Annotated in this window: 225 protein-coding genes, 18 tRNA genes, 9 rRNA genes, 1 riboswitch and 2 other annotated features (1 of these 255 running past the window's edge); of the genes, 214 read left to right on the forward strand and 38 right to left on the reverse strand. The window is 42.3% G+C overall.

What is annotated here, in order from left to right; all coding sequences use genetic code 11:
- Positions 1–8: 8 nt before the first annotated feature.
- The 124 genes from ridA (at position 9) to ABG082_RS00925 (ending at position 103,525) form a co-directional block, all read left to right on the forward strand.
- A complete protein-coding gene (ridA, locus tag ABG082_RS00310; protein WP_008341860.1) occupies positions 9–386 on the forward strand; it encodes a 2-iminobutanoate/2-iminopropanoate deaminase in 378 nt (125 codons plus the stop codon).
- Positions 387–610: 224 nt separating this feature from the next.
- Positions 611–910 carry a septation regulator SpoVG gene (spoVG, locus tag ABG082_RS00315; RefSeq protein WP_039955944.1) on the forward strand — a complete coding sequence of 100 codons (300 nt, stop codon included), beginning with the start codon at positions 611–613 and terminating at the stop codon, positions 908–910.
- A 199-nt stretch (positions 911–1,109) separates the two neighbouring features.
- Positions 1,110–2,480 carry a bifunctional UDP-N-acetylglucosamine diphosphorylase/glucosamine-1-phosphate N-acetyltransferase GlmU gene (glmU, locus tag ABG082_RS00320; RefSeq protein WP_282834154.1) on the forward strand — a complete coding sequence of 457 codons (1,371 nt, stop codon included), beginning with the start codon at positions 1,110–1,112 and terminating at the stop codon, positions 2,478–2,480.
- Positions 2,481–2,502: 22 nt separating this feature from the next.
- The gene (locus tag ABG082_RS00325) at positions 2,503–3,456 is read left to right on the forward strand and encodes a ribose-phosphate diphosphokinase (RefSeq protein WP_003217907.1); all 954 of its coding nucleotides are present in this window, start codon (positions 2,503–2,505) and stop codon (positions 3,454–3,456) included.
- A 138-nt stretch (positions 3,457–3,594) separates the two neighbouring features.
- Entirely contained in the window at positions 3,595–4,221 is a 627-nt protein-coding gene (locus ABG082_RS00330; protein ID WP_008341853.1) for a 50S ribosomal protein L25/general stress protein Ctc, read from the forward strand.
- A gap of 140 nt (positions 4,222–4,361) precedes the next feature.
- Complete coding sequence (gene pth / locus ABG082_RS00335) at positions 4,362–4,928, forward strand: aminoacyl-tRNA hydrolase (protein WP_008341851.1); 567 nt, start codon at positions 4,362–4,364, stop codon at positions 4,926–4,928.
- A gap of 55 nt (positions 4,929–4,983) precedes the next feature.
- Complete coding sequence (locus tag ABG082_RS00340; RefSeq protein WP_003217967.1) at positions 4,984–5,214, forward strand: anti-sigma-F factor Fin family protein; 231 nt, start codon at positions 4,984–4,986, stop codon at positions 5,212–5,214.
- 68 nt (positions 5,215–5,282) lie between these two features.
- Complete coding sequence (gene mfd, locus ABG082_RS00345) at positions 5,283–8,816, forward strand: transcription-repair coupling factor (RefSeq protein WP_019743557.1); 3,534 nt, start codon at positions 5,283–5,285, stop codon at positions 8,814–8,816.
- A gap of 139 nt (positions 8,817–8,955) precedes the next feature.
- Positions 8,956–9,492 carry a stage V sporulation protein T gene (spoVT, locus tag ABG082_RS00350; protein WP_007496196.1) on the forward strand — a complete coding sequence of 179 codons (537 nt, stop codon included), beginning with the start codon at positions 8,956–8,958 and terminating at the stop codon, positions 9,490–9,492.
- Between the two features lie 204 nt (positions 9,493–9,696).
- On the forward strand, positions 9,697–11,301 hold the full coding sequence (locus ABG082_RS00355; protein ID WP_243824777.1) for a polysaccharide biosynthesis protein: 1,605 nt from the start codon (positions 9,697–9,699) through the stop codon (positions 11,299–11,301).
- Positions 11,291–12,775 carry a nucleoside triphosphate pyrophosphohydrolase gene (gene mazG, locus ABG082_RS00360; protein WP_342494438.1) on the forward strand — a complete coding sequence of 495 codons (1,485 nt, stop codon included), beginning with the start codon at positions 11,291–11,293 and terminating at the stop codon, positions 12,773–12,775. Before ABG082_RS00355 ends, mazG begins: the two co-directional genes overlap by 11 nt.
- Positions 12,772–13,032, forward strand: a complete 261-nt coding sequence (locus ABG082_RS00365) for an RNA-binding S4 domain-containing protein (RefSeq protein WP_008341839.1) — start codon at positions 12,772–12,774, stop codon at positions 13,030–13,032. Before mazG ends, ABG082_RS00365 begins: the two co-directional genes overlap by 4 nt.
- A gap of 74 nt (positions 13,033–13,106) precedes the next feature.
- A complete protein-coding gene (gene yabP / locus ABG082_RS00370; RefSeq protein WP_007496190.1) occupies positions 13,107–13,415 on the forward strand; it encodes a sporulation protein YabP in 309 nt (102 codons plus the stop codon).
- Positions 13,412–14,050 carry a spore cortex biosynthesis protein YabQ gene (gene yabQ / locus ABG082_RS00375; RefSeq protein WP_007496188.1) on the forward strand — a complete coding sequence of 213 codons (639 nt, stop codon included), beginning with the start codon at positions 13,412–13,414 and terminating at the stop codon, positions 14,048–14,050. Before yabP ends, yabQ begins: the two co-directional genes overlap by 4 nt.
- Before the next feature lie 18 nt (positions 14,051–14,068).
- Positions 14,069–14,443, forward strand: coding sequence for a septum formation initiator family protein (locus ABG082_RS00380; RefSeq protein WP_007496186.1), 375 nt, complete (start codon positions 14,069–14,071; stop codon positions 14,441–14,443).
- Positions 14,444–14,525: 82 nt separating this feature from the next.
- Entirely contained in the window at positions 14,526–14,924 is a 399-nt protein-coding gene (locus tag ABG082_RS00385) for a S1 domain-containing RNA-binding protein (RefSeq protein ID WP_003217901.1), read from the forward strand.
- A 178-nt stretch (positions 14,925–15,102) separates the two neighbouring features.
- Positions 15,103–15,176: transfer RNA gene (locus ABG082_RS00390), tRNA-Met, on the forward strand.
- A gap of 25 nt (positions 15,177–15,201) precedes the next feature.
- Positions 15,202–15,273 (forward strand) — tRNA-Glu (locus tag ABG082_RS00395).
- Positions 15,274–15,476: 203 nt separating this feature from the next.
- Entirely contained in the window at positions 15,477–17,960 is a 2,484-nt protein-coding gene (spoIIE, locus tag ABG082_RS00400; RefSeq protein WP_024719363.1) for a stage II sporulation protein E, read from the forward strand.
- Positions 17,961–18,036: 76 nt separating this feature from the next.
- Positions 18,037–18,771: a VWA domain-containing protein gene (locus ABG082_RS00405; protein ID WP_008341829.1), complete on the forward strand. Its 735-nt coding sequence runs from the start codon at positions 18,037–18,039 to the stop codon at positions 18,769–18,771.
- The gene (locus ABG082_RS00410; protein WP_342494439.1) at positions 18,755–19,765 is read left to right on the forward strand and encodes a protein kinase family protein; all 1,011 of its coding nucleotides are present in this window, start codon (positions 18,755–18,757) and stop codon (positions 19,763–19,765) included. The genes ABG082_RS00405 and ABG082_RS00410 overlap by 17 nt, the downstream gene beginning before the upstream one ends.
- Before the next feature lie 96 nt (positions 19,766–19,861).
- On the forward strand, positions 19,862–21,265 hold the full coding sequence (gene tilS / locus ABG082_RS00415) for a tRNA lysidine(34) synthetase TilS (protein WP_348936423.1): 1,404 nt from the start codon (positions 19,862–19,864) through the stop codon (positions 21,263–21,265).
- Positions 21,266–21,280: 15 nt separating this feature from the next.
- A complete protein-coding gene (gene hpt, locus ABG082_RS00420) occupies positions 21,281–21,820 on the forward strand; it encodes a hypoxanthine phosphoribosyltransferase (RefSeq protein WP_007496175.1) in 540 nt (179 codons plus the stop codon).
- A 95-nt stretch (positions 21,821–21,915) separates the two neighbouring features.
- Positions 21,916–23,820, forward strand: a complete 1,905-nt coding sequence (gene ftsH / locus ABG082_RS00425; RefSeq protein ID WP_008341822.1) for an ATP-dependent zinc metalloprotease FtsH — start codon at positions 21,916–21,918, stop codon at positions 23,818–23,820.
- Positions 23,821–23,983: 163 nt separating this feature from the next.
- Positions 23,984–24,760, forward strand: coding sequence for a type III pantothenate kinase (locus ABG082_RS00430; RefSeq protein WP_008341820.1), 777 nt, complete (start codon positions 23,984–23,986; stop codon positions 24,758–24,760).
- Between the two features lie 15 nt (positions 24,761–24,775).
- The gene (gene hslO, locus ABG082_RS00435) at positions 24,776–25,651 is read left to right on the forward strand and encodes an Hsp33 family molecular chaperone HslO (RefSeq protein ID WP_007496169.1); all 876 of its coding nucleotides are present in this window, start codon (positions 24,776–24,778) and stop codon (positions 25,649–25,651) included.
- A 52-nt stretch (positions 25,652–25,703) separates the two neighbouring features.
- Positions 25,704–26,606 (forward strand): peptidyl-prolyl cis-trans isomerase, encoded by a 903-nt coding sequence (locus ABG082_RS00440; protein WP_234922861.1) that lies wholly within the window; start codon positions 25,704–25,706, stop codon positions 26,604–26,606.
- A 77-nt stretch (positions 26,607–26,683) separates the two neighbouring features.
- Positions 26,684–27,607 (forward strand): cysteine synthase A, encoded by a 924-nt coding sequence (cysK, locus tag ABG082_RS00445; protein WP_008341814.1) that lies wholly within the window; start codon positions 26,684–26,686, stop codon positions 27,605–27,607.
- Positions 27,608–27,731: 124 nt separating this feature from the next.
- On the forward strand, positions 27,732–29,150 hold the full coding sequence (locus tag ABG082_RS00450) for an anthranilate synthase component I family protein (protein ID WP_317328442.1): 1,419 nt from the start codon (positions 27,732–27,734) through the stop codon (positions 29,148–29,150).
- 13 nt (positions 29,151–29,163) lie between these two features.
- Positions 29,164–29,757, forward strand: coding sequence for an aminodeoxychorismate/anthranilate synthase component II (pabA, locus tag ABG082_RS00455; protein ID WP_007496162.1), 594 nt, complete (start codon positions 29,164–29,166; stop codon positions 29,755–29,757).
- On the forward strand, positions 29,754–30,602 hold the full coding sequence (gene pabC / locus ABG082_RS00460; RefSeq protein WP_317328444.1) for an aminodeoxychorismate lyase: 849 nt from the start codon (positions 29,754–29,756) through the stop codon (positions 30,600–30,602). Before pabA ends, pabC begins: the two co-directional genes overlap by 4 nt.
- A gap of 9 nt (positions 30,603–30,611) precedes the next feature.
- On the forward strand, positions 30,612–31,469 hold the full coding sequence (folP, locus tag ABG082_RS00465) for a dihydropteroate synthase (protein WP_008341807.1): 858 nt from the start codon (positions 30,612–30,614) through the stop codon (positions 31,467–31,469).
- Positions 31,462–31,824, forward strand: coding sequence for a dihydroneopterin aldolase (gene folB / locus ABG082_RS00470; RefSeq protein WP_024719372.1), 363 nt, complete (start codon positions 31,462–31,464; stop codon positions 31,822–31,824). The genes folP and folB overlap by 8 nt, the downstream gene beginning before the upstream one ends.
- Complete coding sequence (gene folK / locus ABG082_RS00475) at positions 31,821–32,324, forward strand: 2-amino-4-hydroxy-6-hydroxymethyldihydropteridine diphosphokinase (protein ID WP_007496156.1); 504 nt, start codon at positions 31,821–31,823, stop codon at positions 32,322–32,324. Before folB ends, folK begins: the two co-directional genes overlap by 4 nt.
- Entirely contained in the window at positions 32,276–32,509 is a 234-nt protein-coding gene (locus ABG082_RS00480) for a helix-turn-helix transcriptional regulator (RefSeq protein ID WP_272512056.1), read from the forward strand. The genes folK and ABG082_RS00480 overlap by 49 nt, the downstream gene beginning before the upstream one ends.
- Positions 32,502–33,503, forward strand: a complete 1,002-nt coding sequence (dusB, locus tag ABG082_RS00485) for a tRNA dihydrouridine synthase DusB (protein WP_348936424.1) — start codon at positions 32,502–32,504, stop codon at positions 33,501–33,503. Before ABG082_RS00480 ends, dusB begins: the two co-directional genes overlap by 8 nt.
- Positions 33,504–33,593: 90 nt before the next feature.
- Positions 33,594–35,093, forward strand: a complete 1,500-nt coding sequence (gene lysS / locus ABG082_RS00490; protein WP_348936425.1) for a lysine--tRNA ligase — start codon at positions 33,594–33,596, stop codon at positions 35,091–35,093.
- A 342-nt stretch (positions 35,094–35,435) separates the two neighbouring features.
- Positions 35,436–36,984: ribosomal RNA gene (locus ABG082_RS00495) — 16S ribosomal RNA — on the forward strand.
- 182 nt (positions 36,985–37,166) lie between these two features.
- Positions 37,167–40,097, forward strand: a 23S ribosomal RNA gene (locus tag ABG082_RS00500).
- Positions 40,098–40,158: 61 nt separating this feature from the next.
- Positions 40,159–40,274 (forward strand): 5S ribosomal RNA (gene rrf / locus ABG082_RS00505).
- Positions 40,275–41,040: 766 nt separating this feature from the next.
- A tRNA-Val gene (locus ABG082_RS00510) sits at positions 41,041–41,116 on the forward strand.
- A gap of 33 nt (positions 41,117–41,149) precedes the next feature.
- Positions 41,150–41,225 (forward strand) — tRNA-Thr (locus ABG082_RS00515).
- Between the two features lie 37 nt (positions 41,226–41,262).
- A tRNA-Lys gene (locus ABG082_RS00520) sits at positions 41,263–41,338 on the forward strand.
- A gap of 7 nt (positions 41,339–41,345) precedes the next feature.
- Positions 41,346–41,428: transfer RNA gene (locus ABG082_RS00525), tRNA-Leu, on the forward strand.
- 30 nt (positions 41,429–41,458) lie between these two features.
- Positions 41,459–41,530 (forward strand) — tRNA-Gly (locus ABG082_RS00530).
- Positions 41,531–41,542: 12 nt separating this feature from the next.
- Positions 41,543–41,628 (forward strand) — tRNA-Leu (locus ABG082_RS00535).
- A gap of 11 nt (positions 41,629–41,639) precedes the next feature.
- Positions 41,640–41,716: transfer RNA gene (locus ABG082_RS00540), tRNA-Arg, on the forward strand.
- A 7-nt stretch (positions 41,717–41,723) separates the two neighbouring features.
- Positions 41,724–41,800: transfer RNA gene (locus ABG082_RS00545), tRNA-Pro, on the forward strand.
- Positions 41,801–41,808: 8 nt separating this feature from the next.
- Positions 41,809–41,884, forward strand: a tRNA-Ala gene (locus ABG082_RS00550).
- 127 nt (positions 41,885–42,011) lie between these two features.
- Positions 42,012–43,560: ribosomal RNA gene (locus ABG082_RS00555) — 16S ribosomal RNA — on the forward strand.
- Positions 43,561–43,742: 182 nt separating this feature from the next.
- Positions 43,743–46,673: ribosomal RNA gene (locus ABG082_RS00560) — 23S ribosomal RNA — on the forward strand.
- Positions 46,674–46,734: 61 nt separating this feature from the next.
- Positions 46,735–46,850: ribosomal RNA gene (gene rrf, locus ABG082_RS00565) — 5S ribosomal RNA — on the forward strand.
- Together the 16S, 23S and 5S rRNA genes with 9 tRNA genes alongside form the textbook arrangement of a ribosomal RNA operon.
- Positions 46,851–47,027: 177 nt before the next feature.
- The gene (locus tag ABG082_RS00570) at positions 47,028–47,492 is read left to right on the forward strand and encodes a CtsR family transcriptional regulator (protein ID WP_003217184.1); all 465 of its coding nucleotides are present in this window, start codon (positions 47,028–47,030) and stop codon (positions 47,490–47,492) included.
- A gap of 14 nt (positions 47,493–47,506) precedes the next feature.
- The gene (locus tag ABG082_RS00575; RefSeq protein ID WP_007496258.1) at positions 47,507–48,064 is read left to right on the forward strand and encodes a UvrB/UvrC motif-containing protein; all 558 of its coding nucleotides are present in this window, start codon (positions 47,507–47,509) and stop codon (positions 48,062–48,064) included.
- A gap of 4 nt (positions 48,065–48,068) precedes the next feature.
- Positions 48,069–49,160 carry a protein arginine kinase gene (locus tag ABG082_RS00580; protein ID WP_017366451.1) on the forward strand — a complete coding sequence of 364 codons (1,092 nt, stop codon included), beginning with the start codon at positions 48,069–48,071 and terminating at the stop codon, positions 49,158–49,160.
- Positions 49,157–51,592, forward strand: a complete 2,436-nt coding sequence (gene clpC / locus ABG082_RS00585) for an ATP-dependent protease ATP-binding subunit ClpC (protein ID WP_007496263.1) — start codon at positions 49,157–49,159, stop codon at positions 51,590–51,592. Before ABG082_RS00580 ends, clpC begins: the two co-directional genes overlap by 4 nt.
- A gap of 93 nt (positions 51,593–51,685) precedes the next feature.
- Positions 51,686–53,065 carry a DNA repair protein RadA gene (gene radA / locus ABG082_RS00590; RefSeq protein WP_017359160.1) on the forward strand — a complete coding sequence of 460 codons (1,380 nt, stop codon included), beginning with the start codon at positions 51,686–51,688 and terminating at the stop codon, positions 53,063–53,065.
- A gap of 2 nt (positions 53,066–53,067) precedes the next feature.
- Entirely contained in the window at positions 53,068–54,147 is a 1,080-nt protein-coding gene (disA, locus tag ABG082_RS00595; protein WP_007496267.1) for a DNA integrity scanning diadenylate cyclase DisA, read from the forward strand.
- A gap of 153 nt (positions 54,148–54,300) precedes the next feature.
- Entirely contained in the window at positions 54,301–55,401 is a 1,101-nt protein-coding gene (locus ABG082_RS00600) for a PIN/TRAM domain-containing protein (RefSeq protein ID WP_003217214.1), read from the forward strand.
- Positions 55,402–55,414: 13 nt separating this feature from the next.
- Positions 55,415–56,104, forward strand: a complete 690-nt coding sequence (gene ispD, locus ABG082_RS00605) for a 2-C-methyl-D-erythritol 4-phosphate cytidylyltransferase (RefSeq protein ID WP_008345432.1) — start codon at positions 55,415–55,417, stop codon at positions 56,102–56,104.
- A 3-nt stretch (positions 56,105–56,107) separates the two neighbouring features.
- The gene (ispF, locus tag ABG082_RS00610) at positions 56,108–56,584 is read left to right on the forward strand and encodes a 2-C-methyl-D-erythritol 2,4-cyclodiphosphate synthase (RefSeq protein WP_007496273.1); all 477 of its coding nucleotides are present in this window, start codon (positions 56,108–56,110) and stop codon (positions 56,582–56,584) included.
- Between the two features lie 94 nt (positions 56,585–56,678).
- Positions 56,679–58,130 carry a glutamate--tRNA ligase gene (gene gltX / locus ABG082_RS00615; protein ID WP_268361499.1) on the forward strand — a complete coding sequence of 484 codons (1,452 nt, stop codon included), beginning with the start codon at positions 56,679–56,681 and terminating at the stop codon, positions 58,128–58,130.
- Positions 58,131–58,360: a binding site (T-box leader), on the forward strand.
- Positions 58,361–58,441: 81 nt separating this feature from the next.
- On the forward strand, positions 58,442–59,095 hold the full coding sequence (gene cysE, locus ABG082_RS00620) for a serine O-acetyltransferase (protein WP_017366453.1): 654 nt from the start codon (positions 58,442–58,444) through the stop codon (positions 59,093–59,095).
- Positions 59,092–60,492 (forward strand): cysteine--tRNA ligase, encoded by a 1,401-nt coding sequence (gene cysS, locus ABG082_RS00625; RefSeq protein ID WP_007496278.1) that lies wholly within the window; start codon positions 59,092–59,094, stop codon positions 60,490–60,492. Before cysE ends, cysS begins: the two co-directional genes overlap by 4 nt.
- Positions 60,493–60,495: 3 nt before the next feature.
- Positions 60,496–60,927, forward strand: a complete 432-nt coding sequence (locus ABG082_RS00630; protein ID WP_046342446.1) for a Mini-ribonuclease 3 — start codon at positions 60,496–60,498, stop codon at positions 60,925–60,927.
- Positions 60,911–61,660 (forward strand): 23S rRNA (guanosine(2251)-2'-O)-methyltransferase RlmB, encoded by a 750-nt coding sequence (gene rlmB / locus ABG082_RS00635; protein ID WP_017359163.1) that lies wholly within the window; start codon positions 60,911–60,913, stop codon positions 61,658–61,660. Before ABG082_RS00630 ends, rlmB begins: the two co-directional genes overlap by 17 nt.
- Before the next feature lie 2 nt (positions 61,661–61,662).
- Positions 61,663–62,175, forward strand: a complete 513-nt coding sequence (gene rae1, locus ABG082_RS00640) for a ribosome-dependent mRNA decay endonuclease Rae1/YacP (protein WP_017366454.1) — start codon at positions 61,663–61,665, stop codon at positions 62,173–62,175.
- 63 nt (positions 62,176–62,238) lie between these two features.
- On the forward strand, positions 62,239–62,895 hold the full coding sequence (sigH, locus tag ABG082_RS00645) for an RNA polymerase sporulation sigma factor SigH (protein ID WP_008345424.1): 657 nt from the start codon (positions 62,239–62,241) through the stop codon (positions 62,893–62,895).
- A 76-nt stretch (positions 62,896–62,971) separates the two neighbouring features.
- Complete coding sequence (gene rpmG, locus ABG082_RS00650; protein ID WP_008356502.1) at positions 62,972–63,121, forward strand: 50S ribosomal protein L33; 150 nt, start codon at positions 62,972–62,974, stop codon at positions 63,119–63,121.
- Positions 63,122–63,155: 34 nt separating this feature from the next.
- Positions 63,156–63,332, forward strand: coding sequence for a preprotein translocase subunit SecE (gene secE, locus ABG082_RS00655; RefSeq protein ID WP_008345422.1), 177 nt, complete (start codon positions 63,156–63,158; stop codon positions 63,330–63,332).
- A 171-nt stretch (positions 63,333–63,503) separates the two neighbouring features.
- A complete protein-coding gene (gene nusG / locus ABG082_RS00660) occupies positions 63,504–64,037 on the forward strand; it encodes a transcription termination/antitermination protein NusG (protein ID WP_003217197.1) in 534 nt (177 codons plus the stop codon).
- A 171-nt stretch (positions 64,038–64,208) separates the two neighbouring features.
- Entirely contained in the window at positions 64,209–64,634 is a 426-nt protein-coding gene (gene rplK, locus ABG082_RS00665; RefSeq protein ID WP_003216956.1) for a 50S ribosomal protein L11, read from the forward strand.
- A gap of 99 nt (positions 64,635–64,733) precedes the next feature.
- Positions 64,734–65,432, forward strand: a complete 699-nt coding sequence (gene rplA, locus ABG082_RS00670; RefSeq protein WP_007496292.1) for a 50S ribosomal protein L1 — start codon at positions 64,734–64,736, stop codon at positions 65,430–65,432.
- 46 nt (positions 65,433–65,478) lie between these two features.
- Positions 65,479–65,619: a sequence feature (ribosomal protein L10 leader region), on the forward strand.
- A 69-nt stretch (positions 65,620–65,688) separates the two neighbouring features.
- Entirely contained in the window at positions 65,689–66,189 is a 501-nt protein-coding gene (rplJ, locus tag ABG082_RS00675) for a 50S ribosomal protein L10 (RefSeq protein ID WP_003217048.1), read from the forward strand.
- Between the two features lie 42 nt (positions 66,190–66,231).
- A complete protein-coding gene (rplL, locus tag ABG082_RS00680) occupies positions 66,232–66,597 on the forward strand; it encodes a 50S ribosomal protein L7/L12 (protein ID WP_008345418.1) in 366 nt (121 codons plus the stop codon).
- A gap of 96 nt (positions 66,598–66,693) precedes the next feature.
- The gene (locus tag ABG082_RS00685) at positions 66,694–67,299 is read left to right on the forward strand and encodes a class I SAM-dependent methyltransferase (protein ID WP_007496296.1); all 606 of its coding nucleotides are present in this window, start codon (positions 66,694–66,696) and stop codon (positions 67,297–67,299) included.
- A 255-nt stretch (positions 67,300–67,554) separates the two neighbouring features.
- Positions 67,555–71,136, forward strand: coding sequence for a DNA-directed RNA polymerase subunit beta (rpoB, locus tag ABG082_RS00690; protein WP_007496297.1), 3,582 nt, complete (start codon positions 67,555–67,557; stop codon positions 71,134–71,136).
- A gap of 61 nt (positions 71,137–71,197) precedes the next feature.
- Positions 71,198–74,797 (forward strand): DNA-directed RNA polymerase subunit beta', encoded by a 3,600-nt coding sequence (gene rpoC, locus ABG082_RS00695; protein ID WP_017366455.1) that lies wholly within the window; start codon positions 71,198–71,200, stop codon positions 74,795–74,797.
- A 146-nt stretch (positions 74,798–74,943) separates the two neighbouring features.
- Positions 74,944–75,192: a 50S ribosomal protein L7ae-like protein gene (locus ABG082_RS00700; protein ID WP_008345416.1), complete on the forward strand. Its 249-nt coding sequence runs from the start codon at positions 74,944–74,946 to the stop codon at positions 75,190–75,192.
- 113 nt (positions 75,193–75,305) lie between these two features.
- Positions 75,306–75,725 (forward strand): 30S ribosomal protein S12, encoded by a 420-nt coding sequence (gene rpsL / locus ABG082_RS00705; protein ID WP_003216962.1) that lies wholly within the window; start codon positions 75,306–75,308, stop codon positions 75,723–75,725.
- Between the two features lie 121 nt (positions 75,726–75,846).
- Positions 75,847–76,317 carry a 30S ribosomal protein S7 gene (gene rpsG / locus ABG082_RS00710; RefSeq protein ID WP_003216884.1) on the forward strand — a complete coding sequence of 157 codons (471 nt, stop codon included), beginning with the start codon at positions 75,847–75,849 and terminating at the stop codon, positions 76,315–76,317.
- 54 nt (positions 76,318–76,371) lie between these two features.
- A complete protein-coding gene (fusA, locus tag ABG082_RS00715) occupies positions 76,372–78,450 on the forward strand; it encodes an elongation factor G (RefSeq protein WP_007496301.1) in 2,079 nt (692 codons plus the stop codon).
- 117 nt (positions 78,451–78,567) lie between these two features.
- Positions 78,568–79,758 (forward strand): elongation factor Tu, encoded by a 1,191-nt coding sequence (gene tuf, locus ABG082_RS00720; protein WP_007496302.1) that lies wholly within the window; start codon positions 78,568–78,570, stop codon positions 79,756–79,758.
- Between the two features lie 108 nt (positions 79,759–79,866).
- Positions 79,867–80,826 carry an alpha/beta hydrolase gene (locus tag ABG082_RS00725; protein ID WP_281215966.1) on the forward strand — a complete coding sequence of 320 codons (960 nt, stop codon included), beginning with the start codon at positions 79,867–79,869 and terminating at the stop codon, positions 80,824–80,826.
- A gap of 218 nt (positions 80,827–81,044) precedes the next feature.
- Positions 81,045–81,353 (forward strand): 30S ribosomal protein S10, encoded by a 309-nt coding sequence (gene rpsJ / locus ABG082_RS00730; protein WP_003156464.1) that lies wholly within the window; start codon positions 81,045–81,047, stop codon positions 81,351–81,353.
- Between the two features lie 37 nt (positions 81,354–81,390).
- Positions 81,391–82,020 carry a 50S ribosomal protein L3 gene (rplC, locus tag ABG082_RS00735; RefSeq protein ID WP_007496311.1) on the forward strand — a complete coding sequence of 210 codons (630 nt, stop codon included), beginning with the start codon at positions 81,391–81,393 and terminating at the stop codon, positions 82,018–82,020.
- A 27-nt stretch (positions 82,021–82,047) separates the two neighbouring features.
- Positions 82,048–82,671 (forward strand): 50S ribosomal protein L4, encoded by a 624-nt coding sequence (rplD, locus tag ABG082_RS00740; RefSeq protein WP_007496312.1) that lies wholly within the window; start codon positions 82,048–82,050, stop codon positions 82,669–82,671.
- The gene (gene rplW / locus ABG082_RS00745) at positions 82,671–82,958 is read left to right on the forward strand and encodes a 50S ribosomal protein L23 (protein ID WP_003217016.1); all 288 of its coding nucleotides are present in this window, start codon (positions 82,671–82,673) and stop codon (positions 82,956–82,958) included. The genes rplD and rplW overlap by 1 nt, the downstream gene beginning before the upstream one ends.
- A 28-nt stretch (positions 82,959–82,986) precedes the next feature.
- The gene (rplB, locus tag ABG082_RS00750; RefSeq protein WP_007496314.1) at positions 82,987–83,820 is read left to right on the forward strand and encodes a 50S ribosomal protein L2; all 834 of its coding nucleotides are present in this window, start codon (positions 82,987–82,989) and stop codon (positions 83,818–83,820) included.
- Between the two features lie 57 nt (positions 83,821–83,877).
- Positions 83,878–84,156, forward strand: coding sequence for a 30S ribosomal protein S19 (gene rpsS, locus ABG082_RS00755; RefSeq protein WP_003216920.1), 279 nt, complete (start codon positions 83,878–83,880; stop codon positions 84,154–84,156).
- Positions 84,157–84,173: 17 nt separating this feature from the next.
- Positions 84,174–84,515: a 50S ribosomal protein L22 gene (gene rplV, locus ABG082_RS00760; protein ID WP_007496316.1), complete on the forward strand. Its 342-nt coding sequence runs from the start codon at positions 84,174–84,176 to the stop codon at positions 84,513–84,515.
- 3 nt (positions 84,516–84,518) lie between these two features.
- Positions 84,519–85,175 (forward strand): 30S ribosomal protein S3, encoded by a 657-nt coding sequence (rpsC, locus tag ABG082_RS00765; RefSeq protein ID WP_003217241.1) that lies wholly within the window; start codon positions 84,519–84,521, stop codon positions 85,173–85,175.
- A gap of 1 nt (position 85,176) precedes the next feature.
- Positions 85,177–85,611: a 50S ribosomal protein L16 gene (gene rplP, locus ABG082_RS00770; protein ID WP_003225801.1), complete on the forward strand. Its 435-nt coding sequence runs from the start codon at positions 85,177–85,179 to the stop codon at positions 85,609–85,611.
- Positions 85,601–85,801: a 50S ribosomal protein L29 gene (rpmC, locus tag ABG082_RS00775; protein ID WP_003217155.1), complete on the forward strand. Its 201-nt coding sequence runs from the start codon at positions 85,601–85,603 to the stop codon at positions 85,799–85,801. Before rplP ends, rpmC begins: the two co-directional genes overlap by 11 nt.
- A 25-nt stretch (positions 85,802–85,826) precedes the next feature.
- Positions 85,827–86,090, forward strand: coding sequence for a 30S ribosomal protein S17 (rpsQ, locus tag ABG082_RS00780; RefSeq protein WP_003216906.1), 264 nt, complete (start codon positions 85,827–85,829; stop codon positions 86,088–86,090).
- A gap of 39 nt (positions 86,091–86,129) precedes the next feature.
- A complete protein-coding gene (gene rplN / locus ABG082_RS00785; RefSeq protein ID WP_003216882.1) occupies positions 86,130–86,498 on the forward strand; it encodes a 50S ribosomal protein L14 in 369 nt (122 codons plus the stop codon).
- Positions 86,499–86,533: 35 nt separating this feature from the next.
- Positions 86,534–86,845, forward strand: a complete 312-nt coding sequence (gene rplX, locus ABG082_RS00790) for a 50S ribosomal protein L24 (RefSeq protein WP_007496325.1) — start codon at positions 86,534–86,536, stop codon at positions 86,843–86,845.
- A 25-nt stretch (positions 86,846–86,870) separates the two neighbouring features.
- The gene (gene rplE / locus ABG082_RS00795; RefSeq protein WP_003217159.1) at positions 86,871–87,410 is read left to right on the forward strand and encodes a 50S ribosomal protein L5; all 540 of its coding nucleotides are present in this window, start codon (positions 86,871–86,873) and stop codon (positions 87,408–87,410) included.
- Between the two features lie 22 nt (positions 87,411–87,432).
- The gene (gene rpsN / locus ABG082_RS00800; protein WP_008356542.1) at positions 87,433–87,618 is read left to right on the forward strand and encodes a 30S ribosomal protein S14; all 186 of its coding nucleotides are present in this window, start codon (positions 87,433–87,435) and stop codon (positions 87,616–87,618) included.
- Positions 87,619–87,649: 31 nt separating this feature from the next.
- Positions 87,650–88,048 (forward strand): 30S ribosomal protein S8, encoded by a 399-nt coding sequence (gene rpsH / locus ABG082_RS00805; RefSeq protein WP_007496327.1) that lies wholly within the window; start codon positions 87,650–87,652, stop codon positions 88,046–88,048.
- A gap of 31 nt (positions 88,049–88,079) precedes the next feature.
- Positions 88,080–88,616, forward strand: coding sequence for a 50S ribosomal protein L6 (rplF, locus tag ABG082_RS00810; RefSeq protein WP_008345395.1), 537 nt, complete (start codon positions 88,080–88,082; stop codon positions 88,614–88,616).
- Positions 88,617–88,648: 32 nt separating this feature from the next.
- Complete coding sequence (gene rplR / locus ABG082_RS00815; protein WP_003216951.1) at positions 88,649–89,011, forward strand: 50S ribosomal protein L18; 363 nt, start codon at positions 88,649–88,651, stop codon at positions 89,009–89,011.
- 24 nt (positions 89,012–89,035) lie between these two features.
- Positions 89,036–89,536, forward strand: a complete 501-nt coding sequence (gene rpsE / locus ABG082_RS00820) for a 30S ribosomal protein S5 (protein WP_007496332.1) — start codon at positions 89,036–89,038, stop codon at positions 89,534–89,536.
- Positions 89,537–89,549: 13 nt separating this feature from the next.
- Positions 89,550–89,732, forward strand: a complete 183-nt coding sequence (gene rpmD, locus ABG082_RS00825; protein ID WP_003217067.1) for a 50S ribosomal protein L30 — start codon at positions 89,550–89,552, stop codon at positions 89,730–89,732.
- Positions 89,733–89,762: 30 nt separating this feature from the next.
- The gene (rplO, locus tag ABG082_RS00830) at positions 89,763–90,203 is read left to right on the forward strand and encodes a 50S ribosomal protein L15 (protein ID WP_003216888.1); all 441 of its coding nucleotides are present in this window, start codon (positions 89,763–89,765) and stop codon (positions 90,201–90,203) included.
- 1 nt (position 90,204) lies between these two features.
- Complete coding sequence (gene secY / locus ABG082_RS00835) at positions 90,205–91,497, forward strand: preprotein translocase subunit SecY (protein ID WP_007496334.1); 1,293 nt, start codon at positions 90,205–90,207, stop codon at positions 91,495–91,497.
- Positions 91,498–91,552: 55 nt separating this feature from the next.
- Positions 91,553–92,206, forward strand: coding sequence for an adenylate kinase (locus tag ABG082_RS00840; protein ID WP_007496336.1), 654 nt, complete (start codon positions 91,553–91,555; stop codon positions 92,204–92,206).
- Complete coding sequence (gene map, locus ABG082_RS00845; RefSeq protein ID WP_007496338.1) at positions 92,203–92,949, forward strand: type I methionyl aminopeptidase; 747 nt, start codon at positions 92,203–92,205, stop codon at positions 92,947–92,949. Before ABG082_RS00840 ends, map begins: the two co-directional genes overlap by 4 nt.
- Before the next feature lie 310 nt (positions 92,950–93,259).
- Positions 93,260–93,478 (forward strand): translation initiation factor IF-1, encoded by a 219-nt coding sequence (infA, locus tag ABG082_RS00850; protein ID WP_003217190.1) that lies wholly within the window; start codon positions 93,260–93,262, stop codon positions 93,476–93,478.
- 31 nt (positions 93,479–93,509) lie between these two features.
- Positions 93,510–93,623: a 50S ribosomal protein L36 gene (gene rpmJ, locus ABG082_RS00855; protein WP_003156543.1), complete on the forward strand. Its 114-nt coding sequence runs from the start codon at positions 93,510–93,512 to the stop codon at positions 93,621–93,623.
- Between the two features lie 21 nt (positions 93,624–93,644).
- Positions 93,645–94,010: a 30S ribosomal protein S13 gene (gene rpsM / locus ABG082_RS00860; protein WP_003217023.1), complete on the forward strand. Its 366-nt coding sequence runs from the start codon at positions 93,645–93,647 to the stop codon at positions 94,008–94,010.
- A gap of 20 nt (positions 94,011–94,030) precedes the next feature.
- Positions 94,031–94,426, forward strand: coding sequence for a 30S ribosomal protein S11 (gene rpsK, locus ABG082_RS00865; protein ID WP_003217231.1), 396 nt, complete (start codon positions 94,031–94,033; stop codon positions 94,424–94,426).
- Positions 94,427–94,601: 175 nt separating this feature from the next.
- The gene (locus ABG082_RS00870) at positions 94,602–95,546 is read left to right on the forward strand and encodes a DNA-directed RNA polymerase subunit alpha (protein WP_003217009.1); all 945 of its coding nucleotides are present in this window, start codon (positions 94,602–94,604) and stop codon (positions 95,544–95,546) included.
- Positions 95,547–95,621: 75 nt separating this feature from the next.
- A complete protein-coding gene (gene rplQ, locus ABG082_RS00875; RefSeq protein ID WP_003216944.1) occupies positions 95,622–95,984 on the forward strand; it encodes a 50S ribosomal protein L17 in 363 nt (120 codons plus the stop codon).
- Positions 95,985–96,108: 124 nt separating this feature from the next.
- Positions 96,109–96,951 carry an energy-coupling factor ABC transporter ATP-binding protein gene (locus ABG082_RS00880; RefSeq protein ID WP_008345218.1) on the forward strand — a complete coding sequence of 281 codons (843 nt, stop codon included), beginning with the start codon at positions 96,109–96,111 and terminating at the stop codon, positions 96,949–96,951.
- Positions 96,927–97,796 carry an energy-coupling factor ABC transporter ATP-binding protein gene (locus ABG082_RS00885; RefSeq protein WP_007496346.1) on the forward strand — a complete coding sequence of 290 codons (870 nt, stop codon included), beginning with the start codon at positions 96,927–96,929 and terminating at the stop codon, positions 97,794–97,796. Before ABG082_RS00880 ends, ABG082_RS00885 begins: the two co-directional genes overlap by 25 nt.
- Entirely contained in the window at positions 97,793–98,590 is a 798-nt protein-coding gene (locus ABG082_RS00890; protein WP_008345215.1) for an energy-coupling factor transporter transmembrane protein EcfT, read from the forward strand. The genes ABG082_RS00885 and ABG082_RS00890 overlap by 4 nt, the downstream gene beginning before the upstream one ends.
- An 11-nt stretch (positions 98,591–98,601) precedes the next feature.
- Positions 98,602–99,345 (forward strand): tRNA pseudouridine(38-40) synthase TruA, encoded by a 744-nt coding sequence (gene truA, locus ABG082_RS00895; protein WP_348936426.1) that lies wholly within the window; start codon positions 98,602–98,604, stop codon positions 99,343–99,345.
- A gap of 164 nt (positions 99,346–99,509) precedes the next feature.
- The gene (gene rplM, locus ABG082_RS00900) at positions 99,510–99,947 is read left to right on the forward strand and encodes a 50S ribosomal protein L13 (RefSeq protein ID WP_003217042.1); all 438 of its coding nucleotides are present in this window, start codon (positions 99,510–99,512) and stop codon (positions 99,945–99,947) included.
- A gap of 20 nt (positions 99,948–99,967) precedes the next feature.
- A complete protein-coding gene (gene rpsI, locus ABG082_RS00905; protein ID WP_007496354.1) occupies positions 99,968–100,360 on the forward strand; it encodes a 30S ribosomal protein S9 in 393 nt (130 codons plus the stop codon).
- A 177-nt stretch (positions 100,361–100,537) separates the two neighbouring features.
- Complete coding sequence (locus tag ABG082_RS00910; RefSeq protein ID WP_216896181.1) at positions 100,538–101,062, forward strand: GNAT family protein; 525 nt, start codon at positions 100,538–100,540, stop codon at positions 101,060–101,062.
- Between the two features lie 97 nt (positions 101,063–101,159).
- Positions 101,160–101,906, forward strand: coding sequence for an amidohydrolase family protein (locus ABG082_RS00915; protein WP_348936427.1), 747 nt, complete (start codon positions 101,160–101,162; stop codon positions 101,904–101,906).
- Positions 101,907–101,942: 36 nt separating this feature from the next.
- Entirely contained in the window at positions 101,943–102,416 is a 474-nt protein-coding gene (locus ABG082_RS00920; protein WP_255836207.1) for a GNAT family N-acetyltransferase, read from the forward strand.
- Between the two features lie 110 nt (positions 102,417–102,526).
- Positions 102,527–103,525 (forward strand): serine hydrolase, encoded by a 999-nt coding sequence (locus ABG082_RS00925; protein ID WP_272512049.1) that lies wholly within the window; start codon positions 102,527–102,529, stop codon positions 103,523–103,525.
- A 36-nt stretch (positions 103,526–103,561) separates the two neighbouring features.
- Here ABG082_RS00925 and ABG082_RS00930 read toward each other — a convergent pair whose 3' ends face one another.
- Complete coding sequence (locus ABG082_RS00930) at positions 103,562–104,131, reverse strand: DUF4825 domain-containing protein (RefSeq protein WP_348936428.1); 570 nt, start codon at positions 104,129–104,131, stop codon at positions 103,562–103,564.
- Positions 104,132–104,276: 145 nt separating this feature from the next.
- On the opposite strand from ABG082_RS00930, the gene ABG082_RS00935 reads away from it, so the two are divergent.
- From ABG082_RS00935 to ABG082_RS00945, 3 genes are all read left to right on the forward strand, one after another.
- Positions 104,277–104,720, forward strand: coding sequence for a YbaK family protein (locus ABG082_RS00935; RefSeq protein WP_058214432.1), 444 nt, complete (start codon positions 104,277–104,279; stop codon positions 104,718–104,720).
- A gap of 58 nt (positions 104,721–104,778) precedes the next feature.
- Positions 104,779–105,492, forward strand: a complete 714-nt coding sequence (gene cwlD / locus ABG082_RS00940; protein ID WP_017359175.1) for an N-acetylmuramoyl-L-alanine amidase CwlD — start codon at positions 104,779–104,781, stop codon at positions 105,490–105,492.
- A gap of 103 nt (positions 105,493–105,595) precedes the next feature.
- Entirely contained in the window at positions 105,596–106,654 is a 1,059-nt protein-coding gene (locus tag ABG082_RS00945) for an Mrp/NBP35 family ATP-binding protein (RefSeq protein WP_017366467.1), read from the forward strand.
- A gap of 38 nt (positions 106,655–106,692) precedes the next feature.
- On the opposite strand, the gene gerD is transcribed toward ABG082_RS00945, so the two are convergent.
- Positions 106,693–107,271 (reverse strand): spore germination lipoprotein GerD, encoded by a 579-nt coding sequence (gene gerD, locus ABG082_RS00950; RefSeq protein WP_007496366.1) that lies wholly within the window; start codon positions 107,269–107,271, stop codon positions 106,693–106,695.
- A 90-nt stretch (positions 107,272–107,361) separates the two neighbouring features.
- On the opposite strand from gerD, the gene ABG082_RS00955 reads away from it, so the two are divergent.
- Positions 107,362–107,964 carry a KinB-signaling pathway activation protein gene (locus ABG082_RS00955; protein WP_008345196.1) on the forward strand — a complete coding sequence of 201 codons (603 nt, stop codon included), beginning with the start codon at positions 107,362–107,364 and terminating at the stop codon, positions 107,962–107,964.
- On the opposite strand, the gene pdaB is transcribed toward ABG082_RS00955, so the two are convergent.
- On the reverse strand, positions 107,957–108,721 hold the full coding sequence (gene pdaB / locus ABG082_RS00960; protein ID WP_017366469.1) for a polysaccharide deacetylase family sporulation protein PdaB: 765 nt from the start codon (positions 108,719–108,721) through the stop codon (positions 107,957–107,959). The two genes, ABG082_RS00955 and pdaB, sit on opposite strands and share 8 nt — an antisense overlap.
- A 375-nt stretch (positions 108,722–109,096) precedes the next feature.
- Between pdaB and ABG082_RS00965 the strand changes: the two genes are divergently transcribed.
- The 7 genes from ABG082_RS00965 to ABG082_RS00995 all read left to right on the forward strand — a co-directional run bounded on the left by ABG082_RS00965 (position 109,097) and on the right by ABG082_RS00995 (position 116,957).
- Positions 109,097–110,645 (forward strand): 16S ribosomal RNA (locus ABG082_RS00965).
- Between the two features lie 181 nt (positions 110,646–110,826).
- Positions 110,827–113,757 (forward strand): 23S ribosomal RNA (locus tag ABG082_RS00970).
- 61 nt (positions 113,758–113,818) lie between these two features.
- Positions 113,819–113,934 (forward strand): 5S ribosomal RNA (gene rrf, locus ABG082_RS00975).
- 43 nt (positions 113,935–113,977) lie between these two features.
- Positions 113,978–114,052, forward strand: a tRNA-Asn gene (locus ABG082_RS00980).
- A gap of 1 nt (position 114,053) precedes the next feature.
- A tRNA-Thr gene (locus tag ABG082_RS00985) sits at positions 114,054–114,126 on the forward strand.
- Positions 114,127–114,491: 365 nt separating this feature from the next.
- On the forward strand, positions 114,492–115,931 hold the full coding sequence (locus ABG082_RS00990) for a SulP family inorganic anion transporter (protein ID WP_165378686.1): 1,440 nt from the start codon (positions 114,492–114,494) through the stop codon (positions 115,929–115,931).
- Between the two features lie 60 nt (positions 115,932–115,991).
- On the forward strand, positions 115,992–116,957 hold the full coding sequence (locus ABG082_RS00995) for a bile acid:sodium symporter family protein (protein ID WP_265582773.1): 966 nt from the start codon (positions 115,992–115,994) through the stop codon (positions 116,955–116,957).
- Between the two features lie 39 nt (positions 116,958–116,996).
- On the opposite strand, the gene ABG082_RS01000 is transcribed toward ABG082_RS00995, so the two are convergent.
- The 6 genes from ABG082_RS01000 to murQ are packed head-to-tail and all read right to left on the reverse strand — an operon-like array spanning position 116,997 to position 124,726.
- Positions 116,997–118,205: a DUF1343 domain-containing protein gene (locus ABG082_RS01000; RefSeq protein WP_348936814.1), complete on the reverse strand. Its 1,209-nt coding sequence runs from the start codon at positions 118,203–118,205 to the stop codon at positions 116,997–116,999.
- 50 nt (positions 118,206–118,255) lie between these two features.
- A complete protein-coding gene (locus ABG082_RS01005) occupies positions 118,256–120,175 on the reverse strand; it encodes a glycoside hydrolase family 3 protein (protein WP_206114152.1) in 1,920 nt (639 codons plus the stop codon).
- 13 nt (positions 120,176–120,188) lie between these two features.
- Positions 120,189–121,544: a penicillin binding protein PBP4B gene (pbp4b, locus tag ABG082_RS01010; protein ID WP_282834029.1), complete on the reverse strand. Its 1,356-nt coding sequence runs from the start codon at positions 121,542–121,544 to the stop codon at positions 120,189–120,191.
- A gap of 12 nt (positions 121,545–121,556) precedes the next feature.
- Positions 121,557–122,936: a PTS transporter subunit EIIC gene (locus ABG082_RS01015; protein WP_008344031.1), complete on the reverse strand. Its 1,380-nt coding sequence runs from the start codon at positions 122,934–122,936 to the stop codon at positions 121,557–121,559.
- Positions 122,933–123,802 carry a MurR/RpiR family transcriptional regulator gene (locus ABG082_RS01020; protein WP_007498558.1) on the reverse strand — a complete coding sequence of 290 codons (870 nt, stop codon included), beginning with the start codon at positions 123,800–123,802 and terminating at the stop codon, positions 122,933–122,935. Before ABG082_RS01020 ends, ABG082_RS01015 begins: the two co-directional genes overlap by 4 nt.
- Before the next feature lie 12 nt (positions 123,803–123,814).
- Complete coding sequence (gene murQ, locus ABG082_RS01025; RefSeq protein WP_317328473.1) at positions 123,815–124,726, reverse strand: N-acetylmuramic acid 6-phosphate etherase; 912 nt, start codon at positions 124,724–124,726, stop codon at positions 123,815–123,817.
- Positions 124,727–124,946: 220 nt separating this feature from the next.
- On the opposite strand from murQ, the gene ABG082_RS01030 reads away from it, so the two are divergent.
- The 29 genes from ABG082_RS01030 to ABG082_RS01170 all read left to right on the forward strand — a co-directional run bounded on the left by ABG082_RS01030 (position 124,947) and on the right by ABG082_RS01170 (position 151,928).
- Positions 124,947–125,021: transfer RNA gene (locus ABG082_RS01030), tRNA-Glu, on the forward strand.
- A gap of 6 nt (positions 125,022–125,027) precedes the next feature.
- Positions 125,028–125,103 (forward strand) — tRNA-Val (locus ABG082_RS01035).
- A gap of 3 nt (positions 125,104–125,106) precedes the next feature.
- A tRNA-Thr gene (locus ABG082_RS01040) sits at positions 125,107–125,179 on the forward strand.
- Between the two features lie 28 nt (positions 125,180–125,207).
- Positions 125,208–125,292, forward strand: a tRNA-Tyr gene (locus ABG082_RS01045).
- Between the two features lie 4 nt (positions 125,293–125,296).
- A tRNA-Gln gene (locus tag ABG082_RS01050) sits at positions 125,297–125,368 on the forward strand.
- A 137-nt stretch (positions 125,369–125,505) separates the two neighbouring features.
- Positions 125,506–126,417, forward strand: a complete 912-nt coding sequence (rocF, locus tag ABG082_RS01055; protein ID WP_007498554.1) for an arginase — start codon at positions 125,506–125,508, stop codon at positions 126,415–126,417.
- Between the two features lie 184 nt (positions 126,418–126,601).
- Entirely contained in the window at positions 126,602–127,165 is a 564-nt protein-coding gene (sigW, locus tag ABG082_RS01060; RefSeq protein ID WP_007498553.1) for an RNA polymerase sigma factor SigW, read from the forward strand.
- A 14-nt stretch (positions 127,166–127,179) separates the two neighbouring features.
- The gene (gene rsiW / locus ABG082_RS01065; protein ID WP_047946092.1) at positions 127,180–127,806 is read left to right on the forward strand and encodes an anti-sigma-W factor RsiW; all 627 of its coding nucleotides are present in this window, start codon (positions 127,180–127,182) and stop codon (positions 127,804–127,806) included.
- Between the two features lie 204 nt (positions 127,807–128,010).
- Complete coding sequence (cdaA, locus tag ABG082_RS01070; protein ID WP_008344027.1) at positions 128,011–128,832, forward strand: diadenylate cyclase CdaA; 822 nt, start codon at positions 128,011–128,013, stop codon at positions 128,830–128,832.
- A complete protein-coding gene (locus ABG082_RS01075) occupies positions 128,825–130,231 on the forward strand; it encodes a YbbR-like domain-containing protein (RefSeq protein WP_008344026.1) in 1,407 nt (468 codons plus the stop codon). The genes cdaA and ABG082_RS01075 overlap by 8 nt, the downstream gene beginning before the upstream one ends.
- Positions 130,232–130,256: 25 nt before the next feature.
- Entirely contained in the window at positions 130,257–131,603 is a 1,347-nt protein-coding gene (gene glmM, locus ABG082_RS01080; protein ID WP_272511933.1) for a phosphoglucosamine mutase, read from the forward strand.
- Between the two features lie 578 nt (positions 131,604–132,181).
- Positions 132,182–133,984, forward strand: a complete 1,803-nt coding sequence (glmS, locus tag ABG082_RS01085) for a glutamine--fructose-6-phosphate transaminase (isomerizing) (protein ID WP_007498541.1) — start codon at positions 132,182–132,184, stop codon at positions 133,982–133,984.
- Positions 133,985–134,457: 473 nt separating this feature from the next.
- Positions 134,458–135,237 (forward strand): hypothetical protein, encoded by a 780-nt coding sequence (locus ABG082_RS01090; RefSeq protein WP_348936429.1) that lies wholly within the window; start codon positions 134,458–134,460, stop codon positions 135,235–135,237.
- 4 nt (positions 135,238–135,241) lie between these two features.
- Positions 135,242–136,948 (forward strand): hypothetical protein, encoded by a 1,707-nt coding sequence (locus ABG082_RS01095; protein ID WP_348936430.1) that lies wholly within the window; start codon positions 135,242–135,244, stop codon positions 136,946–136,948.
- An 18-nt stretch (positions 136,949–136,966) separates the two neighbouring features.
- Complete coding sequence (locus ABG082_RS01100; RefSeq protein ID WP_348936431.1) at positions 136,967–138,511, forward strand: hypothetical protein; 1,545 nt, start codon at positions 136,967–136,969, stop codon at positions 138,509–138,511.
- The gene (locus ABG082_RS01105) at positions 138,498–140,528 is read left to right on the forward strand and encodes an N-6 DNA methylase (protein ID WP_348936432.1); all 2,031 of its coding nucleotides are present in this window, start codon (positions 138,498–138,500) and stop codon (positions 140,526–140,528) included. Before ABG082_RS01100 ends, ABG082_RS01105 begins: the two co-directional genes overlap by 14 nt.
- Positions 140,529–140,616: 88 nt before the next feature.
- On the forward strand, positions 140,617–141,609 hold the full coding sequence (locus tag ABG082_RS01110; RefSeq protein ID WP_348936433.1) for a hypothetical protein: 993 nt from the start codon (positions 140,617–140,619) through the stop codon (positions 141,607–141,609).
- 553 nt (positions 141,610–142,162) lie between these two features.
- Complete coding sequence (locus ABG082_RS01115) at positions 142,163–142,354, forward strand: PLD nuclease N-terminal domain-containing protein (RefSeq protein WP_025206634.1); 192 nt, start codon at positions 142,163–142,165, stop codon at positions 142,352–142,354.
- 15 nt (positions 142,355–142,369) lie between these two features.
- A complete protein-coding gene (locus ABG082_RS01120; protein ID WP_348936434.1) occupies positions 142,370–143,287 on the forward strand; it encodes an ABC transporter ATP-binding protein in 918 nt (305 codons plus the stop codon).
- Positions 143,284–144,048, forward strand: a complete 765-nt coding sequence (locus tag ABG082_RS01125; protein WP_317328481.1) for an ABC transporter permease subunit — start codon at positions 143,284–143,286, stop codon at positions 144,046–144,048. Before ABG082_RS01120 ends, ABG082_RS01125 begins: the two co-directional genes overlap by 4 nt.
- Positions 144,049–144,203: 155 nt before the next feature.
- Positions 144,204–144,923, forward strand: coding sequence for an ABC transporter ATP-binding protein (locus tag ABG082_RS01130; protein WP_348936435.1), 720 nt, complete (start codon positions 144,204–144,206; stop codon positions 144,921–144,923).
- Entirely contained in the window at positions 144,892–147,357 is a 2,466-nt protein-coding gene (locus ABG082_RS01135; protein WP_348936436.1) for an FtsX-like permease family protein, read from the forward strand. The genes ABG082_RS01130 and ABG082_RS01135 overlap by 32 nt, the downstream gene beginning before the upstream one ends.
- A gap of 5 nt (positions 147,358–147,362) precedes the next feature.
- Positions 147,363–147,875 carry a PadR family transcriptional regulator gene (locus ABG082_RS01140; RefSeq protein ID WP_050826856.1) on the forward strand — a complete coding sequence of 171 codons (513 nt, stop codon included), beginning with the start codon at positions 147,363–147,365 and terminating at the stop codon, positions 147,873–147,875.
- Positions 147,876–148,001: 126 nt separating this feature from the next.
- Positions 148,002–148,400: a RidA family protein gene (locus tag ABG082_RS01145; RefSeq protein ID WP_348936437.1), complete on the forward strand. Its 399-nt coding sequence runs from the start codon at positions 148,002–148,004 to the stop codon at positions 148,398–148,400.
- Positions 148,401–148,617: 217 nt separating this feature from the next.
- Positions 148,618–149,340, forward strand: a complete 723-nt coding sequence (locus ABG082_RS01150) for an ABC transporter ATP-binding protein (protein ID WP_019744076.1) — start codon at positions 148,618–148,620, stop codon at positions 149,338–149,340.
- The gene (gene skfF, locus ABG082_RS01155; RefSeq protein WP_348936438.1) at positions 149,333–150,754 is read left to right on the forward strand and encodes a sporulation killing factor system integral membrane protein; all 1,422 of its coding nucleotides are present in this window, start codon (positions 149,333–149,335) and stop codon (positions 150,752–150,754) included. Before ABG082_RS01150 ends, skfF begins: the two co-directional genes overlap by 8 nt.
- Positions 150,755–150,772: 18 nt before the next feature.
- Positions 150,773–151,288, forward strand: a complete 516-nt coding sequence (locus ABG082_RS01160; RefSeq protein ID WP_008343915.1) for a HEAT repeat domain-containing protein — start codon at positions 150,773–150,775, stop codon at positions 151,286–151,288.
- Positions 151,288–151,707 (forward strand): TlpA disulfide reductase family protein, encoded by a 420-nt coding sequence (locus tag ABG082_RS01165; RefSeq protein WP_024719128.1) that lies wholly within the window; start codon positions 151,288–151,290, stop codon positions 151,705–151,707. Before ABG082_RS01160 ends, ABG082_RS01165 begins: the two co-directional genes overlap by 1 nt.
- Before the next feature lie 23 nt (positions 151,708–151,730).
- Positions 151,731–151,928, forward strand: coding sequence for a hypothetical protein (locus tag ABG082_RS01170; RefSeq protein ID WP_019744074.1), 198 nt, complete (start codon positions 151,731–151,733; stop codon positions 151,926–151,928).
- Between the two features lie 119 nt (positions 151,929–152,047).
- Here the strand turns inward: ABG082_RS01170 and ABG082_RS01175 are convergent, their stop codons facing one another.
- On the reverse strand, positions 152,048–155,050 hold the full coding sequence (locus tag ABG082_RS01175) for an amino acid adenylation domain-containing protein (RefSeq protein WP_348936439.1): 3,003 nt from the start codon (positions 155,048–155,050) through the stop codon (positions 152,048–152,050).
- A gap of 382 nt (positions 155,051–155,432) precedes the next feature.
- Here ABG082_RS01175 and ABG082_RS01180 point away from each other — a divergent pair, with 382 nt between their 5' ends.
- From ABG082_RS01180 to ABG082_RS01235, 12 genes are all read left to right on the forward strand, one after another.
- A complete protein-coding gene (locus ABG082_RS01180; protein WP_019744072.1) occupies positions 155,433–156,560 on the forward strand; it encodes a DUF418 domain-containing protein in 1,128 nt (375 codons plus the stop codon).
- A gap of 168 nt (positions 156,561–156,728) precedes the next feature.
- On the forward strand, positions 156,729–157,100 hold the full coding sequence (locus ABG082_RS01185; RefSeq protein ID WP_017366490.1) for a GntR family transcriptional regulator: 372 nt from the start codon (positions 156,729–156,731) through the stop codon (positions 157,098–157,100).
- 5 nt (positions 157,101–157,105) lie between these two features.
- A complete protein-coding gene (locus ABG082_RS01190) occupies positions 157,106–157,981 on the forward strand; it encodes an ABC transporter ATP-binding protein (RefSeq protein ID WP_039169374.1) in 876 nt (291 codons plus the stop codon).
- A complete protein-coding gene (locus ABG082_RS01195) occupies positions 157,965–158,570 on the forward strand; it encodes an ABC-2 transporter permease (RefSeq protein ID WP_019744070.1) in 606 nt (201 codons plus the stop codon). The genes ABG082_RS01190 and ABG082_RS01195 overlap by 17 nt, the downstream gene beginning before the upstream one ends.
- Before the next feature lie 184 nt (positions 158,571–158,754).
- The gene (locus ABG082_RS01200) at positions 158,755–158,973 is read left to right on the forward strand and encodes a helix-turn-helix transcriptional regulator (RefSeq protein WP_029575486.1); all 219 of its coding nucleotides are present in this window, start codon (positions 158,755–158,757) and stop codon (positions 158,971–158,973) included.
- A complete protein-coding gene (locus ABG082_RS01205) occupies positions 158,970–159,269 on the forward strand; it encodes a hypothetical protein (RefSeq protein ID WP_017366494.1) in 300 nt (99 codons plus the stop codon). Before ABG082_RS01200 ends, ABG082_RS01205 begins: the two co-directional genes overlap by 4 nt.
- 55 nt (positions 159,270–159,324) lie before the next feature.
- A complete protein-coding gene (locus ABG082_RS01210) occupies positions 159,325–160,269 on the forward strand; it encodes an alpha/beta hydrolase (protein WP_019744068.1) in 945 nt (314 codons plus the stop codon).
- A 105-nt stretch (positions 160,270–160,374) separates the two neighbouring features.
- Positions 160,375–161,265: an AraC family transcriptional regulator gene (locus ABG082_RS01215; protein ID WP_282834038.1), complete on the forward strand. Its 891-nt coding sequence runs from the start codon at positions 160,375–160,377 to the stop codon at positions 161,263–161,265.
- A gap of 129 nt (positions 161,266–161,394) precedes the next feature.
- Entirely contained in the window at positions 161,395–162,027 is a 633-nt protein-coding gene (locus tag ABG082_RS01220) for a TetR/AcrR family transcriptional regulator (RefSeq protein WP_008343904.1), read from the forward strand.
- Between the two features lie 28 nt (positions 162,028–162,055).
- Entirely contained in the window at positions 162,056–162,727 is a 672-nt protein-coding gene (locus ABG082_RS01225; protein WP_019744065.1) for a hypothetical protein, read from the forward strand.
- 27 nt (positions 162,728–162,754) lie between these two features.
- Positions 162,755–163,513 (forward strand): DUF4097 family beta strand repeat-containing protein, encoded by a 759-nt coding sequence (locus ABG082_RS01230; protein ID WP_048002341.1) that lies wholly within the window; start codon positions 162,755–162,757, stop codon positions 163,511–163,513.
- Positions 163,514–163,732: 219 nt separating this feature from the next.
- Positions 163,733–165,121, forward strand: coding sequence for an amino acid permease (locus ABG082_RS01235; protein WP_035702983.1), 1,389 nt, complete (start codon positions 163,733–163,735; stop codon positions 165,119–165,121).
- A 40-nt stretch (positions 165,122–165,161) separates the two neighbouring features.
- Here the strand turns inward: ABG082_RS01235 and ABG082_RS01240 are convergent, their stop codons facing one another.
- The 5 genes from ABG082_RS01240 to ABG082_RS01260 form a co-directional block, all read right to left on the reverse strand.
- Positions 165,162–166,043: a glycerophosphodiester phosphodiesterase gene (locus ABG082_RS01240; protein ID WP_272511941.1), complete on the reverse strand. Its 882-nt coding sequence runs from the start codon at positions 166,041–166,043 to the stop codon at positions 165,162–165,164.
- A gap of 92 nt (positions 166,044–166,135) precedes the next feature.
- On the reverse strand, positions 166,136–167,470 hold the full coding sequence (glpT, locus tag ABG082_RS01245) for a glycerol-3-phosphate transporter (protein ID WP_008343899.1): 1,335 nt from the start codon (positions 167,468–167,470) through the stop codon (positions 166,136–166,138).
- 218 nt (positions 167,471–167,688) lie between these two features.
- Positions 167,689–168,459, reverse strand: a complete 771-nt coding sequence (locus ABG082_RS01250; RefSeq protein WP_017358711.1) for a SurA N-terminal domain-containing protein — start codon at positions 168,457–168,459, stop codon at positions 167,689–167,691.
- 152 nt (positions 168,460–168,611) lie between these two features.
- Complete coding sequence (locus tag ABG082_RS01255; protein ID WP_348936440.1) at positions 168,612–170,675, reverse strand: thioredoxin domain-containing protein; 2,064 nt, start codon at positions 170,673–170,675, stop codon at positions 168,612–168,614.
- Positions 170,676–170,798: 123 nt separating this feature from the next.
- A complete protein-coding gene (locus ABG082_RS01260) occupies positions 170,799–171,779 on the reverse strand; it encodes a DUF4917 family protein (protein WP_341041349.1) in 981 nt (326 codons plus the stop codon).
- 193 nt (positions 171,780–171,972) lie between these two features.
- On the opposite strand from ABG082_RS01260, the gene ABG082_RS01265 reads away from it, so the two are divergent.
- The 10 genes from ABG082_RS01265 (at position 171,973) to ABG082_RS01310 (ending at position 177,499) form a co-directional block, all read left to right on the forward strand.
- The gene (locus tag ABG082_RS01265; protein WP_008343888.1) at positions 171,973–172,287 is read left to right on the forward strand and encodes a metalloregulator ArsR/SmtB family transcription factor; all 315 of its coding nucleotides are present in this window, start codon (positions 171,973–171,975) and stop codon (positions 172,285–172,287) included.
- An 83-nt stretch (positions 172,288–172,370) separates the two neighbouring features.
- Positions 172,371–172,799, forward strand: a complete 429-nt coding sequence (locus ABG082_RS01270) for a DMT family transporter (RefSeq protein WP_008343887.1) — start codon at positions 172,371–172,373, stop codon at positions 172,797–172,799.
- Positions 172,800–172,812: 13 nt separating this feature from the next.
- Positions 172,813–173,277: a DMT family transporter gene (locus tag ABG082_RS01275; protein WP_035390624.1), complete on the forward strand. Its 465-nt coding sequence runs from the start codon at positions 172,813–172,815 to the stop codon at positions 173,275–173,277.
- Between the two features lie 122 nt (positions 173,278–173,399).
- The gene (locus tag ABG082_RS01280) at positions 173,400–173,660 is read left to right on the forward strand and encodes a metal-sensitive transcriptional regulator (RefSeq protein WP_003217059.1); all 261 of its coding nucleotides are present in this window, start codon (positions 173,400–173,402) and stop codon (positions 173,658–173,660) included.
- Between the two features lie 125 nt (positions 173,661–173,785).
- Positions 173,786–174,268 carry a DsrE/DsrF/DrsH-like family protein gene (locus tag ABG082_RS01285; protein ID WP_052320710.1) on the forward strand — a complete coding sequence of 161 codons (483 nt, stop codon included), beginning with the start codon at positions 173,786–173,788 and terminating at the stop codon, positions 174,266–174,268.
- Between the two features lie 14 nt (positions 174,269–174,282).
- Positions 174,283–174,639 (forward strand): rhodanese-like domain-containing protein, encoded by a 357-nt coding sequence (locus ABG082_RS01290; RefSeq protein WP_079919416.1) that lies wholly within the window; start codon positions 174,283–174,285, stop codon positions 174,637–174,639.
- A gap of 53 nt (positions 174,640–174,692) precedes the next feature.
- Positions 174,693–175,256, forward strand: a complete 564-nt coding sequence (locus ABG082_RS01295) for a sulfurtransferase TusA family protein (RefSeq protein WP_079919414.1) — start codon at positions 174,693–174,695, stop codon at positions 175,254–175,256.
- Positions 175,257–175,271: 15 nt separating this feature from the next.
- Complete coding sequence (locus tag ABG082_RS01300; protein ID WP_079919412.1) at positions 175,272–176,399, forward strand: MBL fold metallo-hydrolase; 1,128 nt, start codon at positions 175,272–175,274, stop codon at positions 176,397–176,399.
- 34 nt (positions 176,400–176,433) lie between these two features.
- Positions 176,434–176,664, forward strand: coding sequence for a sulfurtransferase TusA family protein (locus tag ABG082_RS01305; RefSeq protein ID WP_008343881.1), 231 nt, complete (start codon positions 176,434–176,436; stop codon positions 176,662–176,664).
- A gap of 58 nt (positions 176,665–176,722) precedes the next feature.
- Positions 176,723–177,499 (forward strand): sulfite exporter TauE/SafE family protein, encoded by a 777-nt coding sequence (locus tag ABG082_RS01310; protein WP_348936441.1) that lies wholly within the window; start codon positions 176,723–176,725, stop codon positions 177,497–177,499.
- A gap of 52 nt (positions 177,500–177,551) precedes the next feature.
- On the opposite strand, the gene ABG082_RS01315 is transcribed toward ABG082_RS01310, so the two are convergent.
- Together ABG082_RS01315 and proS are read right to left on the reverse strand one after the other, a co-directional pair.
- Complete coding sequence (locus tag ABG082_RS01315) at positions 177,552–177,728, reverse strand: hypothetical protein (RefSeq protein WP_017358723.1); 177 nt, start codon at positions 177,726–177,728, stop codon at positions 177,552–177,554.
- Between the two features lie 175 nt (positions 177,729–177,903).
- Positions 177,904–179,337 carry a proline--tRNA ligase gene (gene proS / locus ABG082_RS01320; protein ID WP_348936442.1) on the reverse strand — a complete coding sequence of 478 codons (1,434 nt, stop codon included), beginning with the start codon at positions 179,335–179,337 and terminating at the stop codon, positions 177,904–177,906.
- Between the two features lie 398 nt (positions 179,338–179,735).
- Positions 179,736–179,835, forward strand: a riboswitch (purine riboswitch).
- Positions 179,836–179,912: 77 nt separating this feature from the next.
- On the opposite strand from proS, the gene ABG082_RS01325 reads away from it, so the two are divergent.
- Positions 179,913–181,085 carry an MFS transporter gene (locus ABG082_RS01325; protein ID WP_017358727.1) on the forward strand — a complete coding sequence of 391 codons (1,173 nt, stop codon included), beginning with the start codon at positions 179,913–179,915 and terminating at the stop codon, positions 181,083–181,085.
- Positions 181,086–181,127: 42 nt separating this feature from the next.
- Here the strand turns inward: ABG082_RS01325 and ABG082_RS01330 are convergent, their stop codons facing one another.
- Both ABG082_RS01330 and ABG082_RS01335 read right to left on the reverse strand, forming a co-directional pair.
- The gene (locus tag ABG082_RS01330) at positions 181,128–181,505 is read right to left on the reverse strand and encodes a hotdog domain-containing protein (protein ID WP_041091700.1); all 378 of its coding nucleotides are present in this window, start codon (positions 181,503–181,505) and stop codon (positions 181,128–181,130) included.
- A gap of 137 nt (positions 181,506–181,642) precedes the next feature.
- On the reverse strand, positions 181,643–182,410 hold the full coding sequence (locus ABG082_RS01335) for a GNAT family N-acetyltransferase (RefSeq protein ID WP_272511951.1): 768 nt from the start codon (positions 182,408–182,410) through the stop codon (positions 181,643–181,645).
- A 207-nt stretch (positions 182,411–182,617) separates the two neighbouring features.
- Here ABG082_RS01335 and ABG082_RS01340 point away from each other — a divergent pair, with 207 nt between their 5' ends.
- The 3 genes from ABG082_RS01340 to ABG082_RS01350 all read left to right on the forward strand — a co-directional run bounded on the left by ABG082_RS01340 (position 182,618) and on the right by ABG082_RS01350 (position 184,894).
- Positions 182,618–183,076 (forward strand): MarR family transcriptional regulator, encoded by a 459-nt coding sequence (locus ABG082_RS01340; protein WP_017358730.1) that lies wholly within the window; start codon positions 182,618–182,620, stop codon positions 183,074–183,076.
- A gap of 347 nt (positions 183,077–183,423) precedes the next feature.
- Complete coding sequence (locus ABG082_RS01345; protein ID WP_272511952.1) at positions 183,424–183,885, forward strand: DUF523 domain-containing protein; 462 nt, start codon at positions 183,424–183,426, stop codon at positions 183,883–183,885.
- Positions 183,886–184,066: 181 nt separating this feature from the next.
- Positions 184,067–184,894 carry an aldo/keto reductase gene (locus tag ABG082_RS01350; protein ID WP_008343867.1) on the forward strand — a complete coding sequence of 276 codons (828 nt, stop codon included), beginning with the start codon at positions 184,067–184,069 and terminating at the stop codon, positions 184,892–184,894.
- A gap of 51 nt (positions 184,895–184,945) precedes the next feature.
- Here ABG082_RS01350 and ABG082_RS01355 read toward each other — a convergent pair whose 3' ends face one another.
- Positions 184,946–186,028 (reverse strand): iron-containing alcohol dehydrogenase family protein, encoded by a 1,083-nt coding sequence (locus ABG082_RS01355; protein WP_281215618.1) that lies wholly within the window; start codon positions 186,026–186,028, stop codon positions 184,946–184,948.
- Between the two features lie 199 nt (positions 186,029–186,227).
- Here ABG082_RS01355 and ABG082_RS01360 point away from each other — a divergent pair, with 199 nt between their 5' ends.
- Together ABG082_RS01360 and ABG082_RS01365 are read left to right on the forward strand one after the other, a co-directional pair.
- The gene (locus ABG082_RS01360) at positions 186,228–187,196 is read left to right on the forward strand and encodes a rhodanese-related sulfurtransferase (RefSeq protein WP_348936443.1); all 969 of its coding nucleotides are present in this window, start codon (positions 186,228–186,230) and stop codon (positions 187,194–187,196) included.
- Between the two features lie 343 nt (positions 187,197–187,539).
- A complete protein-coding gene (locus ABG082_RS01365; protein ID WP_024719047.1) occupies positions 187,540–189,159 on the forward strand; it encodes an APC family permease in 1,620 nt (539 codons plus the stop codon).
- 34 nt (positions 189,160–189,193) lie between these two features.
- Here the strand turns inward: ABG082_RS01365 and ABG082_RS01370 are convergent, their stop codons facing one another.
- Complete coding sequence (locus ABG082_RS01370) at positions 189,194–189,394, reverse strand: hypothetical protein (RefSeq protein WP_008343859.1); 201 nt, start codon at positions 189,392–189,394, stop codon at positions 189,194–189,196.
- Between the two features lie 185 nt (positions 189,395–189,579).
- On the opposite strand from ABG082_RS01370, the gene ABG082_RS01375 reads away from it, so the two are divergent.
- From ABG082_RS01375 to ABG082_RS01390, 4 genes are all read left to right on the forward strand, one after another.
- On the forward strand, positions 189,580–190,416 hold the full coding sequence (locus ABG082_RS01375) for a PRD domain-containing protein (protein WP_017358738.1): 837 nt from the start codon (positions 189,580–189,582) through the stop codon (positions 190,414–190,416).
- Positions 190,417–190,652: 236 nt separating this feature from the next.
- Positions 190,653–192,512 (forward strand): beta-glucoside-specific PTS transporter subunit IIABC, encoded by a 1,860-nt coding sequence (locus tag ABG082_RS01380; RefSeq protein WP_045034648.1) that lies wholly within the window; start codon positions 190,653–190,655, stop codon positions 192,510–192,512.
- A gap of 19 nt (positions 192,513–192,531) precedes the next feature.
- Entirely contained in the window at positions 192,532–193,953 is a 1,422-nt protein-coding gene (locus ABG082_RS01385) for a glycoside hydrolase family 1 protein (protein ID WP_249670430.1), read from the forward strand.
- Positions 193,954–194,135: 182 nt separating this feature from the next.
- Entirely contained in the window at positions 194,136–194,873 is a 738-nt protein-coding gene (locus tag ABG082_RS01390; RefSeq protein WP_035703028.1) for a hypothetical protein, read from the forward strand.
- Between the two features lie 7 nt (positions 194,874–194,880).
- On the opposite strand, the gene ABG082_RS01395 is transcribed toward ABG082_RS01390, so the two are convergent.
- Both ABG082_RS01395 and ABG082_RS01400 read right to left on the reverse strand, forming a co-directional pair.
- Positions 194,881–195,198: a hypothetical protein gene (locus tag ABG082_RS01395; RefSeq protein WP_272511955.1), complete on the reverse strand. Its 318-nt coding sequence runs from the start codon at positions 195,196–195,198 to the stop codon at positions 194,881–194,883.
- 113 nt (positions 195,199–195,311) lie between these two features.
- Positions 195,312–195,458 (reverse strand): hypothetical protein, encoded by a 147-nt coding sequence (locus tag ABG082_RS01400; protein WP_155403681.1) that lies wholly within the window; start codon positions 195,456–195,458, stop codon positions 195,312–195,314.
- Positions 195,459–195,597: 139 nt separating this feature from the next.
- Here ABG082_RS01400 and arr point away from each other — a divergent pair, with 139 nt between their 5' ends.
- Entirely contained in the window at positions 195,598–196,014 is a 417-nt protein-coding gene (gene arr, locus ABG082_RS01405) for an NAD(+)--rifampin ADP-ribosyltransferase (RefSeq protein ID WP_249476528.1), read from the forward strand.
- A gap of 61 nt (positions 196,015–196,075) precedes the next feature.
- On the opposite strand, the gene ABG082_RS01410 is transcribed toward arr, so the two are convergent.
- Genes ABG082_RS01410 through ABG082_RS01435 form a run of 6 tightly spaced genes read right to left on the reverse strand, consistent with a single transcriptional unit; the run spans position 196,076 to position 203,565 of the window.
- Positions 196,076–197,995 (reverse strand): BglG family transcription antiterminator, encoded by a 1,920-nt coding sequence (locus ABG082_RS01410; protein WP_249476529.1) that lies wholly within the window; start codon positions 197,993–197,995, stop codon positions 196,076–196,078.
- Positions 197,992–198,876 carry an ROK family protein gene (locus ABG082_RS01415; protein ID WP_249476530.1) on the reverse strand — a complete coding sequence of 295 codons (885 nt, stop codon included), beginning with the start codon at positions 198,874–198,876 and terminating at the stop codon, positions 197,992–197,994. The genes ABG082_RS01410 and ABG082_RS01415 overlap by 4 nt, the downstream gene beginning before the upstream one ends.
- A gap of 57 nt (positions 198,877–198,933) precedes the next feature.
- Positions 198,934–201,597: a mannosylglycerate hydrolase gene (gene mngB / locus ABG082_RS01420; RefSeq protein ID WP_348936444.1), complete on the reverse strand. Its 2,664-nt coding sequence runs from the start codon at positions 201,595–201,597 to the stop codon at positions 198,934–198,936.
- A gap of 28 nt (positions 201,598–201,625) precedes the next feature.
- A complete protein-coding gene (locus ABG082_RS01425) occupies positions 201,626–202,744 on the reverse strand; it encodes a PTS fructose transporter subunit IIC (RefSeq protein WP_017358746.1) in 1,119 nt (372 codons plus the stop codon).
- 36 nt (positions 202,745–202,780) lie between these two features.
- A complete protein-coding gene (locus tag ABG082_RS01430) occupies positions 202,781–203,110 on the reverse strand; it encodes a fructose PTS transporter subunit IIB (RefSeq protein ID WP_007498438.1) in 330 nt (109 codons plus the stop codon).
- Positions 203,107–203,565 (reverse strand): PTS sugar transporter subunit IIA, encoded by a 459-nt coding sequence (locus ABG082_RS01435; protein WP_024719036.1) that lies wholly within the window; start codon positions 203,563–203,565, stop codon positions 203,107–203,109. Before ABG082_RS01435 ends, ABG082_RS01430 begins: the two co-directional genes overlap by 4 nt.
- Positions 203,566–203,807: 242 nt before the next feature.
- On the opposite strand from ABG082_RS01435, the gene ABG082_RS01440 reads away from it, so the two are divergent.
- Positions 203,808–206,474 (forward strand): S8 family serine peptidase, encoded by a 2,667-nt coding sequence (locus tag ABG082_RS01440; protein WP_317328520.1) that lies wholly within the window; start codon positions 203,808–203,810, stop codon positions 206,472–206,474.
- A 107-nt stretch (positions 206,475–206,581) separates the two neighbouring features.
- Positions 206,582–207,064 carry a hypothetical protein gene (locus ABG082_RS01445; RefSeq protein WP_007498435.1) on the forward strand — a complete coding sequence of 161 codons (483 nt, stop codon included), beginning with the start codon at positions 206,582–206,584 and terminating at the stop codon, positions 207,062–207,064.
- Between the two features lie 346 nt (positions 207,065–207,410).
- Here the strand turns inward: ABG082_RS01445 and ABG082_RS01450 are convergent, their stop codons facing one another.
- The 3 genes from ABG082_RS01450 to mmuM form a co-directional block, all read right to left on the reverse strand.
- On the reverse strand, positions 207,411–208,031 hold the full coding sequence (locus ABG082_RS01450) for a hypothetical protein (RefSeq protein WP_317328521.1): 621 nt from the start codon (positions 208,029–208,031) through the stop codon (positions 207,411–207,413).
- A 112-nt stretch (positions 208,032–208,143) separates the two neighbouring features.
- On the reverse strand, positions 208,144–209,547 hold the full coding sequence (mmuP, locus tag ABG082_RS01455) for an S-methylmethionine permease (RefSeq protein ID WP_008342173.1): 1,404 nt from the start codon (positions 209,545–209,547) through the stop codon (positions 208,144–208,146).
- Positions 209,548–209,593: 46 nt separating this feature from the next.
- Positions 209,594–210,532 (reverse strand): homocysteine S-methyltransferase, encoded by a 939-nt coding sequence (gene mmuM, locus ABG082_RS01460; protein WP_202734030.1) that lies wholly within the window; start codon positions 210,530–210,532, stop codon positions 209,594–209,596.
- 336 nt (positions 210,533–210,868) lie between these two features.
- On the opposite strand from mmuM, the gene ABG082_RS01465 reads away from it, so the two are divergent.
- The 4 genes from ABG082_RS01465 to ABG082_RS01480 all read left to right on the forward strand — a co-directional run bounded on the left by ABG082_RS01465 (position 210,869) and on the right by ABG082_RS01480 (position 212,861).
- Positions 210,869–211,699 (forward strand): YitT family protein, encoded by an 831-nt coding sequence (locus ABG082_RS01465; protein ID WP_025206673.1) that lies wholly within the window; start codon positions 210,869–210,871, stop codon positions 211,697–211,699.
- 97 nt (positions 211,700–211,796) lie between these two features.
- Complete coding sequence (locus tag ABG082_RS01470) at positions 211,797–212,114, forward strand: PadR family transcriptional regulator (RefSeq protein ID WP_017366535.1); 318 nt, start codon at positions 211,797–211,799, stop codon at positions 212,112–212,114.
- Complete coding sequence (locus tag ABG082_RS01475; RefSeq protein ID WP_202734029.1) at positions 212,107–212,694, forward strand: DUF1700 domain-containing protein; 588 nt, start codon at positions 212,107–212,109, stop codon at positions 212,692–212,694. The genes ABG082_RS01470 and ABG082_RS01475 overlap by 8 nt, the downstream gene beginning before the upstream one ends.
- Entirely contained in the window at positions 212,691–212,861 is a 171-nt protein-coding gene (locus ABG082_RS01480) for a hypothetical protein (protein ID WP_165378688.1), read from the forward strand. Before ABG082_RS01475 ends, ABG082_RS01480 begins: the two co-directional genes overlap by 4 nt.
- Positions 212,862–212,874: 13 nt before the next feature.
- On the opposite strand, the gene ABG082_RS01485 is transcribed toward ABG082_RS01480, so the two are convergent.
- Positions 212,875–214,092 carry a multidrug effflux MFS transporter gene (locus ABG082_RS01485; protein WP_142153769.1) on the reverse strand — a complete coding sequence of 406 codons (1,218 nt, stop codon included), beginning with the start codon at positions 214,090–214,092 and terminating at the stop codon, positions 212,875–212,877.
- A 211-nt stretch (positions 214,093–214,303) separates the two neighbouring features.
- Here ABG082_RS01485 and ABG082_RS01490 point away from each other — a divergent pair, with 211 nt between their 5' ends.
- On the forward strand, positions 214,304–214,840 hold the full coding sequence (locus ABG082_RS01490; RefSeq protein ID WP_008342165.1) for a GNAT family N-acetyltransferase: 537 nt from the start codon (positions 214,304–214,306) through the stop codon (positions 214,838–214,840).
- Positions 214,841–214,899: 59 nt separating this feature from the next.
- Here ABG082_RS01490 and ABG082_RS01495 read toward each other — a convergent pair whose 3' ends face one another.
- Complete coding sequence (locus ABG082_RS01495) at positions 214,900–215,106, reverse strand: hypothetical protein (RefSeq protein ID WP_008342164.1); 207 nt, start codon at positions 215,104–215,106, stop codon at positions 214,900–214,902.
- A 114-nt stretch (positions 215,107–215,220) separates the two neighbouring features.
- Between ABG082_RS01495 and ABG082_RS01500 the strand changes: the two genes are divergently transcribed.
- Positions 215,221–215,757: a DUF402 domain-containing protein gene (locus ABG082_RS01500; RefSeq protein ID WP_348936445.1), complete on the forward strand. Its 537-nt coding sequence runs from the start codon at positions 215,221–215,223 to the stop codon at positions 215,755–215,757.
- Positions 215,758–215,793: 36 nt separating this feature from the next.
- Here the strand turns inward: ABG082_RS01500 and ABG082_RS01505 are convergent, their stop codons facing one another.
- Positions 215,794–217,407, reverse strand: coding sequence for a S8 family serine peptidase (locus ABG082_RS01505; RefSeq protein WP_348936446.1), 1,614 nt, complete (start codon positions 217,405–217,407; stop codon positions 215,794–215,796).
- A gap of 188 nt (positions 217,408–217,595) precedes the next feature.
- Here ABG082_RS01505 and ABG082_RS01510 point away from each other — a divergent pair, with 188 nt between their 5' ends.
- The 3 genes from ABG082_RS01510 (at position 217,596) to ABG082_RS01520 (ending at position 220,792) form a co-directional block, all read left to right on the forward strand.
- On the forward strand, positions 217,596–219,080 hold the full coding sequence (locus ABG082_RS01510) for an amidase (protein ID WP_348936447.1): 1,485 nt from the start codon (positions 217,596–217,598) through the stop codon (positions 219,078–219,080).
- Between the two features lie 45 nt (positions 219,081–219,125).
- Positions 219,126–219,689: a TetR/AcrR family transcriptional regulator gene (locus tag ABG082_RS01515; protein ID WP_348936448.1), complete on the forward strand. Its 564-nt coding sequence runs from the start codon at positions 219,126–219,128 to the stop codon at positions 219,687–219,689.
- 80 nt (positions 219,690–219,769) lie between these two features.
- Positions 219,770–220,792 carry a quercetin 2,3-dioxygenase gene (locus ABG082_RS01520; RefSeq protein WP_019743567.1) on the forward strand — a complete coding sequence of 341 codons (1,023 nt, stop codon included), beginning with the start codon at positions 219,770–219,772 and terminating at the stop codon, positions 220,790–220,792.
- Positions 220,793–221,068: 276 nt separating this feature from the next.
- On the opposite strand, the gene ABG082_RS01525 is transcribed toward ABG082_RS01520, so the two are convergent.
- Positions 221,069–221,506 (reverse strand): MarR family transcriptional regulator, encoded by a 438-nt coding sequence (locus ABG082_RS01525; protein WP_007498406.1) that lies wholly within the window; start codon positions 221,504–221,506, stop codon positions 221,069–221,071.
- A 262-nt stretch (positions 221,507–221,768) separates the two neighbouring features.
- Between ABG082_RS01525 and ABG082_RS01530 the strand changes: the two genes are divergently transcribed.
- The 4 genes from ABG082_RS01530 to ABG082_RS01545 all read left to right on the forward strand — a co-directional run bounded on the left by ABG082_RS01530 (position 221,769) and on the right by ABG082_RS01545 (position 226,365).
- Positions 221,769–223,277, forward strand: coding sequence for an AMP-binding protein (locus ABG082_RS01530; RefSeq protein WP_281215628.1), 1,509 nt, complete (start codon positions 221,769–221,771; stop codon positions 223,275–223,277).
- 66 nt (positions 223,278–223,343) lie between these two features.
- Complete coding sequence (locus tag ABG082_RS01535; protein WP_017358611.1) at positions 223,344–224,726, forward strand: amino acid permease; 1,383 nt, start codon at positions 223,344–223,346, stop codon at positions 224,724–224,726.
- Positions 224,727–224,826: 100 nt separating this feature from the next.
- Positions 224,827–225,192, forward strand: coding sequence for a VOC family protein (locus tag ABG082_RS01540; protein WP_008342155.1), 366 nt, complete (start codon positions 224,827–224,829; stop codon positions 225,190–225,192).
- A gap of 312 nt (positions 225,193–225,504) precedes the next feature.
- A complete protein-coding gene (locus tag ABG082_RS01545; RefSeq protein ID WP_272511964.1) occupies positions 225,505–226,365 on the forward strand; it encodes an alpha/beta hydrolase in 861 nt (286 codons plus the stop codon).
- Between the two features lie 39 nt (positions 226,366–226,404).
- Here ABG082_RS01545 and ABG082_RS01550 read toward each other — a convergent pair whose 3' ends face one another.
- Both ABG082_RS01550 and ABG082_RS01555 read right to left on the reverse strand, forming a co-directional pair.
- Positions 226,405–227,832, reverse strand: coding sequence for an alanine/glycine:cation symporter family protein (locus ABG082_RS01550; protein ID WP_251185523.1), 1,428 nt, complete (start codon positions 227,830–227,832; stop codon positions 226,405–226,407).
- Between the two features lie 33 nt (positions 227,833–227,865).
- Positions 227,866–228,846: a glutaminase gene (locus tag ABG082_RS01555; RefSeq protein WP_008342152.1), complete on the reverse strand. Its 981-nt coding sequence runs from the start codon at positions 228,844–228,846 to the stop codon at positions 227,866–227,868.
- 517 nt (positions 228,847–229,363) lie between these two features.
- On the opposite strand from ABG082_RS01555, the gene ABG082_RS01560 reads away from it, so the two are divergent.
- Both ABG082_RS01560 and ABG082_RS01565 read left to right on the forward strand, forming a co-directional pair.
- Positions 229,364–230,650: a sensor histidine kinase gene (locus ABG082_RS01560; protein WP_039963229.1), complete on the forward strand. Its 1,287-nt coding sequence runs from the start codon at positions 229,364–229,366 to the stop codon at positions 230,648–230,650.
- 4 nt (positions 230,651–230,654) lie between these two features.
- Positions 230,655–230,686: the 5' end (the start) of a response regulator gene (locus ABG082_RS01565; protein ID WP_008342149.1), read on the forward strand. Its footprint extends 907 nt past the window's final position; only the first 32 of its 939 coding nucleotides appear in the window; the start codon lies at positions 230,655–230,657; its stop codon lies beyond the right edge, outside the window.

The following is a 230,686-nucleotide window of genomic DNA, read 5'->3' on the forward strand; positions in this document are numbered from 1 at the left end:
AGATTGATATGACAAAAGTTGTTCAAACCAAAAACGCACCAGCAGCCATTGGACCTTACTCTCAAGGGATTATCGTCAATAACATGTTTTACAGCTCAGGGCAGATTCCATTAACACCAGCTGGAGATTTTGTGAATGGAGATATTAAAGAACAAACACATCAAGTGTTTCATAATCTTAAAGCCGTCCTTGAAGCAGCGGGTGCTTCCTTTGAAACAGTCGTGAAAGCAACGGTTTTCATTAAAGATATGGAACAATTCGCTGAAGTGAATGAAGTGTACGGTGAATACTTCCATACACATAAACCAGCTCGTTCATGTGTAGAAGTAGCCAGACTTCCAAAAGATGCACTTGTAGAAATTGAAGTTGTGGCATTAGTGAAATAAACAGGCCATCTCTTTGGAGGCCGTTTGGTTTCATTATATGTATGAAAAGGCATCGTCATGATGTCTTTTTTTACGCAACCGATGTAAGCGTCGTCATTAAAATGACAAAAAATGTATAAATATCCCGATATTTCAAAAAAAGTTTAAAAAAAGAGCAGGAGAATCACCACAATCGTTGAATACCTAATTAATGCTTTTATATTGGGAAAAGGTGGTGAACTACTGTGGAAGTTACTGACGTAAGATTACGCCGCGTGAATACCGATGGTCGCATGAGGGCGATTGCATCCATCACGCTGGACCACGAATTTGTTGTTCATGATATTCGTGTGATTGATGGAAATAATGGGTTGTTTGTTGCAATGCCTAGCAAACGCACGCCTGATGGAGAGTTTCGTGATATTGCACATCCGATTAACTCAAGCACTCGGGGTAAAATCCAAGATGCTGTTTTAAATGAATATCATCGCTTAGGCGAAGAAGAAGAAGAAACAATTGAATATGAAGAAGCTGGAGCTTCTTAATCATATGTGAATCCAAAAAGACAGCTTTAAGGGAAAATGGAATGTTTTCTTTTAAATGCTGTCTTTTTTGCGTTTTTCCTCATGATTCTTCTAGGTTTCAACCATTAGAAAATTAATGTACTTCCTCTTGTATCCTTGAAATCAGTCCTTATTTAGGATATATTTTTCTATGGATAATAGGGATATTGGAGGCCAATCAATGGATAAGCGGTTCGCAGTGATTCTAGCAGCGGGAAAAGGAACAAGAATGAAGTCAAAGTTATACAAAGTACTTCATCCAGTTTGCGGAAAGCCAATGGTCGAGCATGTGGCAGATCAAGCGTTAAAGCTATCTTTAGCCAAGCTTGTGACGATTGTCGGCCATGGAGCAGAGGACGTCAAGAAGCAGCTTGGGGACAGAAGTGAATATGCACTTCAAGAAGAACAGCTGGGAACAGCACATGCCGTCAAACAAGCTAAATCGTTCCTCGCGCAGGAAAAGGGAACAACCATTGTCATTTGTGGAGATACACCATTATTGACAGCGGAAACAATGGAAGCCATGTTAAGCGAGCATCAAAAACAACAAGCGACAGTGACGATTTTGACAGCACATGCGGATGATCCAACAGGTTATGGACGTATTCTTCGTGATGAAACAGGTGCTGTAGTAAAAATCGTCGAGCATAAAGATGCAAATGATGCGGAACGTCAAGTGAATGAAATTAATACTGGAACCTATTGCTTTTCAAATGAAGATCTCTTCCGTGTGATTGAGCAAGTGTCAAATGAAAATGCACAAGGTGAATACTATTTGCCGGATGTCATTGAAATTCTAAAGAATGAAGGACAGACAGTTGCAGCGTATCAAACACCGCATTTTGAAGAAACACTTGGAGTCAATGATCGTATCGCTCTATCACAAGCAGAGCAATTCATGAAGCGACGTATTAATCATCAGCATATGAAGAATGGTGTAACCTTGATTGATCCTGAGAACACGTATATCTCGCCAGATGCAGTCATCGGTGAAGATACAATGATTTATCCTGGGACGGTCATCAAAGGGAATGTAAAGATTGGTGCAGATGCCACAATCGGTCCGAACACTGAAATTGTTGATAGCGTAATTGGAGATCGGACAGTCATTAAGCAGTCTGTTGTCTGCGATAGTGAAGTTGGGGTAGATGTGACAATTGGACCGTTTGCTCATATTCGCCCGTTGTCGAAAATTGGCGATGAAGTGAAGATCGGGAATTTTGTCGAAATCAAGAAAACAGTTTTCGGTGACCGAAGCAAAGCGTCTCATCTAAGCTATATTGGAGATGCAGAGGTCGGAACGGATGTAAACCTTGGTTGTGGATCTATTACAGTTAATTATGATGGGAAGAACAAATTCTTAACGAAGATTGAAGATGGCGCATTTATTGGCTGCAATTCAAATCTCGTTGCACCAGTCACTGTCGGAAAAGGGGCATATGTTGCAGCCGGTTCAACGGTTACAGAAGATGTACCGCAGGATGCATTGTCTATTGCTAGAGCAAGACAAGTCAATAAAGAAGATTATGTGAAAAATATTCATAAAAAATAATCCAAATACCCGGAGGTTTACCATGTCTAATCGTTATGCTGATGCGAATTTAAAGATATTCTCTTTGAATTCAAACCCTGAACTTGCCAAAGAAATTGCCGATCGTATCGGAGTTGATGTAGGAAAGAGCTCTGTTAAACGTTTTAGTGACGGTGAAGTCCAAATCAATATTGAAGAAAGTATCCGCGGCTGTGATTGTTATGTTATTCAATCTACTAGTGCGCCAGTCAATGAGCACATTATGGAGCTACTCATTATGGTAGATGCACTAAAACGCGCTTCTGCGAAAACGGTCAATATTGTCATCCCTTATTACGGATATGCACGTCAAGATCGTAAGGCAAAACCTCGTGAGCCAATCACGGCGAAGCTTTTTGCGAACTTACTTGAAACAGCAGGTGCTACACGTGTCATTGCACTTGATCTTCATGCGCCGCAAATCCAAGGTTTCTTTGATATTCCAATCGATAACTTAATGGCTGTGCCAATCTTAACAAACTATTTCGAACAGAAAAACTTGAATGATATCGTTGTTGTGTCTCCTGACCACGGTGGTGTTACGCGTGCGCGCAAAATGGCGGACCGCCTGAAAGCACCAATCGCAATTATCGACAAACGTCGTCCGAAGCCGAACGTGGCTGAAGTGATGAACATCATTGGGAACATTGAAGGCAAAACGGCGATTCTCATCGATGATATCATTGATACAGCTGGTACGATTACACTTGCTGCAAATGCACTTGTGGAAAATGGAGCGGCTGAAGTCTATGCTTGTTGTACTCACCCAGTATTGTCTGGACCAGCAGTAGAACGTATTACAAACTCTAAAATTAAAGAATTAGTTGTGACAAACAGTATTCACTTAACAGATGACAAGAAAGTTGGAAAATTCATTCCGCTTTCAGTTGGGCCTTTGCTTGCAGAAGCCATCATCCGTGTACATGAAGAAGAATCTGTGAGCTACCTTTTCAGCTAATTTTCTGATTGAAAAAGGCCCTAGGCATCAGCTTGGGGTCTTTTTGCTGTGATAAATGAAAGCCAAACATGTTTAAAATGATTCAGTTATGGGTATTTATGAAAGTAGTGACAAAAAAGAAATAGGATGGTGCTGAATATGGCAACTTTAAAAGCAAATAAAAGAACTGATTTCAAACGTTCCACACTGCAAAAAATCCGTCATTCAGGACACGTTCCTGGTGTCATATACGGAAAAAATACAGACAACCTGGCTGTTTCATTAGACAGCATTGATTTATTAAAGACATTACGTGATGAAGGAAAAAACACAATCATCACATTAGACGTTGGCGGTGAAACAAAATCTGTGATGGTGACAGAACTGCAAACAGATCCGTTGAAAAATGAGCTTGTCCACGCTGATTTCCAAGTGGTCGACTTGCAGCGAGAAATTGACGCAGATGTACCTGTACAACTCATTGGAGAATCCAAAGGGGTAAAGGATGGCGGTGTCCTTCAGCAGCCACTATTTGAGCTATCCATTACAGCGAAACCAAAGGATATCCCGCAAAATATTGAAGCTGATATTACAAACTTAGAAGTAAATGACGTACTAACAGTTGGTGATCTGTCTGTTCAGTCTACGTATCAAATTAATAATGATCCAGAAGAAGTTGTTGCTTCGATCTTACCGCCTCAGCAATCAGAGGTTCCAGAGCCAGATAGTGAAGAGGAAACGCAAGAGCCTGAGGCCATTAAAGAAAAAGATGATAGCGAAGAATAACTGGTCAATTAGAGACGTAACCCTCCCGCGGTTACGTCTTTTGTGCTAGAATGAAAAGAATTCATACGTTTTGCATGAGGCAATCACATTGGCTCATTTTTTAGGCGTGTGCATGTGCGACAAAGGAGGTTATTGGTTTCATGATTGCGTTCGTTGGATTGGGTAATCCAGGAAAAGAATATGAAAAAACAAGACATAACGTCGGGTTTATGACAATAGATGAACTATCAAAAAAATGGGACATCCCATTAAATCAATCAAAATTCCATGGACAATATGGAACTGGGTTTGTTTCGGGGCAAAAGGTTCTACTTGTGAAGCCTCTTACATATATGAACTTATCAGGGGAATGTGTGCGTCCGCTGATGGATTACTATGAAATTCCCCTTGAACATTTGAAGGTCATCTATGATGATCTTGATTTGCCAACGGGCCGGATTCGTTTGCGTACAAAAGGAAGTGCAGGCGGACATAACGGAATCAAATCGTTGATTCAGCATTTAGGTTCACCTGAGTTTGACCGATTCCGTATCGGCATTGGCCGTCCACAAAACGGCATGAAGGTCGTCGATTATGTACTAGGACGCTTCTCAGAGGAAGAACAGCCTGATATCTCATCTGCTATTCAAGCATCTGTTGAAGCTTGTGAAGCGGCTTTAACAAAGCCATTTTTAGAAGTGATGAATGATTTTAACAAGAAGGTATAAGAATGATAAGCAAAGCACATACTGATCATAAAATCTCAGCATGGGAGGATCACGTATGGCTTTGCACTATTACTGCCGGCACTGTGGTGTAAAGGTTGGCAGTCTAGATGAATCCGCTGTCCAAAGTGAAGCACTTGGATTTCATCACTTAACAAATGAGGAAAGAAACGATATGATTTCTTATAGGGAAAATGGTGATTTACATGTACAAACCATTTGTGAGGATTGCCAAGAGGCGCTCGAAAGAAATCCTGATTACCATCAGTATCATACTTTTATTCAATAAAAAAGCTTTGGTGTAGATATTAGACCAAAGCGTTTTTCTGTTTTAAACAAGCAGGGAGGAGGAGCCAAATGAAAAACATACAATCATTTATCAAACAAAGTGATGATTTTCAGTCCATTTTTAACGGACTAAAAGAAGGGTTAAAAGAACAGCTGCTCGCCGGACTATCAGGCTCCGTCAGATCTTTATTTACAGCCGCCATATCAGACGAATTAAAGCGTCCGATGTTTATTGTGACACACAACTTATATCAAGCGCAGAAGGTCACAGATGATCTAGCAAGTGTGATGCCAGATCGCTCGGTCCTTCTTTATCCTGTCAATGAACTCATTGCATCTGAGATTGCTGTAGCAAGCCCTGAGCTTAGAGCGCAGCGTCTTGATGTATTGAATCGTCTCGCGAATGGAGAAAATCCGATTGTGGTGACTCCAGCAGCTGCAGTGCGTAGAATGCTTCCGCCTGTTGAGCTCTGGAAGGAGAGTCAGATCCATTTAAAGGTTGGTGAAGAAATTGATTTGGAGGCGTTTTCAAAACAACTCGTGCAAATCGGTTATGACCGGACGTCCATGGTCGCTGCGCCCGGAGACTTTAGTGTGCGCGGAGGAATCATCGACATTTATGCGTTAACGGAAGACCACCCGATCCGTATTGAGCTGTTTGATACAGAAGTGGACTCTATTCGGTCCTTCCACTCTGACACGCAACGTTCATTGGAAACACTTCAAGAAATCAAGATTGGCCCGGCGAAAGAGCTGATTGTAAGAGGGCCTGAACGAGTGAGAGCGATTGAACAGCTTGACGAAGGTCTTGCCAGCAGCTTAAAGAAATTCAACTCGGATAAACAAAAAGAACTGCTCCATCAGAATATTTCTGCTGATCGTGAGAAGCTGCTAGAAGGTATTGTGACACAAGAAATGACGAAGTATCTGTCCTATTTCTATGAAAAGCCTGCTAGTTTGCTAGATTATACATCGCAGGATACGATTATCATTCTAGATGAAATCAGCAGAATTCAGGAGATGGAAGAACAGCTTGAACAGGAAGAAGCAGATTGGACAATTAGTCTGCTGGAAGAAGGGAATATCCTGCATGATCTAGCCCTTTCCTTCCCATTTCAAGAGCTGTTCAATCAGCAATCGAGATCGATTCTGTACTATTCCTTATTTTTGAGACATGTTCAGCAGACCAATCCGCAAAATATCGTCAATGTATCTAGTAAGCAAATGCAGAATTTCCACGGGCAGATGAATGTGCTTGCAAGTGAAATTGAACGCTACAAAAAGCAGAATTATACGGTTGTCTTTTTAGGTGCGGATGAAGAGCGGACAGAGAAGCTGTCATCTGTCTTGCATGATTATGACATTGAAGCAGCTCTTGCTAAACCTGATGCTGAGCTTGTCAGCGGGCAAGTATATATTTTACAAGGTGAGCTTCAAACCGGTTTTGAACTACCTTTATCCAAGATTGCTGTCATTACAGAGGGTGAACTTTTCAAGAAACGTGTGAAGAAGCAGGCACGTAAGCAAAAGCTGACAAACGCAGAGCGAATCAAAAGCTATTCAGAACTGCAAGTGGGCGATTATGTGGTGCACATTAACCACGGGATCGGTAAGTATTTAGGAATTGAAACGCTTGAAATTGGCGGCATTCATAAAGATTATTTAAATATTCATTATCAAGGAAGCGACAAGCTTTATGTCCCTGTTGAACAAATTGATCAGGTGCAGAAGTATGTAGGGTCAGAAGGAAAAGAACCAAAGCTGTACAAACTAGGTGGCAGCGACTGGAAACGTGTGAAGAAAAAAGTAGAATCATCTGTGCAGGACATTGCAGATGATCTGATTAAGCTGTACGCAGAACGTGAAGCAAGCAAAGGGTATGCCTTCTCGCCTGACCATGAAATGCAGCGCCAGTTTGAATCTGCATTCCCTTACCAAGAAACAGACGATCAAATTCGCTCGATTCATGAAATCAAACAAGACATGGAGCGGGAGCGCCCGATGGATCGTCTGCTTTGTGGAGATGTGGGCTATGGAAAAACAGAGGTGGCGATTCGAGCGGCCTTCAAAGCCATTGCTGACGGGAAGCAGGTGGCACTGCTTGTACCAACAACGATCTTAGCGCAGCAGCATTTTGACACGATTATGGACAGATTCCAAGACTATCCTGTTAAAATCGCTCAGCTTAGCCGCTTCCGTACACGAAAAGAAACAACAGAAACCTTAAAAGGGCTGAAAAATGGAACGATTGATATGGTCATTGGAACGCATCGTCTTCTTTCAAAAGACATTGTGTACAAGGATTTAGGACTGTTAATTATCGATGAAGAGCAGCGCTTCGGTGTGACGCATAAAGAGAAAATTAAGCAAATGAAAGCCAATATTGATGTGCTGACGTTAACGGCAACACCAATTCCCCGCACGCTTCATATGTCGATGCTTGGCGTACGTGACTTATCTGTTATTGAAACACCACCTGAGAACCGTTTCCCAGTTCAAACCTATGTTGTCGAGTACAATGGTGCGTTAGTTAGAGAAGCCATTGAGCGAGAACTGGCAAGAGGCGGTCAAGTGTACTTCCTTTATAACCGAGTGGAGGATATTGAACGAAAAGCAGATGAAATCTCGATGCTTGTTCCAGACGCAAAAGTAAGCTACGCACACGGGAAAATGAGTGAGAACGAGCTGGAATCCGTGATGATTAATTTCCTAGAAGGTGAATCGGATGTACTCGTTAGTACAACCATTATCGAAACGGGCGTAGACATTCCAAATGTGAACACGCTCATTGTTCATGATGCTGATAAAATGGGGCTTTCGCAGCTGTACCAGTTAAGAGGACGAGTTGGGCGCTCGAATCGTGTGGCCTATGCTTATTTCACTTATCGAAAAGATAAAGTGCTTTCTGAAGTAGCTGAGAAAAGACTTCAAGCCATTAAAGAATTCACTGAGCTTGGGTCAGGCTTTAAAATTGCGATGCGTGACTTAACGATTCGAGGAGCAGGGAATTTACTTGGTGCACAGCAGCATGGATTTATTGATTCTGTTGGCTTCGACCTTTACTCTCAAATGCTGAAAGAAGCCATTGAAGAAAGAAGAGGCGATACGACTGCTCAAGAAAAATTTGAGCCGGAAATTGACCTCCAAATTGATGCCTACATTCCAGATAGCTATATTTCTGACGGCAAACAAAAGATCGAGATGTATAAACAGTTTAGAGCGATTGGATCTATAGAAGAGCGGAAAGAGCTTCAAGATGAAATGATTGACCGATTCGGAGAATATCCGCAAGAAGTGGCTGATTTGTTCACGATTGCGACGATGAAGGTGTACGCTGTGCAGGAACGTGTCGAGTTGATCAAGATGGAGAAAGGCATTGTCAGACTCACTCTTGATGAAAAAGCAAGCAGCGACATCGATGGTCAAAAATTATTTGAGCTTGGCAGTCAATATGGACGTGATATCGGTCTTGGCATGGAAGGCAGCAAGCTGATTATTTCTGTCCAAACAAAAGGTAAGAAAACGGAGGAGTGGCTTGAAGTCGTTCTTCGTATGCTTCGAGGTCTTCAAGATGTGAAAAAAGAAACCATTCCATCTTCATAAAATTTTGTTGGTCTCTCGTGTATATTACGTTTGATGTGACAGATACTAAACTCAGGGTCAAGTGGTGAATGTTGCATAAAGTGGACGCTTTTGTTCCATTCACCCAACACATCATCAAACGAAAGAGAGGCAGCAGTGAATGAAAGCAACTGGAATTGTACGCCGCATCGATGATCTAGGTAGAGTGGTTATACCGAAGGAGATTCGCAGAACATTGCGCATCCGGGAAGGAGATCCGCTTGAGATTTTCGTCGACCGCGATGGAGAAGTGATTTTGAAGAAGTATTCACCGATTAGTGAGCTAGGAGACTTTGCGAAGGAATATGCTGATGCATTATTCGACAGTTTGGGTCATTCTATCCTCATCTGTGATCGTGATACGTATATTGCTGTATCCGGTAGTTCAAAAAAAGAGTACTTAAACAAATCCATTAGTGATTTACTTGAACGAACAATGGATCAGCGTAATTCTGTATTAGAGGACAGCAAGAAAGAAATTCAGCTTGTGGATGGTATTGATGATGATGTATCAGCTTATACCATTGCACCTATTGTTGCAAACGGAGATCCAATTGGCGCCGTCGTCTTATTTTCTAAAGAGCGTTCAATGGGAGAAGTGGAGCATAAAGCGGCAGAAACGGCAGCTGGCTTCTTAGCCCGTCAAATGGAACATTAGGTCTAATAAATCTATATCATTTTGATAAAACGAAAGAATGCCGATGAAATCATCTGATTTTGTCGGCGTTTTTTATATGGGATGAAACAAAACAATGAATGTATCGTCTACTCCTTAGAAAGAAACGGCTTGCCAGTCACGTATGATATAATGAGTGCGTTTAAATGTAGGTATATTTTTTGATTGAACATAAAGGAGTCATCCATGAAAAATGCTGTGAATCAGCCGCATTGGCTTTTCCAAGGTGCGGTGATTTTAACCATCGCAGGCTTGTTATCAAAGGTACTGAGTGCCGTATATCGTGTCCCTTTTCAAAATATCGTAGGAGACACAGGTTTTTATATTTATCAGCAGGTCTATCCCTTTCTTGGCATTGCGATCATGCTCGGCACCACTGGTTTTCCTGTAATGGTGTCCAAGCTTCTGAGCGAGCATGGTGAGGAGAATCGCCGAATCATTACAAAGGTATCTTTGGTGTATATCACTTTGCTGAGCTTGGCCTTATTTCTTTGTTTATACATAGGAGCAGGCACAATTGCGAATCTCATGGCGGACAGTCAATTAATGTTGCTCATCCAGATGAGTTCGTTTGTGTTTTTATTTCTGCCGCTTACCGTGATGCTGAGGGGTGTTTTTCAGAGTGATGGGCTGATGCTCCCTACTGCGGTCTCTCAATTGGCTGAGCAACTCATCAGAGTAGGCGTCCTGCTTGTTTTATCTTTCTATTTTGTGAGACATGGCTATTCGCTTTATGAAACAGGAGCGGGTGCGGTGTTCTCTTCTATAGCTGGAAGTGCGGCTTCACTCATTTTGCTTCTTTTCCTTTGGCTGACCTATCGGAAGCGGTCGTCAGCGAGCAAGACATTAAAACAGGCTACACTGCGGAAAAAAGATGTGCTGAAGAGTTTGGTGCTGTATACATTGACGATTTGTGTGAGTGGATTGCTGATCCTATGGATGCAAATGATCGATGCTTTTCACCTGTATGCGCTGCTGCGCAGTGAGGGACTGAGTGAAGCAGCTGCAAAGGCGGCAAAAGGCGTGTATGATCGAGGTCAGCCGTTCTTGCAGCTCGGGACGGTGTTTGCAATTAGTATCGGGACGTCTCTTGTTCCGTTTTTGTCGTCGGCCTTAAGAAAAGGGCAGCATAAAGCAATTCGTGAAAAAGTACGTACATCGTTTAAGGCAACATCGGTGCTGGGGATTGGTTCAGCTGTCGGTCTTATATGTATTTTATCGTCTGTGAACATCATGCTTTTTCGTAATGACTTAGGGACAGATGCGCTGCAAATATTTTGCATATCCATTGCCTTTACATCAATGGCGATTACGCAAACCGCTTTACTTCAGGGTCTGGGACATACCGTGTACCCGGCTGTTGTGGTCCTGATCAGTGTACTGGTGAAATGGGGGCTGACGCTGGCTCTTGTCCCGTTATTCGGCATTTATGGAGCCGCATGGTCGACTGTTTGTGGGTTTCTCGCCGCCGCTGCGCTCAATGCGGTGTATTTGAAGCATAAAGGGTGGATTTCAATAAGAGAGCTATTCCCAGTGAAAATTCTTTTATCAGCAGCATTCATGGCCGTCGTTTTAATTGGATATCAGGCATTGTTTTCTTGGGTCATTCCCTTTGAGAAACGTCCGTTTTCTGTTTTAGAGAGCCTGACTTCAGTTTTTATTGGTGGTTTCGCCTTTTTATATAGTATTCTTAAGCTAGACGTATTTACGGAAGAGGAATGGAGACTCATTCCATTAGGAGAAAAGATTTTATATTTTAAACAGATGAGAGGGAATCGAAATGGCAGGTAAGATTACAGTCGTTGGTCTTGGGGCAGGCGACATAGATCAGCTGACGCTCGGTGTATATAAGCAGCTGAAGCAGGCGAAAGAAGTATACATGAGAACGCAGGATCATCCACTCACCGCAGAATTGATGCAGGAGGTCCCGTCTCTGACCTTTTTTGATGAGATTTATGAAAAGCATGATCAGTTTGATGCAGTGTATGAGGAAATCACAGACATTCTCTTCCGAGAGGCTGAGGAGAAAGATATTGTGTATGCAGTACCAGGTCACCCGTTTGTGGCGGAAAAGACAGTGCAGCTTCTTGTTTCACAACAGAAGAAGCGCGGGGTTGAGGTGTACGTGGCTGGTGGACAAAGCTTTTTGGATGCGACGTTTAATTCCTTACAGATTGACCCGATTGAAGGGCTGCAATTCGTTGACGCTGGGGATATGAGAGCGGATGATCTGAAGTTGACCCAGCATGTGCTGATCTGTCAGGTATATGATCAGATGACAGCCTCGAATGTGAAGCTGACCCTCATGGAAAAGCTACCTGACGATTATGAAGTCTTTATCGTAACGGCAGCTGGAAGCAGTCAGGAGCAGATTACAGGTGTTCCTTTATTTGAACTTGATCGAGATGTGTCGATAAATAACTTAACGAGTGTTTATGTACCTCCCATTCAAGATGAAAAGCTGCTCTATCAGCAATTTGACACTTTCCGCGAAGTCATTCGTACATTAAGAGGTCCTGGCGGCTGTCCTTGGGATCAAAAACAAACGAATGAGTCGCTCAAACCATATTTAATTGAAGAATGTTATGAGCTGCTGGAAGCCATAGACGAAGACGATCCAGATCATATGGTTGAAGAACTCGGAGATGTACTGCTGCAAGTTTTACTCCATGCCCAAATTGGTGAAGATGATGGTTATTTCTCAATGAATGACGTCATCCAGCATGTCACAGAAAAAATGATTCGACGACATCCGCATGTGTTTGGTGATACGGATGTGTCTGAAGCATCAGATGTAGTCGCCAACTGGGAAAAAATCAAGCAGCAGGAAAAACCGGAGCGTGCAGCTTCTATTTTGCAATCCATTCCAACGACTCTTCCAGCTTTAACAAAAGCCTATAAGCTCCAAAAGAAAGCAGCAAAAGTGGGCTTCGACTGGACAGAAGTAGAGGATATTTGGAACAAATACGAAGAAGAAAAGCAGGAATTCCTTGTGGAAGTGGCAGATAAGACGGATGAAGGTGCAACAAAGCAGATGAAGGATGAATTTGGGGATCTTTTGTTTGTTCTCGTCAACATCGGTAGATTTTATCAGCTGGAGCCTGAAACCGCCCTCTCTTCTGCAAACACAAAATTCATGCGGCGCTTTCAGCATATTGAACAAAAAGCAAAGGACATAGGGCGTTCACTAGAGGACTTGACCCTAGAAGAAATGGACGATCTGTGGAACGATGCCAAACGCATAGAAAGAGGTGAACTTACATGAGACTAGATAAATTCTTAAAAGTGTCTCGTTTAATCAAAAGAAGAACATTGGCAAAAGAAGTAGCCGATCAAGGGAGAATTTCCATTAATGGCACGCAGGCGAAAGCCAGCTCTGACGTGAAAGAAGGGGACGAGCTTCAAATCCGCTTTGGCCAAAAGCTTGTGACTGTTCAAGTCAACGAGTTAAAAGACACAACGAAAAAAGAAGAAGCTGCTGGCATGTATACCGTGCTAAAAGAAGAAAAAACAGCAGAATAGGGCTTGTTCTAAATGTCCCGCCTGTCACATACAATGCAGTAACAATGCAAGTATGAGATATGGGGGATGTATAAATGAATCAATATTATAATCAACCTCAAGGCACGAAGTTGTCATCAGAAGCCGAGCATCATGTCACAATGCGCAACAGAAAGCATTTAGATATTACCGGGGTCAAACAAGTCGAGAGCTTTGATAATGAAGAATTTCTGCTTGAGACTGTCATGGGAGTCCTCGCCATTCGCGGAGAAAATCTGCAAATGAAAAACTTAGATGTAGAAAAGGGCGTTGTGTCCATTAAAGGGCGTGTCTTTGACTTAATCTATGTAGATGAGCAGCACGGGGAGAAAGCTAAAGGATTTTTTAGCAAGCTGTTTAAATGACACTGACGGTCCAGTTTTATACGATGCTTTCGATGGCGGCGATGGGCATCTGGCTGGGCGCATCGCTGGATACGTACAAGCTGTTTGTGAACAGGGAAAAAACAGCAAAATGGCTGCTGGTCATTCACGACCTCCTTTTTTGGGTGGTGCAGGGTCTGTTATTCTTTTATGTCCTGCTGCTAACCAATGAGGGAGAATTCAGACTTTATATTTTTCTAGCTGTTGCTTTAGGCTTCTCGATGTACCAGGCATTGATGAAACAGCTGTATATGAACATCCTCAAGTTTGTGATGAGGTGTATTTATCAGACTGTTCTCTTCCTGAAAAGGCTGATCATGTCGATGGTTTTCCAGCCCATTCGCTGGATCGTCGGTTTGATCATAAGTGCTCTTCTGTTCTTGTTCCACTCGCTCTTACGCCTTGTTCGTTTTGCGTTTCGACTCGTGTGGAAGGTGCTGTATATTGTTTGTTATCCGCTTATTTGGTTACTCAATGTGACCATTATTCATCGAATTCCCGAAAAATGGCGAACATCAATGAGGTTGTTTTTCTCAAAAGGAGCAGGAATTTTACAAGGGATCAAGAAATTATCTCGTACCATGAAAACGAAATGGAAACAATTCTGGACAAAGTAAGAGAGGAGGCCTTCATCCTTGAACGAGAGAAAAAGAAATATCGCACAAATTCAAAATGATTATCAAAAACAAATGGAACAGCAAGCGCAGCGCCTAAAACGCAAACGCCGGGGACTCCTTAGAAGGCTTACCGTGTTTGGAGTCATTGTGCTCATGTTTGCTGTTTTGGTAACAAGTGCCCTCTGGTCGCAATCGTCTGCTTTGAAAGAAAAAGAAGAGAAGAAGGTTGCGCTTGAAAAAGAATTGAAGCAATTACAAACAAAGCAGGAAGATATTTCTGATGAAATCAAAAAGCTGAAAAGCAAAGAATACGTACTCGAACTGGCACGACGGGACTATTATATGTCTAAAAAAGGCGAAAAAATCTTTGATGTGGGCAATAAGAGCGATTAGCCTTGTTGACACTTAAAATTCAGTTTATGTATAATTGAACAAATGAGATTTTTTTATAAGTCTAAGGAGGAGCACTTTTTTTATGTCGATTGAAGTTGGCAGCAAGTTACAAGGGAAAGTTACGGGCATTACAAATTTTGGAGCTTTTGTGGAGTTGCCAGGCGGTTCAACTGGTCTCGTTCATATCAGTGAGGTAGCCGATAACTATGTAAAAGATATTAATGAGCATTTAAAAGTCGGTGAACAAGTTGAAGTGAAAGTGATTAACGTTGAAAAAGACGGTAAAATCGGCTTGTCCATTAAAAAAGCAAAAGATCGTCCTCAACAACAACAATCAAGACCGAGCAGAAATGATTTCCGTCCGAAGGAATCGTTTGAGCAAAAAATGAACAAATTCTTAAAAGATAGCGAAGATCGCTTAACATCTTTAAAACGTAACACGGAATCAAAACGTGGGGGGCGCGGAGCAAGAAGAGGTTAACTTGTTGCTGCTTTCTATATATTTTTCACAACAAAGCATCTGCTGTTTAGCGGGTGCTTTTTTTAATACAAATTCAACGTTTTTTGTGCATTTGCCATTTAATTTAAAACTTTCTATTGACGGACAAGCGAATCCTTTGTATTATAGTTCTTGTGCTTCTTAGCGCATTTTACATTATGGCGGTGTAGCTCAGCTGGCTAGAGCGTACGGTTCATACCCGTGAGGTCGGGGGTTCGATCCCCTCCGCCGCTATCCTTTTAAAAAGAACAATAAGCAAGGCCCGTTGGTCAAGCGGTTAAGACACCGCCCTTTCACGGCGGTAACACGGGTTCGAATCCCGTACGGGTCATCTTCAAAACAGCTTTCTATAAGAAAGCTGTTTTTTTGTGCTTTCGTAAAATTCTGATGAAAGACATCGACTTTCAAGAAAGTATGCCTTTTTGGCAAATAAAGCGTCGAACGTTTTATGGAAACGACAACTTCTTTTGACAAAATTTCTTTTTCACCTTCGCTATAATGACAAGCAACGAATATCAGGTGGGGGATGAAAAGATGGAAAAACTAGAAAGAAGAACTGATTTAACGGGAGCCGGGTTTGAAAGAATCAGTGCAGGGTTAAAAAAGATGAAAAACCTGTTTCTTCATCATACGCATTCTCTTTTTTTCTATAAAGGGTTTATTTATGTTGTTCTGGGCTTTTTATTGGGACGAGCCTTTATCTTATCTGAAATTATGCCGTTTGCATTGCCTTTCTTTGGGTCCATGCTGCTCATTAAAAGGGATAAAGCGATGCTTGCTTGTCTTGCTTTACTCGCTGGAGCGATGACGATATCACCTCAAAATGCATTATTCGTATTTGCGTCATTGATCGTGTTCCTCCTCATGTCAAAGGTCGTTTCATTTATCATCAAAGACCCAGTGAAAACATTACCGGTTGTGATTGTGCTCTCAATGCTGATGACCAGGGGAGCTTTTGTATACCTCGAGCAGGGTGCGGTTCAAAGCTATGACTATGTGATGGCAGGGGTTGAAGCTGGACTTGCCTTCATTTTGACACTGATTTTTCTTCAAAGTTTGCCGATTTTTACAGTCAGGAAAATCAAACACTCCTTAAAGGTTGAAGAAATTATTTGCTTTATGATATTAATCGCTTCAGTTTTAACAGGTCTGGCTGGGATCACATTTCAAGGAATGCAGGCAGAGCATATTTTGTCACGATATGTAGTGCTGAGCTTTGCCTTTATTGGAGGAGCGAGTATTGGTTGTACAGTGGGTGTTGTAACTGGATTAATTCTTGGTCTCGCCAACATCGGCAACCTTTATCAGATGAGTCTGCTTGCCTTTTCGGGCTTATTAGGCGGATTACTAAAAGAGGGGAAAAAAGCAGGAGCCGCCATAGGCTTGATTGTGGGTTCTTTACTAATCTCCCTCTACGGTGAAGGGTCAGCAGGGCTAATGACAACGCTATATGAATCACTCATCGCAGTTGCACTGTTTTTGCTCACGCCACAGTCAGTAACGTCCAAGGTGGCAAAATATATTCCTGGTACGGTAGAGCATGTACAGGAACAGCAGCAATATGCCAGAAAAGTACGAGACGTGACAGCAAAAAAGGTAGATCAATTCTCTAATGTATTTCATGCGCTGTCTGAGAGTTTTGCGACATTTTACGAATCCATTCCTGAGGAGAAGAAGCAGGAAGAGGATGTAGATCTTTTTTTAAGTACGATCACAGAACGTTCCTGTCAAACGTGCTATAAGAAAAATAAATGCTGGGTGCAGAACTTTGATACAACCTATGAACTCATGAAACAAGTTATGCATGAATCTGATGAAAAAACGTACGAGCATAACCGGAAGTTGAAAAAGAAATTCAGTCAGCACTGCTCAAAATCAAAGCATGTAGAAGAATTGATTGAAGAGGAGATAGCTTACTATAAAGCAAATCAGACCTTAAAGAAAAAGGTCCAAGACAGCAGGCGCCTTGTGGCCGAACAACTTATGGGTGTCTCACAAGTCATGGAGGATTTTTCCCGGGAAATAAAACGAGAAAGAGAGCAGCATTTTATTCAGGAAGAGCAGATGATAGAAGCACTTCAGAACTTTGGAATTGAAATTCAGCAAGTTGAAATTTATAGCTTAGAACAGGGAAATGTTGATATAGAGATGAGAATTCCCTATTGCCAAGGTCATGGGGAATGCGAAAAAATCATCGCTCCAATGCTCTCGGATATTTTAGAAGAACAAGTTTTAGTCAAAGCAGAGCAGTGTGCGGAGCATCCAACAGGTTATTGTCATGTTGTATTCGGTTCTGCAAAATCGTATCGAGTGTCTACAGGTGTAGCACATGCAGCGAAAGGTGGAGGATTAGTATCTGGAGACAGCTACAGCATGATGGAGCTGGGTGCAGGTAAATATGCCGCAGCTATTAGTGATGGGATGGGAAATGGAGCAAGAGCCCATTTTGAAAGCAATGAAACGATCAAGCTGTTAGAAAAAATCTTGGCGTCTGGTATTGATGAAAAAGTAGCGATTAAAACGATTAATAGCATTTTATCTCTACGGACAACGGATGAAGTCTACTCTACATTAGACTTATCCATTATTGATTTACAGGATGCGAGCTGTAAATTCCTCAAGATTGGCTCCACCCCAAGTTTTATTAAACGTGGTGATCAAGTGATGAAGGTACAGGCCAGCAACTTGCCTATTGGCATTATTGATGAATTTGAAGTAGAAGTGGTGAGTGAACAGATGAAGGCAGGAGATCTCCTTATCATGATGAGCGACGGGATCTTTGAAGGACCAAAGCATATCGAAAATCATGATTTGTGGGTCAAACGAAAAATGAAGAGCTTTAAAACAGAAGATCCGCAAGAGATTGCTGATTTATTAATGGAGGAGGTCATTCGCACAAGAGCAGGTCAAATCGATGACGATATGACGGTTGTCGTCATTAGGCTCGACCACAATACACCAAAATGGGCATCCATTCCGACAGGTACATTCTATCTTCAGAAACAAGAGATTTCTTGAAATATCGTATAATATGAATTTCTTCTGGCGATGATGGGGATATAAGCATTCAGTTACAATCCCAGGAGGAATGAAGATGCGAAAAGGTCACGTAAACCAAATCTTACTGATTACAGATGGCTGCTCAAATCATGGGGAAGACCCACTTGCGATTGCCGCATTGGCAAAGGAGCAAGGGATCACAGTCAATGTCATTGGCATTATGGAAGAGAACAGACACGATCATGAAGCGATGAAAGAAGTAGAGGGGATTGCTCTAGCAGGCGGAGGCATTCATCAGGTTGTCTACGTTCAGCAATTGTCTCAAACCGTACAAATGGTTACAAAAAAGGCGATGACGCAAACGTTACAAGGTGTTGTGAATAAAGAATTGCAGCAAATTCTTGGCAAAGATACTGAAATTGAAGAACTTCCCCCTGATAAGCGTGGAGAAGTGATGGAGGTTGTGGACGAGCTTGGTGAGACGGTTCATCTTCAAGTGCTTGTGCTTGTGGATACGAGTGCAAGTATGAAACCGAAGCTGCCAACGGTCAAAGAAGCACTCATCGATCTCTCTATTAGTCTAAATTCGAGAATTGGTGAAAATCAGTTTGGGATGTGTGTATTTCCCGGGAAAAACTCAGATGCAGAAATTGTGTTGAACTGGACGCCACGGTTCGATTCGTTATCATCGATTTTCCCGAAGCTGACAACAGGAGGAATTACACCGACAGGACCAGCAATTCGAGAAGCACTCCAGCATTTCAAATCAGTTCGTTCACGAAAAGGGCTGCTTGAAGCGAAGGAAGAACATGATGAATTCGGCTTCTAACATCCCATTAGGTACAATGATAAAAGGAAAATGGCATCACCAACATTACCGCATTGTAAAAGAGCTGGGAAAAGGGGCGAACGGCGTGGTCTATCTGGCCGAATCGCCAAAGGGGCAAGTGGCCCTTAAATTGAGTGATGACAGTATGCTCATTGCATCTGAAGTCAATGTATTAAAATCCTTTTCAAAGGCTCCTGTGAAAACCATGGGGCCTTCTTTTTATGATATGGATGATGCTCTTTATCCTGGTATGTCAGAGAAACGGTCGTTTTATGTCATGGAGTATGTCAGAGGACCATTGCTACTTGAATTTGTCAAACAAAAAGGCGATGAATGGATCGTCGTTCTCATGATTCAACTTTTGTCTAACCTTGCTCACTTACATAAGGAAGGCTGGATCTTCGGGGACTTGAAGCCTGATAATCTCATCGTTTCAGGCCCCCCAGCTACGATTCGATGTATTGATGTTGGAGGAACAACGAAGGCAGGAAGGGCGATTAAGGAATACACCGAGTTTTTTGACCGCGGCTACTGGGGCTTCGGTACAAGAAAAGCAGAACCTTCTTATGATCTATTTGCCTTAAGTATGGTCATGGTGAACTGTGCCTATAAAAAAGAATTTAAAAAAGGGGCAGAACCAGAAAAGCAGCTTTATCGAGCGATTGAAGGACATCCTTTATTAAAGCGATATGAGAGGGTGTTAAAAGCGGCTCTCCAAGGCAAATATCAATCAGCGGCAGACATGAAAAGCGCGATGCTGAAAGAAGGACAATTGCTTGCTTCAAGAAAATCACGACAAAAGAAGCTATCACAGCAAAATAGGCAAAAGCCAGCTGTTCCCCAACATCAACAGGTCGCACCTTCACGATCAAGAGTTGCTGCTGCGAAAAGAACATCAGTACGCAAAAAATCAGGCGGGCTTTTTGAAACCATTCTCATCTTATGCAGTGTGCTCGCTCTTTACTGTGCCTATGTGGTTTTATTCCTATTATAGAGCTGTAAAAAAGCAGGCTTCTTCTTTGCTTGGAGCTAATGAAAGTGATAGGATATGTATATCTTTAAATTACCTGCTCTTTGTGAGGAGGAAGTTGTGAATAGAATTGAATCTTTTTTGAAAAAACATGATGTTTTCCTTGAAAATACGACAGTCATTGTCGGGGTTTCTGGCGGACCAGATTCTATGCTCTTGCTGCATGAACTAAACAAACGTCGAAAAGGTTCCTTTCAGCTGATTGCAGCCCATGTAGATCACATGTTCAGAGGAGAAGAATCCTTTGCTGATTTGGCATTTGTTGAAGCGTACTGTAAAGAGCATGAGATCCTTTTTGAATCGGCTCGTATACAGGTCACCCAATATGCAAAAGAAAACCGCTTAAACAAACAGGCAGCTGCAAGAGAGTGCAGATATGCTTTCTTTCGTCAATTGATGGAACAGTACAACGCTCAATTTATAGCGCTTGCACATCATGGAGACGATCAAGTAGAAACAATGGTGATGAGGCTGACAAGGGGGACTGTTGGAATAGGACTTGCAGGTATGCAAGCAAAGCGCCCTTTTCAAGAAGGGTGGCTGATTCGTCCGCTGATTGGATATTCTAAGGATGATGTACTCACTGCTTGCGAAAAAGAACAAGTTCCTTATGTCATTGATCAAAGCAATCACACCGATGACTACTTGAGAAACCGGATCAGAAGACACGTTCTTCCCGTGTTAAAAGAAGAGGCACCTCATGTGCATGAAAGCTTTCAGTTTGTAAGTGACATGCTGACTGAGGATGAGCAGTACTTGCAGGCATTAACAAAGGATCAAATGCATCAAGTCATTACGAATCAAACGCCTAAGAAAATTGAGATCAAAACGAAGCCTTTGCTTGACCTGCCTTTGCCTTTACAAAGAAGAGGCATTCAACTAATATTAAACTATCTTTATGAAAACACTCAATCAGCGTTTTCAAACCAGCATATTCTAGGGACTTTGGACTGGTTATCTCATACTGATCAACCGTCTGGATCATTAGATTTGCCAAAAGGTTTACAAGCTGTCAAATCTTATGATCACTGTATGTTTACCTTTGAACGATCGCTTGTCATAGATCAGTCATATACTCATCATTTAAAAGGTGAGCTTGGCGAGGAACTTTTTCTCCCGAATGGACAGTCTATCTTGGTATCAAATCATGTTCCGAAGGATGCACGGAACGGAAACCATTTTTTCTTGCTTCAAAAAGATCGTGTTCGTCTTCCTTTGATCATTCGCTCACGAAAAAACGGTGATCGAATCAAACTTAAAGGGATGAATGGATCAAAAAAGGTGAAAGATATATTTATTGATAAAAAAGTGCCTCTTGCAGAAAGAGACAGCTGGCCGATCGTCACTGACTCGGATCATCAAATCATCTGGATCCCAGGTCTGAAAAAATCCGTTTTTGAAGAAATTGATATGACAAACAGCGATCTCATTGTATTACAATATAGACAGCACGAAAATTTGTAGGGGGCAAGCAAAAGCATGAAACAAGATATTGAAAAGATTTTGATCTCAGAAGAAGAGATCCAGCTAAAAGTGAAGGAACTGGGTGCAACATTAACCAGCGATTATGATGGTAAATTTCCCCTGGCTATTGGTGTTTTGAAAGGGGCTCTTCCATTCATGGCAGACCTGATCAAACACATTGATACATATTTAGAGCTTGATTTTATGGATGTATCTAGCTACGGAAAGTCTACCGTATCTTCTGGAGAAGTGAAGATCATCAAAGATCTAGATACTTCTGTTGAAGGAAGAGATATTCTAATTATGGAAGATATCATCGACAGTGGGTTAACTTTGAGTTATCTGGTAGAGCTTTTCCGATACCGTAAAGCAAACTCCATTAAAATTGTGACATTGCTTGATAAACCAAGCGGCCGCAAAGCAGACATCAAAGCAGATTATGTTGGGTTTGAAGTACCAGATGCATTTGTTGTTGGCTATGGATTGGATTTTGCCGAACGTTACCGAAACCTCCCGTATATTGGAGTGTTAAAACCATCTGTTTACGAAGGCTAATGAGCACACGTTTACATGAGGTTATTGGTTGTATTGGAATGATTTTCTATGATACTATTGAACATAGTTGTGCTTACTGTGGGAGGAGGTAAGGAATGAATCGGGTTTTTCGTAATACGATTTTTTATATACTTATTTTATTACTTGTGATAGGGGTTGTCAGTTGGTTAGGATCCCCTAATCAAAAGCCTGAGAACATGTCTTACAGCAAATTTTCGCAAAATCTAAGTGCGGGAAAAGTGGAGAGTATCTCCATCCAGCCTGTAAGAGGGGTTTATGAAATTCGTGGTCAATTAGATGGCGCGAAGAAAGATGAATACTTCATTACCCACGTTCCAGACGGTCAAGGAGTTGACCAAATTTACAGTGCACTGAAGAATACAGATGTAAAAGTAGAACCAGCACCTGAAACAAATGGATGGCTGCAAGTTCTGACAACCATCATTCCATTCATCATCATCTTTATCCTGTTCTTCTTCTTATTGAACCAAGCTCAAGGCGGTGGAAGCCGTGTCATGAACTTTGGTAAGAGTAAGGCGAAGCTTTACACAGAAGAGAAGAAACGTGTGAAATTTAAAGATGTTGCCGGTGCGGATGAAGAAAAACAAGAGCTCGTAGAAGTGGTTGAATTCTTAAAAGATCCACGTAAATTTGCGGAGCTTGGCGCAAGAATCCCTAAAGGGGTTTTACTAGTAGGACCTCCAGGTACAGGTAAAACATTGCTTGCGAGAGCATCTGCAGGAGAAGCAGGCGTTCCTTTCTTCAGCATCAGTGGTTCTGACTTCGTCGAGATGTTCGTCGGTGTCGGTGCATCACGTGTACGTGATTTGTTTGAAAATGCGAAAAAGAATGCACCTTGCTTAATCTTTATTGATGAGATTGATGCAGTGGGTCGTCAGCGTGGAGCAGGTCTTGGCGGTGGTCATGATGAGCGTGAACAAACGCTTAACCAGCTTCTTGTTGAAATGGATGGTTTTAGTGCCAACGAAGGGATTATCATCATTGCTGCAACGAACCGTGCAGATATCCTAGATCCTGCATTGCTGCGTCCGGGACGTTTTGACCGTCAAATTACGGTTGACCGCCCAGATGTCATTGGCCGTGAAGAAGTATTGAAGGTTCATGCGAAAAACAAACCGCTTGATGATACAGTCAACTTGAAAGCCATTGCAAGCAGAACACCAGGTTTCTCTGGGGCAGATCTTGAGAACTTACTAAACGAAGCAGCGCTTGTTGCTGCCCGTCAAAACAAAAAGAAAATTGATATGCGTGATATCGACGAAGCAACTGACCGTGTCATTGCTGGACCGGCTAAGAAAAGCCGTGTCATTTCGAAGAAAGAACGCAATATCGTGGCGTACCATGAAGCAGGTCATACCGTCATTGGGCTTATCCTTGACGAAGCAGACATGGTGCATAAAGTAACGATCGTTCCTCGTGGTCAGGCAGGCGGATATGCGGTCATGCTTCCAAGAGAAGACCGTTATTTCCAAACGAAGCCAGAGCTTCTTGATAAAATCGTCGGCTTGCTTGGCGGTCGTGTTGCAGAGGAAATTACGTTTGGTGAAGTAAGTACAGGCGCTCACAACGACTTCCAGCGTGCAACAGGCATTGCAAGAAGAATGGTCACAGAGTTCGGTATGTCTGATAAACTTGGTCCACTTCAATTCGGTCAATCACAAGGAGGTCAAGTATTCCTTGGCCGTGATTTCAACAATGAGCCGAATTATAGTGAAGCGATCGCTTACGAAATTGACCAAGAAGTTCAGCGCTTCATCAAAGAAAGCTACGAACGTGCGAAACAAATTCTCACTGAGAATAAAGATAAGCTAGAAATCATCGCACAAGCTCTTCTAGAAGTGGAAACATTAGATGCTGAACAAATTAAATCTCTTTACGAAACTGGAAAGCTTCCAGAGCGTGTATACGCAGATGACGAAGAGAAAAACGATGATGTGAAAGTGAACATCAAGAAAAAAGAAGAAGATGAGGAGATCTAATCTCTTTCTATAAAAAGCTGTCGGGCTCACCGGCAGCTTTTTTTATTTCGATTCATGAATGGATCGGTTTCGAATTGTTTACAAATGGAACTCAATTCGTGTATGGTATGATAGAAAGTCGAAAAATGCTCTTTTTGAGACACTATTCAAAGTGGTGATGAAGTTGTTACTCGTGATAGATGTAGGAAACACAAATACCGTTTTAGGTGTTTATCATAATGGCGATTTGAACTACCATTGGCGGATTGAAACAAGCCGTCATAAAACAGAAGATGAATTTGGTATGGCAATCCGATCCTTATTTGACTATGTAGGGCTAATGTTTGACCAGATAGAAGGGATTATCATTTCTTCTGTTGTCCCGCCAATGATGTTTGCTCTGGAAAGAATGTGCGAAAAGTATTTTCACATTACTCCTCAAATCGTTGGGCCTGGCATGAAGACTGGATTAAACATTATGTGTGACAATCCAAAGGAAGTCGGCGCTGATCGAATTGTGAACGCAGTGGCGGCCATTCACCTGTATGGGGCACCTCTCATTGTGGTAGACTTTGGAACAGCCACAACCTACTGCTATATCAATGAACAAAAACAATACATGGGTGGCGCAATTGCACCGGGTATTACCATCTCAACAGAGGCTTTATATACAAGAGCGGCTAAGTTGCCAAGGATTGAAATTGTTCGTCCGGATCATATCGTAGGGAAAAACACGATTAGTGCGATGCAATCAGGTATCCTGTATGGATATGTTGGTCAAGTCGAGGGAATAGTGAAACGGATGAAGCAGCAAGCCAAACAAACACCGAAAGTCATTGCAACAGGCGGTTTGTCTACATTGATTGGAAATGAATCAGACTGTATTGATATTGTCGATCCGTTCCTCACATTAAAAGGACTCCAATTAATTTATGAGCGCAATCGTGTCGGTGTATTATAGGAGGGTTTAATCAAAATGGATTATTTAGTTAAAGCGTTAGCATATGACGGGAAAGTCCGTGCGTATGCTGCGAACACAACAGATACAATCAACGAAGCGCAGAGAAGACACCATACGTGGCCAACTGCTTCAGCTGCAATCGGCAGAACCATGACAGCAACTGTCATGATGGGAGCCATGCTGAAAGGCGAGAATAAATTAACTGTCAAAATTGAAGGCGGTGGGCCGATCGGAGCCATCATTGCGGATGGAAATGCAAAAGGTCAGGTGCGCGGATATGTCTCAAACCCACAAGTTCACTTTGATTTAAATGAACATGGGAAGCTGGACGTTAGACGTGCTGTTGGAACATCTGGAACGTTAAGTGTTGTCAAAGATATCGGACTGAAAGACCACTTTACAGGGCAAACGGAAATTGTCTCAGGTGAAATTGGAGATGACTTTACTTATTACCTCGTCTCTTCTGAACAAGTGCCATCCTCTGTAGGTGTAGGTGTTCTTGTCAATCCAGATAACTCGATCCTTGCAGCAGGCGGTTTCATCATTCAATTGCTGCCTGGAACAGAAGATGCAGTCATCGAAAGACTCGAAAAGAGATTATCAACCATTGAACCGATCTCTAAACTGATTGAAAAAGGGATGACTCCTGAAGAAATTTTAGAAGAAGTGCTCGGTGAAAAACCTCAAATTTTAGAAACTGTACCTGTCGAATTTTCTTGTAACTGCTCAAAAGAACGGTTTGCGAATGGCATCATCAGCCTAGGGAAAGCCGAAATTGAGGATATGATTGAACAAGACGGACAAGCAGAAGCTCAATGCCATTTTTGTAACGAAACGTATGTATTTACAAAAGAAGAGCTAGAAGAGCTACGTGAAGAAATAACCCGCTAAGCTCTAAGCAGCGGGTTTTCTTTTTAGAATGGAAAGGAGACGAAAGATGAGACTGAAAGCAAGAGTGGTATGGACATTTATCCTCGTTCTGCTCATGATTAATGCCATTGTCATTGCATATGTATTAACAAAGTCACAAATGTCGCAGGCTTCTTCAAATGGGAAGAGCGGTGAAGAAATTGCTTCTATTGGGAAAGAGAAAGTCACACGTCAAGAATGGTTAAAGAAAATGGAAGACCGCTACGGAAAGGCAACACTTGAACAAATGATCAATCAGAAGGTAGTCAATCAGCTTGCGAAAGAAAACAAGCTGGAGGTATCTTCAAAAGAGATCAATCGTGAGCTGCTGATGCTGAAAGCGGTATCTAATAATTTCTACGAAGACGGTCATACAAGTGAAAAGGAATGGAAAGAGCAGATTCGTTATCAAATTTTATTGGAACAGCTTCTAACGAGAGATGCGGTCGTTTCTGAAAAAGAAGCCAAATCCTTTTATGAAAAAAACAAAGACTTGTATCAATATGATGACTCATACCGAATTCGCCACATTGTTGTGAAAACAAAAGACGAGGCACAAAGTGTATTAAAAGATTTAAAGGGCGGATCTAGTTTCGAAGCTGTAGCAGCGGAACGATCCATCGACCGATATACCTCTCCTTACGGCGGAGATCTTGGATTTGTCACAGAAGAACAAGAAAGCATCCCAGCCCTATACATACAAGAAGCCCAAAAGCTTCAGCCAGATGAATGGACGAAAGAGCCGATCGAGATCAAAAACGGTTATGCCATCATACAATTAAAAGAAAAATTAAATGGCCGCTCCTTCTCTTATGAAGAAGTCAAAGATCAGATCAAAAGGCAGATCGCCATGGAAGATCTGGGTGAAAAGGCGAATGTCAAAACCCTGTGGAAAGAAGCAAAAGTCACATGGTTTTACGATGGAGAGCAGGACTAAAAGCATTGACAAAATTTTTCGAAATTGATAATTTAATATTAATACAATAAAATTACTCGGAGATAGAGGTGTTAGTGATGGCTCGTATTGCAAATTCAGTTTTTGAACTAATAGGAAATACACCAGTCGTTAAATTAAACCGTTTAGTAGATGAAGACAGTGCGGATGTCTACTTGAAACTTGAATATATGAACCCAGGCAGCAGTGTAAAAGATCGTATTGCGTTAGCGATGATCGAAGATGCTGAAGCAAAAGGTACATTAAAAGCTGGTGACACACTCATTGAGCCAACAAGCGGAAACACAGGAATCGGTCTTGCGATGGTCGCGGCTGCAAAAGGAATCAATGCGATTTTAGTTATGCCGGATACAATGAGTCAGGAGCGCCGCAACCTTTTACGGGCTTACGGTGCAGAACTTGTATTAACACCGGGTGCAGAAGGAATGAAAGGTGCCATCAAAAAAGCAGAAGAATTAGCAGAAGAGCACGGATACTTCATGCCTCAGCAGTTCAGCAATGAAGCCAATGCTGAGATTCACCGCCGCACAACAGGGAAAGAGATTCTTGAACAATTCGACGGCGACCTTGATGCATTTATTGCAGGAGTTGGTACTGGCGGTACGATTACAGGTGCTGGTGAAGTCCTGAAAGAAGCCATCCCATCTATTCAGCTCTATGCGGTAGAACCAACAGATTCTCCTGTACTATCAGGCGGGAAACCAGGTCCGCATAAAATTCAAGGCATCGGAGCAGGGTTTGTTCCATCTATCTTGAACACAGAAGTATATGACGGCATTATCCAAGTGAAAAACGAAGATGCATTTGAACTTGCAAGAAAGGCAGCGAAAGAAGAAGGAATCCTTGGTGGTATATCTTCAGGAGCAGCAATTTATGCAGCGCTTCAAACAGCGAAGAAGCTTGGTAAAGGGAAAAAGGTTCTAGCGATTATTCCAAGTAACGGTGAACGTTACCTTAGTACGCCGCTTTATCAATTTGATTAAACAATACACCCCAGCATTTGCTGGGGTTTTTTCATGAATTCTGAAGATGGAAAGCAAATACTATTTTCTAATTAAAATGGATTGCATTACAATAAGATTAATGAAAATAAAAAAGGATGATTACATGACACAACGTAGGCCGATGGGCATCAAAATTCCTTTTACGAAAGATGCATTCTTGAAACGCTACGAACAATTAACGGCTCATGAATCACATCACGTCCTTCTTGAAAGTGCACGTGGCGGAGATTACAGTATTGCCGGCATTCATCCGATCGCTAAAGCGAAAGGGAAGGACGGGATGACCACCATCCATTATCAGAATGAGGTGTTGTTCAAAGAGGGAGATCCTTTCAGGGCATTTGCTGATTGGTTTCAAACCCTTCAAACCGAAACGAACGACGAATATCCTGACTTTCAAGGTGGAGCGATTGGATTTTTAAGCTATGATTATGCGAGATATATCGAGCATTTTAAAATGCTGTCCATCGATGATTTGAAGACGCCTGATTTGTATTTCCTCGTATTCAATGATGTCGCTGTCTTTGATCATAAAGAAGACGTCCTCTGGCTGATGACTCATACAGAAGGAGACGAACCTGTCAGTGAAGTTCATCAAAGACTCGAAGAATTAAAGCAAAGCTGGACAAGCACATCAGAAGAATCAGCACATTCAACTGTCAACGTGTCTTCTTCGGAATGTGTACCTGCTGCACCTTTTACTGAAGAAGCTTTCGGGGAAGCTGTAGAAACGATTAAACAATATATTGCGAACGGTGATGTGTTCCAAGTGAACCTATCCATTAGACAAGATGAACAGCTTCATACCCACCCATATCATTTATACAAAACATTACGTCACGTGAATCCATCTCCATATATGTCATATCTGCACACGCCAGATTTCCAAATTGTCTGTGGATCTCCAGAACTGCTTATTAAGAAAAAAGGCATTCAGCTCGAAACAAGACCGATCGCTGGCACAAGATCAAGAGGCAAGGATGATGCAGAAGATCAAGCGCTGGCAAAAGAACTCATTGAAGATGAAAAAGAACGCGCAGAACATGTGATGCTTGTTGATCTTGAGCGGAATGATCTTGGACGAGTGTCTACTTATGGCTCAGTCAAGGTGAACGAATTTATGGCCATTGAGAAATATTCACACGTGATGCACATTGTATCAAATGTCCAAGGGGAGCTGCGTGATGATTGTGATGCAGTAGATGTCATGAGAGCTGTATTCCCAGGCGGAACGATTACAGGTGCGCCAAAAGTGAGAACAATGGAAATCATAGAAGAACTTGAGCCAACAAGACGTGGGCTTTATACTGGATCTATAGGCTGGTTTGGATTCAATCAAGATATGCATTTTAATATCGTCATTCGTACGGCTTATTGTACAGGGGGCAGAGCCTTCATGCAGTCAGGTGCAGGCATTGTCATCGATTCTGTACCAAAGCACGAATACAAAGAATCGATTAAAAAAGCCTATGCAGTGAAAAAAGCATTACAGTTGAGCAAAGAAGAGACTATTTTGAGTTAGAGGTGAGCAGAGTATGATATTAATGATTGATAATTACGATTCATTTACGTACAACCTGGTCCAGTATTTAGGTGAGCTTGGGGAAGAACTGATTGTAAAACGAAACGATCAAGTCACTATTCAAGAAATCGAAGAGCTCAAGCCAGACTTTCTGATGATTTCTCCAGGACCTTGCAGTCCGGATGAAGCAGGAATTAGTATGGAAGCGATCAAACATTTTGCTGGGAAGATTCCGATCTTTGGTGTCTGTTTAGGTCATCAATCCATTGCACAAGTATTTGGTGGAGATGTCATTCGTGCGGAGCGGTTAATGCATGGGAAAACATCAGAGATTGAACATGACGGCAAAGGTGTCTTCACGGGACTACAAAATCCGCTCGTCGCCACGAGATATCATTCATTAATTGTTAAAGACGAGACGCTGCCGGAGTGCTTTGTCAGAACAGCGAGAACAAAGGAAGGCGAACTCATGGCCATTCGCCATAAAGAACTTCCGATTGAAAGTGTTCAATTCCATCCAGAATCGATTATGACGTCTTTCGGTAAAGAAATGCTCAGAAATTTCATTGAAACCTATCGTAAAAAGGGGAATGAAGTAAACGCATGATCATTTACCTGAACGGTCAGTATATAGAGGAGAAAGACGCGACTCTTTCTCCTTTTGATCATGGTTTTCTATATGGCATCGGTGTATTTGAAACATTTACCTCTCTAGCAGGACAAGTCTTCTTGTTAGACTGGCATCTTGAAAGGCTCAATCAATCATTGCGTGACCTTTGCATCGAATCCACAATAGAGAAACCATTTGTACTCGACATCATTCATACATTATTCAATCAAAACCAAATAACGGGCGGTCATGCGAGGATCCGCTTCAATGTTTCTGCGGGCAGAGGCAATGGATTTTCTGCAGACCCTTATGAGGAGCCTGTTGTTTTTGTGATGATCTCCCCATTCCGGCCAGAATCAATAGTAGATGAAAAACAGGGAATCATTCTTGATACAAGAAGAAACACACCGGAAGGTCCAAGACGGCTCAAGTCGCATCATTACATGAACAACCTGCTGGCGAAAAGAGAAGTAGGGAACGATCCGTCGATAGAAGGGATCTTTTTAACAAAAGAAGACGATGTGGCAGAAGGAATTACGTCAAATCTATTTTGGCGAAAAAAAGATGTGATCTATACACCTTCACTTGATACCGGCATTTTAAACGGGGTTACCCGTCGATATTGTATCGAAAAGCTGCGAGCTTCGGGGATCTCACTAATAGAAGGAAGATATCCACTTTCACACTTGCTCTCAGCTGATGAGGCGTGGATGACCAATTCGGTTCAGGGAATTGTGCCTTTTAAAAATATCGGAGACACCGTCCTGCAAAACCACAACCGAACGATTTCGACTAAGCTGAGAACAGAATATACAAAAGAACGTCTAGAACATAAAGAGTAGGTGGACACAATGACACAACAATTGATAAAACAGCCTAAAATCATACAAGCCAAGCACCATACCCTTAGTTATGAAGAAAAGACATTGGTCATGGGCATTTTAAATGTCACACCGGACTCTTTTTCAGATGGAGGAAAATTCAATCAAATGGATAAAGCGCTGGCTCATGCAGCGCAGCTCATAGAAGATGGGGCGCATATTATTGATATTGGCGGTGAATCGACTCGGCCGGGGGCGGCACTTGTCTCAGAGCAAGAGGAGCTTTCAAGGGTCATTCCTGTCATTGAGAAGATCACAAAAGAATTGGACATACCTATTTCTATTGATACGTATAAAGCCCCTGTCGCAGATGAGGCAGTGAAAGCAGGAGCCTCAATCATTAATGATGTATGGGGGGCGAAAGCTGATCCTCAAATGGCGCATGTGGCAGCGAAGCACAACGTGCCAATCATCTTAATGCACAATCGACCAGAGCGGAATTACACCCATCTGATTTCAGATATGATTGCAGATCTGAAAGAAAGTGTTCAAATTGTGAAACAAGCGGGTGTCCGTGATGACATGATTATATTAGACCCTGGTGTAGGATTTGCGAAAAATAAAACTGACAACCTCATGGTCATGAATGAACTTGAACATTTTTGCCACCTTGGGTATCCGCTGCTTCTAGCAACATCCCGCAAACGATTCATCGGTGCAGTTTTAGACCTGCCGCCTGAAGAACGTACTGAAGGAACGGGTGCGACGGTCTGTCTTGGGATTCAAAAGGGCAGCGCGATGGTCCGAGTGCATGATGTAAAAGAAATCGCAAGAATGGCAAAAATGATGGATGCCATGCTGAATAAAGGAGGCGCTTATCATCGATAAAGTATATGTAAACGGAATGGAATTTTACGGCTATCACGGTGTATTTGCAGAAGAGAATAAACTAGGCCAGCGCTTTCGTGTGGACCTAACAGCTTCACTTGATTTAAGTAAGGCAGGACAAACGGATGACCTAAATGAGACCATCAACTATGCTGAGCTCTACAACATCTGCAAAAATATTGTAGAAGGGGATCCGGTGAACCTCGTTGAAACGCTGACAGAAAGAATTGCAAACCAAGTGTTAAAGGACTTTCCGACAGTTCAAGAATGTACAGTAAAAGTAATCAAACCAGATCCGCCAATTCCAGGACACTATCAGTCCGTTGCTATTGAAATGACGAGATCACGCGCATGAACAATACAGCATATATCGCTTTAGGCTCAAACATAGGAAAAAAGGAAACCTACTTAAAAGAAGCTGTCAAAAAACTTCACGAACACCCAGGTGTTCAAGTTGAATCCATTTCATCTATATATGAGACAACACCTGTAGGTTACGAGAATCAGGATGACTTCTTGAACATGGCTGTGAAGATTTCCACCTCGCTTCGTCCTGAAGAACTTCTATCACTGACTCAGAACATTGAGCAGGAGTTAGGCAGAACAAGAGAAGTGAGGTGGGGTCCGAGGACAGCTGACCTTGACATTTTACTTTATAATCGTGAAAATATTGAAACAGAACAACTTGTAGTGCCGCATCCTAGAATGTACGAACGTTTATTCGTTCTTGTTCCGATGAGTGAGATTTGCCCAGAAATCGGCGAAGCCCAGATAAACGCCGTAACAGACCAAGAAGGTGTAAGCATATGGAAAAAGACATGTGGGGTAGAAGAATTCGTGCATACCGAAAGCTAAAAGGGTATACTCAGGAAGGGTTCGCCAAAAGACTGGGCATCTCTGTCTCTGTCTTAGGGGAAATTGAGCGAGGCAATCGATTACCAACAAACCAAATGGTTGGTCAAATAGCAGATGCTTTAAATATAACGGTGGAAGAACTTTCACCAATACTTGAAGAAGAAAGGAGGGGACAAGATGTTTAAAATCGGAGATATCGAAATTAAAAACAAAGTAGTGCTCGCACCAATGGCTGGTGTGTGTAACTCTGCTTTCAGACTCACTGTGAAAGAATTTGGAGCAGGCTTAGTCTGCGCTGAAATGGTCAGTGATAAAGCGATCTTGATTAATAATGCCAGAACGATGGGCATGCTGTACATTGATGAACGTGAAAAACCGTTGAGCCTTCAGATATTTGGGGGAGAAAAGGACACGCTCGTAGAAGCGGCCAAGTTTGTAGACCAGAATACAACGGCGGACATTATTGATATTAATATGGGATGTCCTGTACCAAAGATCACGAAATGTGACGCAGGAGCGAAATGGCTGCTGGATCCTAACAAGATTTACGAAATGGTATCTGCAGTCGTAGAAGCTGTAGATAAACCTGTTACTGTGAAAATGAGAATGGGCTGGGACGAAGACCATATTTTCGCTATCGAAAATGCCCGTGCTGTTGAAAGGGCAGGCGGACAAGCCGTTGCCCTTCACGGACGGACCCGTGTACAGATGTACGAAGGAACGGCGAATTGGGATATCATGAAAGAAGTGAAACAATCTGTATCAATTCCTGTTATCGGGAATGGAGATGTCAAAACCCCTCAAGATGCAAAACGTATGCTTGATGAAACAGGTGTGGATGCTGTAATGATCGGAAGAGCCGCACTAGGAAACCCGTGGATGATTTACCGGACGGTTCATTATTTAGAAACGGGTGAACTAAAAGAAGAGCCTAATGTGCGTGAGAAAATGTCTGTGTGCAAACTTCACTTAGACAGACTCATAGACCTGAAAGGCGAGCATGTGGCTGTCAGAGAGATGAGAAAACATGCAGCATGGTACTTAAAAGGTGTCCGAGGCAATGCAGAAGTAAGAAACCAAATCAATCAAAGTGAAACGAGAGCGGCGCTTGTAAAAGTTCTAGATGACTTTACGATCGAAGCCGAGGCAAAAGAGCTTCAAAGAATAAAAGTAGGATAAGACTATCTTTCTTTTTGTAGCTCACTGCTAGTGCACGTACTGGCAGTTTTTCTGCTTTTCTCTGCAAAATACATTATTGGAGTGATATAAATGAGTAATGAAGGGCTTAATAACGAAGAATTAAATGATCAATTCCAAGTAAGACGTGACAAAATGAATAAAATGAGAGAAGAGGGTATCGATCCATTCGGTGAACGATATGACCGTTCTCATCAATCTGCACAAATTATTGCTGAATATGACGAGTTTTCAAAAGAAGACTTAGAAGAAAAAGCAGATCAAGTAACAATTGCTGGCCGTATGATGACAAAACGCGGAAAAGGGAAAGCTGGCTTTGCACACATTCAAGACTTAGAAGGACAAATTCAAATCTATGTACGTAAAGATAGTGTAGGAGAAGAAGCTTACGAATTATTCAAAAGCTCAGACCTAGGCGATATTATCGGTGTGACGGGAACCGTATTTAAAACGAATGTAGGAGAACTTTCAATTAAAGCGACTAGCTTTGAGGTTCTTACAAAAGCACTTCGCCCGCTCCCTGATAAATATCACGGACTAAAAGATGTAGAACAACGCTATCGTCAGCGTTACCTTGACTTGATTGTCAATCCAGAAAGTAAGCAGACGTTCATCATGCGAAGCAAAATCATTCAATCAATGAGAAGATACTTAGATTCAAAAGGATACCTAGAAGTTGAAACACCAACAATGCATAGCATCCCTGGTGGTGCATCAGCTCGTCCTTTCATTACTCATCACAATGCACTTGATATGCCGCTTTATATGCGTATTGCGATCGAGCTGCATTTAAAACGTCTGATTGTCGGTGGTCTAGAGAAAGTATATGAGATTGGCCGCGTATTCCGTAATGAAGGAGTCTCAACTCGTCATAACCCGGAATTTACTATGATTGAGCTGTATGAAGCATATGCAGACTATAAAGATATCATGAACCTAACGGAAAACTTGATTGCTCATATTGCCCAAGAGGTACTAGGAACAACAACGATTCAATATGGAGAAGATGAAATTGATCTAAAACCTGAATGGAAGAGACTCCATATGGTTGAAGCAGTCAAAGAAGCGACAGGTGTAGACTTCTGGCAAGAGATGTCTGTAGAAGAAGCAAAACAGCATGCTGCTGATCACGGTGTTGAAATCACAAAAAACATGACAGTAGGTCATATTATCAATGAGTTCTTCGAGCAAAAAGTAGAAGAAACACTGGTTCAGCCTACTTTTATTTACGGGCACCCAGTCGAGATTTCTCCATTAGCTAAGAAAAATCCTGAAGACCCGCGCTTCACGGACCGCTTTGAGCTATTCATCGTGCGCCGCGAGCATGCAAATGCATTCACCGAGCTGAATGATCCAATCGACCAAAGAGAACGTTTTGAAGCTCAATTAAAAGAACGTGAAGAAGGAAATGACGAAGCGCATCTCATGGATGACGATTTTGTTGAAGCATTAGAATATGGCATGCCGCCAACAGGCGGACTAGGAATCGGTATCGACCGATTAATCATGCTGCTAACAAATTCTCCATCAATCAGAGATGTACTGCTTTTCCCGCAAATGAGAAACCGTTAATACATCAACAAAAGCGCCATTTGATCTGTGGCGCTTTTTATTTTTCATAAAATGAAACTTTTTTTAAAAAAACTATTGCAAGAAAAGAATCCAGATGGTATATTATTATTCGTTGCCGCAAAACAGCAACGAGGTTGAAAAAAGAAAATGAAAAAAGTTCTTGACTTCAACCGAAGCGAAATGTTAAGATATTAAAGTCGCTTACGGGCGATAACGAAGATGATCTTTGAAAACTAAACAAGACAAAACGTACCTGTTAATTCGAGTTTTTATAAAAAAATCCTATGATACATCATAGGTAGTCAGTCAAACTGGCGAAAAGCAAAACTTCGGTTTTGTACTTTTTCGGAGAGTTTGATCCTGGCTCAGGACGAACGCTGGCGGCGTGCCTAATACATGCAAGTCGAGCGGACAGAAGGGAGCTTGCTCCCGGATGTTAGCGGCGGACGGGTGAGTAACACGTGGGTAACCTGCCTGTAAGACTGGGATAACTCCGGGAAACCGGAGCTAATACCGGATAGTTCCTTGAACCGCATGGTTCAAGGATGAAAGACGGTTTCGGCTGTCACTTACAGATGGACCCGCGGCGCATTAGCTAGTTGGTGAGGTAACGGCTCACCAAGGCGACGATGCGTAGCCGACCTGAGAGGGTGATCGGCCACACTGGGACTGAGACACGGCCCAGACTCCTACGGGAGGCAGCAGTAGGGAATCTTCCGCAATGGACGAAAGTCTGACGGAGCAACGCCGCGTGAGTGATGAAGGTTTTCGGATCGTAAAGCTCTGTTGTTAGGGAAGAACAAGTGCAAGAGTAACTGCTTGCACCTTGACGGTACCTAACCAGAAAGCCACGGCTAACTACGTGCCAGCAGCCGCGGTAATACGTAGGTGGCAAGCGTTGTCCGGAATTATTGGGCGTAAAGGGCTCGCAGGCGGTTTCTTAAGTCTGATGTGAAAGCCCCCGGCTCAACCGGGGAGGGTCATTGGAAACTGGGAAACTTGAGTGCAGAAGAGGAGAGTGGAATTCCACGTGTAGCGGTGAAATGCGTAGAGATGTGGAGGAACACCAGTGGCGAAGGCGACTCTCTGGTCTGTAACTGACGCTGAGGAGCGAAAGCGTGGGGAGCGAACAGGATTAGATACCCTGGTAGTCCACGCCGTAAACGATGAGTGCTAAGTGTTAGGGGGTTTCCGCCCCTTAGTGCTGCAGCTAACGCATTAAGCACTCCGCCTGGGGAGTACGGTCGCAAGACTGAAACTCAAAGGAATTGACGGGGGCCCGCACAAGCGGTGGAGCATGTGGTTTAATTCGAAGCAACGCGAAGAACCTTACCAGGTCTTGACATCCTCTGACAACCCTAGAGATAGGGCTTTCCCTTCGGGGACAGAGTGACAGGTGGTGCATGGTTGTCGTCAGCTCGTGTCGTGAGATGTTGGGTTAAGTCCCGCAACGAGCGCAACCCTTGATCTTAGTTGCCAGCATTCAGTTGGGCACTCTAAGGTGACTGCCGGTGACAAACCGGAGGAAGGTGGGGATGACGTCAAATCATCATGCCCCTTATGACCTGGGCTACACACGTGCTACAATGGACAGAACAAAGGGCTGCGAGACCGCAAGGTTTAGCCAATCCCACAAATCTGTTCTCAGTTCGGATCGCAGTCTGCAACTCGACTGCGTGAAGCTGGAATCGCTAGTAATCGCGGATCAGCATGCCGCGGTGAATACGTTCCCGGGCCTTGTACACACCGCCCGTCACACCACGAGAGTTTGCAACACCCGAAGTCGGTGAGGTAACCTTTATGGAGCCAGCCGCCGAAGGTGGGGCAGATGATTGGGGTGAAGTCGTAACAAGGTAGCCGTATCGGAAGGTGCGGCTGGATCACCTCCTTTCTAAGGATATATGGAGCAGCGTACGTTTTTCGTCTTGTTTAGTTTTGAAGGATCATTCCTTCAAACATGTCTCTAGCGAGACAGGATTGTTCTTTGAAAACTAGATAACAATAAGTAATACATTCACATTGAATGCAATGCAAAGTTCATCACACATAGTGATTCTTTCTAAAGTAAGAAATGGTTAAGTTAGAAAGGGCGCACGGTGGATGCCTTGGCACTAGGAGCCGATGAAGGACGGGACGAACACCGATATGCTTCGGGGAGCTGTAAGCAAGCTTTGATCCGGAGATTTCCGAATGGGGAAACCCACTGCTCGTAATGGAGTAGTATCCATACTTGAATACATAGAGTATGAGAAGGCATACCCGGGGAACTGAAACATCTAAGTACCCGGAGGAAGAGAAAGCAAATGCGATTCCCTGAGTAGCGGCGAGCGAAACGGGAACAGCCCAAACCAAGAGGCTTGCCTCTTGGGGTTGTAGGACACTCTATACGGAGTTACAAAGGAACGATATAAGCGAAGAGGTCTGGAAAGGCCCGCCAAAGAAGGTAACAGCCCTGTAACTGAAATGTTGTTCTCTCCAGAGTGGATCCTGAGTACGGCGGAACACGTGAAATTCCGTCGGAATCCGGGAGGACCATCTCCCAAGGCTAAATACTCCCTAGTGACCGATAGTGAACCAGTACCGTGAGGGAAAGGTGAAAAGCACCCCGGAAGGGGAGTGAAATAGATCCTGAAACCGTGTGCCTACAAGTAGTCAGAGCCCGTTAACGGGTGATGGCGTGCCTTTTGTAGAATGAACCGGCGAGTTACGATCCCGTGCAAGGTTAAGCAGAAGATGCGGAGCCGCAGCGAAAGCGAGTCTGAATAGGGCGCATGAGTACGTGGTCGTAGACCCGAAACCAGGTGATCTACCCATGTCCAGGGTGAAGTTCAGGTAACACTGAATGGAGGCCCGAACCCACGCACGTTGAAAAGTGCGGGGATGAGGTGTGGGTAGGGGTGAAATGCCAATCGAACCTGGAGATAGCTGGTTCTCTCCGAAATAGCTTTAGGGCTAGCCTCAAGGTAAGAGTCTCGGAGGTAGAGCACTGATTGGACTAGGGGCCCCTACCGGGTTACCGAATTCAGTCAAACTCCGAATGCCGATGACTTATCCTTGGGAGTCAGACTGCGAGTGATAAGATCCGTAGTCGAAAGGGAAACAGCCCAGACCGCCAGCTAAGGTCCCAAAGTATACGTTAAGTGGAAAAGGATGTGGAGTTGCTTAGACAACCAGGATGTTGGCTTAGAAGCAGCCACCATTTAAAGAGTGCGTAATAGCTCACTGGTCGAGTGACTCTGCGCCGAAAATGTACCGGGGCTAAACGTATCACCGAAGCTGCGGACTGTTCTTACGAACAGTGGTAGGAGAGCGTTCTAAGTGCAGTGAAGTCAGACCGGAAGGACTGGTGGAGCGCTTAGAAGTGAGAATGCCGGTATGAGTAGCGAAAGACGGGTGAGAATCCCGTCCACCGAATGCCTAAGGTTTCCTGAGGAAGGCTCGTCCGCTCAGGGTTAGTCGGGACCTAAGCCGAGGCCGAAAGGCGTAGGCGATGGACAACAGGTTGATATTCCTGTACCACCTCCTCACCATTTGAGCAATGGGGGGACGCAGGAGGATAGGGTAAGCGCGGTATTGGATATCCGCGTCCAAGCAGTTAGGCTGGGAAATAGGCAAATCCGTTTCCCGTGAAGGCTGAGCTGTGATGGCGAGCGAAATTTAGTAGCGAAGTTCCTGATTCCACACTGCCAAGAAAAGCCTCTAGCGAGGTGAGAGGTGCCCGTACCGCAAACCGACACAGGTAGGCGAGGAGAGAATCCTAAGGTGATCGAGAGAACTCTCGTTAAGGAACTCGGCAAAATGACCCCGTAACTTCGGGAGAAGGGGTGCTTCTTAGGGTGTTAAAGCCCCGAGAAGCCGCAGTGAATAGGCCCAGGCGACTGTTTAGCAAAAACACAGGTCTCTGCGAAGCCGTAAGGCGAAGTATAGGGGCTGACGCCTGCCCGGTGCTGGAAGGTTAAGAGGAGCGCTTAGCGTAAGCGAAGGTGCGAATTGAAGCCCCAGTAAACGGCGGCCGTAACTATAACGGTCCTAAGGTAGCGAAATTCCTTGTCGGGTAAGTTCCGACCCGCACGAAAGGCGCAACGATCTGGGCACTGTCTCAACGAGAGACTCGGTGAAATTATAGTACCTGTGAAGATGCAGGTTACCCGCGACAGGACGGAAAGACCCCGTGGAGCTTTACTGCAGCCTGATATTGAATGTTGGTACAGCTTGTACAGGATAGGTAGGAGCCTTGGAAACCGGAGCGCTAGCTTCGGTGGAGGCATCGGTGGGATACTACCCTGGCTGTATTGACCTTCTAACCCGCTGCCCTTATCGGGCAGGGAGACAGTGTCAGGTGGGCAGTTTGACTGGGGCGGTCGCCTCCTAAAATGTAACGGAGGCGCCCAAAGGTTCCCTCAGAATGGTTGGAAATCATTCGCAGAGTGTAAAGGCACAAGGGAGCTTGACTGCGAGACCTACAAGTCGAGCAGGGACGAAAGTCGGGCTTAGTGATCCGGTGGTTCCGCATGGAAGGGCCATCGCTCAACGGATAAAAGCTACCCCGGGGATAACAGGCTTATCTCCCCCAAGAGTCCACATCGACGGGGAGGTTTGGCACCTCGATGTCGGCTCATCGCATCCTGGGGCTGTAGTCGGTCCCAAGGGTTGGGCTGTTCGCCCATTAAAGCGGTACGCGAGCTGGGTTCAGAACGTCGTGAGACAGTTCGGTCCCTATCCGTCGCGGGCGCAGGAAATTTGAGAGGAGCTGTCCTTAGTACGAGAGGACCGGGATGGACGCACCGCTGGTGTACCAGTTGTTCTGCCAAGGGCATCGCTGGGTAGCTATGTGCGGACGGGATAAGTGCTGAAAGCATCTAAGCATGAAGCCCCCCTCAAGATGAGATTTCCCATTCCGCAAGGAAGTAAGATCCCTGAAAGATGATCAGGTTGATAGGTCTGAGGTGGAAGCGTGGTGACACGTGGAGCTGACAGATACTAATAGATCGAGGACTTAACCTATATTCTAATGTGAAAAATGAACATTGTTATCTAGTTTTGAGAGAACATTCTCTCCATCAGGTTTGGTGGCGATAGCGAAGAGGTCACACCCGTTCCCATACCGAACACGGAAGTTAAGCTCTTCAGCGCCGATGGTAGTTGGGGGTTTCCCCCTGTGAGAGTAGGACGCCGCCAAGCTTTTCAAAGGATCAGTTCCAGTCGGAACTGGTCTTTTTTGTGTTTCAATAAATGATATATCTATTTATAATGAAAATAATGGTCTTTCACTACATTCTCAATAACTCATTCATTTCATCCCCTTCACTGGCATTCTAGACATTCTATAATATTCTTATCATCTAATCTCGTCGCTCGCTCATCTTGCTAAGAGTCAACATATCTAAAAAGGATCTTCTCCTCTGGCAACCATATGTAGCGAACTGCGCTTGCTGCTAGATCATTGAAACCTACATAAGAGAGCAAATGACATCTTGGATTGCTAATGAGAGAGGAAGGAGATTTGAGTTAAGTACCTCAATGTTTGATGAGGCAAGGGAACATTGAGACGATTTTTTGGAAAATGACCATGATCAATTTAATATAAAGCAATTATACAAAAATGGTTTCTCGGAAAAATAAAATAATAAAAAAATTCGTTTCTAAATGCACGTTATCTGAGGATATAAGGAATAAAACAAACATTTTTCAGCTTTAAAAGAGCTGTTTTTACATTGAAAAAGCGCTATTAATGCCCTTTTTAACAAAAAAACATAAAAAAATGAAAAAAAGACTTTTAAAATGAAGAAACAAGTGGTAAACTTCTTTAGGTGCCTTAACGAAAAGGTTTTAAAAAACAGATTTAAAATAAATTCGAAAATTATTTTAAAAAAGTCTTTACAAACAATATCTTATCGTTATATAATACTATTTGTCAGATCGAGAGACATTCGAAACGACACAATATGGAGGATTAGCTCAGCTGGGAGAGCATCTGCCTTACAAGCAGAGGGTCGGCGGTTCGAGCCCGTCATCCTCCACCATATTTATTCTTACATAATGTTAGGATAGATAAAGCCGGTGTAGCTCAACTGGTAGAGCAACTGACTTGTAATCAGTAGGTTGGGGGTTCAAGTCCTCTTGCCGGCACCACTTTCATATGGTAAGATAGACAAGTCGCTTTAAAAGCGAGCCATTAGCTCAGTTGGTAGAGCATCTGACTTTTAATCAGAGGGTCGAAGGTTCGAGTCCTTCATGGCTCACCATTTTCATGCGGGTGTGGCGGAATTGGCAGACGCGCTAGACTTAGGATCTAGTGTCTTTATGACGTGGGGGTTCAAGTCCCTTCACCCGCATTGCCAAACAACATAAAGAAATCCTGTAATGCGGAAGTAGTTCAGTGGTAGAACACCACCTTGCCAAGGTGGGGGTCGCGGGTTCGAATCCCGTCTTCCGCTTATACCATCCACGCCGGGGTGGTGGAATTGGCAGACACACAGGACTTAAAATCCTGCGGTAGGTGACTACCGTGCCGGTTCAAGTCCGGCCCTCGGCATTATAAAATAAGCGCCCGTAGCTCAATTGGATAGAGCGTTTGACTACGGATCAAAAGGTTAGGGGTTCGACTCCTCTCGGGCGCGCCATTAAGATCGGGAAGTAGCTCAGCTTGGTAGAGCACTTGGTTTGGGACCAAGGGGTCGCAGGTTCGAATCCTGTCTTCCCGACCATCTTTTATGGGGCCTTAGCTCAGCTGGGAGAGCGCCTGCCTTGCACGCAGGAGGTCAGCGGTTCGATCCCGCTAGGCTCCACCAATATGATCTTTGAAAACTAAACAAGACAAAACGTACCTGTTAATTCGAGTTTTTATAAAAAAATCCTATGATACTTCATAGGTAGTCAGTCAAACGCTGACGAAAAACAAAACTTCGGTTTTGTACTTTTTCGGAGAGTTTGATCCTGGCTCAGGACGAACGCTGGCGGCGTGCCTAATACATGCAAGTCGAGCGGACAGAAGGGAGCTTGCTCCCGGATGTTAGCGGCGGACGGGTGAGTAACACGTGGGTAACCTGCCTGTAAGACTGGGATAACTCCGGGAAACCGGAGCTAATACCGGATAGTTCCTTGAACCGCATGGTTCAAGGATGAAAGACGGTTTCGGCTGTCACTTACAGATGGACCCGCGGCGCATTAGCTAGTTGGTGAGGTAACGGCTCACCAAGGCGACGATGCGTAGCCGACCTGAGAGGGTGATCGGCCACACTGGGACTGAGACACGGCCCAGACTCCTACGGGAGGCAGCAGTAGGGAATCTTCCGCAATGGACGAAAGTCTGACGGAGCAACGCCGCGTGAGTGATGAAGGTTTTCGGATCGTAAAGCTCTGTTGTTAGGGAAGAACAAGTGCAAGAGTAACTGCTTGCACCTTGACGGTACCTAACCAGAAAGCCACGGCTAACTACGTGCCAGCAGCCGCGGTAATACGTAGGTGGCAAGCGTTGTCCGGAATTATTGGGCGTAAAGGGCTCGCAGGCGGTTTCTTAAGTCTGATGTGAAAGCCCCCGGCTCAACCGGGGAGGGTCATTGGAAACTGGGAAACTTGAGTGCAGAAGAGGAGAGTGGAATTCCACGTGTAGCGGTGAAATGCGTAGAGATGTGGAGGAACACCAGTGGCGAAGGCGACTCTCTGGTCTGTAACTGACGCTGAGGAGCGAAAGCGTGGGGAGCGAACAGGATTAGATACCCTGGTAGTCCACGCCGTAAACGATGAGTGCTAAGTGTTAGGGGGTTTCCGCCCCTTAGTGCTGCAGCTAACGCATTAAGCACTCCGCCTGGGGAGTACGGTCGCAAGACTGAAACTCAAAGGAATTGACGGGGGCCCGCACAAGCGGTGGAGCATGTGGTTTAATTCGAAGCAACGCGAAGAACCTTACCAGGTCTTGACATCCTCTGACAACCCTAGAGATAGGGCTTTCCCTTCGGGGACAGAGTGACAGGTGGTGCATGGTTGTCGTCAGCTCGTGTCGTGAGATGTTGGGTTAAGTCCCGCAACGAGCGCAACCCTTGATCTTAGTTGCCAGCATTCAGTTGGGCACTCTAAGGTGACTGCCGGTGACAAACCGGAGGAAGGTGGGGATGACGTCAAATCATCATGCCCCTTATGACCTGGGCTACACACGTGCTACAATGGACAGAACAAAGGGCTGCGAGACCGCAAGGTTTAGCCAATCCCACAAATCTGTTCTCAGTTCGGATCGCAGTCTGCAACTCGACTGCGTGAAGCTGGAATCGCTAGTAATCGCGGATCAGCATGCCGCGGTGAATACGTTCCCGGGCCTTGTACACACCGCCCGTCACACCACGAGAGTTTGCAACACCCGAAGTCGGTGAGGTAACCTTTATGGAGCCAGCCGCCGAAGGTGGGGCAGATGATTGGGGTGAAGTCGTAACAAGGTAGCCGTATCGGAAGGTGCGGCTGGATCACCTCCTTTCTAAGGATATATGGAGCAGCGTACGTTTTTCGTCTTGTTTAGTTTTGAAGGATCATTCCTTCAAACATGTCTCTAGCGAGACAGGATTGTTCTTTGAAAACTAGATAACAATAAGTAATACATTCACATTGAATGCAATGCAAAGTTCATCACACATAGTGATTCTTTCTAAAGTAAGAAATGGTTAAGTTAGAAAGGGCGCACGGTGGATGCCTTGGCACTAGGAGCCGATGAAGGACGGGACGAACACCGATATGCTTCGGGGAGCTGTAAGCAAGCTTTGATCCGGAGATTTCCGAATGGGGAAACCCACTGCTCGTAATGGAGTAGTATCCATACTTGAATACATAGAGTATGAGAAGGCATACCCGGGGAACTGAAACATCTAAGTACCCGGAGGAAGAGAAAGCAAATGCGATTCCCTGAGTAGCGGCGAGCGAAACGGGAACAGCCCAAACCAAGAGGCTTGCCTCTTGGGGTTGTAGGACACTCTATACGGAGTTACAAAGGAACGATATAAGCGAAGAGGTCTGGAAAGGCCCGCCAAAGAAGGTAACAGCCCTGTAACTGAAATGTTGTTCTCTCCAGAGTGGATCCTGAGTACGGCGGAACACGTGAAATTCCGTCGGAATCCGGGAGGACCATCTCCCAAGGCTAAATACTCCCTAGTGACCGATAGTGAACCAGTACCGTGAGGGAAAGGTGAAAAGCACCCCGGAAGGGGAGTGAAATAGATCCTGAAACCGTGTGCCTACAAGTAGTCAGAGCCCGTTAACGGGTGATGGCGTGCCTTTTGTAGAATGAACCGGCGAGTTACGATCCCGTGCAAGGTTAAGCAGAAGATGCGGAGCCGCAGCGAAAGCGAGTCTGAATAGGGCGCATGAGTACGTGGTCGTAGACCCGAAACCAGGTGATCTACCCATGTCCAGGGTGAAGTTCAGGTAACACTGAATGGAGGCCCGAACCCACGCACGTTGAAAAGTGCGGGGATGAGGTGTGGGTAGGGGTGAAATGCCAATCGAACCTGGAGATAGCTGGTTCTCTCCGAAATAGCTTTAGGGCTAGCCTCAAGGTAAGAGTCTCGGAGGTAGAGCACTGATTGGACTAGGGGCCCCTACCGGGTTACCGAATTCAGTCAAACTCCGAATGCCGATGACTTATCCTTGGGAGTCAGACTGCGAGTGATAAGATCCGTAGTCGAAAGGGAAACAGCCCAGACCGCCAGCTAAGGTCCCAAAGTATACGTTAAGTGGAAAAGGATGTGGAGTTGCTTAGACAACCAGGATGTTGGCTTAGAAGCAGCCACCATTTAAAGAGTGCGTAATAGCTCACTGGTCGAGTGACTCTGCGCCGAAAATGTACCGGGGCTAAACGTATCACCGAAGCTGCGGACTGTTCTTACGAACAGTGGTAGGAGAGCGTTCTAAGTGCAGTGAAGTCAGACCGGAAGGACTGGTGGAGCGCTTAGAAGTGAGAATGCCGGTATGAGTAGCGAAAGACGGGTGAGAATCCCGTCCACCGAATGCCTAAGGTTTCCTGAGGAAGGCTCGTCCGCTCAGGGTTAGTCGGGACCTAAGCCGAGGCCGAAAGGCGTAGGCGATGGACAACAGGTTGATATTCCTGTACCACCTCCTCACCATTTGAGCAATGGGGGGACGCAGGAGGATAGGGTAAGCGCGGTATTGGATATCCGCGTCCAAGCAGTTAGGCTGGGAAATAGGCAAATCCGTTTCCCGTGAAGGCTGAGCTGTGATGGCGAGCGAAATTTAGTAGCGAAGTTCCTGATTCCACACTGCCAAGAAAAGCCTCTAGCGAGGTGAGAGGTGCCCGTACCGCAAACCGACACAGGTAGGCGAGGAGAGAATCCTAAGGTGATCGAGAGAACTCTCGTTAAGGAACTCGGCAAAATGACCCCGTAACTTCGGGAGAAGGGGTGCTTCTTAGGGTGTTAAAGCCCCGAGAAGCCGCAGTGAATAGGCCCAGGCGACTGTTTAGCAAAAACACAGGTCTCTGCGAAGCCGTAAGGCGAAGTATAGGGGCTGACGCCTGCCCGGTGCTGGAAGGTTAAGAGGAGCGCTTAGCGTAAGCGAAGGTGCGAATTGAAGCCCCAGTAAACGGCGGCCGTAACTATAACGGTCCTAAGGTAGCGAAATTCCTTGTCGGGTAAGTTCCGACCCGCACGAAAGGCGCAACGATCTGGGCACTGTCTCAACGAGAGACTCGGTGAAATTATAGTACCTGTGAAGATGCAGGTTACCCGCGACAGGACGGAAAGACCCCGTGGAGCTTTACTGCAGCCTGATATTGAATGTTGGTACAGCTTGTACAGGATAGGTAGGAGCCTTGGAAACCGGAGCGCTAGCTTCGGTGGAGGCATCGGTGGGATACTACCCTGGCTGTATTGACCTTCTAACCCGCTGCCCTTATCGGGCAGGGAGACAGTGTCAGGTGGGCAGTTTGACTGGGGCGGTCGCCTCCTAAAATGTAACGGAGGCGCCCAAAGGTTCCCTCAGAATGGTTGGAAATCATTCGCAGAGTGTAAAGGCACAAGGGAGCTTGACTGCGAGACCTACAAGTCGAGCAGGGACGAAAGTCGGGCTTAGTGATCCGGTGGTTCCGCATGGAAGGGCCATCGCTCAACGGATAAAAGCTACCCCGGGGATAACAGGCTTATCTCCCCCAAGAGTCCACATCGACGGGGAGGTTTGGCACCTCGATGTCGGCTCATCGCATCCTGGGGCTGTAGTCGGTCCCAAGGGTTGGGCTGTTCGCCCATTAAAGCGGTACGCGAGCTGGGTTCAGAACGTCGTGAGACAGTTCGGTCCCTATCCGTCGCGGGCGCAGGAAATTTGAGAGGAGCTGTCCTTAGTACGAGAGGACCGGGATGGACGCACCGCTGGTGTACCAGTTGTTCTGCCAAGGGCATCGCTGGGTAGCTATGTGCGGACGGGATAAGTGCTGAAAGCATCTAAGCATGAAGCCCCCCTCAAGATGAGATTTCCCATTCCGCAAGGAAGTAAGATCCCTGAAAGATGATCAGGTTGATAGGTCTGAGGTGGAAGCGTGGTGACACGTGGAGCTGACAGATACTAATAGATCGAGGACTTAACCTATATTCTAATGTGAAAAATGAACATTGTTATCTAGTTTTGAGAGAACATTCTCTCCATCAGGTTTGGTGGCGATAGCGAAGAGGTCACACCCGTTCCCATACCGAACACGGAAGTTAAGCTCTTCAGCGCCGATGGTAGTTGGGGGTTTCCCCCTGTGAGAGTAGGACGCCGCCAAGCTTTTCAAAGGATCAGTTCCAGTCGGAACTGGTCTTTTTTGTGTTTTTGGGACGTTTGGCACCAGATAAATGTGGAAATAATATTGTTAGTTGAGCGATTATCTTGAAAAATCGATCGAAAAAATTTATAGTAAGATTAAAGTCAAATATAGTCAAAGTCAATGGAGGAGGAGGCGGAGTGGCACAAAATATTTCTGATATCATCGAGCAGTATTTGAAGGAAGTCTTGGATCAGAATGGTCGAGAAATATTAGAAATTAAACGCAATGAAATTGCAGATAAGTTTCAATGCGTACCTTCACAAATTAACTATGTTATCAATACACGCTTTACGAGCGAAAGAGGTTATATCGTCGAAAGTAAGCGTGGCGGCGGTGGCTATATCCGTATCATTAAAGTCAAAATGAATGATGAAGTCGATTTATTGAACAACATTATTTCCCAAATATATCATCGTTTATCACAGGCTGCATCTGATCATATCATCATGCGTCTTGTTGAGAACAACATTTTATCTGAAAGAGAAGCAAAGATGATGATTAGTGTCATGGACCGTTCTGTTTTACACATTGATTTACCTGAACGAGATGAACTGCGGGCTCGGATGATGAAAGCGATGTTAAATGCTTTGAAATTAAAGTAAAGCGGGTGAAAAGATTGATTTGTCAAGAATGCAATGAGAGACCAGCCACTTTTCACTTTACGAAAGTAATAAATGGAGAAAAACAAGAAATGCACATATGTGAACAATGTGCAAAAGAAAACAGTGATTCATATGCTATGAGTGGAAACCAAGGTTTCTCGATTCACAACTTATTATCAGGCTTATTGAATATTGATCCTAGCTTTACCACAAGTGCGAATAAAGGATCATCTATTTTTCAAGAGGCAAGAGAAGTGGATCAATGTCCTAAGTGTGGCTTAACTTTTCAGCAATTCAGGAAAACAGGCCGTTTTGGCTGTGCAGAATGTTATCGAACCTTTGATCAGTATTTAAATCCTGTTTTAAGGAAAGTCCATAGTGGAAATACAGTCCATAATGGAAAAGTCCCTAAACGGATTGCCGGCAGTCTGCATGTTCGCCGGAAACTTGAGTTAATGCAGCAAGAACTAAAGCAGCTAATTGAACAGGAAGAGTTTGAAAAAGCAGCGGAAGTTCGAGATCAAATTCGTGCATTAGAGCATGAGCAATCTCAGCAGAGGGAGGGAGATTAACGACATGTCGCTCCAGCATTTTATTCAAGACGCATTAAGTCAATGGATGAAACAGAAAGGACCAGAAAGTGACATTGTTCTAAGCAGTCGTATTCGGTTGGCACGCAACCTAGAGCATGTTCGTTTCCCAACTCAGTTTTCTCAAGAGGAGGCTGAAGCTGTTCTTCAGCAATTCGAGCAAAAGTTTGTGAGCCAGGAAGTGAAGGACATTGGAAACTTTGTTCTGATTCGAATGAATGAAACGCAGCCTTTGGCTAAAAGGGTACTTGTTGAAAAGCATTTGATTAGCCCCAATTTAGCAGAATCAAGATTTGGCGGCTGTTTGCTTTCAGAAAATGAAGAAATCAGTGTCATGCTGAATGAGGAAGACCATATTCGTATTCAATGCTTGTTCCCAGGATTTCAGCTGGCCAATGCACTAAAAGCAGCTAACCAAATAGATGACTGGATTGAAGAGCAAGTGGATTATGCGTTTTCTGAAAAGCGAGGATACTTAACGAGCTGTCCAACCAATGTAGGTACAGGTATTAGGGCTTCAGTCATGATGCACTTACCAGCATTAGCCCTGACAAGACAAATGAATCGCATTATTCCTGCAATTAATCAATTAGGTCTTGTGGTCAGAGGAATTTATGGTGAGGGTAGCGAAGCAATAGGAAACATCTTTCAAATTTCAAATCAAATGACACTGGGTCAATCAGAAGAAGATATTGTAGATGACTTGAATAGTGTGACGGCGCAGCTCATTGAACAAGAGCGATCTGCACGTAAGGCATTATATCAGACGTCTAAAATTGAACTTGAAGACAGAGTGTACCGTTCCTTGGGGATTTTGGCTAATTGCCGCATGATTGAATCTAAGGAAACGGCTAAGTGTTTGTCAGATGTGCGACTTGGAATTGATTTAGGTATCATTAAGGGGCTTTCAAGTAATATACTGAATGAACTCATGATTTTGACACAGCCTGGCTTCCTTCAGCAATATTCAGGAGGAGCCTTGGAACCAAATGAAAGAGATATAAAACGAGCAGCAATTATTAGAGAAAGGCTGCGCTTAGAAATGCATAGGAATGGACAGGAGGATGAAACGATATGATGTTTGGAAGATTCACTGAAAGAGCTCAAAAGGTATTAGCACTTGCACAAGAAGAAGCCATTCGCCTAGGCCATAAGAACATCGGAACAGAGCATATTTTACTTGGTCTTGTACGTGAAGGTGAGGGCATCGCCGCAAAAGCATTAGAAGCACTGGGCCTTGTTTCAGATAAAATCCAAAAAGAAGTCGAGAGCTTGATTGGAAGAGGGCAAGAGGTGTCTCAAGCTATTCCTCATTACACACCTAGAGCGAAGAAGGTTACGGAGCTTTCTATGGATGAAGCGAGAAAGCTTGGTCATTCCTATGTAGGGACAGAACATATTCTTTTAGGTCTTATTCGTGAGGGAGAGGGTGTAGCTGCCCGTGTCTTAAATAACCTCGGAGTGAGCTTAAATAAAGCACGCCAGCAAGTATTGCAGCTTCTAGGCAGCAATGAAACGGGTGCATCTGCAGCAGGATCTAATAGCAATGCCAATACACCAACTTTAGATAGCTTGGCAAGAGACTTAACGGCTATTGCGAAAGAGGACAGCTTGGACCCTGTGATTGGCCGCAGCAAAGAAATTCAGCGTGTCATTGAGGTACTAAGTAGAAGAACAAAGAATAACCCTGTCTTGATTGGGGAGCCTGGTGTTGGTAAAACAGCGATCGCAGAAGGCCTCGCACAGCAAATTATTCACAACGAAGTGCCTGAAATTCTGCGTGATAAACGAGTCATGACACTTGATATGGGAACCGTTGTAGCGGGAACGAAATATCGTGGTGAATTCGAGGATCGTTTGAAAAAAGTCATGGACGAAATCCGTCAGGCTGGAAATATCATTCTCTTCATTGATGAACTTCATACACTGATTGGTGCAGGTGGAGCAGAGGGTGCGATTGATGCCTCTAATATTCTAAAACCATCTTTAGCACGTGGTGAGCTTCAATGTATCGGGGCAACAACGTTAGATGAGTACCGTAAATATATTGAAAAAGATGCTGCACTTGAACGTCGATTCCAGCCAATTCAAGTGGATCAGCCGTCTGTTGATGAAAGTATTCAAATTTTAAGAGGGCTTAGAGACCGTTATGAAGCACATCACCGTGTATCTATTACAGATGAAGCCATTGAGGCGGCGGTAAAGCTTTCTGATCGTTATATCTCCGATCGTTTCCTTCCAGATAAGGCGATCGACTTAATTGATGAGGCAGGTTCAAAAGTTCGCTTACGTTCTTTCACAACACCACCTAACCTAAAGGAACTTGAGCAAAAGCTGGATGAAGTACGCAAAGAAAAGGATGCAGCTGTTCAAAGTCAAGAATTTGAAAAAGCCGCTTCTCTTCGTGATACGGAGCAACGTTTGCGCGAAAAGGTAGAAGTGACGAAGAAATCTTGGAAAGAAAAGCAGGGACAAGAGAATTCAGAGGTTTCTGTTGATGATATCGCAATGGTTGTTTCTAGCTGGACGGGTGTACCTGTTTCGAAAATTGCTCAAACAGAAACAGATAAGCTCCTGAACATGGAACAATTGCTCCACTCTCGCGTCATTGGACAGGATGAAGCAGTTGTTGCTGTTGCAAAAGCTGTAAGACGTGCCCGTGCTGGACTAAAAGATCCGAAACGTCCGATTGGCTCCTTTATTTTCTTAGGGCCAACAGGTGTTGGTAAGACTGAGCTTGCAAGAGCACTCGCTGAGTCTATCTTCGGTGATGAAGAAGCGATGATTCGTATTGATATGTCCGAGTACATGGAAAAACACTCGACTTCAAGACTTGTTGGATCACCTCCAGGCTATGTGGGCTATGATGAGGGCGGTCAGCTGACTGAAAAAGTGAGAAGAAAGCCGTATTCTGTCGTGCTTCTAGATGAGATTGAAAAGGCGCACCCTGATGTGTTTAACATCTTACTTCAAGTGTTAGAAGATGGTCGTCTCACTGATTCTAAAGGTCGTACTGTTGACTTTAGAAATACGATTTTGATTATGACTTCAAACGTTGGAGCTAGTGAGCTGAAGCGCAATAAATATGTTGGCTTTAACGTGCAGGATGAAAGTCAAAATTACAAAGATATGAAAGGCAAAGTAATGGGTGAGTTGAAACGTGCGTTTAGACCGGAGTTCATCAACCGTATTGATGAAATCATTGTCTTCCACTCACTCGAAAAGAAACATCTAAAAGAGATTGTGTCTCTCATGTCTGATCAATTGACAAAACGACTAAAAGAGCAGGACCTTTCAATTGAATTGACGGAAGCAGCAAAAGCCAAGATTGCCGACGAAGGCGTAGATCTTGAGTATGGTGCTCGTCCGCTAAGAAGAGCGATTCAAAAGCACGTCGAGGATCGACTTTCTGAGGAATTGCTGAAAGGCAATATTGAAAAGGGCCAACATATCGTATTAGATGTAGAAGATGGAGAAATTGTCGTAAAAGCAACGGCTGCTACGAACTAATATAGTAAGAAAAAAGTGTGAGGCATACCAGTAAGTTGGATGCCTCCCTTTACTTATTTTCTGACCAGTATAAGGAGTTGTATTCTTCAATCTATGGCTAAGTCAAAATCAAAATTTATATGCCAATCGTGCGGTTATGAGTCAGCCAAATGGATGGGGAAATGTCCCGGCTGCGGCACTTGGAACAGTATGACAGAAGAGGTCGTTCGTAAAGAGCCGGCAAATCGTCGAAGTGCGTTTAATCATTCTGTTCAAACCATTCAAAAACCTTCACCTATATCTGCAATTGAAACATCCGAAGAACCCCGAATTAAAACGAATTTAGAAGAATTTAACCGAGTATTAGGAAGTGGAATTGTCAAAGGTTCACTCGTTCTTATTGGCGGTGATCCTGGGATTGGGAAGTCCACACTATTATTACAAGTTTCAGCACAGCTATCAGATCAAAATCAGAATGTGTTATACATATCTGGTGAGGAATCAATCAAACAAACGAAGCTTAGGGCGGACCGTCTCGGTATTGAAAGTGCCTCTTTACATGTTTTGGCTGAAACCGATATGGAGTATATAACGTCTGCTATACAAGAGATGAAACCCGCTTTTGTTGTGGTCGATTCAATTCAAACCGTTTATCAAAGCGATATCACGTCAGCTCCCGGATCTGTTTCTCAGGTGAGGGAATGCACTGCGCAGCTGATGAAAATTGCCAAGACGAATGGTATTCCTATTTTTATCGTTGGTCATGTGACGAAGGAAGGCTCGATTGCTGGGCCGCGCCTTTTAGAGCATATGGTGGATACAGTTCTTTATTTTGAAGGGGAGCGCCATCATACGTTTCGTATTTTACGGGCAGTGAAAAACCGTTTTGGTTCAACGAATGAATTAGGGATTTTTGAAATGAGAGAGGAAGGGCTCACAGAGGTATTAAACCCATCAGAAATCTTCTTAGAAGAGCGGTCAGCAGGTGTATCTGGATCGTGTGTTGTTGCCTCAATGGAAGGAACAAGACCTGTTCTAGTGGAGATACAAGCACTTATTTCACCGACGAGTTTTGGGAATCCACGGAGAATGGCTACTGGCCTTGATCATAACCGAGTGTCATTGCTTATGGCCGTTTTAGAAAAACGGGTAGGGCTGCTGCTGCAAAACCAAGATGCCTATTTAAAGGTCGCAGGTGGTGTGAAACTTGACGAACCAGCGATTGATTTGGCTATTGCCGTCAGTATTGCATCAAGCTTTAAAGATGCAGCGCCGCATCAAGCAGATTGCTTTATAGGAGAAGTGGGTCTGACGGGAGAAGTCAGAAGAGTATCAAGAATTGAACAGCGTGTGCAGGAAGCTGCTAAACTAGGATTTAAACGAATGTTTATTCCTCAGGCGAATATAGATGGATGGAAAAAACCGAGAGGGATTGAATTAGTCGGTGTAGAAAATGTAGCAGAGGCACTTCGTATTTCACTAGGGGGATCATAGAAATGGAAAAAGAGAAAAAAGGAGCGAGAGAAGTCGATCTCTTAGATATTGTCCAGTTTGTGGCACCGGGGACACCCCTGCGGGCAGGGATTGAAAACGTCCTAAGAGCCAATACTGGAGGGCTCATTGTTGTTGGTTATAACGATAAAGTGAAAAGTGTGGTAGATGGAGGATTTCATATTAATTCTGCTTTCTCCCCAGCACATTTATATGAATTGGCGAAGATGGATGGTGCGATTATTTTAAGTGACTCTGGTCAAAAAATCTTGTATGCGAATACACAGCTCATGCCGGATGCAACCATTCATTCATCAGAAACAGGCATGAGACACCGAACGGCTGAACGTGTAGCAAAGCAGACAGGCTGCTTAATCATTGCCATTTCTGAACGTCGGAACGTCATTACCTTATACCAAGGGAATCGACGATATACGCTGAAAGATATTGGTTTTATTTTGACGAAGGCCAACCAAGCGATACAAACACTGGAGAAATATAAAACCATTTTAGATCATGCCATTTCTGCGTTAAGCGCCTTAGAATTTGAAGAACTTGTGACCTTTGGTGATGTATTATCCGTGCTGCATCGTTATGAAATGGTACTTAGAATCAAAAATGAAATCAATATGTATATCAAAGAGCTTGGGACAGAAGGACACTTGATCCGTCTGCAAGTCAATGAGCTGATTACAGATATGGAGCAGGAAGCGGCTTTATTTATTAAAGATTACGTGAAAGAAAAGATCAAAGATCCATATGTGCTGCTGAAACAGCTCCAAGATATGTCGAGCTTTGAACTTTTAGATGACTCTATTTTGTACAAGTTACTCGGCTATCCAGCATCTACAAATATTGACGAATATGTGTACACAAGAGGATACAGATTACTTCATAAAATCCCTAGATTGCCTATGCCGATCGTTGAAAACGTGGTCGAAGCATTTGGTGTGCTAGATCGAATTATGGAAGCAGATGTACAAGATTTGGATGAAGTAGAAGGAATTGGAGAAGTAAGAGCGAAAAAGATAAAAAAAGGATTAAAAAGACTGCAAGAAAAACATTATATCGACCGTCAGCTATAAAAAGAGAAATTTTTCTTAAATACGGTTAAAAATGGATGAATATGGGTATATTAATGATGGTTTTGTTTTCTGTTCATGATGATAGGAAACTTAAGCATATATCAATGTCAGATGAAGGTGGATTGACAGATGAAAAATAAAGGAGGTGAAGGTATGTTAAAAAGAATCGTTCAGGCGTTTTTTATCATTTTCGGTGCAGTTGTAGGGATTTTTATCATTCCAGAGTTATTTCTGCTGTTAAATGTGAAGGACATACCTTTCATAACAAATGCTTACTCTTCAGCACTAATAGGAGCCGCTGTGTTCTTTATCATTGGTAAATGGTGCACAGGCTATGTGGTTAATTGGGTGAAATGGATCGAGGATTCTCTATTGAAGGCGCCTCTTCCTGATCTTATATCTGGAAGTTTCGGTTTAGTATTTGGACTTATTCTAGCATATCTTATTGTAAACGTGATCCCGCTAAACAATATCCCATATCATATTTTTGGTACCATTATTCCGATTTTCCTGGCTTTCTTTTTAGGATACCTTGGATTTCAGGTAGGGTTTAAGAAGAAGGATGAAATGATGGGGCTGTTTTCCCGATCTGCAAAGGTCACAAAGAAAAAAGGAGCAGCTGATGATGAACCTGAAATAGAAGATAAAAAGCTGAAAATTTTAGACACAAGTGTTATCATTGATGGAAGAATCGCAGATATTTGTCAAACTGGATTCCTAGAAGGTGTGATGGTCATTCCTCAATTTGTACTCGAGGAATTACAGCATATTGCAGACTCTTCTGATGTATTAAAGAGAAATAGAGGCCGAAGAGGTCTTGATATTTTAAATCGTATCCAAAAAGAACTGGATATTAAAGTTGAAATTTACGAAGGTGACTTCGAAGATATTCAAGAGGTTGACAGCAAGCTTGTGAAACTCGCTAAGTTAACTTCAGGTGTTGTTGTGACAAATGATTTTAATTTAAATAAAGTATGCGAACTTCAAAAAGTAGCAGTGTTAAACATCAATGATCTAGCCAATGCAGTCAAACCGGTTGTACTGCCTGGGGAAGAAATGAAGGTACAGGTCATCAAAGATGGGAAAGAGCATAACCAAGGTGTTGCTTACTTAGATGACGGTACGATGATTGTGGTCGAAGAAGGACGCAATTATATTGGAAAAGACATTGATGTGCTCGTCACGAGTGTGCTGCAAACTGCTGCTGGAAGAATGATTTTTGCGAAGCCAAAACTTCTGGAGAAGGCGCTCTAAAGGGAGAACGAACATGTATTATGAAGTAGTTATTCCGGCTGCGGGGCAGGGGAAGCGAATGAAGGCCGGCCGCAATAAACTTTTTATTGAATTGAAAAGAATGCCGGTCATCATCCACACACTGAAGGTGTTTGACGCTCATTCACAATGCAGACGCATGATCTTAGCGATCAATGAAGAAGAGCGTCGTGACTTTGAAAGGCTACTGAAGGTACACGCTTTTCAAACGCCTGTTTCACTTGTCACTGGCGGTGAAGAACGGCAGCAAAGTGTATACGAAGGATTGAAGGCTGTGCAAGATGCGGACATCGTGCTTGTTCATGATGGCGCAAGGCCTTTTATTAAGCATACACAGATTGACTTGCTCGTTAAAGCAGCGATTGAAAAAGGCTCCGCAGTCGTAGCGGTACCAGTGAAAGACACAATCAAACGCGTTCAAGAAGGCAAAGTGGAACAAACCATTGAACGTCAGAGCTTGTGGGCAGTCCAGACCCCACAAGCTTTTCGTCATTCTATTTTAAAAGAAGCGCATGAACATGCGGAGCGGACAGGTTTTCTTGGAACAGATGACGCCAGTCTTGTGGAACAATTACACGGTGAGAGTGTGTATATTGTCCAAGGAGACTATACCAATATTAAACTGACAACACCGGATGATTTATTGGTTGCCAAGGCAATTATGGATGCGGAAAGAGGGTACTAGAACATGTTTAGAATAGGACAAGGTTTTGATGTGCATCAATTAACAGAGGGAAGACCTCTTATTATTGGCGGTGTGACGATCCCTTATGAAAAGGGTCTACTTGGGCATTCAGATGCGGATGTACTGCTTCATACTGTGGCGGATGCCTGCCTAGGTGCGATTGCAGAAGGAGATATCGGCAGACATTTCCCAGACACGGATCCGGAGTTTAAAGATGCAGATTCTTTTAAATTACTTCAGCACGTGTGGGCGCTTGTAAAAGAAAAAGGCTATACACTGGTGAATATCGATTGCACCATCATGGCGCAAAAACCAAAGATGGCACCATACATTCAGCCAATGTGTGAGAAAATCGCAGAAGCTCTTGAGGCAGATGTCACACAGGTGAATGTCAAAGCAACAACGACAGAGAAACTTGGATTTACAGGAAGAGGCGAAGGAATTGCCTCTCAGGCGACAGTGCTTCTTCAGAAAAAGTAAAATCCGTTTTGATGAGAATGGGTTTTGATGATAAAATACGTTTATAAAAAATTGGTGTCAGACAACATGATGCAGATGAAAGGAAGTTAAACTCATGGGAAATGAAGTGCGTGTTCGTTATGCACCGAGTCCAACTGGTCATTTACATATTGGGAATGCTAGAACGGCTCTTTTCAACTATTTGTTCGCACGCAGCCAAGGCGGCAAATTTATTATTCGAATCGAGGATACGGATCAAAAGCGTAATGTAGAAGGCGGAGAAGAAAGTCAGCTTCGTCATTTGCAGTGGCTCGGAATTGATTGGGATGAGAGCATTGATAAAGATGGCGGCTACGGTCCTTACAGACAATCAGAGCGTAATGATATTTACAAAAAATATTATGACGAGCTGCTAGAGAAAGACTTGGCGTATAAGTGCTATTGTACGGCTGAAGAACTAGAAGAAGAGCGTGAAGCACAAATTGCCCGCAGTGAAATGCCTCGATACTCTGGTAAATGCAGTCATTTATCAAAAGAAGAAGAGGACAAGCTGATTGCTGAAGGAAGAGAGCCAAGCATTCGCTTCCGTGTGCCAAAAGGAGAAATCATCAAATTTGATGATATGGTCAAAGGTGATATTTCATTTGAAACAGACGGCATCGGTGACTTTGTCATTGTGAAAAAAGATGGTACGCCAACGTATAACTTCGCTGTAGCGGTGGATGATCATTTGATGAAAATGACTCACATTCTTCGTGGTGAGGATCACATCTCGAATACACCTAAACAAATTATGGTCTTCAATGCATTTGGCTGGGATGTTCCGCTGTTCGGACATATGACGCTGATTGTAAACGAGAATCGCAAGAAATTAAGTAAGCGTGATGAATCAATTATCCAGTTCATCGAACAGTATAAGAACTTGGGCTATTTACCAGAAGCTTTGTTTAACTTCATTGCACTACTTGGGTGGTCTCCAGTTGGCGAAGAGGAACTATTTACAAAAGAGCAGTTCATCGATATTTTCGATGTCAATCGACTTTCTAAGTCACCAGCTCTCTTCGATATGCATAAACTAAAATGGGTGAATAACCAATACGTAAAAGCACTTGATCTTGATCAAGTTGTGGCACTTACACTTCCACATCTTCAAAAGGCAGGCAAGGTAAGCGAGCAGCTGACAGAAGAAGAAAACACGTGGGTGCGCAAACTCATTTCTCTATACCACGAGCAATTGAGCTACGGAGCAGAAATTGTTGAGTTAACAGAGTTGTTCTTTAAGGAACAAATTGAGTATAATCAAGAGGCAAAGGAAGTTCTTGCAGAAGAGCAAGTACCAGAAGTGATGGCTTCGTTTGCAGGTCAGCTTGAACGTCTTGAGTCTTTCACACCTGATGAAATCAAAGCTGCCATTAAAGCGGTACAAAAAGAAACAGGGCATAAAGGTAAGAAACTATTCATGCCAATTCGTGTGGCTGTCACTGGACAAACGCATGGCCCAGAGCTTCCGCAAAGTATTGAACTACTAGGTAAAGAGACGGTATTAAACCGCATTAAACAAATATAAGGAAAATCGTTGCGAGGGAGAAGTACAATGTTATCGTCCATCACAGAAAGAGTCTTCACCGGCTGAAAGAGACTTATGGGCAGACGTTGGAAATGCACCCTCAAGACCCTTGAGGAACACGTATGTTAGTATGCAAGGGCGGTACCCTCCGTTATGGGATGAAGTTGAGAAGGCTGCGAAATGAGGGCTTTCTAAACAGAGTGGAACCGCGTTTTCAAAACGTCTCTGTCATATGGCAGAGGCGTTTTTTATTTGTCCAAAAAAGAGAGCAAGTCCTAAGAGAGATTGATGGGGAAGAACGGGGGGAGCATGTGTTTTTCAAAATGCTGAAAGAAGATATTGATACTGTGTTTGATCAAGATCCTGCTGCTAGAAGCTATCTTGAAGTAGTGCTAACCTATTCAGGGCTTCATGCGATTTGGGCTCATCGTGTTGCGCATGCATTTTACAAGCGTAAGCTGTATTTTCTTGCGCGGATCATTTCTCAGGTCAGCCGGTTTTTCACAGGGGTTGAGATTCACCCAGCAGCAACCATCGGCCGGCGGTTCTTCATTGATCACGGCATGGGCGTCGTGATTGGGGAAACATGTGAAATTGGCGATAACGTCACTGTTTTCCAAGGCGTGACATTAGGGGGAACAGGGAAAGAAAAGGGAAAGCGGCATCCAACTATTTTGGACGACGCCCTGATTGCGACTGGTGCTAAGGTGCTCGGTTCTATTACCGTAGGAAAAGGGTCCAAGATTGGTGCGGGGTCTGTTGTGTTAAAAGACGTACCAGACCATTCTACTGTTGTAGGTATACCTGGGCGTGTTGTCGTTCAAAATGGAAAGAAAATCAATCGTGATCTCAATCATCAAGATTTGCCAGATCCAGTTTCTGATCGTTTCAAAGAATTGGAGCGAGAAATGGAAAAGCTAAAACGTGAGCTGGCTTCATTGAGCAGAAAGGAAGAACAATCATGACAATCAATATTTATAATACATTGACACGTAAGAAGGAAGAGTTTGTCCCGCTTGAACCAGGAAAGGTCAAAATGTATGTATGCGGACCAACCGTGTATAACTACATTCACATCGGGAATGCAAGACCGGCCATTGTATATGACACGGTACGTAAGTATTTAGAATATAGCGGCTATGATGTGAATTTCGTATCCAACTTTACTGATGTGGATGATAAACTCATCAAAGCAGCAAATGAATTAGGCGAGGATGTCCCAACGATTGCTGATCGATTTATCCAAGCATACTTTGAGGACGTCAGTGCATTAGGCTGCAAAAAAGCAGACCTTCACCCGCGAGTGACAGAAAATATGGATGATATCATTGCGTTTATCGCCACATTGATTGAAAAAGGCTACGCCTATGAAGCAGATGGTGACGTGTATTACAGCACACGCTCATTTGAAGGCTACGGAAAACTGTCTCACCAATCGATTGATGAATTAAAGACAGGTGCCCGTATTCGTGTAGGTGAAAAGAAAAGAGATGCACTCGACTTTGCATTATGGAAGGCCGCAAAGGATCAGGAGATTTCTTGGGATAGCCCGTGGGGTGAAGGGCGTCCAGGCTGGCACATCGAGTGCTCTGCGATGGTCAAAAAGTATTTAGGCGATACGATTGACATTCATGCTGGCGGACAGGATTTAACGTTCCCTCATCACGAGAATGAGATTGCTCAATCTGAGGCTTTGACAGGAAAACCTTTTGCGAAGTATTGGATGCATAACGGGTATATTAATATTGAGAATGAAAAAATGTCAAAATCACTTGGGAACTTTGTGCTCGTACATGACATTATTAAAGAACAAGATCCAGATGTGCTTCGTTTCTTTATGCTGTCGGTTCACTATCGTCATCCAATCAATTACTCCATTGACTTATTGGAAAGTACAAAGAGTGCATTTAACAGACTCAAAACATCTTATTCAAATCTACATCATCGCCTTGAGAGCAGTACCAATTTAACAGAGGATAACACTGAATGGCTGACAAAGATTGAAGAGCAGCGAGCGACATTTATTTCTGAAATGAATGATGACTTCAATACGGCAAATGCCATCTCTGTTTTATTTGAACTAGCGAAACAAGCGAATTACTATATGGAAAATGATCATACTTCCGAGGAAGTGATCAAGGCATTTATTGGCTTGTTTCAAGAAATCACATCCGTCCTCGGCTTCTCACTAGCAGAAAAGCACACGCTTGACGAAGAGGTAGAAGCATTAATTGAGAAGCGGAATGAAGCTAGAAGGAATCGTGACTTCGCATTGTCTGATCAAATTCGTGACCAGCTAAAGAGCATGAATATTGTATTGGAGGACACTCCTCAAGGTACGCGCTGGAAAAGAGGAGAATAGGTCATGTTGAATTTTGAAAAGCTGAAAGACGGAAAACAGTTGAACGGACTTGCGCTTGCTTATATGGGTGATGCCATTTTTGAAGTATACGTGAGGCATCACCTCCTCCAAATGGGGGCGACCAAACCAAATGAGCTTCATAAACGTGCAAGTAAGATCGTTTCAGCTAAATCTCAGGCCGCTATTTTATTTGAGCTTCAGCAGAAGGGCTTTTTCACAGAAGCGGAAGAAGCGGTGCTGAAAAGAGGAAGAAATGCAAAATCAGGCACAGTGCCTAAAAACACAGACGTTCAAACGTATCGTTATAGTACAGCGTTTGAAGCGCTCATGGGTTATTTATTTATCGAGAAGCAGGACGAACGCTTAGAAGAGTTGATTAGTCAGGCGATTGAAATCGGAACGTCAGGGAGGAAGACAAATGAGTCAGCAACATGATTATGTGATTGGGAAAAATGCAGTGATTGAAACACTGAAGTCAGATCGGGAGTTATATAAGCTCTGGATGGCAGAAAACACTGTAAAAGGACAAGCCCAGCAGGTCATTGAACTCGCGAAAAAGCAAAATATCACCATTCAGTATGTTCCGAGGAAAAAGCTTGATCAGATGGTAACAGGTCAGCACCAGGGAATCGTTGCACAAGTAGCAGCATATGAATATGCAGAATTGGACGATCTGTATCAAATTGCTGAAAAGCGGAATGAACAACCATTTTTCATCATCTTAGATGAAATTGAAGATCCGCACAATTTAGGGTCGATCATGCGTACGGCCGATGCTGTTGGTGCACATGGAATCGTCATTCCAAAACGACGAGCGGTAGGCTTGACGACAACTGTTGCGAAAGCATCTACTGGAGCCATTGAACATATCCCGGTCGCAAAAGTAACCAATCTTTCCAGAGCTCTTGATGAAATGAAAGAAAGAGGAATCTGGGTCGCAGGAACAGATGCATCTGCGAAGCAGGACTACAGACAATTTGACGGCACGATGCCTCTCGCTCTTGTCATCGGCAGTGAAGGAAAAGGAATTGGCCGATTGATTAAGGAAAAATGTGATTTCTTGATTAAATTGCCAATGGCCGGGAAGGTCACTTCATTAAATGCATCAGTTGCCGCTAGTCTATTGATGTATGAAGTGTATCGAAAACGTTATCCGTTAGGAGAATAGAGATGGACATCCTCTTAGTCGATGGATACAACATGATAGGTGCATGGCCTCGTTTGCAGCACTTAAAAGAAAACAGCTTTGAAGAAGCCAGAGACGTGCTGATTCAAAATTTAGCAGAATATCAAGCATATACAGGGTATCGAGTCATTGTCGTATTCGATGCCCATATGGTCAAAGGAATCGAAAAGAAGCGGACAAACCACCGAGTAGAGGTCATCTTTACAAGAGAAAATGAAACGGCTGATGAGCGGATTGAAAAACTGGCACAAGACTTGAATAACATTCGGACGCAAATTCATGTGGCGACCTCTGATTATACAGAACAATGGGCAATTTTTGGACAGGGTGCACTTCGTAAGTCAGCACGAGAGCTCTTAAGAGAGATAGAAGTGATTGAACGAAAGATTGAAACACGTGTCAAAAAGATTACTTCTGATAAACCAGCATCCAAAATTGAATTGTCAGAAGATGTATTGAAAACGTTTGAAAAATGGCGGCGGGGAAACTTGGAATAGCTTGACGATATTTCAACCATTATTGTATAATATTTCTATCTAGGTGCGGTCGGGGGGATCGAAGTGAATCTAAACAACAGCAAGGGTAAGTCCATCAGAGAGCAATTTTGCCAGTTGGAAGATGAACAAGTCATTGAAAGGGTTCATGTCGGAGATAGTGATGCGCTAGATTATTTAATAACGAAATACCGCAATTTTGTACGTGCGAAAGCAAGATCTTATTTCTTGATTGGAGCGGATCGAGAGGACATTGTCCAAGAGGGGATGATCGGACTTTATAAGTCTATCCGCGATTTCAGAGAGGACAAGCTTACTTCATTTAAGGCTTTTGCAGAATTATGTATTACCCGCCAAATTATCACCGCAATTAAAACAGCTACTCGCCAAAAACATATCCCGTTAAATTCCTATGTATCATTAGACAAGCCGATATACGATGAAGAATCGGACAGAACATTATTGGACGTCATTTCCGGTGCTAAAGCGCTTAACCCAGAAGATTTAATCATTAGCAAAGAAGAATTTGATGATATTGAAATGAAAATGGGTGAATTACTAAGCGAGCTGGAAAGAAAGGTACTTGTGCTTTATCTTGATGGTAGGTCCTATCAGGAGATTTCTGAAGATTTAAACCGTCATGTGAAATCAATTGATAATGCACTCCAAAGAGTAAAGAGAAAATTAGAGAAATATTTAGAGCTGCGCGAGATCAGTCTCTAATCAAACCTATATTGACAGCTTTTTCGACACTGTGATAAGGTACTAAGGAAATGATGTCGAGAAAATAGGTGTAAATATGAGGAAAAAGATTACTCTAGCCTGTAAAGACTGCGGAAGCCGCAATTATACGACAATGAAAAGTGTTGCTTCAGCAGCTGAAAGATTAGAAGTTAAGAAATATTGCAAGACTTGTAATTCACATAAAACACATTTAGAAACGAAGTAGGATTTGCGTTCTTTAATCTGTGGAGGTCTTTTACATGCGTATTATCAGTTTCTTAAAAAGTGTCGGGAAAGAAATGAAAAAGGTCAGCTGGCCAAAGAAAAACGAAATGGTCCGCTACACGATCACTGTTATTTTAACAGTCGTATTTTTTGCCATCTTTTTCTCTTTTCTTGATATAGGAATCTCACAATTAATCGAATTAATTCATTAATACTTGAATAATGGTCTGCTGAACGTGCTATAATAGATCATAATATGACTTGCCAAAAAACCCGTTTTACGGGTTTTTTCAATTGCTTGAAAATATTTACCGGTACTCGAGATTCGTCAAATAGACATTACGAAATGTGGGGAGGGAAGGACTAAATAGTCCTGAACGAAAATGGAAAAGAATTGGTATGTTGTGCATACGTACTCTGGCTATGAGAACAAAGTGAAAGCGAACTTGGAAAAGCGTGTTGAATCAATGGGCATGCAGGATAAAATTTTCCGCGTTGTTGTACCAGAAGAAGAAGAAACGGACATTAAAAACGGTAAGAAAAAAGTAGTGAAAAAGAAAGTATTCCCTGGATATGTGCTAGTAGAAATCGTCATGACTGACGATTCTTGGTATGTCGTTCGTAATACACCAGGTGTGACAGGATTCGTTGGATCAGCTGGATCAGGCTCTAAGCCGACAGCGTTATTACCTGGCGAAGCAGAAACCATTCTGAAGAGAATGGGACTTGAAGAGCGCAAGACAGAAATTGACTTTGAACTAAAAGAAACAGTCAAGGTCATCGATGGACCATTTGCTAACTTCACAGGCTCTATCGAAGAGATTGATTATGATAAAAGCAAAGTCAAAGTATTCGTTAATATGTTTGGTAGAGAAACTCCTGTGGAACTTGAGTTCACACAGATCGATAAATTGTAATTTAAAAGAGCTTGAAATGAGTGTATAGAAGTGGTAATATAGCAAAGGTACGTCTTGAGTTCGCTCAAGATCGCTAGCTAGTTATTTCGTCATTCATATAAAGAATGAAGTTGTTGAGTGGGAGGGGGATTCCCCTATTACCACATCACGGACTTTAAGGAGGTGTGTCTCGTGGCTAAAAAAGTAGTAAAAGTTGTTAAATTGCAAATTCCTGCTGGAAAAGCTAACCCAGCTCCACCAGTTGGACCTGCACTAGGTCAAGCCGGTGTTAATATCATGGGATTCTGTAAGGAGTTTAACGCTCGTACAGCTGACCAAGCTGGTCTTATCATTCCTGTTGAAATTTCGGTTTTTGAAGACCGTTCATTTACATTTATTACTAAAACTCCACCTGCTGCAGTATTACTTAAAAAAGCAGCTGGTATTGAGTCTGGTTCTGGTGAACCTAACCGTAATAAAGTGGCAACTGTTAAGCGTGATAAAGTACGCGAAATCGCGGAAACAAAAATGCCTGACTTAAACGCTGCTAGCGTTGAATCAGCTATGCGCATGGTTGAAGGTACTGCACGCAGTATGGGTATTGTCATCGAAGATTAATTTTTTGTCTTGTTGGGTTGCGAGTTTGGTTTTGACAAGTTCGCAACCCTTATTCGTGGGAGGTTATTCCGCTAAAACCACATAAGGAGGATTTTTATAATGGCTAAAAAAGGTAAAAAGTATGTAGAAGCTGCTAAGCTAATCGAACGTACTAAAGCGTATGATGTAGCTGAAGCTGTTTCTCTTACAAAAAAAGCAAATACAGCGAAATTTGATGCGACTGTAGAAGTTGCTTTTCGTTTGGGCGTAGACCCTCGTAAAAACGATCAACAAATCCGCGGTGCAGTTGTACTTCCTAACGGAACTGGTAAAACTCAACGCGTTCTTGTGTTCGCTAAAGGCGAAAAAGCAAAAGAAGCAGAAGCTGCTGGAGCAGACTACGTTGGAGATTCTGATTACATCACTAAAATCCAACAAGGCTGGTTCGAATTCGATGTAATCGTTGCGACACCTGACATGATGGGTGAAGTTGGTAAGATCGGTCGTGTACTTGGACCAAAAGGTCTTATGCCAAACCCTAAAACAGGAACTGTAACTTTCGAAGTTGAAAAAGCAATCAATGAAATCAAAGCTGGTAAAGTAGAATACCGCGTTGATAAAGCTGGTAACATCCACGCGCCAATCGGAAAGGTTTCTTTCGAGGACGAAAAGCTTGTTGAGAACTTTGCAACAATCTATGACACAATCCTTAAAGCAAAACCTGCAGCGGCTAAAGGTGTATACGTGAAAAACGTTTCTGTTACATCTACTATGGGCCCTGGCGTGAAAGTGGATCCATCTTCTTTCTCTGCAAAATAATTCTTGACTTATCACAATCGTTTTGATAATATCAAAATGTTGTAAAATAGAATAATCATTTATACCGTAGACAGCAGGGGCCTTATGGCTTAATTAACCCGCCGAGGTGTATATGTCACAGTCTTACGTTAACGTATGCTTGTATATACAGCCTCCATGTCTTAATGGAGGCTTTTTATATGGAGAACCGTTCGTTAGGAACGTGATGACCTGATCGGTATAAGTGTTACACAAAGAATGTACAGGAGGTGTAACCATGAGCAATGCAATCGATACTAAAAAAGTTGTCGTTGATGAAATTACTTCTAAATTTAAAGACAGTATGTCTACTGTAATCGTAGATTACCGCGGTCTTTCAGTTTCTGAAGTGACTGAACTTCGTAAACAGCTTCGTGATGCTGGCGTAGAATTCAAAGTTTACAAAAATACTTTGACTCGCCGTGCAGTTGAACAAGTTGAACTAACGGGTTTAAACGATTTCTTAACAGGTCCAAACGCTATCGCATTCAGTAACGAAGATGTTATCGCACCTGCGAAAATCATCAACGAATTTGCGAAAAGCCACGAAGCTTTAGAAATCAAAGCTGGTGTTATCGAAGGAAACGTAGCGACTGTAGAAGAAGTGAAGGCTCTTGCGGAACTTCCGTCTCGCGAAGGCTTACTTTCTATGTTGCTTAGCGTTCTTCAAGCTCCAGTTCGTAACCTTGCTCTTGCTACTAAAGCAGTTGCAGATCAAAAAGAAGAACAAGGCGCTTAATGCGTACTTGACGTAAAAAAACTTAAAATGGAGGAATTACAAATGGCTTTAAATATCGAAGAAATCATTGCTTCAGTTAAAGAAGCAACTGTACTTGAGTTAAACGACTTAGTAAAAGCAATCGAAGAAGAATTTGGCGTAACTGCTGCTGCTCCTGTAGCTGTAGCTGCTGGTGGCGGTGCTGCTGCTGAAGAAAAAACTGATTTTGATCTAGTACTTGCTGGTGCTGGAGACCAAAAAATCAAAGTTATCAAAGTGGTTCGTGAAATCACTGGTCTTGGCTTGAAAGAAGCTAAAGAACTTGTTGACAACACTCCAAAACCTCTTAAAGAAGGTATTGCTAAAGAAGAAGCTGAAGAACTTAAAGCTAAGCTTGAAGAAGTTGGCGCTTCTGTAGAAGTTAAGTAATCTTCGCCTAATCTTTTGGGAAAGCTCGCTTTTACTGGCGGGCTTTTTCTTTTCTTATCTCCTGAAACGATTGAATCCAGAGGAGGTCCATTCACCATGAGTGACCACTATTATACGGAAAAGCCATCAGTGAAAAGCAATAAACAGACATGGGACTTCACCTTGAGAAACCGTAGCTTTACTTTTACAAGTGACAGTGGAGTGTTTTCTAAGAAAGAAGTCGACTATGGTTCGAGGCTTTTAATTGAAGCTTTTGAAGAACCTGACTTGGATGGCGACGTCTTAGATGTCGGTTGCGGTTATGGACCGATCGGCTTATCGTTAGCAAACGAAATGACAGGCCGCACCATTCATATGATTGATGTGAACGAAAGAGCAGTCGAACTTTCAAAGGAAAACGCTAAGCATAATCGCATTGATAATGTCCGCATCTATCAAAGTGATTTGTTCTCGAATGTTCATTCATCAGCTGCTTTTGCCTCTATACTGACCAATCCCCCAATACGGGCAGGGAAGAAAGTAGTACATGCGATCTTTGAAAAAAGTGCTGATCATTTATTGCCGGAAGGTGAGTTGTGGGTGGTTATTCAGAAAAAACAAGGTGGACCATCTGCGATTGAGAAATTAGAACAGCTTTTTGGAGAAGTGACGGTCGTTATGAAAAAAAAGGGCTACTATATTATCAAAGCTAAAAAAGTTTGACGCAGTTTCCTAGCTGTGTTAACATTATAAAATGCCAATGTGTATATTTTGCTTGATAGGCTTAAAAAACAACTATTTTGTATAAATTATGCATACTTGGGAAAACTAATAAAATCGGTATTTGTTTTTGGATGTGGTTTTCTTATTTTAGAAACCCTTTTTTCTTTTGTCTTGTAAAAGTATTTCTTTACTGACATTTGAAAGACAGAAATACTTTTTACACATATAATACGCATGATTTGAGGGGTGAATCAGTTGACAGGTCAACTAGTTCAGTATGGACGACACCGCCAGCGCAGAAGCTACGCACGCATAAGCGAAGTGTTAGAATTACCAAATCTCATTGAAATTCAAACCTCTTCTTATCAGTGGTTTCTTGATGAGGGTCTTAGAGAGATGTTTCAAGATATATCCCCAATTGAGGATTTTACTGGTAACCTTTCTCTTGAATTCATTGATTACAGCCTAGGGGATCCTAAGTATCCTGTAGCAGAATCAAAAGAACGTGATGTAACTTACTCTGCTCCACTAAGAGTAAAAGTTCGTTTAATTAACAAAGAAACTGGAGAAGTAAAAGACCAAGATGTGTTTATGGGTGATTTCCCAATCATGACAGACACAGGTACTTTTATCATTAATGGTGCGGAACGTGTAATCGTTTCTCAGTTAGTACGTTCTCCAAGTGTATATTTCAGTGGTAAAGTAGACAAAAACGGTAAAAAAGGTTTTACTGCGACTGTCATTCCAAACCGTGGCGCATGGTTAGAATACGAAACTGATGCGAAGGATGTAGTCTATGTACGCATCGATCGCACACGTAAGTTGCCGGTTACGGTTCTTTTGCGTGCTCTCGGCTTCAGCTCTGATCAAGAGATTCTTGACCTCATTGGCGAGAATGAATACTTACGCAACACGTTGGAAAAAGACAATACAGAGAATGCCGATAAAGCACTTCTCGAAATCTACGAGCGTCTTCGTCCCGGAGAGCCGCCAACTGTTGAAAATGCGAAAAGCTTGCTAGACTCTCGCTTCTTTGATCCGAAGAGATATGACTTAGCAAATGTTGGACGCTACAAGATTAATAAGAAGCTTCATATTAAAAATAGACTATTCAATCAAAAATTGGCTGAAACGCTAGTTGATCCTGAAACAGGTGAAATCCTAGCAGAAAAAGGTCAAATTCTAGATAGAAGAGTGCTTGATAAAGTTCTTCCATACTTAGAAAACGGCATCGGATTTAGAAAGCTTTATCCAAACGGTGGCGTAGTAGAGGATGAAGTAGAACTTCAATCTATCAAGATTTATGCACCAACTGATCAAGAAGGCGAGCAAGTGATCAACGTGATTGGTAATGCATATGTAGAGGAAGCTGTGAAGAATATCACGCCTTCTGACATCATTGCTTCAATCAGTTACTTCTTTAACCTGCTTCATGGAGTAGGTGACACAGATGATATCGATCACCTTGGTAACCGTCGTCTGCGTTCTGTAGGTGAACTTCTGCAAAACCAATTCCGTATTGGTTTGAGCAGAATGGAGCGTGTTGTTCGTGAAAGAATGTCGATTCAAGACACGAACACGATCACACCTCAGCAGCTGATTAACATCCGTCCTGTGATCGCTTCTATCAAAGAGTTCTTTGGTAGCTCTCAGCTTTCTCAGTTCATGGATCAAACAAACCCGCTTGCTGAATTGACACACAAACGTCGTCTGTCAGCGCTTGGACCGGGTGGTTTGACACGTGAGCGTGCAGGAATGGAAGTTCGTGACGTTCACTACTCTCACTATGGGCGTATGTGTCCGATTGAAACACCAGAGGGTCCAAACATTGGTTTGATCAACTCTCTATCTTCATTTGCAAAAGTGAATCGCTTCGGCTTTATTGAAACACCTTACCGCCGGGTTGACCCTGAAACAGGTAAAGTGACGCCGAGAATCGATTACTTAACTGCTGATGAAGAGGATAACTACGTTGTAGCACAAGCGAACGCTATATTAGGTGAAGATGGTTCGTTTATCGATGATAATATCATTGCTCGTTTTAGAGGGGAAAACACCGTTGTTCCTCGAAACCGCGTTGACTACATGGACGTTTCGCCGAAGCAGGTTGTTTCTGCAGCGACAGCATGTATCCCATTCTTAGAAAACGATGACTCTAACCGTGCTCTAATGGGAGCGAACATGCAACGTCAGGCTGTGCCTTTGATGCAGCCGGAATCACCGATTGTTGGTACAGGTATGGAGTATGTATCAGGTAAAGACTCTGGTGCTGCTGTGATCTGCCGTTACCCAGGTGTTGTAGAACGTGTTGAAGCGAAGAATATTTGGGTTCGCCGTTATGAAGACGTTGACGGGCAACAAGTCAAAGGAAACCTAGACAAATACAGCTTGCTGAAATTTGTCCGCTCTAACCAAGGGACTTGCTACAACCAGCGCCCAATTGTAAGTGTTGGAGATGAAGTCGTCAAAGGAGAAATTCTTGCAGACGGTCCTTCTATGGAAAAAGGTGAATTGGCTCTAGGACGTAACGTCATGGTCGGCTTCATGACTTGGGACGGTTACAACTATGAGGATGCGATCATTATGAGTGAGCGCCTTGTAAAAGATGACGTCTACACTTCTATTCATATTGAAGAATATGAATCAGAAGCTCGTGATACAAAGCTTGGACCAGAAGAAATTACGCGTGATATTCCAAACGTTGGAGAGGATGCTTTACGCAACCTTGACGAGCGCGGAATCATCCGTATTGGTGCAGAAGTAAAAGACGGAGACCTTCTTGTCGGGAAAGTAACGCCTAAAGGTGTAACAGAACTAACAGCTGAAGAACGTCTATTACATGCAATCTTCGGTGAAAAGGCTCGTGAAGTGCGTGATACGTCTCTACGTGTACCACACGGCGGCGGCGGAATCATCCACGATGTCAAAGTCTTTAACCGTGAAGATGGAGATGAATTACCACCAGGTGTTAACCAGTTAGTCCGAGTATACATCGTTCAGAAGCGTAAAATTTCTGAAGGTGACAAAATGGCCGGACGACATGGTAACAAAGGGGTTATCTCTAAAATCCTCCCAGAAGAAGATATGCCGTATCTTCCAGACGGAACACCGATTGATATCATGTTAAACCCTCTAGGGGTACCATCTCGTATGAATATCGGTCAGGTACTTGAGCTTCATATGGGTATGGCTGCACGTTACCTAGGCATCCACATTGCGTCACCAGTATTTGATGGTGCTCGTGAGGAAGATGTTTGGGAAACGCTTGAAGAAGCAGGTATGTCCCGTGATGCGAAAACAGTCCTTTATGATGGTCGAACTGGTGAACCATTCGACAACCGTGTATCTGTTGGAATCATGTATATGATCAAACTGGCTCACATGGTTGACGATAAACTTCACGCACGTTCAACTGGACCATACTCACTTGTTACGCAGCAGCCACTGGGCGGTAAAGCACAGTTTGGTGGACAGCGTTTCGGAGAGATGGAAGTATGGGCACTTGAAGCTTACGGTGCAGCATATACACTTCAAGAAATCTTAACTGTAAAATCGGATGACGTTGTGGGTCGTGTGAAAACATACGAAGCGATCGTCAAAGGGGATAACGTACCTGAACCAGGTGTCCCTGAATCATTCAAAGTATTAATTAAAGAACTTCAAAGTTTAGGTATGGATGTGAAAATTCTATCTGGCGATGAAGAAGAGATAGAAATGAGAGATTTAGAAGACGATGAGGAAACGAAGAAAGCAGACGGATTAGCGTTATCTAATGACGAAGATGCTGCAGACCTCGCGCCTGTCGATCTTGAACGTGACGCAGTCACAAAAGAATAGCAGAAACGATTAGAGCAAGTGACTAGGGTATAACCCGAAGATTAAAAGGGAGGTAGGCCCCTTGCTAGATGTGAACAATTTTGAGTATATGAACATCGGTCTCGCATCACCTGATAAAATCCGTTCTTGGTCTTTTGGTGAAGTGAAAAAGCCTGAAACGATTAACTATCGTACACTGAAACCGGAAAAAGATGGTCTCTTTTGTGAACGTATCTTCGGACCGCAAAAAGACTGGGAATGTCATTGTGGAAAGTATAAACGCGTTCGTTATAAGGGTGTTGTATGTGACCGTTGTGGTGTAGAAGTAACACGGGCAAAAGTCCGTCGTGAGAGAATGGGGCATATCGAACTGGCTGCCCCAGTTTCCCACATTTGGTATTTCAAAGGTATCCCAAGCCGTATGGGTCTTGTTCTAGATATGTCACCACGTGCGTTAGAAGAAGTGATTTACTTCGCTTCTTACGTCGTGACTGATCCGGGCAACACACCGCTTGAGAAGAAACAACTTCTTTCTGAGAAAGAATTCCGTGCTTATTTAGATAAATACGGTAACACCTTCCAAGCAGCTATGGGTGCAGAAGCAATTAACAAACTTCTTCAAGATATCGATCTTGTGAAAGAAGTAGATACACTCAAAGAAGAGCTAAAAACAGCTCAAGGACAGCGTCGTACACGTGCGATCAAACGCCTTGAAGTGTTGGAAGCTTTCCGTAACTCAGGAAACAAACCGTCTTGGATGATCCTTGATGTACTTCCGGTTATTCCACCAGAATTACGTCCAATGGTTCAGCTTGATGGCGGACGTTTTGCTACTTCTGACTTGAACGACCTTTATCGTCGTGTCATCAACCGTAACAACCGTCTGAAACGTTTATTAGATCTTGGCGCGCCAAGCATCATCGTTCAGAACGAGAAGCGTATGCTTCAAGAAGCTGTCGATGCCTTGATTGATAATGGACGTAGAGGCCGACCAGTAACAGGACCAGGAAATAGACCATTGAAATCTCTTTCTCACATGCTGAAAGGGAAACAAGGACGTTTCCGTCAAAACTTGCTTGGTAAACGTGTTGACTATTCTGGACGTTCCGTTATCGTCGTTGGACCACATTTGAAAATGTATCAGTGTGGACTTCCGAAAGAAATGGCTCTTGAACTATTCAAACCATTCGTGATGAAGGAGCTTGTTGAAAAAGGATTAGCTCACAACATTAAGAGCGCGAAACGTAAGATTGAGCGCGTGCAGCCGGAAGTTTGGGATGTTTTAGAATCAGTAATTCGTGAGCATCCAGTTTTACTAAACCGTGCACCAACTCTTCACAGACTTGGTATTCAAGCGTTTGAACCTACACTTGTGGAAGGACGCGCAATTCGTCTGCATCCACTTGTATGTACTGCCTACAACGCTGACTTTGATGGTGACCAAATGGCGGTTCACGTACCATTATCTGCTGAAGCTCAAGCTGAAGCTCGTATCTTAATGCTTGCTGCTCAAAACATTTTGAACCCGAAAGATGGAAAACCTGTTGTTACGCCATCTCAGGATATGGTGCTTGGTAACTATTACCTTACACTTGAGCGTAAAGGTGCTATCGGAGAAGGTATGGTCTTCAAAGATACGGATGAAGCCCTTCTTGCTTATCAAAATGGGTATGTACATCTTCATACACGTGTAGCTGTTGCAGCTAGCTCGTTGAAGAACGTTACATTCACTGATGAACAGCGTTCTAAATTGTTGATTACAACAGTTGGAAAATTGATCTTTAACGAAATCTTACCGGAATCATTCCCATACATGAATGAACCGACTAAGAGCAATATTGAAGAAAAAACGCCTGATCGTTTCTTCCTTGAAAAAGGTGAGGATGTCAAAGCTGCGATCGAGAAACAAGAAATCAATGCGCCGTTCAAAAAAGGTATTTTAGGTAAAATCATTGCTGAAATCTTTAAGAGATTCCATATCACTGAAACATCTAAAATGCTTGACCGCATGAAAAATCTTGGTTTCAGATATTCTACTAAAGCCGGTATTACGGTTGGTGTATCTGATATCGTGGTACTAGACGATAAACAAAAAATCCTTGAAGAAGCACAAGCAAAAGTAGATAACGTCATGAAGCAATTCAGACGTGGTTTGATTACAGAAGAAGAGCGTTATGAGAGAGTCATTTCAATCTGGAGTTCTTCTAAAGATGTCATCCAAGGTAAACTGATGAAGTCCCTTGATGAAGTCAACCCAATCTACATGATGAGTGACTCTGGAGCGCGTGGTAACGCATCTAACTTCACTCAGCTGGCTGGTATGCGTGGTCTGATGGCCAACCCGGCTGGACGTATCATTGAACTTCCGATTAAATCTAGTTTCCGTGAAGGTTTAACAGTATTGGAATACTTTATTTCCACTCACGGAGCGCGTAAAGGTCTTGCCGATACAGCTCTTAAAACAGCTGACTCAGGTTACCTCACGCGTCGTCTCGTTGACGTTGCACAGGATGTTATCATCCGTGAAACAGATTGCGGTACAGACCGTGGAATCTTGGCGAAGTCCATTAAAGAAGGAAATGAAATTATTGAGAAACTTGAAGAACGTCTTATCGGACGTTTTGCAAGAAAACCAATTATTCATCCTGAAACGGGCGAAGTCATTGTTGGCGAAAACGAACTAATTGATGAAGATAAAGCACTTGAAGTGGTTGAAGCAGGAATCGAGGAAGTATGGATCCGTTCTGCATTTACATGTAACACGCCTCATGGTGTATGTAAACGATGCTACGGCCGTAACCTTGCAACTGGTACTGACGTTGAAGTCGGTGAAGCAGTTGGAATCATCGCTGCACAATCGATCGGTGAGCCAGGAACACAGCTTACAATGCGTACGTTCCACACCGGTGGGGTAGCAGGAGACGATATCACTCAAGGTTTACCTCGTATCCAAGAGTTATTTGAAGCGCGTAATCCGAAAGGGCAGGCAACCATTTCTGAAATTGATGGTGTCGTTGCTGAAATTAACGATGTTCGTGACAAGCAGCAGGAAATTGTGGTTCAAGGCGAAGTTGAAACTCGCTCTTACACAGCTCCTTACAATGCACGTCTGAAAGTTGTTGAAGGTGACAAAGTCACTAGAGGTCAAGTACTGACAGAAGGTTCAATCGATCCGAAAGAACTTCTTAAAGTGACTGACATGACAGCTGTTCAAGAATATCTGCTTCATGAAGTACAAAAAGTATACCGTATGCAAGGGGTAGAAATCGGAGATAAGCACGTAGAAGTAATGGTTCGCCAAATGCTTCGTAAAGTGCGTGTCGCTGATGCGGGGGATACAGATGTATTACCAGGCACACTTCTTGATGTACACCAATTCACAGAAGCGAACAAAAAAGTACTATTCGAAGGCAAACGTCCTGCAACAGGCCGTCCAGTTCTTCTTGGTATTACAAAAGCATCGCTTGAAACAGACTCATTCTTGTCTGCAGCATCCTTCCAAGAAACGACTCGTGTCCTAACAGATGCGGCGATCAAAGGAAAACGTGATGAACTGCTTGGCTTGAAAGAGAATGTCATCATCGGTAAACTTGTTCCTGCTGGAACTGGAATGCCAAACTACCGTAAAGTTAAGCCGGTTTCACAAGTGCAGCCGTCTGACGATATGGTTCCTGTAGAGTAATCTTTCTCTTAAGATTTCTATAAAAATCATCAAAAAATGGTGAAGGATGTCAAGATAATCTGTCAAACGATATTGACATCCTTCTGCCATGATGATAATATAACCAAGGTGCTCAAAATAAAACCTGTTACTTTGGAGGATATTCGATGTCTTATGATAAAGTATCACAGGCTCAATCCATTATTATTGGTACGAAGCAAACAGTAAAAGCTCTGAAACGAGATTCAGTGAAGGAAATCGTCGTAGCGAAAGATGCTGATCCTGCTTTAACCGCTAGTGTAATGAAACTAGCGCAAGAGAAGGGTGTAGACATTTTAGTGGTAGATTCCATGAAAAAGCTCGGCAAGGCCTGCGGAATTGAAGTTGGGGCAGCAGCTGTTGCCATTATGTTATAGCGTACTTGTTTTGTTTTTGCATGCTTAAAATGCAAAAGCATTGTTTTTTGCCTTTTGATGAACCACCTGGGTATGTGGGTTATAAAAAAAGTAATGAAGGGAGGAATAACAACATGCCTACAATTAATCAGCTAATACGCAAAGGACGCGTGAGTAAAGTTGAAAACTCAAAGTCTCCTGCACTTAACAAAGGATACAACAGTTTCAAAAAAGAGCACACTAACGTAACATCTCCACAGAAGCGCGGGGTTTGTACTCGTGTCGGTACAATGACACCGAAAAAACCAAACTCAGCACTACGTAAATATGCTCGTGTACGTTTGTCTAACCTGATTGAGGTAACAGCTTACATTCCTGGTATCGGACATAACCTACAAGAGCACAGTGTAGTACTTATCCGTGGCGGACGTGTAAAAGACTTACCGGGTGTACGTTACCACATCGTTCGTGGTGCGCTTGATACTGCCGGAGTTGACGGTCGTATGCAAGGACGTTCTAAATACGGAACAAAACGCCCTAAACAAAGCAAATAATATAAACAAACATAAGGGTTTTTAGAAGTTGAGTTCAGATCAGTGGAGTCAGGCAGCTGACAATGAAATTGAGATGAAAGACAGATAGAAATCCTTTTAAAAGAGAAGGGAGGCTATTCAGATGCCACGTAAAGGTCCTGTAGCAAAAAGAGACGTTTTGCCAGATCCAATTTACAATTCTAAACTTGTATCTCGTTTGATCAACAAAATGATGATCGACGGTAAAAGAGGAAAGTCACAAACTATTCTCTACAAGTCATTTGATATCATCAAAGAACGTACTGGTAATGAAGCGATGGAGGTTTTCGAACAAGCCTTGAAAAACATCATGCCAGTTCTTGAAGTTAAAGCACGTCGTGTAGGTGGAGCTAACTATCAAGTTCCTGTAGAAGTTCGCCCAGACCGTCGTACGACTTTAGGTCTTCGCTGGTTAGTAAACTACGCTCGTCTTCGTGGAGAAAAAACGATGGAAGAGCGTCTTGCTAACGAAATCCTTGACGCAGCTAACAACACTGGTGCTGCTGTTAAGAAACGTGAAGATACACACAAAATGGCAGAAGCGAACAAAGCATTCGCTCACTACCGCTGGTAGGATTTATACCAAACTAAAAAAACTATTCCCTAATAAGGAAGGAGAAATTACCCAATGGCAAGAGAGTTCTCCTTAGACAAAACTCGTAATATTGGTATCATGGCTCACATCGATGCCGGTAAAACGACAACGACTGAGCGTATCTTGTACTACACTGGTCGTATCCATAAAATTGGTGAAACTCACGAAGGAGCTTCACAAATGGACTGGATGGAGCAGGAGCAAGAACGTGGTATTACAATCACTTCTGCTGCTACTACAGCACAATGGAAAGGTTACCGTGTAAACATCATTGATACACCAGGACACGTAGACTTCACTGTTGAAGTTGAACGTTCTTTACGTGTACTTGATGGTGCGGTTGCTGTTCTTGATGCACAATCAGGTGTAGAGCCTCAAACTGAAACAGTTTGGCGCCAAGCAACAACTTACGGAGTACCTCGTATCGTATTCGTTAACAAAATGGATAAAACCGGTGCGGACTTCCTTTACTCTGTAAGCACATTAAGAGATCGTCTTCAAGCGAACGCTCATGCAATTCAATTGCCGATCGGCGCTGAAGATCAATTCGAAGGAATCATCGACCTTGTAGAAAACGTAGCATACTTCTACGAAGATGACCTTGGAACTCGCTCTGATGCACAAGAAATCCCTGCTGAGTATAAAGACAAAGCTGAAGAGCTTCGCAGCAGCTTAATTGAAGCTGTCGCTGAGCTTGATGAAGAGCTTATGGAAAAATACCTTGAGGGTGAAGAAATCACAATTCCTGAATTGAAAGCTGCAATCCGTAAAGGAACTTTGAATGTTGAATTCTACCCAGTTCTTGTTGGTTCTGCTTTCAAAAACAAAGGTGTTCAGCTTGTACTTGACGCTGTGCTTGACTACCTTCCTGCACCAACTGATGTTGCTGCAATCAAAGGTACATTGCCAGATACAAATGAAGAGGTTGTACGTGAGTCTACTGATGACGCACCATTCGCAGCTCTTGCATTTAAAGTTATGACTGACCCTTATGTTGGGAAACTAACTTTCTTCCGCGTATACTCTGGAACACTTGATTCTGGTTCTTACGTGAAGAACTCTTCTAAGAACAAGCGTGAGCGTGTTGGACGTATCCTACAAATGCACGCAAACAGCCGTGAAGAAATCTCTACTGTATATGCAGGGGATATCGCAGCAGCTGTTGGTCTTAAAGATACATCTACTGGTGATACTCTTTGTGACGAGAAAAATCTTGTTATCCTTGAGTCTATGGAATTCCCAGAGCCAGTTATCGATGTAGCTATCGAGCCTAAATCTAAGGCTGACCAAGATAAAATGGGTATCGCTTTAGCTAAACTAGCTGAAGAGGATCCAACATTCCGTACACAAACAAACACTGAAACTGGTCAAACGATCATCTCTGGTATGGGTGAGCTTCACCTTGATATTATTGTTGACCGTATGAAGCGTGAGTTCAAGGTTGAAGCTAACGTAGGAGCTCCTCAAGTTGCGTACCGTGAAACATTCCGTTCTAGTGCAAAAGTTGAAGGTAAATTCGTACGTCAGTCTGGTGGACGCGGTCAGTTCGGACACGTTTGGATCGAATTCGAACCAAACGAAGAAGGTGCAGGCTTCGAATTCACAAATGCAATCGTCGGTGGGGTTGTTCCACGTGAATACATTCCAGCAATTCAAGCAGGTCTTGAAGATTCACTAGAAAATGGTGTATTAGCTGGATTCCCATTAATCGACATCAAAGCAAAATTATTCGATGGATCTTACCACGATGTTGACTCTAACGAAATGGCGTTTAAAATTGCTGCATCTATGGCATTGAAAAATGCTGTCAGCAAATGTAACCCAGTTCTACTTGAGCCAATGATGAAAGTAGAAGTCGTTATCCCAGAAGAATACATGGGAGACATCATGGGTGATATCACATCTCGTCGTGGACGTGTAGAAGGTATGGAAGCTCGCGGTAACGCTCAAGTTGTTCGCGCTATGGTCCCACTTTCTGAAATGTTCGGATATGCAACTGCACTCCGTTCTAACACACAAGGACGCGGTACTTTCACTATGCACATGGATCACTACGAAGAAGTGCCTAAGAGCATCAGTGAAGAAATCATCAAAAAAAATAAAGGTGAATAATTGATTTTGCCTTTAAACTAAAGTATAACTACTATTGAAGATCAGAAAGTGGGAGGTAACTCTTCACTTTCTATCACTCATACCAAATACAATGAACCTTTAAGGAGGATTTTTAGAATGGCTAAAGAAAAATTCGACCGTTCCAAATCGCATGCTAACATTGGTACAATTGGACACGTTGACCATGGTAAAACAACTCTAACTGCTGCTATCTCAACAGTTCTTCATAAGAAATCTGGTAAAGGTACAGCTATGGCTTATGACCAAATCGATGGTGCTCCAGAAGAGCGCGAGCGTGGAATCACAATCTCAACTGCACACGTTGAGTATGAAACTGAAACTCGTCACTATGCACACGTAGACTGCCCAGGACACGCTGACTATGTTAAAAACATGATCACTGGTGCTGCTCAAATGGACGGCGCGATCTTAGTAGTATCTGCTGCTGATGGTCCAATGCCACAAACACGTGAGCACATCCTACTTTCTCGTAACGTAGGTGTTCCTTACATCGTAGTATTCCTTAACAAATGTGACATGGTTGACGATGAAGAGTTACTTGAACTTGTTGAAATGGAAGTTCGTGACCTTCTTTCTGACTATGACTTCCCTGGTGACGATGTACCAGTTATCAAAGGTTCTGCTCTTAAAGCTCTTGAAGGTGATGCTGATTACGAAGCAAAAATCTTCGAACTTATGGATGCGGTTGATGAGTACATCCCAACTCCAGAGCGTGACACTGAGAAGCCATTCATGATGCCAGTTGAGGACGTATTCTCAATCACTGGTCGTGGAACAGTTGCTACTGGTCGTGTTGAGCGTGGACAAGTTAAAGTCGGTGATGAAGTTGAAATCATCGGTCTTCAAGAAGAAAACGGTAAAACAACTGTTACAGGTGTTGAAATGTTCCGTAAACTTCTTGACTATGCTGAAGCTGGTGACAACATCGGTGCACTACTTCGTGGTGTATCTCGTGAAGATATCCAACGTGGTCAAGTACTTGCTAAACCAGGTACAATCACTCCACATAGCCGTTTCAAAGCTGAAGTTTATGTACTTTCTAAAGAAGAGGGTGGACGTCATACTCCATTCTTCACTAACTACCGTCCGCAGTTCTACTTCCGTACAACTGACGTAACTGGTATCGTACATCTTCCAGAAGGTACTGAAATGGTAATGCCTGGCGATAACACTGAGATGGAAGTTGAACTTATCTCTACTATCGCTATCGAAGAAGGAACTCGTTTCTCTATCCGTGAGGGTGGACGTACTGTAGGTTCTGGTGTCGTTTCTACTATCATTAAGTAATAACTGTTAAAAGAGACTCCTTGCAAAAGGGTCTCTTTTTTTGCTTTTCCAGTGCATAACGGCTACTATAAGCTATAGAATCTAAATGGAACCGAGAGGATCACTGGAATGGCGAAGACAATGTTGAAAAAGTGGCTGATTGGCGGGCTTGATCAATGGATTATGATAAAAGAAGATCAAGCGAAAAAAACAAAACCTGTTTTATTATTTTTACACGGTGGCCCAGGCTCAGCTCAAATGAGTTATATCGATTCCTTTCATAAGGAACTTGATCAAGACTTCACTGTTGTCCATTGGGACCAGCGCGGTGCAGGACTGTCTTATCAAAAAAACATTCCTGAGTCTTCTATGACCATTAGGCAATTCGTAGAGGATACGATTGAGCTTACAGAAAAACTACTTTCCTATACTGATCAAGCGAAAATATACATTGCAGGTTATTCATGGGGATCATTAATCGCCATACAAGCTGTACATAAACGCCCAGATTTGTATCATGCCTATTATGGAATTAGTCAGGTGGTTGATGTATTAAAAGAGGATATTGTATCGTACGAACTTCTTCTAAAAAAATATCAAGGCAAGCACTTCTTCACTAGATGTCTAAGATTGCTGACACCACCCCCTTGGAAACGCACCTCTGCTCATGCTTTATTCTCACTATATAAAGAGTTCGCAAAAGTAGGGCTCACGCATAGGTGGAAGCCCATTTTTCAAATGCTGTATGCATTTCTCGTTAGTAAGCATTATCAGCTAAAAGATAAGTGGAAATTCCTTATGGGACAGAAGTATAGCCAAGATATGCTGTGGGATGAGCTGATGAACGAAAGCATTCAATACCGAGTTTCTTCTATATTAATACCTTGCTACTTTATCATTGGGGAACATGACATGATTACACCAGCTGCTGTATCAAAACCATATGTTGATCAACTTACAGCACCAATAAAAGAATGGTTTACTTTTAATGAATCTGCACATTCTCCGCATATTGAAGAACCAGAAGAATTTATTCGTATCGTCAGGAAGACAGCTACACATCATCTTCAGGGAAAGCTTGATTTATAGGCTGAACCCCTGTATAATATGAAAAGTGTGCAAATCATAAATTTATCCGATTTATTATTGCAACACGCAGGCCAATTTGGTACAATAGTGCATGTTGGTCTTTGACTGCGATGAAGTGAGAGGTTGCTGACACACCCGGCCGCTTTGCCATGGCAAGGTGATCAGGTTTTTCTCACGGAGAACTGTCTAACGTAAGTAGGCGAAAAGGAGGGAAAATAATGGCAAAACAAAAAATTCGTATTCGTTTAAAAGCATATGATCATAGAATTCTTGATCAATCTGCTGAGAAGATTGTTGAAACGGCTAAGCGTTCTGGTGCTAGTGTATCTGGTCCAATTCCGCTTCCAACTGAAAAATCAGTATACACAATCCTTCGTGCGGTGCATAAGTACAAAGATTCTCGTGAGCAATTCGAGATGCGTACTCACAAACGTCTAATCGACATCGTGAATCCAACTCCGCAAACAGTTGATGCACTTATGCGTTTAGATTTACCATCCGGTGTAGATATCGAAATCAAACTTTAATTCAAATAGAAAACACATATTATAGGAGGTGTGACGAATGACCAAAGGAATCTTAGGTAGAAAAATTGGTATGACGCAAGTATTCGCAGAAAACGGTGATCTTATCCCTGTAACTGTTGTTGAGGCTGCTGCTAACGTTGTTCTTCAGAAGAAGACTACTGACACGGATGGCTATGAAGCAATCCAAATCGGTTTTGACGACAAACGTGAGAAGCTTTCTAACAAACCAGAGAAAGGCCACGTTGCTAAAGCGGAAACTGCTCCTAAGCGCTTCGTAAAAGAATTACGCGGTGTGGAGTTAGATGCGTATGAAGTTGGTCAGGAAGTCAAAGTTGATATTTTCGCAAATGGAGATATCGTAGATGTAACAGGAACATCAAAAGGTAAAGGATTCCAAGGGGCTATCAAACGCCACGGACAATCACGCGGACCAATGACTCACGGTTCACGTTACCACCGTCGTCCTGGTTCAATGGGACCTGTTGATCCAAACCGAGTATTCAAAGGTAAACTTCTTCCAGGACGTATGGGCGGAGAGCAAATCACTGTCCAAAATCTTGAGATCGTTAAAGTTGATGCAGAACGCAATCTTCTTTTGATCAAAGGTAACGTACCAGGAGCTAAAAAATCTCTAGTAACTGTAAAGAGTGCAGTTAAAACTAAATAACTCTCTTAGGAAAGGAGGAAACAAGTCATGCCAAAAGTAGCATTATTTAACCAAAACGGTTCTACTAACGGTGAAATCGAATTAAACGCTTCTGTGTTTGGAATTGAGCCAAACGAAAGCGTAGTATTCGATGCTATTCTTATGCAAAGAGCTTCCTTACGTCAAGGAACTCACAAAGTAAAAACTCGTTCTGAAGTACGTGGCGGAGGTCGTAAACCTTGGAGACAGAAGGGTACAGGTCGTGCTCGTCAAGGTTCTATCCGTTCACCACAATGGCGCGGAGGCGGTATCGTATTCGGTCCAACACCACGCAGCTATTCTTATAAATTACCTAAAAAAGTTCGCCGCTTGGCTATCAAGTCAGTATTGTCTTCTAAAGTAATCGACAACAACATCATCGTTCTTGAAGATCTTACTCTTGATGCAGTGAAAACGAAAGAATTCGCAGGCATCCTTAAAGGGTTATCTGTTGAGAAGAAAGCGTTGATCGTCACTGCGGATGCAAACGAAACAGTTGCTTTATCTGCTCGTAACATCCCTGGAGTAACAGTTGTTGAAGCTAACGGTATCAACGTTCTTGACGTTGTCAACCACGACAAACTTCTGATCACTAAAGCAGCGGTTGAAAAAGTAGAGGAGGGACTTGCATAATGAAAGATCCTCGTGATGTTCTAAAGCGCCCTATCATTACTGAACGTTCTGCTGATCTAATGACAGAGAAGAAGTATACGTTCGAAGTTGATGTCAGAGCTAACAAGACAGAAGTGAAAGACGCTGTTGAAGAAATCTTTGGAGTGAAAGTTGAGAAAGTCAACGTTCAAAACTACAAAGGTAAATCAAAACGCGTTGGACGCTACACTGGTATGACTAGCCGTCGCAGAAAAGCGATCGTGAAATTAACTGCTGACAGCAAAGAAATCGAAATTTTTGAAGCGTAAATCTTAAAAAGAAGGAGGGAAATTCAAAATGGCGATTAAAAAGTATAAACCAACCAGTAATGGTCGTCGTGGCATGACTACTTCAGATTTTGCTGAAATCACGACTGACAAACCAGAAAAATCGTTGCTTGCACCGCTTCACAGAAAAGGCGGACGTAACAACCAAGGTAGATTGACTGTTCGTCATCAAGGTGGCGGTCACAAACGTCAATACCGTATCATCGACTTTAAGCGTGATAAAGACGGTATACCTGGACGCGTTGCTACAATCGAGTATGATCCAAACCGTTCAGCGAACATCGCTCTTGTAAACTATGCAGATGGTGAGAAACGTTACATTCTTGCTCCGAAAGGAATCCAAGTTGGTACTGAAGTTACTTCTGGACCAGAAGCTGACATCAAACCAGGTAATGCTCTTCCACTTATCAACATCCCAGTTGGTACAGTTGTGCATAACATTGAATTAAAACCAGGTAAAGGTGGACAATTAGTTCGTTCTGCTGGTACTTCTGCTCAAGTTCTAGGTAAAGAAGGTAAATACGTTCTTGTACGTTTGAACTCTGGTGAAGTACGCATGATCCTTTCTGCTTGCCGTGCGACTATCGGTCAAGTTGGAAACGAACAACACGAACTAATCAACATCGGTAAAGCTGGACGTTCTCGCTGGAAAGGCGTACGCCCAACAGTTCGTGGTTCTGTAATGAACCCTAACGATCACCCACACGGCGGTGGTGAAGGACGCGCTCCAATCGGACGTAAATCACCAATGTCTCCATGGGGTAAACCGACTCTTGGATTCAAGACTCGTAAGAAAACCAACAAGTCTGATAAATTCATTGTACGTCGTCGTAAAAACAAGTAACGGGGTTGTCTACGGTTCATTTAGGACCGTAGTTCAATCACGAAGGGAGGTTCCACAATGGCTCGCAGCTTAAAAAAAGGACCATTTGTTGATGATCATTTGATGGCTAAAGTCGAGAAATTGAATGAAACTGACAAAAAGCAAGTCGTAAAAACTTGGTCTCGTCGTTCTACAATTTTCCCACAATTCATCGGTCACACAATCGCTGTCTATGACGGACGCAAACATGTACCTGTTTTCATTTCTGAAGATATGGTAGGTCACAAATTGGGCGAATTCGCACCAAGCCGTACTTACAAAGGTCATGCTAGTGACGATAAAAAAACAAGACGCTAATGAGAGGAGGCTTTTAAATGCAAGCTAAAGCTGTCGCAAGAACAGTCCGTATTGCTCCTCGTAAAGCACGTCTAGTAATGGACCTGATCCGAGGTAAGCAAGTAGGAGAAGCAGTTTCTATCTTAAACCTTACACCTAAGGCTGCTTCACCAATTATTGAAAAAGTATTAAAATCTGCTATCGCAAATGCTGAGCACAACTACGAGTTGGACGCTAACAGCCTAGTGATTACTCAAGCATTCGTTGACGAAGGTCCAACACTTAAGAGATTCCGTCCACGTGCTATGGGTCGTGCGAGCGCAATTAACAAACGTACTAGCCACATTACAATCGTTGTATCAGAAAAGAAGGAGGGATAATCCGTGGGTCAAAAGGTAAATCCAGTAGGTCTTCGTATTGGCGTCATTCGTGATTGGGAATCTAAATGGTTCGCAGGAAAAGATTACGCTGACTTCTTACATGAAGACTTGAAAATCCGTGAATTCATCAGCAAGCGTTTGTCTGACGCGTCTGTTTCTAAAGTAGAAATCGAACGTGCTGCAAACCGCGTAAATATCACAATCCACACGGCTAAACCAGGTATGGTAATTGGTAAAGGCGGATCTGAAGTTGAAGCACTTCGTAAAGCTCTTAACAGCCTAACTGGCAAACGTGTACACATCAACATTCTTGAAATCAAGAGAGCAGATCTTGATGCTCAGCTAGTTGCTGAAAACATCGCTCGTCAACTTGAAAATCGTATTTCATTCCGTCGTGCACAAAAACAAACAATCCAACGCACAATGCGTGCTGGAGCACAAGGAATCAAAACAATGGTTTCTGGTCGTCTTGGCGGTGCAGATATTGCTCGTTCTGAATATTACAGTGAAGGTACTGTTCCATTGCACACACTTCGTGCTGACATCGACTATGCTACTGCTGAAGCTGATACTACTTATGGTAAGCTTGGCGTAAAAGTATGGATCTATCGTGGAGAAGTCCTTCCAACTAAGAAGAATACTGCGGAAGGAGGAAAATAATATGTTATTGCCAAAACGCGTGAAGTATCGCAGAGAACATCGTGGAAAAATGCGTGGTCGTGCAAAAGGCGGTACTGAAGTACATTTCGGTGAGTTCGGTATCCAAGCTCTTGAAGCTTCTTGGATCACTAACCGTCAAATCGAAGCTGCTCGTATTGCTATGACTCGTTACATGAAACGTGGCGGTAAAGTTTGGATCAAAATTTTCCCTTCTAAGCCATACACAGCTAAACCTCTAGAGGTCCGCATGGGTTCCGGTAAAGGTGCTCCAGAAGGCTGGGTAGCTGTAGTAAAACCGGGCAAAGTTTTATTTGAAATTTCTGGTGTGTCTGAAGAAGTTGCTCGTGAAGCTCTTCGTCTTGCATCTCACAAATTGCCAATTAAAACGAAGTTCGTAAAACGTGAAGAAATTGGTGGTGAATCAAATGAAAGCTAATGAAATTCGTGACCTTACCACTGCTGAAATTGAACAAAAAGTAAAGTCTCTTAAAGAAGAACTTTTCAATCTTCGTTTCCAATTAGCGACTGGGCAGCTTGAAAACACTGCTCGCATTCGTGAAGTGCGTAAATCAATCGCACGCATGAAAACTGTGATTCGTCAAAGAGAAATCGCTGCTAATAAATAATAATTAGAGGGGAGGCCCCGCAAACATGAGCGAACGTAACCAACGTAAAGTGTATCAAGGTCGTGTTGTTTCTGACAAAATGGATAAAACCATCACTGTTGTAGTTGAAACATACAAAAAGCATTCACTTTATGGCAAACGTGTAAGATACTCTAAAAAGTTCAAAGCACATGATGAAAACAACCAAGCAAAAATCGGAGACATCGTAAAGGTCATGGAAACTCGTCCATTATCTGCGACTAAACGCTTTCGTCTAGTTGAAGTTGTCGAAGAAGCTGTTATTATCTAATAAAGTTCGGATTTCTTTTTCCGAAGGGAGGTAACATTAATGATTCAACAGGAGACTCGTTTAAAAGTAGCTGACAACTCTGGCGCACGCGAAGTACTAACGATTAAAGTTCTTGGTGGCTCTGGACGTAAAACGGCTAACATCGGTGATGTCATTGTTTGTACGGTTAAACAAGCAACACCAGGAGGCGTTGTCAAAAAAGGTGAAGTTGTGAAAGCAGTTATCGTTCGTACTAAGAGCGGAGCTCGCAGAAACGATGGATCTTACATCAGTTTTGATGAAAATGCATGTGTCATCATCCGTGACGACAAGAGCCCACGTGGAACTCGTATCTTCGGACCAGTAGCACGTGAACTTCGTGAAAATAACTATATGAAAATTGTTTCTTTAGCACCAGAAGTACTTTAATGAATACAATCCGCGACTCAAGGAGGTGCGATTAAATGCATGTTAAAAAGGGCGATAAAGTAGTGGTTATCTCTGGTAAAGATAAAGGTAAACAAGGTGTCATCCTTGCTGCTTTCCCTAAAAAGGACCGTGTTTTAGTAGAAGGTATTAACCTTGTGAAAAAACACTCTAAACCAACCCAAGCTAACCCTCAAGGCGGAATTTCTGAACAAGAAGCGCCGATCCACGTATCAAACGTAATGCCGCTTGATCCTAAAACGGGTGAAGTGACACGTATTGGATATAAAGTTGAGGACGGAAAGAAAGTCCGTGTAGCGAAAAAATCTGGGCAAGTTCTAGATAAATAGTAAATAAGGAAGGGAGGTCTTTCTCATGAACCGCCTTAAAGAAAAGTATGTAAAAGAAATTACACCTGCATTAGTTTCTAAGTTTGAATACAAATCAGTAATGCAAGTGCCAAAAATCGAAAAAATCGTGATCAACATGGGTGTTGGTGACGCCGTTCAAAACGCTAAAGCAATCGATACTGCTGTTGAAGAATTAACGTTTATCGCTGGTCAAAAACCTGTCGTTACTCGTGCGAAGAAGTCTATTGCTGGATTCCGTCTACGTGAAGGAATGCCAATCGGTGCGAAAGTAACACTTCGCGGAGAGCGCATGTACGATTTCCTTGATAAACTTATTTCTGTATCTTTACCACGTGTACGTGACTTCCGCGGGATTTCTAAGAAATCTTTCGACGGTCGTGGAAACTACACGCTTGGTATTAAAGAACAGTTAATCTTCCCAGAAATTGATTACGATAAAGTAACAAAAGTCCGCGGTATGGATATCGTTATCGTTACGACTGCCAACACGGACGAAGAAGCACGTGAGTTATTAACTCAAGTAGGTATGCCGTTCCAGAAATAATCAATGAAAGGGAGGCGAAATCGTGGCTAAAAAGTCTATGATTGCGAAACAACAACGCAAACAAAAGTTTAAAGTTCAAGAGTATACGCGCTGCGAACGTTGTGGACGTCCACATTCAGTAATTCGCAAGTTTAAACTTTGCCGTATTTGTTTCCGCGAACTTGCATATAAAGGACAAATTCCTGGCGTTAAAAAAGCCAGCTGGTAATCCCCATAAATGGGAAGGAGGTTATTAAATAATGGTTATGACAGATCCGATTGCAGATTTGCTGACTCGTATTCGCAATGCGAACATGGTACGTCATGAGAAGCTAGAAGTACCGGCTTCAAAAATCAAAAGAGAAATTGCTGAAATCTTAAAGCGTGAAGGTTTTATCCGTGACGTTGAGTACGTCGAAGACAGCAAACAAGGAATTATCCGTTTGTTCCTTAAATACGGCCAAAACAACGAACGTGTTATCACTGGTCTTAAAAGAATCAGTAAACCTGGTTTACGCGTATATGCGAAATCAAATGAAGTACCACGTGTACTTAACGGACTTGGAATCGCAATTATTTCTACATCACAAGGTGTTTTATCGGACAAAGAAGCCCGTGCTAAACAAGCTGGTGGAGAAGTACTTGCTTACGTATGGTAAAAAAAGTTTAAGATGAATGGAGGTGCTTGGTATGTCTCGTATAGGTAAAAAGCTAATCGAGATCCCTTCAGGAGTAACTGTGACAAACAACGATAACACAGTGACAGTAAAGGGACCAAAAGGTGAACTAACTCGTGCATTTCACCCTGATATGGAAATTAAAATTGAGGACAACGTCTTAACTGTAAGCCGTCCGTCTGAAAATAAAGAACACCGTGCATTACATGGTACAACACGTAGCTTAATTGCAAACATGGTTGAAGGTGTATCTAAAGGTTTCGAAAGAGGTTTAGAACTAATCGGTGTCGGTTACCGTGCAGCTAAATCTGGAAACAAACTTGTTCTTAACGTTGGATACTCTCACCCAGTTGAAATCGTTCCTGAGGCTGGAGTTGAAGTAGAAGTTCCATCTCAAACGAAAGTAATCGTTAAAGGTATCGATAAAGAGCGTGTAGGAGCTCTAGCTTCTAACATCCGCGCTGTCCGTGCTCCAGAGCCTTACAAAGGTAAAGGAATTCGTTACGAAGGTGAATTCGTTCGCCGTAAAGAAGGAAAAACTGGTAAGTAAGATCGCTTAATGTGAAGAAAGGAGTGACTCGGATGATTACGAAAACTAGCAAAAACGCTACTCGTCTTAAAAGACACGCTCGTGTTCGTGCGAAACTTTCAGGTACTGCTGAAAGACCTCGCCTTAACGTTTTCCGTTCTAACAAGAACATCTACGCTCAAGTAATTGATGATGTTAACGGTGTAACACTTGTAAGTGCTTCTACTCTTGATAAAGAGTTAAAGATCGAGAATAGTTCTGACGCTGCAGCTGCTACTAAAGTTGGCGAACTTGTTGCAAAACGTGCTGTTGAAAAAGGCATCTCTAACGTGGTATTTGACCGCGGAGGATACTTATATCATGGACGTGTAAAAGCTCTAGCTGAAGCTGCTCGTGAGGCTGGACTTAAATTTTAATAAAAGAAGGAGGGACACATCCGAATGAGTCGTATTGACCCAAGCAAATTAGAGTTAGAAGAACGCTTAGTTACGGTTAACCGGGTAGCGAAAGTTGTTAAAGGTGGACGTCGTTTCCGTTTTGCAGCTTTAGTTGTTGTCGGTGACAAAAACGGTCATGTAGGATTCGGTACTGGTAAAGCACAAGAAGTACCAGAAGCGATCCGCAAAGCTGTTGAAGACGCGAAAAAGAATTTAATTGAAGTACCAATGGTTGGAACTACAATTCCACATGAAATCATCGGTCGATTCGGTGCAGGAAACGTTCTATTGAAGCCTGCTTCAGAAGGTACAGGAGTTATCGCTGGAGGCCCAGTGCGTGCGGTACTTGAGCTTGCTGGTCTAGCTGATATCCTTTCTAAATCTCTAGGTTCTAATACACCGATCAACATGATCCGCGCAACACTTCAAGGTTTAAGTGAACTTAAACGTGCTGAAGATGTAGCGAAGCTTCGTGGAAAATCTGTAGAAGACCTGTTAGGATAAGGAGGGAACAATAATGGCAAATAAATTAGAAATTACCCTCAAACGCAGTGTAATCGGTCGCCCAGAAGATCAGCGTGTCACTGTTCGTACTCTTGGTCTAAAGAAAACAAACCAAACAGTCGTACATGAAGACAATGCAGCGATCCGCGGCATGATTAACAAGGTGTCTCATTTAGTTTCTGTTAAAGAACAATAAAACATTTTTAATCGATAAGGAGGTGCCCAAATGAAACTTCATGAATTGAAGCCTTCAGAAGGTTCACGTAAAGTACGCAACCGTGTTGGTCGTGGTATTGGATCAGGTAACGGTAAAACTTCTGGTAAAGGTCATAAAGGTCAAAACGCTCGTTCTGGCGGCGGTGTACGCCCTGGATTCGAAGGTGGTCAAATGCCTTTATTCCAACGCCTTCCAAAACGTGGTTTTACAAACATCAACCGTAAAGATTACGCGGTAATCAACTTAGACAGATTAAACAGTTTTGACGAAGGAACGGAAGTCACTCCTGAACTTCTTCTAGAGACTGGTGCAATAAGCAAGTTAAAAGCAGGAGTAAAAATTCTTGGCAACGGTAAATTAGAAAAAAAATTAACTGTAAAAGCCAATAAATTCTCTGCTTCTGCTAAAGAAGCGATTGAAGCTGCTGGCGGTACAGCCGAGGTGATCTAACTTGTTTAAGACAATCTCCAATTTTATGCGCGTGAAAGATATACGGAATAAGATTATATTTACACTTTTAATGTTAGTCGTCTTTCGTATAGGTGCTTTCATCCCTGTGCCTAATGTGAACGCCGAAGTTCTCCAGGCACAGGATCAAATGAGTGTTTTCGGAATCCTCAACACGTTTGGGGGCGGGGCACTTTTCCAATTCTCCATTCTTGCAATGGGGATTATGCCGTATATCACTGCTTCGATCATCATCCAGCTCTTGCAGATGGATGTTGTACCGAAGTTTACTGAGTGGTCAAAGCAAGGAGAGGTTGGCCGCCGAAAATTAGCACAATTCACAAGGTATTTTACAATTGTTCTAGGATTTATCCAGGCGTTAGGAATGTCATATGGATTTAACAATATGGCAGGAGGCATGCTGATTGAAAACCCAGGTGTTTCAACGTATCTCTTAATTGCGGTCGTACTCACTGCGGGAACAGCATTTTTAATGTGGCTGGGAGAGCAGATTACTGCTCACGGTGTTGGTAACGGTATTTCGATTATTATCTTTGCCGGTATCATCGCAGGTATCCCTCAAACATTAAAGCAAGTGTACGCTCAGCAATTTGTAGGTGGAGATGGACAGCTGTTCATGCAAATCCTGAAAATTGCCCTTATTGTGATTGCTATTCTTGTCATTGTTATCGGTGTTATTTACATTCAAATGGCAGTGAGAAAGATTGCGATTCAATATTCAAAAGGAACTGGCCGTGCACAAATGTCTGCTAGTCAAGCAACGCACCTTCCATTGAAAGTGAATCCAGCAGGGGTGATTCCAGTCATCTTTGCCGTTTCGTTCATTATTACTCCGCAGACGATCGCATCGTTCTTCGGAACAAATAATGTGACAACCTGGATAACTAACAACTTTGACTATACTAAGCCAATCGGTATGACGATTTATGTAGCACTGATTGTTGCTTTCACATATTTTTATGCCTTTGTCCAAGTAAACCCTGAACAAATGGCTGAAAATCTGCAAAAGCAGGGTGGCTATATCCCGGGAGTTCGTCCAGGGAAAATGACTCAAGATAGAATTACGAGCATTTTGTACCGACTCACGTTTGTGGGCGCCATTTTCTTAGCCGTGATTTCAATACTTCCTATCTTTTTCATTCAATTCGCTGGATTACCTTCCGCTGCACAAATTGGCGGCACAAGTCTTCTCATTGTTGTAGGTGTTGCACTTGAAACAATGAAGCAGCTTGAAAGCCAATTAGTGAAACGAAACTACCGTGGATTTATGAAATAAAACAGAGGGCTGGGCTCCTGCCCAACCTCTCTAAGTAAGGAAGGGGAAATCCGAAATGAACTTAGTCTTAATGGGGCTTCCGGGTGCTGGTAAAGGCACTCAGGCAGAACGAATTGTTGATGATTATGGGATCCCTCATATCTCAACAGGAGATATGTTCCGTGCTGCTATGAAAGAGGAGACACAACTTGGGCTCGAAGCAAAATCCTTTATCGATAAAGGAGAGCTTGTTCCTGATGAGGTCACAATCGGTATTGTTAGAGAAAGACTTGGCAAGAATGATTGTGAACAAGGTTTTCTTCTGGACGGATTTCCGCGAACAGTCGCTCAGGCTGAAGCTTTAGAAGACATTCTAAAGGACCTTGGCAGAACGATTGATTATGTCATTAATATTAAAGTCGATAAAGATGCTTTGATGGAGCGTCTGACTGGCCGAAGAATTTGCAAAGATTGCGGAGCAACATATCATTTAGTATTCAATCCACCTGCGAAAGAAAATGTTTGTGACAAGTGTGGAGGCGAGCTTTATCAACGTGCAGATGATAATGCAGAAACCGTTTCGACAAGACTTGAAGTGAACTTAAAGCAGACTGAACCTTTACTGAACTTCTATTCAGAAAAAGGATATCTTGCAAACATTGATGGTGCGAAGCACATTAACGATGTTTACGCTGATATCAAGGACCTGCTTGGGGGATTAAATAAATGATTATCTGTAAAACTCCTCGCGAGCTTGAGATTATGAGAGAAGCTGGACGCATTGTCGCACTGACTCATGAAGAGCTGAAGAAACACATAAAACCAGGTATTTCGACAAAAGAATTGGATCAAATTGCCGAACGTTTTATTACAAAGCAGGGTGCAATCCCATCTTTTAAAGGGTATAATGGTTTTCGCGGGAGCATTTGCGTTTCGGTGAATGAAGAACTCGTTCACGGTATTCCTGGTAAACGGGTTTTACGTGATGGAGACATCATTAGTATCGATATCGGCGCAAAGTTAAATGGCTATCATGGTGACTCTGCTTGGACATATCCAGTTGGGGTAATCAGTGATGAGGACCGCAAACTACTGGAAGTCACAGAGGAATCTCTATATAAGGGCTTACAGGAAGCAAAGCCAGGTGAACGTCTGTCAAACATTTCCCATGCCATACAAACGTATGTTGAAGGTGAGAATTTCTCAGTTGTTAGAGAATATGTTGGACATGGGGTCGGACAGGATCTTCATGAGGACCCTCAAATTCCTCATTATGGTCCGCCGAACAAAGGCCCACGGCTCAAACCTGGAATGGTGTTGGCCATCGAACCGATGGTGAACGCAGGCAGCCGATATGTGAAAACACTGGCTGATAACTGGACGGTTGTAACGGTTGATGGGAAAAAGTGTGCTCACTTTGAGCATACGATTGCGATTACAGATACAGGTTTTGATATACTGACTAAGATTTAGGTCTTCACTGAAGCCTTTCAGGCCCAAATCGGGCAGGTTGTCTGTATAGTCCAAGGAAAGAACAAGATCAGTATACAGTTGTCATCGGCGTGTTCGATGGCTGCCATGTACTAATCGCAGACGGAGAAAAGCGTAAATTCATTCTCCTAAGAAAAAATATCAATCATTTAACCTTTTATGATTGCGTATCTCCGGAAGTTCAGAACAGTATATTCAAAACAGGTCGGGTGATAGATGGACAATTGAGAACATCTCATTTGGATATTTATCAGAGAGCAAGTTACTGATTTGAAGAAGGGAGAACACTTGAATGGCGAAAGACGATGTAATTGAAGTGGAAGGTACTGTAGCAGAAACTTTGCCAAATGCAATGTTCAAAGTTGAACTAGAGAATGGTCATACAGTTTTGGCTCATGTATCAGGAAAAATCCGTATGCACTTCATTCGCATTTTACCTGGAGACAAAGTTACGGTAGAATTATCTCCATATGACTTAACTCGTGGTAGAATTACGTACCGTTACAAATAAAGCAACTCCGGAAGAAGGAGGTTGGAAACACATGAAAGTGAGACCATCTGTTAAACCTATCTGTGAAAAATGTAAAGTGATTCGCAGAAAAGGAAAAGTAATGGTGATCTGTGAAAACCCAAAACATAAACAAAAACAAGGCTAATAACAAGGAGGTGCCCAAATCATGGCTCGTATTGCTGGTGTAGATATTCCACGTGATAAGCGTGTTGTCATTTCTTTAACATATGTTTTTGGAATTGGTCGTACGACGGCTCAACAAGTCCTTAAAGAAGCAGGTGTTTCTGAAGACACTCGCGTTCGCGATCTAACTGAAGACGAACTAGGTAAAATCCGTGATATCATTGACAAACTTAAAGTAGAAGGTGACCTTCGTCGTGAAGTTTCACTTAACATTAAGCGTCTAATTGAAATCGGAAGCTACCGCGGAATCCGTCATCGTAGAGGACTTCCTGTTCGTGGACAAAACACAAAAAACAACGCGCGCACTCGTAAAGGTCCGCGTCGTACTGTAGCTAACAAGAAAAAATAAGTAAAGGAGGTAGTTAAAGAATGGCTGCTGCTCGTAAACAAAATACGCGTAAACGTCGCGTGAAAAAGAATATTGAAGCTGGAATCGCTCATATCCGTTCCACTTTCAACAACACGATTGTAACGATTACTGATGTTCATGGAAACGCAATTTCTTGGTCAAGTGCTGGTGCATTAGGATTCAGAGGTTCTCGTAAATCTACTCCTTTCGCTGCACAAATGGCTGCTGAAACTGCTGCTAAAGGTTCTATCGAACATGGTCTTAAAACACTTGAAGTAACTGTTAAAGGTCCTGGTTCTGGTCGTGAAGCTGCAATTCGTGCGCTTCAAGCTGCAGGTCTTGAAGTTACTGCAATCAGAGACGTAACTCCAGTTCCTCATAACGGATGCCGTCCACCAAAACGTCGCCGCGTGTAATTTGTTTGTATAGATTTTGTGTCCCTGTCAATAATGGGTTATGATACAGTTATTTATGAGACGAATACACGACTCGTTGCCTGAGCACATACGGGACTAAACAATGAGGAATTTCGGATGGAATCTCATATGATTCTATTCGAGGTTTCGACGTTTTGAAGGAGGGTTTTATTAGATGATCGAAATTGAAAAACCAAAAATCGAAACGGTTGAAATCAGCGACGATGCCAAGTATGGCAAGTTTGTCGTAGAGCCACTTGAGCGTGGATATGGTACCACTTTAGGGAACTCCCTTCGTCGTATCCTTTTATCCTCACTTCCTGGTGCAGCTGTAACATCGATCCAGATAGATGGTGTCTTACACGAATTCTCAACGATCGAAGGCGTGGTTGAAGATGTTACAACGATTATCTTAAACATTAAAAAGCTTGCACTCAAAATCTACTCTGAAGAAGAGAAGACGCTTGAAATTGATGTACAAGATGAAGGAACTGTAACAGCTGCTGATATTACACACGACAGCGATATTGAAATCTTAAATCCAGATCTTCACATCGCAACTCTTGGCAAAAATGCGAGCTTCCGTGTTCGTTTGACTGCACAAAGAGGTCGCGGGTATAATCCTGCTGATGCAAACAAAAGAGACGATCAGCCTATCGGCGTGATTCCGATCGACTCAATCTATACACCTGTATCTCGTGTAACTTATCAAGTGGAGAACACCCGTGTTGGGCAAATCACAAACTATGATAAATTAACACTAGATGTATGGACTGATGGAAGCACAGGACCGAAAGAAGCGATCGCTCTAGGTTCTAAGATTTTAACTGAACACCTAAATATTTTCGTTGGGTTAACTGACGAAGCTCAGCATGCAGAAATCATGGTTGAAAAAGAAGAAGACCAAAAAGAAAAAGTGCTTGAAATGACAATTGAAGAGCTTGATCTTTCTGTTCGTTCTTACAACTGTTTGAAGCGTGCGGGTATTAACACTGTTCAAGAGCTTGCTAACAAGACAGAAGAGGATATGATGAAAGTTCGTAACCTTGGACGTAAATCTCTTGAAGAAGTGAAAGCGAAACTAGAAGAACTTGGACTGGGTCTTCGTAAAGACGATTGACTAGTTTCATTGTGAACTAGGATTTTCGTGTGTTTTTTATTCATACAGCATCTCTAATTAAGGAGGGGACATCACATGGCATACAGAAAGCTAGGACGCACTAGTGCACAACGTAAAGCAATGCTTCGTGACCTAACGACTGATTTGATCATCAACGAACGCATCGAAACAACTGAAACACGTGCGAAAGAACTTCGCTCTGTAGTTGAAAAAATGATCACTCTTGGCAAACGCGGAGATCTTCATGCTCGCCGTCAAGCTGCAGCTTACATTCGTAACGAAGTAGCTAACGCTGAAACAAACCAAGATGCACTTCAAAAATTATTCGCTGACGTTGCAACTCGCTACGAAGATCGCCAAGGTGGATACACTCGTATCATGAAGCTTGGACCTCGTCGCGGCGATGGCGCACCAATGGCTGTCATTGAATTAGTTTAATCACATATCGTGTATCTAAGAAAGGGCGGGACAGTTCATAACTGGATCTATGCCCTTTTTTAGATACTACGGCTTTTTAGCAATAGGCAAAGTAGAGGTTGAGCTGAGAGGAGGTCCGGTAGAGATGGAGAAGACATTAATTGACGTAAAAGACATTGTATTTCGTTATCACAAAGATGCGGACAAGCCCGCTTTAGACCAAGTGTCATTGCATGTGAATCAAAATGAATGGCTTGCCATTGTTGGCCACAACGGTTCAGGTAAATCCACACTTGCCCGTGTACTGAATGGGCTCATTTTACCGGATGCAGGAACGGTCAAGGTTGGTGAGATTGAGCTGAAAGAAGAAAGTGTTTGGGATATTCGCAAAAAGGTCGGTATGGTCTTTCAAAACCCAGACAACCAATTCGTTGGCTCAACGGTTCGTGATGATGTGGCTTTTGGTTTAGAAAATAACGGGGTTGAGCGGGAATTGATGATAGAGCGTGTAGATTGGGCTGTCAAACAGGTCAATATGCAGGAGTTTCTTGATCAAGAGCCGCACCATCTATCAGGCGGGCAAAAGCAGAGAGTAGCAATCGCAGGTGTACTTGCCGCAAGCCCTGACATCATGATCTTGGATGAAGCAACATCAATGCTTGATCCGATTGGCCGTGAAGAAGTGTTAGAAACCGTCAGACTGCTGAAGGAACAAGGAACGGTCACGGTCATTTCCATCACACATGATTTAGACGAGGCTGCGAAGGCAGACCGTGTCATTGTGATGAATGGCGGGAAGAAATTTGCCGAGGGAACACCAGAGGAAGTATTTGAACTAGATGAACAGCTGGTTCAGATTGGACTTGATCTGCCATTTTCCTACCGGTTGAGTAAGCAATTGAAGCAGCAAGGTGTGCCGCTTGCAAATGCCCATTTGACACAAGAAGGATTGGTGAAAGAGCTATGGACATTACGATCAAAGAATTAGAGCATCGTTATCAAATGAAAACGCCGTTTGAGCGTCTCGCTTTGTATGATGTCAATGCTTCCATCAAAGAAGGCAGCTATGTTGCTGTCATTGGTCATACGGGTTCTGGCAAGTCGACATTGCTGCAGCATTTAAATGGACTGCTCAAACCAACAAAAGGGAGCATTGCGCTTGGAGATACGGTCTTACAAGCCAATAAGAAGCAGAAGGAACTGAAATCTCTTCGCAAAAAGGTAGGTATCGTGTTTCAGTTTCCTGAACATCAGCTCTTTGAGGAGACGATTCTGAAGGATATCTGTTTTGGTCCGATGAATTTCGGCGTTCCAAAAGAAAAGGCAGAAGCCAAGGCTAAAGAGATGCTGAAGCTTGTAGGCCTTCCTGAATCCTTGTTATCTCGATCACCCTTTGAATTAAGCGGTGGTCAAATGAGACGTGTGGCGATTGCAGGTGTTCTAGCGATGGAGCCAGAAGTGCTTGTGCTTGATGAGCCGACTGCGGGATTAGATCCACGCGGACGTAAAGAAATCATGGACATGTTCTATGAGCTTCATCAAAAAGCCAACCTGACGACGATCCTTGTGACACACAGTATGGAAGATGCCGCTCATTATGCGGATCAAATGATTGTGATGCACAAAGGAACAGTAAAGGCGACAGGTACGCCGAGGGAGCTATTTGCCAATCGTACAGACATGTCTTCTTTCGGACTGGACCTCCCGGAAACGATAAAATTCCAGCAGGCTGTCGAAGAAAAGCTTGGGATGACGTTTCCAAGACCGCTTCTGACCATGGATGAAATGGCAGAAGCCTTAACAGCTTTATATCAGGAGGACACGACATCATGATGGATAGTATGATTATCGGCAAATATGTGCCAGGTACATCCTTTGTCCATCGTCTTGATCCAAGGACAAAGCTGTTATCAATTTTCTTTTTTGTCTTTATTGTCTTTTTTGCGAATAACTACATCACTTATGGGCTTTTAGGTGTCTTCACTATTCTTGTGGTGATGGTGTCTCAGGTGCCGCTGTACTTTATTCTCAAAGGAATGAAACCCATCCTTTGGATTGTTCTGTTTACCTTTATTCTGCATATCTTCATGACAAAGGATGGCGCTTTGCTCTTTCACTTTGGTTTTCTGAATATTTATGAAGAAGGTCTAAAACAGGGGATTTTCATTTCACTCCGTTTTGTCTATCTCATCATGATGACAACACTTCTGACGTTGACGACAACACCTATTGAAGTGACAGACGGTATGGAGAAGCTGTTGCATCCTTTCCGTAAAATCAAGCTGCCTGTTCATGAGCTTGCTCTTATGATGTCTATCTCTCTTCGATTTATTCCGACTTTACTCGAAGAAACAGACAAAATCATGAAAGCACAAATGGCAAGAGGTGTTGATTTTACAAGCGGACCCGTGAAAGATCGTTTAAAAGCGATTGTTCCATTGCTTGTCCCGCTTTTCGTCAGTGCGTTTAAGCGTGCGGAGGAATTGGCGACCGCTATGGAAGCGAGAGGCTACCGCGGGGGAGAAGGGCGTACAAAATACCGTCAGCTTGTCTGGGGCATGAAAGACACGTTCACGCTGCTTCTATTCATCCTGTTAACAGCACTCCTTGTGCTGCTTAGAAATTAGGTGATGCCTAGATGAAAGTAAAATGTACCGTATCATACGATGGGACACATTTTAAAGGGTATCAAGTGCAACCAGGACAGCGAACTGTACAAACGGAGATTGAATCTGCTCTTGCTAGAATGCATAAACAAGACGAACTGATTCCGATTGTGGCTTCTGGCCGGACAGACAGTGGCGTTCACGCAAAGGGGCAGGTCATCCATTTTGACACCCCGCTTGCCATTCCGATGGAGAGATGGCCTTTTGCCCTCAATAGTCTACTGCCTGATGACATCAGGGTTCTAAAGGCTGAGAAAGTGGATGAATCGTTTCATGCACGTTTTAGTGTCGTTTCGAAGGAGTACCGCTATAGGGTCTCAACGGAAACGCACCAAAATGTGTTTACGAGACAGTATGCCTGTCACTATCCTTATCCGCTGGATGTCGACAAAATGAGAGAAGCCGCTGGGCACCTGATTGGCACACATGATTTCACAAGCTTTTGTGCGGCCAATACAGAGGTTCAGGACAAGGTGAGGGAGATTTATACCCTCGAGTGGAAAAACGTCTCAGACGGGCTTGAAATGCGTGTGAGAGGGAATGGCTTTTTATACAACATGGTGCGAATTATAGCCGGCACGTTACTTGAAATTGGTTCTGGTAAATTTCACCCTGAGGAGATAAAAGCCATGCTTGCCGCCCGAAATCGCGAAGCGGCAGGCAAGACTGCGCCCAGTCACGGACTGTATTTATGGGAAGTTTTCTATGACAACTAAACCAGGTGTAACATGTTCTTGACACAGGAAGCAGAAAGTTATAAGATATCATATGGTATGTATTTCAACCCCACAAATAAGCCCCGGAAGACTTATCTGTGTTTTGAAATAGAACGTAGCATTTGATTCAGGAAAATTCATTGATTTATTTAGGAGGGAAACTCATGCGTACAACACCAATGGCGAACGCAAGCACAATTGAGCGCAAATGGCTAGTGGTTGATGCGGCAGGTAAGACTCTAGGTCGTCTTTCTACTGAAGTAGCATCACTTTTGCGCGGTAAGCACAAACCAACTTATACACCACACGTTGATACAGGTGATCACGTGATCATCATCAATGCTGAGAAAATTGAATTAACAGGTAAGAAATTGACGGACAAAATTTACTACCGTCATACGATGCACCCAGGTGGTTTGAAACAAAGAACTGCTCTTGAGATGCGTACAAACTACCCTGAAAAAATGTTGGAGCTTGCTATCAAAGGTATGCTTCCAAAGGGTCCACTAGGTCGTCAAATGTTCAAAAAATTAAATGTGTACCGTGGTTCTGAGCATCCACATCAAGCACAACAACCTGAAGTTTACGAACTTCGCGGTTAATTATAAGGGAGGTTAACAATTTGGCACAGGTTCAATATTACGGTACAGGTCGTCGTAAAAGTTCTGTAGCGCGCGTTCGCTTAGTTCCAGGTGAAGGCCGTATCGTCGTTAATAATCGTGAAATTACTGAATACATTCCATTCGCTGCTTTAATCGAAGACGTGAAACAGCCTTTGAACATCACAGAAACAGCTAACAGCTACGATGTTCTTGTAAATGTTCACGGTGGTGGATTCTCTGGTCAAGCTGGAGCAATTCGTCACGGTATCTCTCGTGCTCTTCTAGAAGTAGATCCTGAGTACCGTACACCACTTAAACGTGCTGGACTTCTTACTCGTGACTCTCGTATGAAAGAGCGTAAGAAATACGGTCTTAAAGGCGCGCGTCGCGCACCTCAGTTCTCAAAACGTTAATCAATTTTATATTGTATGGACGTTTTACAAAGGTTTGTACAGACAAACCATATATGAAAAGCATCAGCATCTTGCTGGTGCTTTTTTTATTTGTGTTTTTTTCTGTTTGGAAACATATAAAATAGGATCATAGTCAGGTTTTTGTTTAAAAAATGATGTTAAAGGGGGATGGCATTTATGAATCTAACAACAGAAAGATGTCTCATTCGACCGTTTAATGAGGATGATTGGCAGGATGTCTATGCATATACATCTGATCTAGCGGTGATGAAGTATATGCCAGAAGGTATTTTTTCTAAAGAAGAGGCGCGGGATTTTGTCAAAAATAATCGTCTTGAGACGGCCAAGAATTTTGCTGTTCTACTAAAAGAAGATCATACATGCATCGGGCATATCGTGTTTCATCCTTACTTTGGTGAGCACACATATGAAATTGGCTGGGTCTTCAATTCTGCATATCAAAACAAAGGCTTTGCTTCTGAAGCGGCGTATGCTGTCCTACATTATGGTTTTCACACAATGAATTTACATCGAATCATTGCCACTTGTCAGCCTGAAAATGTGCCGTCATGGAGAGTGATGGAAAAAATGGGGATGAGGAGAGAGGGATATTTTAAACAGTGTATCCCACAAGAAAATGAGTGGTGGGATGAGTTTTACTATGCCATCTTACAAGAGGAATGGTTTGTAAAGAAGGATTAATAAGTTTTCATAATATGAAGTAATTCATCATCCCGAATATTCTCTGGCTTTTTTAATTGATATAATCAGGTCAAATAAGCAGAAGAGGGGCGCGGGCATGAGGATCTTTGATGCACATTTTCATATCATTGATTTTAATTTTCCCATTCAAGAAAACCAAGGGTATACACCGCCTAGTTATGTGGTGGATGATTATAAGAGAGAGACGGCTGATCTAGGGATTTTAGGTGGAGCCATCGTCTCAGGGTCATTTCAAGGCTTTGATCAAGGCTATTTGTTGAAAGCGCTAGATGAACTGGGTCCGGCTTTTTTCGGCGTGACTCAATTACCTTTTACGGCAACTGATGATGAAATTGTTCATTTGGATCAACATGGGGTGAAGGCTTTACGTTTTAATGTGAAGCGGGGCGGTTCGGAGGATATTTCGAAGCTCGATTATTTTGCGAGAAGGGTGTATGAGCTGGCTGGGTGGCATAGTGAGATTTACATAGACGCTAAGCATCTCCCTGACATCTCATCAACGCTTGAACAGCTGCCGGCCGTTTCCATTGATCATCTAGGCTTATCTGAAGAAGGTTTGCCGCATTTGCTCAAGCTGGTTGAAAAAGGGGTTCGAGTGAAAGCAACAGGTTTTGGACGCGTTGATTTAAACGTGGAACATGCGTTGACATCAATTTATCAAACGAATCCTGATGCACTGATGTTTGGTACAGACCTTCCATCTACAAGAGCGAAACGTCCATTTGAATACGGTGATATTGAATTGATTCAACATCTTTTTGATGAGGAAGCAGCGGATAAAATTTTATATGAAAACGCTGTTAATTGGTATTTTGGCGAATGAATAAAAGTTTCCATTCCATTATAGGGGGTGTGTTCATTGAATCTGAATCAATTGACATTTAGAGAAGCCGTCCAAGGAGACCTCGACAAAATCGTTTTGATGCTTTCAGATGACAAATTAGGCCAAAACAGAGAACGCTACACTCGTCCATTATTAGAAAGCTACCTCAATGCCTTTCATTCGATCGAAGCGGATCCCAATAATGAATTAATCGTCGCTTGTGATCGGGAAGAGGTAGTCGGTGTTCTCCAATTAACAATGATTCCATTTCTAACGTATCAAGGTGGATGGAGAGCTTCAATAGAAGGAGTTCGTACAGCCATGACTCATAGAGGAAGAGGAATTGGCACATTGTTGATCAAACGGGCTATTCAACGCGCAAGTGACCGCGGTTGTCATATGATTCAGCTGACAACAGACAAACAGAGGCCAGAAGCACGCCGTTTTTACGAAAAGTTGGGATTTGAAGCTACGCATGATGGGATGAAACTGCATCTTCTTCGTAAATAAACACACCAAGAAGCAAAGGTATTCACAACCCTTTGCTTTTTTGTGCCTTTGTTTCAAATTTTTGTTATATTGGAGACGAGAATCTATAGTGGTTTGGAAAGGAGAAACATTTGAAGAAAACAAAAGAGGATCTTTTGACATTTGTCAGGAAAAACAAAAAGAACGTATCAGTAACAATTATTGAAAATGAAGATGTGGTATTAGAATGGAATGGTAATCAAAAAACACCACTTGCAAGTACGATGAAATTAATGGTTTTGTTTCATTTTGTTAAAGCTGTATCCAGCGGTGACATCAAGCTAAATGAAAAAGTGGCATTGTCTGATATAGAGCGGTTTTATATTGATAGAACCGATGGCGGTGCTCACACATACTGGCTAGAGGTCAACGATTTTTCTGAGCATGCAACTTTATTAGATGTTGCCAAAGGGATGATGCAATTCAGTTCGAATGCTTGTACTGATTATTTGATTGACTTGCTCGACTTAGAAAAGATCAATGATCAGATGAAACAAGCAGGTCTTACAGAACATGATGAACTCATGCCGCTGACACCCAAGGTGTTGTGGCCAGCCTATGTATCTGATCATGAGCAGGATGCATTAAAGCAAATAAGCGATGTAACTGATGAACAATACAAATCTCTGATGATTGAGATTTTTCATATCATGAAAAATGACCCGGAGCATAAAAAGGCGTTAGAAGAAAAATTGATGAAAAAGAACTTGTTAAGCTTGCGTATTCAATCTTTACTGACGCAAAAGATGACAAGGTCTACAACGAATCAATATGCACATTTTATGAAACGTCTACAGGATGAGCTGTTAACAACAGAAGAAAAGCGTCTTTTTAGCCAAATTGTGCTGGGAGAAATATTGAAGACGGAAACAGATCAATATATTTGGTATAAAGGTGGATCGACGTTGTTTGTTGTCACTGCTGCTTTATATCGAAAAACGGATACATCAACTATATCGATTTCTCTATTCATCAATGACCTGAAAGCGGAGAATTCTCACTGGATGGGGGAAGTGTTCGATGAATTTATACTTACCGTAGTAGCAGATCAAAACTTTCGACAACGATTGATTCAAGCTTTTACTACATAATTATCAAAAAACAGAGGGTGACGCCCTCTGTTTTTATTATTTCTTGATGGGAAACGCATTGTATACATCTAGACGTTTATCTTTTGACTTCACAACTCCATCAACCAGTTCCTTTTGCCAAAGCGCTGTATCGTCTTTGTACACTTTAAAAGAGTGAGGCAGCTTTTTTTGTAGCTGTTTTCTTTTAAACGTGACGGATGGCTCGTCTTTAGCGTTCATCTTGAGTGTCACTTGCTCCACGTTATCGATAAGAATAAAAAGTGCCAATGCATTATATAAGTAGTTTTTTTCAATGGTATCCTTCTTATCAAACCAAAATGAATCAAACTGTTCTTCTGTATCATTGGTATTTTCTTTCACGCCGTATGTCACTTTTAGCGCTTTTTCATCTACGATTTCATACTCGCGAATCACGTTACCTGGAAGATCTGATAAAATAGCGCCGACTGCTCCATTGTCTCCAATATAAGAATTTTTGTGTTTGGAAAGCTGTTTTAATGATATGTCTTCTATTTCTTTTATGTCGCTCTTTTGCTCGGTTGCTTGACTGTTGCAACCAGACAAGACGACTGTTAGTAGCAATAGGATATACATCCATTTCTTCATGAATTTTGCCCCTTTTCTATTCTTTCTATATATATGTTCATTTTATCACAATTTTCCAATCCGTTAGCTCATTGATTTCCATTTACTGAACTGCATGTTTTGTTCAAACCAACGAACAATACAAAGAAAAAAAGGAGTTCAGTCCATGGCAGAAGTTCTTTCATTTTATCAATTGAAAACAAAACGAGATGTCACGCTTGAAAAGAAGCTGTTGCGTACATTGTCTCTTCAACAGGTGACGGTCGCTTCAGAGAAATTCACGAAGAAGCTGTTCCCATTTGCAGATGATCCAGCTGGGATTATGAGTGATGGCTGTATTGATTTCGCCATTGAGGCTTTTTTAGCAGGTGGGAGATATGGTGAGTCTAGTAAGTATGGTGAATCATTCGATGATATAAAAAAGCGGTCAGTTCATGAAGAAGATGAACTGGTTGAGGAGCTAGCAGGGTGTTTGCAATCGTGGGGGAATATGTTCCAAATGGAGCGTAAGATGTCGTGTCTGTATCCATTTGCGAAGGAATTTTTAAGTAAGTGGTGGCAGGAAGGCTTTCGGGAATCAGAAAAAAGGCATAAGCTTCGCCTGCACTAAGCATATTTCCAGCCCTTGTCCCATATCTATAAAATAATGGTGTATGGGAGGGACAGGGATGAAAAGAAAGCTGAAATGGACAGGGTTTTTAATCGGGTTTATTGTCCTCTTATTCTTATTCAGATTTCAGTTTCTAAATGATGATTCGTGGAAATCGTGGAACTTGCCTTTGAGCGGCAAGATCATCTATTTAGATCCGGGTCACGGCGGTCCAGATGGCGGTGCTGTTGGCGGCGAGCTGCTCGAAAAAGAGATTGCACTGGATGTGTCCATGAAGATAAGAGACTATTTGCAGGAGCAGGGAGCGCTTGTTCTCATGACCCGGGAGGATGACTCTGATTTATCATCAAAGAATACAAAGGGTTATGCCCGAAAGAAAGCGGAGGATTTGAGAAACCGTGTGAAAGTCATCAATGAGTCTGAAGCGGATCTCTATTTAAGCATACATTTAAATGCGATCCCATCGAACAAATGGAGCGGGGCCCAGACGTTTTTTTACGGAAAGTATGAAGAGAATGAAAAAGCAGCGAAGTTCATTCAAGATGAATTGCGCAACAATCTTGAAAACACAGATCGCAAGGCGAAGCGAATCAATGGGATTTATTTAATGCAAAATGTCACGAAGCCAGGAGCGCTTGTCGAAATAGGATTTTTATCGAATCCAAAAGAGGCTGGTCAGCTGGCGACTCCTAAATATCAGGATCAAATTGCTGCTTCAATTTATAAAGGCATTCTCAGATATTTAACAGAGCAAAAAGAGCCGCCTGAATAAGGGGCTTTTTCCTGTTTATCGCAGGCAAAGAGGACAGACATTGTAAGGATATGTATGATATACTTGGATTGTAAACGAATTCAATAAAGGGTGAGGTTCTGCTATGATCGGACAAGATGATGTGAGAAAACTAGTTGGGAAGATGGACGAACCTTTCCTTCATATACCGCTTGGTGAGCTGGATGCCATCAAGGAAATCAGCCTAAAGCCTGAAAAAGAACATGTGAGCTTAAAAGTGGCGATTGCCAAGACAGGCACTGCTGAGCAGATGAAGCTGCAGCAAGACATCGTACAAGCTTTAAAAGCAGCGGGCGCGAACACTGTAGGACTTCGTTTTGAAGAACTGCCTCAAGAAACGCTTGAAAAGTTTATGCCGTCCCAGGATGAGGAAGAAAATTTGCTCAACTCTAAAAATCCGCCTGTGTTCTTAGCGATTGCGAGTGGAAAAGGCGGCGTTGGGAAATCAACTGTTTCCGTTAACCTGGCTGTGGCACTGGCTCGTCTAGGGAAAAAAGTGGGACTGATCGATGCTGATATTTACGGCTTTAGCGTACCGGATATGATGGGAATCACCGTCAGACCGACAGTTAAAGGGGAAAAGATTATTCCTGTGGAACGCTTTGGCGTCAAAGTGATTTCAATGGGCTTTTTTGTTGAAGAAAACGCACCGGTCATTTGGAGAGGACCGATGCTTGGTAAAATGCTAAATAACTTCTTCCACGAAGTAGAGTGGGGAGAATTAGATTACTTACTATTAGACCTTCCGCCTGGAACAGGTGATGTGGCACTTGATATTCATACGATGCTTCCGAGCTGTAAAGAAATCATTGTGACGACACCGCATCCAACAGCGGCTTTCGTTGCTGCTAGAGCAGGCGCAATGGCACTGCAAACAGATCACGAGGTGCTAGGGGTCGTTGAGAATATGAGTTACTATGAAAGCAAAAAAACAGGTGAGAAGGAATATGTCTTTGGAAAAGGCGGCGGGGACAAGCTGGCGGAGGAGCTGCGTGTATCAGTTCTTGGTCAAATCCCTTTAAGACAGCCTGATTGGAATGAGGACGATTTTGCACCTTCCGTCTATGATGAGAGTCATCCGACAGGGGAAGTGTATCAACACATTGCTAATAAAGTCATTGAACAATTAGCAGTGAAAGCATAATGAAAGCCCGAGTGGACCTTGTGCCACTCGGGTGATGTTTAACTGCCGCTTCCTTGTGAACCGGAATCATTGCTACTTTCAGAGACTGCTTTTTTTAGCTCATCTTCGAATTTCTTCTTATAGAGAGGGCTGCTCAATGTTTCTGTGATGACTTTCTCTAAGTGCTTTCTGAACTCTTTGCTTTTGACCAGTTCACCGTATTTCTTTTCCATTTCAGGATCCTTGAGAATATCCATCATCATTTGTTGATAGTCAGGGTCCTTCATCAATTGTTTTAACATTTTTTCATGCTGTTGCTGCATGGATTTTGCGAAAGTCTCGGCAAATTTAGAATCCTCAAAGACCTTCTTCCAGAACTCTTTGCCTTTATCAGAAGTCAGTGTTTTCTCTATTGTTTTTTTCACAGTTTGTTCATCCATTACCAAAGCTTCATTCATTGCCTCGTCATTTAATAACTGTTGAATGGCCTTTTTACCGTCATCTGTTTTCAAAATATCGACGACCATTTTTTTCGTTTCGTCATAGTCCATATTAGATGAGGATTGGGTTTTGGGAGCACAAGCTGTTAGAGATAAAAGAAGAAAACAGCTCATTATACGCAAGATGCCTTTTGACATACTGTGGCTCCTTTCGTTACATGTCTTACTTTTAATATGAATGTTTCACGTGAATTTATACATAACAAAAATAGGGGTTGGGTCAATTCAATGAAAAGTCGGGATTTAGTTCGTTTTTTCTTCTCTGTGCTGGCTGTTGGAGCGGTCATTACAAGCGTGGTAGGTTTTGCGCTGGAGTGGGGGAAATATCAGAAGCTGTTTGTATCGTTTGAGATTTTAGAGATTGCGTCTGTGTTATTTTGGTTTATTGGTGTGGGGATGATCTTTAGTGTAATCAGTCAGATGGGGTTTGTTGTCTTTTTGACAGTGCACCGGTTTGCGCTGGAGATTTTCAGGTCGCATTCTTTATGGAATACCATTCAGTTATTCCTTGTGATTTTCGTGCTGTTTGATTTAGCTTATTTGCGGTTTTTGTTTTTCGGGGAGAATGAATCATTTCTTCCATACTTGTGGCTGCCTGTTTTTATCGGTGTGTTTGCATTGATCGTGTCTTATTTTAAACAGCAGCAGTCCTCTAAGAAAACATTTATTTCTGCAATGTTTCTCATGGTCGTCATTACGTCGTTAGAATGGTTTCCGGCGCTTAGAGTCAATGAAGAGGACTGGCTGTATTTAATGCTATTCCCGCTATTAGGTTGTAATGCGTTTCAGTTATTAGCTATGCCGCGGTTTTCAAAAGCAAAAGCTACTTAACCTCAGTTGACTTTGTTTTTGTATTAGAGATAAGTTCGCCAACCGTGACGTTTCTTAAATTCTTATCTTTTAAGTGTTTTAAAATAGCTGGTAAGGCTTGAGCGGTTTGGGTGGCTGAATCTGAGGCGTGAAGGAGAATGATGTCTCCGCTTTTCATTCGATCATTTACATTATGAACAATCTGGTCGACGCCCGGGTTCAGCCAATCTTGAGAATTGATGCTGTAATGTACAACGGTATAGCCATACTGTGTTGCAATTTTCAATACCGTTTCATTAAATTGCCCAGTTGGCGGTCTTAATAATTGAATGTCTTCCAGTCCAAGCTTTTGGAATGTATTTTGTGCACGGACAAGATCTCGCTTAATTTCGTTTTCTTCCAGCTGGCTATAATTTTTATATGCATAGCCAAGGCTGCCAATTTGATGGCCATCCTCTTTAATCCTTTTCACAATATCCGGGTGACGCTCAGCCCAAGAAGCAGACAGAAAGAAAGTGGCGTTCTTTATATCGTACTCTCGGAGGACATTTAAAATAGGAACAGCCTTCTCGTCTCCCCAGCCAATATTAAACGTAAGGGATGCATGTTTTGATGAGGTCTCTCCTTTATAAATCGCTCGGGGTCCTTGTTCTGTTTTAAATACCGACAGCGGCGGTGCCTTTTGTACATAAAAAAAGGTTGCAGCTGCAAGGGCTGCTACAAGAATAATGACTACTTGCTTCAGCCGTTTAATAGGCAACACATATAATCGACTCAATTCAAACACTCCTGCCTTGTCCAAGATTGTTACTTGATTGTATGCAGGACAAGGGTTTGACATGCACGATAAAACTATTTTAAAAAAAGTTCTGAAAAGGCGTTGACCAACAGAATGTTTTCGTGATATATTATTAATCGTCGCTGACACACAGTGACAAACACAAACGCTTCGGGAAATAAACTTGAAAAAAGTTGTTGACATAAGATGAAGCGAAATGTTATATTATTAAAGCCGCTAAGAACGGCGAAGATGATCTTTGAAAACTAAACAAGACAAAACGTACCTGTTAATTCGAGTTTTTATAAAAAAATCCTATGATACATCATAGGTAGTCAGTCAAACTGGCGAAAAACAAAACTTCGGTTTTGAACTTTTTCGGAGAGTTTGATCCTGGCTCAGGACGAACGCTGGCGGCGTGCCTAATACATGCAAGTCGAGCGGACAGAAGGGAGCTTGCTCCCGGATGTTAGCGGCGGACGGGTGAGTAACACGTGGGTAACCTGCCTGTAAGACTGGGATAACTCCGGGAAACCGGAGCTAATACCGGATAGTTCCTTGAACCGCATGGTTCAAGGATGAAAGACGGTTTCGGCTGTCACTTACAGATGGACCCGCGGCGCATTAGCTAGTTGGTGAGGTAACGGCTCACCAAGGCGACGATGCGTAGCCGACCTGAGAGGGTGATCGGCCACACTGGGACTGAGACACGGCCCAGACTCCTACGGGAGGCAGCAGTAGGGAATCTTCCGCAATGGACGAAAGTCTGACGGAGCAACGCCGCGTGAGTGATGAAGGTTTTCGGATCGTAAAGCTCTGTTGTTAGGGAAGAACAAGTGCAAGAGTAACTGCTTGCACCTTGACGGTACCTAACCAGAAAGCCACGGCTAACTACGTGCCAGCAGCCGCGGTAATACGTAGGTGGCAAGCGTTGTCCGGAATTATTGGGCGTAAAGGGCTCGCAGGCGGTTTCTTAAGTCTGATGTGAAAGCCCCCGGCTCAACCGGGGAGGGTCATTGGAAACTGGGAAACTTGAGTGCAGAAGAGGAGAGTGGAATTCCACGTGTAGCGGTGAAATGCGTAGAGATGTGGAGGAACACCAGTGGCGAAGGCGACTCTCTGGTCTGTAACTGACGCTGAGGAGCGAAAGCGTGGGGAGCGAACAGGATTAGATACCCTGGTAGTCCACGCCGTAAACGATGAGTGCTAAGTGTTAGGGGGTTTCCGCCCCTTAGTGCTGCAGCTAACGCATTAAGCACTCCGCCTGGGGAGTACGGTCGCAAGACTGAAACTCAAAGGAATTGACGGGGGCCCGCACAAGCGGTGGAGCATGTGGTTTAATTCGAAGCAACGCGAAGAACCTTACCAGGTCTTGACATCCTCTGACAACCCTAGAGATAGGGCTTTCCCTTCGGGGACAGAGTGACAGGTGGTGCATGGTTGTCGTCAGCTCGTGTCGTGAGATGTTGGGTTAAGTCCCGCAACGAGCGCAACCCTTGATCTTAGTTGCCAGCATTCAGTTGGGCACTCTAAGGTGACTGCCGGTGACAAACCGGAGGAAGGTGGGGATGACGTCAAATCATCATGCCCCTTATGACCTGGGCTACACACGTGCTACAATGGACAGAACAAAGGGCTGCGAGACCGCAAGGTTTAGCCAATCCCACAAATCTGTTCTCAGTTCGGATCGCAGTCTGCAACTCGACTGCGTGAAGCTGGAATCGCTAGTAATCGCGGATCAGCATGCCGCGGTGAATACGTTCCCGGGCCTTGTACACACCGCCCGTCACACCACGAGAGTTTGCAACACCCGAAGTCGGTGAGGTAACCTTTATGGAGCCAGCCGCCGAAGGTGGGGCAGATGATTGGGGTGAAGTCGTAACAAGGTAGCCGTATCGGAAGGTGCGGCTGGATCACCTCCTTTCTAAGGATATATGGAGCAGCGTGCGTTTTCGTCTTGTTTAGTTTTGAAGGATCATTCCTTCAAACATGTCTCTAGCGAGACAGGATTGTTCTTTGAAAACTAGATAACAATAAGTAATACATTCACATTGAATGCAATGCAAAGTTCATCACACATAGTGATTCTTTCTAAAGTAAGAAATGGTTAAGTTAGAAAGGGCGCACGGTGGATGCCTTGGCACTAGGAGCCGATGAAGGACGGGACGAACACCGATATGCTTCGGGGAGCTGTAAGCAAGCTTTGATCCGGAGATTTCCGAATGGGGAAACCCACTGCTCGTAATGGAGTAGTATCCATACTTGAATACATAGAGTATGAGAAGGCATACCCGGGGAACTGAAACATCTAAGTACCCGGAGGAAGAGAAAGCAAATGCGATTCCCTGAGTAGCGGCGAGCGAAACGGGAACAGCCCAAACCAAGAGGCTTGCCTCTTGGGGTTGTAGGACACTCTATACGGAGTTACAAAGGAACGATATAAGCGAAGAGGTCTGGAAAGGCCCGCCAAAGAAGGTAACAGCCCTGTAACTGAAATGTTGTTCTCTCCAGAGTGGATCCTGAGTACGGCGGAACACGTGAAATTCCGTCGGAATCCGGGAGGACCATCTCCCAAGGCTAAATACTCCCTAGTGACCGATAGTGAACCAGTACCGTGAGGGAAAGGTGAAAAGCACCCCGGAAGGGGAGTGAAATAGATCCTGAAACCGTGTGCCTACAAGTAGTCAGAGCCCGTTAACGGGTGATGGCGTGCCTTTTGTAGAATGAACCGGCGAGTTACGATCCCGTGCAAGGTTAAGCAGAAGATGCGGAGCCGCAGCGAAAGCGAGTCTGAATAGGGCGCATGAGTACGTGGTCGTAGACCCGAAACCAGGTGATCTACCCATGTCCAGGGTGAAGTTCAGGTAACACTGAATGGAGGCCCGAACCCACGCACGTTGAAAAGTGCGGGGATGAGGTGTGGGTAGGGGTGAAATGCCAATCGAACCTGGAGATAGCTGGTTCTCTCCGAAATAGCTTTAGGGCTAGCCTCAAGGTAAGAGTCTCGGAGGTAGAGCACTGATTGGACTAGGGGCCCCTACCGGGTTACCGAATTCAGTCAAACTCCGAATGCCGATGACTTATCCTTGGGAGTCAGACTGCGAGTGATAAGATCCGTAGTCGAAAGGGAAACAGCCCAGACCGCCAGCTAAGGTCCCAAAGTATACGTTAAGTGGAAAAGGATGTGGAGTTGCTTAGACAACCAGGATGTTGGCTTAGAAGCAGCCACCATTTAAAGAGTGCGTAATAGCTCACTGGTCGAGTGACTCTGCGCCGAAAATGTACCGGGGCTAAACGTATCACCGAAGCTGCGGACTGTTCTTACGAACAGTGGTAGGAGAGCGTTCTAAGTGCAGTGAAGTCAGACCGGAAGGACTGGTGGAGCGCTTAGAAGTGAGAATGCCGGTATGAGTAGCGAAAGACGGGTGAGAATCCCGTCCACCGAATGCCTAAGGTTTCCTGAGGAAGGCTCGTCCGCTCAGGGTTAGTCGGGACCTAAGCCGAGGCCGAAAGGCGTAGGCGATGGACAACAGGTTGATATTCCTGTACCACCTCCTCACCATTTGAGCAATGGGGGGACGCAGGAGGATAGGGTAAGCGCGGTATTGGATATCCGCGTCCAAGCAGTTAGGCTGGGAAATAGGCAAATCCGTTTCCCGTGAAGGCTGAGCTGTGATGGCGAGCGAAATTTAGTAGCGAAGTTCCTGATTCCACACTGCCAAGAAAAGCCTCTAGCGAGGTGAGAGGTGCCCGTACCGCAAACCGACACAGGTAGGCGAGGAGAGAATCCTAAGGTGATCGAGAGAACTCTCGTTAAGGAACTCGGCAAAATGACCCCGTAACTTCGGGAGAAGGGGTGCTTCTTAGGGTGTTAAAGCCCCGAGAAGCCGCAGTGAATAGGCCCAGGCGACTGTTTAGCAAAAACACAGGTCTCTGCGAAGCCGTAAGGCGAAGTATAGGGGCTGACGCCTGCCCGGTGCTGGAAGGTTAAGAGGAGCGCTTAGCGTAAGCGAAGGTGCGAATTGAAGCCCCAGTAAACGGCGGCCGTAACTATAACGGTCCTAAGGTAGCGAAATTCCTTGTCGGGTAAGTTCCGACCCGCACGAAAGGCGCAACGATCTGGGCACTGTCTCAACGAGAGACTCGGTGAAATTATAGTACCTGTGAAGATGCAGGTTACCCGCGACAGGACGGAAAGACCCCGTGGAGCTTTACTGCAGCCTGATATTGAATGTTGGTACAGCTTGTACAGGATAGGTAGGAGCCTTGGAAACCGGAGCGCTAGCTTCGGTGGAGGCATCGGTGGGATACTACCCTGGCTGTATTGACCTTCTAACCCGCTGCCCTTATCGGGCAGGGAGACAGTGTCAGGTGGGCAGTTTGACTGGGGCGGTCGCCTCCTAAAATGTAACGGAGGCGCCCAAAGGTTCCCTCAGAATGGTTGGAAATCATTCGCAGAGTGTAAAGGCACAAGGGAGCTTGACTGCGAGACCTACAAGTCGAGCAGGGACGAAAGTCGGGCTTAGTGATCCGGTGGTTCCGCATGGAAGGGCCATCGCTCAACGGATAAAAGCTACCCCGGGGATAACAGGCTTATCTCCCCCAAGAGTCCACATCGACGGGGAGGTTTGGCACCTCGATGTCGGCTCATCGCATCCTGGGGCTGTAGTCGGTCCCAAGGGTTGGGCTGTTCGCCCATTAAAGCGGTACGCGAGCTGGGTTCAGAACGTCGTGAGACAGTTCGGTCCCTATCCGTCGCGGGCGCAGGAAATTTGAGAGGAGCTGTCCTTAGTACGAGAGGACCGGGATGGACGCACCGCTGGTGTACCAGTTGTTCTGCCAAGGGCATCGCTGGGTAGCTATGTGCGGACGGGATAAGTGCTGAAAGCATCTAAGCATGAAGCCCCCCTCAAGATGAGATTTCCCATTCCGCAAGGAAGTAAGATCCCTGAAAGATGATCAGGTTGATAGGTCTGAGGTGGAAGCGTGGTGACACGTGGAGCTGACAGATACTAATAGATCGAGGACTTAACCTATATTCTAATGTGAAAAATGAACGTTGTTATCTAGTTTTGAGAGAACATTCTCTCCATCAGGTTTGGTGGCGATAGCGAAGAGGTCACACCCGTTCCCATACCGAACACGGAAGTTAAGCTCTTCAGCGCCGATGGTAGTTGGGGGTTTCCCCCTGTGAGAGTAGGACGCCGCCAAGCTTTTTGTTTATATCCTTCCAATGGAAGAAGTTACTTTATCCATTCCGCAGTAGCTCAGTGGTAGAGCTATCGGCTGTTAACCGATCGGTCGTAGGTTCGAGTCCTACCTGCGGAGCCATGCTTCCATAGCTCAGTAGGTAGAGCACTTCCATGGTAAGGAAGAGGTCAGCGGTTCGAGCCCGCTTGGAAGCTTTCCTCTATATGATAATGGTAAATGTTAAGGTTTCTCGTTGATGAGAAGGCTTTTTTTGTTTGTTTTAAAATATATATTTAACGTTTATTGATCTTGGTTCGGCTTATTAAACTAGAAAATGAATCGAGCGATTTTGATGGAAGCTTTGCCTTAGCTTTCTACATACTCCTTCTATTTGTTCTTGATTCTTCGGCGTATTTCTTTTATCCTTACTAAAGTGATGACTTCCTCTCTTACAAAAGACTCTGTACGTTCCTCTTTTTCCCCGAAATTGAATGGTTATTGTTTTTTCCTTTCTGTATCTCCGGGTTTTATTCGCCTTCTTTTTCCTTGTACGGTATGTATATAAAAAGGAGTAGATGGTTTGAAAGATTTATTTGTAAAGCAAGAATGGTTTGGATATGTACGTCAGGATGTGCTGGCGGGTATTTTAGTGGCTCTGGCTTTAATTCCTGAAGCGATTGCGTTTTCGATTATTGCGGGCGTTGATCCTAAGGTCGGTTTGTATGCTTCGTTTTGTATTGCGATTGTGATTTCGTTTGTTGGTGGACGGCCAGGTATGATCTCTGCCGCTACTGGTGCTATGGCGCTGGTTATGGTCAATTTGATTGCAGATCATGGATTGCAGTATTTGTTTGCGGCTACGATTTTAACAGGCCTGATTCAAATTGTGTTTGGAATGTGTCGTGTTTCTCGTCTGATGAAATTTATTCCGAGGTCTGTGATGGTTGGTTTTGTCAATGCGTTGGCAATTATGATCTTCATGGCACAGCTGCCGCATTTCGTTGGGGAATCCATGGCTATGTATATCATGACAGGTGGCGCTTTGTTCATCATTTATGTATTACCGATGGTCATCAAAGTTGTTCCCTCTCCACTCATTGCGATTATTGTGATGACGATGATTGCTGTATTTGGGCATATTGATGTCAGAACGGTTGGAGACATGGGAGAGCTGCCTAGCTCTTTGCCAGTTTTTCTTATCCCAAATGTACCGTTTAACTGGGAAACACTTGCTATCATTTTTCCTTATTCCTTAGCACTTGCGATGGTTGGTTTACTTGAATCTTTATTAACAGCACAGATTGTAGATGATATGACGGAAACGTCTAGTCGTAAAAATAAGGAAGCGAGAGGCCAAGGAATTGCCAATGTGGTGGCAGGATTTTTTGGTGGTATGGCTGGCTGTGCGATGATTGGTCAATCTGTGATTAATACAAAGGCAGGGGGACGAGGCAGGCTTTCTACCTTTGTTGCTGGTGCATTTTTAATGGTATTGATTTTTGTTTTGGGTGATGTAGTCGTTCAAATTCCAATGGCTGCTCTTGTGGCTGTCATGATCATGGTTTCTATTGGTACCTTTGATTGGGGTTCATTCCAGCAGCTAAAAAAGAACCCAAAAACAGATTCTATTGTCATGATTGTCACGGTCGTGACGGTGGTGTTCACTCATGATTTATCCAAGGGTGTATTTGCAGGTGTTCTTCTTAGTGCGGTATTCTTTGTAGCAAAAATATCGAAGCTTCATATTACGTCTACAGAAAGCCAAGCAGGGACTTGGATTTATCGAATAAAAGGCCAAATTTTCTTTGCTTCTGTGACTGATTTCATCCAAGCGTTCGATCAGAAAAAAGATCTCCAAGCTGTTGTCATTGATTTGTCTGAAGCGCGTATATGGGACGAATCAGGTGTGGCCGCGATTGAACGTGTGAAGGAAAAATATCGTATAGCTGGTGTAGAGGTGGACGTAGTTGGAATGGATACGTCTAGTCAAAAGCTTATGAAACAAGTGATTGGATCTTAAAAGACTTTTCTTTTTGTTACAATAAAACAAGGAAGAAAGTGAAGGATGGAGGTGGCCGGCATGCTTGTCCGTTTGAATCAGGTGCTCGGCCGGATGATGCCGCTCATTACGCCTGTCAGCGTGCTACTTGGTGTATTATTGGCGGCGTATTTAAAAGATTTGACCTTTTTGGTGCCATGGGTGTTTGCCGTGATGACATTTGCAGGAAGCCTGTCTGCTACCTTTTCAGCTTTAAAGCATACAGTGATGCATCCATTGCCTTTGATTTTAACGTTTTTGATTTTGCATGTGCTGATGCCTCTTTATGCTTGGACATCGGGACATTTGATCTTTGCGGGTGACTCCATGACGATCACCGGTTTGACACTTGCCATGGTGATCCCAACAGGCGTTTCTAGTTTAATATGGGCAGCGATGTATAAAGGGAATGTGGGATTAACGTTATCCATTATTTTAATTGATACACTGCTGTCGCCATTTATTGTACCTGCCAGTCTGTCACTTCTCGTCGGTTCACAGGTCCATATGGACATGGCGGCCATCATGAAGGGGCTGTTTGGTATGGTGGTGCTTCCATCTATATTAGGGATGCTCGTACATCAATATGCAAAGCCAGCGGTAACGAAAAAGATCAGTCAGACCTTGTCTCCTTTTTCAAAAATAGGCTTGTTTGTTGTGGTCTCGATCAATAGTTCTGTTGTTGCTCCCTATTTACGTGAACTGGATGGTGCGTTTTTTAGTAAAGCAGCCATTGTGTTTTTCATTGCAATGAGTGGATATGCTTTTGCATGGTTCATTGGGAAGGCGATGAAATGTACTCAAGGAGAAATTGTGGCGATTGTGTATACGGGCGGTATGCGGAACATTAGCGCGGGTGCGGTGCTTGCCATTAGCTTTTTCCCGCCTGCTGTTGCTGTCCCTGTCGTGATTGGCATGCTGTTTCAGCAAGTACTTGCAGCCTTGTTTGGCTTTTTACTTAATCGTTTTGAGCTGAAAGAACCTGCTGTGATTAAGTCTTTATCATGAAAAAGCCTCCATCCTTTAAGGTGGAGGCTTTTTTTACGATTAATAGATGAGATATTTTTTCCGTTTCTTTTCGAATGTTTTCAGGTCATGGTGGTATTGTTTCATGATGTGTTTGATGGAAGTGCCTTTATTGATTTCTTCTTTGATCCAGCTATTCCCGATGAGTTTATCAAAGCTGCCTGTTTGTAGGAATTGAAAGTCATTAGGATACAAGTCGTGTATTGCTTTGATAATGGATAGACCTGTTTTGACTGCTTCGAATGATTTTCGGTCTGTGACATAAAGCTGTACCCCGTGAGACAAAGTCCCGGCATGTTTTGAAAAGGTAGGGGTAAATGAGACAGGTCTAAATTGAACGCCTTTTAGTTTTAACCCATTTAAATGATCTGCTAGCTCATTGCTATTGATATATGGAGCGCCAATGAGTTCGAACGGTTTTGTCGTTCCTCTGCCTTCAGAAACGTTTGTGCCTTCGATTAATCCTGTTGCTGGGTAAACAAAGGTACTATCAACGGTCGGCATATTAGGTGAAGGGAGGACGAACGGTAGCTTCGTGTCATCGAACGTCATGGATCGTTTCCAATGTTTCATTTTGATCACTTTTACATCAGCGTTGATATGAAACTCTTTGTTAAACATGTATGCAAGTTCTCCAGTTGTCATCCCATGTCTTAATGGGATGGGATAGAGACCTACAAAAGAGGCGTGTTCTGGCTCTAATACGGGTCCTTCTACTTTTACCCCACCTATTGGGTTTGGACGATCTAAGACAACAAATGGAATGTTGTTTTCCTTAGCTGCTTCCATTGCATAGGCCATCGTGTAAATATAGGTGTAATAACGAGTACCAACGTCTTGAATATCAAATAGCAGGACATCTACATTTTTGAGCATTTCAGGAGTTGGCTTTCTTGTTTTTCCATAAAGAGAGTAAACAGGCAGGCCCGTTTTTTCGTCGGTATACGATTCGACGCCTTCTCCTGCTTGTGCATCACCACGGACGCCATGTTCAGGCCCATACAAGGCAGTCAGTTTAATATCGGGGTGTTCAAATAGCAGATCGACACTGCTTTTCATGTTTGCATCAATGCCTGTAGGATTCGTAATAAGCCCTACTTTTTTCCCTTTAAGCAAAGAGAGGTTACTTGAGAGTAATGTTTCGATACCTGTTTTGACTGTTGCTTTTTTTCCTTTTGTATCTGTTCGTTCTGAATCTGCGGGGGAGGCGGCGGTCAATGTGCTGATCATGAGAATGCTAGCGAGTATCAATCTTGCTGTCTTTTTCAAGAGAATCCCTCCTATTTGATCTGTTTGCCTTTTAAATTGAGTCCATAGCCAAATGGGTAAAGGGTTTGATTAGGATGAGTGACTGATGGGATAGCGACGGGCAATTTCCCTTTAGGTGAGGCAGCTCCAAAAATCACTTCTAGTCCCGCAGGAATATTTGGTTGATTGAATTGTCCGTTTGAGTACCCTTTAAAACCGTAAACAGCCAGTAAGGCGTCGGCTTCCTCGAAATTTGCAGCATCATATGGGTTTCGGAGACTCATGATGACCAATTTTTTGTTTTGTGCTGCTGCTTCTTTCATGACAGCACGAGGAAAGGCCGTTGCCCATTTTTTCGGATCCTGTACACCGTCATCAATGACGCCATCATTCACAGCTGGGTCATTTTGGACAACGTAAGAGCCGGTAATGACATAGTCAGCATCTTGAATGAGTTTGGCTGTTTCTTTTGAGAAACTCTTATCTGCAAATGCGTACGATTGGACACGCACAGGTTTGATCTTTTTTTGTTTGTTTAGTGATTCAATTGTGACGGACATTGCTTTTGTTTGATCTTCGTACGGTGCCATGAGCAAGATTTTGTCATTCTTTTTAGGCTTAAAAGGCAAGGTTTTGTCGTTGTTTTTAAGTAGAGTGATTCCTTCACGTGCCATTTTCTGTTCTGCTTTTCGGTGAGACTTTTGACCAACGAGCTGAGTGGCTTTTTTGATTTTCTTCTCAAGGCTTACTGATTTGTTGGCGGAAATGATGCCGCGTTTAATCTTTAATTGAAGGATTTTTTCGACAGATTGATTGATCTGAGATATCGGAATTTCTTTTGTGAGAACTGCTCTTTTTAAAGCATTGAACACATTCTCTAGGTTTTTTTCTGTCTTTAAGGACGTGACAGGTGCTGGCATGAGGGCAATGTCGACGCCTGCTTTAATAGCCATTACCACAGCTTCTTCCTGTCCGAAGTTATCTGCAATCGCTTTCATATTGAGGGCGTCTGTTACAACCACTCCTTGAAAGCCCATGTCTTCTTTTAATAAGTTTGTGATGACTTTTTTTGATAAGGTTGCTGGAACCATAATGTCCTCGCCATCTTTTTTACTTTTATACGTTGTGTCATCAATGGCTGGGAATTGAACATGAGCGGTCATGACCATATCTGCCCCTGCGTTGATTGCTTGTTGAAATGGATACAGCTCCACCTTTTTAAGACGATCTAGATCATGTTCTACAAGCGGAAGACCGTAGTGACTATCAACAGCTGTATCACCATGTCCCGGGAAATGCTTGAGTGTCGAAATAGTCTTCTCCTTTTGAAGTCCTTTCATGGTTTGAAGACCAAGTCGCGTGACTAGTGCAGGGTCAGAGCTAAAGGAACGGACACCAATGACGGGGTTATTCGGGTTATTATTTACATCAAGAACAGGAGAGAAATTTGTATTGATACCTAGAGCGTTTAATTCTTTGCCGATGATTTTTCCTGTGTCATATGCATTTTTTTTACTTCTAGAGGCACCAATCGACATATTTCCTGGGAAATGTGTTCCCTTTTGTAGTCTTGTGACGATTCCGCCTTCTTGATCAATGGAAATGAGTAAAGGGATGTTGGGTGATGCTTGTTGAAATTCATGTGTGAGTTTGACGGTTTGTTTCGTATCAACGACATTTTCTGCAAATAAGATGACACCGCCTAAATGATATTTCTCTACAAGGTGAGAGACTTCTTTATTCATTTTTGTGAAGCCTGTAGGAGCGGATTCACCTTCTGCTTGCCAATTGCGAAAGTCTGGCATGAGCATTTGGCCAATTTTTTCATCCAAGGACATGTCCTGAACCATTTGTTTGGCAGTTGGGAGAGGGGCGGAGCTCACCTTTTCCGTTGGAATGGAAGAGGTGAGCAGGGCCAAAACGAGTGCAGCGGGGAACAGAGCTTTTAACATCGAATTCCTCCTTTTACTTAAAAGATTCGTAGATTGCGGTCATGATGCTTCCATAAGTACCAGTTGGGAAAAGGTCACCTTCAAATTGATTTGGGTTGACTTCAGGTGAAACGACGGGTGAATGTTTTTTATTTGTTAGCAAGACGACGCCTAGATTGTGTTTTGGATCAATCAGTGTCATCGTTCCGGTCCAGCCTGTGTGTCCATACGCTTCTTTACTTGCGTACTTCCCAAACATCCATTCCATGTCAGTATTGCCGTTTTTCCGCCAGCCTAGCCCGTAAGTTGGGTTCGTGTCTGATGATTCCGTAAAGAGATCGATAGAAGCTTGGTCAAAGATGGTTGTTTTCCCATAGCCTCCTTTATTGAGCATCAGCTGAAGCAGTACGGCCATATCTGATGTATTAGAGAAAAGTCCGGCATGTCCGGAGACACCTGCCATTGAGTAATAGGCTTTCTCATCGTGGACTTCACCTAGCAAGGTATACCTGCGAATGTTTTCAAAATCAATGACACCATCTCTTGTATTGCCTAGACGCTCGGTTGCTGCAAAATGCTTTGGCTTGAATCCCTTTTTCAGCGGATTGAACATGGTATGTTTGAGACCAAGCGGTCGATAAATCGTCGACTCTACATATTGGTCAAGTGGCATACCGGTTTTTTTCTCGATGATCATGCCTAACAGCATGTAATCAATATCACTATAAATATGCTGAGTGCCTGGCTTGTATTGCAGGGGCACCTTTGGCAGCCATTTCATGGTTGTTTGTCTATCTTGGGAGAAAAAAGAGCCCGCTTGCTCTTTGCTATAAAATAAAACACTGGAAGGAAGTCCGGCAGAATGGGTGAGAAGATCCTTGACTCGAAGCTGATCTTTGCCGGTTACCTTTGCATCTGGTTCATCTTGAAAGTCAGGCAGGATGGTTTGTATTTTTTCATTTACATCTAGTTTTTGTTCATATACTAGCTTTTGCAGGGCATAGTTGGTGGCATACATTTTTGTATTGGATGCCAAATCGAACAGTGTGTTCTTTTTCATTTTCTTATAGAATTTGAGTTCGGTTGTCTCTTTATATTTTTGTCTGTAGCCATAGGCTTTTTGATGGACGATCTGACCATCCTTGATAATGATGAGTGCTGCCCCTGGAAATCCTGCTTTGATATCGTTTTGAATCATGTGATCAACCTTCCTAAGCTGCCTAGAAGAAAAACCTACTTGTTCCGGTCGTTTTGCTTTTTTTAAGACGGGATATTCTTCAGGTGCTGTTTTAGACAAAGACGATACAGGATGGGAGCTAGTTGCAAATGTTTGTACTGGTAACCCAAGGAGCATGAACAGACTTGTGATGATGAGAAAATATTTCTTCAAGAGCTAGACCTCCTATTGTTTATTTTCCTCGAATTCAACAGCCATATCATCATGAAATCCAAATAAGTATGTGAAGATAAATCCAGCGACATATGCAATAAAGAGTCCTATTAAGTAAAGTAGCATTTGATGTGTGTGAACGATAAAGGTTAATGGGAGACCTGATACCCCGATTGCTTTAGTGGCGATTTGGAAATAGGCTTGAAATGCTCCGCCGATTCCAGCGCCGAGACAAGCAGTGAGGAAGGGTCTTCCGAGCGGGAGTGTGACACCGAAAATGAGCGGTTCTCCAATTCCAAGCATTCCTGAAGGAAGTCCGCCTGCAATGGCTCTTTTCAGCTTTTTCTTTTTTGTTTTCATATAAATGGCAAAGGCAGCACCGACCTGTCCTGCGCCTCCCATAGCGAGGATTGGCAGAAGCGGGTCATCTCCAATTGAATTAATCAGTTCCATATGAATAGGTGTTAGGCCTTGGTGAAGTCCAGTGACAACAAGAGGAAGGAAGGTCGCACCAAGAACAAATCCGGCAAAAATACCGCCAATGTTTAATAGATAAGTAAGTCCAGAGGTGATGGCATCAGATATAAATCCGCCGACTGGCATGAAGATAACGTACGTGAAAATGCCTGTAATGAGTAGTGTGATGGTTGGTGTGACGATGATATCGAGTGATTGCGGGACGAAGCGTCTGATCCGGGTTTCAACAAGTGCCATAAAAATAGCTGCAAGAAGAACACCGATAAGTCCGCCTCTGCCTGGTAGAATATTAGTGCCAAATAACATAATATCAGCGGCAGCTGGGTTAATGATGAGAATACCTGCTAATGCGCCTAATGCAGGAGAGCCACCAAATTCTTTTGCGGCGTTTGTTCCTACTAATATACCGAGATAAGCAAACAAGCCTGAGCCTATAACGGTTAGGATAATCGCAGCTTGAGATTTTTCATCGAGCCAGCCTGCTTGCACGACCGCTTTTGTAATACCCGTTATAAGACCCGATGCAACGAGTGCTGGAATAATGGGAATGAAAATGCTGGCGATCCGCCGTAAGAACAGCTTGAATGGTGTGCGGTTCTTTTGTGAAATGGCTTGTTTGTTTTTCTGTGCTTCGTTGTTTAAGTCATATGAACCTGAGGCATTGAGCAGCTGTTCAAACGCACTTGATACTTGGTTGACAACACCTGTGCCTAAAATGATTTGCAGTGTTTCCGCTTCGACGACGCCAATGACACCATCGAGTTCTTTGATCGCGGTGGTTTGCACTTTTTCACGATCAATGGGTGTAATTCGGAGACGTGTCATACAATGTGTGTGGGAAGAGATGTTTTCAGAACCACCACAGAGTGAAAGGATTTCTTTCGCCAACTGCTGATATTTTTTTTGATGACTCATGTTGAATCCCCCTTTGTTTTTCGTTTCATGGAGCGGATGGCATGCCTTGTTTTGTCAATATATTGTGCTGTCTGTTCATATTGACGGGAGGCTAAACTGAGGAACAAGACATCGATTAAATAGAGCTGTGCCATTCTAGAGGAAGTGGCAGCACTGCGAAAAGGTGCTTCATTGGAACCGGACGTTGATAGATGGACATCACACAATGCAGAAACGCTTGTATGCCCTGGATGCGTTAAAGCAATGGTTTTTACTTCATTTTCTTTGGCGAGCTGAAGGGCTTGGATGATGTCTAATGTTTCTCCTGAGAAGGATATACCGAACACAATGTCATTCTTTCCAGCATTTGCGATGACCGTAGATGCGATGTGCATGTCAGTGAAGGCAGTGGCTGCATAATTGATTCTGAGAAATTTCTGCTGGGCATCAGCTGCGACGATGCCAGATGCACCCACACCGATAAAATGGATTTGGTTTGCATTCAGCAGCAGTTGCACAGCTTTTTCTAAAGCTTCTACATTTAAAATAGAGGCTGTATCTTTGATCGATTGAATGGTGTTTCCTGCTGTCTTTTGAATAATGGATTGAAGTGGTTCATCTTGTTCGATATCCCGGTAGCCTTGTTTATCAGTGTGCATTAAGTCTCCAGCGATCCGCATTTTCAAATCGTGATAGCCATCCAGCCCGAGAGACTTACAGAGGCGGATGACGGCAGAGCTGCTTGCACCGGCAGCCTGACTGATTTCATGCACTGTGCTTTTAATGACTTTGTCAGGATGGGCAAGGATATAGTCTGCAATGATTTTTTCAGATTGGGGAAGCTTTGATTTCATTGTGTGTAGTAAGGTGAGTCCGCCTGCTGACATGAGTTTCCTCCTTTAAGATTGATGACGTAAGATGGCTTTGTCGATGTGACCATCTGCTTTGTTGAGCAGGTCTTTGGCTGTCTTTTTATCTGTTTTGGTTTGGAGCATGACGATGGCTGTTTTAACTTCTAAATCGGCTGCTTCAAGTGCTTTTACGGCTTGTTCGTAGGAAGCATTGGTCACATGCTGAATGATGGTGATGGCGCGTTCTTTTAGTTTATGATTGCTTACTTTTACATCTACCATCAGGTTTTCATATACTTTGCCTTGTCTGATCATGACAGAGGTGGAAAGCATATTTAAAATCATTTTATGAGCGGATGCGGCTTTCATTCGTGTTGACCCAGTGATGGCTTCTGGTCCTACGACGACTTCAATGGCGCAGTCTGCTAGTTCGCTAATCTCTGCTTGTTCATTGCAGCTGAGGGCTACTGTTTTTGCTCCAATGGTTCTAGCATAGTTTAAAGCGCCAATGATATAGGGTGTTCTGCCGCTCGCCGCGATGCCGACAACCGTATCTTTTGATGTCAGGTGGACGTGTTCTAAATCTTTTTGACCAGCTTCTTCACTGTCTTCCACATCTTCTGCTGCATGTGAAAAGGCAGAGTCGCCACCGGCCATGATGCCTACGATGACATCAGGTGAAATGCTATAGGTAGGTGGACATTCGACCGCATCCATTACCCCAATTCTGCCGCTTGTTCCAGCGCCTAGATAAATGAGTCTGCCTCCATTCGAGATTGATTCAAAGGCAAAGTCACTTGCTGTCTTTACGTCTGGAAGGACACGGTTGACGGCTTGAGCGACCTTCATATCTTCCTCATTTATCATTTGGAGCATTTCTAGCGGGCTTGCTTGTGAAATTCCCGTGGTGTTAGGGTTTCTTGATTCTGTTGTCAAAGAACGCAGTTGAGATGGCTGCATGTGACATACCTCCTTATTTCTTCATTTTAAGTATATTGAGTATGATATGAAATTTCAATATTATATTTAAATACTGAAATTATATTTCAGTCGAAATGTTGTGCTGATGAGGGTTGAATAGTTAGAAAATAAAAAAAATAAAAATCCCCTTTACAAAAGGGGGACAACCTGTATATAATAACTTTTGTCAGCTTCACGGAAACAGTAAACTTGACAAACTGGCCCGTTGGTCAAGCGGTTAAGACACCGCCCTTTCACGGCGGTAACACGGGTTCGAATCCCGTACGGGTCACCATCATGTGGAGGATTAGCTCAGCTGGGAGAGCATCTGCCTTACAAGCAGAGGGTCGGCGGTTCGAGCCCGTCATCCTCCACCATATGCCGGTGTAGCTCAACTGGTAGAGCAACTGACTTGTAATCAGTAGGTTGGGGGTTCAAGTCCTCTTGCCGGCACTGTTTTTCTTTTATCAATTCCATATGTGGAGGGGTAGCGAAGTGGCTAAACGCGGCGGACTGTAAATCCGCTCCCTCCGGGTTCGGCGGTTCGAATCCGCCCCCCTCCACCATTTTTGGGCTATAGCCAAGCGGTAAGGCAACGGACTTTGACTCCGTCATGCGTTGGTTCGAATCCAGCTAGCCCAGTTAAGACACCTTTTTTAAAAAGGTGTCTTTTTTTTATTTTGACGATTGGAATGTATAACTATTCAAAATATTGTTGAGTTGAGTCAAAAGGTACCGAGAAAGTAAAATATAAGCATGAACGGAAAGGGGATGTACATATGGGAGATCAAAAGAAGGTCACGATTGTCGGGGTGCCGATGGATCTCGGTCAAATGAGAAGAGGCGTTGATATGGGGCCGAGTGCCATTCGCTGTGCTGGCGTAAAAGAAAAATTGGAATCGCTTTCATTTGGTGTCGAGGATTTAGGGGATATTCCTGTTGAGCAAAGGGATGATGAGAAAGGTCTCTATACAAGTGAAAAACTGAAAAACTTAACGGAGAATGCTGGCGCAAACCAGCTTCTTGCTGAAAAGGTTAGCAGTATTGTGCAGTCCGGTTCGTTTCCGCTGATTTTAGGCGGGGATCATAGCATTGCAATTGGTACACTAGCCGGTGTAGCCAAGCATTATGAAAATTTGGGTGTCATTTGGTATGATGCGCACGGTGATTTAAATACAGAGGAAACTTCTCCTTCTGGAAATATTCATGGGATGCCACTTGCTGTCAGTCTCGGTCTTGGGCATGCTGATCTAACGAATATTGGCGGTTATGCGCCTAAAGTAAAGCCTGAGAATGTGATCTTGATTGGTGCTCGTTCTTTAGATGAAGGAGAGCGGGCATTAATTAGAGAAAAAGGCATTAAAGTGTATACGATGCATGAAATAGATCGTTTAGGAATGACGAGAGTAATGGAGGAAGCCATTGCGTATTTAAAAGAAAGAACAGATGGTGTTCATTTGTCGCTTGATTTAGATGGTCTAGATCCAGCGGAGTGCCCTGGCGTGGGAACGCCGGTTGCTGGCGGCATCAGTTATAGGGAGAGTCATCTTGCAATGGAGCTTTTAGAGGAAGCAGGTATTTTGACATCTGCTGAGTTTGTTGAGGTGAATCCGGTATTAGATGAGAAAAATAAAACAGCAGAAGCGGCAGTTGCATTAATTGGTTCTTTAATGGGTGAAAAGCTATTATAGAGCGGGACTTGTTCCCGTTCTTTTTTAATTTTGGGGAAATTTAAGGATATGTTAAGGTTTTTACCGGCTGATAAGCGTAACATGCTGTCAAAAATTTGTTACACTATTTTTTAGAGGAGAATGAAACCTTTTGGAACGAGGTTCGTATACATAAAGACCGGTGAAGGCAGAGGTTGAATATACTATGGAAACAATGATTAAAAAGAGAATTAAGCAAGTGAAAAAAGGCGACCAGAACGCATTTGCAGACATCGTAGACCTGTATAAAGACAAAATTTATCAGCTGTGCTACCGTATGCTTGGGAATGCACATGAAGCAGAAGATATTGCGCAGGAGGCGTTTATTCGTGCCTATGTGAATATTGAGAGCTTTGATGTGAATCGTAAGTTTTCCACGTGGCTGTACCGCATTGCAACCAACCTGACCATCGACCGTATTCGTAAAAAAAAGCCGGATTATTATTTAGATGCAGAGGTGGCAGGGACAGAAGGACTGAATATGTATTCTCAAATTGCGGCTGACGGCATTTTGCCAGAGGACGAGGTGGTGTCGCTTGAATTATCGAGCACCATTCAGCAAAAAATTTTAAGATTACCCGATAAATATCGCTCGGTCATCGTATTAAAGTATATTGATGAACTCTCGTTAAAAGAAATTAGTGAGATTCTGAATATACCAGTTGGTACGGTGAAAACGAGAATACACAGGGGTAGAGAGGCTCTCCGGAAACAGTTGAGAGACCTTTGAGTGAGGTGATTTTGATGAGCTGTCAGGAAAGAATCGTCCTGCTTATGCATCAGTATTTAGACGGGGACATTGAGCCCGAAGATGAAAAAGAATTAAAGAGCCATCTGCAATCGTGTGAGGAATGCCGTACTCATTTTCAACAAATTGAGAAATCCATCGCGCTCGTGCAGAGTACATCTCATATAGAAGCACCATCTGATTTCACTGCAAAGGTGATGGCAGGTCTTCCAAAGGAGAAAAAGCGTGTGTCGATTCAAAGATGGATCAAAGCTCATCCGCTAATGGTCGCCGCTGCCCTCTTTGTCATATTGATGGGAGGCAGTCTGTTTACAAGCTGGAATACGGATCATAATTTCAGTGTGTCAAAGCAGCCGAATCTCGTGGTTGAAAATGATACAGTGACGGTACCTAAAGGGGAAACCGTCAAAGGTGACGTCACTGTGAAAAATGGCAAGCTGATTGTAGAAGGCAAGGTTGATGGAAACGTAACAGTCGTCAATGGAGAACAGCTGACTGCTTCTGCCGGACAAGTCACTGGTCAAATCAATGAAATTAATGAAGTGTTTGATTGGGTTTGGTACAAAATGAAATCTACAGCACAAGATGTGATGCGGGTCATTGGACCAGAGGAGCAAAAGTAAATCAAACAGCTTGAGAGCAGTCTCTAAGGGGACTGCTCTTTTTCTATTGATGGACAGACTTGAATGCCAGCCAGATATGGCAACTATTTTCCTTGCTGAAACAAAATGTGGTATAATAGCCACGCTATGTACTTACACATAGGCTCTTTTTTTATAAAAAATGAATCGAACGAAGAATAACTGAAAATTCTGGAGGACGAGGAAATGGCTTTAGGGGATATTCCTTTTTTGCAGTACCTCGGTAATGCTGTTGATATTCTCGTTGTTTGGTATGTGATATATAAATTAATGATGGTCATCCGCGGAACAAAAGCGGTTCAGCTTTTAAAGGGAATTGTCGTCATTGTTCTCGTCAGGATGGGAAGTGCGTATCTCGGTCTTAACACACTTCAATGGCTGATGGATCAAGCGATTACGTGGGGGTTCCTTGCGATCATTATTATTTTTCAGCCAGAGCTAAGGAGAGCGCTTGAGCAGCTTGGGCGCGGCCGTTTCTTCTCTAGAAGCGGAACACCTGTAGAGGAACAGCAGCAGAAAACGATCGAGGCAATTACAAAAGCAATTAACTATATGGCAAAACGAAGAATAGGCGCGCTGTTAACGATTGAGCGCGATACTGGGATGAATGATTACATAGAGACCGGAATTCCTTTAAATGCAAAGGTCAGTTCTGAGCTGCTGATTAATATCTTCATTCCGAATACACCGCTTCATGACGGCGCTGTGATTATGAAGCGTGATGAGATTGCAGCTGCAGCGTGTTATTTACCGCTGTCTGAAAGTCCTTTTATCTCTAAGGAGCTCGGTACACGTCACCGCGCGGCAGTTGGTATTAGTGAAGTAACGGACAGTTTAACCGTCATCGTCTCCGAGGAGACAGGCGGCATTAGTGTCGCAAGAAATGGTGATCTCCATCGAGAATTGACAGAAGAAGCGCTTGAAGAAATGCTGATTGCTGAGTTTAGTAAGAACAGCAAAGATGCTTCCTCGACCAAATGGTATTGGAGGGGCAAGAAAAATGGATAAGATTTTGAATAATCGCTGGGCCGTTAAGTTTCTTGCATTGGTCTTCGCTTTATTGCTGTATGGTGCAGTCAATTCAGCGCAAGCGCCCACGCCGAAAAAAATCGGTGAATCCTTTTTCCCAACATCGACAACAGACGAAGCAACCTTAACGGACATTCCTGTTAAAGCGTATTATGACGACGAAAAGTATGTTGTCACCGGTGTGCCGCAGACAGTCAATGTCACGATTAAAGGATCAACTAGTGCTGTGAAAACAGCAAGACAAACGAAAAATTTTGAAATTTACGCAGATATGCAAAACCTTACGACAGGTACACATAAAGTCGAATTGAAGGCAAGAGATGTATCAAAAGGAATCACATTAACGATTAATCCGTCTGTGACGACTGTGACGATACAAGAAAAAACGACAGCTGAATTCCCTGTTGAAACTGAATTTTATAATCAAAATAAAATCAAAGACGGCTATTCACCAGAGCAGCCTATTGTGAATCCGAAAAAGGTCACGGTCACTGGCTCAAAAGACGTGATCGACAAAATTTCTGTCATTAAAGCATTTGTGAACTTAGAGGATGTCGATCAGCAAATTGAGAAAGAAGCGAAGCTCACTGTGTATGATAGCAGTGGGAATGAGCTGCCAGTCGAAGTGAGTCCGTCTGTAGTAGATATTACGGTCCCGATTACGAGTCCAAGCAAGAAGGTCCCGTTTAAGATTGAGCGGACGGGCAGCTTACCAGATGGAATCAGTATCTCAAGCATCGAGACAAGCCCAAGTGAGGTGACAGTCTACGGTTCTCAAAAGGTGCTGGATGCACTTGATTTTATTGACGGCGTTAAGCTGGACCTAAGCAAGATTAAAGATGATACAGAGATTGATGCCGACATTCCACTGCCAGATGGCGTGAAAAAGGTATCGCCTGAAACTGTTAAAATCAAAGTGAAGGTTGCAACAGCTGAAGAAAAAAAGATCGATAATGTACCAATTTCTGTCGTGGGTCTGAGCAAGGATCTTAGCTCTGCTTTTGTGAGTCCGTCTTCTGGGCGTCTCACACTAACAGCAAAAGGTTCAAAGAGTGCAATTGATAAACTAAAGGCTTCAGATATTGAAGCCTATATCAATGTGGGGGACTTAAACGAAGGAACACATGAAGTCAAAGTACAAGTGAATGGCCCTCAAAATGTGACTTGGACATTATCTAGATCGAAGGTCAAAGTGAAACTGACTTCTACTGATACAGAAGATCAGCCGGCTTCTACGAATGATCGGAAAGATCAATCATCCGATGATGATCAGGAAGAGAAGAGTCAAAAGGAATCTACACAAGATAAAGCAAAAAAAGAATCAAGTCAAAGACAGCGGGTCAAAGAAGATAACAAAGAGGACGCAGCGTCCTCTTGAATGGTAAAAAAGGAGCGATTGAAACATGGGCAAGTACTTTGGAACTGATGGTGTAAGGGGTGTGGCTAATAGCGAATTAACGCCAGAGCTCGCATTTAAAATTGGGAGATTTGGCGGCTATGTGCTCACGAAGGATAAAGAACGTCCAAAGGTACTCGTTGGACGAGACACGCGTGTATCTGGTCATATGTTAGAAGGAGCACTCGTAGCAGGCTTACTTTCAATTGGGGCTGAAGTCATGCGTTTAGGTGTGATCTCAACACCTGGTGTGTCTTATTTAACGAAGGCAATGGATGCAGAAGCAGGTGTCATGATTTCAGCTTCGCATAACCCAGTTCAAGACAACGGAATTAAATTTTTCGGCGGTGATGGTTTTAAACTGTCAGATGAACAGGAAAATGAAATTGAGCAGCTAATGGATCAGCCAGTTGATCAACTGCCACGTCCGGTTGGCGCCGATCTTGGAACCATGAATGACTACTTTGAAGGCGGTCAGAAATACTTGCAATTCTTGAAACAGACAGCGGACGAGGATTTCACAGGCATTCACGTAGCGCTTGATTGTGCACACGGCGCAACATCTTCTCTTGCGACACATTTATTTGCGGATTTAGATGCAGATGTGTCAACAATGGGAACATCACCAAACGGATTGAATATCAACGATGGCGTAGGTTCTACTCATCCAGAGGCACTTTCTGCTTTTGTGAAAGAAAAAGGAGCGGATATTGGTCTTGCGTTTGATGGCGACGGCGACCGCTTAATTGCAGTCGATGAAAAAGGTGATATTGTAGACGGCGATCAAATTATGTACATATGTGCACGTTATCTAAAGGGTGAAGGCCGATTGAAGGACGACACGGTCGTGTCAACGGTCATGAGTAACCTTGGTTTCTATAAAGCGCTTGAGAAGCAAGGCATTAAGAGCATTCAAACCGCTGTTGGTGACCGCTATGTGGTCGAGGCGATGAAAAAGGATGGCTATAATGTCGGAGGCGAGCAGTCAGGCCACTTGATTTTCCTTGATTACAATACGACAGGTGATGGTATGCTTTCTGCGATCATGCTGGTGAATACACTAAAAGCAACAGGGAAAACATTATCAGAGCTTGCAGCTGAAATGGAGAAATTTCCGCAGCTTCTAGTGAATGTGAAGGTATCTGATAAATATAAAGTGGAAGAAAATGAAAAAGTAAAAGCTGTGATCCAAGAGGTTGAAAAAGAGATGAACGGTGACGGACGCATCCTTGTTCGTCCATCAGGAACAGAACCGCTTGTACGTGTCATGGCAGAGGCGAAAACAAAAGAGCTGTGTGATGAATACGTGGCTCGTATTACGGCTGTTGTCAAAGAAGAAATGGGTATTGAGTAATTGATTAAAGCAAATCGCTAAGCAGCGGTTTGCTTTTTTTTTCGAATAAACGTCATAAGAGGCTGGTCTAGTACGAATGATATAAGCGAGGGCAATTTGCTGCTTGCTTTCATACATAAGAGAGCACATCAAAGGTAGAACGTGACAAGCCTCATCGCATATAGTGTAGGGAGGTCTCACTTTCTCACATGAAAGGGATCACCCGCTAAATTGTGATTGACGGAGGTCAGACCTTATAGTACAATCATCCTTGTGTTACTGGATTTTTATTCTAGCAGGAAAGGCAGGGTAGATGTTCAGCCACTCTTATAATTATAGCGCCCGAACTAAGCGATCGAACGACAGATGCTTAGTTGACGAGGATGGAGGTTATCGAATTTTTCGGCGGATGCCTCCCGGCTGATCAAATATAGAGATCACAGCCGTAAGTGTTTCTTTAAAGCAAAGAGGTGACTCTTTGTACAAAGGGAATACACATGATCTCCCAAATTAAACATGTAGAGAGGGACGAAGAAATGTCCCTTCTATTTTAGTAGGCTTTCTTTGTCCCTTTCACATGATCGGGAGGAAGAATATTTATGTGTGGAATCGTAGGTTATATTGGTCAGAATGATGCGAAGGAAATCTTATTAAAAGGTTTAGAGAAGCTTGAGTACCGTGGGTATGACTCAGCAGGTATCGCTGTGGCAAACGAAGATGGCGTGCATGTGTTCAAAGAAAAAGGACGTATCGCTGAGCTTCGTGAAGTCGTTGATGCAAACGTGGCATCTTCAGCAGGAATTGGACATACACGCTGGGCAACACACGGTGTACCAAGCCATCTAAATGCGCATCCGCATCAAAGTGCTTCTGGCCGTTTTACGCTTGTTCATAACGGTGTCATCGAGAACTATGTACAATTGACACGCGAATATTTACAAGACGTCACACTAAAAAGCGACACAGATACAGAGGTTGTTGTTCAAGTCATCGAACAATTTGTGAACAGAGGTCTTGATACAGAGGAAGCTTTCCGTCAAACGCTTCTTCAACTAAAAGGCTCTTACGCAATTGCCCTTTTCGATAACGAAAACAAAGAAACAATCTATGTGGCGAAAAACAAAAGCCCATTATTGGTTGGTTTCGGCGAAGATTTCAACGTTGTGGCTTCTGACGCAATGGCGATGCTTCAAGTAACAAACGAATATGCGGAATTAATGGATAAAGAAATGGTCATTGTTACTAAAGACGAGGTTATTATTAAAAACCTTGACGGTGATATTATGACACGTCCTTCTTATATCGCTGAGCTGGATGCAAGCGACATTGAGAAAGGCACATATCCTCACTACATGTTAAAAGAAACGGATGAACAGCCGCTTGTTATGCGCAAAATCATCCAAGAATATCAAGACGAAAACGGCAAGTTGTCAGTCGCTGGCGATATCGCAAGCGCAGTAGCAGAAGCAGACCGCATCTATATTGTGGCTTGCGGAACGAGCTACCATGCTGGACTTGTTGGTAAACAATACATTGAAGACTGGGCGAAAGTACCTGTAGAAGTCCATGTAGCAAGTGAATTCTCTTACAACATGCCGCTTCTATCGAAAAAACCGTTGTTCATCTTCCTTTCTCAATCTGGGGAGACTGCGGACAGCCGTGCTGTACTTGTTCAAGTCAAAGAACTTGGTCATAAAGCATTAACGATCACAAACGTACCAGGATCTACGCTTTCTCGTGAAGCAGACTTCACATTGCTTCTTCATGCAGGACCAGAAATCGCAGTGGCTTCAACAAAAGCCTACACAGCACAAATCGCTGTTCTTGCGATCCTTGCATCTGTTGCAGCTGAATTAAATGGTCAATCTCTTGACTTTGATCTTGTGAAAGAGCTTGGGATTGTAGCAAACGCAATGGAAGCCCTTGTCGATCAAAAGGATGAAATGGAACAAATCGCTCGTGATTTCTTCACAGTGACACGTAACGCATTCTTTATCGGAAGAGGACTTGACTACTATGTGTGCCTTGAAGGTTCACTAAAATTAAAAGAGATCTCTTACATCCAAGCAGAAGGATTTGCTGGCGGAGAACTCAAACACGGCACGATTGCTTTAATTGAAGAAGGCACACCGGTCATTGCCCTTGCCACGCAAGAGCATGTGAACCTCAGCATTCGCGGTAACGTCAAAGAAGTCGTTGCACGCGGCGCAAACCCATGTGTCATCTCACTAAAAGGCCTAGAAGACGAAGGCGATCGTTTCGTCCTTCCAGCTGTACACCCAGCACTTGCACCACTTGCATCTGTTGTTCCATTACAGCTAATCGCTTACTATGCAGCCCTTCACCGCGGGTGTGATGTGGATAAACCACGTAACCTTGCGAAGAGTGTGACGGTGGAGTAGGGATTAATTAGATTATTCACTTTTATTGATGTTAATAAAGTTGTTAGAGCTGTCAGCCTGGGAACACTTACTTACTCAGAACCCGCTGACAGTTTTTTCTATTGGGATAAAGTTTAGATATGGTTGAACTGAAATAGATAACATCGGAGTTGGTGAAATTGATACTTTCAATCCTCAATCCTATATCTCGAGTGAAGCAGTTATAACTTAATAAGAATGAATTGTCTGGTTTTTCAAGGAATTATTCCGTCTAATCTTATAATAGCGATGGATATGGATTATAGAGTGTTTAATTTAGAGAAAAAAGAAAGTTTAACAACTTATTCAGTTGTTAAATTAACGTTTCGTGGGGATAATGAGAATTAGTACCTTTAATATGATTTTAGAATGTGCTTTCAAGAAATAAAATTGACAAACATATTCTACAATCGATAAACTTTACTTATCGATTAATATATGAGAGGAGGATAGAAGTGAAATTATATTCTATATATGAATTTCCTCCTTCCTTAGAAGAGTTGGAAGAATTAATAAAACTTATTGATCTAAGTTCTTCATTGCCTTTAGAAAAATTAAGGGTTATCACCAGTCAATTGTATGGTAAACGTATGTCAAGAACTAATATCCTTATAAAGGAACTTGTTAAATTAGGTTTAATAGAGGGAAGAAGTGTTGTTAATCTTACGTGGGAAGCACAGCTTTATGTTGATTTAAATAGAAAACTGGACAAACTGTTATTGCATAATGTATATAAGATTAATGATTTGTTTGAAAGTTGCAAATTAATATGCAAAATTGATCCAAAATTGAAAATGACTACTTCCTCACTATATAAGGAAATTTTAAAATATGGATATGTTGAAGAAAATATAAGGACCGTTACAGAAAAATTGTATGCGATAAAACGTCTTATTAAAGCTGTTCAAAGAGAAAGTGTATTTAATCCTTTTTTAGAGTATGAAGAATATATTGAATTCCTTTCAGTATTTAAAAATGAATATCTTATTCATGTTGGTGAGTATGGGAAAAATGCATCGATCACAATTCTTTATGAAGCGCTAAAGAATTATGGTTATGAAAAAGAAAAATTCAAAAGGAATTTGGAACTGCTATATAGTGATCCTATTTTTGCAACTTACACTTCCTTTTCGACTGTTAATGTTGACTTTGCTAAGAATGATTATTTTCAAATTAAGGATGAAAGTTTTTATTACATCAAAATAAAAAAATCTTTTTTAAAAAAAGAGGGATAGATAAATGAATATCAAAAACCTATTTATGAATGAAAAGGATTTATCAGTTTCAAGTATTAGAAAAGAGTTAACGGGGATGAAAAACTCGCAGCCACCTCAATCCCCAACATTTATTATTAATCAACAGATGGTAAAGGAAAAAATTACACAAAAGCTTTTAGATTGTGATAGTGGGTGGAATTTCTCACACATAGTTTTAACTGGAAGAGTTGGAGGAGGCAAAACTCATTTTTTAAACTGGATAGAATCTAGATTAACATATCTGGGTAACTATTATACTGTTAAATTCCAAGTTCAAGAGACTAATGTCGTAAAGTATAGCTTTGTAAGAATGGTTGTATCTAAATTATTTCAAATTTATTTCAGTGATTTTACAAGCTGTTTTAAACAACTAGCAGAAGATATAACTATAAATGAAAGTCAAGACAGAGATACCGATATTAGTATAATCAGTGAAAGGCTTGGTGTTAGTAGTAATTTAGCAACTCTTCTTTATACAATTTATAAAGGTGAAAATAAGAGTAGTGCAGCTATGAGGGTTTTAGGAGCTTCACATGGCAGAACAGAAATAAACAAATTAGGTATCAGAGAATTAAATAATACTGATTATATAAAAATAATTCATTTTTTTATAAAAAGAAAAAAGAAGGAAGGTTTTCTTCTAATTCTGTTAGATGAATTTGAACATGCTTTTTCAGCATTAACAACTGCAGCAAGAAGAAATTTTTATATTAGTTATAAAGAGTTTATTGATAAAGTAGTAAATTTTGAACCACCGTCAGTTGCGTTAATTACATCTGTTACCGAACAATATAAGGGTAATTTAAAAGAAGCTGTTTCAAAAGGTGAAATTGCTTTATGGACTCGTTTAGAACATCATGTACTTGAATTAAGTGAATTTAACCCTTCGGATGTTGATGAATTCGAAGAACTATTTCACGAGTTGGCAATTAGATATAAAAAAGGATATGAATATGACGTAGGACTTGAATATGCTAAAGAAATGAAAAAGCAATTTTTTGCTTACTTAGGTGATACAACGCAGGCAATAAGTTATAGAGATGCGATTTCGAATATGCTAAAGATAATGGATGACCTAAGGTTAAAAGGAATGAACTTATCCGATTTTCAAAAAGAGAAACAAAACAGCGCAAATCTTAGGGAGGACAGTAACTTTATAGATATTGAGACTCCACCTAATGTTAAAACTGATGAGGAAAGAATTTTAGATGAAGTTAGGGCACAATGGCAAAAAGCACACCATAATCAGAGGCCCGGTCTAATAAAGTCCTCACTTGAGAAAGTATTTTTAGATTTAAATTACCAAATTGTAAGATTTAAAACTGAGTTTGGCGTAGAAGAATTAGCGTCAGTTTTATATATTCGAAGAAAAATTGATGAAAAATTGATCTATATTGCTACAGCAACTAACCCTAAAAGTTTAGGTAATAAATTTCAAAAGTGCTTGAGTTTTAAAGATGAATTACTTGAATTTGGAAAAGAGAGTGAATTTACTACTGTATTCGTTTATCAAAAAGAAGCAGAAACTGAAACGGTTTTAAATTATTTTAGAAATCATCCAGATATAATAAATGTACCATTAGAGCAGAATGAATTATTAAATTTATTAGCTTACAGTAATGCAAACACTGATGCTCTAAAAAATAAATTGTTAACAAAATTTAATAGATTTGTATCTAACTTTAGTTAAACGGAGAGGTTGTTTCAAGTGTTTACTGATGAAGTGAAAAGTTGGTTATTCATTGAATTTTCTGTCCCAGAAGGCATTGAACTAGATGAATCAGATATTGAAGAAATATTAACTCATTTAAAACTAAAGTATAAATTTCTAATAAGCCAGATTATCGTTTTTGATACAAATAATAAACCAAGTATTGATAAAATAGAAAATTTAAAGGTAATGATAGCTAAGATAATACTGGATAAATATAGTGAAAATAATGATGAATCAGACTATGATGAGGACTCTTTAAATTTTTTAATCTATGAATCACAAGAGATTTTATTTAGTTTTAACATTATGGATAAAAATATAAATGAAGATGATTTTTTAAATTATTTAGTTCGAATTCAAGATGGAGAAGTAATAAATTATGATAAGGAATCTGAGTTTTTAGCAAATGTAGATTATAAAGATAAACATTATTCCCCGATACCTCTTTTTCATAATATTCGTTGTAGTAATATTGCTATATTTAAGTTAAAAACTTTATCATTAGGCTTTGCTATTATTGGTTATATGAAGATAGATAGTGAGTTTAGGGTCACTATAAAAGCATTCAAATATGACATGTTAAAATATATAATAGACAATATACATAATTATGAATGGATCCGAAGTGTTAAATGGGAAAATAATATAAATTGGAATTGGTTGATGAGTAGAAGTGTACCTTCAGGTTATCGAATCGCTGAAGAACATATCACATCAAATGAATTAATGAAATCTTTCTTGAAGATCACAAAAGCAAATCAATTGGAAGAAAAAATTTCTTTTGTTTTAGAGAAATTGTTAAATAAAGGTTACTTAAATGAGCAGGAATATATTAAAAGTGTTTCTTCGGATAGACAAATAAGCAAATTCTTGTCCACTTATCATAGACTTATTAGCAATAATTTTCCTAAGAATGGTATATGGGTTGATCCCTCATTGGGGCTTATCTTTGATGAGAATAATAGAGAAGATCCAAGAAGAATTATAGAGAATAATTCGTTTGAAAAAATATATGCTCCTACATATCATTTATTACACTATATAAGAGTGTTTTGGCATCAAGAGTTTGTAGAAGAAGTTGTTAAAAAAGTACAGGAAGATTTTAATACAGAGCACAGTGATTATAAAATTATTAATATTAAAACTGATGCTCAATTTGATTTGAAAAGTGACGGCGTGCCACTTAGGAGTTCTAGAGACATTGATGTTTTAATTAGGATTAAAGATATTAAGAAAAATTCTGAGTATATTGTTGCTATTGAAGCAAAAAGGAATGCTGAAGAGTTTGGTAATGTAAAAAAAGATATTGAAAAAAAGATTACACAGAGATATGCACGTATTTTCAAAGCATTTATAGTGATAGCCTATTTTAATAAAAATGTTAATGTAACTAGGCAAGATGAAGTAAAGTGGGGACATGATGAGAAGTACCTGAAAAAGCCGTTATTTTTGTGTTCTAATACAAATTTCAAAATATTAGTAAATGATTTAAAAGATGTAATTTATATGTTGAGTGAGATTCCTAATGAATATGAATAGTAAAATAACTAATTCATATATATTAGATGCCTCCCAATTTTTAAAAAAATTTGTATTAGAAGAATTAGATACTTTTTATTTATTATATGGAATTTTGTATTGTAATAGATATGTTCAATTAAATTCATTGCTAAATAAGCCTTACAATATTGAGCAAATTAAATTAGAAGCTATGAATAAATTTAATGAAGAGCTTTTTCATAAACTTAAAGAGAATTCATTATCTGCACTAAAGATATTAGATTGGCTTATGAAAAATCCTCCCCCTGAAAGTAGCGAGGATATTTTAGGTTCTATATATTTAATATTATCTGAAGGAGAAAAAAGAAAAAAATTAGGAGAACATTATACTCGAATGGATCTCGTTAACTTAATTTATGATGAGTATAAATTAGATGTTAACATAGAAAGAAAGGTAATTGATCCTGCATGTGGATCTGGGAATTTTTTGGTCGGATACCTAAATAGGTTATTTTCAGTATATAATGACAATGAAGTTTTAAAAAATATCATTATAGAAAAAATCTTTAAAGGGGAAATAATAGTTGGAATAGATGTACAAAAAAATACTTGTCTGATTGCAAAGCTTAGATTATTAATGCTAATTTTTAAATATTCAAATCAAATAAATCCAAAGAATACTCTACCTATCTATCAACTGGATAGTTTAAGTGATGAAAAAAATAATGTATTAGAAGACAGTCAGTATGATTTAGTTGTAACTAATCCACCTTATTTGAGGTATCACTCTTTAAATGAGAATCAAAGAAAGTTATATAAAAAGAAATATTATTCAGCAAAAGGAAAATATGATTTATATACGCTTTTCATAGAAAAATCAATTCGACTTGTAAATAAAAAAGAAGGAAAAATAGCAATTGTAACTTCTGACAAATTTATGAGTGCATCATACGGTAAAGCTATAAGGGAATATGTCGAGAAAAATGTTCATTTAGCTAAAGTTATGGATTTAAGCGCTATTTTTCCATTTAAAGCAGCTGTTCTTTCTGCTGTGTATTTTTTTGAGACACCTAAAAGAAGAGTAAACGAAAATCCAACATGGGAAAAGGTGGTTCAAAACGATGGAGCTTTATCTACAAATAAAATGGGAACAGTTAATCTGGGAAGCTACTGGAGATACAATTTGCCTTCAATGGAAGGAGTATTTAATAAAATAAATGAACATCCTAGAGCAAAATATTTAGACGAGTTTATTGAAAGTATACTAGTTGGTTTTCAAAGTACTGCAGATTCTGTATTTTGTAAACAAATAACTAATGAATTTATCGATAAAAATAAGTTAGAGAAAAATTTGGTATTTCCAATGTTAAGAGGAAAAAATTTAAGAAGATGGACTTATCAATGGACAGGAGATATAGAAGGTTCAGATACGTATGTTTTATATCCTTATATTGAAAAATCAGGTATCACAAGAAAAATTACTTTAGAAAATTTTCCAAATGTTAATAAATATCTATTATCACACAAAGATCAGCTAGATCAAAGAAAATATATAATAAATAAGCGGGGTAAAGAATGGTATGAACATTGGGTAGAACGTTCGCATAGAACATTTAAAAACATAAAAATATTGACTCCTGATTTATCTTCTGAGTGTCGATTTTCACTGGATACAAATGGATTTTTCTATAATGGTACTATCTATGCTATTAGGCTAAAATCTAATTTCACATTAGATGATTATAAATTCTTGTTAGGTATATTAAATAGTAATTTAATTTTCTTTATTCACAAACAATTAAATCCAACCCATTTAAACTCAAAAAGGTTTCGTTTTCAGTCACCTATTATGAAAAAATATCCCATTGTTTTGTTGGATAAGAAGGAATCCTTATACCGTGAAATGGTGTCACTCGTTGATAAAATTATAGAAGTTAAATCGCAGAAAGGAGATATAGAGAAAAAAGAGAGAAAGGTGAATGATTTAGTATATAAAATATATGGGCTTGGAAAAGAAGATATAACTATTATTGAAAATTTTTCTTCCAAAACATAAACTTATTTAATGAAGATTAAAAAAATATAAATTCTAATAAAAGCTTACAGAAATATTTTCTGACGGCAATCGAGAAAGGAGGAAGGTAATGAGACGATTAACAGATTTAACAGAAGTTATTGATAAGTTCAAAAATGACTGGAATTACTTTTTGAAACATGAGCTAAAAATGCAAAACTTGGAAATTATTGTAATGGAGGATTTGAATTTTAATGCGAGTGCAGGTTTTAGGTCGAATCATGAAGGTGAGTTTTTAATAAAGATTAATGAAGGCGTTTTTCATCAAATATGGAATTTTTATCATAGAACCTTTAATGACAAAAATCTTAGTATAGTGAAAATGGCAGGTTTTATAGATGAAAATACTTCTTGCGATAAAGATTTCCCAGTATCGTTAGCTAATTTATATGTTAATATTACTATAAATTTTATTTTTCTGCATGAGCTTGGGCATATTGTGAATAATCATATATTGTATTTGAAAAACTTAAATTATAATAACGATTTAATGATGATTTATCCAAAATCCAAAAAATTGGAGGATCTTAATATTTCAGCATATGAATATCAAATGTTAGAAGTGGAGGCCGATGAGTTTGCTACTAAAAATATATTTAGAATTGTTACCAATGAATATTTGGTAAAAGGACTTTTAAATCTGCCATCATTTTATACAGTGGCGCCTACTATAAAACACCTTTGTTTATATATTTTCTCTTCTATAATTAATGAAAGATCTTTGCAAGGGCTAGGAGCTAATAGGACTAAGTATGATTTAACGAAAGCTAGGTATATTCCTAACCGAATGAGACTGTTAGTAATTTTACAAGAGCTTACGAAAAATATGAATCTATTTTTAAAAAATGATAGTTATCCAGAAAAAATGATGTTAGAACATATTGAGAGATTTGAATCTATTATTAATTTATATCTCATTGAAGAGTGTTTTTATGATGAAAGTGTTTTATCAACACAAAATAATTTAGATGAATTAGATGAAGATGTTTTTAACCATATTAATTATTTAAAAAAATTCATATACCCCAATTTAAAAAAGAAATTGAAAGACTTGTCTATATAAAGACATCATTTTTAGAAGAGATTCCGTTAACTGCACGATTTAAATTTAGTGATCTTTACAATTAAGATGTTTTGTAAATATAATGTCACTTATTCAGCCAAAAATCAATAGTAGTCATTAGGGGTCATACTGTATTAGAAGAGAATGTTATGAACATTAATGAGGCGGGGAAGGTCGTGTTCAGTCTAGTTATATGGATTTAATTCAACGAAATGGAGGAACGGAAGAACTACTCAACTTATACACTTAGGCAATGAACTAGATGATTGATGTTGAAAGCCTTATCCTACAAAAGTTTGAAGCCAGTTTCAGAGAAATAAAAAAACGATGTATTTGATTGTTTAAAAGAGTGGACGTAAATCGACGAGCATGTGTTTAATCCATTATAAGGAACTAAAACAAGCGAGCCCAGTGAATAACCTGCACTGGGCCTTTTTACATTTATAGGCCATTCGACCAATAAAAATAAAATACATTTGAACGAACTCACTTTTCATGTCGTCAAAAGAAGTAATACCAAAACAAATTGACGTTTGAAAAGGGAGTGGCGTGGATGGATATGAAGATGATTTTACCTCTTATTTTTCTGCAAGCGATTTTAATGGTGATTGGTTTGTTTGATTTGTTGAAAAGAGATCCATCGAGGATTAGGGGAGAAGTGAAGTGGGTTTGGGCTTTGGTGATTGTGTTTGTGGCGAGTGCTGGTCCTATTGCGTATTTCATTTTTGGTCGTAAACAATCTTAGTAGGGGGGGATTCGCTTGAATATGTTGGAGTGTCAAGGCCTGACGAAATCGTATGGACGGCATGAAGTGTTAAAAGATGTCTCGTTTTCTGTTGGGGAGGTTGGATGTGTTGGCTTTTTAGGAGCCAATGGAGCGGGGAAGACAACGACGATCCGAATTTTGACGGGGCTTGCTCGTCCTACGTCTGGCGTTGTGAAGGTGGCAGGTTTTGATGTCACAAAGGACATGGATCAAATCAGTCAGGTGATTGGGTACTGTCCGCAGCATCCTGCATTTTCTCAAGATATGACGGGGCAGGAGTGGATGCATTGGGTTGGCGGGTTATTTCATTTAGAGAAAAACATCATTCGTTCCAAAACAGAGGAGCTGTTGAAGCTTTGCCGTGTGTATGAGGCGAAGGATCGCGTTATTGGCAGCTATAGTGGAGGCATGAAGCAGAGGCTTGCTATTGCACAGGCGCTGATCAATAGCCCACAGGTTCTGATCCTAGATGAGCCTGTGTCGGCACTTGATCCCATGGGGAGAAAAGACGTCCTGACTTTGATTGAGCGTCTAAAGCATGAGATGCTGATCTTTATGTCGACCCATATTTTAGATGACATTGAACGTGTGGCTGATCATATTATCATGATCAACAGCGGCAAAATTGAGATGTCCTCTTCGATGAAACAGATCAAAGAAGACTATATCCAGCCCATGATTGAATTTCAATTAGAACAACAGAATACGAAACTAATGGCTTTGTTAAAAGAACGGGATTGGGTGGAGGAATGCATGGAGACAGGAGGCACTTATCAGGTGCGAGTCAAAGATCAACATACGGCATTGAAGGAGCTGCCGGGTCTCATCACTGAAACTGGCGGTGTTCTTATCCAATATCGATTATCTAAGCTGACGCTTGAAGATATTTTCATGAAGGTTGTGACGGCATGATGATGTTGAAAAAGGAATTTAGGGAGTTATTCACTAGTTATAAAATCTTATTTGTGCCGATCATTTTTACGATTTTAATGATTACACAGCCTATTACGCTCAAAATGCTGCCGGATCTTTTATCGAATTCGGCTAATTTACCTGAAGGGTCTACATTTTATATACCAGAGCCTAGTGCTGGAGAGGCTTTAGCCAGTGCTTTGAGTAAATTTGATTCGCTCGGCGTGTTTATCCTTATTATGATCGTGATGGGGACGATTGCTGGAGAGCGTGCCTCTGGGGTGACGGCGATGATTATGGTGAAACCGATCAGTCGAATGAGTTATTATGCCTCAAAAATATGTGCCTATGCCTGTTTAACTTTGTTTAGTTTGATAGTGTCGGTGCTTGCTTCCGTTTATTATGTGGACATTCAATTTGGGCATGTAGATTGGGGCAATGTGTTAAAAGGAACGCTTTTGTATTATCCAAACCTACTGCTTATTGTGGTGTCGACCATTTGTGCATCGGCGTTCTTTAAGCGCTCAGTGACTGCGGGCGGCGTTTCCCTTTTGATCAACCTCATCCTGTTTACCGTTCCTTCGTTTTATGAGGATACATTAGGGAAGTTTGCACCTAAAGGCGTCACAAGTGCGGCTGAGGAGATGATTCATAGAGGGACTTATTCGGATCAGGCACTTACAAGCTTTCTAGGTGTATCGGTATTGATTGGTTTCTTTTTTCTCATCGGATGGTTTCTTTTTAGAAAACAAGAATTATAGCATGATGTACCCTTTGGATATGAAAATCTAGAGGGTTTTTTATGTATTTAGTAAGTAATAAATAAGATATAAATACATATTATCATGATTTAAATGTTGAAATAATATATACTTAGTATATAATTACTCCGTAAAGGGATGGGAGGAGTTTGTAGATGATTCAGATCAAGAATGTGAAGAAGGAATTCTTTCAAGGCCAGGAGCGGACTGAGGTGTTGAGGGGCGTTGATTTGACGGTAGAAGAAGGGGAGTTTGTAGCGGTGATGGGACCGAGTGGTTCTGGAAAAAGTACATTACTTCAGCTGTTAGGCGGGCTTGATCTGCCTACTGATGGAGAGATTTTGATAAATGAACATCAGTTAAGTGAGATGAATGAGAAAGAGAGAACGATTTTCCGCAGAAAACAGATTGGGTTTGTGTTTCAAAATTATCAGCTGCTGCCTACGCTAACTGTCGAAGAGAATGTGGCGTTTCCGCTGCATGCAGATGGACGTTTAACAAAGGAGAATCAACAGACGGTTGTAGAGCTGTTAGAGGCTGTTGGCTTGAATGGACTTGGGCGGAAACGGGCTAGTTTGCTGAGCGGCGGTCAGCAGCAGCGTGTAGCGATTGCAAGAGCTCTAGTCAATCAGCCGTCAGTGCTGTTAGCAGATGAGCCGACGGGGAACTTGGACCGGCATAGAGCGGAGGATATTTTGGCGTTAATGTGCAAGTTCAATCGAGAAAGCAAGCAGACGATTATCATGGTGACGCATGATATTTTCGCAGCAGGATTTGCGGATCGAATCATCCTTTTTAAAGACGGTGTTATTGATCAAGTGATCTCTAGAAAGGATGATGATTATGCTCAGTATGTGGCGAATTTCATGGCGTAACATGATTCAGCATAAAAAGCGGTTCGCCATTTCTGTCTTAGGTATAATGGTGGGAATTGCTTTTGTCACGTCGATGCTCATTGCCGATCGAACGACAAATGATGTGTTTCATTACTATGAGCAAATGTATGTCGCTGATGCAGATTATTGGGTGTTGAGTGATGATCATACGTATGATGAGGAACAGATCTCCTCCATTTTAAAGCATCCTGATGTGACAGGATCATTATTAGCGCTGGATAAACAGACATTTTTTGATGTAGAAGGTGATCACTCTCTTAACCAACGGGCGGTGCGAATTACCGGAGTACAAGATCAAACGAGCTCTTTACTGAAGCTGCCTGTGATTGAAGGGCGTTTGGATAATCAGGGGTTGGTCATACCAGATGTTGTGGCAAAGCTGTTGAATAAAAAAGTGGGAGATACCATTCGTTTTTCTGATTTGGGCGAAGCGAAGGTATCTGCCATTGTGGAATATACACAGCTGCTTTCAAGTCCGAGTGACTGGAAGAGTGCAGAATCATCGAGCTTTCGTGTGATGGCGCCGCTTGATTTATTGAGAGAATGGACGGGACTCGATCATCAGCTTTCTTATATGAGATTTCAGACGAATGATGGCGGAGAGCAGCTCTTTCAATCTTTACAGAAAGAGTTCAAGGATGCCGATGTTTTTGTCCAGCCTGTGGTGGCGGATGACCGGCAAAGTAATGACATTGGCGGATTGTACACGTTCTTTTACCTCATCGCAGGGCTGTCGATGTTTATGAGCGGTTTTATCGTGTTTAATATGATTTATACGAGTGTGATGGAACGAAAAAAAGAATTTGCGATTATGAAGAGCTTTGGTTATACGCAGGGCTCTGTTTCTAAGCTGATGTTGATTGAGGTTTTGATCTTGGCATGTATTGGAACAGCCATTGGGGTGCCGATTGGCGTTTGGCTTGGAGATGTGTTCATGCAAACACTGCTTGGTGTGTTCGCTTTTGATATGGTGTATTCGTTAGATTGGCAAGTGCCTGTTGTAATTTCAGTGATCATTGGTATTGTGTTCCCCGTGCTGTTTTCGTTATTTCCGATCTATCATGCAGGGAAAACGTCTGTGCTGCTGACTTTAAAATCCACTACCCAAACTTCTACACCGAAAAAACAATCGGTCATTAGAGCGGTGATAGGGATAGGCTTGCTTTCATTTGTATGGGTGGATCATCCGGCTGCTTATCTTGGCATTTTAGCCAGCATGGTTCTGTTATTCCCATTTTTTCTGCTCTTTTTGAACCGGTTGTTGGCGCCTCTTTTGAAGTTTGTCTTTGGTTACCCGGGCCATCTATCCTCGCAGCATGTCACGCAGCAACTGAATCGAAATGCCAATACGGCGGCGATTCTAGCTGTTGGGATTGCTGTGATCTTGCTTTTAAGTGCGGTCATTGAATCGGCTCCAGACGGCTACGAAAAAGAGATTCGTCAAACGTATGGAGGCGATCTCAGGGTTACTTCTGAAGTTCCATGGACGAAAGCGGATCAAGAAAAGCTGTCATCCTATGAGTCTGTTGAGCGGGTGGAACCGATGATGGAAGCGGCTCCTTTGACATGGGAAACGGCCCATGGAGAGAAAAGACAATTTTCTATCATCGGTGTGGATGAGAAAGGACCTTCTTTTATAGAAGGTGACAATAAAGGCGATTTGTATCAACGATTATCAGAAACGCCTTCTATCGTGTTAGGAGAGCGTGCGTTTGATGAATGGGGTGGGCGTATTGGAGAGAGTGTGTATCTCAATGCACCTTCTGGCCGGCAGCAGTTACAAGTCATTGATGTGGTCAAGACTTCTCATCATTCGGGTTATGTGGCATTTGTCGATCAGACATTTTTACAAGAGGATTTAGGGTGGACGCAGCCCCTTGATATCCTGCTTACGTTAAAAGACAAAGGTGCCGGTGAGTCTTTACGAGATCAGCTATGGGAAGACTTTGGGCAGCGGCTTTCAAAGGTGAAAACAGTAGAGGATGAGATTGAATCAACGACATCGGCTTTAACTGGTATGAACGAGTTAATTTCTATGATGCTCATTTTCATTATTGGGCTCGCGAGCATTGGAACAGCCAATACTCTGCTGATGAATACGCTTGAACGTACATCTGAGATTGGCACCATGCGGGCGCTTGGGCTGACAAAGCAGCAGGTGAGAAAAATGATCGTCGGAGAAGGTGTGCTCATTGGGTTATCAGGTGTGATTGGCGGCATTTTATTTGGTGTGATTCTTCTATATGTCTCAAGCCAATCTGATTGGCTGGGTGGATTTGTTTCATTCCAATTGCCGCCTGTGCATCTACTGCTGGCAGTGATCGCAGGAATTGCACTTAGTTTAGCGGCTTCGTGGATTTCTAGTGCGACAGCGAGTAAAATAGAGATGATATCATCTCTCAAAGAAGGTTAAATCATATGTCAGTGAAATACGGAATTTTAACATCGCTCTGTCAGCAGCAACATCATGGATATGAATTAAAGCTAGAGCTGGAGTCATTGCTCGGAATAAAAGGAAAAATCAACCCTGGTCAAATCTACACGACGCTTGATCGGTTAATTCGTGATCAATTGGTGACAGCAGTGGGAATAGATGACCAAGATCGAAAGCTGTACGACGTGACGGAAGAAGGCACACAAGAGCTGGAATCATGGCTGTTGGCACCTGTTCCATATCATGCTGCAAAGGATGATTTTCACTTTAAATGGGGCTGTGCACGGAAAATCAGATTTCATCAAGAAAAAGAAATGCTTCAGCAGCAGAAAGCCGTCATCATGAAAGATGTGATGGAACTCACGAAGCTGAAAACGGAATGTCTTGTGCAAGGTGATGAGAGTCGGTACTTATTGATTTCTGGTACGCTGCTTCATTTAGAGGCGGATTTGAATTGGATTCATCAAATTGAACATCGGAGCGGGTCATCATTTTAGAGAGGTCTTTCTTTTGAAGAAAGGTCTTTTTTTTGGCTTCGTTCGGAGCATATGCAGATAGGATGGGAAGAAAGTTTGGTATGATAGGTGGAAATTGATTGTATTTTCAGAAAAGGGGTTTGATCAATGAAAACATCACGTAATCCTGAGACCATTCATGCGCCAGTTGCACCGTACATCCATCAAATAGAGACAACAGGGCCACAGCGGTGGTTAACCTTATCAGGGCAAGTGGGGATGGAAGTCGATGGGACCATCCCAGCGAGCCCGATGGAACAGCTCGAGCTAGCGTTAGAGAATGTAAAACGCAATGTAGAAGCGGCAGATATGAAAGTGGAAGATATAACGAAGCTTGTGTTCTATTTAGTAGGGGAGTTTGATGCTGAGAGTAGAAAACAAATCATGGGTCAGTTTTTAGGGGATCACCTGCCTTGTATGACGATGATTTATGTGGTGGCTTTGGCTTCACCTGCTTTAAAGGTTGAGGTGGATGCATGGGCTTGTCGGGATATGGATTCGGTTTGAATTGGTTTATTTAATAGATAAAAGGTTGGGATGATTGATGCCCAATCTTTTTTGTTTTGTTATCTTTTAGTATTTTAAATGATTATAATTCTCTTACCCTTTTATACCCAATATGGTAATATTGTGGTAAATGATAAGTGGGTCTAATTACATTTACATTCCACCGTAAAAACACCATAGATCAGCATACATCACTCTAATAAAAGGGAGAGATTTGATGCCATTCATGGAGGTTCAGAATGTAAGCAAACGATATAGCAATGGTGATGGGATAGAGGGCCTTTCATTTTCTATTGAAGCAGGGGAGGTTGTGGCACTGCTTGGGCCTAATGGTGCGGGGAAGACGACAACCATTCGATGTTTAACAGGTCTCTATCAACCTGATCAAGGGGAAATACTCATAGAGGGATTTCCTCCTGGTCATTCCCATGTCCAAAAACAAGTAGCTCTTATTCCAGATCAGCCATATTTGTACCCAGATTTAACGGTTGCTGAACATGTTCAATTTCGTGCGAGAGGCTATCATAAAGGTTTAAAACAGATCAAAGAAAAGGTATTTGAGGCGTTGAAAGAAGTACATATCGAAATGAAGATGAACGAATTGTGCGGAAGGCTTTCAAGAGGTCAAAAACAGCGTGTCGTCTTAGCAGGGGCCATTGTGCAAGATGCCTCCCTTTTTATTTTAGATGAGCCGACTGTTGGGTTAGACATCCCTTCGAAACAATGGTTGTCAGATTGGCTGATACAGAAGAGTCTTCAAGGTGGTTCGGTTCTTGTGTCCACTCATAGTCTAGAGTTTGTTCTTGATACGGCTAGTAGGGTGATATTGATTCGAGACGGTGCCATCATGAAAAGTATCGCTGTTCCTAAGCGGCAGGAAGAACAAATGAAGTGGCGGGCAGAAGTCATTCAACTTCTAGGGGAGTGGTCTAGTGAATAACACGCTTTCCCTTTTATGGATGAAATCCCAAAGGCGCTTGATCAGTAAAAATCAAGAAAAGAAAATGCCCTTTTTGATCTTGCTGCTTATGATTGCTGCCATTGGTTTTCAGCTGAGCGCAGTCTCAAGTATGGGCGATTGGAATGCGAGTACAGCTGGATGGTTCATTGTCGTTTTATTTGTTCTTTATACTGGCTTTGGTTTGTTTTCGAATCGATTGCCTAGTCAGATGAACGATATCATGTGGTTGTATGGAAGTGGTGCTTCCTTATGGACGGTTGTGATGAGTGTATGGGTATATCACATTTTTTGGCGATGTGCTCTTCTCATTGTTTCTGCTGTGATGGCTGATATCCTCCTTCTTTGTTTAACGAAGCAGTACTTTTTTCTACTTGGTAAATCACTCCTGTTAACAGCGCTGTTATGTATGATCGAAACATGGATGATTGCGGTATCTTGTGCAAGAACCATTCAAGTATATAAGCGAGTGCTCTTCATTGGTTTTATACTGATGTTTGGTTGTCTTTCATTGCTTATTATGAATCAATTGATATTGAAACAGTCGTCAATGATGGAGATATCTGCTTCTTTTATGTATCAAGTCGGACGCATGATAGTGGAGTTTTCATTCATTTCTGTATTGATATTACTTGGAATGATGATTTTATCTTTCATGATGATGTACAGGTCGAGTCATCGTATAGAGATGATGGAGTCGTTAGTCAAAGAGGCGGCATTTTGGGAGGAATTTGAGGGGAAACAGGTTCATGTAAATCCAATAAGTCCAAAGAAAAGCAAGACGTGGTGGGGGCTTTCATCATTAACGGGCATCTGGGCTTTCCTTTGGCTAGAAATATTGATGATTAAAAAGTATGCTACCTTCCACCTGTTATCCACCATGCTGTTGATCGGTACTTATTATGTCGTCAGTTCTTATTTTTCAAATTGGTTGACTCTATTCTTTCTGGTCATTGGTGCATCTGTCCTGCTCAGTTCATATTACGCGGGGATTGTAAGACACGGGCAAACGGGAATGCTGTATCTTTTTCCGGGTGCTTTATACCAAAAAATTCTTCTATTGGAAGTGTGTCAAACCTTTTGGTTGTATGGTGTCTACTTGGTTTCTCTTATCTTGTTAGAGATTCATGATGTATTGTATTGGGCCATTTATGGGGTAGGGGTTTATATTTGGTTTTTGACCATTCGGCTCTTTGCCTTTACGCAGCCTTTGAGACGAGAAGCGAGTCTTTCTTTGGGCATCTATTATCGATCATTGCTCATCGGATCTGTCATAAGTGCTGCAGTCATCATTGGGATTCATCTGTTCACTAATGGCTGGTTTACAACGATGACATGTGTATTTGCTGGATGTGTATGTTATGTGATGTGTTATCGATGCCGTGGGACTCATTAAAAAGAGGAGTTGATTGTCATGAAACCAGAAGATAAGCTATCCCAATCGGTTCAACGTTTAGTCAATACGAATGAAGTAACAATCGTTCAAGCCATGGGGGAATTAAGGAAATCAGGAAAAGAGGCAGTGCCAGTGCTTGTTGAAGCCTTAAAAGAAGAGGGTTCTTTGCGGAATATTGCAGCAGCGGTTCTTGGTGAATTTGGAGCAGATGCAGGGGATGCAGCAGAAGCTCTTGCTAAACTGTTAGAAAGTGAAGAAGAGGAGACAAGAATGGCGGCTGCAATCTCACTCATGAGAATTGGTCAGCCTAGTTTGCCATTTCTTCTGTCTTTGGCAAAGCGTTATGAGGGTCCTACTTGTTTTTGGGCATCGTGGTGTATCTCTTGGATTGACCCATCAAAAATTGAAAAAAATATGTACGAGTGCCTAAAACAGGAACAAGAGAATCCATCAGGAAATGTGGCCCCCTTTGCCGCAGAAGAGGCACTAGGAAAAATCATCGCTTTTCAATTAAAAGAAAAGGGGGATGAGTAGTGGAAACGCAAATACTTAAATGGCCTGAGCACCTTCCTTGGATTCATTCTTCACATCAGCGGTGTTTACCTGAAGAGCATACTCAGCTTCTTTATTTTTGGTCAGTTAACTGTCCGCATTGTGAAGAATTAACCGACCACATTCTACATATTGTGGATCAGTTGAGTATCCATTTAACCTGTGTCCATGTTCCATATACGGAAGAAGAAAAATCGATAGAGGTTGTTTCGAAATATGCGGAGGAAAAGAATCTCATTGCTCCCATTGTGTTGGATCAAGATTATGAGATTGTCACAAAATATAAAATTCAAGGATTGCCAAGTTTTTGCCTCATAGATAAAGAGGGACAATTAATTGATCGGAAAATGGGAGATACCGGCTGGGAAAAGATATTAAAAAAACTAGAAAAACGATCATAATTAGAGTTATGGAGGAGAGCGTTTTGTTTCAATCAAACCAAGAATTAAAAAAAACGGTGGTCTTTTATGCAGGTGTGGGAGCTGTTTTGCTGATTCTCATGATGTTGACATGGCTGCCGGTTTCTGCAGACTGGGAGTTGCCGTTGATTTTGTTTGGATTGGGGATTTTGTTTTATGTGAAGCGTGTGCTTTTTAAAGAAGAAAAAGATCATAAGGCATAAGTTTTCTACCGAGGTGATCTAGAAATGTACAGTTGATGAAAGGTAAGTAATAAAAGGTTGGATGTTGAATCCAACCTTTTATTACTTCCTGTATTGAGTTTAAAAACAAGGGAATGCTTTTATATTCTCAGAGCAGTGTTTGAATCAAATTTTAAAAATCCAATGTCCTCCATGTATTTGAAATAGCGTTTGATTAAATGATCATCCATAGGGGGATAGGTCATTCCATGTGCTTGGAGAACCGTTTGAGTATTTGTTGAGTCAAAGTGCGCCATGTTTTCGTATAGTTCCCAGACTGTTTTGTCTTGTTCTACCTTTTCAGTGAGCATTGGAAGAAATGGCGTAAGGGCGTTGTCTGCGTTTTGATCGCTTGCTTGAATGAGAGCTTCTACCCAAGCGTTATATGCTTTCTTTTCTAATGGATAGCCTATTTCTTCTATTATTTTTTGGAAAAACTCACTTAATTCCATGCTTTCTTCTTGAGGTGGAACGAGGTGATAGGCTTTGCCGAAGTTGGCTGGATCCTTGCATATGGTTGTAATGGCTTTTGAAACAAAGTCGACGGGTACGAATTCTTTTCGTTGATTCGGTAGCTCACCGTAAGCCTTTAATTGGATGCATCCTTTGATTAGTCTCGCCATGTAATCCTCTGTATTATGAACGCCTGTTTGACTGTCGCCCATGATGAAGCCGGGGCGAAGGACTGTGATCGGCACGCCACGTTTTTTTGCTTCCCACATGATTTTTTCTGCCACCCATTTACTTTGAGAGTACCCAATGTCCTTTTCTACAATAGGAAGATAAGCATCGATGGATGTATCTTCAAAAAGAACGGTCGTGCCATCTAGATACCCGGCAGGTCCGAATATGGCAATGGTCGATAAGAAATGAACAGGCTTTACCTGTTCTGTGCAGGCGAGTTTGATGATATTTTCTGTGCCGGTGACATTTGTATCCTTGTGCATGTGATAGGGCTGAACGTAATTGACTTTTGCTCCATTATGATAGATGGCATCAATGGTTTGGGCGAGTTGTTGAAATTCCTCTGTTGAGAGCCCTAGTTGAGGCTTGTCCAAGTAACCTACAATCGGTTTTAGTTGTTTCAGATAATGTTCGTCCCATAGGTGATATTTCTCCATATTTACTTGTATTCTCTGTCTTGCGTGCTGTTTGTCTCTTGCTCTGATCACACAATAGATTTGGATGGAGGGATTCATTCGAACAAGCTCTTTAATGAGATAAGCGCCTAGAAAGCCGGTTGCTCCTGTTAATAACACGGCATTCTGCTTAAAGGATTTAGAATCGAATAGGTGCTTTGGCTGAATCTTTTCATCTAAAAATCCCTCTGATGTGAGCTGTTGTTTCGGCTCAGGTGTTTGATTTTGTAGCATACGATGAACTTGTTGAATCGTAGGATGTTCATAAAGGGTGCTGGCAGGTAGTTCAACGTGTAATGTTTCCTGCATACGCATTAAGGTTTTGGCGGCAAGGATGGAGTTTCCTCCTAAGTCGAAGAAGTGATCGTTTGTGCCAATGGGCTCTACCTTTAATAGGTCTGTCCATATTTCACAGAGTGCTTCTTCGGTTTGATTGGTTGGTGCGACATATTCAGTTTGCAGTTTGGGTCTGTCGAAATGATGTCTTGGTAGTGCTTTTCGATCGACTTTTCCATTTGTGGTCGTAGGGAAGTTTGTCAATAGAACATAATGTGCAGGGCGCATGAAATCAGGGAATGTTTTCTTTGCATAAGTTTGAATGGTATATAGATCCCATGTCTTTTTGTTGGACGGAATGATGTATGCAATGATGCGTTTATCCCCAGGTGTAACCTCTGTGGCTGTCACCAAACAAGATTTAACGCTTGGGTGCTGGATCAGCACATGTTCAATCTCGCTAAGCTCAATACGAAAGCCTCTAATTTTGACTTGGTCATCATTTCTACCAATATATTCAATAAGACCATCAGGTTGTTGTCGAACTAGATCCCCTGTTTTGTAATAGGTTCTTCCATCCCGTTTAATGAAACGTTCCTTTGTCAGGTTTTCCCTTCGCCAGTAGCCTAATGCTAGTCCATCTCCTGAAGTGATGAGTTCCCCTATTTGTCCTTGAGAGACAGATTCACCTTGTTCATTTGTGATGTCAATGACGGTTCCTGCTACAGGTCTGCCAATCGGTATACTGACTAGCTCATCCCATGTGTTTGGCAGTTGAAAAGTTGTTGTGAAAATTGTATTTTCTGTCGGGCCATAGCCATTAATGATGGTCGTATTTGGGAGCTCTTTTAATGCTTGTTGAACGATTTGAGGAGACATGACATCTCCACCAGATACGATGTATTTAAGCGATTTGACATCGTTTAGGTGTGACTCCATCATCAAGTTGAACAATCCAGTAGTTAAAAAAAGAATGGATACATCATAATTTTTAATGGTTTGACTGACGAGTTCAGGAGTCAGTTTTCCAGAAGGAGGAATAGCGAGTGTCGCTCCATTTAATAATGCGGACCATATTTCAAATGTAGAGGAATCAAAAGAGATAGTAGATAGTAAAGCCAACGTATCAGAAGAATCAATGGACAGAAAGGAAGGGTTATGCGTTAGGTGCATAATACATCTCTGTGTAATGACAACACCTTTTGGTTTTCCTGTTGTGCCAGAGGTATACATGATGTATGCAGCATTAGAAGATTTGACATCAAAGGACGGGTTTGACGTTGATTGTGTAAGGATGAGATGTTTTTCTTTATCTAAGTAGATAGTAGGAATAGGCAAGGGGGTCAGGCTTGGAGTGACATGTGATGTTGTGAGTAAAAAGGATAGTTCGGCATCTTCAATCATAAATTGAATACGTTCACTGGGGTAATTTATATCTATAGGCACATAAACGGCGCCTATTTTGGTGATAGCCAGAATAGAGACAATCAATTGTGGTGATCTTTCTAAGGCTAGACCGATATGAGAAGCTTTCGTTACGCCCATTTTGATAAGATAATTGGCATACTGGTTACTTTGTTTCTCAAGTTCAGCATATGTGATGTTACGATGGTGGCACGCTAAAGCTGTATGATGCGGTGTGCGAGTGGCGTGGTGTCTAACGATATCAGATAAATTTTGATCATTCATGATGATATTCCCCCTCTAGAATTTGATAGATTAGGAATGTTATTCCTAAATCCACCCAAAGTGTATATGAAGAAATATTCAATGTCAATGAAGGGTATATTCACAATAAAATGTAAAATTTATATAATAATTGAAATAATATGAAGATATATTGTGCTATTTAGAGATAAAATGTCAGGGACCCCCGGATTTTTCCTTGAATGAGCGTTTTGTTGATCAAGATGAGGTGAAAATAGGGGGAAATTGAATCATAAGATAGGTTGGATTCACTGATGGGATGACAGATCACTTTTTTAGGGAAATATATATACGTATTTCAAAAGAATTTGGTAAAATATATAGGTATATCTTAAATTTGTTATATGTTTAAGGAGCTGTCGTGTTGAAGGGATCTAGGGTTGAGTTTATTGATAGTTTACGTGGTTTTAGTTTATTAGGTATTTTGATTGTGAATATGCTTAATTTTCAATATGATTATGATTTTGAGAAGATGTTTGATCCGAGCATATGGGGACAGGAGTTTGGGGTATATGTGACGGAGATCTTGTTCCAGGGGTCATTTTATCCGATTTTCTCCTTTTTGTTTGGGTATTCTTTTATCAAACTGATTGAATCTACAAAGGCCAAGGGGCTGAATACGAATGCCATCGTCGTTCGCCGCGGCTTTGGTCTTATTGTGCTTGGGATGCTGCATTACATATTCATTTGGAATGGTGATATTCTCTTATATTATGGAGCATGTACGTTTTTCTTGATGATGTTTTTGAGCAGCCGGATCAAAACAATGCTGATTTGGTCAGGTGTGTTAGGTGCTTTGTCATTAGTGGTTTTACCATATCTGATGACCTTTGTTTATGGAAATGATGATTTGTTAACTGATGTGTATGCGAAGGGTGCATACGGTGATATTTTATTGAGCCGGGTGACGATTGAAGACGATATGATGATTGTGACCATTATTATGGCGATCGTGACCATTACGATGATGCCGATCTTAGGTTTTCTATTCGGTACGATCATGGTGGGGCCATTTGCACTGCTTGGCATGGCCATTGGGAAAAAAGGTCATCTGACAGAAGAAGATCGAGGAATGGCGTATCGTAAAGGCTGGATCTGGATGATTTTGATCGGGCTCGCTTTAAAATGTGCGACGTTTATTGATGCCCCTTGGAGTGAAATGGTGATGACGTTAGGAGCCTATGTCCTGACGATCGGTTATATTCAAGCTTTTATTGTCTTTTACTATTCAAAGGTTGCACAAGGATTGAAACGTCTGCTTGCAGGACTGGGCCGATTGTCTTTATCAAACTATTTGGCTCAATCTATTATTTGTACAACGATTTTCTATTCTTACGGACTTGGTTTATTTGGACAAATGGGCTCAATGTTTGGATTGCTGCTTGCTGTCGGACTTTACACAGCACAGCTCTTCATCAGCTATCTCTATTTGAAAAAATGGAGAAGAGGGCCTGTGGAATGGCTTATGGGAAAATGGGTATATTGGAGATAAATTGATTTGTTGAGGAACCGCATGGCTGAAGAGCTGTGCGGTTTTTTAGTTGCATTCAAAAAAGTTCATAAAAGGAGTTGAATATTTTTTTAGTGTGTATATAATGTATATATAGTGTATATACAATATTTCATTGCGAATACCAGTACAGAAAAAAGAGGTTTTTATATGCAAATTACGATTTCTAACCATTCTAAGGAGCCTATCTATGAGCAAATTACGACGCAAATCAAATCGTTGATCTTAACGGGTGAGCTTGCAGAAGGTGCAGCCCTGCCGTCTATCCGAAAGCTGGCGAAGGATTTACAAATCAGCGTCATCACAACAAAACGTGCATATGAAGAGTTAGAGAAGGCAGGATTTATTTATTCGATTGTCGGTAAGGGATCATTTGTTGCCGAGCAAAACCTTGAGGTCATGAGAGAGAAAAAATTGAAGGTGATTGAGGAACAGCTTGGAGCGGTTGTTACAAACGGCAAAGAATTAGGCTTATCTTTTGATGAATTGCAGCAGTTATTAAAGTTCTTGTATGAGGAGTGAGATGAGTGGAGCATGTGATTGAATTCAAAGGAGTATCAAAACGGTTCAAAGACTTTTCTGTGCAGAATCTTGATTTACAGGTCAAAAAGGGCTTTGTTACTGGATTTATTGGAGAAAATGGAGCCGGTAAGTCGACCACGATTAAAATGATCATGAATTTGTTAAAACCAGATTCTGGTGAGGTTAAGATTTTTGGATTAGATTATCGCACCCATGAAAAAGAGATTAAGGAACGCATTGGCTTTGTTTACGATGCTAACGTTTTTTTCCCAGGATTGAATTTAAAAGACATCAAACGAATTGTGGCACCTGCCTATAAACGCTGGGATGATAGGCTATTTTATCAATATATTGAACAGTTTGGCCTGCCGCTTCATAAAGCGATTAAAACATTTTCAAAAGGAATGCAGATGAAGGCATCGCTTGCGATTGCGCTGTCGCACCATGCAGAGCTGATTATCATGGATGAACCAACTGCTGGTTTAGATCCGGTATTTAGAAGAGAGCTGCTCGGCACGTTACAAGAATTGATGATTGATGGGAATCGGACGATCTTTTTCTCAACGCATATGACGACTGATTTAGATCGCATCGCGGATTATATTGCGTTTATACAAAATGGAAGATTGGTCTTTCAACAGTCGATTCATGAGGTGGCGGAGAATTATGCGCTGGTGAAGGGGAGCCTGGATTTGCTGGATCGAGACACAGAAAAGGCGTTTATCCATATTCAGCGTACGGCAGCCGGATTTGAAGCATTAACAGATCGGATTGATGAGGTGAAACTTATTTTTGGGGATGCTGTTGTGATTGAACCGGCGTCGCTTGAGGATATCATGTTTTATTTGAAAGGCGGGGTTGCGCATGTTTCATTTAATTAAACGTGATGTGATTTTGCAAAAGAAGCAGTTACTTATTTTTATTCCGTTTATCTTATTTTTTATTTTCATGGATGTACATCCGGTATTGACGTTTCTAGTTGCTAGTGTCTTCATTCCATTTAACACATATGCGTACGATGAGAAGGCAGAAACGAATATTCTATTAAATTCCTTGCCCTATACACGTAAAGAAATTATCGCATCACGTTATCTTGGCGCCATTTTCTATATGAGTATTGCGATCGTGCTGACAAGTGCTGCATTATTTGTGTTTGGGAAGCTGTTTTCGCTGTCAGATATTGCGATTGGCAGCGGGTTGTTTTTATTGTTCGCAGCATGTACGTTTCCATTGTTTTATATCTTAAAGCCTGGCTATATCACAACGGCAGTGATCATTGGCTTTATCGTATTATCTGCTATGGGACCGCCTGTTATTTTCTATTTAGCAGAGCAATTTAGTGGGATCACTGATTTTATCATGAATTTATCGATCCCTATTGTATATACGGGGTCAACTGTACTGATTATGCTCATCTACTTGCTGTCTTGGGGACTTTCTACTGCGATTTACCAGAGGAAAGTGTTTTAAATCAGATGATCACATCATTTATAGAGAATCATTCATTTTGAGGTAGGCCTTTCAAAATGGATGATTCTTTTTTGCATCCGGTGAAATTGACATCCAGCAGAAAACAGGTTATTGTTATTTAACATAATGTTAATTATTTTTAACATTATGTTAAATAAAACATCCTTTAAGAAAGGAATTTGAAATGGAGATTAAAAATAGAATGAAAGTATTACGGGCAGAAAAAGACTGGACACAAAAGAATTTGGCAGAGAAGTTAGGTGTGACTCGTCAAACTGTGGCAGCGATTGAAAATGGTAAATATTCTTTGTCTTTAAAACTAGCATTTCAAATTGCGAGAACATTTGAAGTTGATTTATATGACGTTTTTCAAGAGGTCGACAAGGAGGAACAACAGCGATGATGACAACGATCATACTTTATTCTCTGATTATCCTTTCTATCTTAAGTACGGTCTTTCAATTTAAGAAAAGCCGTGAATATAAACAGGATGAACGGGGCCAATTTATTTTAGCGAAAGCCGGAAGTTTTTCAATTGTAGGTGTGGCATTAGCCTATATATTGGTTGCTGTCATTCAAGCTTTTGTTCATGAATTATCATCTCCAACAGAATGGTTTTATATAGCGATTACGTTTATGTATGTATCAAGTGTTTGCGCAAATACAATTGGCATTATCTATTGTGAAAGAAAATACTAATCTTTCATCTGCGGATGCAAGCTAGGGTACTTCATCATGAAGGGAAGAAAAAATATTGAAAAAATTACTGAAAATAATGCTGATTGCTCTATGTACCATTCTGACTGTCTTGGTTGTATTTGTAGCAAGTGTTTATGTTGTTAATCTAATTAGTAAGGAAAGAGAACAGGGGAAAATAGAAGCTTATGGGCAAAAGGTCTTGGTGGATGGGAAGCAGATGAATGTGCTCATTCAAGGCGATGGGAAAGAAACGATTGTCCTTCTCCCAGGCTATGGAACTGCTTCACCCGTGCTTGATTTTAAACCGTTAGTCAAGGAGTTATCGCCATATTATAGAGTCGTTGTGATTGAACCGTTTGGTTATGGTTTAAGTGACGACACAGATAAAGTAAGGACAAGTCAAAACATTGTGGATGAGATTCATGAATGTTTGCAGAAACTTAACATTAAAAAATATACGCTGATGGGTCATTCGATTTCTGGCATTTATGGATTAGAATATGTGAATCAATACGAAAAAGAAGTCCAAGCCTTTGTCGGCATTGATACGAGTGTTCCTAAACAGGAAACGGATGAATTGCCGGTTTCTAGCTTGCAGCTGCTCAATCAATCTGGCTTTTACAGATTGTTATTGAAAGTGAATCCAGATCAACTGGTGATGCCTAACGTGGATCAACAAACGAAAGATCAAATCAAAATGCTGACCTTCCGAAATTTCTTGAATGAAAGCCAAGCGAGTGAGGCGGAAAATTTCACAAATAACTTTAAAAATGCAGAGCGTTTACATTTTCCTAAGCGTCTCCCTGTTGTTTTCTACCTAGCGGATCAAACGGAGGAAGAAACACCAAGCTGGAAACCAATGCATGAAGAGCTGCTGAAAAATGTAGACCACGGAAAAGTCGTTACTTTCAAAGGCGGCCATTATTTGCATCATACGAAATCAAAAGAAATCGCAGATGATGTGAGGGAGTTTCTATCGAACAACGAGCGCTCACGTTAGCGTTCTTCCCCCTCTGCTTCTGTTTGAGTTGAACAGATGAAACATCGCAATTTTGATCAAAACGAGTGAACTGATTTGTTTTATGATCAAGAAGAGGTGAGGGAGATGATGTATAGTCGGGTGACGCAAGAGGTGATTTCTTATTTGGAGTCGCATTTGATGGATGAGCTGTCGCTGAGACAGGTGCCTGAGAAAGTAGGATATTCACATTTTCATTTGCTGCGTGTGTTTAAACGAGAAACCGGGCTGTCGATGGGGGAATATGTGCGGAAACGAAGATTAGCTACGGCTGCACAGCTTCTTTTGTATACGGATCAGGGGATTTTAGACATCGCTTTTTCGTTACAATTCCAATCGCAGGAAGCCTTTACGCGTGCTTTTAAGCATTTGTATTCCTTACCTCCCGGAATGTACAGGTCCATGATGAGAGACATGCAAATGAAAAAGGAGGAAGATTCGATGACATTACATGAAGCAGTACCTGGCTGGGGTTTGAGTGGTTCACATCCGCATATGTATGAGATGGGTGTTGATACAGCAGAATTTCATACGGGAAAGCAATCAGGTGTTTTATCATCTAAAGAAGGCGTACAAGATGGACAGTTTGCGACGATGATGCAAGGGTTTCAAGCAAAAGAGTATACAGGCAAGCGGTTGAAGCTCTCTGCTTTCTTGAAAACAGAGAATGTATCTTCAGCAGGAATTTGGATGCGGGTAGATGACGGAAAGGGTGATACGGTGCAGTTTGATAATATGCAGAATCGACCTGTGACAGATTCTACGGAATGGAATCAATATGCGATCGTATTAGATGTTCCTACGCGCAGTGAATCCATTCATTTTGGAGTGCTGCTCAGCGGTCATGGAACAGTCTGGGCTGACGGTTTTCGATTTGAGGAAGTGAATGAGAAAACACCTACGACAAATATGGCGGAGTCTTCGGCTCTGCCAGATGTGCCGATGAATTTGCATTTTGAGCTTGAGGAGACCGTGTGAGCGGTCTTTTTTTGTTGTATACAAATCTGCATGAACCGTTTATAATGAAAAATATAAATAAACATACCGACGGTCGGTATGTAAAAGGGGGCGTTTGAACTGGCGCGAAATAAGTATCCAGAAAAGACGATGCAGCAAATTTTGGACGTGTCGACAAAGTTGTTTCAGGAAAAGGGATTTGAAAAGACAAGTTTGCAAGATATTATCCATGAATTGAATATGTCTAAAGGGGCTATTTATCATCATTTTAAATCGAAGGATGAAATATTACGCGGCGTGATGGATCGGCAGTTTCGTTATGCAACCGAGAAGCTTGAGGAGTTAATTGAGCATACGGAGGCAGCTCATGCGAAAGAGAAGCTGCAGCTTATCCTGGAGCAGCTTGTGGCAGACCCTCAGTCTCATTCGATTGATGGGATCTTGGTTGATCAGATGAAAAATCCGCAATTTGTGATTGAAGGCATGAAGACAGGTGTCAATCAGGATGCTTTGAGAATCAAACAGTTAATCATTGAAGGGATTGAGGATGGTTCGATGGAAACTGCGTTTCCTGGTGAAGTGGCAGAAGTATTTTTGCTTCTTGTGAATATATGGTTGAATCCCACATTGTTTGTACGCAATCATGAAGAAACTGTCCAGCGTTTGTGTTTTTTAAAGCAGATGATGAAGGGTCTTGGCGTGGATATTGTGAGTGATCTATTTATTCAAAAGGTGACAGCGCACTATGCTGAAATTGGCGGGTATGATCTGCCCGAAAGATAAAGAATGCCAACTAATAGGAGGATGACGTATGATTCATTTTATGAAGGTTGAGCTAAGAAAAGGCCACATGAAGCAGTATATTCAAGCTAGTTTTATCGCGAGTATTGTGCTGCTAGTATTCATCTATTTTATTGCGTTTGCTGCAAAAATTGAACGCGAACCGGGTTTTCAGCAATATACGAATATTTATTTGTTAACGAGTACAGTATGGATGATCTTTTTTTCTATCATCACAGCTATGCTGTATTGGCGTGTAGGCAAGACTGTTGATCAGGAACGCACATCCAATTCAGTGAGATTCCTTTCTCATATGATATGGATGGTGTGCCTTTCAACGTTTGCGATGATGTGCAGCATCATTCCTTCATTTGTTGTGTTTAGTGTGTCTGAAATGTTCTTCCCTATTGTTCATGATACGCTGACGGCAGGTGCTCTGTTTCAATTGATGAAAACATTCTTTATGTTGATTGTTTGTGTTCAAGCGATTGGTTTGATGGCGATGAGAATCGGGTTGAGGAAGAAATCTGTTTTGATGACCGTCCTGACTGCAATTGTTTTATGTGCTGTTTTAGGAAATGTATCGCTGGCCATTTATGGAAATGATCACTTGAACCTCGTCCTGTCAGGAGTGATGATCTCGGCAATTCTCATTGTGATCTTGGAATTATGGAGCCGCATCGGCCGGCTGCAAACGAGGTAATTCATGATGGGAAAAGGATGGAGGCATGTGAAGCATACGGTTCAAATTGAAGAAGCAATAACGGAACTTTCGTTAAACTGGCTGGTGGGAGATGTTCGCCTTTATCACCATGAACATCCTTATGTATTGATGAAGCAGACCACCAATCACGTTTTTCCCCATCGGTATTTACTGCATCATCAAGTGCAGGAAGGCAGGCTAGTCATTCAAGATAAAAGAAAACGAGCGATCAGCTTGGGGCTTCATCTTCATCAAACGAATTTGGAGATTTATCTCCCTCAGGCACAGTTACAGTCCTTGTCTATTCATTGTAAAGGAGCAAATCTATTCTTGGATGGACTGAAGGTGAAGGAGGCTGAATGCCAATTGATTTCTGGAAAGTCCATGTTTACGGGAGAAATCAAGCATCTGCGCTTGCAGACAGTGGGTGGACTTATCTCTAGTCAACAGCTCAACACGCAGACATTGAGCCTGCGTACTACTTCGTCAAAAGTGGAGATGGTAGGTGCTTTTTCAGATATTGATCTGAATTTAATAGGCAGAAGGGTACAGATACATTCAAAGGCCATGCTACATTCGCTCAAATCGACGTCAACTGGATCATCTGTCAAAGTGGCGATTCCGGAAAATGATGGATTTATTTGTTATGTGAAGAAAAGATCAGGTACTTTTCACATTGACTTTCCATGTATTGATGATCAGGAGAAAATGATTTATAAAAATGGAGGGAAAAGCTTTGAGGTGGATATAAGGGGCGGTTCTTTTCTATTAAGTGATGGTCATTGAAGTGATGTTGATCCTCTAATTCGATATATCAATATAAAATAATTTGAATATCTTCTTATGTCAGAATATTTTGCTAATATTGTTTTCCTCAAAAAAACAATTGTTTTTTAAGGGTAGATTTATTATGATAATATACATCGAAAGATTGAAGATTTTGAATCAGAATGAAAATTCTGATTTTTTATTTTTTATGTTGTTTGTTGATGAGGGGGAATAGAAGTGGCTCAAAAGGAATTAAAGAGAGGGTTAAGTGCTCGTCATATTCAAATGATCGCGCTTGGCGGCACAATTGGTGTTGGCTTATTTATGGGGTCAGCTAAAGCCATTCAATGGACAGGTCCATCGGTTCTTCTAGCGTACGCAGTGTGTGGTATTTTTATCTTTTTTATTATGCGTGCGATGGGAGAAATGTTGTATCTTGAACCGAGTACGGGATCGTTTGCTACATTTGGGCATCAATATATTCATCCGCTTGCGGGGTATATGACAGCTTGGAGTAACTGGTTCCAGTGGGTCATTGTTGGAATGTCTGAGATTATCGCTGTAGGCGCTTATATGAAATATTGGTTCCCGGAGTTACCGGCGTGGATTCCCGGATTAATCGCCATGATCATTTTAGGTGCGGCCAACTTGATTTCGGTTAAGTCATTCGGTGAGTTTGAATTCTGGTTTGCGATGATCAAGATTGTGACGATTATTTTAATGATCATTGCAGGTTTAGGCATTATTTTCTTTGGGTTTGGCAATGGTGGAACAGCGATTGGTTTGTCTAACCTTTGGGCGCATGGCGGATTCTTTACAGGTGGATTTAGCGGTTTCTTGTTTGCATTGTCCCTAGTGATTGCTGCCTATCAAGGGGTAGAGCTCATTGGGATTACTGCAGGTGAGGCGCAAAATCCGCAAAAGACGCTGACAAATGCCATCAAAAGCATCATCTGGCGTATTTTGATTTTCTATATCGGTGCGATCTTTGTCATCGTGACGGTGTATCCGTGGGATCAGCTGAATACGCTCGGCAGTCCATTTGTGGCGACGTTTGCGAAAATTGGAATTACGGCAGCAGCAGGTATTATTAACTTTGTTGTCATTACAGCAGCGATGTCCGGCTGTAATAGTGGAATCTTCAGTGCGGGACGTATGCTTTATACATTAGGTGTGAATGGACAGGCACCTGCTTTCTTTACAAAAATTTCGAAGAATGGTGTACCGTATTTTGGGACATTTGCTGTGCTGATTGGTTTAGCGGTTGGGGTGGTCTTAAATTACGTTTCTCCGCCAAACATTTTCGTTTATGTGTATAGTGCGAGTGTCCTTCCTGGTATGGTGCCTTGGTTTGTGATTTTAATTAGTCACATTGGCTTCAGAAAAGCGAAGGGGGCAGCGCTTGATCAGCATCCATTCAAGATGCCGCTAGCACCAGTTTCTAATTATCTTACGATTGGCTTTTTATTGATGGTTCTTGTGTTTATGCTCATTAATCAGGATACGCGTATTTCTCTTATTGTGGGGATTGTTTTCTTGATTGTTGTAGCGCTTAGCTTCTTCATCTTTGGAATTGGTAAACGAAAACCGATTGAAACAGCTTCTTCTGATCAAACGGTGAAATAATCAAAAGCCTTGCGGAGTGGACCCGCAAGGCTTTTGTCGTTTACAGAGAAGCTTTGACACGCTGAAAGACATCTGGAAAGTTGGTGAAAAGACCGGTGACGCCGTATTGCAGAAGACGTGTCATGTCTGCTTCGCTGTTTACCGTATATGGGTGAAGGAGGAGTCCATGGCTTCTGACCTGCTGTACATTTTCAAGTGTCAAAGCTCTAAAATTCGGTCCGATCCCCACTGCATACGTTTTGATGAAGTCGAGCTGATCATCTGTAATAGATGTCATTTGCGCCCTGTCTAAAAGCTGTACTTTTGGAAGCCGAGGGGCGAGTTTCTGCAATTTTAATAGACTTTCTTGGCTGAAAGATTGGATGATGACCTGCCCTTTTCTCGTATGTTTTCCAAGAAGATGATGTTTCTTTAAGACGGCCAATAGCTTTTCTTCCATTTGTGGATAGATGTCTGGTTTTTTGGTTTCAATATAATAATTTTCTCGTTTACCGAAGTAGCGTAATACCTCATCTAATGTGAGGACTTGCTGTCCAATATAGTGGGTATTTTGTTTGTCGGGGTTGGCTTCGTTAAACCATGCACCGGCATCGAGCTGTTTGATTTCGGCAAGTGTGAGGTCTTTGACCCAGCCTGTTCCGTTTGTCGTCCGGTCAACCGTTTCATCGTGCATGACGATGAGGTGTCCATCCTTTGTCATTTGAAGGTCGAGTTCGAGGTAATCTGCATTCATCTTTGTGGCGAGCTTGTAGGAAACCAGGGTATGCTCTGGGGCATACCCTGATGCTCCGCGGTGTGCAACGGTTAAAATGCGATCTGGAGATAAAAGATGTTCATGTGCCGATATGGTGGTCGGCACCCAACCAAAAGACAGTAAAGCAAAAGAGAGTAACACGAAAGCAAGTAATCTACTTTTCTTCATATTTTATCCTCCTTTTACGGTAACTGCCTCCATCATAAGAAATAGATGTAAAGGGCATGTTGGGCGGAGATGAATCTTTTATGTGATTTTCATTAAGCTTGCTCTACGCGTTTTCCTGTATTCCATGTCATGGCGAGGAACACAATCGCAAGGATACAAGAACCAACTAGTAAAATGAAACCTCCTGTCCAGTCATAGTGATCGACGACGACGCCCATCATGGCATTAGCAAAAGCAGAGCCACCAATATACCCAAAGAATCCTGTCAGCCCGGCAGCAGTGCCAGCGGCTTTTTTCGGAGCGAGATCAATGGCTTGCAGTCCAATGAGCATGACGGGTCCGTAAATTAAAAACCCGATGCTGATGAGGGCAATGTTATCAACCATTGGATTGCCAGCAGGGTTTAACCAGTACACAAGAACCGCAATTAATACGCCAATCATAAAGAGGACGCCAGCAGGTGCGCGGCGGCTTCTAAAGAAGCGGTCACTAATCCACCCGCACAATAATGTACCAGGGATGCCTGCATATTCATAAAGGAAATAAGACCAGCGTGAATGCTCTGGTGAGAATCCTTTTGCTTCTGTTAAATAGGTAGGTGCCCAGTCTACGACCCCGTAACGGACAAAGTACACAAAGACGTTGGCAATGGCGATATACCAAAGGAATTTATTGTTGAGCACATATTTAAACAAAATCTCTTTTACTGTTAATTCTTTTTCTTGATCTTCATATTGTTGTGCCGGATAGTCATTTCGGTATTCTTCAATTGGCGGAAGACCAGCGGATTGCGGGGTGTCCCGTACGAGAAGAATGATGACGAAGGAGACGATAATGGCAATGATGGCAGGGAAGAAAAAGATACTTTTCCACGTCGCAAACAAAACAATTCCTAATGTAATAAGCGGTGCAAGAATCCCCCCGCCGATATTGTGAGCGACGTTCCAAATGGACATTTTCGTTCCACGTTCACTCACCGAAAACCAATGTGCCATCGTTCGTCCGCATGGCGGCCACCCCATTCCTTGAAACCAGCCGTTTAAGAACATGAATAAAAACATGATCCATACACTGGATGTCACCCATGGAAATGAGACAAATAGAATATTGATAAGAGCTGATAGAAAAAGTCCAGCGGCTAAAAAGTATCTTGGGTTACACCGGTCTGAGATCATCCCCATAATGAATTTACTAAAGCCATAAGCGATTGAAACGGCCGCTAGTACAAAGCCTAATTCACTTTTTGTGAACCCCTCTTCCTGTAAATAAGGGATGGCAAATGCGAAATTTTTGCGCAGCAAATAGTAGCCCGCATATCCGATAAAGATTCCCAAAAAGACTTGCAGCCGCAGCCGTTTATAGGTTTCGTCTGTTTTGGCATCATCGAGCCTGTCGATATGCGGAGCTGGTTTAAACCATTTGAACATAAACATCCTCCTCTTGTAGATATGACTGAAACAAAAGTACGAGGTCTGTCTTTGATCTTGTACTTTTTCAGAGACAAAAGAATTGATAACGCTTTCTTTTGTACTCCCATCATATCGGATGGAGTAGATGTTTATGATGAGGCTTTTGTCATTATTTTGGAAAAATAGTTCATGAAGTGATGAAAAAAATCCGCACAATGGCGGATTTTTAATAGTGGTTAAATCGATACATCAATTTTTGCAGATTTCTTTAGTTGATCAATTTCTTTTTGTACTTCTTTTTGCTTTTCTTGAGATTCTAACTGCTTCTTGATTTGTGATTTGACGTCTTTGAAATCAGGTGCTTTTTGTTTTTGTTTTTTCATTTGTTCGGCGTATTGGTCATAGTACGCTTTGACGTCTTTTTCAGACACAGAGGCTGATTTAATTTCTTTGTCGACATATTGGCTGTATTTGATGCTGTCGGCAATATCACTTTTCAGCTGATCCATTGTCAGTCCGCTCTTTTTGAGTGCTTCTTCAAATTGAGCATTGTCTTTAAATTGTTTCTTTTCTTCTTTTAGCTGCTTATCGACTTGCTTGTCAGAGGCTTTATAGCCCTTCTTCTCAGCATCTTGCAGGATGAGCTCTTGACCTACTAGCGCATCAATGGTTTGCTTTTTGACAGCTTTTGCGCCTTCTTTAGATGTTGGGTCTTGTCCTGACTGCTGAAGCTGACCTTGAATGGTCGATAGGGCGCTATTGTATTCACTTCCTGTGATTTTATCTTTGTTGACGGTCGCAACGACCTTTTGATCATCAATTTTTTGTGCGTCTAATTTCTTTTGCATCTCTTCCATTTGCTTTTGCTGCTCTTTTTGGTCAGCCTGTGTTGTTTCCTTGCTGTTGGCTGAATCGTTTTGCTTATCCTGTTTCGCATCGTTTGATGAGCAGGCTGCAAGCCCCACTGATAACAGACAAGCAATGAGTGTATATGATACTTTTTTCAATTATTTTCTCTCCCTTCGGTATGAGAACATCTAGTGCGCATTGTAACCGTTTTAGAGGAAAAATAAAACCGTACAGACGAATTGTTAGCGGATTGACATTTTTTTTATCTGTTTGTCCTCATTTTGTCTTCTCATAGTCATCATATGACAGCTCAAATTTGAAATAATTGTTCCATCGCTTCGTCGAGATTGGTGATCGGCTGTCGGCAACTGTAGTTCTCGCAAATATAGACTGTCGTGCTGTCGTTGATCGTTTTGTAATCTTTTGCAAAAGGTGCGAGCCTTGCTAATTCTTGCCCTGTTTCGGCAGTTAAAATGAGATCAAATGGCATGAATCGTTTTTGCAATGCTTGTAGAAGCTGTTCTTTTTGCGGGTCGCCCTTTTTCCCAAGAATAATGATTTCTCGTTTTGCGGCATATTGGCTCAATAGTCCTTGTAAAAAGGCGGTATGTCCGCTTGGATAGGAAGAGACATCTACGTAAAAGGCGCTGAACATCTTCTCTAGTGTTTCGATCCAGTCTTGACGTCCGATCATTCTGCTTATTTTCAGAAGCTGTTGGAGTGCAGTGCTGTTACCAGACGGCATGGCCCCGTCGTATACTTCTTTTTCACGAACGATAAGCGCTTCTGCATCTGAGCCTGAGAAGAAAAAGCCCCCGATTTGCTCATCCCAAAATAGTTCAAACATATTTTCAGCAACGGCTCTGGCTTTTGTCAGCCAATCTAGGTCAAAGGTCGCTTCGTATAAAGACATATAAGCTGTTAGCATGTGCGCATAATCCTCGATAAAGCCTAGATGCTTTACGTCCCCTTCCCTGTAGCGGACCATGAGCCGTTCCTGCTGGACGAGGTGTGTTTCTAGAAAAGATATTGCCTGTTTTGCTATGCGGATAGCCTCTTCTTCATGAAAGACACTCCCTGCTTTGGCAAGTGCGGAGATCATCAGCGCATTCCACGAGGTGAGTACCTTGTCATCGATTAGCGGTGCAGGTCGCTGCTGTCTTACAGTGAGTAAGATGTGTCGAGCGGATTGCAGTTTAGAATAAAGGGTTTGGTCGTCGATTGAATATGCTGCCTTGATGTCATCAAATGAGGTGGAAATGGTATGAGGGATGTTCTGTCCTTCAAAATTTCCTTCCTCTGTGATGTGGTAGACCGCACAAAATAAAGTGCCGAGGTCATCACCTAAATGAGTCATGATCTCCTCTTTTGTCCAAACGTAATATTGCCCTTCCTTTCCTTCCGAATCGGCATCGATTGCCGAATAAAAAGAGCCATCATGATTCATCATGTCTCGTTTGATAAATTGAATGAGGTCTTGGACAAGCTTTTCGTACTCAGGGTGTTGAGTGATTTGATAGGCTTCGGTGAAGGCATCTATCAGCAAGGCGTTATCATACAGCATCTTTTCGAAATGCGGCACAAGCCATTTTTCATCGGTTGAATATCGAGTAAATCCAGAACCAATATGATCATAAATACCACCGTTTGCCATGCCGTTTAACGTTTTTGTGACAGCATATAACGCATTTTCTTGCCCTGTCCATTCAAAATAACGCATGAGAAACGTGAGCATATGAGGTGCAGGAAATTTAGGCGCAGAACCGAAGCCGCCATACAGCGTATCAAAGCTGCTCATGAGCTGATAATAGGCTTTGTGAATCGACTCCTGAGTGAGCGTATTTTCTGTCTGCCCTGCTGCCTTGATCCGCAAATTATTTGTTGCCTTTTCTGCCAATGATTCAATATGATCACGATCGTTGTGATACGCATCCAGCAATTGCGTCAGTGCTTCAATGAAGCCGGGACGGCCGTAAGCACTTCTTTTTGGAAAGTATGTCCCCGCATAAAAAGGCTTTTGATCAGGCGTGACAAACACGTTGAGCGGCCAGCCGCCTTGCCCGGTCATCATCTGACAAACGGACATATACATCGAGTCAATATCTGGACGCTCCTCACGATCGACCTTGATTGAAATGAAATGCTCGTTTAGGATGTCAGCGACTTGTTGATCTTCGAAACTTTCGTGTGCCATGACGTGGCACCAGTGGCAAGTGGCGTAGCCGATGCTGACAAGCACCGGTTTATTTTCACGTTTCGCTTTGTCGAATGCTTCTTGCCCCCACGGGTACCAGTGAACTGGGTTGTGGGCGTGTTGAAGGAGGTAGGGTGATTTTTCCGTGATGAGTGGGTTGGTTGTTTGGTTGTTTGGCATGGGTCACCTGCTTTCGCATTACTATTTAAGGTGCTGTTGATATAAAAGGTGTACATTTACATCATTTATAACCGTTTTTAATTATTTTAACTCTGGAATAAAATTTAAAACTACTATATCGAGCTAAATATTAGCTAAAATTTCAACTGATTTGTCAAAACTGTTTGAGTCAAAAAAATGTATTTTCCTTTCAGGGAAGTACGCTCTAATTCTTTCGGAAATTGACTCTTTTTTATCTAATTCATAAATACCATACGCGATAACTTCAACTTTAGATTTGTTAATCGCATCTACTATATGTTTGTCCGCAGATTCACTTAAATCATGTCCATAAATAGTTAGATGTCCGTCTATTTCTGATAGTGCTTCGTGACAAAACCTTAAATATTTATTTGACTGAATTTGCTCTAACTTATCTTCCCAATTGCCCTCTGAAACATAGAGCGGTATATTATTATTTTCCATAGAATCAATGACTGCATCAATTAGGTAGTTCTGATTATTTTTTTTAACTTTTTCAATTAAGTCTACCTTATTAACAAATATGTGTAGTCCGCCATGTAAATAATATAAGTTTAAGGACTTGGTATTTTTTGAAGGTGCAAAATTTAAGAAATCTAATCCATTCAATCTGAAAAAATCATTGATTGCCCTTTCTTTTTTAGACAATTTAATATGTAACCAATAAGGTATAAGATCATAATTAGTTGTGAAGATACTCTTTTTAAATATATTAAACGTATGATTAGCTCCTATTTTACTATATAACTGTCTATCAAAATTATTGGGGTGAACATTTGCAACTCCATTTATTAATGCCTGTTTAACATTTTCATAACTGTACGAAAGTTCTTCATTATTATGATTGAATATTTTATTTATACTTATAGCTCGCTTTAAGTTCTCTAAGACATACTCAAAGTTTGTTGTTTCTAATTCACTAAATAATAATCTATCTTGTTTTTTGAGTGACTCCTTTTGGTTATCATATAGTGATTTATAATTAAAGTCCTGCCAAATGCCTATTGAAAAACCATTCCCAATAAGTAAGTGATCAGTTTTTATTCTTTTAGTTTCGTATAAATCTTGAAAGCTTTCAATCATCGATAACTCTCCTCTTCTTTGGAGCCAATTTTATTATTATTGTAACAGAAGTATTTCAATTATTCCCAAAAATTTCATATAAACTAATAGCGAGAATTTTAACATAAAGCTCTTATTAATAATTTTCTGATTTATTTTCTTCCAAAACAGCACAACTTGACATATCGGTATTTCTAGATATACAATGTCTGCCATGGAACCTATTGATGTGTTTAAGGCATTATCGAATGAAACAAGGTTGAATATTTTAAAGTGGCTTAAGGAACCAGAGAAGCATTTTCCTAAGCAAGGCGCTCATTTACCGAAGGAGGTTAGTTATAAGGGGGGCGTTTGTGTTGGGGATATTCAAGAAAAGGCGCAAATTTCTCAATCAACGGTCTCTAGCTACTTACATTTGATGCAAAAGGCTGGTCTGCTCGAATCGGTACGGCATGGGCAATGGACATACTATAGACGAAATGAAGAATTTATCCAACAGATCGGACAATATATGAAAACAGAGATCTAAAGGATGTGTGATTTCTGTTTTTTTCTATTCTATATATCTGTTTATCTAGATATATAAATATATGAATTGAAGGAGATTTGATGATGCGTTTGATTTTTTATGTACTTGCGCTATTAGCGGGTGCGGCACTTAGTTTTGAAGGAGCCATCTATGCGGAACTTGGGAAGTCGATCGGACAGTTAGAAACGAGTTTTTATAACTTTTTTGTCGGTTCAATTATCATGGGGCTATTGTGGCTCTTTTTTGGCAAAGGTGACCTTTCCTATACGTTGAAGGCACCGAAATGGTCGCTACTTGGCGGAGCGATGGGGGTTGTGTATTTAACGTCTATTGTGGTGAGTGTTCCATTTGTTGGTGTGGGGGTAACGATGGTTGCTGTCATTATTGGTCAGCTGCTGATGAGTATGGTGATTGAGCATTTTGGCTGGCTAGGGAGTCAGAGAACGAGAGTAAACAAAGAGAAGGTATTTGCGGTCATTTCGATGATCATTGCCCTTATTCTTATTCATTAGGAGGAAAGTCGATATGGCATTATTGTTAATTTTATTTACTTTCATCGGAGGCATTACGTTAAGTGCGCAATCTTCCATAAACGGTACGTTTAGCAGGAGAGCAGGTACGATTGAAACGACCTTTTTGACCTTTTTAACGGGTACGATGTTTTTGACCATTCTGATTTTATTCTTTGGGAGCGGACATCTGTTGAATCTCTTGCATGCACCAAAGTGGCAGTTGAGTGCGGCTTTTCTTGGAACGGCTTATTTAATCCTGACAGTGGTCGCTGTTCCGAAAATCGGTGTCATTGCTGCAAATATTGCGGGGATTGCTGGGCAGCTTGTCATTGGAATGGTCATCGATCATTTTGGCTGGTTCCATAGCCTAATGATTTCACTTGATCTCAAACGCATATTGGCCTTATTTTTTATGCTGATCGCTCTTTATTTTATTTACAAAGGAAATAAGCGCTCTAGAGAGGAAGCGAGTGCTTAAAGAGAACGGGCTGCTGTGACATTTGCTCTCAGCAGCTCTTTTATACTGATTCATCATGTTTGACTAAATACCTATCAGGGTATACTATCTGATCATAGGGAAAAGAGAAAGGAGTGTTAAACGTGGAGTATAATCAGCAGATGAAGAATCGTCTTCGCCGGATTGAAGGGCAGATTAAAGGGGTTCTTGCGATGATGGAGCAGGGAAAGGATTGCCGCGAGGTGGTGACGCAGCTGTCTGCATCACGCAATGCCATTGATCGGGCAATGGGTGTGATTGTGAGTACAAACCTTGAACAGTGTGTCCGTGAAAGTCTTGAGCAGGGCAAGGATACAGAGGGGCTTGTCAAAGAAGCGGTTGAGCTCTTGGTGAAAAGCCGGTAAGAAATTCCTCAGCCTTTGGAGGTTGACGAATTTTTTTACTTGTTATAATATACCCTTACCGGTATGTGTATATATTTTTTGTTTTCAATATACCCCCACGGGTAATTTATATAAGGAGGATCATGATGGAGGAACAGAAAAAACGAACAACAATTGTTTTATTTAGTGGAGATTATGATAAAGCGATGGCCGCTTATATTATTGCAAATGGCGCAGCAGCTTATGATCACGAGGTGACTATTTTTCATACTTTTTGGGGGCTGAATGCCTTGCGTCAGGAAGAGATGGTGCCACTGAAGAAGGGATTTTTAGAAAAAATGTTTGGCAAAATGATGCCGCGCGGCGCTGATCGAATGGGGCTGTCAAAGATGAATTTTGCAGGAATGGGACCGAAGATGATCAAGCATGTGATCAACAAACACAATGCCATGACCCTGCCGCAGCTCATTGATATGGCCAAGGAACAAGACATCAACCTCGTGGCATGTACGATGACGATGGATCTTTTAGGGCTACAGGAGAACGAGTTACTAGCAGACATTCAATATGCAGGTGTGGCAGCGTATTTAGCAGAGGCAGAAATCGGGAATGTGAACTTATTTATCTAGGGAGGTGTTCATACATGATTCAAACGCTTTTGCTCATCATTGTGCTCGCTTTGCTTGTGAGCCGTTTTCTTCCTGTACGGGGTGTGAAACAAATGGACGCAGCTCATCTGAAACCTAAATTGCATAGTCGGCATCAACAGCTGATAGACGTGCGATCACCTTTAGAGTTTCAAACAAATCATATAAAAGGATTTCAAAATATCCCCTTACCACAGTTAAGGAATCGAGCGCATGAGCTTGAGAAAAACAAAGAAATTTATGTGATCTGCCAAAGCGGGATGAGAAGTATGCAGGCGGCTAAATTATTAAAAAAACAGGGATTTACCCACATTACGAATATCAAGGGTGGCATGAATGCTTGGCGATTATAGGTATAAATAGGCTTTAAAATATACCCCCACCCCTATAAAAAGGAGGAAAAACAATGCAGCAACCAACAGCAATTCTAGATGCAAAAGGATTGGCATGCCCAATGCCCATTGTCAAAACGAAAAAACAAATGAATGAGCTCTTGCCAGGAGATGTGCTTGAAGTGCAAGCAACCGATAAAGGGTCTACAGCGGATTTAGCAGCTTGGTCAAAAAGCGCCGGTCATGAATTTTTAGGAACGAAAGTAGAAGGACCGGTGCTTCATCATTTGATTCGTAAAGGCGGAGCGAAACAGGAGGAGGAGGAGCAGTCAATGATTTCGGAAATGTCGTTGAACATGTTTCAACAGAAGGTAAAAGAAGATCAGCCATTGTTTATTTTAGATGTACGAGAGCCGGATGAATATGAAGCGGGTCATATTCCAGGAGCTGTTCACATCCCTCTTGGCGAGGTGGAACAACGTGCTGAAGAATTGAACCGAGAGACGCTCATTTACCTCATCTGTCATTCAGGCAGAAGGAGTGAATTAGCCGCACAAAAGTTAAAAGAAAAAGGATTTCATCAATTGATCAATGTAGTGCCAGGTATGAACAGCTGGACAGGAGAGATTGAAAAATAGGAGCTGAATGAAACGATGACTGTAAAAGCAATGACAGCAGAACAGTTAACAAAAAAGATCATCAACAAAGAGCCGATCTTTTTGTTGGATGTACGAAACGAATCAGATGTGCAGGACTGGAAAATTGAAGGGAAAGCCGTTGAATATTTAAATGTGCCTTACTTTGAGCTTCTTGATGGCGTAGAGGATATGGTGGAGAACATACCGGATGACCTAGATGTACTGGTCGTTTGTGCGAAAGAAGGCTCCTCTATTATGGTGGCAGAGATGCTGTCAGAGGCAGGCAGAGCGGCCCGTTATTTGCAAGGCGGCATGAAGGCATGGAGTGAGCATTTAGAGCCAGTGAAGATCGGTGATTTAACTGGCGGTGGAGAGTTGTACCAATTTGTGCGAATGGGCAAGGGGTGCTTGTCCTATATGATCATGTCGAATGGGGAAGCTGCGATTATTGATGCAGCTAGAATGACGGAGGTCTATACGCAATTTGCTAAAAAGCATCATGTCACAGTGACGCATGTGTTTGATACGCACCTCCATGCGGACCATATATCTGGCGGGAAAAAGCTGTCTGAACTGACTGGTGCTATCTATTGGCTACCGCCAAAAGACGCCGAAGAGGTGACATTTGATTACAAACACCTTGAAGAAGGACAGCGTGTGACGATTGGAGCGACGGAGATTGATATTCATGCCCTTTATTCACCGGGCCATACGATTGGTTCAACCTCTTTTATCGTAGACGGCCGTTACCTCCTTTCAGGTGATATTTTGTTCATTGATTCGATCGGACGACCTGACCTAGCCGGTATGGCGGAGGACTGGGTAGGTGATTTGAGAGAAACCCTTTATACACGATATACGGCGCTTTCGGCAGAATTGATTGTGCTGCCTGCACATTTTATGATCGTGGATGAGCTTAATGAAGACGGAAGCGTTTGGAAGGAGCTAGGCGCTTTGTTTGAAGAAAATCACGGGCTGAACATTGAAGATGAAGACGTATTTAGACAAATGGTCACGCAGGATCTCCCTGCACAGCCAAACGCTTATCAAGACATTCGGTCTACCAATATGGGGAAGCTGAATCCAGACGAGGAAGCGCAGCGAGACATGGAAATTGGTCCAAACCGTTGTGCGATTCGATAATGTTCAATAAAATAAAGAAGCGAGGGATGATCAGATGACATCAGATCACATTTTAGACGTAACCGGGCTTGCATGCCCAATGCCGATTATTCGGACGAAGAAAAAAATGAACGACTTGGCAGAAGGTCAAGTATTAGAAATACATGCAACAGATAAAGGGGCCAAAGCTGATTTGGCTGCATGGGCTAAGTCAAGCGGACATGAATTGATCACGCAGACAGATGAAGGGCATGTGCTGAAGTTCTGGGTGAGAAAAGGGTCCTAAAGGGGAGAGGGGTATCTATGAGGGAGCCCCTTTTCCTTTTGCAAAGGAGGAGACCAGCGTGGATTTTGCATTTTTCATTACTTTATTTATCATCGGATTTATTGGTTCCTTCTTATCAGGAATGGTCGGAATAGGAGGATCGGTGATCAACTATCCCATGCTGCTTTATATCCCGCCTCTTGTCGGAGTGCTGGCATTATCGGCACACGAGGTTTCAGGGATTGGTGCCATTCAAGTCCTATTTTCGACACTCGGCGGTGTGCTGGCGTATCGAAAAAGCGGATTTTTACATCGACCATTAATTTTATATATGGGGAGCAGTATATTGGCAGGGAGTTTATTAGGCAGCTATTTATCACATTTCCTTTCAGAGAAAGGCATCAATGTAGTCTATGGTCTGCTTGCCATTGTCGCTGTCATTTTAATGCTTGTTCCGAAAAAAGGACAGCGGGCAGAGGCGAATGAAGAAGTGACCTTTCATAAAGGACTGGCGGCTGGAATTGCTTTTGTGATCGGAAGTGTATCGGGCGTATTAGGTGCAGGCGGTGCCTTTATTTTAGTACCGGTGATGCTATCGATTCTCAAAATCCCTGTGCGGATGACGATTGCCTCGTCTCTGGCGATTACGTTTCTCTCTGCGATCGGCGCATCTGCTGGGAAAGTGCTGACGGGTCAAGTCATGTTCATGCCTGCTCTTGTCTTAATGGCGGCCAGTTTGATTGCTGCGCCGATTGGGGCGAAGATTGGTCAGAAGATCAATGCCGTTTATTTGCAATGGGCACTTGCCGTGATGATTACAGCCACAGCAATTAAAATCTGGCTGGATTTATTATAAGAAAAAGACCAACAACTGAGAGCAAGGGCTCTTTTCCATGTGTTGGTCTTTTTTATTTCATGTCATCGTGCTCGATATACGTTTCAAGTGCAGGGTGGTACTCTTTTTGATAATGAAGATTGGGGCATGTTTTCACGACTTTGCCTTGCAGGGCATTAGATTTCGAGACGTCTAATGCTGTTTTACATTTTGGACAGCGTTCGTTAAATATTGAGAGCCAGCGCTTCATAGATCACCACTCCAGTTAAAGTCTTAAAAACCGATTATATTAATATGAATTATAGGGGATTGTGTGAAGGAGGTCAATGGATATTTGGCTCTTTTTAACAAAAAAGAAGCATCGTATAAGATGCTTCAGCGTATAGACAAACCCTCGCATTCTTTGTCAACAATTTGAAATATGATTAGTAGGCTTTTGCCCAGAACACCATATCAGAAGCAGGTTTCCCGCAGCAGACACATGTGTCAGAAACGGATTCTTGTTCAAACGGGATACAGCGTGATGTCGCTCCTGTTCTCTCTTTGATGTCGTTTTCGCAGTCTTCATCACCGCACCACATGGCTTTGATCAACCTGTTTTCTTCGGCAAGAAGCTGCTCGATGTCTTCGATTGTGTGGGCGGTTGATGTTTTTTCATGTAATCGTTCTTTTGCTTTTTCGTACATCGTCTGCTGAATGTCTTCAAGCGTGGACGTGATGGTTTGTTCAAGTGCATCTAACGTGACGGCTTGCTTTTCACCTGTGTCTCGTCTTGCAAGCATCACCTGGCCTTTTTCCATATCCTTTGGTCCTACTTCTACGCGTAATGGGATGCCCTGCATTTCGCATTCGTTGAATTTCCAGCCAGGCTGTTTATCACTTGCATCGATGTCAGCGCGTGCGATGCGTGCGAGTCGATCCTTTAATTCATAGGCATGATCGAGGACACCTTCTTTATGGGAAGCAATTGGCACAACACGTACTTGGGTTGGCGCAATGTTTGGCGGCAGGACTAGTCCTCTGTCATCGCCATGCACCATGATCATAGCGCCAATGATTCTTGTGGTGAAGCCCCATGATGTTTGCTGGACATGCTCTAGTTTTCCTTCGCGATTTAAAAATTCAATGCCAAACGCCTTGGCAAATCCGTTGCCCAAGAAGTGAGAAGTGGCGGTTTGCAGGGCTTTTCCGTCATGCATCAAGCTTTCAACCGTATAGGTGAAGCGGGCGCCAGCGAATTTTTCTTTCTCTGTTTTCCTGCCTTTAATGACAGGGATCGCTAGAAGCTCTTCACAAATAGACGCATAGATATGGAGCATTCTTTCTGTTTCTTCAATCGCTTCTTGCTCAGTCTCGTGACAAGTGTGCCCTTCCTGCCAGAGGAATTCAAGGGTTCTAAGGAATGGACGTGTTGTCTTTTCCCAGCGGACGACATTGGCCCATTGGTTATATAGCTTCGGTAAATCACGATAGGAGTGAATGATGTTTTTATAATGCTCAGCGAACAGCACCTCAGACGTTGGTCTGACGCAGAGTCTTTCTTGTAATTCCGAATCACCGCCATGTGTCACCCACGCCACTTCAGGAGCAAAGCCTTCGATATGATCCTTTTCTTGCTGGAGCAGACTTTCTGGGATAAAGAGCGGCATATAGACATTCTCGTGACCCGTTTCTTTGATTTGACGATCAAGTTCGTCGCGAATATTCTCCCAAATTTTAAAACCGTATGGCTGAATGATCATACTGCCTCTAACGCTTGAATAATCGACGAGACGCGCCTTTGTGACAACATCTGTATACCACTGGGCAAAGTCGTCTTCCATGCTTGTAATTTTCTCAACAAATTGTTTCTTTGACATCGTCTTTTTCCTCCTTTTAAAAACAAAAAAGCTGTGCTTTAAGTTAGGGACCATTCCTGGTGGTACCACCCTAATTTAAAGCACAGCTTTACACTCGATCATGATAACGGTATGAACCGCTGTATGAAACAGAACTAAATCGGCAGGTTCACTTGAAGATGTCAGTAGGAACTTCTCAGCACCGTTCCCTCTCTGGTAAAGATCAATTCAAGCTACTATTCCAGATCTACGTTGATCCTTGTTCGTTGATTTTTCATCAGTTTACCTGTAAATGGGGGAGAAAGCAAGTTGGTCCGCAAGTTCATTTCATGCCCTTCTGAGGTCGTTTATGTCGCTGAGCCATTGGCAGACATTTTCTGTTTTTGCAGCTTGCACGTTATGTAAGGCTATGCTAATATATTTGAAGAAAAAAATAGACTTGTATAACCTCAATAATATGGTTTGAGGGTTTCTACCAGGATCCGATAAATCCTGATTACAAAAGTGCGCTTTCCTTTTTTGTAATCAGGGTTTTTTTGTTTGTCTACACCCTGTATCAAAAGTGAAAGCCATGATATAGAGAAGGGATGTTAGACATGAACTGGAGAGTTTATTTATTAGCTGTTTCTACTTTTGCGGTTGGATTAGTTGAGCTTGTGGTCGGGGGCATTTTGCCAAGTTTAGCAGAGGATCTCAATGTGTCTCTTGCGACAGCTGGGCAGCTTATTACGGTATTTGCGATTGTGTATGCTATTTCAGCACCGGTGCTGCTGACTGTCACAGCCAAAATCGAACGAAAGCGTCTGTATTTAATCGCATTATTGGTATTTACATTAGGCAATGTATTCACATATTTTAGTTCCACCTTTGCCCTTGTGATGATCTCTAGGGTCTTGATTGCCATGAGTACGGCGCTTGTTGTGGTGTTATCACTAACGATTACGGCCAAGCTGGTGGAACCGGCGCATCGAGCGAAAGCATTAGGTCTGATTTTTATTGGGATTAGCTCATCACTTGTTCTCGGTGTACCGATCGGTATTTTTATTACAGAGAGCTTTGGCTGGAGAGTGATGTTTTTAGGAATCAGTATTCTGTCAGCCATATCCATGGTACTCATTTATTTTCTATTGGAGAAAATGCCTGTTGAAAAAGTCACACCGCTTAAAGAACAAATTCGTTCTTTAGGGCATCCGAAAATTTTCAGTGCACATTTGATTAGTTTGTTCATGCTTGCTGGTCATTATATGCTGTATTCTTATTTCACGCCATTTCTCATGGAAGTTCTGCATATGACTCCGTTTTGGATTAGTATTTGTTATTTGGTCTTCGGGCTTGCGTCGATTGGCGGGAATGGATTTGGCGGCTGGCTTAGTGACAAATTAGGATCAGGAAAAGCCATTTTGCTTGTGACCATGGCGTTTGCCATTGTGATGTTTATCCTTCCTTATACAGCAGGAGTGTTTATGCTCTTTATGGTGATGGTTGTCCTATGGGGTGCTCTTAGCTGGGCACTGACACCTGCTTTGCAGAGCTATTTGATTCAAACAGACCCTGTGACATCTGATATTCAGCAAAGTTTAAATACATCCGCTTTGCAAATTGGGATTTCCATTGGATCAGCAGTGGGTGGCGTCATGTTTACAATGACCGGTTCATCTGTTGATTTGGCTAAATTCGGTGCTGTTTTTGTGCTGATTGCCTTTAGCTGTGCAGTGATTTCATTAAAGAGACCGCCGCTTTATATGGATCGTCAGCATCACGCTGAATAGAAGAGAATTAGATCGTTTAGCTGCCTCATCATAGGCAGCTTTTTATTTTTTGAAAACCACACCTTCACTTTTACCAGTAATGACTTCTTCTCCATGCTGATTGATATACCGGGAAAAAAGGTGGACACGATGGTATTTTTCAAGGGGTTCTACCTTGGTGACGGCCATCTGGCAGGTAATGGTGTCACCTGTATAAACAGGGCGTATGAAGGTACATGTCATCTCTTGACCGATAAAATGAAACTGCCCGCCAAGTTTCGTGGCTAGACTTGCTGTGAGAAAGCCGTGTACCATGAGCCTGCCTTGATGATCTAGCTCGGTATGATGTTTGCCAAGATCACCTGTCATCTCGCCAAATTGAATCACATCTTCATGCGTATAGGTTTTGCTTGTTTGAAATTGATCGCCTGGTCGAACCATCTGTTCTTCAGCTCCTTTTTTTAAATGTACCAAAGGAGTGAATGAATGTACATTCATTTTTGTGGTGAGATGTTAGAGGCAAAGAAGAGACAGGATGCCTTTCTTTGCCTTTGATACCTCAGAAAAAATGTCATCTTCTATTCAAAAATAACCATTTCTCCAATTGGATGAAATCCGGCACGCTGATAGATATGTTTGCCGTCATTTGAGGCTTGTAACATCACACACTTTTGTTTGTTATCTGTCTGGGTCAGAAGGTAATGAAACATGTCACTGCCAAGTCCTCTTCCGCGGTGTTCTGCCTTTGTGATGACATCATAAATACCGTAGCTGTCTGCTGTTTCAATCAATAAGCCCGTTGTGACCGGTTTGTTGAGTTCATATCCAACGAACATGCGGGTACTCGGGTGTAATCGTTCAATCGAAAAGCGCTGGAAATAGCTGTTTAAAGCGATTGCCTCAGGTGATCCTTCGAAAAGTTCGATAAATAAATGTTGATAATCGAGAAAAGTTTGATCGTCAGTCACTTCCTTGATCGTAAGCGATTGAGAGGTCCTTTGATCGATGTCGTTTGTATGTTCAAGCATCATGATGGTATTGCGTTCCACTTCTTGAAGCCCATATTTCTGCATGATATTCGACCAATCTGGGTGGAGCAGGCTTTGAGTGATCCATGTGCTGAATGCTAGCTGCTGTTGCTGCATTTGTTCGATGGCAGCTTCCACTTTTTGTTGATCTTGTATGTGCGCTGAAATGGGTAATAACAAATTGAACGTGTCAGTTGATATATGCGTGTTTGATAGAACGAAATCTTCTGTTGATAGGAACGATCCGTTTACAACAGAAGAAAACAAATTTATTTTTTCTTCTAACTGGCGAATGGCCATTTGCTGCTCTGTTTTCATTCTCTCACCTTCTTTTTTTGATTGAGGGTTACCTATCATAAATGATAGCAAAGAAAAGGAAATTGTGCCGTCTCTTGTAATCTAGTAAAAAAGTTCTTTTATTTATCAGGTCTGATGACCCATTCTTTTCCTCATCCCCACATTTCTTTTGACTCCTTTATTGATTATTAGTACCATTTTATTAACCAGTTAAGAGTGGAGGTTCAGATGGAAACAAAAGAGCAGATTGTCTTAAAAGCGATTCAAGATTTGATTATGCATAGGGAAAAGAAACGGAACGATCCAACAGATCCACTGATTACCACGACTGATACACTCAAGCAAGATTGGACACTTACACAGCTTCATATTTTATCTATGATTCAAGCAAACCCTAACGAATCCAATAATACATTTCTTTCACAACAACTAAAACTATCAAAACCAGCTATTACAAAGGCTGTGAAAAAGCTCATCGAAAAAGGCATGGTCGACTATTGCCACCGGCAAGGTGACAAGAAATCCGTCTATTATTCACTGACAGAGGAAGGTACACAGCTGGCGGCACTGCATGATGAGCTTCATGAACAGGCAGTCTCCTCCTACTTAGAATTCCTCCATGAATTTAATGAAGACGAGCTACAGGTTATCGAGCGCTTCTTAAAGACTTGGAAGGAAAAGATATAAAAAACGAACCGAAAGCTTTCTATAAACTAGATGCTTTCGGTTTTTTATGGTAAAATTAACATATATTGACGTTGTTCGTGATGATGATTGAGGGAGGGTGCCGTGTTGGTGAAAGAGATGATGGAAAATTTTAAAAAGTATGTTTTTATCATGCCGTTCGTCGGATTGTTTGTCAGCTTGCTATTATTTGTTTATTTTTTTGGAGTGACAGGAGTTGAAGGGTCCATGTGGGCGGCTGTTTTGTATTGTGCTCTGCCCTTTCTGATGTACACGATACTCTGTTTGCCTTTATGGATTTATTTTAAAGTCAGCAAAAAACGTTCAATACATAGAAATGAGGAACATACATGATCGTTGTCAGTGCTTGTCTTGCGGGATTAAAGGTCCGTTATAATGGCAGCCATCGATTAGATCAACGTATCGAGGAGCTTGTGCAGGAAGGAAAGGCGGTAACAGTTTGCCCTGAGCTGCTTGGTGGTTTCTCTACACCAAGACCTCCCGCAGAAATTATTGGTGGAGATGGTCATGATGTCTTACGAAGGCAGGCTTCTGTTGTTGATGTTCATGGAACAGATGTGACAGAGATGTATGTAAAAGGTGCACAAGACACGCTTAAGCAGGTTCAGACTCTTGGCGCAACATCCGTCGTGTTAAAAGAGTACAGTCCTTCTTGCGGAAGCCGGATGATCTATCGGGGAGAGTTTAACGGGAAGACAAAGGCTGGGGACGGTGTGACGTCTGCCTTGCTGAAACAGCATGGGATTCAAGTATTCTCTGAGGAGGATGATTGGACCTCGCTGTTTGTATAGGGATAAGTAGAAATCTATTTAATATAAAAACAAATATATTCACATAAAAATTTTGTATTGTTAGTATGGGACAAAATGAAATTAGATCATAGTAGCCCTTGCATGGTCTATTTTCATGCATGATCTTTCGCACAATCGGGTATAGTGCATGGTAAGCAAAAATGAAGCGGAGGTTTGTTTGATGAGTGGATTAACAGATACAGTCACATTAGCAAACGGAGTGAAAATGCCGAAGCTTGGCTTTGGTGTATGGCAAGTAAAAGATGGGGATGAGGCTGTAAATGCAGTCAAAGACGCACTTGAAGCTGGTTATCGCAGTATAGATACAGCAGCGGCCTATCAAAATGAAGAAGGTGTTGGCAAAGCCATTCAGCAATCAGGCATCTCTCGCGATGATCTGTTCATTACGACAAAAGTGTGGAATAGTGATCAAGGATATGAGTCAACGCTTGAAGCCTTTGAAACGAGTATGAACAAACTAGGTCTGGATGTATTGGATCTTTATTTAATCCATTGGCCGGTTGAAGGCAAATATAAAGAAACGTGGAAGGCGCTAGAAAAGCTTTATAAGGATGGCCGTGTGAAAGCCATTGGCGTGTGTAACTTCCATCAGCACCATTTAGAAGATTTATTAGAAGAGGCAGAAGTGGTACCAATGGTCAATCAAATTGAGCTGCATCCGAAGCTGACGCAGGAGCCTTTACGTGACTACTGCAAGGCAAAAGGCATTCATGTAGAAGCATGGTCGCCATTAGGCAGCGGAAAACTTCTTAACCATCCGGTGCTTCAAGATATTGCGAAAAAGCATGAGAAGTCAGTGGCGCAAGTCATTCTTCGCTGGGACTTGCAGCATGGCATTATCACCATTCCGAAATCTGTGACGAAGAGCCGAATCATCGAAAACACAAACGTATTTGATTTCGAGTTGTCCGCCCATGAAATGAGTGTCATTGATCAGCTCAATGAAGATGAGCGCACGGGTCCAGACCCAGATAACTTCGATTTTTAATATAAGAAAAGCACAGGCGGGATGCCTGTGCTTTTTTATTTGCCCCTATGTTCAGACCGTCTTTTGAGGCTGATAGGTCTCAATGATTTGAATGGCGTCGACAATTTGCTCTATCGTATAGTCTCCAATCAAACAAAAGGTTTCATCTTTACGTGCAGCATGGTTTGCCACTGTATGTGCTGCTTCCTCTAGCTGAGCTGTGATGCCAAGATCACGCATCGTTCTAGGTAATCCGAGTGTTTGATAGAGCTCAAGTAATTCTTCTACTTCCGTCATACGGTTTTCTGCGGCAAGCTGGACGAGAATGCCATAGGCCACTTTTTGTCCATGTAACACATGATGTGTTTCATCAATAAATGTTAATCCATTATGAACAGCATGGGCTCCTGCCATTCTGCCATAACGTCCTCCATAGCCGCCGACTGTTCCGGCTAACGTAATGATCGTATCTGTTACATCTGCAAAGGCTTGAGAAAACTGACCTGTTTTTAAACTGCTAACGGCTTCTTCACTATGAGTCAGAAGAATGTCACGAACGTACACTGCCTGCTTTAATGCAGCATGTACCATGAGCGGCAAGGTGCCTTTTGTGTTACGAATAATGGCTTCCGCTTCATACCATTTTGCCAGCGTATCCCCAATTCCACTTTGGAGATAGGAAAGAGGAGATGAAAGCAAAAAAGTATGATCAATTAACGTGAGATAGCTGGACCGCTTATGATAGTCGACCCTCATGAAATTTCCCTTGTCATCATAAATGACACTGAGCGGTGTAGAAGCCGCACATGTCCCAGGAATCGTCGGCACCATGATCACTTCAATTTGGAGAGCGTCGGCAACAGACTTCGCTGTATCTAAAATCGTGCCTCCACCGATCCCGATGATGACGTCTGAACTCTTGAGTTCTTCCGCAATTCGTGTGATCGCATTTGGTGAACTGTAACCTTTATGCTGAACAATAGGCCACTCGGATGGAAGCTTTGTGTACTGTGAAAAGGCTTGATATGAGTCATATCCTGTCACTATAGCAGGTGAATGAAAAGGAGATGCAAGTGACTCGAGTTCGTGATAAATTCCCTTTTGAGAAATAAACTGGTTAGGACCGCTTCTGACGATCTCTTCTGGCTGGATCATTGACTTATGCTCCTTTACGAAATCATATAGTTCTTAAATCATCTCATTTTACAGAAAGTTCTGTCAAATAATCGAACAATATGAGACCATAGACCCTTCCGTTTTATGGAATTGAACTGCTGACATTGCCTTAAGGTATGTATTTCCTGTATGATATAAAATGGTATGTTTTGATTAAATTTAAGAGGTGTTTATATATATGGAAAAACAATATCGTGTATTACTTTACTATCAATATGCCCCCATTGAGGATCCAGAAACGTTTACAGCAGAGCATCTAGCATTCTGTAAGGAACTTGGTTTGTTAGGTCGTATTCTTGTTTCATCTGAAGGCATAAACGGAACTGTTTCTGGTACCATTGAGCAAACGGACAAGTACATGCAAGCATTGAAAGAAGATCCACGCTTTGCGTCCATGCCAATTAAAATTGACGAAGCAGATGGTCATGCGTTTAAGAAAATGCACGTCCGTCATCGAAATGAATTGGTGAATTTAAGTCTTGAAGATGATGTGAATCCGCTAGAATTAACGGGGAAACATCTCAGCCCAGTTGAATTTTACGAGCAAATGCAATCACCTGATACGGTCGTGATTGATGCACGTAATGATTATGAGTTTGATGTCGGTCACTTCAGAGGTGCTGTGCGCCCTGACATTGAGACATTTCGTGAATTGCCTGAGTGGATTCGTGACAATAAAGAGATTCTTGAAGGGAAAAAAATTCTGACGTATTGCACAGGCGGCGTACGCTGTGAGAAATTCTCAGGATGGTTAAAGCGTGAAGGCTTTGAAGATGTATCCCAGCTTGACGGTGGAATTGTCACGTACGGAAAAGACCCAGAAGTTCAAGGAAAGCTATGGGACGGTCAATGTTATGTGTTTGATAACCGCCTAACGGTTCCAGTCAATCAAACAGAGCACGTTGTGGTAGGAAAAGATTTCTTCACTGGCGAACCTTGCGAGCGTTATGTGAACTGTGCGAACCCTGCATGTAACCGCAAAATGATTGCAACAGAAGAAAGCGAGCATAAATATATGCGCAGCTGCAGCCATGAATGCCGCACAAGCGAACGTAACCTTTATGTGAAACAGCACAATTTATCTGAAGAAGAAGTTCAAGAAAGACTAGCTGTCATTGAAAAAGAACAAGCAATCTCACAAGGATAAGAGGGTTTCCCTTTTATCCTTTTTTCTTTGGATGATACGTGTTCAGAGGGAAGAGGAAGTCATTTCCTCTTTCTTTTTTGTTTTGTTTTTTTCAAAATAAGGGTAAAGGTAGTTAATCAGTCTAATAGATTGAACAGTTGAAAAAGCGCTTTCTTTTGAAATAAGCATGTTCGACTATTTCAGAAAATGGAGAATTGAGAGATAATATAACAGGCAAAAAAATGAACAAAGATAAAAGTTCAGATCAGAAAGTATTTGCCAATGGAATGAAAGGTGAGCTGCTATAAAAGAAAGGCGCTTGCTCGACACATGCTCTGTATTTTAATCGAAAGGTGTTATGAACATGAATCATTTGCATCGTAGGATGGGAACTTTCGCTTTAATGATGGTAGGTCTTGGCTCAATCATTGGTTCAGGATGGCTCTTTGGTGCGTGGCGGGCTGCTCAAATCGCCGGCCCTGCTGCTATTTTGTCATGGTTGATCGGGATGGTTGTTATTTTATTTATCGCATTGTCTTATAGTGAACTCGGGTCGATGTTTCCAGAGGCAGGCGGAATGGTCAAATATACGCAATATTCACATGGCTCTTTTATTGGATTTATCGCCGCTTGGGCAAACTGGATTGCCATTGTCTCAGTGATTCCTGTTGAGGCAGTTGCCTCCGTTCAATACATGAGCTCATGGCCTTGGGAGTGGGCAAAGTGGACAAGCCATTTGGTCACAAAAGGGGTTTTGACGACTGAGGGGCTCATGGTGGCAAGTGTGCTGCTGGTGATTTATTTTCTGCTCAATTATTGGACAGTTGGGTTGTTTTCAAAGGCGAATACATTCATTACGGTTTTTAAAATCGTCATTCCAGGATTAACAATTGGTGCGCTCTTATTCGTAGGTTTTCATAGTGAGAATTTTACTTCTGGAACAAGTATTGCGCCGAACGGCTGGGCGAGTGTGCTCACAGCTGTGGCAACATCGGGGATTGTGTTTGCTTTTAATGGCTTCCAAAGCCCGATTAATATGGCAGGAGAAGCGAAAAATCCAGGGCGTTCGATTCCAATTGCCATTGTTGGATCGATTTTGATTGCAACGGTCATTTATGTGCTGCTGCAAATCGCTTTTATTGGCGCTGTCGATCCATCAATGATTGTGAATGGCTGGGGGCATTTAAATTTCAACTCGCCATTTGCTGATCTTGCTATTGCGCTAGGGATTAACTGGCTTGTCCTCATTTTATATGCAGATGCGTTTGTTTCCCCTTCTGGCACAGGGATTACGTATACGGCGACGACGTCTCGTATGATTTATGGGATGGAAAAAAACAAGTACATGCCGAGTGTACTTGGCCGTCTGCACCCAATTTACGGTGTGCCTCGTCCAGCGATGTTTTTTAATTTGGGTGTATCGTTTATCTTTCTGTTTTTGTTTAGAGGATGGGGGGTTCTCGCTGAAATTATCTCTGTAGCGACCCTGATTTCCTATTTGACAGGACCTGTGACAGTGATGACGCTGAGAAAGACGGGAACAGATTTATATCGTCCATTGCGGATTAAAGGGCTCAGCATCATTGCCCCGCTTGGTTTTGTCTTTGCATCATTGACACTGTACTGGGCGAGATGGCCGCTGACGGGTCAGGTGCTGTTCATTATTCTCATCGGTCTGCCAATCTATTTTTACTATCAAGCAAAAGCGAAGTGGAAGGGCTTTGGCCGTCACTTTAAAGCAGGTGCTTGGATGGTTGTGTATTTGCTTGTGATGATGACGATTTCCTGTCTCGGTAGTGATAAATTTGGCGGGTATAACGTCATTCATTATGGCTGGGATATGGCGCTCATTGCAGTTGTGGCGTTGTTATTTTATATGTGGGCACTCAAAAGTGGATTTGAAACAGAGTTTTTAGAAGATGCGAAAAAAATCAACGATGAACTGCGTGCTTCTCAGAAAGAAGCCGCCTCATCTAAGGAATAACGTAAGGGCTGCCTGAATACTGAGGGCAGCCTTTTTATTTGGATGGATGATCCATGACATGCTGCTTTAGCCAAGTGGTAACGCCGTGTAGAACGGTGGCTGTCACAAGACAGATAAGCGCATATCTCCATAGCTGATCTAAGCCTTGTCCACTAAGCCAAAAAACAATACCTAGAATAAAGAGAGTCAGAATGAACATGAATAAAAAAGATGCTGACCAGAAAAAAGCCTTCATCGAAGGTCACCTCCTCGGGGTATTGTATGCAGGCCGAGAGAGGATCAGACCAGCAAGAAAGAAGTGAAAATATCGTGAAATCTATTTCAAAAGTCAGATAAAAACGCCAAGTGATTTGACAGTTGTGTTAAGATGAGAGCATATTTTGAGTGTAGATGGCTGGTTATAGACGGAGGTGTTTGGAGATGCAGATTCAAAAGGTTCTAAACAATAATGTCATTAGTGTGATAGATGAACAAGGAAAAGAAATCGTCGTCATGGGCAGAGGCATCGCTTTTCAAAGACGTCCCGGAGACCCGGTGGACGAGGCGTTAATTGATAAAGTGTTCCGCCTAGAGGATCATTCCGTACATGAGCGAATGAAAATGCTGCTTCAAGAGGTTCCGTATGATGTCGTCAAGGTGACCGAGGAAATGATTCAATACGCACATACAAAGCTGAACCGAAGATTAAACGAAAGTCTGCATGTATCGCTGGCAGACCATATTCATTACGCCATCGAACGATTAAAGAAAAACCACTTGATTGAGAATTCGCTGATTTGGGAGATTAAACGTTTATACAAAGATGAGTTTCTCGTGGCGAAGGAATGCCTTGAGATGATTGAAGATCGTCTTCATATTGAACTGCCTGAAGATGAAGCGGGCTTTATTGCCATGCATATTATTAATGCAGAGCTCAATGAAGACATGAATACAACAGTCAATATCACGAAAGAAGTGAATGCCATACTGACCATTGTGAAATATCATCTGAACATGGAATTTGATGAAGACTCGCTCAACTTTTATCGTTTTCTCACACATTTACGCTTTTTCGTACAGCGTCTCATCAACGAAACGTTACTCGTCAGTGAAGATCAAGATTTATATCAGCTGATTAAAGTAAAATATCCGAAGGCGTACGATTGCGCAAAGAAAATCGCGGAATATGTGTATCAAACGTATCATCGCGACCTGACATCAGAGGAGATGCTCTATCTATCGATTCATTTGAATCGACTCATCAAACGAGAAAAATAAAGATAGAATTTTAAAAGAAAGCGTTGACATCATAAAAAGTGAGTGGTACTATTTGCTCATAAACATAAAAGAATACGGTTTCACAATGATCGTCTTAGAGGATTGTGACTGTTCGGCAGGCAAAACCTAAACGTTCACTGAAAAAGCGCAATAGCAAGTTGCGACTATTTTTGGTGCCCGTTTAGGTTTTTATTTTGCCTAAAAACGTATTTTTTTGAAAAAAAGGGGGTTTTTGTATGAGTCATCGTCAATTAGCAGAAGACATTATCAAACATATCGGGACAGAGAAAAACGTTCATTCATTGGTCCATTGTGCGACAAGACTTCGCTTCACATTAAATGACAGGTCAAAAGCAGATAAAGCAGCCATTGAAAAATTAAATGGTGTGGTGACTGTCATGGAAAGCGGCGGCCAGTTTCAGGTGGTCATTGGCAACACCGTACCAGAGGTATATCGAGAGATTGGGGAGTTTACGAATCTATTAGAGGATTCCACTTCTTCATCTGCTAGATCAAGTGAAGAGAGTACAAGTCTTTTTGGAAAATTCGTCGACATTGTTTCTGGAATTTTCACACCGCTTCTAGGTGTCATGGCGGGTGCCGGTATTTTAAAAGGACTTCTAGGCATCTGTATCAATGCAAAATGGTTATCTCCTGAAGATACGTCGTATCAAATTTTATTTGCCGCATCAGACAGCTTGTTCTACTTCCTGCCGCTGCTGCTCGCATTCACTTCTGCTAGGAAGTTTAAAGCGAATCCATTTGTCGCTGTGACGATTGCAGGTGCACTGATCTACCCGACTATTCAAGAGCTCACAAAAGGCGGCGGAGATGTGTCGTTCTTCGGCATTCCGGTTGTCTTAATGTCTTATACATCAACGGTTATCCCAATTATTTTGGCAGTGTTTGTGATGGGATATATCGAACGTTTCTTTAACAAAGTCATTCATGAAAGTGTGAAAAACTTTATTACACCACTGATTTTACTGGTCACGGTCGTTCCACTGACACTGATCGTATTTGGACCATTTGGTGTGTATGCAGGGAATGGAATTGCAGCCGTCCTGCTGAAAGTATTCTCCTTTAGCCCTACACTTGCCGGTGCTTTAATTGCGATGGCATGGCAGGTTCTTGTCATCTTCGGTATCCATTGGGGGCTTGTGCCAGTCATTTTAAATAATATTGCGGTTCATGGAAAAGATCATATTAAGCCGGCCACTGCGCCAGCTGTATTTTCACAAGCCGGTGCTTCAATCGGTGTTATGCTGAAAACAAAGAACAAAAAACTGAAATCATTAGCTGGATCGACAGCGGTTTCTGCTGTATTTGGAATTACAGAACCTGCTGTATACGGCGTCACACTTCGTTTGAAAAAACCATTTATTGCAGCGGTTATCTCTGCCGGTGTGGGTGGTGCCATTATCGGTTATTCACAAAGTATTGCGATCGCGTCAGGTCTTCCGAGTTTACTGACACTTCCGATCTTCTATGGTCAAGGATTTACAGGGTTCTTAATCGGAATTTCCGTTTCATTTGTCCTTTCAATCGTCTTAACCTATTTGATTGGATTCAAAGATCCTGTGGATGAAGAAGATGCACCTGCAGCTAGTTCTGCACCAGCATCTGAAAATGAACATGGTGTCAAAGCAGCTCATGTGAAAAGTCCTTTATCTGGCGAAGTCATCAAGCTAGAAGAGGTGCAGGATAAGGCCTTCTCATCTGGCGCTTTAGGTAAGGGCGCAGCCATTATTCCATCAGAAGGCAAGCTGTTTGCACCAGTAACTGGAGTCGTGACAACGGTATTTCCAACAGGACATGCATACGGTCTCACCTCTGAAAGTGGAGCAGAAGTACTCATTCATATTGGACTGGATACTGTACAACTTGGAGGCCGTCATTTTACGCCGAAGGTTGAGCAGGGCCAAGCCATTACAGAAGGTGAACTACTTGCGGAGTTTGATATTGAGGCCATTCAAGCAGCAGGACTGTCTGTCACAACACCTGTGATTATTACCAATTCCGGTGAATTTAGCGATATCATTGAGACAGAAGAAAAACAAGTGACACCAGGACAATCATTTTTACACTTAGTTTAAGAAAAGGGAGGACATAATCATGAGATATTCAACACTAGCACCATTTCCAAAAGACTTTTTCTGGGGCGGATCGACTTCCGCCTATCAAGTAGAAGGTGCATGGAACGAGGATGGCAAGGGACCTTCAGTCATTGATATGAGAGAAAGCTATCCTGAAGGAACAACTGATTTTAAGGTAGCCAGCGATCACTATCATCGATATAAAGAGGACGTGAAGATGTTTGCAGAAATGGGCTTGAAGGCTTATCGTTTCTCCATTGCATGGACACGCATCATGCCAGATGGAGATGGGGAGATCAATCAAAAGGGAATTGACTTCTACCATTCTCTCATTGATGAATTGCGACGCTATGACATTGAACCAATTGTGACGATGTATCACTTTGATTTACCTCATGCGCTTCAAGTGAAAGGCGGCTGGTCAAATCGTTCAACAGTCGATGCGTTTGAACGTTATGCGGAGGTTTTGTTCCAAGAGTATGGTGAGAAGGTAAAATATTGGCTGACCATTAATGAACAAAACATGATGATCTTACATGGATCAGCTCTAGGTACACTGGATCCAAATTTAGAAAATCCGAAAAAAGAACTATATCAGCAGAACCACCATATGCTTGTGGCACAGGCGAAAGCCATGACGCTTTGTCATCGTTTGCTGCCTGAGGCGAAAATCGGACCAGCGCCAAACATCGCCCTTATTTACCCGGCATCTCCAAAACCTGAGGATGTCATTGCTGCGGCCAATTACAATGCGATCCGCAACTGGCTGTATCTTGATATGGCGGTATTCGGCCGTTATAACAACCTTGCATGGGCATACATGAAGGAAAAAGACATTCTTCCTGTGATTGAAGAGGGAGATATGGATATTTTGAAAAGTGCAAAACCAGACTTCATTGCCTTTAACTACTACACATCTCAAACGGTTGAAGCGAGTAAAGGAGATGGCAATGATGAATTTGCCCGCGGTGGAGATCAGCATTTAAAATCCGGTGAAGATGGCGTCTACAAAGGCGGGAACAACCCGTTCTTAAGTAAAAATGCATTTGGCTGGGAGATTGACCCTACCGGTTTCCGATCAACGATGCGTGAGATTTACGACCGCTATCAGCTACCTCTGATTATTACGGAAAACGGGCTGGGCGCTTTTGACAAGTTAGAAGAGGATGGATCGATTCAGGATGATTACCGAATTGATTATTTAGAAAAACATATTGAACAAATCAAATGGGCGATCACTGACGGTGTTGAGGTATTCGGGTACTGCCCATGGTCAGCCATCGACTTAATCAGTACACACCAAGGCTGCTCAAAACGCTACGGTTTTATCTACGTCAACCGTGATGAATTTGACCTAAAAGACCTGAAGAGAATTCGGAAAAAGAGCTCTTATTGGTATGAAACATTGATCGAGCAAAATGGGGAGAACATCGGGAAGTAACAGGAAAAAGCCAGTCACCTTATTAGCGGGTGGCTGGCTTTTTTGTTCGTTCACTTTATCGGCTTGTGTCATTTGTCTACCATAGAAGTTTCCTTAAATCTATCTTAAATCCATTGATACACTCATTTTGATTTGATAACCTTTATTTTGGAATTTAATACAAAAGGAGGAATATAATCAAAATGTTCAAAAAAACACTTTTAACCCTAATTACCCTAGCTCTTGTCATATCAATATGGACTCCATTTTCATCAGAAGCATCAGCAGAAACACACTCTATCAATTCACAAGAGTTAAAAGCATTAGTAACACCGACGGTTCTACAAAATGAACAAGCTAACAAAGAATTAGACGAACTTGAAAAGAAAATGGGGGAATACATAGAAAACCTTCCATTTACAGAAAAAGAATTTGAAAACATGACAGAGTCAGAACAAAATAAAGTGATCGATCAATATTTCAACAATGAAGAATTTTTAGCTTTAGAAAACCGAATGAAACAACTTGACTCCAAAAGTAATCAGAGTGAAATAACAACACAAGCACTACCAGTATTCTTCATACCTATCGCAATGACCGTAGGAAGAGTTGCTTTAATGGCTATCAGATCAAAAGGCGCAAGAACTGCACTTAAATATCTAAAAAATCGGATAAAAGGATTTGGTAAAAATTACAAAATTAAATGGGATGTAAGAAATGATAAAGGACAACTTAGAAGTTTAGTTGTCGTCCTACACAAAGGAAAGAAAAGAACAACAAGAGTATTTGCTGTAGACAATGGAAAAATCCCTTTAATACCAAAAACCTCAACTTGGTATTGGCATTTTCATGTAGCTCCAAAAGATAAAATACACCATGCTCTCAGAGCATCAGTACCAAAGAAATACAAAGCAAGTCCAGGAGAAACAATATTACACTAAAAAACCCCTAATTTTTAGGGGTTTTTTTCTCTTCATGACTTGTAACTATATCAACTGGATGTATCAAGTTTTCATCATCATTATCCTCATCAGTGTAAGGCATAATAAGTGAATCCAATTCTTCTTTATCATCAACTAAAGCAACGTAAGTTGTATAATCCTCTAAATCTGATGGAAACAATTCAGCTTGACCAACATTACTTTTCAATGCTTGGTCAATAGCACTCTTTAATTCTATTAAACCCTCACGATTACCAATAATATAAGAATCCATATGCCAACTTTTTTGAGCATATATATGACAAATCTTTTCTCTATCTTTCATTATCTCATTACACCCTTCCTGAAGAATTTAATTGATTATGTGCCAACACGCCAACCAGATAAAACATCAAAACGTCTCTTTGGCTACTTTATCCTCATCTTCTTCAATCCTGATCAGATATCCTTCAATACGCTATTTCCAAAACTGCCACCAAAATTTCTTCCTTCCTTTTCCTCTTGCTCCGTTGCCGCAATTAATTTTTTAGTTTCTTTATCTCTTTCAAGAAGACTGCTTTGTATGTATGCTTGCTGTTTTTTCAACTTGCTGGATTTTACAAATCACACCTTACTCTCTACTATTATTATACCCCGAATTTAATCTCATTTATAGACTGTTTTCCGCCCGCATCAGCCCGTATACTGTTATACGCAAGTCAAAAACGATAAGGGGTGTGGGTGTATGAATGACAAGAAAGATGTTTTAGATCCTGGGCCGTTTTTTCATGGGACGAAAGCGGAATTGAAGATTGGGGACCTGCTTGAACCGTTGCATTTATCCAATTATCAGGATAAACAATCGAACCACATCTATTTTACTGGAACATTAAACGCAGCCAAATGGGGAGCTGAATTAGCTCGATCTGATTCCAAAGAGAGAATTTATGTTGTGGAACCGACAGGCGAGTTTGAAGATGATCCGAATTTGACGGATCAAAGGTATCCGGGGAACCCGACCCGTTCTTACCGGTCGACATCTCCCTTGAAAATAGTCGCAGAATTAGGTGCGTGGGAAAGACATTCCGATGAAGAAATCAATCATATGCTGACGTCGTTAAAAAAGTTAAGGGAAGAAGGAAAAAATGTCATATACGATTGATTCGTATGTGAGGAATAGATGAATAAAAGGCCGCCCGATTTCACTTGGGCGGCCTTTAGTGCTATTGAAACAGGACATGCATCAGCTCATCAAATGTCCTTGCATGTTTCAAGGAGTGAAGGCGGTCAGGACTGTCTAATAAATCGACAGCTTGTTCAAAAAATTGATTCATGCAAGCAGCGTCATCTTTCTGAATGGCTAACAAGAAAATAAGAGATACTTGATCGCCCTGCCAATCAATCGGCTGTTTCAATCGTGCAATTGCCACGCAGGAGGTGCCTTCATTTGTGATGAGCGGGTGAGGCATTGCAATCCCCTTACCAAGATAGGTCGATGACATTTGCTCCCGCTCCAGCACGGAGGAACGAAAAGAAGATGAAACAAGCTGATGCGCCTCCAGCCGGCTGCAAAGCGTATCTAATACCTCTTCTTTGCTTGAAAGGTTCACATCCAACAAGGTCAATCGTTCTTGGAAAAAAGCCATCAGCTCCTGCGAAGGGGAACCATGTCCGTTTAACAGGTGAATGACCTCACTCACACGCTGGACATCATGATGTTCAAAAAAAGCATTCACTTGAATGATTGGTTTCCCCTTTGGTGCGAGAGGTACGGTTGTAATAATCACATCACATGGCAAAGTCGTGCTAAAAGCGTAATCCTGATAAGAATAAAGCTCAACAATCTCAAGCTCATGTTGAAAGGCCGCCTTCAATTTAATTTCAAGCAGCCGTGCCGTTCCTAGTCCAGACCCGCATACAATAATGGCCCTCTTTTTTTGCGAGGTGTCAAGATGACTTCTTTCAAATGAAGCAGCAATATGTAAGGCAACATATGCCGCCTCATCTTCATTTGGCGTCCGCACCAGCTGTAAGGCATTGAGTCCGCTGACAGCCAAATCAAACGGATAAGGATAAGAAGTTTTGATCTCATGCAAAAGCGGATTTTGTAAAGACACGCCGTATTGAATTCGATTTAATAATGGCTTCATATGCAGCATCAAATCTTGACGCAGGATATCGTCATCTACAAAACGATGACCGCTTGTTTTTTCAATGTGCTGGAGAAATTGTGTCACCGCCTGACGCACTTCTTCTGTCGTTTGGTGCTCATCGATTTCTTTCCACGTTTGATTCGCTAAGAGATGCATCACCAAGTAATCTGTTTCATCCTCTGATAAGGTGACGTGAAACGTGTCACTTATTTGATGAGTGATCTTTTGAGCGATTCTTGTTAACACTGGCGGTCTTTGTGTGTGAGTGGTACTGGCGGGTATCCGCTGTTTTTTTTGCGTTTGCTGAATGGCAATCGCTAAGTGAATCACTAAATTCTTTAGGGCAATATCTTTAATGAGCAGTGATTCTTGATATAGATTTGTCAGCACAATGGATCGAATGGTTTCAAGTGAAATGTCAGGGAAATGAAGCTGTTCCCGCTCAGTTATATGAGATAGGGCGGGTTCTTCTTCAAGCAGTAAGTCTGCGTAGCACGTCCTTTTTTGCAATTCGTCTCCGTCTACTTTTAAGCCAAATCCAGGCTTTGAGACAAGGGTCATACCGTAACGGGCTAACAGCTCCCGTCCTTTTTTTAAATCACTGCTGACCGTCATACGGCTGATGAACAATTCTTCTGCTAATTGATCAATTTTTAAGTAGTCTGATTGAAGCAATAGTTTTCTCATCATAAATCGTATGCGCTCTTCTGGCATGACGGGTACGAGAGAGCGGGCAGGAAGCTTTTGCTGATGAAGCCAAAGCAGGAAAGCGTCTTGGTCACTTGTTAAGAGCGTATATCCTTTCCCGCGGATGGTCTTGATCATAGCTCCAGCTTGTGTTAACAGCTCGTTTGCTTCTTTGATTAAATTGCGGATGGAGCGGTCAGATAAGCGAAAAGAGGCAGTGAGCTCCTCAAGCTTCACGAACCCTTTCGTTTCAAATAGCCGCTGAATGAGCTGGTAGGTTCGAGTATCTGCCGTCATCATCATTGCGCCGCTCCTTGTTCCTTTAAGGCATCAGCTCCAAGGGCGATGGCTCCCATTAAACCAGATAATCCGTCAAAGGAAGGCTTTGTGACGATTTCATTTAATGGCTTTGGTAATTGTAAGTAACCATGAAGCCGCTTGTCTGTTTCTTCATGGATGAGCGGCAGCAAAGCCGGTTGTTTCATGACACCTCCACCAAATATAATGCGTTCTGGTGAAAGGGTGAGTAATAAATTTGCGGTCATTTGCCCGAGATAATAAGCTTGAAGTGACCAGGCAGGGTGCTCCTCTGGCAGCATTTGTGCCAATGTATGATAGCGGCCTTCTATGGCAGGTCCAGATGCTAGTCCCTCTAAACAATCATGGTGGATAGGGCAGCAGCCCCCATAGGTGTCATGAGGGTGGCGCTGAACGGTGATATGTCCCATTTCTGGATGAAGCAGTCCGTGAATGAGGCGGTTTTCAATATAGGCACCGCCGCCGATTCCCGTCCCAACCGTGATGTAGACCAAGGAATTTGGTCTGTCTGTGTCAGTTGAAAAACGAGCTTCACCGAGCGCCGCACAGTTCACATCCGTATCAAGCTTCATAGGGAGACCGAGTGCTTGTTTTAAGGTTGAGAGTAATGGAAATTGGCGCCAAGCTGTTTTGGGTGTTTCGAGAATCGTTCCATAGCTGGGGCTGTGCTCTTTTACATCGACAGGCCCGAATGCGCCTATGCCAATCGCATCGACTGGATGCTCTGTAAAGTATTCGATCACTTGCCGGCATGTTTCTTCTGGATTCCCTGTTGCAAAGGAAGTCATATGTTCAATCGTTCCGTCTGTTGTTCCGTAGCCGCAGACAAATTTTGTACCGCCTGCTTCAATGCCTCCAATTCGCATGATCAATGCCCTCCATTAAAGAGAGGCGGAATCCAAATGGATCCCGCCCCTACATGTTCATTTTTTCTTTACAATGTAGGTTTGTACCTGACAAGGTGTGAGCGGTTCAATGTGTAATGATCCATGTTGTGCTTTCAGTATATGTCCTTCAGGTGTTTCGCCTAAATTCGCTGTTTCTCCATGTTGTAGAGATGAACTATTGATTGAAGCGGCTGTTTGACGTGTTAAATATGGATTGAAGAGACGAATGACAATGCCTGTTCCATGCTCTTCTTTTTTCAAAGCGCTTAGAACGGCCCCGTCTGTTTCAATGTCAAGCAGGCTATAAGTAGATTGTAAGTCTTCTTTTTCATCTCGGAAAGAGAAAATTAAACGACCGTTTAAAAAGTCTGCCCGCTCGTAGCACTGAACCGGGGTGGTGTAACGTTTAGCAAGCTGAGCCAAGTGTCCTTCATTCACCGCTTCTTGGCTATAGTGCATGCCAAAGGAGAATGATAGCGATCCTTGAAGCTGGGCGTCAGGTGTTTCTACGATTTTTTCTCCAGAAGCCCGGCCAGGACGATAAAGAAGGTTTTCTTTCCCCATTTTTCCGAAACAGCGGAAGAGTGTGTAAGCAATGGTTGTGTAGCCCGCGCCTGTGATTTGGTATTCTCTGACGCAGTCCGTCAAAAGAGAGACACCATATGCTTCATCGCGAAGTGCAACAAATGATTGCATGGGTTCAATGGTAATCGGTTTTTCTTCCCAATGTTCATTGTTCCACCATTCTAGCTCTTGCGTCAGCTCCGTTGGACGTTCGATGGTGCCAAACTGTTGATCGCTGAGTGATACGTTTGATGCAATACCTGTATCAAAGAGTACCCGTAGACGGTGGTCTAGCGCATGGTTGTCAACATTTACATGAAAACGGATGACCGCTTCATCTTTATTTAAAGCCACCTTCGCTGTGATCGGGAGGGAAGTCGTCACCTTTTGCTCCGAACGTTCCTCTAAATCATATGGGACAGTCAATTGAAGCTTGATGATGAGCTCTTCCTGTAAACTGCTTTTAGATACGGTGATGTCAGCTGATGAGATATCTTTAGATGATACATAAAGATCCTCACGCGGTGGTGAATAGTTATAAGAATCCCCATCATCTCCGTTGTCTTCAAAGATCATTTGCTCAGAGAACGTTCGTCCGGTCTGTTTATCCGTAATTTCTAATGACCCATTGTCATTTGCTGCAATGCGATAAAACGTATTTTCAATGACACGACCTTCTGTTTTTTCCAAAATGGATTCACTAGATTCATCGAAAACCATGCTGACTTGTGTATAACCAACGGATGGCAAGTCGACTGCTTCAATGAGTAAAACAGCTTTCCAGACTTGCTTTGGCATGTACACCTCTTTGCTTGGGTTAAGTGAAATCTGCTGTGCTAAGACATAATCTGTCACATCGGTTTTGCTTTTGACTGTGTAGTGAAGAGTTCGTCCATCAGCGTCTTTTAGCGTAAATGGACGTTCTGTGATAAAGGTTTCGACTTCAATGACTTCAGAGCGCTTTGAAGGCAGTGTATTAAATAAAGTGAACGTGATTTCTTGCTCAGTTTGCAGCCGGATGGCGATGAGACGCATGTGTAAGTCCACAAGATTCTCGGCGATTTCCTTTGCCTGTTTATAGCGGAAGAAGACATCTTGATTCGTCGTATCACTATTACAGCCGCCAATGCTATCATGCGCTGCATTTTCAAACATGAGGTACCAAATATCACGCACCGTGTCATGCGGGTAATCGTGTCCGAGTGAATAGCTGATTGTAAGGATCGGCTCCATTACATTGACAAGATAGTTTTCAATTTGATTGTTTAAGATTTTCAAATCTGCTCTTGTTGAAAAAATGGACTTATGAATTCGCATATGCTTGGCATGAATGAGCTCTCCTTCTAATGTCTCAAAAGAAGTTCGCTCTTTTTTCACTGCTGCAATGTAGTCTTCTAAACTGCTGATTTGATAGTGGTGCTCGTCTATTTCATTGGCTTTTTCTAATAAGTCAGGCAGTTTTTTACGAATAGGCGCCTGATCAAAGCCATTTGGGAAATAGACATTCTTTGTCGTGGCTTTTGCTTGCAGCGCCCCGATTTTTTCAGAAAGAAAGGCTTGCAGGTCTTCATCCTTTTCAGGAATATTTCCTCCGTAGTAGTAGCCAAATGGCAGATTCACTGCAAACACTTCACTGCCATCAGCCCCGCGCCAATTAAATTCTGTGTGATTCGTCATATGATCAGAAACGCCGCGCCAAAAGGCTGTGTCGACAATACCAAAGCCTTGATAAATTTGAGGCATTTGTGCAGATTGACCGAAGGAATCAGGGACATAACCGACCTTCATGACATGTCCGAACTGCTGACAGCGCTCAATCCCATATTGCAGGTTTCGTACAATCGATTCCCCAGAAATCACGAGCTGATCCGTTTGTGTATACCACGGACCGATGATGAGGCGTTTTGCTGTGACGAGCTGTTTAATTCGATCCTCATCCTCTGGGCGCCATTTCAAGTAATCATCTAGCAAGGATGCTTGTGCATCGAGCATGAAGTAATGGAATCGTTCATCTGTTTCGAGGGTGTCCAATATGTCCATTACGCTTTTCATTAAGTAGATACGGGAGCGGGAGGTGGTAAAATACCATTCCCGGTCCCAGTGAGTATGTGGAATCACATGTACATTGACAGTCATTGTGTAACGACACCTTTCTTTGTTCAAATTATCCTTCTAGCACAAGGTCAAAATCATCTTCTTCTTTCTGCTTCTGATCATGTTCTGGCTTTTGGGGTTCTTTTTTCTCAGAGAAGTTCACAAGTAGGTTGGCACCAATTCCAATAACAAGTGCGCCAGTTAGTGCGCCGATTAAATACGCCCACCAGTTTCCTACTGAGAAGAATCCGTATAGTCCGCCAATTGGCGGCATGATGTCATGGACACCTAATAAGGCAGCGACCCCGCTTCCAGCAGCACAAGCGACGACATTCAGCGGAATCAATTTCAAAGGATTGACGAGTGTAAAGGGAATGGCTCCTTCTGTAATCCCGATAATCCCCATCACAAGACCGCCTCGTCCGGCTTCTCTAAACGTAGGAGAGAAGTTGCGTTTTCGAATCAATGTCGCAAGCCCGTATCCAAGCGGAGGAATGACAATCGCAATATTGACGAGAATGGCAGGAAGATAGACACCTGATAGGAAGAGCGCGTTACCAGCCATCCAAGCTGATTTATTCACTGGGCCGCCAAGATCAAAGCCAATCATTGCACCTAGAATGAGAGCAAGTGCGAGTGTACTTGTTCCATCTGCGACCATGCCTTTGATCCATTCAATTAATGCGGTGTTCAAAGCCCCTAATGGACCGCCTAGCAGAACGGACATGAGAAGTCCGGTTAAGCCAACAGTAATGAGCGGTAAGATGAGCAAAGGGACGAGTCCAGCTGCGGAGCCTTGAATTTGAATTTTTCTTTTCACAAAGAGAGCGACATATCCGGCAAAGAAACCTGCAATGACGGCGCCAATAAAACCAGCATTTGTTGAGCTGGCAAGAGCTCCGCCGATAAAGCCGGCCGCAAGACCAGATTTATCCGCAATCGAATAGGCAATAAAGCCAGCGAGCAGTACGTTCATTAAGCCAATGCCTGTCCAGCCAACCTGTTCCATCAAATAGGCACCATGTAAAATGCCGCCTGCATCTTTATAGGCGTTTAAATCTGACACACCAAAACCTAACCCGACTAGTTTGGCTAAACCAACGATAAGTGAAGCTCCGATGATCACCGGAAGAATATAAGAAATACCGGTCATGAGGTGGCCTTCAATGACTTTTAATTTTGCTTTCATTCTGCTTTGCTCCTTTCTATATGGCATTGCTCTTGTTTATTGGGATTCAGATTTTTTCTTTTCAACCAGCGCAACGGCTTTTGTGATGATTTGCTCGGCATTTTTTAGGGCGCGTCCGATTTCGACACGAACAGTAGGAATACCTGAGAAGCGTTCAGCGTCGTTAATGTGCTGATTGGAGGCAATGATGCAAAGGTCTGCCTGCTTGGCTTCCTCTGCTGTAATGCCATTCACCTGTCCCATAATTCCTTGTTGTTCGATTTTAATCTCGTGTCCAAGCTGTTTACCCGCATTCTCTAATGCTTTTGCTGCCATTGGTGTATGAGCTAACCCTGCTGGGCATGAAGTGACACCGACAATTTTCATTGTGTAATCCCCTCTTTCAATTGTTGTTCAATGACTTCGTAATAATAGTCTGCTGTTTGACCGGGTTGAATCTTTTCGATGAAAGCAGGCTCCATTAAACTTGTGGCAATGCCAGACAGTAATTTGAGGTGTGTGACATTGGCCTCTTCTAGTGGAACGAGCAGTGTAAATAAATAGCTTGTTGGCAAATCGTCGAAGCTTCCCCATTCTATGGGTTGTTCAAGTTCTAAAAAGAGAAGTGAAGCCGTTTGAACAGCAGAGCTTTTTGTATGAGGAATCGCAAAACCTTGCTGAAGTCCTGTTGAGACTTCGTCTTCGCGTTTCAACAAATCTGTTAATAACCCTGACTGATCGTTTGTAATGTGAAGGTCTTCAGCTTTCTCGGAAATGTATTGTAAAATCTCATTCTTTGATCGACCGTTTACTTGTGTAAAAACATGATCTTTTTGGAACAAGCTGATCCCTTCTCTCTTGTTTGTTAAGCGCTTACAATTTGATTGTAATGTACTTTTCGACATGGTTAAATAGCATCATTTTCCGTTTGAAATGGCAAAAAGTTTATGAAGCGATCAGACTAGCCATCTGAATATTTCAAATCCTAGCTTAAAACGAGTTTAATTATGTCAAAAACAGATTCTACTAAAAGGGATTCTGTGATATTCTTCCAAGGTATTGTAAAAGATAAGGGGGTCTTTTCATGTTTAAAAAGCAGGTCAAATCCTGTGTGGTTGTACTCATGGCCATCATTCTATGTATGGCTGCATTACCTGGGTACGAGGCATCAGCAGTTAGTAAGGGCACAAGTGTCAATGAAGCCATTGGGTTAAAAAATGGTGAAGTCATCTCAGGTACATTACAGAATGAAAAAGAAGAGTCATGGTACCAAATCACGCCATCTGCACAAGATGTGGCAAAACATACACATATGCAAATTGCTGTCAAAAGCAAACAAGTGTTATCTGTATCGGTCTACCCAAGTAAGGATAGAGCGATAAAGGATGACACTTATTCGAGATATCGTGTGGACACAGCAAGTGGAGAGACAGAAATCAACTTCCCGCATGCATGGTCAGGTCCTTACTATGTCAAAGTGCTGTATTTAGGTTCAGAGGAAGACAGCCGTGATGAGGAAGAGGATGCAGCATATACAATCGGGTATAAAGGCGCGAATCTTCCGCCATCTGAACCGATTTTCCCTGAAGAAGAAGAGCCAGGGATCATCATTATTGAGAAAAAGCATGGACGTCAAATTCTTCAATCCATTCGTACGATCGAAGACAAACGATTCAATGAAACAGCCGATGGTCAGAAGCTTACACGTCTGCTACAAAAAACAAAGCCGTTTCTTAAATCTAAACTCATCAACAATCAAAAAAAGCAGCAAACGGTGTACAATCATTTGCTTACATTAAAATCATTGCTGAATGACGTAGAGAAAAATGGTGCATTCAGCGGTCATATCGTCACAGAGAAAGAGCAACAGGCGATCCGTTCCCTTTTTGATATGCTCAAAGAGGCAAGTCCAGCCTATCTAAAAAAGGAATTAGAAACAGTGGGACAAAAAGTAGGAATCGATCAGCTTGAAGGAAAATCGATCGGTTATGTATTAGAGAAACAAAAGCTTGTTCCAGAAGAAAAGGTCAACACAAACAAAATCATCTTTAAATTAAAGGATGGACAAACGCTTCAATCCGCAAAAAAGAAGATGAAAGGCTACGGAATTCAAGAAAACCGTGTGACATCTCAGTCAGTAAATCCTTTATTTAAAGGAATGTATGTTTACGATGTACCGGCAGGGAAAGAATCAGCTGGCAAAACTCTTAAAGCAGGCAAAGCTGTGATCAAAAGCACGGCGAGAAAGCTTTCTAGTATGCCGAATGTTGAATTTGCAGAGCCTGTACAAACGTATCGTGCGCTCAGCAATGACGCGCAGTATGGTTACCAGTGGCCGCTGAAAAACAGTGCGCAGAACAGTGGGAAAAAAGGCGCTGATGTGAAGTTTGAACAAATGAATACATTGATTGGCACAAGCAAAATGAAGCAAACGTTAATCGCTGTTGTGGATACAGGTGTCGACAGCCGTTTGTCCGATTTAAGCGGAACGGTTCGCACAGACTTAGGTGCCAATCTCATCGGCCGAAATAAAGATGCAATTGATGACAATGGCCACGGCACCCATGTGGCAGGTATCATTGCAGCAAAAGCCGATAATCATTACTCCATGGCAGGGCTGAATCAACATACAGGAATCATCCCAGTCAAAGTGCTGGATGCGTATGGAAATGGAGATACAGAGCATATTGCTCTTGGCATTAAACATGCAGTGGACAAAGGTGCAAAGGTCATCAACATGAGCCTTGGTGGCTACTATAGCAAGGTCATTGAATATGCGATGAACTATGCTGCACAAAAAAATGTATTAGTGGTAGTGGCGAGCGGAAACGATGGCATTCCAGAAATGGGTTATCCTGCGACTTCCAAATATGCCATGGCAGTTGGTGCAAGCAATCGCATGGATATTGCCGCTGAATTCTCAAGCTATGGGAAAGGATTAAGCATGTCTGCACCAGGGTCCGATATCCCAAGCTTAATGCCTGATGGGAATGTTTCATACTTGAGCGGGACATCAATGGCTACACCGTATGTTGCAGCAGCAGCAGGATTACTGCTTTCTAAAAATCCAACCCTGAAACCAAATCAAGTGAGAAATATTTTACAAAATACAGCGGATGATATTTCATTTAAAGCTGTTGATGGAACAGATGACGTTTTCTATGATGAAAATGACGAGCCTGTTGTTGATCCGAAGATTCCGGGTATCGATTGGATGACTGGACATGGCAGACTCAATGCTTTTGCCGCATTAAGTGCTGTTGAATTAAACGCATCAGTCAACAAAGTAGAAGATCAGCATCAAAAGGTGACAGGAAAGGCGAAAGCAGGCGCTGCCATTTCTGTATATAGAGGCAAAACCCTGCTTGGAAAAGGCACGGCAAGCAAAAAGGGAACCTTTAGTGTGAAGATCAAGCATCAAAACAAAAATAAAGTGCTTCACATCAAGATGTCAAAAGGAAAGGCTGCGACTTCGCTCAAAACGGTCGTGAAAAAGGGCAAAGCACCAGCTAAGCCAAAGGTGAATCGAGTAACAGTGAAAAGTAAAACGGTCAAAGGAACTGCGGGTGCAGGCTTGACAATCAAGGTGAAGAACAAATCAAAGAAAGTCATTCAAACGGTCAAAACCAATAGCAAAGGCGCATTTACGGCTAAAATCAAGCCGCAAAAAGCCAAAACCGTCTTGTATGTGACGGCTTCAGATGTAAGAAAAAGAGAAAGTAAAGCAGTGAAAGTTGTTGTGAAAAAATAGTTTTGCAGCTTCCCTTTTGAATAAAAAGGGAAGTTTTTGTTTTTTACTGGAAAAATGACAATAACTGTCGATAGTAATATAGTAGGAAAAAAAAGGAGGATTTATCGATGAAAAAAATCATGTTTGCTTTCTTTCTATCATTGCTTCTCGTTTTCCCAAGCTTTGCACATGCAGAGGAAACAGGAGCAGTACCAGCATCCGTACAAGTAACAGGCGTCACAGCAGCAGACGGTGGTATGGTCAATTACGGTTCTGGCAGTAAATATCGTGTAGGCTCATATTATCCAGCTACTTTTAAAGGAACATTAAAGGATACAAGTGGTCAACTCATGGCGAATCAGCCAATTCAGCTTTATTTTGAAGCAGCGATCAAATCATATGCTCAAACAGCGACAGGTACAACAGACGAGAATGGACAATTTTCACTAACGATTCAAGTTCCTGCAGGTGCAGGCTACCGTACATACAATAATGCAGGCTGGTCTACACATTACTACGATATCGTTCCAGTGACTTTTACTTCAAACGACATCACGCTATCTTCAAATGTGACAAGTGTGTACCATTTGGCATATACATCACGTTACTAATCTGCTAGAAGAGGCGACTTGGCGCAAGCTCTGTCGTTTTCATAGAAAAAAAGGATGTCAGCTAGTGACATCCTTTTCTTTTTGTTAGCAAACCTGCTGGGCGGCAACCGAAAGAGTCGATAAACAAACACTCATGAGCCGTTTCTCCCAGATTCGATCGAGCATTGAGCTTTACATCTTGAGCTTTGATGGATAAGAACTTTGAATACTTGAGCTTTCAGCTTTGAACGTTCAGCTTTGAGCTTTTATCATGGATCATCCTAAGATGATCATCAGATGAGGAGGGAATGACCTTTCCCTCGGAGGTGTTTAGTCCTATCGATTTTCGGCTCACTAACAAAATCGACTAGTCGATCTGTATTTTTGTCAAGGTATTGCTTTCTGACAAGGAGAAATCCACTTCCATTTGGAAATCTTCAATCTCTTTCGAAAGCTGTTCAATCTTCACTCGAAGACGAAGAGGGTCAATGATCGCCGCCTCATTTTCAGCTAGGAATGACTTGACGATCTCTTGGTTGGCAGCGGCTTGTGTTTTCCCGTCTTTTCCAAATAGTGTTTCTAAATGCTGATCCAGTCTCTTTTTCACATCTTCATTGATTTGTTCTGACCGGTCAACGAGCTCTGTGTAGACCTTTTTTAATTTTCGTAAATAACGAATATCGTAATCTATGGATGTCTTGCGTTCAATGGCTTCTGCTACGGTCATGCTAACACCCGCCACCTCAATCGTTGTCGTAGCATTCGACACAACGATGGCTGATTTAATGGCATTTCGGCGTTTGATTAATGCTTGAATCGATTGGTCATCTGCTTTTGCCTTTTTTTCTACTTCTTCTTGATCTTGAAATCCGTTCTGTATATGTTTCCCGATGACCAAGCCACCGAGTACAGCTTCATCAATCGTTCGGTTGATTCTTTTATCTAACATTTTCAGTTCACTTAATGCTCTTGTAATGGTCATTTCCATATTAACGACAGCTCCCTTGATTCATCCTGAAAATCATAGATTCCTATCATATACCAAAATGTCTTTGTTTTGCTAGTGATATCCTTTTTTGGGACAAACAAAAACCCTGGTGCTATACACCAGGGTTTTCTCGTTTTTTCTGAATCCATGTTGTCACGTAATAGGCAGCGTAGCAAAGTGCGATAAAAGGGATACCGCAGATGAGAGCGATGCGCTGATTTGGATCAAAAGCAATGCCGATCACAGATGCAAGGCATAGGAGGAAGGCAGCAATCGGAACCACCGGATAGAGTGGGGTTCGGAAAGATAAATCATGAAGCTGTCCGCCATCCTGTAAGAATTTTTTGCGAAACATGAACTGTGAAGCTGCAATTCCCATCCATACAACAACAACGGCGAGTCCAGAGATTGAAACAAGAACCAGATACACTGTTTCAGGTGCGATGACACTCGATAGCAAAGAGAGAATGCCCCCAATCATACTCAAAATGAGTGCATTCAAAGGAATTCCCTTTGACGTCAATTTTGCCAGCTTTTTAGGTAATGTTCGTTCTTCAGAAAGGGACCATAGCATGCGAGATGAGGCGTATAGCCCTGAGTTTGCCGCAGATAAAATCGCTGTCAGAATGACAAAATTCATGAAATCTGCCGCATAAGGAATACCGATGCGGTCAAATACCACAACGAAAGGACTTTTGATCACCCCGGCTTCTTCTACTGGAATTAAGCCGGCTAAGACCACGATCGTTCCGACGAAAAACAGGACAAGACGTAGCACAGTCGTGCGAATCGCCCGGGGAATGGTCTCATCTGGATTGACGCTTTCGCCCGCAGCAATCCCGATCAGCTCAGTACCCGAAAAAGCAAAATTAACAGCCAACATGGTCATTAAAATCGGTAAAAAGCCGTTTGGGAAGAGACCCCCATCTCCAGTGAAGTTAGAAAAGAACGGAGCGGCCTCACCGCCTTTTAGTGGAATCAATCCAAACATCGCGGCTCCGCCAAGGATAATAAAGAGAATAATAGCCATGACTTTAATGCTAGAAAACCAAAATTCCGATTCTGCAAAAAACTTGACTGTAAAAGCATTGAGTAAAAAGATGAGAAGCGCAAAAACACCGCTCCACATCCAAACCGATGTGTCCGGGAACCAGCGCTGCATTAAAAGACCTGCCGCTGTAAATTCTGAACCAAGTGCCACGGTCCATGTCAGCCAATAAAGCCAAGCCACTGTATAGCCAGTGCCGGGCCCAATGTATTTTGTTGCATATGTGTGAAAAGCGCCTGTAACCGGCATTGCTACAGACAGTTCACCTAAACAGAGCATCACGAGGTACACAATTAATGCCCCGACCAGATAAGCCAAAATCGTTCCTGCAGGTCCGGCCTGATTGATCGTATATCCTGAGCTTAAAAAGAGTCCTGTGCCAATCACGCCGCCTAAAGAAAGCATGAACAGGTGACGGCTTGTCATTTTTCGTTGATATTGTTGTGACTGATCTTTTGCTTGTTCCATGTCTTCCCGCCCTTTTGCTTAGAAGTATGTGTGTTGAGTCATGATGCTACGATGTTGCCTGTTTTAAGATATCGGTAATATCCTCTGGTGTCGTCCGGCAGCAGCCGCCGATGATTTGTGCGCCGTCTTTATACCATTGCTGCGCACATTCACCAAATGTATGGTGAGACGTATCTCCGCTCCAAACCTTTTCTTCAGGATCATATAATTCCCCTGAGTTCGGATACACGACAATCGGTTTGCTCGTCCCTTTTTTCATCTCCTGAATAAGAGAAGACATATATTGCGGCGGTGTACAGTTTACGCCAACAGCAGCGATCTGCTCATATGGCTCGAGCGCTTGTACACAGTCTCTCAGCAGATCCCCTTCACTAATGTGCTTGCCATCCTTTGCGCTAAACGTGATCCACGCATACACACCGCTGAATTCATCCTCCAGCAGTTTAGCGATGGCGATTGCTTCAATGAGACAAGGGATGGTTTCACAAGCGAGAATGTCTGCACCAGCCTCTACTAAAGCTTGAATTCTTGGTCTGTGAAAATCAATGAGTGCCTGCTCCGTGAGACCGTAATTTCCCTTATATTCTGAACCATCAGACAAATAAGCGCCGAAAGGCCCCACAGATCCAGCGACAAATGGTTTTGTCCGCTCTTTACGTTGTGTCTCATCCTGCCAAAACTGCTCACATGCTTCTTTTGCTAAAATGACAGATCGTTTCATTAATTCGATGGCTTCTTCTTTTGTATAGCCTTTTTCAGCAAAGCCATCAATTGTCGTTTGGTAGCTGGCTGTTGTTGCACAGTCAGCACCTGCTTGGAAGTAGTCCAAGTGTACTTGCTGAATCAATTCTGGCTGTTCAATGAGGATTTTGGCTGACCATAAACTGTCGTTTAAATCACAGCCCTTTCGTTCAAGCTCCGTTGCAAGTGCACCATCTAAAATCAAAGGTGCGTGAGCCTGTAATCGGCTTTGAATAGGATTCATATAAATCAAACAGCCTCCTTTGTCGATCGGAAATAATGGATATGATATGAGGCAGTAGTTTAAATGACTAAAGTGTTTTTGTCAAGGAGAGGAATAAGCACCTTATGACGGAAAAACCCTGAAAACATGCGGGTTTGAGTGCATAAACATACAGTTGAAATAATAGAAAACCAAGTCATTGACAGCCTCTAAAAAGAGATATATATTATGGAAAGGTTCATTTCAGAAAGCTTCATCAAAAGGCGCCGTCTTTTGATTTTTATTTTGTCCAACGACTGTCTTCTTTCGTGTAGAAAGAGGGTTTTTTATATGCTTAAAAAAGGAGGAAAGAAGAAATTGAAAAAATGTGTAAAAGATATTGCAATGATTCTAGTTGGTTCTTTTTTATTTGCTGCAGCTGTGAACATGTTTGTCATTCCACTTGAGTTTGGTGAAGGTGGCGTAACGGGGCTGTCCATCATTTTCTACTATATGTTTGAGATTGCGCCGTGGCTGACAAACCTTGTGTTGAATGCGATTTTATTACTTGTGGGGTATAAATACTTGGACAAGAAGACCACGATCTACACAGTGGTAGCTGTCGCAAGTAACTCTCTATTTTTACATTTGACCACTACATGGGTGGTGAATGTCCATGAATTGATCATTGGTTCTATTTTCGCTGGGATCATCATTGGGATTGGCATTGGTCTTGTTTTAAGAGCGGGCGGTACAACAGCGGGATCTGCCATTCTTGGGCGAATTGCGAATAAGTATCTAGACTGGAACGTGAGCTACGCCATCTTGTTCTTTGATCTGATCGTTGTTTTTGCTTCTTACTTTATTATTGGTGCGGAAAAATTAATGTTTACGATTGTGATGCTGTATGTGGCGACTAAGGTGATGGATTTCGTCATAGAAGGGCTTAACACGAAAAAAGCAGTGACGATTATTTCTTCATGCAAAGATGATATTGCAGAAGAAATCAATCACACCTTGGATCGAGGCGTGACCATTTTAAACGGTCGCGGTCATTATTCGAAGGAATCGAAGGAAATTCTCTATGCAGTCATTCAAAAACAGGAGCTGATGCGTTTAAAGAAAATCATTAAGAAAATTGATCGAGACGCATTCGTTGTTGTCCATGACGTGCGTGATGTGTTTGGAGAAGGATTTGTGAATATATAAAAACGAAAAGACCCCAAAAGGGTCTTTTTTTCTATTTCATACCTCTTGTCACATCATACTATGTATTGTATAGTATAAATGGTTAGGAGTTGTAATCATGAATGCACAATTAAAAAAAGGTTTACTTGAATTCTGTGTACTGGCGGTATTAAAGAAAGGCGATTCCTATGGTTATCAAATGATTAAAGATATGTCCCATTGTATTGAGATTTCAGAATCGACATTATATCCGATATTAAAGCGGTTAGAGCAAAACAATTATGTGGAGACCTATTCACAGGAACATAACAGTCGATTAAGAAAATACTACCGGATGACAACAAGTGGCCGTGAGCATATGGCACAGTTTTTAGCGGAATGGGATCAAGTGATGGCGATTTACGACTTTATTTCTGGAGGACAGAGCAATGAATAAAAAAGAATTTTTAGCCAGCTTGGAGAAGCATCTGCATCGTCTAGGCGAAAAAGAAAGTGATCGGTTCATCGAGTATTACGATGAAATAATCGAGGATTATCAGGAAGATGGCTACAGTGAACAGGAGGCAGTTCATCAAGTCGGTCAGCCTGCCATCATCGCTGAAGGGATTATGAAGGAACAAGGAATCAAAACCGTTCAGGTGCCGACGTTTGGAGAAAAAGCCACAAGGCTCTCCATCCTCATTTTGGGCTTTCCGTTATGGGGCAGTATTCTAGCAACAGTCTTCCTGCTGTTTCTTTCTGTGTATATGGTGATTTGGTGCATTCCACTCGTGACAGGTACAATGACGCTAGTTGGTCTGCTCGGCGGTTTTTGGAGCATCATTGGTTCTCCGTTTATCTTTCAAGACGGTTTGCATGTGGTGGTGACGCAGATCGGAGTTGGTATTCTTCTATTAGGTGTCGGATTATTAAGCGGCATAGCCACGGCGTATTTGACAAAACTATTTGTGCAAGGGACTGTTCAAACCACTAAGGCATTCATGGGAATGTTTAAAAAGAAGGTCGTGAGAGTATGAACGTGAATGATTTAAAAAAACAATGCATCAAATGGGGGATCATCTTCACCGTTGCCGGAGGAATTGTCATGGCAATTGGTTTTGGACTTTCAGGCTTTGACCTAGACGCATATCAAAACAATGACCAGAACAATATCTTCCGCACGATCAATTGGAGCAAGCCATAAATGAAAGACCCGCTTATGCGGGTCTTTTTTTCGCTCGAACCACAAAGAAGAAATAACAGCAAAGTGCGCCAAGGTCACAGAGCATAATAATCAGCCCCATTGGAAAGGCAGTCTGGCTACCAGCTAAGCCAACAAGTGGTGTCATGCAAGCGCCTAGCAGCATTTGCGCCACACCGATGAGGGCAGCTGCACTTCCAGCATGTGCGCCGTGATGCTGCATCGCAAGAGATGGTGCAGAGGTGCCGACAATCCCAACGCTTGAGACCACAAAAAACAGCGGAATGAGAATGCCATACAATCCTGCATCAATAGAGATCATCACACACAAGGTGACGCCTCCTAAAGCAGCTGTCAGCAGCCCGATGCGAAGGACTTTCTCCTCACCAATTTTCGCAGCAACGCGGGCAAATACTTGTCCGGCTGTGATGATGCCAAGACTATTCACCGCAAAGGCAGCGCTAAAGCCCTGCGGAGAAAGGTTGAAAATCTCCTGCAGCACAAACGGTGACCCAGAGATATACGCAAACATAGCGGCGAAGACAAGCCCTTGTGAGAGAGCATATCCGACAAAGAGTCGATCGCTCGCTAGAATTTTCATCGCACCTAGGATCTGTTTGAAGCCTCCAGTCTGTCTACGTTCCACAGGTAAGCTTTCTTTCAATGAAAACATCGATCTTAGGAGCATGAGTGCCCCGAGGATTCCTAGCAGAACAAACACACCCTGCCACGTCGTGAACCGTAACATTTGTCCGCCCACGATCGGTGCCGCTGCTGGAGCCACTCCGTTGACTAACATGAGCAAAGCAAAGAATTTCGTCATTTCTGAGCCTTCATAATGATCTCGTACGATGGCTCGTGCAATGACAATGCCTGCTGAACCAGCAAGTCCTTGAATCAGCCTTAAAAGAATGAATGTCCAAATTGATGTGACAACTGTACATAAAAGAGATGCCGCAATAAAAATGATCAATCCAACCATCAGCGGCTTTCTTCTGCCAACTGTATCACTGATTGGACCTGCAATGAGCTGTCCAAGCGCAAGTCCAATTAAACAAGCCATGAGACTTAACTGAGACAGTGCCGTGCTTGCTTCAAAGTCACGGGCGATATTAGGTAAAGCAGGTAAATACATATCCATTGCCAGCGGTGCCAGGGCTGTTAAAGAGCCAAGAAGCGCGGCAAGGAGGAATCGATTTTTTTTCGATTCTTGGGGATAAGATAAAGAATTCATATGATGCCACTCCTCGTATACGTCCTCAAATCAGCATAATGAATCAAGCTTTCCATTTCAATCAAAATTTTCAAAGAAGTTTTCGTGCAAAATCATTGATCTTTCGAAGGAGACTCTTTACATTGAATGAGTAGAGAAAAGAATCAGATCATCGGCATGCAATGATTGCATGATTCGTATATCCATTCATAGACAAACAGGAGGTGCTGGCATGGAGCAGCAAGAGTTGATCATTCGTCAAGCGGTGAGTGAAGATCATGAGGCGATCACACATGTGCTGATCAAATCATACGCACAGTATGAGCCTCAATTTACAGAGGAAGGCTGGCAAAATTATTCTGCAGCCCTGCGAGCGGCTGTAGATAACCCAAACATGGAGTTGATGCTTGTGGCCGAGCTTGAGGGCAAGGTCGTGGGAACCCTTCAAATGTTTCGATCATCAGAACAGGCATATGACAAGCCAGAGATGGGCATTACTTCAGCGATTGTCCGGTTTTTAGGGGTAGATCCTGATGTGAGAGGAAAAGGCATTGCAGAGTCCTTGTTGCGTAAAAGTATAGAACTGACGCAATCGTGGGGCGAGAACGTCCTGTATCTTCATACATCGGATAAAATGCAGGCCGCCATTCGTTTATATGAAAGAATGGGCTTTGAACGGGCACTTGATAAAGAATTTGTGAATCAAAATGGGACGCATGTGAAGAGCTATCAGTATGTGATCAAAAAAGAACAGCCGGCTGGCTCATAATATACACCGAATAAGAAGAGGAAGAGTATGTCCTGCATGGACGGGACTCTTCCTTTTTCTCATGACACCCATACGTTCAGTGCCATATATGAAAAGCACCAAGAGATTAACCCAAACATGACAAAGAATTTCAACACATGTTCATAAGGGGTTAGCTTTCGATCTCTTTTCGTTTTCACAAGCCGCCAGTAAAGGGCATAACCACAAAAAACCAAGATGATTTGTCCGAGTTCTGCTACGGTTTCGATGATTGTGATTCCGTTCATTTGTTTTCACCTCACCATATGTCTTCCATAGGCAGCAGCAGTGAACCTTTATTTCTTCAAAAGAAAGCAGTGTATACTAGAATAAGAAGTAGATGCAGAAGGGGTTGTGACCGATTGTTTCCGCTATATGCAAATTCTTGGGATGACGTAATCGAGAGAAAAATCAAATACGATGATCAGGTTGTGGAACATACGTGTCAGCTGTTAGACGCACAGGAGCAGCAAGTCGTGTTGTTTCATAAAATTCAAGAACCATTTACAATGGTTGCTGGTGATGGCACTGTCACGATTCCAAAAGGGAGTTATACGACCGCCTATTATTGGAGGGACCGGCCTTATAATGTCTATTTTTGGCGGGATGATCAAGGCAATGAACTTGGCTCTTATTTGAATATCGTCAGACATACGCGATTTGAAGAACGGGCGGTTGTTTTTGAAGATTTATTGATTGATCTACTCGTTCTTCCGAATGGTGATTTCTTTGTTTTGGATGAAGATGAACTGCCGGAGAGTTTAGCTTCCTTTGAACACGGCTCTGTTCAACGAGCACTACATGATGTCATCCATTCGTTAGCGCACATTCTCGATCAAGTGAGGCTGGATGCGAAAGGGAAATATCCTCACACCTTGTTTCAGAAGATGTTGAAATAGAAAAAACGATTCCTTTCAGCAAGGAATCGTTTTTTATCAAACCTTGATCCGGTTTATTCGTTTTTGTAAATCAGTTTTTGTTTTAGATGCTTTTAGTTGTTTGACCGCACTTTGAGCGGTTGCTTTTGTTTTCTTTGTTCGTTTGGCTTCGGCTTTTTTGACTTTTTGTTTGGCATCTGTCACTTTCTTTTGATAGGCGACTTGTTTTTTGACTTTGTCGAGCCGGTTTTGCAGGCTTGTTTTTTCTTTGCCTTTGGATAGCTTTTTAATGGCCGTTTGAGCACTTTTAATCGAGCCTTGGGTTTTACTTTTTTCAGCTGATTTGACCTTCGCTCGCGCGTCACGAATATCAATGGCTGTTTGGACTTTTTTGACTCGGTCAGTGAGTGCGGTTTTTTGCTTGCTGGCAGTGAGTCTGCCAATTTTCGTTTTGGCTTGATCAACATCTGTTTGTTTTTTAGATGTTTCGGCTGTCTTGACTGCGCTTGTCGCAGCCTTTAAAAAGGTTGACTGCGGCACATATTGCACGCGGCCATAGCCGAATTGTGGATCTTTTCCTTTTGCGCCAAGATCCACTGTATAGCTACGCAATAAAGTGCGGAGCTGAACATTTGTTTTCTTAGGATGTAGCTGTTTTAACAGCGCCAGCATCCCTGTGACATGTGGTGCCGCTTGTGATGTACCCGTAGCATACCAATATTCATTTTTCAAATAGGTACTGATGACGTTCTCGCCGGGAGCGGAAAATTCAATTCCTTTCCCCGTATTAGAGATGGAGGCGAGTTTGTCTTTGTCAGTCGTTGCGGAAACAGCAATGACGCTATTGTATGCGGCAGGATAACTAATCCCATTCTTCTTTCCATCATTTCCACTTGCAGCAACGACCAGCAGTCCTTTTTTGTATGCTTCATCAACTGCTGAACGTAAAATCGGAATGTTATCTTCAAAACCTAGACTTAGATTGATGATGTCCATCTTATTGCTAATCGCCCAATCAATGCCTCGGAGCAGACTGTATAAGTCGCCCTCTCCTTTTTTATCTAATACTTTTACAGCATACAGCTTCACACCAGAAGCAACACCGACCGTACCGTAATCATTGTTAAGCGCCCCAATTGTACCGGCGACATGTGTTCCATGTCCTTCATCGTCTTTGTAAGAAGACGTGTAATCGACGAATGATTTACCACCGGCTACCTTTAAATCTTCATGTGGGAAAATACCAGTATCGAGAACGGCTACTTTCACATTTTTCCCTGTCACACCTTCTTTGATTGCTTGCTTTACATTGAGCTTCTGCAGGTTATAAGATTTTTGTACCAAAGCATCCTGACCAGTAGCAGCAGCCGTTTTTTTCACGGTAGAAGCAGCGAGTTTGACCCTAACGTTTTTTGAAACATAAGCGATGTTCGGGTCTTTTTTAAGTGAGGTGACAGCTTGCTCATCTGCTGTCACTGCTACAGCTGGAAGATGTATGTATTGAGCGTTCACTTTTTCACTTTCTTGAATAGCCGTCTGTTTTCCTTTTTGATTTTTATAGACGATGATGACATCTGTTTCTTTTGGTGGTGCAGCTGCCTGCGAATGGAAGGGCAAAGCAGTTGTCAAAGCAAGAAGAAACGCGATGACCACGACGATTTTCTTTTTCAAGGCAATGGCTCCTTGCATATGAGGTGACCTCCGTCTTTTTTTCTTTATTATATCGGAGAAATAAGATGGATGGTTAGAAGAATCATAGTCTAGAAAGAAAGTTTTTTTCACACGTATCCCGAAATTGAATTTCATAGAATTCTAGTAGACAATAGAGAGATCATAATATGAGAAAGAAGGACATGCCGATGAATGTAAAAGAGTATATGACGTATGATGCGACGGGACTGGCGTCACTTGTGCAGAAAAAGCAGGTCACGCCCGAAGAGCTTGTACAAGCTGCATTTACTAGATTGGAAGAAGTGAATCCAGTACTAAATGCGGTGATTCAGACAAGGCGAGATCAAGTGTTCAAAGACATGAAGTCACTAGATGCGGATCAGCCGTTTGCTGGTGTTCCGTTTGTGTTGAAAAATATATCGCAGGGGCTGGAACATGAACCTTTGACGGCGGGTGCTTTGCTGTTAAAGGATGTAAAGGCGCAAACAGATTCCCACTTTGTCCGTCGATTGAAGCAGGCTGGGCTCCTCATGATCGGTCATACGAACACACCTGAATTCGGATTGCGAAATGTGACAGAACCCTTTTTATATGGTCCGACGAGAAACCCTTGGAATGCTGACTATTCTCCGGGCGGTTCAAGCGGCGGGACGGCAGCAGCTGTGGCAAGCGGCATCGTACCGGCGGGTGGAGCGAGTGATGGCGGAGGGTCTATTCGGATTCCGGCATCCTTTACTGGTTTATTTGGACTCAAGCCAACAAGGGGGAGAACACCGGTCGGCCCGGGTGCAGGAAGGCAGTGGCAAGGAGCTTCCATTGACTTTACGCTCACAAAAACAGTTCGAGACAGTGCAGCCCTGCTTGATTTGCTTCAAGTCATTCAGCCAGAGGCTGCGTTCCAAACGCCATTATATGACGGCAGCTATCAGGAGGATTTAGTGAAACGAACCTCTTCGATGCGAATTGCTTACAGTGTAGACTCTCCAGTAGGCACGAAGGTGAGTGAGGAAGCAAAGCAGGCAGTCTTGAACACTGTGAAATGGCTGAGTGAACAAGGGCATCAAATAGAGGAAGCGAAGCCGGACATTGATGGTGTCCATCTGATGCAGCAATATTATGTCATGAACAGCGGTGAAATGTCTGCCTTATTTACCTCTCTGGCTCGTTCATTCGGGCGTCCGGTGAAGCCGGAGGAGACAGATATTGTGGCATGGGTACTGGCGGAAGCAGGAAAAAATGTGACAGCTGCTGCTTATACAGAAAGTCTTGATGCATGGGATATGGCCGCTGCAAAAATGGCTGCATTTCATCAAACCTACGATCTATATGTGACCCCAGCTACTGCCTATTCGGCTCCAAAGGTTGGCGAGCTGATGCATAACGATCAAGAAATCGCTGCATTGTTACGTGTGTCATCCCTTTCAATGCAAGCACAGCAGGATCTGATTTATGAAATGTTCCTCAAGAGTTTGACCTACACACCATTTACACAGCTGGCTAACCTAACCGGCCAGCCATCTATGAGTGTGCCAGTTCATCTCACAGAAGCAGGCATGCCTTTAGGCGTACAGGTGACAGCACCGAAAGGAAAAGAGGACTGGCTGCTCAGACTGGCGTCAGAAATAGAACCATCCTCATTATGGAAAGGAACGCATCCATTACTGAATCAATAATACAATGGCATCGACGTTGGTCTATGGAGGAAAGGAGTGTCACACGTGAGTACGAAGGACAAAATCATTCAAACGGCCGCACTTCTTTTACGTAAACAGGGGTATCATGCGACAGGGTTGAATCAAATCATTAGAGAGAGCGGCACGCCGAAAGGATCTCTATATTATTACTTTCCAAATGGAAAAGAAGAGCTGGCCATAGCAGCCGTTGAATATATGAGTCAAAGGGTCATCGATCAAATTGAAGCAAGCTTTGCCTATTCTGATGACCCATATGTCGCCGTCGATCATTTTATGACAAATATTATTCGGGGTTTTATGGAGCAAGAAAGTGAAAGAGGGATACCGATTGTCTTACTGGCGGCTGAGTCAAAACCTGAACATACAAAACTTCATGCTGCATGCAAACAAGAAATGATCCGCTGGCAAGAGCTTGTCAAAGAAAAGCTGATGAATAGCGGATATGATGATACAAAAGCAGATGAGCGGGCATCTCTCCTTCATTCAATGGTTATCGGCGGATTATCAATGACCACTGCATTAAAGCAAACGACTCCTTTAGAGCACGTAAAATGTTACCTTAGACACTTATTTATGCGAGAAGAGTAAAATCTCTCGCATATTGCCTATCTATTATATCAATTGGTCTATATAATAAAGATAGTCAATTAGTCATGAGGAGTGATGGGATGTCGGAGCAACCACAATCGATCAAGCAATCCGAAGGTACCTCTTTTTATACCGTGTCTGGTTCGGGGGAGCTGTATGGCCTGGAGAATCAGCTTGTACATGTGCTGGCAGAAGCAAATCAAACAAATCAACTGTTTGAGCTTGTCTTAATCACAGGTGGGAAAGGTGCTTACTTTCCGCTGCATTGTCATGAGACGCTATTTGAAACCATCTTTGTGCTGGAAGGGAAGCTGGAAGTGATACTGGACGGTAAAAAGTATATGGTGACGGCCTGTGATTATATTCATATTCCGCCCAAAACAATTCATGGCTATAGAATGCATAGTCACAAAACACGGTTTATTTCTTATACACTGGGCGGGCAAATGACAGATGTCTATCAGCAAATCGGAAAGAGGCTGTTGCAGAATGAATGGCCGATGACTGATCACCCATTTGATGCAGACAGCTTTCATCAGGCTGAAAAAGAAAGCGATATCATATTGATGCACGGCATTAGGGAGCTATCCAATACAACCAAGCCAGCTGTTTTGTTTCATAGTCAGCTCCCGCGCGCAGTGCAGCCATATGTGCTGGAGGCTGGTGAAGGAAAGCAATACATGGTCGAAGGTCAGCTTCATGAGCTGATTGCGACAACGGAAACAACAGGAGACGGATTTAGTTATTTTGTGATTGAAGGGACAAAGGGAAAAGGGTTACGTTCGCATTATCATGAAATGCATACAGAAGCACTTTATTGTGTTGAAGGCAGAATAAATCTTCAGTTAAACGGAGAAAATATTTGCTTGATGCCGGGGGATTTTGCCTATATTCCTCCGAATACCGTTCACTCGTATGAATTCGTGTCTCATTCAAATAAAATGTTGGTTTTGCTGCTGCCTGGCTATATTGAGCAAGTGTTTGAACAATTTGAAGAAGCACAAAGTCCAGGAATGTGCCCTTATTTTATACAGGAAGGGAACATGATGGAGGGTGGGGAGACCTCTACTCAGTATGATTTGGTGTTTGTCGAAGATAAATAGCTGTGTAACGCGTTACACAGCTTTGAATAAACAGCCTGTCGAATCAATCGGCGGGTTATTTTATTTCCCTTAGGAACAGCATCCCTATTTACATGCATGAACCCTCGCATTCGGTGTCAGTCCTGCGTGCTGGTGCTCATTAATGTCACATTCACTCCGCGCCAGTACGTGTCCTTCCTAGACTGCAAAGGTTTTCTATCACGCTAAAAGAAAACAAAGGGCTAAAATAAAGTTCATTTTAGCCCTTTGTCAAAAATCTGAGGCTTAGGATAATTCCTAAGCCTTTAATGTGCGCTCGTCCATCATTTTTTCGATTAATTCAAAAAATGTTTTTTTATCTTCTTCTGATAGGTGATTGAACAGTTGATTGACAAGCAGCTGACGATTGTCGATCATTTGTCTGGCGATTTGTTCACCTGATTCAGAGAGTGTAATCCATACCGTACGGCGGTCATTGTTATTTCTAGAGCGGATAATCAGCCCTTCATCTTCTAAGTGATTGAGAGCGGTTGTTGTTGCGGAGGGAGATAATGAAACTTCCTGCAGAATATTTTTCACAGTACATGATTGATGGCGGTAGATGATGCGTAAAATAAACCCTTTTACATTCGTGACGTTTTTGGGGATATTCTCTTCATCTATTCGTTTCGTCGCCTTTAAATACTTTGTCAGTGCATGGTCTAACAAACTTGCCTCTAGCTCGAAATGTTGCATTCTCCATACCTCTTTTCCTATTGCATTCGCATTTTCCGATCAATTACTAGGTCTATCTTATCATAATAAGCATCATCATTTAAACCAAAATGGAAGACGGATATAAAATTACCTATATTATCAATTAATAAAAGGAACAATTCCAAAATGAAATGATTTTACTTTCACCTCTTTTTATTTTAGAATGTGAATGAGATAAAATCTGCCAATCCAATTCACTGGAAATTGGCTATTGGACATCAAACGTTTGGAGATGAAGATATTGAATACTTTACAGGCATTACTAAACGACAGAATGGAACGCTCTTCACAAATTGAAGCGGTAACTGGCGGAGGTGTGTCTTATACATTTGAAGAATATGCAAAACGCATTGATCAGCTGGCGCATTACTTACATCGTAAAGGAATTCGAAAAGGTGACCGGGTTTGTTTTATTTGTCAAAACCATCATCACTTTTCTACGATTATGCTGGCAGCCATTAAAGCAGGTGCAGTCGCCGTACCGCTTAGCTGGCAGCTTACCTCTTTTGAGCTAGAAGGTATCTTGAAAAAAGCAGAGCCAAAAGCTTTATTTTTTGACCGTGAATTCCGTGACATCATTGCGGCAGTGAATGTGTCTTTAGAAGATTGTCTCATGGTGGAATCTGGTGTCAATGCGAAAACAACACAGCTGTTTGAAGACATATTGGCGTCTAATGATGGAAGTGATCTTGCTGAAGAGGTATCAGAAGAGGATTTGGCCATGATTTTATTCACTTCAGGTACAACAGGCAATCCAAAAGGTTGTATGGTCGGACATGGGCGAATCTATCAATTTTTAACAAGACATGGGAACCGAGGATTTGATCTGAAAGGAAAACGATACTTGGCAAGTCATCCGCTGTATCATATGAGTTCAATTAATCACCTGATTGCAGCTGCAATTGAAGGGTATACGTTAGTCTTCTTACATGATGCAACGCCGAAACGCATTTTAGAAACAATTGAGAAAGAAAGAATTACGTTTATGATGGCTTTCCCATCAGCTTACACGTACATGCTAGAAGAAATGAAGCGCGGTTCTTATGATCTCTCATCTTTTGAAATTGCAATTTCTGGCGGTACGAAGGTACCGGTACGCTTAATTAAAGATTACAAAGAAGTAGGCATTCAGATGATGCATGGCTATGGAAGTACGGAAGCGTGGGTTGTGAGTGCGTGGCATCCAGCGATGGGCGAGGATAAAATGGGCTCTGCTGGTAAAGTGGATCCGGATGTAGAAGTCAAAATCGTGCACCCTGAGACAGAGGAGGCGCTGCCAGCTGGAGAAATTGGCGAGGTCGTCATGAGAAGCCCATTTTATTTCTTAGGCTACTATCATCAACCTGAAGCGACAGAGAAAGTGCTCAAAGATGGCTGGTTCCATATGGGGGATGCAGGCTATCTGGATGAAGACGGTTTTCTTTACATCACAGGGAGATACAAAGATGTGATTCTATACGGTGGGGATAATATTTATCCTGACCAAGTGGAAGAAGTCATTGATCAAATTCCAGGTGTAATTGAATCTGCTGTCATTGGGGTACCAGATGACTTATATGGTGAAGTACCAAGTGCGTATATCGTAAAAGACGAATCTGTCGATTTCTGCGAAGAAGATGTGTTGAATTACTGCAAGGAACGTTTAGCAGATTACAAAGTGCCATCCATTCATTTCACGCAGGATCTGCCAAAAAATAAACTTGGTAAAATCATGAAGAAAGATTTACGTGAATTGGTTGTGAATGCGTAGGACCTATTCTGCTATAATGAAATTTGAATGATTTTTTGTTTTTCTAACGTTTTGGAGGGAAAGGGTTTGCGACATATACTTCGTAAGAAACACATTCACGATTTGTTAGAACAGAGCAGACAGCAAAAGGTAAAGAAAACACTGGGCGGGCTCGATCTCACGCTCCTTGGCATAGGGGCTGTGATTGGGACGGGGGTCATGGTGTTAACCGGAATTACAGCAGCTAAGGATGCAGGACCGGCTGTTATTTTCTCCTTTGCGATCGCAGCGATTGTGTGCAGTTTAGCAGCACTCTGTTATGCAGAAATGGCTTCCGCGCTGCCTGTGTTCGGCAGTGCGTACATTTATTCATATACCACAATGGGTGAACTCGTAGGTCATCTCATGGGATGGACGTTATTATCTGTTTATATGCTGACTGCTTCAGCTGTAGCGAGTGGCTGGTCGAGTTATTTTAACAGCCTGCTGGAGGGGTTTGGAATCTCAATTCCACATCAATTTTTAGCTGGTCCAGAACAAGGCGGATATATGAATTTGCCAGCAATTATCATTGCTTTACTCATTGCGTGGATCCTATCTAGAGGAACGAAAGAAAGTAAAAAATTCAATAATATCATGGTGTTTGTGAAACTTGGCATTATTGTTCTTTTCATTGTAGTAGGTGGTTTTTATGTAGAGCCAGCCAATTGGCAGCCGTTCATGCCGTTTGGTACGGAAGGGATTATTGCTGGAGCCGCTGCTGTGTTTTTTGCCTTTTTAGGATTCGATGCCATTTCGGCTTCTGCAGAAGAGGTGAAAAATCCACAGCGGAACCTGCCAATTGGCATTATTGGTTCATTGCTCATTTGTACGATCATTTATATTGTCGTTTGTTTGGTCATGACAGGCATGGTGCACTATACGAAGTTGAATGTGACAGAGGCAATGTCTTATGTACTGCAAAGTGTCCATCAACATAGCGTGGCTGGTATTATTTCTGTCGGTGCTGTGATTGGATTGATGGCTGTGATTTTCGCCAATAATTATGCGGCAACTCGAATTGCTTTTGCGATGGGGCGGGACGGGCTTTTGCCTAAAGTGTTTTCAAAAACAAACAAAAGTGATACACCTGTTGCAAGTATATGGGTGATTGGCGGAATGACAGCTGTTATTTCAGGGTTTATTGATTTGAAGGATCTGTCCAACCTAGCCAATATCGGTGCATTATTAACGTTTGCGATGGTGAGTTTATCCGTACTCATTTTGAGAAAGACACATAAACAGCTGGAAAGGGGATTCCGGGTTCCGTTTGTACCGGTTTTGCCAATTATCTCGATGGGCTGTTGTGTGTTTCTGATGCTCAATTTACCAGGCCGGACATGGCTGTACTTCGGGGTTTGGCTGATGATCGGTGTCGTCATGTATGCAGCGTATTCTAACAAACACAGTGAATTAGCGAAATCTGCTTGAGAAAAAGGTGCAAATCCGTTGACGATTTGTGCCTTTTTTCATACGATTTGGGATAAGCTATATAAGAGATAATGAACGGAACAAGAGGAGGATGAGGGAAATGATCAGCGTTAGTCCTTATATTGTCGTAGAAGATGTCAAAGAATCTCTTCAATATTATCAAGGAATTTTTGGCGGAGATATTCGTATCTTAAATGAACATCAAGACCGTGTATTGCATGCTGAGCTGCACCTTGGAGAATCACTGCTCCACTTTTCAGATACATTTGGTCGCACACCAAAACCGGAGAATCTTCGATTGATCATGCAGTTTGACAATGAGGAAGAGTTAAAGGCTGTATACGAGGCGCTTGAAGCTGATGGAGATGTCCTTGTGGAATTACAGGATACGTTCTTTGGCGCACTTCATGGACAAGTACAAGATCGGAAGAATGGTCTGATATGGGTGCTGAATTATATGAAATAAATAAAGACCTTCACTCTTGTGAAGGTTTCAGCGTGTAGACAAACCCTCGCATTCGGTGTCAGTCCTGCGTGCTGGTGCTCACGAATGTGAAATTCGCTCCGCGCCAGTACTCGTCCTTCCTAGACTTCAAAGGTTTTCTATCACGCTGAAAAGAAGACAAAGGGCTAAAATCAAGTTCATTTTAGCCCTTTGTCAACAATCTGAGACCTTCACCCTTGTGAAGGTTTTTTTGCGAGTGTTTTTATTTTCTGAAAAATGGAAAATATGCTATGTTGGAAGAATGATAAGACATGGGGAAAGGGTGGAAAAGGAATGGATCAAGTTGAGTTTCAATATATTCAAACAAACGGCATAAAGCTCCATACAGCAATGGCTGGTCCTGAAGATGGTCCGCTGCTGGTCCTGCTGCATGGATTTCCTGAGTTTTGGTATGGTTGGAAAAATCAAATCCTCCTCCTAGCTGAGGCGGGGTATCGTGTCGTTGTTCCTGATCAAAGGGGATACCATCTGAGTGACAAACCAGAAGGAGTCGAATCATACGTCTTAGACAAATTAAGAGATGATATCGTGGGATTAATTAAGGCGCTGAGCCCAAATCAAAAGGCTATTGTCGGCGGACATGATTGGGGTGGAGCTGTTGCTTGGCATCTTGCTTCAACCCGTTCTCAATATGTAGAAAAATTAATCATCGTCAACATGCCGCATCCTCGTGTGATGATGAAGGTCCTTCCGTTTTATCCGCCGCAGTGGAAGAAGAGCTCTTATATCGCGTTCTTTCAGCTTCCAAATGTACCGGAGGCAGCCCTTCAAGAAAATCACTTTCAAAGACTGGATGAAGCCATTGGACTGTCTGCTAGACCTCATCTGTTCACGAAGGAAGATGTCTCAAGCTATAAGTTGGCATGGACGCAGCCGGGAGCCATTACGTCCATGTTGAATTGGTATCGAGGCATTAAAAAAGGCGGCTTTGAAAAACCGATTTCCAAACGAATTCTCGTTCCTGTCCGCATGATCTGGGGAATGGAGGACAAATTTCTAAGCAGAAAGCTCGCAAAAGAAACGATCAAGATTTGCCCAAATGGACAGCTGATTTTTGTCGATGATGCCACTCATTGGATCAATCATGAAAAACCAGATGTCGTGAATAAGCTCATACTCGAATTTTTAACATAAAGAAATAAGCTCTGATCATATGACCAGAGCTTATTTGTTTTATCCGATTTGATTCTTTTTCAAGGAAACAGGTTCGTCGTCCCAGCATTCAATCTGTTCATTGTTCGGAACGGCGTTTTTATAGAAAACAGGATCTTTGCCTTCTTTTTTCTGTCGCATGTAATCCTTTAGTGCTGCAAAGGCGACTTTAGACAGCATGGTAATGGCAATGAGGTTGACGATGACCATGAGACCCATGAATAAGTCGGCCAGACCCCAAACGAGAGGAACAGTGGCAATGGCTCCGAATAGAACCATGCCAATGACAGCCACACGATAGATGTTGAGCCAAATTTTATTCGCTCCCAAGAATTCAATGTTCGTTTCACCATAGTAATAGTTACCGATTAACGTACTAAAAGCGAATAAGAAAATCATGATGGCTAGGAATCCAGAAGCCCAAGGCCCAATGTGCTGGCTTAATGAAGCCTGAGTTAGCTCAATTCCTTCCAGATTGGTTGTTTTATACGCATCAGAGAACAGAACAAGAAAGGCTGTGCTTGTACAAATAATTAACGTATCTGTTAACACACCAAATGCTTGGATTAACCCTTGTTTGACAGGGTGGCTCGTGACAGCAGTTGCTGCTGCATTAGGCGCACTACCCATACCGGCTTCGTTTGAGAAGAGACCGCGTTTAATCCCTTGTAACAATGCTCCACCTAATGTACCGCCGGCAAACTGTTCAAATCCGAAAGCGTGTTTCACAATCGTACTGATGACGCCTGGTAGTTCAGTGATATTTGTGATAATGACAAAGAAAGCAATCCCGATGTAAGCAACGGCAAGAAAAACGACAATATATTCAGATGCTTTTGCAATCGCTTTGATCCCTTTGAAAATAATGAACGCAAAAATAACAGCCATAACGATTCCGACAGTTAAACGATCTAGGCCAAAAGAGTTTTTAAAAGCGACGGTGATTGTATTTGATTGCACTGCGTTAAAGACAATCCCAAAAGAGATCGTGATCAGGATGGCAAATAAAATCCCCATCCAGCGCTTATTTAACCCTTTTTCCATGTAATAAGCAGGTCCACCGCGGAATCCTGTTTTATCTTTTACTTTATACACCTGAGCTAGTGTACTTTCAACAAAGCTTGAAGCAGAACCGATAATCGCTACGATCCACATCCAGAAGATTGCGCCAGGTCCACCGATCGCAATAGCGATGGCAATCCCTGTGATATTCCCTGTTCCTACACGTGCTGCCATACTGATGGCAAATGCTTGGAACGGTGAGATTCCCTCTTTTTCTTTTCTTCCTTCTTTTAGAACACGCAGCATTTCTTTCAGCATTCTGACTTGCAAGAAGCGTGATCTATATGTGAAGTAGACCCCTACTCCAAGTAACAGAGCAATGATAAGATAAGTCCAAATAAAATCATTTGTAGTTGTTAAATAAGATAGCAAAGCTTTTTCGTTCATAACATCACCTCTTCGATTTCATCACTGTTCTTTTTAAAAAATACTGAGATCCCACTCTTTGGCGAGTTTCTTCAGCATCATGACACCGGTAATACTATTTCCACAATCGTCAATGGCAGGACCATAAATGCCGATACCGCAGCCTGTCTGAAATGGGAATTCCCTTCTTGCGCTTGGCGGAACGCAAGCCATGATTCCTCCAGACACACCACTTTTTGCTGGAACGCCTACGAAAGCAGCAAAATTACCAGACGCATTGTACATGCCGCATGTCAGCATCAATGCCTTTGTTAGTCTTGCGATATCTTTTGGGATGACTTGGACTTGTTTAAAGGGATGGTAGCCATCACTTGAAATAATCAGTCCAATCAAGGCGATGTCCTCTGTTGTGACCTCAATGGAACATTGCTTTAAATACACTTCTAACGTGTCCTCGACATCTGATTCTAAGTAATTGGTTTCTTTTAAATAATAAGCAAGTGCCCGGTTGCGGTGTGCAGTTGCCCATTCTGATTGATAAACCTCTTCATTAACAGAAGGACGCTTACCTATTAAGTTTTCGATTAAATCGAAAATATATGCTAGCTTTTCTGTAGAAGTCTTTCCAGGAAGGATGGAGGATACGGTAATAGCTCCAGCATTAATCATTGGATTAAAGGGCTTCCCTGGTTTATGCATCTCAAGGCGGTAGATGGAATTAAATGCATCACCAGTTGGCTCTACATCTACCCGATCCAAGACGTACGGAACGCCTCTTCCTAAACAGGCAGCTATAAAGCTGATGACTTTTGAGATACTTTGCAGGGTAAAGGGAACGTCCCAATCACCATAACGTACAGATGATCCATCTGGGCCTATCACGCTGATACCAAGTTGAGAGGAATTTACTTTTCCGAGTGCTGGAATGTAGCCAGCGTTCTGCCCGTTTTTGTAATACGGACGTATTTCTTCTGCCCATTGATCAACAGAAGACTGGCATGCGTGTTGTGTATTATTAGAAATTGCTGTTTTCATACGATTCCTCCAATCAAAAATCAAAAAGTACCCTATTGAATTGGCGGATGACAAAAAATGCGATCAAATAGGCACGAAAACATGTTACACATCTTCAAAGAACTTGTCATGCGCTGCTTGTACCACTCCTTTACACCTAAATATATGTTCAAATGAAGGCTTTGGCGGCGAAACAACAAAAAGGGTTTTTAGTGAAAATTCAGAAAACGCTTACATATAGTTTCACTAAAATTGTTCATTCAATTTATCTTGGAAACTACACAATCTGACGAAAATCTACAGAAAAACTTACAAATAAAAATCAGTCTACATGCAATTGTCTAAACAATTCCCATTATTGTAGACAATCTCCAAATCGTAGGATAGCTGAAAGGTCACCATGCCTCCTCGGAGAATAGTCATAAAAAATGATTTTGAAGAGAGAAGAAGCCGTGAAAATAATTTTTTTGCTCATTGTGAAGCAAAGAGTCTCCTTGTATACTGTGGCTATGTAAACAGGGGAAGGGATGTCAGTCATTTGAGTTTAAACCAGCTTGTCAAAAAAGACGCATTTATTTTGATTTTTATGATCGTCATTGTGCCGCTTGCGGGAGAGCTGAAGTTTTATCCTGTGAATGAAACATTTCGTATTAGTTTTGGGGCACCTGCGTTTTTCTTTTGCTTATTACTTTTAAGAAAATCAAGACCATTGCTGCCGGGGTTTTTAACAGGCGCAGCCATTGTCCTATTTCGGGTAGGTTTAGATCTTATTCAGCAAAAAGCTGATCTGGCTCTGTCATTTTATCAGCAGTTTCCAAGCTTCTTTTTTTACTTTACTTATGCTTTTCTTTTCTTTGTTGTCCGTACAGGACGTTTTAAGCAGCGTTCCATTTTTATTGGGCTGATCGGACTGATGATTGAACTGCTTGCTGATTTTGTTGAGCTGTTTGTACAATTTTTAGTGTTTGATACAACCATGACTTTCTCAAAGCTGAGTGATATGATCCTCATTGCATTTGCTCACAGCTTCGTGGTCATCAGCTTTTTTAATATGATGAGGCTGTATGAGGCACAATCAAGAGAGAAACAAATCATGAAGCAAAATGAGCATATGATGATGGTCATTTCAAATTTATATGAGGAAACAGTTCATTTAAAGAAAACGTTAAATCATACAGAGCACATAACGCAAGAATCCTATCGGCTCTATCGTCTGCTGAATGAACATGAGGCAGGAAAGAAAGTGAGTCAGGAGCTGCTCAAGCTTGCAGGGGAAATACATGAAGTCAAAAAGGATAATCAGCGTATTTACGCCGGGCTTTCAAAGCTGATTTCAAAGGAAAATATGCAAGATTATATGAGGGCAGAGGATCTTGTTCAAATCGTGATTCGCATTCAAGAGAAATATGCGCTATCTCTCGGGAAGAACATTTCCTTTACATCTGATATAAAAGGCATTCACTTGCATGAGTATCATGTGTTCATTTTCTTATCGCTGATTAATAATTTAATGGCAAATGCAGTTGAAGCAATTAAGCATGATGGAGCCATCTCACTCGTATTAAAAGGCAGTCATGATAAAATAGAGGTTCGGGTCGAGGATGATGGACCGGGTATTCCTGAGAAATTGAGAGAGATTGTATTTGATCCTGGATATACCTCAAAATTTGATGCATATGGAACACCGTCAACTGGGATTGGCTTATCCTATGTGAGAGAGCTGGTTCAAGAGCTGGACGGTCAAATCCAGATTGAGCAAAAAGAAACGAAAGGAACAGCTTTTCAGCTTGTCCTTCCGATAAAAAATTTAATACAGAGAGGGTGAGTGTATGCGATTTTTCATTGCAGATGATGATCGTGC

The sequence above is a fragment of the Bacillus sp. BS1807G30 genome, from assembly GCF_040047675.1.
Taxonomy (GTDB): Bacteria; Bacillota; Bacilli; order Bacillales; family Bacillaceae; genus Bacillus; species Bacillus altitudinis.

Bases quoted from the DNA above. Each gene is read 5' to 3' on its own strand.
- rocF (WP_007498554.1), top strand. From the start codon at position 125,506: ATGGGAGATCAAAAGAAGGTCACGATTGTCGGGGTGCCGATGGATCTC.
- rsiW (WP_047946092.1), top strand. From the start codon at position 127,180: ATGAGCTGTCAGGAAAGAATCGTCCTGCTTATGCATCAGTATTTAGAC.
- ABG082_RS01255 (WP_348936440.1), bottom strand. From the start codon at position 170,675: ATGCCAAACAACCAAACAACCAACCCACTCATCACGGAAAAATCACCC.
- ABG082_RS00480 (WP_272512056.1), top strand. From the start codon at position 32,276: ATGGAAAAAGACATGTGGGGTAGAAGAATTCGTGCATACCGAAAGCTA.
- ABG082_RS01325 (WP_017358727.1), top strand. From the start codon at position 179,913: ATGAACTGGAGAGTTTATTTATTAGCTGTTTCTACTTTTGCGGTTGGA.
- rpmG (WP_008356502.1), top strand. From the start codon at position 62,972: ATGAGGAAAAAGATTACTCTAGCCTGTAAAGACTGCGGAAGCCGCAAT.
- ABG082_RS01425 (WP_017358746.1), bottom strand. From the start codon at position 202,744: ATGAAAGCAAAATTAAAAGTCATTGAAGGCCACCTCATGACCGGTATT.
- rplE (WP_003217159.1), top strand. From the start codon at position 86,871: ATGAACCGCCTTAAAGAAAAGTATGTAAAAGAAATTACACCTGCATTA.
- rplM (WP_003217042.1), top strand. From the start codon at position 99,510: ATGCGTACAACACCAATGGCGAACGCAAGCACAATTGAGCGCAAATGG.
- glmM (WP_272511933.1), top strand. From the start codon at position 130,257: ATGGGCAAGTACTTTGGAACTGATGGTGTAAGGGGTGTGGCTAATAGC.
- ABG082_RS01355 (WP_281215618.1), bottom strand. From the start codon at position 186,028: ATGATCCAGCCAGAAGAGATCGTCAGAAGCGGTCCTAACCAGTTTATT.
- infA (WP_003217190.1), top strand. From the start codon at position 93,260: ATGGCGAAAGACGATGTAATTGAAGTGGAAGGTACTGTAGCAGAAACT.
- ABG082_RS01145 (WP_348936437.1), top strand. From the start codon at position 148,002: ATGAAAACATCACGTAATCCTGAGACCATTCATGCGCCAGTTGCACCG.
- rplJ (WP_003217048.1), top strand. From the start codon at position 65,689: ATGAGCAATGCAATCGATACTAAAAAAGTTGTCGTTGATGAAATTACT.
- ABG082_RS00700 (WP_008345416.1), top strand. From the start codon at position 74,944: ATGTCTTATGATAAAGTATCACAGGCTCAATCCATTATTATTGGTACG.
- hpt (WP_007496175.1), top strand. From the start codon at position 21,281: ATGAAACAAGATATTGAAAAGATTTTGATCTCAGAAGAAGAGATCCAG.
- ABG082_RS01275 (WP_035390624.1), top strand. From the start codon at position 172,813: ATGGCATTATTGTTAATTTTATTTACTTTCATCGGAGGCATTACGTTA.
- mngB (WP_348936444.1), bottom strand. From the start codon at position 201,597: ATGACTGTCAATGTACATGTGATTCCACATACTCACTGGGACCGGGAA.
- map (WP_007496338.1), top strand. From the start codon at position 92,203: ATGATTATCTGTAAAACTCCTCGCGAGCTTGAGATTATGAGAGAAGCT.
- ABG082_RS00450 (WP_317328442.1), top strand. From the start codon at position 27,732: ATGACACAACGTAGGCCGATGGGCATCAAAATTCCTTTTACGAAAGAT.
- ABG082_RS00355 (WP_243824777.1), top strand. From the start codon at position 9,697: ATGAAAAATGCTGTGAATCAGCCGCATTGGCTTTTCCAAGGTGCGGTG.
- ABG082_RS01490 (WP_008342165.1), top strand. From the start codon at position 214,304: ATGGAGCAGCAAGAGTTGATCATTCGTCAAGCGGTGAGTGAAGATCAT.
- ABG082_RS01140 (WP_050826856.1), top strand. From the start codon at position 147,363: ATGTCAGTGAAATACGGAATTTTAACATCGCTCTGTCAGCAGCAACAT.
- ABG082_RS00365 (WP_008341839.1), top strand. From the start codon at position 12,772: ATGAGACTAGATAAATTCTTAAAAGTGTCTCGTTTAATCAAAAGAAGA.
- ABG082_RS00945 (WP_017366467.1), top strand. From the start codon at position 105,596: ATGATCGGACAAGATGATGTGAGAAAACTAGTTGGGAAGATGGACGAA.
- gerD (WP_007496366.1), bottom strand. From the start codon at position 107,271: ATGTCAAAAGGCATCTTGCGTATAATGAGCTGTTTTCTTCTTTTATCT.
- ABG082_RS00685 (WP_007496296.1), top strand. From the start codon at position 66,694: ATGAGTGACCACTATTATACGGAAAAGCCATCAGTGAAAAGCAATAAA.
- ABG082_RS01000 (WP_348936814.1), bottom strand. From the start codon at position 118,205: ATGATCAGCACATTGACCGCCGCCTCCCCCGCAGATTCAGAACGAACA.
- ABG082_RS01550 (WP_251185523.1), bottom strand. From the start codon at position 227,832: ATGAACGAAAAAGCTTTGCTATCTTATTTAACAACTACAAATGATTTT.
- folK (WP_007496156.1), top strand. From the start codon at position 31,821: ATGAACAATACAGCATATATCGCTTTAGGCTCAAACATAGGAAAAAAG.
- ABG082_RS01495 (WP_008342164.1), bottom strand. From the start codon at position 215,106: ATGAACGGAATCACAATCATCGAAACCGTAGCAGAACTCGGACAAATC.
- rplD (WP_007496312.1), top strand. From the start codon at position 82,048: ATGCCAAAAGTAGCATTATTTAACCAAAACGGTTCTACTAACGGTGAA.
- rpsS (WP_003216920.1), top strand. From the start codon at position 83,878: ATGGCTCGCAGCTTAAAAAAAGGACCATTTGTTGATGATCATTTGATG.
- dusB (WP_348936424.1), top strand. From the start codon at position 32,502: ATGTTTAAAATCGGAGATATCGAAATTAAAAACAAAGTAGTGCTCGCA.
- secE (WP_008345422.1), top strand. From the start codon at position 63,156: ATGCGTATTATCAGTTTCTTAAAAAGTGTCGGGAAAGAAATGAAAAAG.
- ABG082_RS01440 (WP_317328520.1), top strand. From the start codon at position 203,808: ATGTTTAAAAAGCAGGTCAAATCCTGTGTGGTTGTACTCATGGCCATC.
- rplO (WP_003216888.1), top strand. From the start codon at position 89,763: ATGAAACTTCATGAATTGAAGCCTTCAGAAGGTTCACGTAAAGTACGC.
- yabP (WP_007496190.1), top strand. From the start codon at position 13,107: ATGAATCAATATTATAATCAACCTCAAGGCACGAAGTTGTCATCAGAA.
- ridA (WP_008341860.1), top strand. From the start codon at position 9: ATGACAAAAGTTGTTCAAACCAAAAACGCACCAGCAGCCATTGGACCT.
- ABG082_RS01545 (WP_272511964.1), top strand. From the start codon at position 225,505: ATGGATCAAGTTGAGTTTCAATATATTCAAACAAACGGCATAAAGCTC.
- ABG082_RS01195 (WP_019744070.1), top strand. From the start codon at position 157,965: ATGTTTCATTTAATTAAACGTGATGTGATTTTGCAAAAGAAGCAGTTA.
- nusG (WP_003217197.1), top strand. From the start codon at position 63,504: ATGGAAAAGAATTGGTATGTTGTGCATACGTACTCTGGCTATGAGAAC.
- ABG082_RS01480 (WP_165378688.1), top strand. From the start codon at position 212,691: ATGAACGTGAATGATTTAAAAAAACAATGCATCAAATGGGGGATCATC.
- ABG082_RS01220 (WP_008343904.1), top strand. From the start codon at position 161,395: ATGCAGCAAATTTTGGACGTGTCGACAAAGTTGTTTCAGGAAAAGGGA.
- ABG082_RS01200 (WP_029575486.1), top strand. From the start codon at position 158,755: ATGGAGATTAAAAATAGAATGAAAGTATTACGGGCAGAAAAAGACTGG.
- ABG082_RS01020 (WP_007498558.1), bottom strand. From the start codon at position 123,802: ATGTCAGCAGGCGGACTCACCTTACTACACACAATGAAATCAAAGCTT.
- cysK (WP_008341814.1), top strand. From the start codon at position 26,684: ATGGCTCGTATTGCAAATTCAGTTTTTGAACTAATAGGAAATACACCA.
- glpT (WP_008343899.1), bottom strand. From the start codon at position 167,470: ATGTTCAAATGGTTTAAACCAGCTCCGCATATCGACAGGCTCGATGAT.
- ABG082_RS01380 (WP_045034648.1), top strand. From the start codon at position 190,653: ATGAGTCATCGTCAATTAGCAGAAGACATTATCAAACATATCGGGACA.
- fusA (WP_007496301.1), top strand. From the start codon at position 76,372: ATGGCAAGAGAGTTCTCCTTAGACAAAACTCGTAATATTGGTATCATG.
- ABG082_RS01135 (WP_348936436.1), top strand. From the start codon at position 144,892: ATGCTCAGTATGTGGCGAATTTCATGGCGTAACATGATTCAGCATAAA.
- rpsK (WP_003217231.1), top strand. From the start codon at position 94,031: ATGGCTGCTGCTCGTAAACAAAATACGCGTAAACGTCGCGTGAAAAAG.
- ABG082_RS00880 (WP_008345218.1), top strand. From the start codon at position 96,109: ATGGAGAAGACATTAATTGACGTAAAAGACATTGTATTTCGTTATCAC.
- ABG082_RS01285 (WP_052320710.1), top strand. From the start codon at position 173,786: ATGGAGGAACAGAAAAAACGAACAACAATTGTTTTATTTAGTGGAGAT.
- ABG082_RS01385 (WP_249670430.1), top strand. From the start codon at position 192,532: ATGAGATATTCAACACTAGCACCATTTCCAAAAGACTTTTTCTGGGGC.
- ABG082_RS00630 (WP_046342446.1), top strand. From the start codon at position 60,496: ATGTTGAATTTTGAAAAGCTGAAAGACGGAAAACAGTTGAACGGACTT.
- mmuP (WP_008342173.1), bottom strand. From the start codon at position 209,547: ATGGAACAAGCAAAAGATCAGTCACAACAATATCAACGAAAAATGACA.
- ABG082_RS01270 (WP_008343887.1), top strand. From the start codon at position 172,371: ATGCGTTTGATTTTTTATGTACTTGCGCTATTAGCGGGTGCGGCACTT.
- ABG082_RS01360 (WP_348936443.1), top strand. From the start codon at position 186,228: ATGGAAAAACAATATCGTGTATTACTTTACTATCAATATGCCCCCATT.
- ABG082_RS01150 (WP_019744076.1), top strand. From the start codon at position 148,618: ATGCCATTCATGGAGGTTCAGAATGTAAGCAAACGATATAGCAATGGT.
- mazG (WP_342494438.1), top strand. From the start codon at position 11,291: ATGGCAGGTAAGATTACAGTCGTTGGTCTTGGGGCAGGCGACATAGAT.
- ABG082_RS01350 (WP_008343867.1), top strand. From the start codon at position 184,067: ATGAGTGGATTAACAGATACAGTCACATTAGCAAACGGAGTGAAAATG.
- ABG082_RS01175 (WP_348936439.1), bottom strand. From the start codon at position 155,050: ATGAATGATCAAAATTTATCTGATATCGTTAGACACCACGCCACTCGC.
- rpsJ (WP_003156464.1), top strand. From the start codon at position 81,045: ATGGCAAAACAAAAAATTCGTATTCGTTTAAAAGCATATGATCATAGA.
- pth (WP_008341851.1), top strand. From the start codon at position 4,362: ATGATTGCGTTCGTTGGATTGGGTAATCCAGGAAAAGAATATGAAAAA.
- ABG082_RS01395 (WP_272511955.1), bottom strand. From the start codon at position 195,198: ATGAAAGATAGAGAAAAGATTTGTCATATATATGCTCAAAAAAGTTGG.
- ABG082_RS01410 (WP_249476529.1), bottom strand. From the start codon at position 197,995: ATGATGATGACGGCAGATACTCGAACCTACCAGCTCATTCAGCGGCTA.
- tuf (WP_007496302.1), top strand. From the start codon at position 78,568: ATGGCTAAAGAAAAATTCGACCGTTCCAAATCGCATGCTAACATTGGT.
- murQ (WP_317328473.1), bottom strand. From the start codon at position 124,726: ATGCAGCCATCTCAACTGCGTTCTTTGACAACAGAATCAAGAAACCCT.
- ABG082_RS01450 (WP_317328521.1), bottom strand. From the start codon at position 208,031: ATGGAAATGACCATTACAAGAGCATTAAGTGAACTGAAAATGTTAGAT.
- ABG082_RS01295 (WP_079919414.1), top strand. From the start codon at position 174,693: ATGCAGCAACCAACAGCAATTCTAGATGCAAAAGGATTGGCATGCCCA.
- ABG082_RS01300 (WP_079919412.1), top strand. From the start codon at position 175,272: ATGACTGTAAAAGCAATGACAGCAGAACAGTTAACAAAAAAGATCATC.
- ABG082_RS00885 (WP_007496346.1), top strand. From the start codon at position 96,927: ATGGACATTACGATCAAAGAATTAGAGCATCGTTATCAAATGAAAACG.
- rpsH (WP_007496327.1), top strand. From the start codon at position 87,650: ATGGTTATGACAGATCCGATTGCAGATTTGCTGACTCGTATTCGCAAT.
- mfd (WP_019743557.1), top strand. From the start codon at position 5,283: ATGAAAAACATACAATCATTTATCAAACAAAGTGATGATTTTCAGTCC.
- ABG082_RS01160 (WP_008343915.1), top strand. From the start codon at position 150,773: ATGAAACCAGAAGATAAGCTATCCCAATCGGTTCAACGTTTAGTCAAT.
- ABG082_RS01335 (WP_272511951.1), bottom strand. From the start codon at position 182,410: ATGAAAACAGAGCAGCAAATGGCCATTCGCCAGTTAGAAGAAAAAATA.
- gltX (WP_268361499.1), top strand. From the start codon at position 56,679: ATGGGAAATGAAGTGCGTGTTCGTTATGCACCGAGTCCAACTGGTCAT.
- ABG082_RS01510 (WP_348936447.1), top strand. From the start codon at position 217,596: ATGAATGTAAAAGAGTATATGACGTATGATGCGACGGGACTGGCGTCA.
- ABG082_RS00325 (WP_003217907.1), top strand. From the start codon at position 2,503: ATGTCTAATCGTTATGCTGATGCGAATTTAAAGATATTCTCTTTGAAT.
- ABG082_RS01205 (WP_017366494.1), top strand. From the start codon at position 158,970: ATGATGACAACGATCATACTTTATTCTCTGATTATCCTTTCTATCTTA.
- spoIIE (WP_024719363.1), top strand. From the start codon at position 15,477: ATGGAAAAACTAGAAAGAAGAACTGATTTAACGGGAGCCGGGTTTGAA.
- rplQ (WP_003216944.1), top strand. From the start codon at position 95,622: ATGGCATACAGAAAGCTAGGACGCACTAGTGCACAACGTAAAGCAATG.
- ABG082_RS01485 (WP_142153769.1), bottom strand. From the start codon at position 214,092: ATGAATTCTTTATCTTATCCCCAAGAATCGAAAAAAAATCGATTCCTC.
- rplF (WP_008345395.1), top strand. From the start codon at position 88,080: ATGTCTCGTATAGGTAAAAAGCTAATCGAGATCCCTTCAGGAGTAACT.
- glmU (WP_282834154.1), top strand. From the start codon at position 1,110: ATGGATAAGCGGTTCGCAGTGATTCTAGCAGCGGGAAAAGGAACAAGA.
- ABG082_RS01110 (WP_348936433.1), top strand. From the start codon at position 140,617: ATGAGACGATTAACAGATTTAACAGAAGTTATTGATAAGTTCAAAAAT.
- ABG082_RS00935 (WP_058214432.1), top strand. From the start codon at position 104,277: ATGGCAGAAGTTCTTTCATTTTATCAATTGAAAACAAAACGAGATGTC.
- ABG082_RS00930 (WP_348936428.1), bottom strand. From the start codon at position 104,131: ATGAAGAAATGGATGTATATCCTATTGCTACTAACAGTCGTCTTGTCT.
- ABG082_RS01390 (WP_035703028.1), top strand. From the start codon at position 194,136: ATGTTCAAAAAAACACTTTTAACCCTAATTACCCTAGCTCTTGTCATA.
- rlmB (WP_017359163.1), top strand. From the start codon at position 60,911: ATGAGTCAGCAACATGATTATGTGATTGGGAAAAATGCAGTGATTGAA.
- ABG082_RS01075 (WP_008344026.1), top strand. From the start codon at position 128,825: ATGGATAAGATTTTGAATAATCGCTGGGCCGTTAAGTTTCTTGCATTG.
- arr (WP_249476528.1), top strand. From the start codon at position 195,598: ATGAATGACAAGAAAGATGTTTTAGATCCTGGGCCGTTTTTTCATGGG.
- rplB (WP_007496314.1), top strand. From the start codon at position 82,987: ATGGCGATTAAAAAGTATAAACCAACCAGTAATGGTCGTCGTGGCATG.
- rpmD (WP_003217067.1), top strand. From the start codon at position 89,550: ATGGCAAATAAATTAGAAATTACCCTCAAACGCAGTGTAATCGGTCGC.
- rplC (WP_007496311.1), top strand. From the start codon at position 81,391: ATGACCAAAGGAATCTTAGGTAGAAAAATTGGTATGACGCAAGTATTC.
- rplX (WP_007496325.1), top strand. From the start codon at position 86,534: ATGCATGTTAAAAAGGGCGATAAAGTAGTGGTTATCTCTGGTAAAGAT.
- ABG082_RS00405 (WP_008341829.1), top strand. From the start codon at position 18,037: ATGCGAAAAGGTCACGTAAACCAAATCTTACTGATTACAGATGGCTGC.
- truA (WP_348936426.1), top strand. From the start codon at position 98,602: ATGAAAGTAAAATGTACCGTATCATACGATGGGACACATTTTAAAGGG.
- ABG082_RS01470 (WP_017366535.1), top strand. From the start codon at position 211,797: ATGAATGCACAATTAAAAAAAGGTTTACTTGAATTCTGTGTACTGGCG.
- pabC (WP_317328444.1), top strand. From the start codon at position 29,754: ATGATCATTTACCTGAACGGTCAGTATATAGAGGAGAAAGACGCGACT.
- rplN (WP_003216882.1), top strand. From the start codon at position 86,130: ATGATTCAACAGGAGACTCGTTTAAAAGTAGCTGACAACTCTGGCGCA.
- ABG082_RS01305 (WP_008343881.1), top strand. From the start codon at position 176,434: ATGACATCAGATCACATTTTAGACGTAACCGGGCTTGCATGCCCAATG.
- ABG082_RS01240 (WP_272511941.1), bottom strand. From the start codon at position 166,043: ATGAAGAAAAGTAGATTACTTGCTTTCGTGTTACTCTCTTTTGCTTTA.
- rpsQ (WP_003216906.1), top strand. From the start codon at position 85,827: ATGAGCGAACGTAACCAACGTAAAGTGTATCAAGGTCGTGTTGTTTCT.
- ABG082_RS00330 (WP_008341853.1), top strand. From the start codon at position 3,595: ATGGCAACTTTAAAAGCAAATAAAAGAACTGATTTCAAACGTTCCACA.
- ABG082_RS01540 (WP_008342155.1), top strand. From the start codon at position 224,827: ATGATCAGCGTTAGTCCTTATATTGTCGTAGAAGATGTCAAAGAATCT.
- pabA (WP_007496162.1), top strand. From the start codon at position 29,164: ATGATATTAATGATTGATAATTACGATTCATTTACGTACAACCTGGTC.
- rplW (WP_003217016.1), top strand. From the start codon at position 82,671: ATGAAAGATCCTCGTGATGTTCTAAAGCGCCCTATCATTACTGAACGT.
- hslO (WP_007496169.1), top strand. From the start codon at position 24,776: ATGGATTATTTAGTTAAAGCGTTAGCATATGACGGGAAAGTCCGTGCG.
- rpsE (WP_007496332.1), top strand. From the start codon at position 89,036: ATGAGTCGTATTGACCCAAGCAAATTAGAGTTAGAAGAACGCTTAGTT.
- rpmC (WP_003217155.1), top strand. From the start codon at position 85,601: ATGAAAGCTAATGAAATTCGTGACCTTACCACTGCTGAAATTGAACAA.
- rplV (WP_007496316.1), top strand. From the start codon at position 84,174: ATGCAAGCTAAAGCTGTCGCAAGAACAGTCCGTATTGCTCCTCGTAAA.
- ABG082_RS00870 (WP_003217009.1), top strand. From the start codon at position 94,602: ATGATCGAAATTGAAAAACCAAAAATCGAAACGGTTGAAATCAGCGAC.
- rplP (WP_003225801.1), top strand. From the start codon at position 85,177: ATGTTATTGCCAAAACGCGTGAAGTATCGCAGAGAACATCGTGGAAAA.
- ABG082_RS01365 (WP_024719047.1), top strand. From the start codon at position 187,540: ATGAATCATTTGCATCGTAGGATGGGAACTTTCGCTTTAATGATGGTA.
- ABG082_RS01555 (WP_008342152.1), bottom strand. From the start codon at position 228,846: ATGAAAACAGCAATTTCTAATAATACACAACACGCATGCCAGTCTTCT.
- ABG082_RS00410 (WP_342494439.1), top strand. From the start codon at position 18,755: ATGAATTCGGCTTCTAACATCCCATTAGGTACAATGATAAAAGGAAAA.
- ABG082_RS00725 (WP_281215966.1), top strand. From the start codon at position 79,867: ATGGCGAAGACAATGTTGAAAAAGTGGCTGATTGGCGGGCTTGATCAA.
- ABG082_RS00600 (WP_003217214.1), top strand. From the start codon at position 54,301: ATGTTAAAAAGAATCGTTCAGGCGTTTTTTATCATTTTCGGTGCAGTT.
- ABG082_RS01260 (WP_341041349.1), bottom strand. From the start codon at position 171,779: ATGATTGAAAGCTTTCAAGATTTATACGAAACTAAAAGAATAAAAACT.
- rae1 (WP_017366454.1), top strand. From the start codon at position 61,663: ATGGACATCCTCTTAGTCGATGGATACAACATGATAGGTGCATGGCCT.
- yabQ (WP_007496188.1), top strand. From the start codon at position 13,412: ATGACACTGACGGTCCAGTTTTATACGATGCTTTCGATGGCGGCGATG.
- disA (WP_007496267.1), top strand. From the start codon at position 53,068: ATGGAAAAAGAGAAAAAAGGAGCGAGAGAAGTCGATCTCTTAGATATT.
- glmS (WP_007498541.1), top strand. From the start codon at position 132,182: ATGTGTGGAATCGTAGGTTATATTGGTCAGAATGATGCGAAGGAAATC.
- rpsG (WP_003216884.1), top strand. From the start codon at position 75,847: ATGCCACGTAAAGGTCCTGTAGCAAAAAGAGACGTTTTGCCAGATCCA.
- ABG082_RS00840 (WP_007496336.1), top strand. From the start codon at position 91,553: ATGAACTTAGTCTTAATGGGGCTTCCGGGTGCTGGTAAAGGCACTCAG.
- rpmJ (WP_003156543.1), top strand. From the start codon at position 93,510: ATGAAAGTGAGACCATCTGTTAAACCTATCTGTGAAAAATGTAAAGTG.
- ABG082_RS00385 (WP_003217901.1), top strand. From the start codon at position 14,526: ATGTCGATTGAAGTTGGCAGCAAGTTACAAGGGAAAGTTACGGGCATT.
- ABG082_RS01345 (WP_272511952.1), top strand. From the start codon at position 183,424: ATGATCGTTGTCAGTGCTTGTCTTGCGGGATTAAAGGTCCGTTATAAT.
- ABG082_RS00890 (WP_008345215.1), top strand. From the start codon at position 97,793: ATGATGGATAGTATGATTATCGGCAAATATGTGCCAGGTACATCCTTT.
- ABG082_RS01225 (WP_019744065.1), top strand. From the start codon at position 162,056: ATGATTCATTTTATGAAGGTTGAGCTAAGAAAAGGCCACATGAAGCAG.
- ABG082_RS00955 (WP_008345196.1), top strand. From the start codon at position 107,362: ATGAAAAGTCGGGATTTAGTTCGTTTTTTCTTCTCTGTGCTGGCTGTT.
- ABG082_RS01095 (WP_348936430.1), top strand. From the start codon at position 135,242: ATGAATATCAAAAACCTATTTATGAATGAAAAGGATTTATCAGTTTCA.
- ABG082_RS01015 (WP_008344031.1), bottom strand. From the start codon at position 122,936: ATGAGTCATCAAAAAAAATATCAGCAGTTGGCGAAAGAAATCCTTTCA.
- radA (WP_017359160.1), top strand. From the start codon at position 51,686: ATGGCTAAGTCAAAATCAAAATTTATATGCCAATCGTGCGGTTATGAG.
- ispF (WP_007496273.1), top strand. From the start codon at position 56,108: ATGTTTAGAATAGGACAAGGTTTTGATGTGCATCAATTAACAGAGGGA.
- ABG082_RS01265 (WP_008343888.1), top strand. From the start codon at position 171,973: ATGGAACCTATTGATGTGTTTAAGGCATTATCGAATGAAACAAGGTTG.
- ABG082_RS01130 (WP_348936435.1), top strand. From the start codon at position 144,204: ATGATTCAGATCAAGAATGTGAAGAAGGAATTCTTTCAAGGCCAGGAG.
- cwlD (WP_017359175.1), top strand. From the start codon at position 104,779: ATGAAAAGAAAGCTGAAATGGACAGGGTTTTTAATCGGGTTTATTGTC.
- ABG082_RS01415 (WP_249476530.1), bottom strand. From the start codon at position 198,876: ATGCGAATTGGAGGCATTGAAGCAGGCGGTACAAAATTTGTCTGCGGC.
- rpsM (WP_003217023.1), top strand. From the start codon at position 93,645: ATGGCTCGTATTGCTGGTGTAGATATTCCACGTGATAAGCGTGTTGTC.
- clpC (WP_007496263.1), top strand. From the start codon at position 49,157: ATGATGTTTGGAAGATTCACTGAAAGAGCTCAAAAGGTATTAGCACTT.
- ABG082_RS01475 (WP_202734029.1), top strand. From the start codon at position 212,107: ATGAATAAAAAAGAATTTTTAGCCAGCTTGGAGAAGCATCTGCATCGT.
- ABG082_RS01445 (WP_007498435.1), top strand. From the start codon at position 206,582: ATGAAAAAAATCATGTTTGCTTTCTTTCTATCATTGCTTCTCGTTTTC.
- ABG082_RS01315 (WP_017358723.1), bottom strand. From the start codon at position 177,728: ATGAAGCGCTGGCTCTCAATATTTAACGAACGCTGTCCAAAATGTAAA.
- proS (WP_348936442.1), bottom strand. From the start codon at position 179,337: ATGTCAAAGAAACAATTTGTTGAGAAAATTACAAGCATGGAAGACGAC.
- ABG082_RS01525 (WP_007498406.1), bottom strand. From the start codon at position 221,506: ATGCAACATTTCGAGCTAGAGGCAAGTTTGTTAGACCATGCACTGACA.
- ABG082_RS01430 (WP_007498438.1), bottom strand. From the start codon at position 203,110: ATGAAAATTGTCGGTGTCACTTCATGCCCAGCAGGGTTAGCTCATACA.
- ABG082_RS00340 (WP_003217967.1), top strand. From the start codon at position 4,984: ATGGCTTTGCACTATTACTGCCGGCACTGTGGTGTAAAGGTTGGCAGT.
- rplA (WP_007496292.1), top strand. From the start codon at position 64,734: ATGGCTAAAAAAGGTAAAAAGTATGTAGAAGCTGCTAAGCTAATCGAA.
- ABG082_RS01125 (WP_317328481.1), top strand. From the start codon at position 143,284: ATGATGATGTTGAAAAAGGAATTTAGGGAGTTATTCACTAGTTATAAA.
- rplR (WP_003216951.1), top strand. From the start codon at position 88,649: ATGATTACGAAAACTAGCAAAAACGCTACTCGTCTTAAAAGACACGCT.
- rplL (WP_008345418.1), top strand. From the start codon at position 66,232: ATGGCTTTAAATATCGAAGAAATCATTGCTTCAGTTAAAGAAGCAACT.
- ABG082_RS01375 (WP_017358738.1), top strand. From the start codon at position 189,580: ATGCAGATTCAAAAGGTTCTAAACAATAATGTCATTAGTGTGATAGAT.
- ABG082_RS01115 (WP_025206634.1), top strand. From the start codon at position 142,163: ATGGATATGAAGATGATTTTACCTCTTATTTTTCTGCAAGCGATTTTA.
- mmuM (WP_202734030.1), bottom strand. From the start codon at position 210,532: ATGAATCCTATTCAAAGCCGATTACAGGCTCACGCACCTTTGATTTTA.
- ABG082_RS01370 (WP_008343859.1), bottom strand. From the start codon at position 189,394: ATGAAGGCTTTTTTCTGGTCAGCATCTTTTTTATTCATGTTCATTCTG.
- cdaA (WP_008344027.1), top strand. From the start codon at position 128,011: ATGGCTTTAGGGGATATTCCTTTTTTGCAGTACCTCGGTAATGCTGTT.
- ABG082_RS01185 (WP_017366490.1), top strand. From the start codon at position 156,729: ATGCAAATTACGATTTCTAACCATTCTAAGGAGCCTATCTATGAGCAA.
- ftsH (WP_008341822.1), top strand. From the start codon at position 21,916: ATGAATCGGGTTTTTCGTAATACGATTTTTTATATACTTATTTTATTA.
- ispD (WP_008345432.1), top strand. From the start codon at position 55,415: ATGTATTATGAAGTAGTTATTCCGGCTGCGGGGCAGGGGAAGCGAATG.
- ABG082_RS00580 (WP_017366451.1), top strand. From the start codon at position 48,069: ATGTCGCTCCAGCATTTTATTCAAGACGCATTAAGTCAATGGATGAAA.
- ABG082_RS00995 (WP_265582773.1), top strand. From the start codon at position 115,992: ATGCTTGTCCGTTTGAATCAGGTGCTCGGCCGGATGATGCCGCTCATT.
- sigW (WP_007498553.1), top strand. From the start codon at position 126,602: ATGGAAACAATGATTAAAAAGAGAATTAAGCAAGTGAAAAAAGGCGAC.
- ABG082_RS01290 (WP_079919416.1), top strand. From the start codon at position 174,283: ATGATTCAAACGCTTTTGCTCATCATTGTGCTCGCTTTGCTTGTGAGC.
- ABG082_RS01340 (WP_017358730.1), top strand. From the start codon at position 182,618: ATGGAAACAAAAGAGCAGATTGTCTTAAAAGCGATTCAAGATTTGATT.
- ABG082_RS01105 (WP_348936432.1), top strand. From the start codon at position 138,498: ATGAATATGAATAGTAAAATAACTAATTCATATATATTAGATGCCTCC.
- rpsL (WP_003216962.1), top strand. From the start codon at position 75,306: ATGCCTACAATTAATCAGCTAATACGCAAAGGACGCGTGAGTAAAGTT.
- spoVT (WP_007496196.1), top strand. From the start codon at position 8,956: ATGAAAGCAACTGGAATTGTACGCCGCATCGATGATCTAGGTAGAGTG.
- ABG082_RS00915 (WP_348936427.1), top strand. From the start codon at position 101,160: ATGAGGATCTTTGATGCACATTTTCATATCATTGATTTTAATTTTCCC.
- cysS (WP_007496278.1), top strand. From the start codon at position 59,092: ATGACAATCAATATTTATAATACATTGACACGTAAGAAGGAAGAGTTT.
- ABG082_RS01330 (WP_041091700.1), bottom strand. From the start codon at position 181,505: ATGGTTCGACCAGGCGATCAATTTCAAACAAGCAAAACCTATACGCAT.
- ABG082_RS01215 (WP_282834038.1), top strand. From the start codon at position 160,375: ATGATGTATAGTCGGGTGACGCAAGAGGTGATTTCTTATTTGGAGTCG.
- folP (WP_008341807.1), top strand. From the start codon at position 30,612: ATGACACAACAATTGATAAAACAGCCTAAAATCATACAAGCCAAGCAC.
- ABG082_RS01520 (WP_019743567.1), top strand. From the start codon at position 219,770: ATGTCGGAGCAACCACAATCGATCAAGCAATCCGAAGGTACCTCTTTT.
- lysS (WP_348936425.1), top strand. From the start codon at position 33,594: ATGAGTAATGAAGGGCTTAATAACGAAGAATTAAATGATCAATTCCAA.
- ABG082_RS00910 (WP_216896181.1), top strand. From the start codon at position 100,538: ATGAATCTAACAACAGAAAGATGTCTCATTCGACCGTTTAATGAGGAT.
- ABG082_RS01005 (WP_206114152.1), bottom strand. From the start codon at position 120,175: ATGTTAAAAGCTCTGTTCCCCGCTGCACTCGTTTTGGCCCTGCTCACC.